The following is a 226,465-nucleotide window of genomic DNA, read 5'->3' on the forward strand; positions in this document are numbered from 1 at the left end:
ACCCTCGGCTGGAAAACCCCCGCCCAAGCCCTCCAAGGAATTCTGGAAGAATCAGCAGCATAAGGACGTGTTGCAACGACCACTTGAATCCGCCTCGGTAATCAGCACCAAAGGTGAGCGAGCGTTTCGGTAATCAGCACCAAAGGTGAGCGAGCGTTTCGGGAGACGGCACCAAAGGTGAGCGAGCGTTTCGGGAAACGGCGGACCGGGGTGCGGTATTCTCTTGACACCACGGCGGACTTTGGATTCACTATTACGTATGCTGAAATAACAGTTCCATGATGCGGAAGGTCTGGAACGCGGAGACGCGCACCAACGAAACAAGCCCATCCGGCAGGAATCGCCGGAGTTCCGCATAGCCAACACCATGGATGCCAGCACTCGCACGAGGAATGAACAAGCATGCAGCTTGAAGTATTCAACAGCGTGGACCGTGCGGACGCCATCGACGTCCTCCGTCCATGCCTCGACATCCAGCGCTGGGTGGAGCAAATCGCCGACGCGCGCCCCTTCAGCAGCCTGGACTCCCTGCTCGGCTTCGCCCGGGAAACCGCCAAGCCGTTCACGTCAGACGAAGTGGCCGCGGCGATGGCCCACCACCCGCGGATCGGCGAACGGCCCAAGGCCCAGACCACCGAAGCGGCGATGTCCCGCTCCGAGCAGGCCGGCGTCGACCCCAGCGACGACGGCGTCGTCACCGCTTTGGCCGAGGGCAACCGTGAGTATGAGGCCAAGTTCGGCCGCGTCTTCCTGATCCGCGCCGCGGGCCGGACAGCCGAGGAAATCCTGGCGTCCCTCCAGGAACGGCTCACCCACACCGCGGAAGAAGAGGACATCATTGTGGCTGGCCAGCTGCGCGAAATCGCGTTGCTGCGAATTGCCGGCGTGATCAGCGAAACCAGCGTTAGCGAAGGAGCGACCAACAAATGAGCGTTTCCCAGATAACCACCCACATCCTGGACACCGGTTCCGGACGCCCGGCGGCTGGCGTCGCCGTCGTTCTCTCAGTGCGCGACGGCGACAACTGGCGGCACGTTGCTAGCGGCACCACCGATGCGGATGGCCGGATCAAGGACCTGGGTCCTGAAAAAGTCGACGGCGGCAGCTACCGTTTGAACTTCGCCACAGGTCCGTATTACAAGGCGCAAGGCGTCGACACCTTTTTCCCCGAGGTGGACTTGAGTTTCACGGTGTCCGACGCCGGCGAGCACTACCACGTGCCGCTCCTGCTCAGCCCCTTCGCGTTCTCGACGTATCGAGGAAGCTAGTCCTTCCGTCGATTGCTCCCCACCGGCTCCCGGCCTTCGCAAGCTCAGGCGGGGGCCCTCGCCGGCGTGGGCCCACACCGGCCAGGAACCGGCGGGGCAATCGACGGAAATGAAGGGAAACTAGTCGATCGGGGTGACGTAGGCTCCGGAGATACCGCCGTCAACCATGAAGGTCGACGCGGTAATGAACGAGGCGTCGTCGCTCGCCAGGAAGGCGACCGCAGCGGCCAGCTCCTCAGGCTCCGCGAAACGGCCCAAGGGCACGTGGACCAAACGGCGCGCGGCCCGCTCCGGATCGGAGGCGAAGAGTTCCTTCAGCAACGGGGTGTTGACCGGGCCGGGGCACAGCGCGTTGATCCGCACACCCTTGCGCGCGAACTCAACACCCAGCTCACGGGTCATCGCCAGCACGCCGCCCTTGGAAGCGCTATATGAAATCTGTGACGTGGCCGCACCCATCACGGCCACAAATGACGCGGTGTTGATGATGGAGCCCTTGCCTTGCTCCAGCATGTACGGGAGCGCGTACTTGCAGCAGTAGTAGACGCTGGTCAGGTTGACCTCCTGGACCCGGCGCCAGGCGTCGATTCCGGTATCGAGGATGGATGCATCGTCCGGCGGCGAAATACCCGCGTTGTTGAACGCGATATCAACGCTGCCATAGTGGCTCTTGGCTGCGGCAAAGAGGTCGATGACTTCCTGCTCGTCCGTGACATTGACCTTCACGAAGATGCCATCGACGGCAGTTGCGGCTGCCTCTCCAGCTGCCGGATCGATATCGGCGATGACCACGTTGGCGCCTTCCGAGGCGAACCGCTTTGCGGTGGCCAAGCCGATCCCGCTGCCACCGCCGGTGATGACTGCTGTGCGGTCCTTGAGTCGGTTTGAAATGAATTCGGTCATGGTGATCTCTCCTTGAATGATGGGGCTTCCAAAGTTTGGTGGGTCAGTGCGCGATGAAAACGTTCTTGACTTCGCTGAAGGAATCGAGCGCGTCAGGTCCCAGCTCACGGCCTAGGCCCGATTGCTTAAAGCCGCCGAACGGCGTCGAATACCGCACCGACGAGTGGGAGTTGACCGAGAGGTTTCCGGCATCCACCCCGCGGGCCACGCGCAAGGCCCGGCCAATGTCTTGGGTCCAGATGGACCCGGAGAGGCCGTATTCGGTGTGGTTGGCAATCCGTACAGCGTCCGCCTCGTCGTCGAAGGGCACGACGACGACGACGGGTCCGAAGATCTCCTCACGCACCGCCGGATCGTCAAAGGAGTCGGGAGCCAGAACAGTGGGCGGGAACCAGAAACCGGGCCCTTCGGGCACCTCGCCCTGGAAGGCTATAGGGGCTCCCGAAGGCACGAAGCCTGCGACGGTGTCCCTTTGCCGGGCGGAAATCAACGGCCCCATGACGGTACTTTCATCAGCCGGGTCGCCAACTTTGACAGCCCGAACAGCAGGCTCCAAGAGTTCCAAGAAAGCATCGTAGGCCGATTTTTCCACCAAGATCCGGGATCTGGCACAGCAGTCCTGGCCGGCGTTGTCGAACGCGCCGCCGGGAGCTGCGGCGGCCGCGGCCTGAAGGTCGGCGTCGGCGAACACGATGTTCGCGCTCTTGCCACCCAATTCAAGCGTCACTCGCTTCACTTGCTCGGCACAGCCGGCCATGATCTGCTTGCCGACCCCGGTAGACCCGGTAAAGACAACCTTTCGCACGGCAGGGTGGCTGACGAAGCGCGCCCCCACCACGGAGCCCTTTCCCGGGATGATGGTCAGCACGCCGTCGGGCAGGCCGGCCTCGCGCGCCAGCTCACCCAGCCTGATCGCCGTTAGTGGCGTAAGTTCCGCGGGTTTGAGTACCACCGTGTTGCCTGCCGCGAGCGCCGGAGCGAAGCCCCACGCCGCGATCGGCATGGGAAAGTTCCAAGGCACAATAATGCCCACGACGCCCAGCGGTTCGTGGAACGTCACATCGAGGCCGCCGGCAACGGGGATCTGCCGCCCAAAATGCCGCTCGGGAGCCGCCGAGTAGTAGCTGATAACGTCGCGCGCATTGCCCGCTTCCCAGCGGGCGTTGCCGACAGTATGTCCCGCATTGCGGACTTCCAGTTGCGCGAGGTTCTCCAGATCGGCGTCGACGGCGGCCGCGAACCGGCGCAAGAGCAGTGCCCGGTCCGACGGCGACACTCTCCTCCACGACTCAAAGGCGGCCGCCGCGCGGGCAATCAGGGCGTCAGTCTCCGCAAGGGAAGCCAGTTCAACAGTTTGAAGGAATTCCTCGGTGGCCGGATTGATGATGTCAAAAGTTGTGGCACTCACGCCCAGCTCTTTTCTGTTGGGTTGAACTGCGTGGATGAGTCGAGGCGGCTAGTGAAGGGTTCGCCGTCCCGGTAGCTCTTGGCGGATTCGATGAATCCTTCGAAGAGGCGCAGATCGGAGGGGTTCTGTTCCGGGTGAAATTGAACTCCAAGCGCCCAGCTTCCCTGAACGGACTCAACAGCCTCAATCGTGCCGTCTGCTGCGTAGGCCGTGACGCAAAGCCCCTCAGCCACCCGGTCCAGGATTTGGTGGTGATAGACAGGCGCCGATGCCCGTTCGCCCAGTAGCTCCGCGATGATGCTCCCCGGCCGAGTACCGAAGTCAACTTCGCCATGGACCCCAGGTGCGGGTTGATAGTTCGCCTCGGGCAGCACATCCGGCACATGCTGGATGAGGTTTCCGCCCAAGGCTACGTTGAGGATTTGCGCACCGCGGCAGATCGCGAAAAGCGGAATTCCCTTCTCCAACGCGGCAAGCGTCAGGGCGATATCGTGCTCGTCCCGCTCTGGTTGGCTGCGAGTGCTTGGGTGGGGTTCGGCGTCGTAGTTTCCAGGATCGACGTCGGCCCCTCCCACCACAATGAGGCCATCCACCAGGTCAAGTACGGAAGTATCAGTGCCGATAGGCGGCAGGAGGAGGGGCGTTCCTCCGGCCGCCACGACGGCCTCCAAATATGTCGCCGGCAGCACCGCCGCTGACGCGTCCCAAACCCCCCATTTCGCACCTTGGAGGTAGGTGGTCAGGGCAATCCGAGGCCGCCGGACTGATTCCGGAGCCGGGGCGGGCGTCTGATTCTCAGTCATTGCTCCTAAAGCCTTTCAAAACCGCGGCGGAGCTCCCAGTCCGTGATGGCGGACTCAAAAGCTGCCAGCTCGACGTCGGCGTAGTTCACGTAGTGCCGCACCACTTCCTCGCCGAAGACCTCCTTGGCGATCACGGAGTTGGCGAACAAATCGCGGGCCTCCCGCATGGTAGTCGGCACAGTGGGAGCGCCCGAAGTGTAAGCGCTGCCAATTGTTGCCGGTTCGAGTTCGAGCTCATTTTCGATTCCGTAGAGACCGCCGGCAAGCATGGCGGACAGTGCCAAATACGGGTTGACGTCCCCGCCCGGCAGCCGGTTTTCCAACCGCGCGCTTTGGCCATGGCCCACCAGGCGCACCGAACAGGTGCGGTTATCGAGGCCCCAGGCCACCGCCGTCGGAGCGAACGAGCCTTTGACGAACCGCTTGTAGGAGTTGATGTTGGGAGCGTAGAAGAGCGTGAATTCCCGCATCGTGGCCAGCACGCCCGCAATGAAGTGATCGTAGGTCTTGGTCCGGGCGCCGGTGGCCTTGTCCCAGAAAACCAGCTCGTCGTCCAGCCCACGAAGGGACAAATGGATGTGGCAGGAATTGCCCTCGCGCTCGTTCGGCTTGGCCATGAACGTGATGGACTGGCCCATGTCATGGGCGATGTCCTTGGCCGCGGTCTTGTAGACCGAGTGGTTGTCCGCAGTGGTCACGACTTCGTCGTACTTGAACGCGATCTCGTGCTGGCCAAAGTTGCATTCGCCCTTGGCGGATTCCACGGTCATGCCAGCCGCGTACATCTCATTCCGGATCCGGCGAAGCAACGGCTCCACCCGGCCGGATCCCAAGAGCGAGTAGTCCACGTTGTATTGGTTCGCAGGAGTGAGGTGCTTGTAATCCAAGTCCCACGCCTGCTCGTAGGAGTCATTGTAGATAACAAACTCAAGCTCTGTACCGGCGAGCGCCTTCCAGCCGTGCCCGGCAGCCTTCCCGGCCTGGCGCTTGAGCATGGCGCGCGGCGAAACGGAGACCGGAGTGCCGTCGGTCATGGACAAATCGCACTGGATCAGCGCACTTCCCTCGCGATAGGGAAGGAGCCGGATGGTGTCCAAATCCATGTCGAAGACCATGTCGCCATAGCCTTTCTCCCACGAAGAAATGTCGTAGCCATCCACGGTGTTCATTTCGGTATCAACGGCGAGGAGGTAGTTGCAGCCTTCGGTTCCGTGGTCCAGGACGGAATCCAGGAAGAACTGCGCGTGAAGGAGCTTGCCCTGCAGCCTCCCTTGCATGTCGGTGAAGCCGAGAATCACGGTGTCTATGAGGCCTTCGGCAATCTGCGCTTTGAGTTGCTCAACGGTGAGCATACGGTCATTGCGGGGGTGAACTGTGTTCGAAATGTCGTTCATGGTGCTGCTCATTTCAGTAGTCCCTTGAGTAGTGCGGCAGTGGACTCGCAATGCAATTCCATGACGCTTCGGGCCGCTGCAGGCTCGCCGTCGAGGATGGCCTGCACGATCAATCGATGTTCTTGGTTTGAATGTTCGATGTTTCTTTGCAGAAAGGGGATTTCCGCCAGGAATTCGTGGATCTTTGTCTGGATGGTGGTGCTCGCCTTGTTGAGTTCGGACGATCCCGCAACGGCGGAAAAAGCCAGGTGAAGGCGGGCATCTGCTTGCCTGTATTCCACCGGTGAACCCGCATTTTCAACCTCGGCCAGCGAGTCCATGAGAAGCCGGCGCTGGTCCTCGCTCAGCCGCATCGAGGCCGCGCGCTGGCAGGCTCCCGGTTCGATCACCGAACGGAAGATGAGGATGTCACTGATCTCTTCCTGCCGGTCCTTGTTGTCAAGGCGCTCCGGCGGGCGAGCGTTGCCGACCGGTTCGACGATCGTGCCGCCGCCCCTTCCGCGAACGGTCGTGACGAAACCGGCTGCGCGCAATGCGCTGATCGCTTCCCGCAGCGTCGCTCGGGAGACCTGCATGCGCTCGGCCAAGTCGCGTTCCGGCGGTAGGCGCTCGCCGGTTTTGAAGATGCCCAACTGAATGGCGGACCCCAAGTGCTCCACACACGATTCGAAGGCCATGTGTCCGCGCGCGGGAAGCAAGACCGTCTCCAGGAGGGGGGACTCAATCGGTTCGGCGAACAACATGGTGGCCTTCCTTGTTGGGAGGGCCGCCGGCGGAGAAACGAGGGCGGCCCGCGGGTGTGCTAGTTGAGCAGCTTATCGGCGTCGATCGTCAGGTGTTCCTGCTCGGCGCTTGTCATGAACGTCCGGCGCCCCGTGGTGTACCAGAGCACGGTGGCAAGGAGGAAGACCACCGCAACGGCGATTGGTGCGTAATTGAAGGTGTCGATGGTGATATCTGCGACCGGCGGAAGAACGAAGAGGATCACGATGATGGCGACCCACACGATCGCTATCCAGTTGATGACGGGGCTCCACTTGCCCAGATGCCACGGGCCAGGGGTGAAACTCTTGTTGAGCCTTCGGAGCAACACCGGGGTGATGTACGCGATGTAGAGGCCAATGACGGCGACGCTCGTCACGGCAAAATAGGCGGTGGTGTTGAACAGGGCCGGCGAAGCCAGCACAATCGCACAGCCGACGCAAAGCCAAATCGAATTCGTGGGGGTGCCGCTCCGGGCGTTGACTCTGGCCCAGATGCGGGATCCCGGCAGCGCGTTGTCGCGGGAGAAGGCGTAGGTCATGCGCGAGTTGGCCGTCACTGATGCCATGCCGCAGAAGAACTGTGCGCCCACCACGATGGCGAGCAGGAACTTCGCTACGCCGGGGTTGCCCAGCGCATCGAGGAAAATCTGCGCCGGCGGCAAGCCTGTTGATGTCGCGGCAAGGGCGGTCAGGCCGTCCTCGGACCCGTCGGGGATTGCAGCGACGAGCGAGTAGAGCAGAATCCAACCGCCGATGATGGAGACCACGACGCTCATGACAATCCCCTTGGGGGCTGCGATGGCAGCGTTTTTAGTCTCCTCGGCAACGTGGGCCGAAGCATCGTAGCCCGTGTAGGTGTACTGCGACATGAGCAGGCCCATGAGGAAGACATACGGCCCGAAGGTGAAGCCGGTTTCGTTGTGCCACGCCGTCATTGTCCAGTCGAAGGATTGGTGGCTCGTGGGCATGATCCACAGCGCCGCCACAATAATTGCCACACCAACAATGTGCCACCAAGCAGAGACATTGGACAGGAAACTGACAATCTTGACGCCGAAGCTGTTGAGCAGGGCGTGGATGATCATGAGGACGACGAACAGGACGAATGTTCCGCCGGCGGTGGGCTCGACGCCGAATGTCAGTGCCGCGAAAGCCATCATTGTTGTGGCGCAACCGAAGTCGATTGCGGCCGTGACGGCCACCTCGCCGAGGAAGTTGAACCAGCCAACGTACCAGGCCCAGGCCCGCTTGTTCCGTTTGGCGAGCCTGCCGGCCCAGAAGTAAAGTCCACCGGCCGTGGGGTATCGCGAACAGACCTCGGCCATGGAAAGTGCCACGCAGAGGACCAGGACGCCAACCAGTGGCCAACCCAGGTTGATGGCGGCCGGGCCACCGGATTTGAGCGCGATGCTGAAGGAGGTGATGCAGCCAGCGAGAATCGAAATGATGGAAAACGAGACTGCGAAGTTGGAGAAGCCGGACATGCCGCGATGTAGCTCTTGCTTGTAGCCAAGCTCGGCGAGGGCCGCAGCATCTGCGTCTTGCACAGCCTGCACCTTCGCTGCCGTAGAACGATCACTCATGATTATTCTCTTTCTAAACGGAGGGGGAACGGGCCGACACCGCTCGCATCGATAGTGACCCACTTCACATCAATATGTCAATGGTCTGACTTCAGACCACAAGCCAAAGTCTGAGGACGGTAGGCTGGAAGGCATGATTTCTGAGGACTCGAACACTGCCAGCGGCACGCCAAAGAACGGCGCGGCGCAGAATGGCACCGCGCACGACGGCGGCCCTGAACGCCGCGGGATCACGGTCCGCCGAGCCCCCAAGTTCGTTCCGTTCCTGGCGCTTGGCGGGGTTGCTGGCATCATCGCCGCCGCTTTCGTGGCATACGGCCTCCCCGGCGATGCCAGCTTCGATCGCGGCGCAGTCTTCGGCTTCTTCCTGGTGGCCTTTGCCGCCGGCGGCGTACTTCTCGGCGCGGTCGCTGCGCTTGTCCTGGACAAGGTCAGCGTGCGGCGTGCCCAGCGCGCCGTCGTCGAGTCCGTGCCGGACTCAAACGAGGACGACGCCGAAGCATAGGATCCCGGTCACAAAGACGCGTGAGGGAAAATACCACGCCAACATCATGCGACAATTGACCAGTGGCACGTGGCGACGGAAAACTTTCTCATGATCTTCTCCCCGACGAAAAAGGACCTCAGGACGCTTGTGGCGTCTTCGGGGTCTGGGCGCCGGGCGAAGAAGTAGCAAAACTCACCTATTACGGGCTGTATGCGCTGCAGCACCGCGGACAAGAATCGGCTGGTATTGCTACCAGTGACGGCAAGCGCATCAATGTCTACAAGGACATGGGCCTCGTGTCCCAGGTCTTCGACGAGACAACGCTGAACACCCTCACCGGGCACCTCGCCGTCGGCCACTGCCGGTACTCCACCACCGGAGCGAGCCACTGGGCCAACGCACAGCCCACCCTCGGTGCGACTGCCACCGGAACCGTTGCCCTTGCGCACAACGGCAACCTGACGAACACCGCTGAACTCAGGGAAATGATCCTCGAGCTCAACGGCGGCCAGCTGACCGGCGAAATGAAGCAGGGCAACACCTCGGACACCGCCCTGGTCACCGCCCTCCTCGAAGGCGAAGAAGGCAAGACCCTCGAACAGACCGCCCTCGAGCTGCTGCCCAAGATCCGCGGCGGGTTCTGCTTCGTCTTCATGGACGAAGGCACCCTCTACGCAGCGCGAGACACCTACGGCATCCGCCCCCTGTGCCTTGGCCGCCTTGAGCGCGGCTGGGTTGTCGCCTCGGAGCAGTCCGCCCTGGCCACGGTCGGCGCGAGCTTCATCCGCGAGATCGAGCCCGGCGAGTTCATCGCCATTGACGAGAACGGCGTCCGTTCCCAGCGCTTCGCGGAGGCGACGCCGGCCGGCTGCGTTTTCGAGTACGTCTACCTCGCGCGCCCCGACGCTTCGATTGCCGGGCGCTCCGTGTACGAGTCCCGCGTGGAGATGGGCCGCCAGTTGGCCCGCGAAAACACCCAGGTAGCGGACATCGTCATCCCCGTCCCCGAGTCCGGCACCCCTGCCGCAGTCGGATACGCCGAGGAATCCGGCATCCCGTTCGCGCATGGCTTCGTCAAGAACTCCTACGTGGGCCGTACGTTCATCCAGCCCTCGCAGACCCTGCGCCAGCTCGGCATCCGGCTCAAGCTCAACGCCCTCGAATCCGTGATCCGCGGCAAGCGCGTGGTGGTTGTGGATGACTCGATCGTCCGCGGCAACACCCAGCGTGCCATCGTCCGGATGCTCCGCGAGGCTGGCGCCGCAGCCGTCCACATCAAGATTTCCTCCCCGCCCGTACAGTGGCCCTGCTTCTACGGCATCGACTTCGCCTCCCTCGCTGAACTGATCGCCAATGGTGCCACCATCGAGGAAATCTCCCACGCCATTGGCGCAGATTCGCTGGCGTACATTTCCGAAGACGGCATGATCGGCGCCACCCAGCAGCCCCGCGAACGCCTCTGTACTGCCTGCTTCACGGGCCGGTACCCCATCGAACTCCCGGGTTCGGACAAACTGGGCAAGAACCTCCTGGAGCGCACCGACCTCGGCGGGCTGCCGACGTCGGACGACCCCGCCAACAAGCCCGGTGCCACGGGCTGCGATCCCGGACCCGACGCCGAGTTTGAGAACCTGCTGACTGACGCCGATAAGAAAGAGTCTGTATGACCTCCGCATCCCCCGCCGCTGAGAACACAACCGGTATCACCTACGCGTCCGCGGGCGTCGACGTCGAAGCGGGCGACCGCGCCGTCGAACTCATGAAGGACGCTGTCAAGGCGACCCACAACAGCTCGGTGCTCGGCGGCGTCGGCGGTTTCGCCGGCCTGTACGACGTCTCCCGGCTGCTCACATACAAGAGGCCGCTGCTGGCCACGTCCACGGACGGCGTGGGCACTAAAGTTGCCATCGCCCAGGCCATGGACATCCACGACACCATCGGTTTCGACCTCGTCGGCATGGTAGTGGACGACATCGTGGTGGTCGGCGCAGAGCCGCTCTTCATGACCGACTACATCGCGTGCGGCAAGGTTGTCCCCGAGCGCATCGCGGACATCGTCCGCGGCATCGCGGCCGCTTGCTCCGTGGCAGGCACCGCCCTGGTGGGTGGCGAAACCGCTGAGCACCCGGGCCTGCTGGGTGAGCACGAGTACGACGTCGCCGGTGCAGCGACCGGTGTTGTCGAAGCCGACGCTTTGCTCGGCCCGGACCGCGTCCGCGCTGGCGACGTCGTGATCGGCATGGCGTCTTCCGGCCTGCACTCCAACGGCTACTCCTTGGTCCGCCGCGTCATCAACCACGCTGGCTGGGCCTTGGACCGCCAGGTTTCCGAACTCGGCCGCACCTTGGGCGAAGAGCTCCTGGAACCGACCCGGGTCTACGCCGCCGACTGCTTGGACCTCGCCCGCGCCTTCCCGGTTTCCGGCCTCGGCGCCGCAGCCGGCGCAGTGCACGGCTTCAGCCACGTCACCGGCGGCGGCTTGGCAGCCAACCTGGCCCGCGTCCTGCCGCAGGGCCTCGTGGCCACGGTTGACCGTGCCACCTGGGAACTGCCGGCCATCTTCAAGCTGGTATCTGAGCTCGGCAACGTGCCGCTGGCCGATCTCGAGCGCACGCTCAACTTGGGCGTCGGCATGGTGGCCATCGTGTCGCCGGAGATCGCAGACGCCGCCGTTGCCCGCCTCAACGAGCGCGGACTGCCGTCGTGGGTGATGGGTACTGTTGCCGCGGATTCCGCGTCCGTGGACAAGAGCGGCCCAGACTACGTCCAGGGTGCCAAGGGCGTCGACGGCGGCGCCGTACGCCTGGTCAACTCTTACGCCTAAGGGTTCTTAGCGCAAACGAGTGCCCACCCCACTGCCGATCCGGCAGTGGGGTGGGCACTCGTTGTTTATGGCCTAGTTGCTTTCGCTAGCCATCACACTGAAGGCTGCTCCAGCGGGATCGCCGAGAACTGCCATGCGCCCGACGCCGGGCACATCGAAGGCAGGCGCGAAGACCTGTGCTCCGAGTTCCACCGCCTTCGCCACGGATTCGTTGACGTCGGCCACATTGAAGTACGTCATCCAGAACGGCGGCATGCCCTCCATGGGCTGCTTCATGGCTCCGGCCACGGACTTCCCATCGACTACGAGTTGCGTGTACTCCTGCAGGTCGCCGGCCGCAGCCGTCTCGCTGGCGCATCCCGTCACTGCCTCATAGAACGCTACGGCCTTGGCGACGTCGTTCGTCTGCAGTTCGCTCCAGACCACCGTGCCCGGCTCGTTGACCAACCCGGCGCCGTGGTGGTTGCCCGCTTCCCAGAAGCCAACCTGTGCCCCGGTGGGATCGGCGGCGAAGAACATGCGGCCGCTCCCGTTGGGGACGCTGTCCGGCGGGAATAGGATGTTGCCGCCCGCCGCCGTCGCGCGCTCAGCGGCCTCGTCAACCGAATCGACAGCAAGGTAGTTGGCCCAGAAGGACGGCACACCGGCCGCAGCCATGTCCGGCATCTGCTGCATCATGCCCGCGACGTAGCGGTCCTGCAGCTTGGCCATGTAGTAGGTGCCGCCGTTGCCGGCATCCATTGCATCCAGTTCCCAGCCGAACAGATCAGTGTAAAAGGCCTTGGAAGCCTCAATGTCCGACGACGACAGGTCCACCCAACACGGAGTTCCCTGCTTGTAGCTATCAACCTGCGGCATTGCTATCCCTTCGTTGAGTAGCCGGCATACGCCGGCGGATACCACGTTCAAAGTAGTACGGGGGTCCGACACTGACAACAGTCGGCGAGCGCGGGCCCCTCGGAACCCGCTATGCGTGAACTGTGCGGCCAGTGAAAGCAACCAAGCGCTCCAGGCTGGATGCCGTCTCGGCGACTTCCTGGGCCGGGGCGAAGCTGCCGCTCGCACGGACCTGATCGCTGATGGTGTTCTGGGCGAGGACCTCCACGTAGTCGGTGAGCTCGTCCGCAACCGACAGCTCGCGGCCAAGGGCCTTGGAGAAGTCCCAAGCGTGGACCAGGAATTCAAGGTTGAGGATGGAGGCGACCATCGGGGCCGGCAGTTCAGCGAAGCCCATGTCGATGGTGCCTTCGAGGCCACGGCGGTAGAAAGCTTCCAGCGTGGGCTGGGCGAGGTCGGCGATGCGCACCTCAGGCGACTTTCCGGCGTCGTCCGCTACGTCGGCTCCCAGCGCCTTCGCGATGCCGGAAATCGAGCCGGCGAGGTGGTCAAGCAACTGGGACACGTTGAAGTCGGCGCACGGCGTGTGAGTCTGCGCGTCGGCGTCCGTGACGTTCGCCAGCACGCGCTGCACGATGGCAAGCGTGGCGTCCGCGGAGGTGAGTTCGTTGAGATCGGCGGGGGCAGCTGCCCATTCGTCGGCACCGGCGTCCCCCGTGGATGCCTCGGCGAGGAGACGGTCGAGGTAGTGGTTCCAGCCCTCGGCGTGCGCGGCGACCGCTTCCGGCGTCGGAAGGCCTTCGTGCACCAGGCGCACGGTGGTCCCGCCGTCGGCGGGCTCAAGGGTGATGGCCACGGTGGAGACGTTGTCCGCCGGGGCCTCAGGCTGCTCCCAGCCCCACGTGAAGACGACGCGCTTGCCCGGTTCGATTTCGGTGAACGTTCCGGCTGCGTGATGGCCCGGGGTGATGGTCCACCGGTACTCGCCGCCCACCTTCAGGTCGACGCGGGCGGCGACCGTCTGCCAGCGGCGGAGCCTTTCGGGCTGGGTGATGAGTTCGAACGCCTGGTCGACGTTGAGGGGAAGAAGAACGGTCTTGTCGTAAATCATGGTGATTCCTCGGTTGTGGGAAGGCGGTCGTTGGTGAAGTTTTGTGCGTCAGCAAGGAGCATGTCCAGCTCTGTGGTCCAGAACTGCTCAAAAAGCTTCCGGAGTTCCCTCATGCCAGCGTTGTCCAAGCGGTAGAAACGGTTGCGTCCCTCTTTGCGGGCCGCAACAAGTCCAACCTGCTCCAGCAACAGCAAGTGCTGCGAGACGGCGGATCTGCTCACCGTGAATTCGGCAGCCAGCTCCGTCACGGTGCACTCACCCGCCGCAAGCATGTGCAACAGACGCCGCCTATTCGGCTCCGCGGCAACTTCCAGTGGGTCGAGCATGATTAATACGTTAGCGTCCACTAACGCATTCTGTCAACAACTTCCGAGAGCGCACTATCACCGACTACAGCACGGCGGACACCGCTACGAAAAGAGAACGAAAAAAGCCCGTGGAGCACGCCAATCATGGCGCGCCCCACGGGCTCTGTGTTTTGCGTGGCATCCGGGGATGCCAAATGACCTCGTGTACGACGGCGGTACGCAACTCGATGCCGAAAGGCACCTGATTGTTGCGACAGCTATCCGATACGGCGGGTGTCTACCTCGTCGTCATCGTCTTCCAAGTCCTCTGCGTACTTGTCCTCGTAAGCCGAGTAGTCCGGCTCCGGCGGATCATCCGCGAATCGGCTCGTCGCACGACTTGATGGACCCGTTAGCTCGCGCTGAAGGGCCGAATAGTCAGTGTTCGGGGAGTAGTACTTAATGTCCCGAGCCTGCTTGGTAGCTTTTGCCTTTTGACGGCCGCGCCCCATGGCGTGACCCCCTTTTGTACTTGGACCGGAGGTGGTCACCTTGGCGATCGGTGAGGCCCCGGAATGTTTGGTCAATTTGTCGTATGTCTAGATTACATGCTTTCTGGAGCAACTGCTTGCCACCACCTTCGCGAAAGCAGCGTCACAGTCCCACCTGGCAGCATCAACATTCATTGGCATGAAAAACTTGGGTAGAGTCGCCCTAATATCGGGCCACACGCATGAGAGGCACACATTCAGACATGGGCCAGGACAACACCTTCCCGGGCAACAACGGTACAGGCGACGATGAGTCGCCGGTAGACCCCGGCGCAGGGAACGAGGATCCGGGGACTTCGGGCGTTGATCCGGAGAATGCGGAGCCTGGCGAAACCGAACCGGAGTCCACCGATACCAACGGAAAAGAGTCCCCGCTGCGGACCGCCCTTGACGCCATGACGCGGCAACGGATCATCATCGGCGGGATCGTGCTGGCTGTACTGATCCTCATCGGCATAGTGATCTGGGTCCTCGTTGGAGCCCTGGCCAACCGTCCGGTGGCCGACGCCAGCCCCGAACCTGCCACGTCCACCACCCGTGGGACCCTTCCGGCGGACGTGGCAGCCAAGGACTACCAGCTGGGCGATTGCTTCGCCGACTTCGACTCCAGCGCAAGCCATGCGCGGGTTGTGGAATGCAACACAGATCATTCCGCCCAGTTGGGCGCCATTTTCCGCTACAAGGCCGGGGACTCTTTTCCCGGCACCACCGCATTGCGGGACAAGGGCCGCGAAATCTGCCGCACGATGCTGCTCAACGAAGCATCCAGCAAGTATGTGCTGCTCCAACAAAACGTGTACCCGAGCTCCACCAGCTGGGATAAAGGCGACCGCCGAGTGGACTGCTTCATCGTGGTGGACTCGGGCAATACGCTCAAGGAATCCGTACTTCAGAAGTAGCCCGGCAGACCCGGTCCCAGCCCGGCCATCCGCTCCAGCTAGTCCTTCCGCCTCACCGTCAGGCCGCTGCCTGCCGGAGCTCCGCCGTCGGGACCCGACAAAGCTTCGAGCCCTTCGATGGTGAGTTCGTCGACGTCGGCCGCGGTGTCCACCAGGACAGTGTCGCCGTCCATGATCTGTCCGGCGAGGATCTCCTTTGCCAGGCGGTCGCCGATCTCGCGTTGAACCAACCTGCGCAACGGACGCGCGCCGTAGGCGGGATCGTAACCGGACATCGCGAGCCAGGCGCGGGCACCGTCAGTGACCTCGAGGGTGAGCCTGCGGTCGTGCAGCCTCTTGGTCAGCTCGTCCACGTGCAACTCGACGATCCTGGCGAGTTCGTCCACGCTGAGGGCGTCGAACAGGACAATCTCATCGAGGCGGTTGAGGAACTCCGGCTTGAAGGACGCGTTGACCACGGCCATGACCGCATTTCGCTTCGCCGCGGCGTCCAAGGTTGGATCCACGAGGAACTGGCTGCCGTGGTTTGAGGTCAGCACCAGGATGGTGTTCCGGAAGTCCACCGTACGGCCCTGGCCGTCGGTGAGGCGGCCGTCGTCGAGCACTTGCAGGAGGATGTCGAACACTTCCGGGTGGGCCTTCTCCACTTCGTCGAGCAGGATCACGGAGTACGGGCGGCGGCGGACCGCTTCCGTGAGCTGACCGCCTTCCTCGTAGCCCACGTATCCGGGAGGAGCACCGACCAGGCGGGCCACGGAGTGCTTCTCCCCGTACTCGGACATGTCGATCCGCACCATGGCGCGTTCGTCATCGAAGAGGAAGTCGGCCAGGGCCTTGGCCAGTTCGGTTTTCCCGACGCCCGTGGGGCCGAGGAACAAGAAGGAACCCGTCGGGCGGTTGGGGTCACTGATGCCCGCGCGGGCGCGCCGGACGGCATCGGAAACGGCGGCCACGGCCTTGGATTGGCCGATCAGCCGCTTGCCGATCTCCTCTTCCATGTGCAGCAGCTTCTGGGACTCGCCCTGCAGCATGCGGCCTGCCGGGATTCCGGTCCAGGCGGAAATGACTTCGGCAATATCGTCCGCCGTGACTTCGTCGGCAACCATCAACGCAGGTTTTGCCTCGCCCCGCGCCTCCCGGGCAGATTCCTCCTCGGCCGCGGCACTGAGCTCGCGCTCCAACGCGGGTAGCTCGCCGTACAGAATGCGCGAGGCGGCTTCAAGGTCGCCTTCGCGCTGGTATTTTTCGGCGGCCGAACGCAATTCATCGATTTTCGCTTTGAGGTCGCCAACCCGGTTGAGCCCGGCCTTTTCAGATTCCCAGCGGGCGTTCAATGCCGACAGGGTTTCTTTCTTGTCCGCCTTGTCCGCGCGGAGGGCTGCGAGGCGCTCCACCGAGGCGGCGTCAGTCTCCCGGGCGAGGGCCAGCTCCTCCATGGTGAGACGGTCCACGGCGCGGCGGAGCTGGTCGATTTCCTCGGGAGCGGAATCGATCTCCATGCGCAACCGTGACGCCGCCTCGTCCACGAGGTCAATTGCCTTGTCCGGCAACTGGCGGCCCGAGATGTAGCGGTTGGAGAGCGTTGCGGCCGCCACCAATGCGGAGTCCGCGATCGCTACTTTGTGGTGGGCCTCATAGCGTTCCTTGAGGCCACGGAGGATACCGATGGTGTCCTCCACACTCGGCTCACCCACGTAGACCTGCTGGAAGCGGCGTTCCAGTGCCGGATCTTTCTCGACGTTTTCGCGGTACTCGTCCAGGGTGGTGGCACCGATGAGCCGGAGCTCGCCGCGGGCCAGCATGGGCTTGAGCATATTGCCGGCGTCCATGGCACTTTCGCCCGTGGCACCAGCGCCCACCACGGTGTGGATTTCGTCGATAAACGTGACGATCTGACCGTTGGAGTTCTTGATCTCCTCCAGCACCGCTTTGAGGCGTTCCTCGAATTCGCCGCGGTATTTGGCCCCAGCCACCATTGAAGCGAGGTCCAGCGCAATCAGGGTCTTGCCCCGCAGGCTTTCCGGGACGTCCCCGGCCACCATGCGCTGGGCGAGCCCTTCGACGACGGCGGTCTTGCCGACGCCGGGTTCCCCGATGAGCACTGGATTGTTCTTGGTACGGCGACTCAGCACCTGGACGACCCGCCGGATTTCGCTGTCCCGTCCGATCACGGGATCCAGCTTGCCGGAGCGCGCCACGGCAGTCAGGTCGGTGCCGTATTTCTCCAGCGCTTGGAAAGTATTTTCCGGGTCTTGTGAGGTGACTTTACGGTCGCCGCGGACACCCGGCAGGGCGGCGAGGAGCGCCTCATGGGACGCGCCGGCGTCGCGCAGTAGCTTTCCTACGGCGTCGCTTCCGGCAGAAAGCCCCAAAAGGAGGTGTTCGGTAGACACAAAGGAATCGCCGAGCTTTTCCGCCTCGTTCTGGGCGGCCTGAATAGCCTGCATGGACGGACGGGAAAGCTGCGCTTGCTGCACGGAGCTGCCCGACGACGACGGCAGGGCCTTGATCGCCGAACTCGCCTGCACGCTCACCGCGTCCGGGTCCGCTCCGGTGGCGCGCAAAAGGGCGACGGCGACGCCCTCGCGCTGGTCCATGAGCGCCTTGAGCAGGTGGGCCGGCTCCAATTGGGGATTTCCCGCGGTGGAGGCGTTCATGGCCGCCGCGGAAAGAGCCTCCTGGCTCTTGGTGGTGAATTTGACGTCCATGGAAGAGCTCCTTTCGGGAAGATGGCTGTTTCTCAAAGTTGAGTCTACTATGCTCAACTTTGGCAAACCGTCCCTCCCGATCCATGTTTGCCGACGGCGAAACCAGTGTCCATAGTCCACCCCGCCTATGTGGAAAAGCCCCTCCCCCTTCGCAGCACACGGACCGGACCCACGATCTCGCCAAACAGCCGTACGATATGCACATGGCACCCTTTACAGTCACCCGCAATGCGCTGATCGCCGCGGATCCCGCGGACATCTTCCCCCTCGTCAACAACTTCCACGAATGGACCAAATGGTCTCCTTGGGAGGCGGTTGACCCCAAGCTGAGCCGCAGCTACTCGGGCAACGAATCCGGCGTCGGAGCAAAGTATGCCTGGAGTGGCAACAACAAGGCCGGCACCGGAACCATGGAAATCGTCGGCTCCGAGGAGCCCGGCAAGATCGATATCCGCCTGGAATTCACCAAGCCGATGAAGGCCGTCAACCCCACGGAGTTCACTTTCGTCCCCGAGGGCGAAGGCACCCGCGTCACCTGGACAATGACGGGTGAAAACAAGGGCCTCGGCAAAGTCTTCGCGCTGTTCATGAACATGGACAAGATGGTGGGCGGCGACTTCGAAAAGGGCCTGGCGTCCCTCAAAACGGCGGCCACCCAGAAGAACTAGTAGCCCGTCGGGCACAGGCCATGGCCGTCTACGTTGATCCGCCGCTGTGGCCCGCGCACGGGACGGTGTTTTCCCACCTCGTCTCGGACGCATCGCTCGAGGAACTGCATGCCTTTGCCGCGGCCGCAGGGATCCCCGAGCGTGCCTTCGACGGCGACCACTACGACGTCCCGGAGCGCCGCTACCAGGATCTCCTGTCCGCCGGAGCCATCCCCGTGGAGGCCCGCGTTCTGGTCCGCAAACTAATTGCGAGTGGTTTGCGGATCCCCGCCCGGGACCGGAGCAAAGCGCTCACTGTGCCCCTGCTGGAGCGCTGGAATTCAACGCTCCCGGGACATGAGGAGCTAGGTTTCGAGCTCCTGGAACGCTGGGGCGAAGAACACCGGAAGTATCACAGCCGCACGCATTTGTTGGCGGTCCTCGAAGCCCTGGACGTCCTCACTGACCCCGCGCTTCCCGCGCGCTCGGTAACCTTGGCCGCGTGGTTCCACGACGCTGTCTATGAGGGAATCGCCGGGCAGGATGAAGAGCAATCGGCCAAATTGGCCGAGGACCGGCTCGCCATTGCAGGCCTGCCTGAGCCGGTGATCGATGAGGTGGCCCGGCTCGTCAGGCTGACCTCGACGCACAGCCCCGCGCCGGACGATCATGCCGGCGCCCTCCTGTGCGACGCCGATCTCTCCATCCTCGGTGCGGAACCCGCGCCTTACGCCCGCTATTTGACGGCTGTCCGCGAGGATTACGCCCACGTCAGCGATGCCGACTTCGCCGCCGGCCGGTCCGCGGTGGTTCGCCAGTTGCTCGCCCTGGATCCGCTCTTCCACAGCGAACGTGCCAAGGGCCTATGGCTGGACGCCGCTCGACGCAACCTGGAGGCCGAACTGTCATGACCACGGCGGGGACGGTGCATCGGCAGCTTCCGTTCGCGGTGAGGTTTGAATGGGGGCTCGACGGCGCCCGCGCCATAGCGTCTGGAGCCGATCTTGCCGTTGTGGTTGACGTCCTCTCCTTCACCACGTGCGTGAGCGTCGCCGTCGACCGCGGCGCCATGGTCTTCCCCTACCCGTGGATGGACGCGGGAGCGGAGGAATTCGCCGCCCACCAAGGTGCGCAGCTGGCCGGTCCGCGAGGCGGGGGCGGACTGAACCTCTCGCCGTCGAGCCTCCGCCGCGCGCGGACCTTGAGCCGCGTGGTGCTGCCTTCGCCCAACGGTTCGGCCCTTGCCTACGAGCTCGCCCGGGATGTTCCGCTCATCGCGGCCGTGTCACTGCGCAATGCGGCCGCCACCGCGGATTGGGTGGCGGCCGAGCTGTCCCCTGACGCCGTCGTGGCGGTGATCGCAGCCGGTGAGCGATGGCCCGGCGGTTCGCTCCGGCCCGCTGTGGAGGATCAGATCGGGGCCGGCGCCTTCATTGCCGGGCTCGCGGCCGCGGGCCGGGGCGGCTTCACTCCGGAGGACGGCAGGGAAGGTTTTTCGCCGGAGGCCGAGGCCGCCATGGCAGTTTTCAACGCTGCCGAGCCCCGGCTCCGCGAAGCCCTGCAAGGCTGCTCTAGCGGCCGGGAGTTGATCGGCGCAGGTTACGCCGACGACGTCGAGATCGCCGCCGAACTCGACGCCGGGCTCGCTGTCGCCCTGTTGAGGGACGGTGCGTTTCGGCGACCCTGAGCGCTCATCACGGCCCGGAGGACCCCGTGACCCCTCGCGGCTAGCCCTTATCCTTAATCCAACCCAGGATCACGGCTTCGAGCGCCGGCTTCTTTGCTTCGAAATCGGCGTCGTCCACAAACCGCGCAACGCGGGAGACTTCGCCGTCGCCCTCCAGCAGGCCCAGCTCATCCGCGAGCGATGCACCCTGGTGGAACATCAGGGTGACATTTTTCTTTGATCGCGGGAAGAATGAGGCAATGTTTCCCTTGTAAATGAAGGTGGGCGCCTGCCATTTGATGGCTTCGGACAAGCGCGAGTCTACGCCGAGGATGAATTCCCTGATTTGGGCGAGCAATTGGCGGTGCGGGTTGTCGTACTGCTGAAGCCAGGTGTCCACTTCCGGATTTCGATTGCCCATGGCAGTAACCATAAGCCTCCTCGGCTGCGAGCGGCCCCGGGAGAGTAACTCGCGTCCGCTCAGAAAATCTGGCGGATGTTGGTTTTCGCGAGGTCGATGAGCTGGTCGCCACGGCCGGAGAGGACGGTACGGATCGCGTAGAGCGTGAATCCTTTGACCTGTTCGGCGCTGATGGCCGGCGGAATGGACAGTTCCTGCCGGGCTGTACGGACATCGATCAGCGCGGGACCGTCGTGGGCGAGGGCTTCAGCGAGTCCCTCTTTCAGCCCGGAGGAGTTGTCCACCCGGATGCCACGGATTTCCAGTGATTCAGCGAGCTTGGCGAAATCCGGGTTCTCCAAGTCCGTGCCGAAGTTGACGAAGCCCGCGGCCTTCATTTCGAGCTCCACGAAGTTCAGCGAGGAGTTGTTGAAGACCACCACTTTGACGGGGAGCTTGTTCTGCACCAAGGTGATCAGTTCGCCCAGCAGCATGGTCAGGCCGCCGTCGCCGGCCAGGGCCACTACCTGGCGCCCGGGGTACGCTGCGGCCGCGCCGATTCCATGCGATAGGGCATTGGCCATGGTTCCGTGGTTGAACGAGCCGAGCAGCCGGCGTCGGCCGTTCATGGTCAGATAGCGGGCGGCCCACACCGTGGGGGACCCGACGTCGCACGTGAAAACGGCGTCCGGGGCCGCCAATTCATCCACCAGCCTGCCCACGAACTGCGGATGAATGGGCTGGCCATCCTTGGCCGGAGTGGCCAGGTCATCGAGTTTGGCGCGCGACTTGGCGTAGTGCTTGAGCGAAGCACTCAGGTGTGTTCTCTTCGCCTTGCGCTCGATCAAAGGCAGCAGGGACGCCGCAGTGTCCTTGACCGTGCCCAGGAGTCCAAGGTCAATTCGGGCGCGCCTGCCGAGCTGCTCGCCCCTGATATCCACCTGGATGATCTTGGCGTTCTCCGGGTAGAACTGCTGGTACGGAAAATCGGTGCCCAGCATGAGCAAGGCCTCGCAGCTTTCCATCGCGCGGTAGCCGGAACTGAACCCCAAAAGGCCGGTCATGCCGACGTCGAAAGGGTTGTCGTATTCGATGTGTTCCTTGCCGCGCATCGCGTGGACGATGGGCGCCCCCAACGCGTCCGCCAACGCCATGACCTCCGCGTGCGCACCCGCTGTGCCGGCGCCGGCGAGGATAGTGACTTTGCCGGCCGCGTTGAGAATGTCCGCTGCCTCTGCGAGCTCCTGGCTGTTGGGCCGGATCTCGGGCCTGGCGGCCCGGATCACCGCGGTCCTGTTGCTCTGCGCCTCCGCGAGGGCAACGTCGCCCGGAATCACGACGACGGCGACACCCCGCTTCTCGACCGCAGTCCGCATGGCGATTTCCAAGACCCTGGGCATCTGGGAAGGATGGGCGACGTGCTCGACATAGACGCTGCATTCCCGGAACAGCTCCTGGGGATGCGTCTCCTGGAAGTACTGGCTGCCAATCTCTTCACTGGGAATGTGCGCGGCGATGGCCAACACGGGAACCCTGGACTTATTCGCATCGTAAAGCCCATTGATCAGGTGCAAGTTGCCAGGGCCGCAGGATCCGGCGCACACTGCCAGTTCATCGGTGAGCCCTGCCTCGGCCGCAGCCGCCAGCGCAGCGGCTTCCTCATGCCTGACGTGAACCCAGCGGATGCTGTCTTCTTCCCTGAGCGCGTCCGTGAATCCATTCAGCGAATCTCCGGGGATCCCGTAGACGCGCTGGACGTTGTTGGCTTTGAGGGTGGCGACGATATTCTTGGCAACAGTGTTCCTGGCGGCGGACATGGACTGTTCCTTTCGACGGGAGGCAGTGCAGACACGGCCTACGCTACTCCGGAACAGTCCATGGCGCCTGATGCCCGACGCGCCGGTAGGGCTAGCGGTAGGTGCTGACGAACGGGCGGTTGCTAGGCACGATCTGCTTGCCTAGCGGCATGAGCGATACCGGGATGAGCTTCAGGTTGGCGATGGCCAGCGGGATCCCGATGATGGTGATGGCCATGGCGAAGGCCGTCACCACGTGCCCGATCGCGATCCAGATGCCCGCGACCAGCAACCAGATGACGTTGCCTAGGAGGGGGAAGATGCCTCCCCCGCCGGGCTTTTCGATGATTGTGCGTCCGAACGGCCACAACGTGTACGAGGCAATCCGGAACGACGCGATGCCCCACGGGATGGTGACGATCAACAAGCAACAAACAATTCCGGCCATGAAATATCCCAAGGCCAGGACGAAGCCACCGCAGACGAGCCAGATGATGTTGAGCAGCGTTTTCATATCTTCCATTGTCCCTTGGAGGTCGCGTCCGGGGCCTAGGGGTTCGCCCTGAGATCCCCCTGATCTTCCGATCCCCGCTCACTTATGTGCCCCTTTTGCCGGGCGCTCACTCACTTATGTGGGCAAGCGGCGGCGCCCTCCTGCAGATGAAGATCTGAAGGAGGGCGCCTAATTTTCGGCCTAAAAGTGAGCGAGCGTTGCACCGCCGGGTTTCCCCGCAGCGCTCGCTCACTTATGTCGCCTTTTTTCGCGGGCGCTCACTCACTTATGTGAGCTCCAAAGCCCGGCCAGCGCCCGCGGGGGCTGCGGGCTACGGACTACTTGCAGTTAGCGCTCAGCCAAGCCGTAACGGGAGCCATCGCTTTTTCGAACTTGCCGCTTGAGTAGACCGTTTGGTCCTTCAAACCTGCAAACGCAGTGTCCTTCAAGTTGGTGAAATCGGCTTTGAGACCTTCCGGGACGCGCTCTGCCGTGGCGGTGAGTTCGGCCTTGTATTGCTCCAGCTCGGCGGTCTTTCCCTGCGCCGCAGACATTGGCAGCAACGAAGCTCCCGTAGCTTCTTTAGAGATGGTGGAGCACATTTCGGCTGCCGAAGCGAAGCCCCCAAAGGGCCCCGACGACGGAGTCGGGCTTGCGGATGCGGAATCGCCCACAGAAGAGGGCGACGGCGTGCCCGCCGAGGCGGTGCCTGCCTGCGATGAGCAGCCAGACAATGCCAAAGCGGCAAAAAAGGCGATTGTCAGGTATCGGATAGGGCCGTAAAGAGGTTGAGCAAGGATTTTCAAAGGTCGCATTCTGCTTGATCGTCTGCCTCCGGAACCGTTCCGTCCCCGGAGGCAATGGCATTCTGTCCCCGCCGTGGAGTGTAGCCCGAATGGCCCCCGACCTTCCAAGTTGACTTCGGGCGCCTCCAGCCAGCTTCCCTATGCCCGCACCAGCAAAGTGTCCAGCTTGGTGAACGACGTGCCCCACCCCTCACGGGTCATTTCCACCCATTCATCAGAGTCGAAGGGGCCCTGGGTGAGGTGAAGCCGCGTCCGACTGCCATCCAGTACCTCGAACTCGAGGCGCATTTCCAGCAAGAGCGTGATCCCGGCGTCGGGCTCTGCTTTCTGGGTGGCGACCAGCAGGGCGGGCGGATCATAGGCGGTGATAACGGCGTCGATGGGTGATTCCTTCGCAGTGCCGTCCTCATCCCAGGTCATGACGAGCTGCCATGCACCACCCACCCTGGGTTCGACGACAATCCGGTTGCGCGGCGAATCAACACCTACTGGCCCAAACCAGGCCGCGAGCTGATCGGGGTCCATGAAGGCCTCGAAGACGAGTTCGCGTGGGGCATCGAACTCGCGGGTCATGGTGAGAATGTGCTGTTCCGTGTTCATTGCTTGACTCCTGGATCCTTTGAATCGTGCTGAATCTTGCGTAAGTGGGCATCGAGGCGGATAAAGCTCGCATCCCAGAACCGCCTGTACTTGTCCATCCATTCAGTGGCTTCGCGCAGTGGTTCCACTTCCAATTTGGAAGACCTCCATTGTGCATTCCGGCTCCGGCTGATCAGCCCTGCGGCTTCCAGGACTTTGAGGTGCCGCGAGACCGCGGGAAGGCTGATGGCGAACGGTTCGGCAAGCTCCTTCACGGTGGCTTCGCCCTCCGACAGCCGAGCCAGGATGGCCCTTCGGGTCGGGTCGGCCAGTGCCGAGAAGATGAGACTGAGCCGATCTGTGGACATCGTTGGCGCCTTCGTATTTAACCATTCGGCTAATTAGCTGAAGTGTTAAATATGCGACGCCGGACGGCGGCTGTCAAGAGATTCTTGCGACGCCCGCTCACATCACTGCAGGAGGGTCACGCCAAAAAGGCGCCAAAGGTGCAGGAGCGTTTGTGGAAAAGGCGCCAAAGGTGAGCGAGCGATTGTGGAAAAGGCGCCAAAGGTGCAGGAGCGATTGTGGAAAAAGCGCCAAAGGTGAGCGAGCGATTGTGGAAAAGGCGCCAAAGGTGCAGGAGCGATTGTGGAAAAAGCGCCAAAGGTGAGCGAGCGATTGTGGGTGGGGCCGTTAGGCTTTGGCGGCCTTGACGAAGGCACGCACCAGGTCGAGGTCCTTCACGCCGCGGGACGACTCCACGCCGCTGGACACGTCGACGCCCCAGGCTTCGGCTTCACGCGCTGCGACTCCGACGTTGGACGGGGTCAACCCTCCGGCCAACAGCCATTTGCGCCCACCCAGGCCCAGTTTTCGGACCGAGGAATAGTCCCACGCCTCACCCGAACCCGGCACAGCGGCGTCGATCAGGAGCAGTTCCTCGCCCCATTCGTCGAACTCCTCCGGCGCGGCGCCCATGGTGACGGCCCTGATCAGCCGCATGCCGGCGTCGTGCACGGTCTTGACGTCTTCCGGCGAGCGGCTTCCGTGCAGCTGGACCCATTCAAGGCCGGCCTGACGGGCGGTTGCGACGGCGTCGACGGCGGCCTCGTGGCGGAAAACTCCGACGGCGGCGACACCTTCGGGCACATGGATCAGCAAGTCTCGGGCACGATCGGGCGATACCTCGCGCGGGCTCTTCGTCAGCACGAAACCCACGGCATCTGTGCCGGACTCGACGGCGGCTTGCACGGACTCAGGCGTGCTCAAGCCACACACTTTAACGAACATTCCGCGCCTCCAACCCTTTATCTCACTACGACGTTAGCAAGCGCCTCCGGGATTGTTGAACCGCGCCAAGGTTGCGCCGATGTTACGCGGGCGTTGCCCAGGCTAACGGCGGGCTCGGGCTAGGCTGAAGCATATGGAGATCATCCGTTTTGCCGAGCTCAGACCTGAACCGTGGCGCAACGGCGGCGGGGTGACCCGCGAACTGGCCAGCCATCCGAAAGCGGCATCCGCCCAGGACGGAGCGTGGGATTGGCGCGTGAGTATCGCCGACGTCGGATCGGCCGGCGATTTCTCGACGTTCCCGGGCATGGAGCGGGTGATCACGGTGATCGACGGCGAGTTGCTGCTGCTCACGGTGGACGGCGAAGAGCACCCGCTGGAAAAGTACCGGCCGTTCCGGTTCTCGGGCGAGGCGGACTCTTCCAGTGCACTTCCTACGGGCGACATCCGGGACCTCAACGTGATCGCCCGGGCCGGCGAATTCAAGGGCTACACGTCCATCATCGAGCTCTCCAAGAAGCGCGCACACCCGGTGTTCGACGGGCAGATGGCCGTTCTGTTGGAGGGCAAGGCTTCTGTCACGCCTGGTGCTTCGGTCGCACCCGGCGCGGAGCCTGCGGACACGGTTGTGCCTGCGGACAGCTCGGACGGTGAAGCCGCCGCGGTGCCGACCGTCGAGCCAGTCGAACTCAACCGCTACGACGCGGTAGTAGGTTCGGACACCCGCAGCCCGGAAATCCTGGGCCGTGGATTCCTGGCCGTCATCTCCATCGACCGCGTGGAGCATGCGCACTCCTAGGTCTGAGCACTGGACATAATGCCAACATGCGCATTCGCTGAGCCCACCACTGGACATGTCCCTCATGGTGTCCGCAATATGTCCACTCGCCGAGCCACACGTTGGACATGTCCCCTGATTGAGCCCATGACCGCGCATGTCCCTCGGGTGAGGCTCGCCTCGGGTGAGGCTCGCCACCAAAGCTGGCCACCCGACGTCGGGCTTGCTAGCCTCGAAGGAAGGCCCGCACAGGGACCTCCGGACGACGGTTCAGTACCCGGCACGCGACAAGACTGGCCAAAGGATCTGTCATGTCGTGGTTAATCCTCATCCTGTCGGGTGCGCTCGAGGCCGTCTGGGCCGCAGCACTCCACCGATCCAACGGCTTCCGCAAACCTCTGCCCTCCGCCGTCTTCGTCGTATCAGTGATTGCGAGCACCGCAGGCCTGGCCTTCGCGATGCAATCCATCCCGACCGGAACCGCGTATGCGGTGTGGGTGGGAGTCGGCGTCGTTCTCACAGCGGCTTACGCAATGATCACCAAAGTCGAACGCCCGACGGCGGCCCGGCTGCTGCTGCTCTCCGGGATCGGTGTGTGCGTGGTCGACTTGAAGGTAGTGGCGTAGCGATGGCCGCCAAGTTTGCATGGGCCATTTTGCTGGCTTCCGCCGTACTCGAAGCGGTGTGGGCGACGGCCCTCGGCCTGTCCGACGGATTCAGCCAAGCCGTCCCCACCGTGGTCTTCGCCGTGACGGCGACCCTCAGCATGATCGGCCTCGGCATCGCGGTGAAGCGCATTCCCCTCGGCACGGCCTACGCCGCCTGGGTGGGGATCGGGGCTGCGCTGACTGTCGGCTGGGCGATGGCAACCGGCGTCGAACCGGCCAGCCCGCTCAAGTTGCTGTTCATTGCCGGGATCGTGGGTTGCGCGGCCGGGCTGAAGGCCCTTCGCACTGAAGCGGTGGAAGTATCCGAGCCGGCCCGGCCATAAGCACGCGGCAAGCGGAATACTCCCCCGCCCCGCGGAGTTGCCAGCAATGAGACGAACACTCGGCGAAGGAGAACCACCATGACCCCGGAAACCATGAACGTGCAACTCGGCGATGGCCTGACCGTGAGCCCCCTCGGCTTCGGCGGGATGGCGCTGACTCCCGTGTATGGCGAGGTGGACCCCGCCGAATCCCTCAAGACGCTGCACCACGCCGTGGATGCCGGCATCAGCTTCGTTGACACCGCTGACATTTACGGCGCCGGCGACAACGAGGAACTGATCGCGAATCTCCTGAAGGACCGGCGCGACGAGATCCAGTTGGCCACTAAGTTCGGAATCGTGGGCAACCCGCGCGACGGCTATACCGATGTCCGCGGAGACGCCGCCTACGTGGCCGAAGCGGCGGAAGCGAGCCTCCGCCGCCTCGGCACCGACGTCATCGACCTCTACTACATGCACCGCCGTGACCTCCGCGTTCCGATTGTGGAAACCGTGGAGGCCATGGCGGAACTTGTCCGGGCAGGCAAGGTCCGGCACCTGGGCCTGTCAGAAGTGACAGCCGAGGAGCTGAGGGAAGCCAACGCCGTGCACCCGATCGCCGCCGTGCAGAGCGAGTGGTCCATCTGGAGCCGGGACGTTGAGCGCAACGTCGTCCCGACCGCGGCAGAGCTAGGTGTGGGCTTCGTACCGTATTCGCCGCTTGGCCGGGGGTTCCTGACCGGGACCGTTAGCGCCGAGCAACTCGGAGACAACGACTTCCGGCACCGCATCCCCCGATTTGCCGACGGAGCCCTCGACGCGAACCAAGCGGTTGTTGCCGCGGTTCGCTCCGTGGCCGCGGAGCTGTCCGAAAGCACCGGCCGGCATGCAACTCCCGCCCAGGTGGCTTTGGCCTGGCTTTTCGCCCAGGGCCGCCGCCTCCCGCTCAGCGTGGTCCCCATCCCCGGCACGCGCAAGGCGCACCGGATCGATGAAAACCTGGGCGCGTTGTCGCTTGAGTTGAGTGCCGCCCAACTGGACGCGCTCGACGGCGCCGCGGACGCCGTCGTCGGCTCACGGTCCGCGGATCCCACCTGGGTTTCGCAAGGCCGAGAGTAGTCGGTAAGCCGTAGGCGGCTTCCGTAGAGTGGACGAATGGACTCACTCATTCATTCACTGCGTGACATCACCATCCGGAGAATCTCGGTCAGCGAGATGGACAACAACGTGTACTTGCTCACTGCCAAGGCAAGCGGCGCGCAGCTCCTGATCGATGCCGCGGACGACCTTCCGGCCATCCAACAGATGATCGAAGACTCGGCCGCGGACACCAGCGCCACGCCGAAGCTGGCCCTGATCGCCACGACGCACCAGCACTGGGATCACGTCCGCGCGCTCCCCGGGTTGGTGGAAGCGACGGGCGCGAAGACTTCGGCCGGAGTGGACGACGCCGACGCGCTGCCCGTGCCCGTGGACGTGCAGCTGCGCCATGGAGATGTGGGAAACTTCGACGGTTTCGACATCACCGCGGTGCATTTGCGCGGCCACACTCCGGGTTCGATTGCCTACGTGTACCTGGACCCCGAAGGTCCCGCGCACATTTTCAGTGGCGACTCGTTGTTCCCCGGAGGCGTTGGTAACACCCAAGGCGATGCTTCGCGATTCACGTCGCTGTTGAACGACGTGACCGAACGGCTGTTCGAGGCTTACCCGGACGACACCGTGGTGCATCCCGGCCATGGAGATCCGACGACACTCGGTGCAGAACGGCCACACCTTGCAGAATGGCGCGAGCGCGGCTGGTAGACCCCATCTGGACATGCCCATTCTTTGAGCCCACGAGTGGACATATCAGGAATATGTCCACTCCTTGCTACCCACGCTGAGCATGTCCTGCTGGGTACCTCGCGAGCGGACAATGCGCATGCCCATTCTTTGAACCTAGGAATGGACATATCAGGAACACGTCCACTCCTTGCTGCCCACGCTGAGCATGTCCAGTCCTTGTCACCAAGGCTGGGCATGTCCCCCGGAGCGCCGGGAATGAAATTAGCGGCCGCGGCGCTCGTTCGACGCCGGAGCCGAGGCACGGCGCGGGCCGCTGCGCGCCGGACGGCCAGAACCCGAGTTGCCTGAACCGGAGCCGTACGAGCCACCGGAGTTGCCACCCGTGTTCGAGGACCAGACAGCCTTGTTGCCAGTGCTGCGCGTGGACGTGGCGGATTCCGTGCGCGGAGCCGACGCCGAGCGGTTACCTCCAGAGGCACGCTGACCGGTCGCCGGACGACCGCTGCGACTACTCTGCGCACCCTGACCACGTGCACCCGGAACGTCATTGCGGTGAGTGGAGGCGGCGTTGCCGCGACCACGCGAGCTGCGCGCGACGTCGTCGTTCGCAGCAGCGCGGCGCTCTGCACGGTTGATGTCGGTGCGCACCGGCTCGGCCGAAACCTTGCCACGCCCACCGCGACCACCACGGCCACCCGCGGTGGGTGCAGCCTGGGTGGTGCGGCGGTTGCGCTTGCGCTGGGCGTTGGCACCGGTGGAGGTACCGCCGCCCGGCTGCTGGGTCTTCGCCGCGAGCAATGCCGCACGGGTGCGCGGGTCAACCTTGTCGGCGACCTCGCCCACTAGCTCGGCAACCAACGGGGAGTTGGCCGTGACGCGCTCGAACGAGACGTCGACGCCGGCGGCCTTCATGAGCTTCTTGACGTCGGACTGCTGCTCGGGCAGCGTCAACGTGACCACGGTGCCGTCCGAACCTGCGCGGGCAGTACGGCCGGAGCGGTGCAGGTAAGCCTTGTGCTCTGTGGGCGGGTCCACGTGGATGACGAGTTCGACGTCGTCGACGTGCACGCCGCGAGCGGCGACGTCGGTGGCCACCAGGACCCGGACCTCGCCACTTGAGAACTCGGCGAGGTTGCGATCGCGGGCGTTCTGCGACAGGTTGCCGTGGAGATCGACGGCGGGGATGCCGCAATCGGTCAGCGTCTTGGCGAGCTTGCGGGCGTGGTGCTTGGTCCGCATGAAGAGGACACGACGGCCGGCGCCGGAGGCCAGCTCCACGATCAGTTGCTTCTTGACGGTCTGGTCGTTGACCACCAGGACGTGGTGCTCCATGGTGGTGACCGCGGCCTGGGGGTCGTCCACGGAGTGGGTCAGCGGGTTGGACAGGTAACGGTTGACCAGCTTGTCAACACCGTTGTCCAGCGTCGCGGAGAAGAGCAGGCGCTGTCCCTGGGTGGGGGTCATGTCCATGAGCTTCTTGACCACGGGGAGGAAGCCGAGATCGGCCATGTGGTCGGCCTCGTCCAGCACGGTGATCTCGACGGCTTCGAGCGTCAGGATGCGCTGGCGGATGAGGTCCTCAAGGCGGCCCGGGCAGGCGATGACAATGTCGACGCCGGCGCGCAGCGCCTTTTCCTGGCGGGCCTGGGAGATACCGCCGTAGATGACCGTAGTGTTCAGGCCCATGGCCTTGGCCAGCGGCTCGATGGTGGCGTTGATCTGGGTGGCCAGCTCGCGGGTCGGTGCGAGGACCAGGCCCATCGGGCGGCCGGGCTTGCGGAAGTGCTTGGCTTCGCGCTCGGCGAGACGTGCCACGAGCGGGATAGCGAAAGCGATGGTCTTACCGGAGCCGGTGCGGCCACGGCCCAGGACGTCGCGGCCTGCGAGCGTATCCGGAAGGGTCTTGACCTGAATGGGGAAAGCTTCTTCGATGCCATCTGCAGCGAGGGACTCGGCGATGGCCTTGGGCGTGCCAAGGGCAGCAAAAGTAGTCATGTGTTTCAGGGGTCTTTCTGGCGGTGTCCAACGGACATCGTCCCCCGACGCCGGTTGGGCCAAGGGTTCGCCGAGGAAAAAGTCAGTGATCGACCGGTAGGCAATAAGCCGTGGCCGGGACCAGAGAAAACGCGTTCATCGACGCAGGATGTGCCTCTCACATGAAAAAAGCCCACTAGCCAAATTTGGAACTAAGCGGGCATCACTGCACATCAAGTAAATCCATTCTAGCATCCGCGAACAGCCCGCCTTTCCACGGGGGCCTTTTTACCCAAGTAGCTCGCAGTAGGTGTCGTTTTGGGGGCTGAAAACGACAACAACTGCGAGTCAGTTGGGTGGGGACGGCCGTTGCCTCACAGGGGCACGTCAAGGCAGGCTTGAGCCATGACGCACCAGCACGACGGCGGAGCCCACCTTCACAACGAAACCCACCACGACGGCGACGCAGCGCAGTTTTGGGACGAGGTGTACCGGGAAAAGGCGAAGAGGTGGAGCGGAAATCCCAATCCGCAGCTCATCGCGGAAGCCACAGGTTTGGTGCCCGGCACCGCCCTCGACCTGGGCTGCGGGGAGGGCGCGGACGCTATCTGGCTCGCCCAGCATGGCTGGACGGTGACCGCCGTGGATGTCTCCGCCGTCGCGCTTGAACGGGCGGCAGCCCATGCCGCCGACGTCGGGATACAGGACGGGATCGCTTGGCTGCGACGGGACTTCGCCTCGTGGCACCCGGAAGAGGGCTTCGACCTGGTGTCCTCCCAGTTCCTTCATTCGCCGATTCTTCCGTGGCGCGATTCCCTCGCCTCGGCCGCAGCAGCCGTGGCCCCCGGCGGGGCTTTGCTGGTGGTGGGGCATCATCCGGATGGCCTGACTCCGTGGAGCGGGCACAAGGACATGAAGGACAAGTTCTTCACCCCTGAGGACCTGGTGGAGGCGCTCACGCGCGGCCCCGGCTCGTGGCGGATCAACGTCGCCGATTCCCGGGAACGCGTCGTGACCGGTCCGGAGGGCCAACAGGCCACCACCATCGACAGCGTGCTCCGGGCCACCCGAAGGTCTTAGGCCCGCACGTCGTCCGCTTCGTCGGCGCGGCGCGCCTCGGCGGCCCCTGCACTTTCAGCACCCAAAGGCCGCCCGCCGGCAACGCGCGGCGCAATGATGAGCCCGACGACGGCGATCCCCGCCGTCAGTGCGAAGACCCCGGCGAAAGTGGACGCCGTCGTCGTGAGCGCGCTGAAGACGAGTCCCGTCACGGCGAGCGAGAGGGCGCCTCCCAGGGAATCGGCGATGGACATCGCCGAACTGTTGAAGCCCTGGTCCTCTGGCTTGGAGAGAGCCAGGGTCATGACGCTCAGGCGCGGGTACATCAGGCCCATGCCGGCGCCCGCGAAGAGCCAACCGGCAATCGCCACGCCGGCGGGCCAGGCGAACACTGTAGTCACGAGGACAACGGCGATCGCACCGAGCACCAACACCGAACCGATCCGGACCGCCAGGGCATTGCCAAGCCGGGAACCCAGCCGCCCTTGGACGCCGGAGGCCCCCGCCCAGGCGAGCGCCGATCCGGTCAAGGCGAGCCCGGCGAACGCTGGCGTGAAGGAGTATCGATCCGTGAGAAGGTACGGCACGTAGACCTCGGCGCCGAAGAAGGCCGCGGAGGCGAATCCGCGCATCAGGATGACGCTCGGCAGTCCGCGGCCCGCTCGGAGCGTCCCGCGAGGGACCAACGGCCGCACCGACAGCATCGCGATGGCGAGGGCGACGACGGCGATCACCCAACCCACGGCAGGCACCTGTCCGGACAGGTTCAGGCCGAGGACCGCAAGGGCCGCGAGCGCAGCCCATCCCATGCGGCCGAACGACCAGGGAACGTCTTTGGCTTCGGACTTTGGAGTGTGTGTGGCGGCTCCGTCGGAGCCTTCCGCCGATCGCATGCCCCGCATGGCGGGCAGGATCATCGCCAACGCCGGAACCACCAGGCCCACGACGCCAAGGAAAACCCAGTGCCAGCTGCTCAACTGGGCAACGACGCCGGCGGCGAAAGGACCGATCATCGATGGAATGACCCAGGCCGCCGAGAACGCTGCAAAGACCTGGGCGTGCAGCCTGGCGGGGTAGACCCTGGCAATCACCACGTAGAGTGCGATTGTCATGGCCCCGCCGCCGAGGCCTTGGACGAGCCGGCCAGCCACGAGCATCGGCATGGAAACCGCGATACCAGCGATGAGCAGTCCTGCTGCGAACAGGGCCACGGAAGCGTACAACGGGGCAGCCGGACCGCGCCGGTCCGCCCAGTTCCCTGCTGCTACCATCCCGATCACGCCCGTGGCGAGAGGCCCGGCGAAGGCCAACGCGTAGAGCCCGGCGCCATTCAGTTCACGGCTTACCAGCGGCATGATGGTGGTCACCGCCATCGATTCGAAGGCGGCAAGGAACACCAGGGCGCATGAACCTACCGTGGCCAAAAGGTAGGGGCGTTGGAGTATGCCCGCTGATGCGTCGTCGCTTGTCATCATCCCAGCCTAGAAGCCCAAACGAGTTTGGGGCCACGAACCCAACGCACGACGCACCTGACTCACTGCCGGGCAGACCCACCAATGGTGAGTCACGCCGTCGTCGTCCATTCCATTGCGGGGAGCAACTCACCTGCGGCGGTGGGTACGACGGCGCCGGTCGCAGTCGAGTCTGGGTTCAGCATCCAGCCGACCCGCTTGGCCGTGCTCAGCATCACGACGCTTTCTACGAGTTCAATCCTGGGAATGCGCTGCTGGATGGCGAGTTCCATCTCCATGACCTCGGCCAGCGAACGCAGCCACATGATGATCACAAAGTTAGTGCTCCCCGTGGTGGAGGCCGTGAACCTGACGTTCCTGACGGCCCGTAGCTCCGCAGCCGCGGCCTCGTGCTGGCCTGCTGGAACGTTCGCGAACCACTGGCACGTGATGGGATACCCGGAGAATTGCTGGGCGATTTCGCAGCGGAAGGACAGCATCCGGCTCGCGAGCACACGGCCCAACTGCCGCTGGACCGTGGCGGGGTGACGCCCCAGGGCGCGTGCGATCTCCGCGGCGGATGCCCTTCCATCACGGGCGAGGAAGGGAAGGAGGGCCATGTGGCTCTCCGGCAGCGGGGTGACCATTGCGTACGGGTCAGACGGATTGGCGGCTTCCGGCCCGGCAAGGGCACGCAGCGCCTGCTGCTCCGCCCGGCTCAGCAGGTTGAGCCGCCACGCATAGCCACTCGTATGGATCCGCGTGCAGAGCGAGGTCCGGTACTTGGTGAGCCCCCGGATTTCCTTGAGCTGGGGCAAGAGGCGGGTGCTGAACGCGCCCAGGTCTTGGGTGATCACAGTCAGCATGAGGTCCCGGTTGCTGGCGGCTTCCTCAACCGTGATGACTTCCGGAATCGCCGCGAGCGCGGCTGTGACCTCGGGCCGGCGGTGCATCTCGCAGTCCACGTCGATCAGTGCCAAGCAAGCATTCTTCGGATCGCCCATGAGGTGCGCGGTGGTCCAGGCAGCTCCGGACTCGCGCAAGCGGTCCCATCTGGAGGCCAACGTGGTGGCATGGACGTCCAGGACGGCGGCGGCGTCGGACCAACTGATCCGCGGCGAGATCTGGAGGGCATTGATCAACCGGAGGTCCTCTTCGCTGAGCTCCATGAGCGATCGCCTCCTTAGCAGTGCATGAATCCTGTTAATTCTGGCATGCGCCTGAATTTTTTCAGGGGTTTTGAAGATTGTGAGGCCAATCACTCCACAATAGCTATAGCTACCTACCAAACGTTCAGGAAACAGGAGAACACATGTCGATCGCCGCAGACGCCAAAGAGATGCAGGGAGAAATCGCGCGGTTCCGCCACGAACTCCACCAGGAGCCGGAAATCGGCCTGGACCTCCCTCGCACTCAGGAAAAGGTGCTCAAGGCGCTCGACGGACTCCCGTACGAAATCACCCTTGGTGAGAGCACGACGTCGGTCACTGCTGTGTTGCGCGGCGGCGCCCCGCACGCTTCAGCGCAGAAGCCAACGGTGCTGCTCCGCGCCGATATGGACGGCCTTCCCGTCCAGGAGCGCACCGGCGTCGAGTTCTCGTCGAAGATCGATGGCGCCATGCACGCCTGCGGCCACGACCTCCACACCTCCATGCTCGCCGGAGCCGCCACCCTGCTGGCCGAACGGCGCCATCAGTTGGCCGGCGACGTCGTCCTGATGTTCCAGCCGGGCGAGGAAGGCTTCGACGGGGCCGGCCACATGATCCGCGAAGGCATCCTGGACGCTGCAGGCCGCCGCGTTGACGCCGCCTACGGCATGCACGTGTTCTCCTCCCTGGAACCGTACGGCCAGTTCTGCACCAAGCCGGGTGTGATGATGAGTGCCTCGGACGGGCTCTTCGTCACCGTGCTGGGTGCTGGCGGGCACGGTTCAGCGCCCCACGCGGCCAAGGACCCAGTCACGGCCGCTGCCGAAATGGTGACCGCGCTGCAGACCATGATCACGCGGCAATTTAACATGTTCGATCCGGTAGTCCTCACCGTTGGCGTGCTGCAGGCCGGTACCAAACGGAATGTCATTCCCGAATCCGCCCGCTTCGAAGCCACCATCCGCACCTTCTCGGAAGCCTCCCGCGACCGGATGATGACCGCGATTCCGCAACTCCTCAAGGGCATCGCCGCAGGCCATGGCTTGGAAGTGGATGTCGACTACCGCGGCGAATACCCCATGACTGTCACCGACGAGGACGAGACACACACTGCCGAGAACGTCATCTCGGGCATGTTCGGCGATTCCCGGCTCTCGCGCTGGGCCACGCCGATGAGCGGCTCGGAAGATTTTTCCCGGGTCCTGGCCGAAGTGCCTGGAACCTTCGTAGGCCTCAGCGCCGTGCCCCAGGGTGTAGACCACACCACCTCACCGTTCAACCACTCCCCCTACGCCACCTTCGACGACGGCGTCCTGTCCGACGGTGCGGCGCTCTACGCAGAGCTCGCGGTCTCCCGCATCGCCACCCTCGCCGCCAGCAACTAACAACCACCACCCCAGCCACTTGGAGCAAGACATGACCGCCACCGTAGGCGCTTCAGCCACAGTTCAGGTTCACAAGTCCCACCTGCGGACCCTCATCGGCACCGGCATCGGCAACGCCGTCGAATGGTACGACTGGGCAATCTACGCCACGTTCTCGCCCTTCATCGCCAGCGCCCTCTTCAGCAGTGCCGACCCCACGTCGGCGGTCCTCTCCACGCTGGCGATCTTCGCCGTCGGATTCGTGGCCCGCCCGTTCGGTGGCTTCGTCTTTGGTTGGATCGGCGACAGGATCGGCCGCAAGACGTCCATGACAATCGCGGTCGGCCTGGCCGCCTTCGGCAGCCTGCTGATCGGCATTGCTCCCACGTTCCAGGCTGTCGGGACGCTGGCCTCCGTCATGCTCCTGGTGGCCCGCCTCATCCAAGGCCTCGCCCACGGTGGCGAGCTGCCGTCGTCGCAAACATACCTGTCCGAAATGGCTCCCAAGGAAAAGCGCGGTTTCTGGTCCACGCTCATCTACACCTCCGGAACCGCCGGCATCCTTGCCGGAACCTTGCTGGGCGCCATCCTGACCGGGGTGCTGAGCAAGGCTGACATGAACTCCTGGGGCTGGCGCGTCCCGTTCCTGGTGGGCGGCGCCCTGGGCATCTACGCCTTGGTCATGCGGGCCAAGATGAAGGAGACCGAGGCGTTCGAAGCCGAAGCGCCGAAGGAAAAGCGCGAGCCGATGTGGCCGCAGATCGTCAAATACCGCAAGCAAGCCCTGCAGGTGATCGGGCTGACCGTCGGCCTTACCGTTGTCTACTACATCTGGGGCGTCGTGGCGCCGAGCTACGCGGCAACCACCCTCAAGATGGACCGCGGAGAAGCCCTGTGGGCCGGAGTCATCGGCAACGTCGCATTCATCGCCTCACTCCCGTTCTGGGGCAAGCTGTCCGACCGCATCGGCCGCAAGCCCGTGTTGATCGTGAGCTCTGCCGGTGCCGCCCTGCTGCACTTCCCCATGACGTGGCTCCTGAAGGACTCCCCTTGGCAGCTGGCCGTTTCGATGTCTGTGATGTTGTTCTTCATTGCCGGCAGCGCCTCGATTGTCCCGGCCGTGTACGCCGAGCTCTTCCCGACCAAGATCCGCACCGTGGGCGTCGGCGTCCCGTACTCCATCTGCGTTGCTGCATTTGGCGGGACGGCCCCGTACCTGCAGACCTGGCTCGGCAGCATCGGCCAAGCCAACCTGTTCAACGTGTACGCCGTGATCCTGCTGGCCATCGGAATCGCGTTCGCCTTCATGATCCCTGAAACCAAGGGCAAGGACCTGACCCACTAACTCCAACGTCCGGACCCAACTAACTCGCAGTTAACGTCGTTTACAGGCCTGAAAACGACAACAACTGCGAGTCAGTTGGGTTAAAGCTGCGCGGCGATCTGTCGGGAGGCGGCTTCCGCGAGGCGCTTCGCGAAACCCTCCCCCTCGCCCACTACCTCGTCCACGGCACCGTCTTCGAGGAGTGTGCGTGCTCCGATCCGTTGCCGTTCGCTCAACGCGGCCGCCCGGGACGTGTCCCCATGCACGATCATGCTGGCACCCTCCGGCGGCAGCGGCGCAAGCCAGGCGTGCTCGGCCGCCACCGTGCGGCGGGCAGCCGCGATGGCAAGCGCCCCGCCACCGGTCCCCTCACCGAGGAGCACGGCAACGCTTGGCACGGTGAGTTCAAGCATCCCCGCAATGCAATCCGCGATCCCACCCGCGATTGCTGATTCCTCTGCACGGACTGAAAGCTCGGCGCCCGGAGTATCCACCACCGTCACGAGCGGCAGCCCCAGCTCCTCGGCGAGGCGCATGCCCCGGCGAGCCTGGGCCAACCCGGCAGTATCGAGGACACTCCCCGCCCGCTGGGCGGCACGGTCCTGGCCAACGACGACGACGGGCCGGCCTTCCAGCTCAGCCAGCACGACGGCGGTGCTCGCGGAAGTTGCCCCGCGGCCCGTGCCGTGCAAACGCACGAGGCGGCCGAACCCGCCGTCGAGCAATTCGCTCAGGCCGGGACGCCCGGCGTCGCGAGTCCGCAAGACCGAATCCCAAGCGGAAGCGTCGCCGCTGGACGCGGCTTGACCCGGTAATCTCCCGGCGTCCTCCCACGATCCACGGGCGGCGAGAATCGCCAGCACCTCAGCGGCAATGTTCCTGAATCCCTGCACATCCACGACGGCGTCGACCGTTCCATGGGCGAGGAGGTGCTCACTCCGCTGGACCCCCTCGGGAAACTCCTGCCCGGTGAGTCCGGCGTAGACCTTGGGACCCAGGAAGCCAACCAGCCCACCCGGCTCCGCCACCGTGACATGCCCCAACGATCCCCAGGAGGCGAAGACGCCGCCCGTGGTCGGGTGCCGGAGGTAGGCCAAGTAAGGCAGTCCGAGCCTCTTGAAGGCCGTGAGCGCCTCCGTGATCCGCACCATCTGCAAGAAGGCGAGGGTGCCTTCTTGCATGCGGGTTCCCCCTGACGCGGGAGCGGCAACGAGGGGCAGCCGACGACGGCCGGCCTCGTCGATTGCCGCGATGATCCGCTCTGCGGCGGCCCGGCCGATCGAGCCGCCAAGGAAGGCGAACTCGCTGGCCAGGACCGCCACGGGCTGTCCATCCAGCGTTCCCTCGCCCGTAAGTACGGACTCGTCGGTACCGCTGCGCTCCCGGGCCCGGGCCAGGTCCGCGAGGTATGCGGCGTCTGCCCCCGGCGGAGCCGAGACCGGACGGTCCCAACTGCGGAAACTTCCGGCGTCGAGAAGCTGGTTGAGCAGCTCTGCCCCGCTAAGGCGGCGCTGCCGCGTTCCAATGGAGCCGGACTCCGAGGGACGGGCGGCCTCAGTCACCGCCGTCATGACGATCCCGAGCCGAGCAACGCGGCATCATCAAGCCATGCCCGCACGGCGTCGTCGTGCTCTCCGAGCCTCGGCGGGGCAGAGTGACGCAACCTGGTGGTCTCGGTGCCGTCCGGCTGGAAGAAACGCAGCGGCGATCCCGGGACCTCGATACGTCCAAGTGTGGGGTGCTGAAGTTCGAGCGCGAGGTGCTGGCTGCGGGTTTGTTCCCAGGCGAAGACTTCATCCAGGGAACGGACCCGGCCTCCCGGCACCCCGGCCGCTTCGAGCCGCGCGAGCAGCTCCTCGGCGTCGGACACTGAGAACGCGGCTTCGATCGTTTCGATCAGCTCGGCCTTGTGGGCCACCCGGGACTGGTTGTCCTGCCAGCGCCCGTCCTCGGTGCTGAGGCCGAACTCCGCCGCGAAACGGCGCCACAGGCCTTCGGATCCCACCGCAATCTGCACCGCGCCGCCGGCACAGCGGAACAGTCCGTATGGGGCGATCGAGGGATGGTGGTTGCCTTGGGCCTGCGGCACTTCGCCACCCACGGTCCAGCGTGTGCCCTGGAAAGCGAGCACGCTGACGATCGAGGACAGCAGGGACGTGCGCACCACTTGGCCGCGGCCCGTCCGCTCGCGTTCCAAGAGGGCGGCCAGCACACCGTAGGCGCCGTGGATTCCTGCCAGAACATCGCCGATCGGCACGCCGACCCGCTGCGGGTCTTCCGGTCCTGAGCCGGTCAGGGACATCAGCCCGGCTTCGCCCTGGGCAATCTGGTCGTATCCGGCACGGTGCCCCTCGGGTCCGTCGTGGCCGAATCCACTGATGGCGAGGACCACCAGTCTCGGATTCAACTCCTCGAGGCTCGCAGGATCAAAGCCGAGCCGGTCCAGCGTTCCCGGGCGGAAGTTCTCCACGAGCACATCGGCCCGGCGCAGCAGTTCCCGCAGGGCGGCTTTGCCTTCCGCTGCTTTGAGGTCCAGCCGAATGGACTCCTTGTTCCGGTTGCACGAAAGGAAGTACGTGGACTCCCGGCCCTCGGGAGTGTCGACGAAGGGCGGTCCCCAACCGCGGGTATCGTCCCCGCCGTCGGGATTCTCGACTTTGATGACGCGGGCGCCGAGGTCGCCGAGCATCATGCCGGCGTGGGGACCGGCAAGGGCACGGGAGAGGTCGACGACGAGCTTGCCGGCGAGCGGACCTTCGTGCTCCTGCTTGTGGTTGGGGAATGCCTGCTGCGTCATGCTTCGATACCCACGGCGGTGTGTACCGGCTGCTGCTCGGGCGAGGATTGCCCGACGCCGGCTGCTCCCCCGGCGACCGCCTGCGGATTGCGACGACGGCGGATAAGCTCCGCGACGGCCAGTACCGCAAGGTTTGGGGCGAGGGCGATGAGGCCCGAATCGATGCCGCCCGTGGGGATGTTGCCGAAGGTAATGACGGCTACCGTGAGCGTGCCGACAATAATCCCCAGATTGACCGGCACGGCACCGATGCGGACTTTGCGTCCGATCGCGATGGCGACGGCGGGAGCGAGCTGCGTGAGGCCGCCGTACGTGAGCAGCAGGAGCGCGCCGATGTCCGATTTCGCGAGACCGAAAGCCAGTGCCAGTCCGACGGCGATAGCGACCACCACGTGGTTGATCCGGAAGCGCAGCTTGGGGTTCTTTACGGACAGCAGGTTGTTCGAGACAAGCGAGGAGATGCCCATGGCAATTGCACCTGCCGGGACCATGGCGGCCGCGGCCCCACCGATCGCGATCACAGCGATCAGCGGCTCTGGCAGGGTGTGCTGGGCGATGCCCAAGAGGACAAAGTTTCCCTTGGTCTTGGGGTCGAGGACCAAAGTAGCCGCGATTCCGGCAGTGATCGGAATGAGCAGCAGGAACTGGTAGACGGCAAGCCATTTGACGTTGTCCCGAAGCACAGCGCCGCTCTTCGCAGCGAGGACCGGCGGCCACAAATGCGGGAAGGTGTTGAGGCCGGCGCCGATGCTGGTCACGATCACCGAGGTCACCCAGAAGGTGGCGTCGAAGCCCGGACGGCTGATGGTGAGGTAGCTCGGAGCGGTGTCCATGACCTTCGCGAAAATGTCCGGGATACCGCCGATGCCTGCCACCACACCTGCCAGTACGATCACTAGGGCGGCGAGCATGGCGAAGTCCTTGAAGACCGCCACCTTGGCGAGTCCGCGGATACCCGCCCAGATGACGAAGACGACCACCAGCACGCTCGCCACGGCCATGCTGTAGCCACGGGCCGATTCGCTGCCGGTCGCGAGCTGGACGATCAAGCCGAGTCCGGTGATCTGCAGTTGCAGGTACGGGATGAGGAAGACGGCGCCCACCACGGCCACGGTCTTGCCTAGGGCCTTGCTATTGAAACGGTCCTGGAAAAAATCCGCCATGGTCAGGTAACCCCTGTTCGCGCCGAGCTGGCGCTGGCGGGGAACAACGAAGTACTGGACGATGCAGTTGATGGTCAGATAGGCAACGGCGAAGAGCGCGGCAACGCCGCCACCGAAGGCGATTCCGGCGAGGCCCAGGAAGCTGAAGGTGGTGAGGGACTCCCCTGCTTGGAGGAACCAGCTGGTCCAGCGGGGCAAATCCCGCTTGCCGACTGTCCAGGTGGAGAGTTCGGTCTGGCGTCGGCGGCCCGCGACGCCGAGTGCGCCGATTCCGACAATTCCGATGATGATGGCGACTGTAAGCATCAGTGGGCCTCTGTCTCGTTCGTGGTGGTGGCTCCGCTAGTTGTCGCAGCGCATGCCAAGGCGCTTTGCTCGGCTTCAAGACGATCGAGTTCGGCACCGCCTTCGCGGAGGTAAGTGTGCTCGATAATCTGCAAGGCAACGATCGTGGCGACGATCATGAGCGCCATCCAGACGATCGCCGAGGGGAGGCCCAGCCATAGGGTGGGTGTGGAAACGAAGGGCAGGAATGGAGTGATGACCATGCCGACGATGGGGATGGAGGCAATGGTCAACCTCTTGGGGGATGCCAGGGTAGTGCTCATAGAACTGCAGCTCCTTGGGGGCGAACGGATGAGCAAGAGGAGATCTTCTCGAAGGCGGAGGCCAGGCGGAGGAGGCGGGCGTCGCTGCCGCGTGCCCCCACCATCTGGAGGCCTACGGGAAGTCCGGCTGGGGTGAATCCGGCCGGAACCGACAGGGCGGGAAGGCCAAGCGGGGTGAACAGGTACGGGGCACGCATCCAGTCGAGATAGGTCTGGAGCTGTTGCCCCTCGATCTCGGTGGGGTATTCGAGATCGACGTCGAACGGGACAACCTGGGACGCGGGGGCGATCACCAGGTCGTAACGCCCAAAGAACTCAGCCGCCTTGCGGATCAAGCGGGTCATGCCTTCCTCGGCGCGGACTACGTCGCGGCCACTCAGCAGGCTGCCTTCGCGGATGTTGCCAGCCAGGAAGTGGTTGAAGGCATCAGGTTCCGCGGCAAGCTGCTCGCCCCACATCGAGTCGAAAGCGGCGGCGCGCAGCACGCGGAACACTCGCTCGGAACCGTCGAGGTCCGGGCAATCCAGTTCGACGTGAGCACCGAGTGCTGCGAGGGCCGCGGCCTGTGGCTCAATGACGTCGAGAACCTCGCGGTCCACCGGGATCCGTCCGCCGAGGGTCGGTGCGAAGGCAATGCGAAGACCGGCGAAATCCGCTGGAGACGGCTCGGTGGCGGGGCTTCCCGCCTCAGGCAGGAACACGGAGTGGGGATCATCAGACGAAGCTCCGGTCATGGCCGAAAACAACAGCGCAGCGTCGGCGGCAGTACGGCCCATGGGTCCTGCCACGCCCAGCGGGAAGAAGACATTGTTGCCGTCCGTGTTGGGGACCATGCCGGGCGTTGGGCGAAGGCCGACCACATTGCAGAACGACGCCGGGTTGCGGAGGGAACCGCCCATGTCGCTGCCGTCGGCGATCGGCTGGAAACCTGCGGCGAGGGCGGCCGCCGCGCCACCGCTGCTACCGCCGGCGGATTTGCCCGGGTCATAGGGGTTGCGCGTTGCGCCGAACACGCGGTTGAAGGTGTGCGATCCCGCTGCGAACTCGGGGACGTTGGTCTTGCCCACACGGATGGCGCCAGCATCGAGGATGCGCTGGACGTGCAGATCGTTTTCCGCAGGAACGTAGTCCCGGAATTGAGGGTGGCCGAAGGTGGTGCGCATCCCCGCGGTATTCGCGGTGTCCTTGAAGCTGATGGGCAGGCCGTGGAGTGGCCCCACCGGCTCCCCGGCCACAATCTTTCGATCGGCTTCCGCTGCGGCCGCCCTGGCACCCTCCTCGTCGAGGGTCACTACGGCGTTGATCAACGGGTTGAGCTTGTCGATCTGTTCGAGGTGCGCCTCGAGGACCTCCGCGGCGGACACCTCCCGGGAGCGCAGGAGCCCGGCGAGCTCCACTGCTCCACGGTAAATCAAATCGTTTGTCATGATTCATCTAGCCTTCATCTAGTTTCCTTTTGAGTCACTTCTTTGTCACAAGTGGAATTAATGAACCACGATAGTGCGATGAATCACATTTGACTAGGGGCGTGCGCAAGATTTCTTCGCGCGGGCGGAACCCGGTTCAGGGCAGCAGGGAGCTCAGCCAGGTCGTGAGAAGCCCAGGGGAGGTTGGTGAAGCCTCAGTCGCGGGCAGTTGTGCGCACGCCACCGCGCTTGTAAGACCGCACCACGAGCGAGCTGCGGACAGCGTGGGCACGTGCGGCCCATGGTGATGAGGTGAGGAAATCTCGCAGTTCGTTCAAGCTCGCGAGGGTGACGTTGGCCATGAGCTGGAATTCGCCCATTGCCATGACCGCGTAGCGGACCCCGGGCGCTTCAGAGAGCAGACGGCCCACCTCGACGGCGTCGGACGGGGCGGTGCGCACCCAGACAACGGCTTCGACCGGAAGGCCGATGTCCACGGGCTCAACGATCGCCCGGACACTCAGCGTGCCCTCCTCGAGAAGGGCGTTGAGCCGCCGGCGCACGGCCGGGGCGGAAAGCCCCACGGCTTCGCCCAACTCGGCGACCGGAACACGGCCATCAGCCACGAGGATCCGCACGAGGTTCGAGTCGACGTCGTCGAGCATTCCGCTCGCGCTCGGACGGGACGGCGGAGGCGGCACCTCCTGGAGCGCGGCAGTTTCCTCTGCGGTGACCGGACCGGGATGCCATTCGGCCACGGTGCGGAAGTACTCCATGACGGGCGAGGCACTCACTTGCACCACGCCGTCGAGGGCTGGCAGCTCCTCCAGCACAAGGCTTGAGAGGCGTCCCGGGCGGGCCTGCACCTCAAACAGGAGACGGGTGGGGCCGGTCAGCGCATACACGAAAATGGCGTCCGGGTCGCGCGAAAGCTCCTCCGCGATGCCGGCCAGGCGCGCGGGCTCACAGTGGACTTCCACAAGGTGGGTGGGACCGAGGGTCACCAGGCCTGCCACGCGCACGATGCTCGAATCCAGCAGTGCGATGCCGCGGCGGGTCACGGTGCTGAATGGCTCGCCCAGGACTTCGGCGATGCGCCTCCAGGAGGCGCGGCCGTTGACCTGGAGGGCGCCGACAATCCGCCGATCGAGCCTGTCCAGCTCGCGCGAGGGTGCCAGCATGACCATGTACCCGATTATGCCGCCTCGCCGGGCGAATCCTGTCCCGCGCCGCGGCTTTCCCTAGTCAACGTAGCGGTTGCGTCCTGCACGGAAACCGAAGAAGGCAGCCAATGAACCCACCACGAGGAACAGGATGCCGGCCGTCGCGAAGCCACCGGTACTTTGGTGCAACTGGCCGACCATCAGCGTTCCAGTAGACCCCAGCCCGTAGCCGACGCCCTGCATCATGCCGGAGAGGTGCGCCGCGGTGTGGGAATCGCGGGTTCGCAGCATGATCATGGTCAACGCCACGGCCGTGAGGCTCCCTTGACCCAGGCCCAGCAGCCCGGTCCATACCCAGACCAGTTCCGTGGGGCCGAAGATGCTCAAGGCGAAGCCGCCGCCTGTCATGAGCGCCACCACGGTGTTGATGACGCGCTGATCCTTGAAACGCGCCGCTAGCCCCGGCGCAAGGAATGAGCCCAGCATCTGCAGCACGATCGACACGGACACGATCAAGCCGGCCGTCCCGCCGTCGATCCCGCGATCACGCAGAATCGGCGCCAGCCAGGCAAACACACTGAAGGACATCATCGCCTGCAACACCATGAAGATGGTGACCTGCCAGGCGACGGCGGAACGCCACACGTTCGCACCGCCGTCGGCGGCGTTGTGCCGGACGGGATGCTGACGAAGCGCCAGCGGCAAGAAAAGCAAAAGTACGACGGCGGCGGGCAGCGCCCAGAACCACAGCGCCGAAGTCCAGTGCCCGGCAGCCGTGAACACGGGGTACGTGAACCCGGCGCCCAGCGCGGCAGACGCGCAAATCGCCGTCGTGTACAGCCCGCCCATGAGCCCGAGCCGGTGCGGGAAATCGCGTTTGACCACCCCTGGCAGCAGCACGTTGCACAGCGCTATCGCCGCGCCACACGCAGCCGTTCCGGCAAGCAGGGCGGGCAGGTGCCCGGCACCGGCGAGGTCCACCGGACGCAACAGCAGGCCGGCGGTCAACACGGCCATCGCCCCGAGCAACACCCGTTCGGCACCAAAACGGCGCGCCAGAATCGGGGCGAGCGGCGCGAAAACACCCAGCAAGGTCACCGGCACAGTGGTGAGGACCACCACCGCCCAACCCGGCAGTCCCGCGTCGGCGATAACTTCCGGAAGGACAGCCGAAAAGCTCGAGAACACCGTCCGTAAGTTCAGGCCAATAAGCACCAGGCAGACCCCCAGGAAAGCGAGTCCCCGGCGAGTCTTCACCTGCGTGGGTTCGGCCGCAGGTACCTCGTCGATCTCGGCGTCGACGAGGATCTCGGGGACGCCGGAACGCGGCCTGGTGTTCTTGGGAGCGCTTGAAGCGGGGGTCACCAACCCATTCTGGCAGTTTGTCCACATACGCCGACCCTGCCTCGGGGCTTTGGCCCTACGACGGTATTCTGGAGGAGATGAGTGAAACCCCAGAATCCCCTGAAACACCGCAGTCCTCGCGCCCCGTGACCCCCGGCAGTCAAGCCTCCTTCGGCACCTATGGTGGACGGCCGGTCAGCTTTGTGCGCCGCGGAACACGCCTTCAGGGCCGACGCCAGGCAGCATGGGAAGAGCACTCCGACCGCTGGGCCATCCAGGTTCCGCGGCACGTCGCCAACACATCGGTACACCCGGATTACGTGTTCGACGCCGAAGCCGAGTTTGGGCGCAGGGCGCCGCTGATCGTTGAAATCGGTTCGGGCCTCGGCGACGCTGTGTGCCATGCGGCCGAGGAAAATCCGGACAAGGATTTCCTCGCCGTTGAGGTCTACACTCCTGGACTGGCCAATACCATGATCAAGATCAACAGCCGCGGGCTCAGCAACGTCCGCGTGGTGGAGGCCAACGCCCCCGAGGTCCTGGCCACCATGCTCCCCGAGGGCTCGGTCAGCGAGCTCTGGGTCTTTTTCCCGGACCCGTGGCACAAGTCCCGGCACCACAAGCGCCGCCTCATCCAGCCGGCGTTCGCCGAACTCGCAGCACGGTCCCTCAAGAAGGGCGGCCTATGGCGGATCGCCACCGACTGGTCCAACTACGCAATCCACGTCCGCGAGGTCCTCGCCGGCTCCACCGAGTTTGAAAACCTGCACGACGGCGAGCGGACCGGTGCGGATAGCCCCCTCACCCAGGTGTGGGAATCCGGCGTCGAGTCCATGGTGGGCGGGGCACCCGTCAAGGAAGGCCGGGCACCGGTCAGCACGGAGCACACCGGGCCCAATGAGGGAGTGGACCACGTGGGCGGATGGGCCCCGCGTTTCGATGGCCGGATCCGCACGAGTTTCGAAAACAAGGCCCACGAGGCCGGACGCATGATCTTCGACCTCAGCTATCGCAGGATCTAGCCACACGATTTGGGGGAATCATGAGCCAGCAGCCGTCAAACAGTCTGGGCGAATGAATGCCGGGCGCATCACAGGCATCATCGGTCTGTCGAGCATGGCCCTGAATATCGCCGGCACCGCGCAATCGCCTCCATACCGCGCACCTTTGACCGCAAGCACGGCGATGGTTAGCCGAGGCCGCCGCTGCCGGCCCGGTTCTGAACCTCTCAACCCAGCGCTCGCTCGCCGTCAACCCACTAGGCTGTGGCGCCCAACGGTTGCCACGCGCGACCGGCGCCGACAGTGTCCGCGCCGGCCTCAAAGAACAGGGCGATGGTGACCGCGCCGGGATCGAGCACCCCTCGCGCGAGTTCGCCCACGTAGGAGGCCCTGCCCCGGGCGGCGATGAGGTCGCCGGTGGACTCGGCACCGGCCCGGGCAGCCAGGGCTGCTTCCAGGAGGCCCTCGCCCAGAGTGCTGCCGCGTTCGGCGCCCGCGGTGAGGGCAACGGATGCTGGTTCCAGTGCGTCGATCATTGTGTTGTCACCGACCCGGGCGCCGCCGAGTTTCTGGATGCTCGACAGGCCCGCTGCGATGCCTTGGGCGATGTCAGTGACGGCTGCCGCCTCATTCTTGGTGCCTTTGGCGATGTCGCGGAACCACATCCCGAAGAGCGGTCCGCTGGTGCCACCGGTGGCCATGAACCCACGGCTTGCTGCTTCGAACACGGTGGTGCAGGTCGCCTCCATAGCGGGCGGCAAACGCTCTTGTGTGCGTTCCAGGGCGGAGGCGATGTTCACGCCGAAGTCGCCGTCACCGGCGAGGCGGTCCAGCTCTGTCAGGTAGGCCTGAGTCGAGGCAAATCGTTCGCTGAACGCGGTGAACCACGCCAGTGCAGTACCGCCGTCGATGAGGTTGGTCATTGTGTTTCCTTCGGTTTGTTGTGTTGTTACCAAGAGAGGGCCGGTGTGCGGACTGTGTCGTCCCACAGGCTGATCAGTTCGTCATCCGCGACGGTCAGGGTGACGGAGAGGCCGTGCATGTTCAGGGAAGACACGTACGTGCCGACCAAGGAACGCGCGATGCTGATGCCACGACCGTTCAGAAGGTTGTGTACGTTGCGGGCCGCGATGGATAGCTCGAGCGGGTAGGCTCCGCCGAGGCCGTTCACGATTGCAATCACCGCCTGGCCGCGCTTGACCTGCAGGCTGGAAACCAGCGGGGTCACGAGCTGTTCGACCAGGTCGTCGGCGGGTGCATAGGCGATGCGGCCGGTGCCGCGTTCGCCGTGGATGCCCACCCCGAATTCCACCTCGTGTGGTTCCAGCTCAAACGCTGCAGCGGGGTCCCCTGGGTGCGCACCCGCATCCAGGGCGATCGCCAAGCTGCGGGAACGCGCTACGACGTCGCGGCCGCGTGTGGCGATCGTGGAAACACCGGCGCCCCGCTCGGCAAGGGCGCCGCATACCTTTTCGACGGTGACCACTGCGGCGGTGCCGCGGCGTCCGGGGCCGTCGTTGCCGTTGTCGGAGGCGAGGTCGTCGTCAACCAGGACCTGCTCTACAGGGACGCCGTCGTCATCGGCCAAGGATGCGGCGATCTGGAAGTTGAGTACGTCACCGGTGTAGTTCTTGATGATCTGCACGACACCTGCGCCGGTGTTGGCGAGCTTGGTACCCGCATGCACCTGGTCTGCGGTGGGGCTGGCAAACACTGCGCCGCAGACAGCGACGTCGAGCATCCCCCTCCCGACGAATCCGGCGTGCAGTGGCTCGTGGCCGGAGCCTCCGCCTGAGACAAGTCCGGCTTTGCCGGGGATCAGGGTTTTGCGGGAGATCAGGTTGTGTTCGTTGTAGAACGTCACCAACTCCGGATAGGTCAGGGCGAAACCGTCCAGTGCTTCGTCGATGACGCGGTGGGGGTTGTTAATGATGTGTCGACGCACGGCTGTGGGCATGGAAGTACTCCGGTTCTGTAATTGGGACAGCGGAAAGAGAGAGACAAAAGCGTTGGGGAAGGAGGCTAGGAAAGCTCGCCGAACCCTTGGAGGACGAGCTGCTTTACGGCGTTCACGGCCCGACTGGCGTCGGGGCCGTTGGCATCAATGCGGAGCTGATCGTTCTTGCTCGCCGCGAGGGAAAGCAAACCGATCACACTGGATGCGCTGACCGGTCCTCGCCCGGCGGTGGTGTTTGTCAGTTCGATGTCGGCACTGAACTCCCCGGCCGTCTGCACGAGTAGTGCTGCCGGGCGGGTGTGCAGGCCCATCGGATTGATCAGACGTTCCTCTGCGCTGGCGGCGGGGTTCTCCGGATCGGTGTCTTCCACGACTGAAGCGCCCGATCCAGTGACGGTCTGCGCCTTCTTTGCGCTGAGGGCATTGCTCGCTTCAGCGGCAATGTCGGCCAGCGAACTGCCTGCCGCTGCGCCGACCACGGCCGCCGTAGTTGCTTCGACGAACGGGCCGTCGCTGATCAAGGCCTGGTAGGTGCTGCTGCGAATCTCCAAGGCCAGGGATGAGCTGAGGATCGCTGATCCCAAGTCCGTGATCACGAGCACGCCCTCAGTAGTGGCGAGGTCATCGATTGCGGACGCGATTGCTGTTGCGTCGGTGCCGAATCCTCCGGCCGCGCCCGCGGCGATCCGGAAAGGAGGTTGCGCGCCGTGAACCATTTGCAGGGCAAGTTCCATCGCGGCGTTTGCGAGGGCTTCACTGTGTGAAACGAGCACGATGCCGATCATGCGGTTCTTTCCCCGATGCTGGCGGCCAGCGCTGCAACCAGGATGGCCGCTGACGCGGCCCCTGGATCGATATGTCCGGCGCTGCGCTCACCGAGGTAGGACGCCCGGCCTTTGCGTGCGACGAGCGGTTTGGTGGAGTCCCGGCCGATCGTCGCCGCAGCGGCGGCGGCCGCAATTGAGCCCTGCAGTTGCCGGCCGTCAGCCAGGGACTGGGACAGTGCAGTGATGGCCGGTTCGAGGGCATCAATCATGGTCTTGTCGCCAACCGTTGCGTGTCCTCGCGCAATGACGCCGTTCACGCCGGCATGCAGTGCGTTCTCCAATTCAGATCCGTTCAATTGCACGTCTGAGGGGCTGTTTCGGGCCATTTCAAGGAAGAAGGTGCCGTACAAGGACCCGCTGGCTCCGCCGACGGTGGACACCAGGGTTATGCCGACGGCCTTGAGGAGTTCCTGCACGGTGCCTGTCGTCCCGCCATCGAGCTTGGCCACCACTGCGGCTGTGCCGCGGACCATGTTGGTCCCGTGGTCGGCATCTCCGATCGCCGAGTCCAGCTCGGTCAACCAGTCTGCCTGTGTCGTGATGTCGAACGCGAAGCGGTGCAGCCACTGCTGTAGCGCATCGATCGTGAGTGCTTCTGACATGTCAATCGTTCCAGCGGAGGGCGGGGGTGTTCACTGGAGCGTCCCAGAGGTCGAGAATTTCGTTGTCTGCACCGACAAGAGTCAGGGAGCAGCCCCGCATGTCGAGGCTGGTAACGTAATTGCCGACCAATGAACGGGCTATCGTGATGTTGCGCTCGTTGAGGCGGGCGGAGACCTCGGCGAACATTGCGTAGAGTTCGATCAGCGGGGTTCCTCCCAGACCGGTCAGCAGAGCGATGACCGGTTTGCCGCTGAAGTCATAGTCGGTGGTGATCGACTCGACCAACGCGTGGGACAGTTCAGCGGCCGACATCACCGGTACGCGCTTACGTCCTGGCTCGCCGTGGATACCGACGCCGAGTTCCATTTCGTCCTCGGGGAGATCGAAGCTGGGTTTACCTACGGCGGGAACGGTGCAGCTTGTAAGCGCCGCTCCCATGGAACGTCCCGCGTCGGCGATCCGTTTGGCGAGCACCTGCACCTTCTCAAGCGACCAGCCTCGGGCCGCCGCGGCGCCGGCAACCTTTTCCAGTATCAGCGTGGTGCCGACACCGCGTCGGCCCGCTGTCCAGGTGGAGTCCTCTACTGCGACGTCGTCGGCGACGACAACCGAGGCGACCTCGATTCCCTGCTCCCGGGCGAGTTCGGCCGCCATTTCAAAGTTGAGCAGGTCGCCGGTGTAGTTTTTCACTACGAACAGCACTCCTGCCCCGCTGTCGACTCCGGTTGCGGCAGCGAGAATCTGGTCAGGCGTCGGTGATGTAAAGATCTCGCCGGCGCACGCGGCATCCAGCATCCCGGCGCCGACGAACCCGCTGTGCAGCGGTTCATGGCCCGAGCCACCTCCGGAGACCAGCGCGACGCGTCCCTCCCGTGGCGCGGTGCTGAAAACGATGCGGTTCTCGAAATCGACTGACAGTTGGTCGTGCGCGGCCGCGACACCGCGCAGTGCGTCCGCCAGCAGGGTCTGCGGGGAGTTGATCAGCTTCTTCATGCCCGGGTTTCCTGTTCGGTCAGTGCCTCGGTGAGCGAGGTGCGGTCAGCTTGAGTGCGCGAGATGAGCCCGAACAATGCTCCCGCGGCGATGCCCGCGGCGAGTTCGGCGGCAACATAAACAGGCCACTGCTCCCAGTGAACGGTTCCGCCCATCAGGAACTGTACGAGCATCGGCCCTGTGGTCCTCGCCGGGTTGATCGATGCCCCCGTGGCGGGCGCAACGGGGATGATTGCGGCGAACACGATGAATCCGATGACAATCCCGGCAAAGCCCGGTGCTGCCTTGCGATGGATCACGCCGAACACCGTGAAGACCAGCAAAAAGTGCCGATGAATTCAGCGGTGAAGGCCTGCCAAACGGGGATGTCGCCATACGCGGCCACTCCGAGGCCCAGTTCGCTGGCGCGCTGGCCGAGTACTCCGATAATGGCGAATGAGCCTGCAACAGCGCCCAGCACCTGGGCTGCGAGGTATCCCGGCACATCGCGCCACGGGAACTTTCCTGTTGCGGCAAGCGCCACTGTCACAGCTGGGTTGATGTGATTTCCGGATATGTAACCGAAGACGTAGACGGTGCCAATGACAACTGCGCCAAACGACAGCGAGATGACGCCCAGCTCGGAGCCGGTGAACGGCGCATTGCCGCGGGCCATGGCGAGGGCGGGCACGGATCCTACGCCTACGAAGACGAGGAATGCGGTCCCGAGGAACTCGGCAGCAAGCCGCTGCCACATGCTGTTTTCGTCCATAACGAAGTTCTCCTTTGAACGGCTGGATGATATTAGACGACCTATTCATTCGACATTGTCGATTCAAGTTCGTTATTATCGAATAATGCCGTTTAGGGTTCCCGACTGTCAAGGGGCTAAATTAACTTGTTGGCCTGACAAGGCAACCGATGATGCGAGAGTGGTGGAGCTGTGATCCAGTCGATTGACCGAGCGGCCAAAATCCTCGGGCTCCTTCAAGGCGCAAGGCGCCTTGGAATCTCCGAACTGGCCGCCGCATTGGAGCTTCCGCCTTCCACAGTCCACGGACTCGTGAAATCGCTACAGGCACACGGGCTGGTCGCCCAGGAAAGCTCCGGAAACCGCTACATGCTCGGGCCCACGCTGCTGAAACTTTCGAGCGTCTACCTCGACACCCTTGACGTCCGGGCTCGCGCGATGCGGTGGATGCACGAGTTGTCTCGCCGGACCGGCTACGCGACGCGACTGGGCGTGAACCTTCTCGGCGAGGTTTTGATCATTCATCACGACCGCCGCCCCGACGGCACGGAGCAAATGCCGGAAACAGGACTCAACCTGCCCGCCCATGCCTCTGCTCTCGGAAAAGTACTACTCGCCTACAACGCCGAGCTCGAAAATGACGTGCTCAGCAAGCCGCTGGCCGAATTTACCGGCGAAACGATTACCGACCCCGCCGTCCTCCGATCCCAGCTTGAGGAAGTGCGCAAGAACGCGCTCGGGTTGGAATACGAGGAGGCGGTGATTGGCGAGGCTTCTATCGCGGCCCCCGTCTACGATGAAAGCGGGACCGTCATAGCCGTTTTGTCGGTAGTGCTCCCCGCGAGCGAGTGGCCGGCAAGCGAGGCCATCGTCCGCGAACTCCGCGACGCCGCGTGGACAATTTCACGGGAACTCGGAGCTTCCGTATGGTCCTCCCAAGGTGTCCGCTAAGCTGGGTTCGGGCAAGAGGGCCGTCGAGGAATCCACGACAGTTGCGACAGCCACTCTTTGCGTGCCGCACAGGCACCGGATACCATGTGAGACGTGTCACCGAAAGGCGGCACGTGCTTATGATCTGCGGCGGGAGAGTCCTGCCGGTACGTTTCAGCAGGCGCCGTAGGAGCAAATCCTCCCCAGGAATCTCTCAGGCCCACGTACCGCCGCGGCAAGGCAACTCTGGAAAGCAGTCCGGGAAACCGGGCTCACCGACGGTGCAAGCGTCCAGCCGCGAAGGCGGGTGGCGCGGAAACTCTCAGGTCCAATACAGAGCGGGGAGGAACCGAATCATCGTGGTGCGTCCGCGCCACCTGAATTATGGAGTTCCTCATGACCCTGGCACCTGAAGGCCGTAAGCTGCTGCGCGTTGAACAGCGCAACAAAGCCGTCCCGGTCGAACGCAAGCCCGAGTGGATCAAGGCCAAGGTCCAGATGGGCCCGGAATTCGTGGGCCTGAAGAACCTCGTGAAAAAGGAAGGCCTGCACACCGTCTGCGAGGAAGCCGGCTGCCCGAACATCTTCGAGTGCTGGGAAGACAAGGAAGCAGCCTTCCTGATCGGCGGCTCCGAATGCACCCGACGCTGCGACTTCTGCCAGATCGACACCGGCAAACCCTCCCCCGTGGACATGTTCGAACCCACCAAGGTCGCCCGCTCCGTCCAGTCCATGGCCCTGCGCTACGCCACCGTGACCGGCGTCGCCCGCGACGACCTGGCGGACGAAGGCGTCTGGCTCTACGCCGAAACCGTCCGCAAGATCCACGAACTGAACCCCGGCACCGGCGTGGAACTGCTCATCCCGGACTTCTCCGGCAAACCCGAACACATCACCGCGATCTGCGACTCCGCCCCGGAGGTGTTCGCGCACAACGTCGAGACCGTGCCCCGGATCTTCAAGCGCATCCGCCCGGCGTTCCGCTACGACCGCTCCCTGGACGTCATCACCCAGGGCCGGAACCTGGGCATGGTCACCAAATCCAACCTGATCCTGGGCATGGGCGAAACCCGCGAAGAAATCTCCGAAGCGCTCCGGGACTTGCACGCCGCCGGTTGCGACCTGATCACCATCACCCAGTACCTGCGCCCCTCCGAACGGCACCTGCCCGTGGACCGCTGGGTCAAACCCCAGGAATTCGTGGACCTCCAGCACGAGGCCGAGGACATCGGCTTCCTCGGCGTCATGTCCGGCCCCCTGGTCCGCTCCTCCTACCGCGCCGGACGCCTCTGGGCCACCGCGATGCGCAAGAAAGGCCGCGACATCCCCGCCCACCTGGCCCACATCGCCGAGGGCATCCAGGACTCCGGCACCACCCGCCAGGAAGCCAGCACCCTCCTCGCACACCACGCTACGGCCTGATCCGTAAGGACCCAGCATGTTCCCCACTCGGATTGAAATCATTCCCTCGGACGGAATCGTCGAGAAGGTCCAGGCCGCAGTGCCTGTATCCACAACACTCACCGTTACCTGTCTGCCCCATCACGGCATCACGCGAACCATGGAGGCTTCCATCAAGCTCAGCCTCCTCGGCTACAACGTGATTCCGCACCTCTCGGCACGCGGGCTGGAGGACCGGGCGCAGCTTTCCGGCAGCCTCCGTAGCTGCGTGGCTGCAGGGATCACCGAGGTCTTCGCTATCGGTGGAGACGGACCGCGGGGCGCCGGCCCCTACGAATCGTGCCTTCACCTTCTGGAGGACATCGCTGAGTACTCCGGTGGCAGGATCTCCGCGGGCATCGCCGGCTACCCGGAAGGCCATCCCTCCGTGAGCGGGCTGGACCTCCTAGATGCCCTGTTGGCCAAGCAGCCCCTGGCCACGCACGTTGTCACGCAAATGTGTTTCTCCGCCCCGAAGATCCTCGATTACGCAGCACTCCTGCGCCGCGAAGGGGTCGAGCTTCCGGTGTGGGCCGGTGTTGCCGGGGTCGTTCCGCGGACAAAACTGCTGGCGCTGGCGACCCAGATCGGGGTCGGGACATCCTTGAAGTTCCTCAGCAATAGAGGAACCCTTGCCCGCAAGCTTCTAGGCGTGGACAAGTACTCACCGGAAGGCCTGGTTTCCGAACTCAAGGCCCACCCGGACAGTGTCACGGGAATCCATCTGTACAGCTTCAACCGACTGGACATGCCCAGCTGGGAGCGAAGCAATCTGCCCGATCCTGAGGCCAGCGAAGCAGCATCCGCGTAGCCTCCTACGCTGACCGCCTAGGGTGTGTCTCCTTATTGGCGGAGCCAGATGACGACGGCGTAGAGGACGACCCCAGCACGGTAGGTCAGTGCGAGTTTGTCGTAGCGGGTAGCGATGGCGCGCCATTGTTTGAAGAGGCTGAAGGACCTTTCCACAGTGTTGCGGCCTTTGTAGGTCTCGGCGTCGAAGTTCACCGGGCGCCCGCCGCGCGAGCCGCGGCGTTTGCGGTGTCCGATCTGGTCAGAGGGTTCCGGGATCGGAGGCGTGCACTTGGTCCATTGGGATGACAGGTGTGCTGGAGCCCGAGAATTCCACGTCGCTCTCCGATCGGACGCTACACAGAGCGACGTGGAATTCGCCACCTTAGAAGACCGTGTATTCCGGGTCGACCCCGAAGCGGACCTTTGAGTACGCCGGGTAGACGAGATCCGGCTGGACGCCTATGTGGTGCGAGGCTGCCGTTGCGTCGCGGAAGGCCCGGTTGATCGGGTTCTTCCACTGGAGCGCCTGGCCACCGCTGGAGGCGAACAGCTTCTGGACCATTTCAGCGATGCGGACAGAGGCGAAGGTCTGGTCCCGGCGCCAGCGGACGCGGTCGTCGATGGTGATCTCGAGGTCGTTTTCCGCCTTTTCCTTGATCTCTTCCAGGTTCGACCAATGGAGCCGCTCCACAGTGGCGAGACTTGCCGAAGCATCGGCGAGATCGACCTGCAGGCCCGGGCGGGTGGCTCCGAACACGCCGGTCCATCCTCCGGGAACAACCAGGGCGCGTTCTTCGAAGATCTGCACTGCCTGGCGGCCGGCGCCGATTAGGCTGGCGATGATGCCGCCGGCGGCGAGGGAGAAGATGGGGACCCGGTAGAACGGATTCGTCTGGACTTGCAGGCCCGGGGCAGTACCGTCGCCCAGCGACTGGAGGTTCAGCACGAATTCGTCCGCGATGAACTGATCGTCGACGACGGTGTCGTGGCTGCCCGTGCCGCGGAGTCCGTGCGTTTCCCAGGTGTCGTCAATGGTGAATTGGGACTTGTTGACCAGGAAGAGCTTCGGTCCGACGTCGGAAATCGCGGCGACCATGGTCCAGTCGGCGTGCATGATGCCGCTCGAGAAGTCCCATCGACCGGTAAGCCGGTAACCCCCGGGCGCGCTTTGCGCTTTCGCCTGCGACATCTTTAGGCCGTTGCCGATGAAGGGCGTGACGCCTGTGTCGCCGAACACGAGCTCCTGGATGGCCAGTGGGAAATAGCCCAGCATGAAGGTGTGCAGCGCGCAGTTGGCAGCAACCCAGGCCGTAGCCGGGCAGCCTTCTGCGAGATCCGCGCTGGCGCGTCCGATCACGTCGAATCCCAGATCCCGGCCTCCGAAGCGGGCCGGCATTGCTGCTCCGACGTAGTTGACGGCCCGGAGTTCTTCAACCGTGGCATCCGGCAGCTTGCGTAGCAGTTCAGTCTCCTCAGCCCGGTCCTTCAGGCCGGGCACCAGTGACTGTGCGATGGCGATGAAGTTTTCGCCCGGGGTGGCAGACGTCTCGGGCCGTGAATCACTAGTAATTGTCATCAAATTTCTCCTTCTCGCATGGATATATCAGTGGGGGCGGTCCCGGGTCCGCGTCGGTGAGCAGTCCAGGACCACATGGCGCCTATGTGAGCTGGGGAAGCCCGTCGAAAAAGCCGTGGAGGATAGTCTCGAGTTCATCGGGGCGGTCGAGTTGTGGTGCGTGCAGGCAGTCAATCTCATCGATCCGGACGCCCGGGACTTCGGCCTGGATGTTCGCCGCCCAAGCGGGTTCAAGCAACTTGTCCTGGACGCAGCGGACCAGCAACACCGGAATCTTCGTGTCCGCTATCTGCAGCGGCCACGGATCTTCAACCGAGATCTTCAGCGGATCCGGAACGCTCACGGTCGGGGCCAGCACAGCCTTGTAGTGCCCCGGTGCCCGGGCCCACCGGAAGCGCTCGCTCAGCTGCTCCTCGTAGCCCGGATAGCCCTTATCCACGAGCAGGCGCAGGACGCGTTCGAGGTCATCCCGTGTCCCGTCCCAGGAGGACATCTCGGACATCGCGAGCTCGGTCCGCCATGGTCCGCCCGAGCCGGCGATGCTCACTACAGAGCGGTGGTTGAAGCTGCCTGGCTTCGCCAGGGAGCGCAGTGCCGTCGCCCCGCCGAAGGAGTCTCCGATGATGTGGACCGGTTTTGAGACGTTCATGACCTTGAGGAATTCAGTCACGTGATCGATCCGGAAATCGTGCGGCGACCTGTCGACGAAGACGGCCTTGTCGCTGCCGCCGTAGCCCAGGAAATCGGGTGCCAGGACGTAGTACTTTTGGGACAGCCGTGAGATGAAACTGCCCCAGGTGGTCGAGGAGCTGGCGCCCCAGGCGCCGTCGTGCAGCAGCAGGACCGGATCGTTGCCGGGGTCTCCGGCCACGAGGTAGCGGGTGAGGTAGCCGCCAGCTCGTACCCAGCGTTCCTCCCCGCCCTGGTTCACCGCGGCGGGATCATCGATGGTCAGTTGAGTGCTCATGATGGGTGGTCCTCTTCCTTAGAAGGTCAGTCGTTGAAGGCTCAGCGCCGGGGTCACTTGTAGTCGTAGTCGCCGGGGCGGGGGCCGCGGGTCCCCTCCCAGTACTCGAGGGTTGTCAGCGGCCAGTTCTGCGAAACCCGGCCAAACTTGTTCTTGTACCAGCTGTTGACGTTCGAGACACCCACGGCCAGGGTTTTGCTTGTATCGTCGATGTGCTTGTTGAATTCGTCGAAGGGCTCCTGGCGCACTTCCATGGTTTTGTGTCCGGATTCGAGGAGCGCCTGGATGCATTCGAGTGTGTATTCCACGGCTGCTTCCGAGAACATGACCACACTTCCGTTGACGTTCAGGTTAGTGTTGGGCCCGTAGAGGCAGAACAGATTGGGGAAATTCGGGATGGTGATCCCGTAGTATGCGCGGGCGTCCCCGCCCCACTGTTCGTCCAGGGTTTTGCCGTCCCTGCCCTGTAGCTTCAGTGTGGACAGGAATTCCGAGGCGCGGAAACCTGTTCCGTACACGATGACGTCTACCTCATGCAGGATCCCGTCATCGGTCACGACGCCGGTTTCCGTGATGCGGGTGATCCGGTCGGTGACCATGGTGACGTTCTCACGTTTGAGCGCCGATGACCAGGTGCCGTCGTCCCGCAGGGTCCGTTTGGCATACGGCGGGTACTGCGGTACGAGCTTGTCTGCCAGGTCCGGACGGTCCGCAAAGGATGTGCGCAGGAAGGTCTCGAGTGCGGCCCGCATCCCTTCGTTCTTCGCCGACACAGAAACCGGGTGCTTCCATTCAGGGTCGACGACGGCGAGGTACCGGATGCCATCCACGTTGACCCAGAATTGGTTGAAGCGGTAAAAGCGGTGATAGTGCTGGAGGTTCTCCAGCAGCCACCGCAGCCCGACGGGCAGGACCTTCGTGTAGCCCGGGGTGGGTATGACCCAGGCCGGCGTCCGTTGGAAGACGGTCAGCTGGCCGGCGATCTCAGCGATTTTCGGGATGACCTGGAAGGCGCTGGCTCCTGTGCCGATCACCGCGACCCGCTTGCCGCTGAGGTCGACGTCGTGGTTCCAGCGGGCCGTGTGCCAGCTGTCGCCGTTGAAGGTGCTTACGCCTTCGATGTCCGGGATGTTGGGTTCGTTGAGCTGGCCAACCGCGCTGATCACAGCTTCCGTGGTGATTTCCTCGGTACCGTCCGGACCGGTCACGGTGAGGGCCCACGTGCCGGCTTCGTCGTCGAAGATTGCGGAGGTGACTTTCGTGTGGAAGCGGATGTTCTCGCGGATCCCGAAATCGTCCGCGACGCCTTGGAGGTATCCGAGCACAGCGTCACGGGTCGAGTATTGATCTTCCCAGGTTCCGTGCTGGGAGAACGAGTAGCTGTAGGTGAAGTTGCTCGTGTCCAGGCGGGCACCAGGATAGTCGTTGTCGAGCCAGACGCCGCCGACGTCTATGCTGCGTTCGAAGACGACATATGGGATCCCGGCCTGCTGCAGGCGGTGCGCCGCCACCAGCCCGGACATGCCGGCCCCGATGATAGCGACACGGAAGGTGGTGTCGGGGGCGACGTCGTGCTTGTTCCACTTCGGCGCGCCCAGGTCAACGGGAATGCCGAGCTCGTGGATCATCAGCGGAATGTAGGCCTCGTCAACCGGTCCGGTGATGAACTGCATAAGCTCCTGGAGCTGGCTGTTGTTCAGCCTCACGGGTTCGAAGTTTCCTTCTTCGCGGTATCGGAGCAGCGCTTCCAACGCCTCCCGGCGCGCGCGCTCCTGGGCTTCCGGGGAGAGTCCGCCGGACGGGTCCATGCCGAGGGACACGGATACTGTGGCTGGTTTGAATTCCTCCTTCAGCAAGGTCAGGTCTCCGGTGAGGAAGGCCAGAGTGACCAGCAGGGAAGGAAGGTGAGCATGCTTGAGGATTTCGGTCAGCTCGTCGGCGCTGACATCCGCCAGCCTCACATCGTTGGGGACAACCGTTGTTAGTGCCATTTCAGGCCTTTCTGTGACTCTTCACTGAGCTGGATTTCTTTGGAGTAGTCGTGCACTCGCAACTGTCAGAAGGCACCCCGGACTTCTGCGAGGCTTAGTCTGGCGGCGGCACCGAGTAGACCGATGTCTGTGCCCACACCCAGGAAGTCCACCAGCCCGTCCGAGGCCATACGCCGGGCGTAGCCGGCGTCAGCGCAGAAGAGACCCATGAGCACACCATTGCTCCGCGCGATTTTTGCTACCCGTTTGATGGCCTCGTAAACGGGGCCGGAGTCGAAGTCCGCAGCGAACCCGTCGCCGTAGGAGCGGGACAGGTCGGTGGGGCCGATGTACACGGCGTCCAGTCCGGGTGTGCTGAGAATGTCCTCGGCGTTCTCGACACCGAGGGCCGTTTCAATCTGGACGATGGTGGTGACGGCGGCGTTTGCCTCGTCGCCGAAATCCGCCCCGGGATAGAGGCCGGGACGAAGGGGTCCGTAGCTGCGGGAACCTAACGGCGGGTACCGTGTGGCGGCGATGAAGTCAGCACAGTCGGCGGCCGTCTCCATCACGGGGCACATCACGCCCCGGCTGCCCGAGTCGAGGACTTTGGCGATGATGCCGTGATCGATCCCCGGCACCCGCACCATCGGGACCACTGCGGTGGTAGAGATGGCCTGGAGCATGCGGGTTGCCTCGCGGAGATCTATGTCCCCGTGTTGCAGGTCCACGATCAGGGCGTCATAGCCGGCGTGTGCCAGGTGTTCGGCCACGAGGCTGGACCCGATCGATACATGCGTCAGCACGGGCGTGCGCCCCTGCCCCGGGAGCGCCGTAAATGGGTTGTTGCTCATTAGTCCGCCAGTCCTTCTAGGCCAGCCGTGAGGCTAGTTCGAGTTCGCCGACAGAGAGTTCGCCGGCGGTACCGCTGAGGACTACCCGGCCGCCGTCGACGACCACGACGTCGTCCGCGACGCCCGACATCACGTTCGCGATGACCTGTTCGACGTAGATGATGGCGATGTCCTGGTCTTTCAGGCCCCGGACGATCTCCAGGACCTCTTCCACGACGATCGGGGCGAGGCCCGACGTCGGCTCGTCCAGCATGAGCAGCCGCGGCTGTGCCAGGAGTGCCTGGGCGATCGCCAGCATCTGCTGTTGGCCGCCGCTGAGGGCGCCGGCCTTGTCGTGCAGCCGGGGCCGGAGCCGGGGGAAGCGCTCCAGCATTTGTTTGACCGCCTGGTCCCCGCCTCTGGGAGACCGGCTGAAGGTTCCGAGGGCGAGGTTTTCGGCGACCGTCATATCACGGAACACACGCTTGCCCTCCTGGACGAGGCTCACGCCCAGGCTCACTCTTTTGTGGGCCGGGGCGGGGAGCAGGTCCTGGCCGGCGAGCCGGACCGTTCCGGACCGGAACGGAAGCAGCCCTGCGATCGCCGAGAGCAAGGTGCTCTTTCCCGCCCCGTTGCGGCCCATCAATGCGGTGGTTCTCCCCTTCTGGACAGTCATCGAGATATCCCAGATGGCGGTGAGGTCACCGTAGGCGATCTCCGCGTTCTTCACTTCCAGGATCGGTAGCGTGGTCATCGGAGCTCCTCCAGGTCTGCCTGTGCGGTGAGTGATTCGCCAAGGTAGCTGGCGATGACTGCCGGATCGTTTGCTATTTCCCCGGGGGTGCCGGAGGCGATTGTCCGGCCCAGTTCCATCACATGCACCTCGTCTGCCAGGTCCATCACGAAAGGGACGTTGTGTTCGACGATGATGACCGTGCCGCCAGCCTCCCGGATCCGCCGGACAAGCTGTGCCAGCTCCGCGAGGCCGACGTCGTCGAGCCCTGCTGCCGGTTCGTCCAGGAGCAGCAGGTTGGGCTCGCGGGCCACCGCACGGACGACTTCCAGCAGCCGCCGGGTGCCGAGTGGCAGGGACTCTGCGGACTCGAACATCAGGTGTTCGAGTCCGGCGAACCGGAGCGCTGCCAAGGCAACCGTCCGGTTCTCCCGTTGGGCCTCGCGGTAAGACGGCAGCCGCATGATGCTGGCCAGCAGCCCGGGTCCCTGGTGAAACCTGCCGGACTCCACAACGTCGAGCACGTTCATGCCGTGGGGTATCTGCGGGGTCTGGAAGGTCCGGCCGACGCCGCGTTGGCCTATCCGGTCAGGTGGCAGATCGACCAAACTCGTGTCCCCCACCGTGATCATTCCCGAATCGGGACTGACAAACCCAGAGATCGTGTTGAGCAGGGTGGTCTTGCCAGCACCGTTGGAGCCGAGGATTGCCGTGATCTTGCCGGGTTCCGCTGTGATGGCGGCGCCATCCAGGGCCTTCACTCCGCCGAACGCCTTGAATACTCCACGGGCGATCAACAGCTGCCCCGGGATGACGACCGTCGCGTCCTCCGGTTGTAAGTTCTTAAGGAGGCGTGCCTGCTGAAGAACGTGCAGCTTGCCGAGCGCCCCGCCGAATTTCCTGACAGCGTTCTTGGCGGGTCCGGCGACACCGGAAGCGAAAGAGAGGCCGGCTACGAGCAGGAAAATGCCGTAGGTCAGGATCGAGTACTGTTCAAAAGCCGAACTCTGGAGGGGACCGAGCACCAGGATGGCCGATCCCACGGCAGCGCCCCACACCGAGGAGGTCCCACCCACAACGGCGGCGGCAAGGACCGCGATTGCCAGGTTGAGGGTGAACGCCTCGGGCGAAATGAAACCCACGAGGTAGGCGTACAGCGTTCCCGCCGCCCCGGCCGGGAGACTGCCGATCAGGTAGGTGCGGATCCGCATCTTGTAGGGTGAGAGGCCAACCGACTGGGTGAGCTGCCGGCTCTCGCGCAGGACGAGCAGGGCACGGCCATAACGGGAATCCACGAAGTTGCGCATCCCGAGCAGCCACAGGAGGGTAATCGCACCGGCCAGCAGGTAAAACCCCGTGAATTTCAGTGGAAACCCGAAAATGGTCGGATTGAAGATGCCCGAGAGGCCCTGCCGCCCGCCGGTCAAGTCGGTGGCGAGCACCACGACCCGAGGGATGAGGAGGACGACAAACAGAGAGGTGATGGCCAGCGACCAGCTGCTCAGCCGAAGACCGGGAGCACCTGAGATCAGGCCCACAACTGCGGCCGCGGCTGCCGAGCAGACCAGGGCGACGAGGATGTCGTCGACGCCGTTGTTGGCCAGGATCGCCGTCACGTACGCCCCGGTGGCGAACATGGCCACATGGCCGAGGGCCAGATCACCGGAAAAACCGAAGGTTAGGTTGAGTCCGGAGACGATCAGGGTATAGACCATGATCATGACGACCTGGCGCTGCTGATACTGGCCGAAGAAGGCCAGCGGAACGAGGATCGCCAGGAGCGCTATAACTATCGGCAGCACGCTTGGTGCACGGCTGATCCATCCGGCTATCCGCTGGAACCTCATGCTTGTGGGAAATGGTGCGCTAGACACTTCGAATTCTCCTGTCGCCGAGGATCCCCGTGGGTTTGATGAGCAGCACAGCCAGCAGCACGCCGTACACAACCAGGAGTTGGTATTCGCCGCCGAGGAAGAAAGCCGTGCCCATCTGCAGGGCTCCCAGGAAGAGACCGCCAAGGATGGCGCCGAGGTAGCTGCCGAAGCCGCCGAGCGCGAAGGCCACGAAACCAATCAGCACGAGTTCCGTGCCCAGGTGGTAACTGGCCTGAAGCTTTACGCCGATGAAGATGCCGCAGACTGTCAGGAGCCCCCCGGAAAGGGCGAAGGCGGTAACCGAAACCCGTCCCGAGTTCACGCCGCGCAGCAACGCCGCTTCCTTGTCCGCGGTGACTGCCCTGCCGGACAGTCCCCAACGGGTGTACTTCGAGGCGAAGTGGAACCCCAGGGCCAACACGATCGCCAGGCTGATGAGGGTCACGTCCACTATCTGGATGCCTCCGCCGAGCCAGCTGAGGGTAGTAGATGCTCCTTCGAACGGAACGGGCAGGGCATCGCTGCCAAACAGGGCAAAGGCGACCCCTTCAATGACCACGGCCACGCCGATGGTGGTGACCAGGACGCCGTGCCTGTGCCCCCGTTTGAGCAGGGGACGGACCGCGAAGCGCTCCTCGAGGTAGCCGAGGACGGCCCCGCCGGTCCCCGCCCCGACGATCACGAGCGTCAACGTCAGCGCACTGGAATCTGCGGTGAAGACGGCGTAGCCCAGGAACGCGCCGATCATGATGAATTGGGGCGCAGCGAAGTTGAACAGGCCGTTGGAGGCCATCACGATGTTGAACCCCAGAGCCACGATGATGTAGACCGAGCCAAGTGCCAGGGCCGCCCAGACGAGAGTCACTTTGCCACGCTCCTTAGGCGGAGGGGCGCCGACGATGCACGGCGCCCCTGACGGATGTTGTTGACGGTACGCATTGGCTACTTGGCCGCTGCCTTGGTGAAGAGTCCTTCGGCGTTGCGGGCACCAGCGGGGAAGAAGACCATGTCATCGTCCGCGATCTGGATGGAGTGGTTCGCCGGGTTCAAGGCCAACTTCTCCGTCATAATCCACAACTCGGAATCCGTGGAGGAGATGCCTTCGAAGCTTTTGACGACGGCGTCCAGATCCTTGACCCCGCCGGTCTTGTCGATAGCGGCCTTGGCCAGGATGAGTGCGCTGTAGGGATAGACGTACACGTCCGGGCCCTGTTCATAGCTCGTTGTGACTCCGGTGAAGGCATCCCAGTACAGCTTGTAAGAGCCGGACTTCCTAGTCGCCTCGTCGGCCACGCCGTAGCGCATGGCGGCGAAGGTCACGTTCTGGAGTGCAGTCGGGGAGAGCCCGGCGTAGTTGTTGGTTGAGGCTGCGTCGTCCAGGTACCTGGGAACGTCCCAGCCGACCTTGTCGAAGGCACCCATGATGGCGGCACCGGACGGCCCGAGGGCCGCGGCCACCAGCAGGGCCTCAACGCCGCTCCCCTTCAGTCTGGACAGTTCGGCCGTCGGATCCACCGAAGCCGGATCGACAAATTCGCTCTTGATCTCGATGCCGGCCTTGGCCGTCAGCTCCTCGAGGGCCTTCAGCTTGTCCCGCCCCAGCACAGAGTCAGGGGCGATAACCCCGAGCTTCTTGACGCCGTGACCGGCGATCTTCTTGATCTGGGCCGACATGCTGTCCTTGGCCTGCACCGCGGTGTTGAATGCATAGGGGAACTTGGCACGATCGGTCGAAATCGTGCCGGCCGCTGTGCCCACGGAGAGGATCTTCTTCCGGGTCAGCAACGGCAGAAGCGCCACAGTTTCGGAGCTGACGACGCTCGGAACGACGAGGTCAGGCAAGGTGCCCTTACTCAGTTCAGACTGCAGCCGAGACACGGCCTCCGAGGGAGAGCTCGTGGTATCCACAAACGTTATTTCCACCTGCCGCCCGGCAATGCCCTTGTGGGCGTTGATGACTTCGACGGCCGCCTTGAGCGACGAAGTCACGCCGGCGCCTATCTTGGCCAACGGGCCGCTCGTAGGGACCATGGCGAGGATCGAGAACGGCTTACCGGAAGCATCATCAGTCTGACCTGCTGCATTGCCGCCGCAAGCGGTAGTTCCGAGTAGAAGGGCTGCGGCTACCGCGGTTGCCTTCACGAACTTGTTCTTGGGGTGCTTCATTGCGACTCCTGGAGTTATTCATCGTTGAATAGGGCCTGCGGCGCCTGGCTCGACGGGCCGATCGTGGACCTGCCTGTATTGCTGGAATGCTGGAATGCTAGACGTTTACTGAACGGTATCTGCTCGGCTGCGGAACTCAATAGCCGTAGCACTGTGATTATGGCGTGACGCGGCTCACTCTAGGGACTGCGTCGTCCGTCCCGGCTGGGCAGCGAGCCCGGGTGAGAAGAAGACACGCTGGATGCGCCGGCGGCGGATGAGCCAGCCCTCGTCTCCGAGCGAGTATTCGTCTTCGTACTCCCCCACCATCTGGGGGGAAGTGCCGCTGAGGTCCGCCGTGTCGCTCCGGAACATCATCACGCTCAGGGTTCCACGCAGCGTGTTGTGGTCCCAGGAAAGCCGAAGGTTGGATTCAACATGGCGCGCGGTGCGGTTCGTCATCGTGACCCTGTTTCGGCCCCACTCGGCGATGTGGTCCCGCCCGAGCAGGTCCTTCGGCGGTAGGCCGATGAGTTCGCCGTCCTGCGTGTAGAGGCCAGCCAGCTCGTCCGCGCGCCCGTGGTCAACAAGGTACGAATGTTCCGTCACGAGTTGCTGGATGGTGATCCAGATCGCCGCGTCCACGCCGCGCAATGAGCCGATTTTGAGTTCAGCGGATCCTTGGGTTCCCACTCAAGCCTCCGACACGGTGACAGTCACGTTGCCCAGGCCGGGAATGTCCGAGCTGAACGTCGAGCCCGCTGGGAGCGGCACCATCCGACCCAGCGACCCGGAGAGAATTACTTCGCCGGCCATCAGAGGCAGGTTCTGACGGAGTGCCGTTTCCGCCACCCACAGCAAGGCCGTCAGCGGATCCCCCATGCAGTCAGCCCCGGAGCCGGCGGTGACTTCGACCCCGTCGCGGCGGAGTATCATCGACGCTGCCGCAGGGGCGAAGTTCTCAAGGGGCAGGGCGCCGTTGCCCAGGACGTAGTACGCACTGGAGGCGTTGTCGGCGATGGTGTCGACGATGTTGATGTCCCAGTTACGGATGCGGCTGTCCACAATTTCCAGGCAGGGCGTGGCGTAGTCGACCGCGTCCCATACGGCTTCCGGCGTGGCTTCCCGGATGTCCTTCTTGAGGACGAACGCGATCTCGGCCTCAATCCTCGGATCGATCATCGTCCCGAAGGGCACAAGCCCGTGGTTGGCGATCTCCATGTCATCCATCAGGACCCCGTAGTCCGGTTCGTCGACCCCGAACTGTGTCTGCACGACGACGTTTGTCAGGCCGATCTTCCGGCCGACCCGCCGCGCCCCGGCGCGCTCCCGGGCTTTGATGTTGATTTCCTGGACGGCATACGCGGCCTCCACGTCGATGGCTGGAATCAATTCACGGACCGGCTCGACGGCGGTCAGCAGTTTCTGCGCTTCCGCCAGCAGCCCCGCCGCATGTTCGGTGGCGTTGGCAAGATTAGTTTCAGTCATTTCGTCAAGAACTCCAGAGCGCTCGTGTTGTACAGCTCGGGCTGTTCCCACTGCGGCCAGTGGGCGGCATTTGGGATCATGAGGAACTCACCCTTGGGGATCTTGGCCGCCATCCCCCGGCCGACGGCGTCCGGTCCTGACGGTTCTTCGGTGGTCCACACGACGAGGGCCTCGTTGGGGATGGCCGCGAACTCGGCGTCGGTAATCAGGTTGCGGCGCCGGATCTCCGGATCCTGCAGGCACAGGATGTGCCGCATCGATTCGGCGAATGCGGGCTGTGAGTAGATTGCCCTGCGGATGGCAACCAGCTCATCGGTCACGGAGGCTGGCGACGCCATCACAAGTTCCAGCCGCTCCCGGACGTTTTCTTCCGTCGGGTTGTCGACGGCGGCCTGGCTCAGCTGGCGGACCAGTGCCAGCCGAGCAGCGGGCAGCATGGTCCCCCCGGGTGCGTTCAGGATGACCTTCAGGACCCGGTCCGGGTGGGCGGCGGCGAATTTCGCGGCGATCCATCCGCCCAGAGACTCCCCGGCGATGTGGGCCTTGTCGATGCCGAAGGTATCGAGGAGCCCCAGCAGGTGCTCCGTGTAGTCGGCGATTTCCAAGTCCACCCCCGCGAGGCTTGTGTAGCCGTGTCCAGGGGAGTCGTAGGCGATCACCCGGAAATTCTTCGAGAGTGCCCTGAGGTTCCAGGCGTGGGCCTCAAGATGGCCGCTCGTTCCGGCGATGAGGACAACTGTTTCACTGCCCTGGCCTGCGGTAAGGACCCTCGTGGACCAGGGCCCGACCTGCACATACGAGATCTCATGTGGCAAGGCACCGAGTTCCTGCCAGACACTGCGTTGGGTGGTCATGGTCTTCTGAATCTCCTGAATTTGCATGGTGCGGCGCCTATTTCTTGCTCGCGGTGGTCAGGGAGAATCCTGTTCCCCACTCGACGATCGGCCAGTAGTGGGTGGAGGCAACGTCGTACCCGCCGGCGGCAGCCATCGCGCTGTACGCCGCCACCCAGGTCCGGATTTCGTGTGAGGAATGGCCTCCGGCCTCCTCGAACCATTCGTTGGTCCAGGCGTCTACCTTGGTCAGTTCACCGTCTGCGAAGGTGCGGAGCACGATCGCATCGAAGTCTGGATTGATGGCCTGGGCGGTCGTGGCGCCGTCGGCGTAGGCCCGGCCGAATTCGACGATCCTTGCTTCGCGGGCCGCCCGCAACTCCGGGGAGAGATTGCGTCCGTCGATCAGTCGCTCGACGACCTCCGGGGATGCTTCCTCCAGCCGGGGAACGGGCGGATCGTGGGAAAGACCGCCGGAGCCGATGATGAGGACGCGTTTGCCCAGACCGGCGACGTGCCGACCCACCGATTCGCCGAGTTCACGGATTCGGCTCATGGGCCCCAGCGGCAGCCCGACGCAATTGATGAAGATCGGGACGATCGGGTTCGTGTAGCCCTTCCCGAAGAGGAACTCCAGCGGCTGTGAAATCCCGTGGTCCACGTGGAGTTCTTCGGACTGGGCAATGTCGATCCCGTCAGCCAGGACTGACTTCAAGAGGGACCGGGCTTCGGCACGATCGACCGGCAAGGAGCCGGCGTCGGTGCCCCAGTCCCCCACCGACGTCGCCTTCGACCCGATGCAGAACGGCGGCATCATGTCGTAGAATACGCCGTTGTAGTGGTCGGGGCCGAAAACGATGGTCAGTTGGGGGTCGAAATCCCGGATGAACGCGCGCATGCCGTCGAAGGCGGCATGGATGTCCGCGGTGGTTCCTTCGTCAGGATCCGTGATTCCAAACAGTGGTGCGTGGGACAGGGTGCACAGGGCAACAGTCACGATCTTCTTCCTTTCAGAGTGCTCGGTGGCGGCCCGGCGACACTGCTGGGGCCGCCTGGCGCCGCTACCAGGGGGCAGAGCACAGCCATTCGTCGGGCAGGCTTGCCGGGCCGTCCGAGGGCTTGGCCTGAAGCATCTGGCCAAATTTCCCCTGCGCATAGAGCAGGGGATCACCGTCATGAACCTCGGCACCGGCCACGGCGCCTATGACGATCAGATGGTCTCCGCCGTCGGCAATCGAGGACAGGTCACACTCGACATGACAGATCACGCCGTCCAGACGGGGCATGCCGTGCAGCCCGGGCTGCCAGGAGACTTCGCTGAAACGGTTGGGTGCCCGGCCGGCGAAGTTGAGCGCCAGATCGGCCTGATGGGCAGCGAGGATGTTGACCACGTAGCCGTTGCCCTCCTGGAGCCACTTGGCCATGCTCCGGTCCTTGCCAATGCAGACCAGGACGAGGGGCGGATCCAGGGACAGCGAACTGAATGCGCTCATGGTGCAGCCGGTGGGGTTACCCTCACCGTCCAGGGTCGTGATGACGGTGACCCCTGAGGCGAACTGGCCCATGGCCTGTCGCATGATCGAGGGATCTACCGGGGCGTCTACCGTGCCCACAGCCGTGGCGGTCATGGCCGTCTCACACCCCGGCAGTCTCAAGCACGGTGCCGCGCTTGGCCGCAACGGCTTCAGCCGGAGTGCCGGAAAGCTCCAATGCGCGGTCTACGAGCCCGTAAGCGCGCGTCTTGTCGTACGCCATGTAGTTGGCGGCCAGTAAACGAACCGGGTCTCCGGCGTAGTAGCGCTCGTACTGCAGGGTGCGCTGGCCGAAGCCGTCTCCGCAGAGGTCCCACGCCAGCTTGTAGAGCCGGACGCGTTCCTCGGCCGGGAGCCCGCCTGCGCCCTGAAGGTACTTCTCGATGTCACCGGAGATCGGGCTCAGAAAGTCCTCGGCAGACGGCATCATGAGATAGCCGCCGGCACCCAGCGTCTGGAGGAGTTCGGCGATTTTCGGATATGACGCCGAGAGGTGCATGCGCAGGGTCTGCAATGCCCTAAGGTCCGGCCGAACCACACCGTTCTCATCGATTTCGGGATTGCTTTCCGATGCCAGCACCAGGGCACGGCAGATCTCCGTGGCAGCGATGGCCTCGCCCAGCTTCTGCTGCACGTGCTGGAACTGGTCGATCTTCACGGTCTCGCTGAGCTTCATCGCGATGCCGGTGATGAATTCCATCTTCGTCAGGCCGCGGACCCCGGTCTGGTGGCCAGTGTGCTGGCGCAGATTGGAGTCGATGTACAGGGCGTTGGAGAGTTCGACGTTGTTGTGGACGAAGACCCGGTCCCAGGGAACGAGCACGTCATCGAACACCAGGAGCGAATCGGCTTCTTCGAAGTTGGAGGACAACGGGTGGTCGAAGCTGTTCCGGGTGCCGTCGTCGAACGGTTCGCGGGTGATGAGACGCAGCCCGGGAGAATCAATCGGGATGGCGAAGACGGTGCAGTAGCGCTCATCGCCGGGCTTGAGGCCGGGCGCGTTGTAGACGAGCAGTTCATCGGCCACCGGGGCAAGCGTTGCCAGCATCCGTGCGCCCCGCATGATGAGACCTTCTTCGGTCTCGCGGACGACACCCATGTGCAGGAATTCCTCCTTCTGCTGGGAGCTCGGCCTGGTCCGGTCAGTTTGCGGAGCCAGCAGGGCGTGGGTAAGGAAGAGGTCGTTTTCGCGGATGTACTCGTAATAGCGCACGATGTTCTCGCCGTACTGCACGCCGCCGCGGGCAAAGACCTCCGGCGCCTGGGCCAGCGCCATAAGGGAGGTGTTCAGGAAGTCGGGTGAGCGGCCCATGAGGCCGAAGGTTGCGTCTGCAACGATCTGGAAGGCTTCGCGGCGGGCCTCCAGGTCGGCCTGTGAACGCGGTGGGATGAACGACACCGGGGTACGAACGCCCTCGTGGTCGCGAGTGAGAATGTCACGGGTAGCGGCCTCGTGCTGCATGTCGTAGATCTTCGCGATCTGGGCGATCGGCCCTTTCAACGCAGGGTGCTCGGTCACATCGTTAACGCGCACTCCCTTCAGCCAGACCTCGCGGGGCGTGTTCTTAAGATGTGCGATGTACTCTGCACCCGTCCGAATAGTCATGATTCTCCTCATTGAGTGGATAACTTACCTACTAGCATGCTAGTAGGTAAGTGGAGTCTAAAGAACTTCCTTCACGAGCACAAGAGTTTCTTCTGAGGAGTTACCGGAACTGCTACACGGACCGCGCCATGCCGCCGTCGATCCGCCAGTTCTGGCCCGTCACATACCCTGCCTCGTCAGAGAGGAGGTACAGGGCCAGCTTGCTGACGTCCTCTACGGTGCCTGCTCTGCGCAACGGAACTTGGGTTAGCTTCTCGGGAGCCACCGGGAACGTGTCGATGAAGCCGGGCAGGATGTTGTTGATCCGCACGCCCTGTGGCCCATACTCGTCGGCATACAGCTTCGTGAAGACTGCCAGGCTCGCCCGGAAAGCGGCCGAGGTGGGATAGCCCGGATTCGGCTCGAAAGGCGAGCTCGTCGAGATGTTGACCACCGCTCCGCCGCGCTCTGAGAAATGGGGAGTCACAAGCCTGCACATCCGGACCACGTTCAGGAAATAGGTTTCCAGGCCCGTGAGCCAATCGTCGTCGGACAACTCAAGGATGCTTCCCTTCGGGCCGTGGCCGGCACTGTTGACGAGGGCGTCGACCCGCCCATACCTATCGACCGTTTCCTCCACCAGGCGCTCGAGTTGGACGGGATCGCGGTTAGATCCGACGACTCCAAATCCACCTAGCTCCTCCGCAAGGGATTTCCCCTTTTCCGTCGAGGATAAAATCGCGACCCGGTACCCGTTGACTGCCAGTTCCCGCGCAATCCCAGCCCCGATACCGCTGCCTGCTGCCGTCAGGACTGCCACTTTGCCCTCAATAGCTTCCATTTTCCCTACTCCTCACAGATCCGGACCGGCCGCATTGGCAACGTCCATGCCCTGCACGCTACCCTGCTAGACGGTTAGACTGATAGGACTATTGCCCGAGGAAAATTCTCCCGTGGCCGTACTTGAATATTGGAGTTTCGTCATGTCGCCTTACTCTGCAAAGTCGCGACTGACCCCGCCCAGAAGCGGGGCACGTCTGGCTACCCACGTTTATGATCAGCTGAAGCTCCAACTCCTGGATGGCGTCTACGCCCCAGGTGAGAAGCTTGTTGTCGATTCCCTGCGCAATGACTTCAACGTCAGCAAACAGCCCGTGATGGATGCCTTAAGAAATCTCGCTGCCGATGGATTGGTGGAAATCATCCCTCAGGTCGGTTGTGCGGTGAGGTCATATCCACGTTCGGAGATTGAAGATTTCTATCTCTTCGTAGCCTCAGCCGAGGAGATCATCACTCAGTTCGCTGCCGTCCGGCGGACGCCGGAGCTTCTGCGCGAGCTGAGGATTTCCGCCACCCGGATGAGTCAACTACCGGCGGAATCCGCGCCGGGCGAGCTCGCAGCCAAGTACCGTCAGGCCAACCGGGAATTCCATGGAATCATTCACCAGATGGCCAACTCGGAAATAGTCACAGGATTGTCCAGGCGAGTTTGGGACCTCACAGACTTCTTTGTCCATGCGCTGGGAGCCGCCAATGCATTCGAAGACTCCTTCGAGGAAAGACACCACGACCACGAGGAGATTCTCATTGCCTTGGAAGAAGGCGACGCCGAGAAAGCCGGAAAGATCGCCCGGGAGCATATCCTCCACACCGGAAGACTCATCCTCGAATCTTCATGACCTAGGGCGTGTCTACTAAGAAAACGAAGGTGCCACAAGGCCGTTTTCTCCAGCCAACAACGCCGCGGAGCGGCTCCACAGCTCCTAAATCAGGGGCGTGCCGACTGGAATGCTTGAACGGTGTCGAGAACATCTGTCTTGAGTGACGATCAGTGGTCACGGATCGAGCCGCTCCTGCCGAGTTCGGACAGGCAGCGGGGCCGCCCATTCCGTGGCCACCGCCAGGTCGTTGAAGGGATTATTTACCGGTACCGCTGCGGCATTGCCTGGCGGGACCTGCCTGCTGAGTTCGGTCCGTGGCAGACGGTATGGAAGCGGCACCGCCGTTTCGCGTCCGACGGGACGTGGGATCGGATCCACGGAAAGCTGCTGGCAGAAGCAGATGCCGCCGGACAGATCGACTGGACAGTTTCGGTGGACTCGACCATCAACCGAGCCCACCAGCACGGGACGAACCTTCCCCGCACCACAGGGGGAACTCCCGAATTACAAGAAACTGTTTGCTGAGCCGCCCGACCACGCCATCGGCCGCTCCAGGGGCGGACTGGGCACCAAGATCCATCACGCCTGCGACGGTAAAGGCCGGCCACTGGCGATGATTCTTGGCCCCGGACAGGGCGGCGACTCGCCCATGTTCCCCGTCGTCATGGAGGCAGTGCGGGTGCCTCGTCTCGGCGGAGGCCGCGCCAGAACCCGGCCGGATGCCGTGATGGGCGATAAGGCGTACTCATCGCGGGCGAACCGGTCTCTGCTGCGCGGCCGGGGCATCAAAGCCGTCATCCCGGAACCCTCTGACCAGATCGGACACCGCAAACGCCGCGGCTCGCGCGGCGGGCGCCCGGTGAACTTCGACGCCGAGACCTACAAAGGCCGCAACACTGTGGAAAGGTCCTTCAGCCTCTTCAAACAATGGCGCGCCATCGCTACCCGCTACGACAAACTCGCACTGACCTACCGTGCTGGGGTCGTCCTCTACGCCGTCGTCATCTGGCTCCGCCAATAAGGAGACACGCCCTAGGTCCTGGGGACCCCTAGCTCCCCGGGACCGAAATCACCGCGACAGTCTTCTGGGCGTCATCGCGCAGTTCGACGCCCGAAATCCCGGCGAGCTGGACCGGCGTCGCGCCCGTGACCTTGATGTGGCCGCTGGACGTCGCCGTCCAACCGCAAGCCATTTCCTCCGTACCGTCGCGGCCCTTGACCCACAGGTACATCGTGCCTTGCGCCGGCATGCTGCGGCCTTCCAGTTGCAGCTCGGTCCCCCACGCCTTCCTGACGAGCCCCACAGTGAGCTGCATGCCGTTGTCCGTCTGCAGCGAGTAGCTGGCGTCAGGCTTGGGTGGCTGGTTCAACACCGGCCCCGCCAGTATGCCCAATCCAAGGCAAGCGGCGGCCACGGCACCCACCAGGGCCGCCCACCGGCGTCGGGAATTCCGCCGCCGTGCCGCCATCTTCAAGAGAATCGGCTGCGGTAGCGTTCCGGAAAAAGCCCCCAAAAGTGAGCGAGCGTCCGGCGGAACTGCGGCGGAGAGCTCGACGGCGGGCCGCCCGGCGGCGAGCGCGACGGCGTCGGGCACGGGGACTGCGTCGAGAAGGGCCGGGAGGCTTTCCAACTCGGCCAGCTCGCGCCGGCAATCAGCGCAGGTTTCCAAGTGCTCTTCAAAGGCCCGGGCCTCGGCAGGCTCCAGGCCGCCGAGCAGGTAGGCGCCCAGCAATTGGTGAAGTCCTGTTTCATTGTTCATCGCTGCACCCCCATTTCGTCCAGAATCGTGCGGAGCGCCCTGACGGCGTAGAAGGCCCGGGATTTCACGGTCCCCCTGGGGATGTTGAGCCTCAGTGCGGCCTCGTTCACCGTGAAACGTTCGTAGTGCAGGGCTATCAGGACCTCCCGGTGCTCGGTGCTGAGACGCAAGAGCGCCTCCTCCATGAGGACCCGGTTGAGAAGTTCGTCAACGCGCTCGGTGGCCTCCTCAGGGTCGGCCATGTCGCGTTCGGCGGCCTCGGCCGGCCGCCGCTGAGCTTTCCGGTAATTGTCGATGATGACGTTGCGGGCCGTTCGGAACAAATAGCTGCGCAGGCTCCCGGTGATCTGCGGGGCGTGCTGCCACACCCGGAGGATGGTTTCCTGCACCACGTCCTCGGCCAAGTGCGCGTCCGGCGTGCAGCTCAGCACGAAGCGGCGCAGGGCTGTGCCGTGGTCGCGGTAGATCGCGGCCACCACATCCTCGTCGAGCGGCATCGGCGCCTCCTTGGTGCTCGGCTTCCCCTTCTCCTGCGATACGACGTGCCCGCCACGAAAAAGGTTCACGCCCTGTGAACCATTCTTCACCCGGCGGCGTCGTACGGGTTAGGTTCCGGCACGTCCATGGCCGGTGCAAGCGAAGGAGCAAACCATGAAGAAGCAACTCGGCACCGGCCTGGGCGTCCTTGCACTGGCCATTGCCCTCACTGCCTGCGGAGGAACCCCCGGCACGTCCTCCACATCCTCGAGCGCCACCAGTCCCAGTTCCGCGGCGTCGGCAAGTTCAAGCGCTCCGGCGTCGAGTACTCCCGCTGGCGCGGCGGAACTGAAGACGGCGTCGTCGAGCGCCGGCGAGAGAGTGGTTGCGGCGAACGGCAAGAGCGTTTATGTCTTCACGAAGGACGTCAAGAATTCCGGCAAGAGCGCCTGCACCGGAGGATGTGCCGCTTCGTGGCCGGCCGTGACGACAACGTCGGCCACGCCGGCGGTTGACGGGGTGAGCGGAACGATCGGCACCATCCCCACAGCAGACGGCAAGATGCAGATCACTATCAACGGGATGCCCATCTACTTCTACTCCAAGGATGAAGACTCCAGTGACACCTACGGCCAAGGCGTGGGTGGCGTGTGGTTCCTGGTCAGCCCGTCCGGCTCCATGGTGACCCCGAGTAGCAGCACCCCGAGCGGGAGCAGCATGGGCTACTGAAACCCTCGCTCACCTTTGCAGCCCAAAACACAAACGCTCGCTCAGATCTCTCCGAGCCGGCCGGCAGATCTGAGCGAGCGTTTGTCCTGGAAGCCTCAAAGGTGAGCGAGCGTTCGCCTTGGAAGGCCTAAAGGTGAGCGAGCGTTTTAGGCGTCCTCGAACTCGACGGCCGCGATGATTTCCTTCGTCTCCGGGTGGATCATGAAGGCTTCATCGTCCTCTTCGATCATGACGTAGTTGCCGTGGTCCGTGGCGAAGTGCCAGGCAAGGATCGTCTCGCCGTCGTGCTCGTAGTTGGGATCGCCCATAGTGATCTTCTCCAGCTCGTAGCCAGCAACGTCGCACAGTTCACGGATGATGAGCTCGAATTCGGGGGCATTCTCGAGTTCTGCTTCGGCGGCCTCGGCCTGACGCTCTTCGAGATTCGGAATGAGGGCAACGCGCTCGGCGATGTGGGCCTTGAGCTGCTCCTCGTCCAGGTAGAGGACGCCTTCCTGGCTACGAAGCCAGGCCGCGTTGAGGGCGATGATGTCCTCGGTCTCCAGGAGGGATTCGAATTCGCCGTCGAGGGCTTCGAGCTCGGCCACGGCCTCCGGGGCCTCCTCCGACTCGTCAAGGTCGCCGTCCAGGTAGGCCTCGGCGTCGTCCTCTGAGAGTGAATCGAAGGCTGCGGCGGTGCGGTTGAACAGCTCAAGGTGGCCGGTGGCGCCCATGGCTTCGAGGCCTTCGCGGACAAACGTATCCACTTCTTCGCGCTCCGGGACCGTGAACACGTACTGGGCGAAACCGCCCGCGAGTGCCTGCGTCAGGTAGTAGTCCACAAAGTAGCTGCGCAGCGCGTTGGTAGCGATTTCCTCATGGTTGAGGAGCTCCTCGTACATCTCGTTGACCACGGTGACGTTCGCGTCCACAACGTCTGCGTTGGCGGCCTCGATGCTGTCCTTCGTCAGAATGACGGGGTTCTCATTGCTGGTCATGGGATTTCCTCACTGCTAGGAAGCTTGTGCTGCTCCGGACCCTTTCAACGTACGCGGGGGCAGCAGTCGGGCAGGCTAGGCCGAGGTGAACGTCCGGCAAAGTTTCAGGGCTGCTCGGTGGGCCCACGCCGCCCTGGTTCCCTGGCTGAGCGGAGCGAAGTCAGGGAGGAGGCTTGGGCCCACGCCGCCCGGGTTCCCTGGCTGAGCGGAGCGAAGTCAGGGAGGTGGCGGGGACTAGGATTCATAGATAGCCTCCAGCCGAAAGTAGCCCCAAAGAATGCCTTCCCGCTCAGACGACTCCTGGGAACTGGCGATTCAGACACCCGCCATTAACGACCGCTCCTTGGCGGCCGGTCTCGCCTATGCCATGGGGAGCAGGGTCAGCAGCATCACTTTCGACTCCGCCACGGGCTTGATGATGGGCAAGGTCCGGGGCAGTGGCCCATCACCGTATTCGACGTCGGCCAAACTGGTCCGCAAGCCCGGCGGCTGGAGCTGCACGGTGGGGGTGTGCAGCTGCCCGGTCCGCAAGGACTGCAAACACGTGGCAGCCCTCCTCTTCGCTGCCGAGGACCATCCTGCCGTGCGGGCACAGCTGCTCAGCGCCCCCGCTTTCGGCCAAACTGCCCAGACCGGGGGAACGGTGCAGCGGCCGGCCTGGGAGCAGGCCCTCAGCAAGCTCATCGCCACTCCGGGAACCGCCCCGCAAGGCCAAGGCCTCCCCTTGGCGCTGGCATTCGAAGTGGAAGAGCCTGCCCCCCACTTCTCCTACACAGGCCGCCGCGATCCCCTGCGAAGCGTGCGCCAGCTCAAGGCCCGCCCGGTGATGATGGGCGCCAAGGGCAAGTGGATCCGCGGCGATGTCTCCTGGACCAACTTGAACTACCTCGGTTACAAGCGCGAATTCAACGAAGCCCACATCGACTGGATGCAGGGCTTCCTGGCCGCGCATTCCACCTCGGACTACCGGCAGCTCACATCCAGCATGTGGATGTTGCTCAATGAATTCGCCGGGAAGAACCTGTGGAACCTGCTGGCCGAAGCGGCGAAAGTCGGGGTCGCACTCATCCACTCCGGCGGGACCGAGCCTGTCCGCATTGCGGCGGAACCCGCCGTCGTCGGGCTTGACCTCAGCCGTTGGGGCGGGGACCTCTCAAGCGACCGGCCCGACGACGGGCTGCAGCTGGCGCCATCGGTAACCTTGGGCGGGGATGCCCTTGATCCGGCGACCTTGGCCTTGATCGGCCGCCCGGCGCATGGCTTGTTCTTCACGGGCCCCGGCGAGGGGCATTTGCCTGGCGTATCGGCACCCGAGAACCTCATCACCCTGGCCCCACTGGAGGGAGGCGAGTCGCAGGAACTCCTGGACTTCGTCATGGGCGCGTCCCGGCTCCAGATTCCGGCCAAGGACGAGGAACGATTCCTCACGGCGTTCTATCCGAAACTCAAGCAATCCACCCGGGTCACGGCGGTGGACCATTCCGTGGAGCTTCCAGTTCTCGCCGTGCCCACGCTGTCGCTGCTGGCAAACTACGGCGCTGACCACCGGGTGCGGCTGCACTGGGAGTGGCACTACACGGCCGGCAAGCTCGTCACGGCCCAGCCCCTGTGGCGGCACCCGGACGATCACGGCTACCGCGACGACGCCGAGGAAGCCCGCATCCTGGAAACCTTGGGCCGGCCTTGGGATGTGGTTGGTGCGCTGGGCGAATCCTCGAGCGGCGGATGGGGAGCCCCGCGGCTGACGGCCTCGGTTGAGCTCGATGGCCTGGACACGCTGGCCTTCACCGAGGAAGTCCTCCCCCGGCTGCGCGAGCTGCCCGACGTGGTCGTGGACACCTCCGGCGAGATCGCCGACTACCGCGAAGCCACCGAGGCTCCCGTCGTCTCCATTTCGACCAAGGCCACCGACAGCCGCGACTGGTTCGATCTCGGCATCGTCATCACCCTCGAGGGCGAACCGGTGTCTTTTGCCGCGGTGTTTTCCGCCCTCGCGGCGGGCCAGAGCCGCATGTTGCTGCCCAGCGGCGCCTACTTCTCACTGGACCTGCCCGAGCTGCACCAACTCCGAGCGCTCATCGACGAAGCCCGGTCCTTGCAAGACAACCCGGACCGGCACGGCACCCTGCAGATCAGCCGCTTCCAGGCCGGGCTCTGGGATGAGCTCGCGCACTTGGGGATCGTGGACGAACAAGCGGCCGCGTGGCGCGAGGCTGTGGGCGGATTGCTCGACGACGGCGTGACCGGGCTGCCGCTGCCCGGCTCGCTTAATGCCGAACTCCGTCCGTACCAGCTGGAGGGCTTCAACTGGCTGAGCTTCCTGTACCGGCACAGCTTGGGCGGGGTCCTGGCCGACGACATGGGGCTTGGCAAGACCGTGCAGGCGATTGCCTTGATGTGCGCGGCGAAGGAGCAGGCGGTTTCCGCCCCGGGCGACGGCGGCGACGCTGATGACGGCGCCAGGAGCGGCGCCGCCCCCTTCTTAGTGGTGGCGCCCACCAGCGTCGTGGGCAACTGGGCCGCCGAGGTGCAACGCTTCGCTCCCGGGCTGGACGTGAAAACAATCGGGGAAACCTTCGCCAAGAACGGCGCGGATCCGCTCGAAGCCATGGCCGGAACCGACGTCGTCATCACTTCCTACGCGCTCTTCCGGATCGACTACGAGGCCTATGCCGCCAAGGCGTGGGCCGGGCTCATGCTGGACGAGGCCCAATTCGTGAAGAACCACCAATCCAAGGCCTACCAATGCGCCCGCAAACTCCCGGCATCGTTCAAGCTGGCCATCACAGGAACGCCGCTCGAAAACAACCTCATGGAATTCTGGGCGCTGACCTCCATCGTGGCACCAGGACTGTTCTCCAGCCCGCGCCGCTTCGCGGAGTACTACCAGAAGCCGGTCGAAAAGAACGGCGACAAAGCGCAGCTCGCCAAGCTCCGCCGTCGGGTCCGCCCCCTCATGATGCGCCGCACCAAAGAGCAGGTCATCAAGGACCTGCCGCCCAAGCAGGAACAGGTGCTGGAAGTAGTGCTGAACCCGCGGCACCAGAAGGTGTACCAGACACACTTGCAGCGTGAGCGGCAGAAGATCCTCGGGCTGATCGACGACGTCAACAAGAACCGCTTCACCATTTTCCAGTCGCTCACCCTGCTACGGCAGCTGAGCCTGGACGTCTCCCTCGTGGATGAGTCCCTGTCCGCAGTGCGCTCGTCCAAGCTCGATGTGCTTTTCGAGCAACTCGAGGACATTGTTGCCGAGGGGCACAGGGCACTGATCTTCAGCCAGTTCACGGGATTCCTGGGCAAGGTCCGCCAGCGTCTTGAGGAAGAGGGTACGGAGTTCTGCTACCTCGCCGGCAGCACCCGGAACCGGGCCGACGTCGTGAGCGAATTCAAGAACGGCGCAGCGCCCGTGTTCCTCATTTCCTTGAAAGCCGGGGGCTTCGGCCTGAACCTGACCGAGGCCGATTACGTGTTCCTGTTGGATCCATGGTGGAACCCGGCCTCTGAGGCACAAGCCGTGGACCGCACCCACAGGATCGGGCAGGCCAGGAACGTGATGGTCTACCGCCTGGTGGCAAAGGACACCATCGAGGAAAAGGTCATGGCGCTCAAGGCCAAGAAATCGCAGCTGTTCGCGGATGTGATGGAAGGCGATGCCTTGGCCGGCGGCGCTTTGACGGCGGAGGACCTGGCGGGCCTGTTCGCGGAGTGAGCCAGATTGGTCATATATTCAAATTCTGACGATCGTCATATCTCATCGATGTTAGGCCGTTGGGGCCACTCGGGGCAAAGACTTTTCCGAAGTTTACGAAGCGGCTCTCCCGACGTCGAAATTTCTTCTTGGTATGCCAAGTGGCGTGATTCCGCCGCTCAGGCCCCATTCACCCTTTCTGTCATGGCTGAATTTGAAGGAAATCCCCTCGGACCCATTGACGCCAATTTTCAACTTGGTATACCGTGAGCGCAATCGACGCCCCGCTTGACGGGGCGCCATGACGAGGAGGGAAGAGTCTCAATGGTTGAGCTGGAATCACCTGCCACTCCCGAGGGTTTGGGCTGCGGCACCTGCGGCCATGGTGGCGTAGTTATGGAAGACGCGTTCACGGAAGACTCGGCGCTCTTCGGCCGGAAAGGGGGCGTATCCAAGGGACAGACCATAGCCCTCGCCGAGCGGGTGCAGCGCGAGTCGGCCCGCGCGCACCAACGAGGCCTCGGCACAGACGGACAGCGCGATCAGAACCGTCCCGTGGTGCTAGCGCCAAGTTGGGTCCTGGCTCATCAGCAGGGCGAGATGGTCCTTCTGCGCGATCACGAAGTAGTGGTTCGCGGCGACCGAATCGAGGCCGTCCGTCCTTGGTCCGGTACCACGGACGAACGCATCGACCTACAGGGCCAGCTTCTGGTTCCGGGGTTGATTTCCATGCACAGCCACGTCGCTGGCGGCGCTGCCACACGCGGGTATGTAGAAGGCAACCTCACGCCGATGAGCAAATGCGCCACACTGCGCCAGGGCAGGCAATTCCTCAACGCAATGGTCCTGTTGGAGGATCTTCCCGACGAGGACCTCGATACCATGACTGCCCTGAACCTGGCAGAAATTCTCCGAGGTGGCTGCACCACGCAAGTTGAAATGTCCAAAGGCTTGAGATCCATGCAGTCCTACGTTCGCGTCGCGCGGCAATTCGGAATCCGCGGCTATCCTTCCGGGGCCGTGCCGGGGATGAGGCGGATCCTGCCGATCTGGAAACGCGGTGACGACGACAAGAAATTGTTCGATTCGGTGCCCGAGACACTGGCCGAAATCCAGGAAAACCTCGCCTACGCCCGGACCGTCGACGGCGTCGACGACGGCCGCATCCTGCCGATGATGGCGCCGGCAACAAACGCAGTGCACACCCCGGAAACTTTTGCCGCCATGAAAGCTGCCGCCCAAGAACTCCACGGACTCCACATCCACCTGCAGGCAGGTTACGGCCGGGCACCGCAACCTGACAAAGTGGCGATGAACCGGCTGTGGGGCCAGGACGAGATCCCCTGGCTGCACAGCCTTGGCCTCTTCGACGGCTCGGTAAGGGTCTTTGGAGCGCACCTCCTGGGAATCGACTTTGAGCGGGACCTTCCGCTGCTCGCCAACCCCAACTTCACCTTCGCCAACTGTCCCTCGGGCACTGGCGCAGGAGTCACACCCGCACAGTGGCCGTGGCCGGAAGTTCTCGGAGCAGGCGTGAACTCCGGCATCGGCCTGGATACGCACTCGAACGACTACATCGAAAACCTCAAAATGGCCGTCATTTATGGCCGGATCAGGGCAGACTTCCTCGGCGATTCGACTCCGGTGCCCATGGTCCGCCCGTCCATCTGGACCGCCGTGGAATCAGCGACCCTTGGAGGTGCCCGGGGTCTGGGCCGCGAGGACCTTGGCCGCATAGCCGTCGGTGCAAAAGCTGACCTGACGAGCATCGATGTCAGCGGTCTGCTGGTTGGTGTGGGAACGGTTCCCCGCGAGCCGCTCAATCACTTGATGTACGCCAACGGCCTCTCCGTCAAAAACGTCATGACGGATGGCCATTGGCAAGTCCGCAACGGCGCGCTCGTAGTGGTTGACGAAGCGAGGCTGGTCCGCGAGGCCGGCAAGGTGGTAGAGCGCATCTGGGACCAGATGGCCGCCGACGGCGTGTTCGTCGAGGAACCCCGCAGCGACCTGATCCCGGCAGCCATTTCCTAGCGTCACCGGCACCCCTAAACGCGTCACCGGCACCTCTAAACGCGTCCCGGCGCTGCCCGGACAGCCCGGTGCCCTCTGTCCGCTGTCCGCTGGCCGGACTGACCTTCCCGTTCATCTTTTTGCCCATGTTGTTCCCGTTCACCACAAGTAGGAGAAAAATCAATGAAGAACTTTGCTCCCCGGGTACCAAGTCTCTGGAGAAAAGTCGCGATCGCCGCGGTTCTTGGCTCGACCCTCGCCGGCACTGCCGCCTGCGGAGGACCAGGCCAGGCCGCATCGCCAACTACGGACAGTGCCAACGCGGCCCTTGCGGCCTTGGTGCCCGCGGACATCAAGGCGAAGGGCACCATCTCGGTCGGGACCCAGCCCGATTTCGAGCCGGCCAACTTCACACCAATCGGCGAAAACGGCGTCAAGGGGTTCAACATCGACCTCATGGATGCCATGGCCGCCAAACTCGGCCTGAAGATCAGCTACCAGAAGGTGCCATTCGACCAGTTGTTGGTTGGCGTCCAGACCGGCAAATTCGATGCGTCGATTGCCGGAATGACGGACCGCAAGGGCCGCCAAGCAAATGTGGATTTCGTGGACTACCAGGTTGCGGGCACAGTCTTTATGGTGGCCAAGGGCAACCCGAAGAAGATTACGGGCGAGCCCGACGGCGGCTGCGGAATCAAGATCGGCGGTGTCAAAGGCAACGACGACGAGCGCTTGGTCGGGATCATGGCCAAGGCCTGCACGGCTGCTGGAAAGCCGGCTCCAGAGCTGGTTACCTTCCCCACTGGCAGCGACAAAAACCTGGCGTTGACATCGGGTCGGGTGGACGCGATGTTCTGGCCGGACATGGCCGTATCCGTGATCAACCGGGAGACCCAGGGAAAGCTCGAATCAGTGCCGGTGAACTTCGAGCCCAAGGTCTTCCTCGGCATGATCTTCAGCAAGCAGAACCCCCAGTTGCGGGACGCCTTCCTGAAAGCAACGGAGGCCATGCATGCCGACGGCAGCTACGACGCGATTCTTAAGAAGTGGGATGTCACTGTCATTGATCTGCCGAAACCGGGCGTGAATCTCGCAACGTCCTAGTCATTGCCGGAGTGCGGTCTGCTACGACGGACCGCACTCCGGATTCCAGTTCCGCAAGAAGGACAGCCACATGTTTACGAAAACCGTATGCCCGCCCTCGGGTGATCTGTGCCATGACCATTGACAGCCACCGCCGGGCCTCGGCGCAGGACAAAGCCGGGGAGCCTCCCATGACAATTCTTGATCCAACACGCGCATCGCACGGGCACGCACCCGGAATTCAGGCCAAGCGCCGCAAACCGTATGGGCAGATGGCAACCGGGACGCTTATTGTGGCGATTGCAGCGCTGTTCGTTTGGTCCCAGGCGGCAAATGAGAATCTGGACTGGTCCAGCGTCGGCGAGTTCATGTTCCACCCGGTCATCTTCAAGGGCATCGCCGTCACGCTTGAACTCTCGGTCTTCAGCATGTTGATCTCGGTGGTCCTGGCTTTCGGCGTCGCCCTCATGTGCCAGAGCAAAAACAGGCTGGCTGCCGTCGTCGGCCGGCTCTATGTGTGGTTCTTCCGTGGTGTGCCGCTCCTGGTCCAGATCCTCATCTGGTTCAACCTGGCGGTGCTGTTCCCCAAGATCCTCGGAGCCGATACCAATCAGCTGATCTCGGGCTTCACAGCGGGTCTCTGTGCGCTGTCGCTGGCGGAGTCGGGCTACATGGCGGAAATTATTCGCGGCGGCATTCTGTCGGTCAGCAAGGGACAGACTGACGCCGGCCTCAGCATCGGCCTGACGCGCGGACAGGCTTTGCGGCGGATCGTGTTGCCGCAGACCATCAGGGTCATCATCCCACCGACGGGAAATCAGTTCATCGGCCTCCTCAAGGCCAGCTCCTTGGTCTCTGCGATCGGCGGAAGCGATCTGCTGACGCAGACCCAACTCATCTACGGCCAGAATTTCAAGATTGTGCCGCTGCTCATTGTGGCCACAGCCTGGTACCTCATCCTTGTCAGCGTTGCCAGCATCGGCCAGTACTTCCTGGAACAAAAGTTCAGCCCGGACGGCGCCGCGACCCGGCGGCCGTTCCGGGAACTCATCCGCCGGAACGTGCTGTTGCGGAACCACCCCGATCTTCCCCGAAAGGCAGTCCAGCCATGACCCTCGCTCCAACCCAGGGACAAGCTCGAACACAGGCGCCGCTGATGGTGATCGACGACGTCCACAAATGGCTCGGGAAGAACCACATCCTGCGTGGTGTGAACATGTCCGTGGCACCAGGAGAAATCGTTTGCGTCCTTGGCCCTTCCGGCTCCGGAAAGAGCACGCTGCTGCGCTGCATCAACGGTCTCGAGGCAGTTGAATCCGGGACCGTTGAAGTCGGCGGAGACCGTGTTGGCTACAAAATGCACAAAGGACAGTTGTTCGAACACACCGAACGGGAATCGGCCAGAATGCGGCGGCGGATCGGCATGGTCTTCCAGCATTTCAACCTTTTCACGCACATGACAGCACTGGAGAACGTCAGCTACGGCCCCCGGCGTGTGCTTGGGTTGTCCAAAGCCAAGGCCAAGGAGCAGGGACTGGACGCACTGGGCAAGGTGGGACTGAAAGACAAGGCCGGGTCATATCCTGCGCAGCTTTCCGGCGGCCAACAACAGCGCGTTGCCATCGCGCGGTCGCTGGCCATGAAACCCCAAGTGATGCTCTTTGACGAACCCACCAGCGCCCTCGACCCCGAACTGGTAGGCGACGTCCTTCAGGTCATGAAGCGCGTTGCCGAGGAAGGCATGACAATGGTTGTGGTCACCCACGAAATCGGGTTCGCCCGCGAAGTCGCTGACCGGGTGATATTCATGGATGAAGGCCGGGTCATCGAATCCGGACCGGCGGCCCAGGTCTTGGATAATCCGTCCCACGAACGCACTGCCAATTTCCTGCGGCACGTCAGATGAGCCGAACAGCTTCTGCATACGCCGAAATACGGGACCGGATCATCAGCGGCGAACTGACGCCGGGAACCTGGCTTCGGGAAAGGGATCTCTCGGCCGAATTGAATGTGTCACGGGTCCCTGTCCGGGAGGCGCTCCTGCAGCTTGAGGCAGATGGCTTCACGACGACGGGTCCGCGGCACGGAGCGGTCGTCCGGCAAATGACGATTCAAGATGTCGATGAGGTCTTCGATATCCGGCTCAGCATCGAGGTCTCGGCAGCGAGCATCGCTGCCCGCCAGGTTGCTGCCGGGGCCAGCCCCGAGCGCTTGCTTTCGGTCCTCGCCGACGCCGAAGCGCTCGTGGCTAGCGGCGACGAGGACCTCAAGGCCAGCACCAATGTGGCCATTCACGACGAGATTTTCAGCCTGACCGGCAACGAACTCTTGACCACAGTGATCCGCCCGGTCGCAAACCGCATGAGGTGGCTCTTTGGAAACGTTGTCCAGCAGGATGCCAGGCAACTCTGCCGGGAACACCGCGCCCTGTGCGATGCGATCTGCGCCGGCCAGGCTGAGCTCGCGTCCGCGCTGGCTGTTGCCCACATCGAACATAGCCGCGGACCCGCCATTTCGCAGTTGGAGGGGAAGCTTCCCCTCCGCCGCCCTTCAGCCGCCGTAGCCGGCCGGATACCGGACAGCCGCCGGGAACGCTGAGCCAACCCCCTTCGGCATATCGAGTTCCGAACGGCCGTCACTTGATGTATACAATTGAACGCGGCCTGAGCAGTACAACGTCGCCGAAGGGGGAACCGTGGAGGGCACCGAACCGCCGTCAGGGATGCAGGCAAGCATCGACAGAACCGTGGAATGGGTGGACACCGATGCGTCGGGCCATCAGCACAATTCGGCGATCATGCGCTGGGTGGAGGCCGCCGAGGCAGAGCTCTTCCGCAATCTGGTGCTTCCGGAGTACTTTCCGAGCGCTCCACGAGTGCAGCAAGTGGTCAATTACACGGCCAAGCTGTGGTTTGGCCAGCGGGTGACAGCAACCGTGCGGATCCAAAAAGTCGGCCGCACGTCCATGACCCTTGCCTTTGAGGTCTACGGCCACGCACATCCACACTCGCCGGGCGGCCTGGCTGCCCATGGGACGCTGACCACTGCCCACGTGCCCGCGGGCTCAGCCTCAGCCCAGCCGTGGCCGGAACGGATCCGGCAGGCGGCCGCCGTGACAGTCCCGAAGATCGCGGGCTCTGAACAATGATGGACATGCCCGCTCCCCCGGTGCGCCACCAGCAGCTGATCGTCACCATCTATGGGCTCTACGGCCGCAGTTCAGGCGACGCCCTCCCCGTCTCGGTGCTGATCTCCATGCTGGGCGACCTTGGCTATGACGCGCCGGGAGTCCGTTCCTCAGTCTCGCGGCTGAAGGCCAAGGGTGTCCTCAAAAGTGTCCGCCAGGATGGCGTCGCCAAATACGAACTGTCCGACACCGTTCTGGACGTTTTCCGGGAGGGCGACCGGAGAATCTTCGCCGCCGATCGCTCCGCCCACCTGGAATCCTGGGTACTCGCGGTATTCTCCGTCCCCGAATCAATGCGGAATCGCCGGCACCAACTGCGATCAGAACTGTCTGGGCTCGGTTTTGGGTCCGTGGCGTCGGGGGTATGGATTGCGCCGGCCCAGGTCCTCGAACAAGCCCGCGAGCGGCTTGCCTCCCGCGGGCTTATCCAGTTTGTGGACTTCTTCAGGGGCGACTACTTGTTTGAGGGCCCCCTGCGGCCAAAGGTGGCCGAATGGTGGGATTTGAAGGCCATTGACGAGCAATTCGCCGAATTCTTGGATCTCTATAAAGGAGCCGGAGATCTTTGGGCCGCACTGGTAGGAGATGATCCCGAGGCCGCCCTGGCCAACTCGACGGCCCAGCTGCGCCGGGATGCTTTCCGCTACTACATCCCCATGCTGACGCTGTGGCGCCGCTTCCCGTATCGGGACCCGAACCTGCCGTCGGAATACCTCCCGAAGGACTGGCGCGGTCCGGCGGTTCGCGAGACGTTCCAGGCGGTTCATCGTCTTGCCGCGCCCCTCGCGGCAGCACACGCACACGAACTCATCCACGGCAGCATCGACCTGGTAGCGCCCTAGTGCGATCCGGCGAGGCAACACGGACGTTGACATACCGCCGAGTCGACTGTTAAGTTCGCGCACAGGTCTCGCGGCCAACGCCACACGGGGTCGTCTCGTCCCGCCTCATCAGGGAAACAACCTTCAAATAGTCGAGGAATTGTGCACGAATCGATCGCTCCGGACGAGCTCGACCTCGCGTTGCTGGAGTCGTTACAGCGCGCTCCCCGCGCGCCGTGGGCTCTCATCTCCCAGGTGCTGGACGTCGCGCCAATCACTTTGGCTCGCCGGTGGGACCGCTTGCGCGACGCCGGCCTCGCTTGGGTTAGCGCTACGCCGGGTCCGGCTTTTCAGACTGTTGGCGTCACCGCGTTCGTCTTGATGTGGTGTCGTCCACGGCTCCGGGAAAATTTGGCTGTAAGGCTGCAGAACGACCCTTCGGTGGCGACCTTGGAAATTACGGGGGGCGCGCCCGATCTCGCCATAACGGTGTTCTCGCGCAGCCTCTACTCGCTTCACGAGAGTGTATTGAGCCGGTTGGGTAGGTACCCCGGAGTTGACCGTGTCGAAGTATCAATCGTGACCACGCTGTACGGAGAGGGTAGCCGCTGGCGCCTCCGCGCACTGGACACCAGTCAGGTCGGCAGGCTCGCATCGGTAACCTCACGGGATGCGCTCGACCGCCGGGAGATGCCGCAGCTGGATTCAGTGGATCGGGATCTTCTGGACGCGTTGGTGATTGACGGGCGAATGGCCTTCCAGGATTTGGGGGCACGGGCGGGAGTGACCCCCGCGACCGCCCGGCGTCGAGTGAGCCGGCTTGTTGACAGTGGGGTGGTGCGAGTCAGGTGCGATCTTGCCGCGCCAGTATTTGGCTGGCCCATCTCAGCAACAATCTGGGGCAAGGTTCCGGCGAACAGGCTTCAGGAGGTGTGTCGGAGCTTGGCGGGATCCCCTCAGGTTCGCGTCGCAGCGGCAACCACAGGATCCAACAACCTCATGGCGACCTGTTGGCTCCACTCGCTAGGAGAGATCGAGGCGGTAGAGGCAAACCTGCTTGAGCGGTTTCCCTTTGTGGTTGTGTCAAACCGGGTTATCGATCTGCGGTCCGTTAAGCGAATGGGCAGGATTCTGGGGGAAAATGGTCGAGCCGCGGACATCGTCCCGCTCCGCCCGTGGACCGACTGAGCCAAAATAACGGAACAGAGAATCGTTTTCCTACAACTTCCGCTGTGTTGTTGCCGAATTCAAACAAATTTCCGCCTCTTATGATCGTTGACCTCAGACTCTTCTTAAAGCGCGACAACGCGCAAGCACTGACTGAGATCCATTAGGAGTGACGAAATGGCGCGAACGCCTACCGGACAAGAACCTGCGGTCTTCACCGCGACGTCCCGCGGTGGCCCCGAGGTTACGGACGGACCATCCCGTCCCGCAAACACAGCTGACGGTCCTCTGGCCGAGCCGAAGTTGCGAGCTCACGATTGGATCGCTCTCATCGGTTCGCGCTTCGGGCTGATTATCACCTGGGCCTTGATGATCGTGGCCTTTAGCGTGCTGCTGCCCGGAGTTTTCCTCTCAGGCTCGAACTTGGGCTACCTCCTCAGTTCGCAGGCCACGGTCCTAATCGTGGCAATCGCCGTGACCATTCCGATGGCAGCCGGAGAGTTCGATCTGTCGTCAAGCGGTGTGGTTGTGATCACCGTAGTCACGATGGGTTATCTCAACGTCATCCAAAGGTGGCCGCTGATTCCGACAGTGCTCGTGGCGCTGGCAATTGGGTTGGTGGTCGGATGCGTCAACGCCTTTTTCATCGTCCGTATCGGGATCAGTTCACTCATTGTGACGCTCGCGATGACCTCCGTGCTCATCGGCTTCGCTCTGGGGCTGAATAACCTCACCGTCACCGGTATCTCCGTGGACCTGGTTGATGCCGCCCGAAGCACCGTGGGAGGGATCCAGCTCGTCTTCTTCTACGCGCTGGCTGTGGTTGTGGTCGCGTGGTACGTCTTCCAGCACACGCCCATCGGCCGCAGCCTGTACTTCACCGGTGCCGGGCGAGAGGTGGCTCGCCTGTCCGGCGTTCGTGTGGACGCAATCCGAGCCGGGTCCCTTATCGTGTCCAGCCTTCTAGGCGCGGTGGCCGCAATTCTGCTCACCGGAGTGCTGGGCTCAGCTGACCCAAACGTTGGTACCAGCTACGCGCTCGCACCGTTCGCGGCAGCGATGCTCGGATCCACCAGCTTCGCTCCCGGCCGGTTCAACATCATAGGAACGGCGGTTGCGACGTACTTTCTCGCGACCGGCATCACCGGACTCCAGCTCCTGGGACTCGCTGGCTGGGTGACCCAGGTGTTCTACGGCATGGCTCTGATCCTGGGAGTCGCCCTCTCGACGTACTCGGGCCGCCGCAACCGCCGAAAAATTCGCGCATAAGCATCCAAGAACAATGTCGTTCTCGACCCAACAAGAATAGGTAATTCAAGTGATGAGACAGAAACGCGCAGCCATCCTGCCCATCGTGATTTCCGTTGTGCTCCTGGGCATCACGGGCTGTCAGAGGGCAAGTGAGAGCACAAACGCCAGTGCAGGGACCTCGAACCCGGAAAGCGTAGCCGCCAAGGCACTAGCCCTCGACATCGCGCCCGTGACCGATAGCCCCAAGATCCCGTCCGTCAAGAACGGGACTGCGTTGCGGGGCAAGAATATCCGGTTCATCGCAAGCGGCCTCAGTTTCCCGTTCAGCCAGGACGTTCTCGCCGGCGTCAAGGAAGCCGCTGCGGCGGCGGGTGCCACCGTCACCATTTCGGATAGCGAAGGCGATCCTCCGAAGGCCGCCGCACTCGTGGATCAGGCAGTCGCCCAATCCGTCGACATCATCCTGCTCCAGGGCACGCCCCCGAAGAGCGTCGCGTCAAGCATCACCGGAGCCAAAAACCGCGGAATCCCAGTCATCAGTGTCGGCAGTGACGCGCCAGGCAAGGTGTCCAAGGAACTCGCCGACATCGGAGTCTTCGCCTACGCGTCGGCGACGAACGATGTGGGTACACGGCAGGCAAACTTCGTCGCGGCGGACTCGTCTTGCAACGCCGGTGTGCTCTATCTGGGCTCTTCGACCTTCGGAACCTCGAGTTCCGATGTGGTCGACCAATTCACGAAACAATTCGCCCAGCTGTGCCCTGATGCCAAGGTCGCCGTCCAGGACGCACCCCTGGAAGCCTGGTCATCTCTCCTTCAACCGCAGGTCAACGCGTTTCTGCAGCGCAACCTAGAGACCCGCTACGTCGTGAGCCTCGTGGACGATATGAACCTGGCGATTAAGCCGTCGATCACCAGCCTCGCCGGGCGAAACATCCGTTTGGTGGGCTCGAACGCCATCGTCGGGGCCCTGAACGGGCTTCAGGACAAGGCGGACCCGGAGGCTGCGACAGTAGGTACCAACCTCTACCAAATGGGGTGGGCGGCCGTTGACCAGGCGATGCGCGCGACCGCCGGCGAAGATGCGGTTGCGGATGAGCAGGTCCCGAACCGGACATTTACGCGGGCCAACATCGACACGATCGACCTCGCGAAGAAGTCCGGCGACTGGTACGGCTCATTCGACTTCCGGTCTTACTACACCCAGCTCTGGCACGGGTGATCAGTACCATGATCTCGACAAACCGGGAGCTCCTGCTCCGGGCCGAACATCTCACCAAATCCTACGGGGCACGCCCCGTCCTCAAGGATGCTTCCCTTGAGATCGTGTCCGGTGAGATCCATGCCCTTCTGGGCGAGAACGGCTCAGGCAAGTCCACACTGATCAAACTCCTCGCCGGACAGATCGCACCGGACGGGGGCTACACACCAGACAATGCGCCCCGCGTCACAGTGTCGGGCCAGTCGGAGAACCTCCCGATCGACCCTAAGACGGCAGAACGCCTGAAGCTTGGATTTGTGCACCAGGATCTCGGCCTCGTCCTTTCGTCCACCGTCATGGAGACGCTCGGGCTAGGCCGATACCGCACACGATGGGGAAGGATCAACTGGCGCGCCCAACGGTCCTATACCCAGGAGACCCTTCGACGTTACGGACTCGGGCTGTCTCCTGAGACGGTGGTCGGGTCCCTGTCCGCAGTAGAGCGGGCCATGCTGTCGATCATCAGGGGCATCGAGTCCATAAGCGGCGAAGAAAGGGGCGTACTCGTCCTCGACGAGCCCACCGCATATCTCCCCGGAGACGCGGTGCACCAAGTATTCGAGGTCCTCCGCCGGATCAAGGCCACCGGTAGCTCGGTCGTGTTCGTGACGCACCGACTCGACGAGGTGAAGGATATTTGCGATCGGGCGACGATCCTGAGGTCAGGAGAAGTCGTGGCAACTATGGACGTCGCGTCAGCGACAACCGATGACCTCATAACGGCCATCCTTGGCACGGAACTCACGAACCTCTATCCGTCCGAACATACGGCCGTGGCTGAGCCCGTCCTGCGGGTGACAAACCTCGGTGGAACAGACACCCGGGACGTCTCATTCGTGGCGTCCCGGGGAGAGATCCTCGGGCTGACCGGTCTCGTGGGCGATGGTTTCGAGGAAATCATCGCCCTGTGCTTCGGCGCCAGCCGAGGAGAAGGGAAGGTCGAAGTCAAGGGCAAGGAAGTCGACCAGAACTGGCTTCGACCGCGCCGTGCCATGGGCATGGGGATGGCTTATATCCCCGCAGATCGAGCGACCTCCAGCGGACTCATGGCCGCTTCGGCTGCCGAGAACCTCACGATGGCCACCATGAGGCGTTATTGGCGTTCGGGCCGCATGGCCTACTCAGAGGAGCGCAAGGACGCGATCGAGGCGATGCGCCGTGTTGGGTTGCGGCCGCCGTCTCCCAATCTGCCTCTCGGGTCGTTCAGCGGCGGCAACCAGCAAAAGTTGATCCTTGCCAAATGGCTACTCACCCATCCCCATGTGCTCTTCCTCCACGAACCGACCAACGGCGTGGACGTCGGGGCCAAGAAGACTCTTTTTGATCTGATCAACCGCGCCGCCCAGGACGGCTGCTCCGTCGTGATCGCGAGCAGTGAATATGAGGATCTCGCCCATCTCTGTCATCGAGTCATCATTGTCAAGAACGGCGCCGTCTCCGGAGAGTTGACCGGAGATCAATTAACCACCGAAGCCATCACCCACCGCTGCCTCGCTTCCACCGCGGCGCCGGCCGCATCGTGAACCCAACACTAAGGAGACCGTCAATGAGCGTATTCGAGGTCGGACCCTTCCGGATACCCGCCGGAGAGCTGCGACACGATCGCCTGACCGCAACCATGTCCGCTTCCGGGCAGATAGTCGGTGTGCCGGTGAGCATTATGCACGGCGCAGAACCGGGTCCTGTCCTTCTTGTCACTGGGGCCACCCACGGCACTGAAATCACGGGAACACGGACGCTACTCAAACTTATTGAGCGCATTGACCCGGCGAGGCTGCGCGGAACCTTGATCTCGGTCCCGGTGACGAATCCCCTTGCTTTCGACCGGGCGACGTATGCTTCCCCCGAGGATGGCATTCACATGGGCATGCCGTGCTACTGGCCCAGCGACCCGGCAGGATCGCCAACACTGAGGATCGGGGCGCAGATCCGCAAGCTCTTCGATGTCGCAACCCATTACATCGACCTGCACAACAACGCCGAGCCGGCGGTGCCCATGTCGATGGAGTTCGCTGACGAGTGCTCCTCACCCGAGGTCCGCGAGGTCCAGCGCGCGATGGCGGAAGCTTTCGGCGTTACCCCCGTTCTGATGACCGATCCAAAGGACGGCACGGCGGAGCGCGTGGGGTCGGTCGAAGGCCAGCCCGCCGCCGCAGCCTCAGCGCACGGCATTCCGGGGCTCATGGTCGAGTTGCTCGACGAGCATGGACACCAAGGATATGAGGCAGGCGTCCGCGGTGTCCTCAATGTTATGTCCAAACTGGGAATGTTGGCTGACCCTGTCGTGCCTCAGTTGATCGAAAGGCTTCATGGGAGTTTCACGTACCATGGGGTACTCACCTCTCTCGAGTCGGGGGTTCTGTTCCCGGTTTGCGAGCCGGGAACAGTTGTGGAGCAAGGCAGCGTCGTAGCACACATCGTGGGCATGGATGGGTCTGTCGTGGAAGAGGTCAAGATGCCCGTCACGGGATTCGTGTGGGCTTTCCTGACGACGGCGCCCGGGGGCGGGTCCTTTGCAGTGCCCGAGGGACATGCCATCGGATTCGTCGCGGCGGCCGGCGCATGAGTGCCAACGCGGCCATCCCTGGAACCGTAAGGGAAGCAGCGGCCGGGGATCCCGAACTCCGAAAAACTATTAAGTCTGAGGTCCAGGCCGCGATAGAGGCGTTCCGAGACCAGGCGGTCGGCCTCAGCCATCGCATCCACGGCACACCGGAGCTCGGCTTCGAGGAGTTCTACTCGAGCCGGGAAGTCGCGAACGAGCTCCGCGCAGCCGGATTCACGGTGACTGAACGGGCTTTCGGGCTTGACACTGCGATCTCCGCAGTTGCGGGTGAGGGCTCCTTCAAGGCGGTCGTGGTAGCAGAATATGACGCATTGCCTGAGCTCGGCCACGCCTGCGGTCACAACGTGATAGCGGCATGCGCGGTCGCCGCGGCGGTGGGACTGAAGCACGTCGCTGGGCAACTCGATCTCACGGTGGAACTGTTGGGCACTCCGGCAGAGGAGACCGGCGGCGGCAAGATCCTCATGCTCGAACAGGGTGCATTCATCGGATCCGACATGGCCATGATGATCCATCCTGCCCCATTCGAAGACGCCTCACCGAGCTTCCTCGCCAGCACCGGATTCTCCTTCACGTTCTCAGGTAGGAGCTCCCACGCTGCCGCCTCGCCATGGGAGGCAGCGAACGCCGCAGACGCATCGACCATCGCGCAGGTCGCTATCGGCCTGCTACGCCAGCAGCTCCCCAACGACACCCGAGTCCATGGTGTGGTCACGAATGCCGGTGCAGCCGCCAACGTGATCCCAGGAAAGTCCGGCGGTTTGTACGGGATCAGAGCCCAGACCCTGGCGGACCTCGAGGCCCTGATCCCACGTGTCGAGGCGTGCTTCACGGGAGCAGCCCTCGCGGCCGGCTGCACAGTGGAGCTGGACTGGGAACAGACGTACCCGAATGTTGTGCAGTCGCCGCGGCTTGCGTCGTTGTATCAGCGCAATGCGGAGACGCTGGGCCGAAGCTTTCCGCAGGATGCCGAGGCCCGCGCATTCAGGGCCTCAACCGACTTCGGCGCCGTTTCCCAAGTCGTCCCCAGCCTTCACCCTCACATCAAGATCTGTGACTCACCCGTGTCCAACCATCAGTACGCCTTCACCGAAGCTGCATCCTCGGATCGGGCCGATCATGCACTCATAGAAGGCGCAATCGCCATGGCCTGGACGGTTGTGGACGCGGCCCTGACACGAATTCGCCCGTGACTCACTGGAGCTCTGCGGCAACACAGTTCTGAGGGGCAAGTCCAGGGAGCACGCCGGTGGGCCGGCCGCAATGCGGCCGGCCCACACCACACGCTAGGAGTGCGCGCCCGTAGCCTAGGAGTGCGCCGCCCCCTCCAGGTTCCGGTCGACGTCGGACTCTGCAGTTCCCGGAGCGGAGCCTCGGCGGCCCTTCTTCAGGACGAAGTAGAGGACGACGATACCGATGGCGAACGGGACCCCGAAGATCAGTGTCATCCGGAAGGCATCAACGAAGAGCGTGGTGACCATGATGGCAACCATGAGGATGGCTCCGGCCCAGGAGGCCACCGGGTAGAACCGCAGCTTGTACGACAGAGCCGTCCCGTCGCGCTTCGCTGCGCGTCGGAACGCCAGATGGGTCACGAAGATCATGAGCCACGTGGCCATGGCCCCGAACATGGACAACGCCATCATGAAGGTGAAGCCTGACTCCGGATTCAGGGCGTACACGCAGGCCGCCACCGCGATTCCACCTGTGCAGAGGATCAGTGCATTGACCGGGGAACCGTTCTTGTGAAGCCGCCCGAACACAGCGGGCGCCTGCCCGGCGCGGGACAAGCTAAACATCATGCGCGTGGAGATGTAGAGCTGCGAGTTCATGGCTGAAAGCGCAGCCACAATCACCACAACGTTGATGACGGAATCAGCGAACGGAATGCCAATGACCTGCATGACGGTGACGAAGGGGCTGTTTCCGGCAAGAATCTGGCTGACAGGTGCAATGGCCAGGATCAGCGCCAGGGTCAGGATGTAGAAGAGGAAGAGACGGAATACCGTGACCTTGAACGCCTTCTTAACCGCCGTTCCTGGATCCTTCGCTTCACCGGCCGCAATGGCGATCATCTCCACCGAGAGGTAGCTGAAGATCGCCACAATCACGGCCACCCACATGCCGGACACGCCGTTGGGGAAGAACCCGCCCTCAGCAGTGTAGTTGTGGATTCCGTAGCCGGCCTCTCGCTTTCCAAAGACCAGGATGGCGGCGAGCAGGATGAATCCGAGGATGGCGAACACCTTGATGCTGGAGAACCAGTATTCCAGGGTGCCGAAGGCCTTGACGTTGAACATGTTGACCGCGATGAGAACACCGGCAAACAACAGGATCCAGACCAGCGGGGGAACTCCCGGGAACCACAGCTTCATGTAGTCCCCGATCGCAAGCACTTCGGTGCCCACGGCCAGCACAACGCAGGACCAGTACAGGTACTTCACAAGGAATCCGGCGAGGGGAGAAATGTAGTGCTCGGCGAAAGCCCCGAAGGACCCGGTGGTTGAATGGGCCACGGTCATCTCAGCCAGCGCGCCCATCAGCATCACGGCGATCAGGCCACCGATCGCATAGCTCAGCAGGACGCTGGGTCCGGCGAAAGATATTGCGAACTTGCTTCCGAGGAAAAGCCCAGTGCCGATCGCGCCGCCCAGCGCGATCATGGTCAACTGTGGGCTGGTGAGTTCGCGCTTGAGTCCGCTCTCGCGGTTTTTAATCAGGTCGAAGCTGTGTGACATCGTTGTCTCCTTGCTCGGAACTTCTTGGGGGGGTTAGTGCCTCAGGGGCTAGCGCTCGGGAATGACCGCGATGCCTTGGATCTCAATGAGGGCTTCCTTCTGCCACAGCCGGGTGACACCGATTCCGGCCATCGAGGGATACTCGGAACCGGCCATTTCGCGCCAGATCCGTCCAATTTCGCGGCCGTTGGCCATGTAGTCGTCCACGTCGGTGAGGTAGATGGTCACGCTGACCAGGTCCTCGGGTAGTCCGCCGGCTTCGCGCAGGGTGGTCAGCACATTGGAAAACGCCTGCGTGAACTGTTCCACGATCCCGCCGGGAACGATGTTCATGTCCTTGTCCAGGGCGGTCTGGCCACCCAGGAACAGAGTGTTTCCGGCGAGCATTCCGTGCGCAAAGCCTGACGGCTTCGGGAGCGACCCGGGATTGACGGTCTTGTGGCTCATAGTGTTCCTCCTCTTGATGGCGGCTGCGACATGTTCGAAAAAACCACTGTGCAGATCATTCCCCGCCGTGCTACGTTGAGCATATGTGACGATCGTAAAAAAGTCGACACATCAGAATGAATGTAGGAATCGGCAGGACACGAAGGGACAACACGCATGAAGCTGGCCACCTTACGGACAGCCGACGGGGGCACGACGGCGGTACTCGCGACCGGCGGGAACAGTTACGTTCCGCTGCCGGCCAACGACGTCGGGGCTCTTCTCGCCGTCCCGGACTGGCGCGCGATCGTGGCAGCCGCCTTCGCTGCAGCCTCCGGATCAGGTACGGTTTCCGCACCTGCCAGCGAGCTGGCGCCTCTGCTGCCGCGGGCCGGGAAGGTCATCTGCTGCGGGCTGAACTACGGCGACCACATCCAGGAGATGGGGCGCAAGTTGCCCGAATACCCCACGCTTTTCGCGAAGTACGCGGACACCCTCACCGGCCCGGCCGACACCATTCATGTCCACGGCAGCGCGAAGGTCGACTGGGAAGCCGAACTGGCCGTCGTCGTCGGCTCCGAGCTGTTCCGCGCGGGCGAAGACGAAGCCCGGCAGGCAATCGCGGGGTACACGGTGGCCAACGACATTTCCATGCGCGATTGGCAGAGCCGGACCCTGCAGTGGTTCCAGGGCAAGGCATTCGACAGAACCACCCCCGTGGGACCGCTCATGGTGACTGCGGACGAGGTCGACGGCGACTTCGAGGTCCGCGGTTATGTCAACGGCGAGCTGGTGCAGTCGGGGAACACGGGCACCTTGGTGTTCGGCCCGGCGAAGCTCCTTTCCTACATTTCCCAGTTCACCATCCTGCGTCCAGGGGACCTGGTTCTCACCGGCACCCCCGGCGGAGTCGGCATGGGCATGACTCCCCCACGCTTCCTGAACGACGGCGATGTCCTCACCACCGAAATCGACGGAATCGGAAGGCTGGAAAACCATGTCCGAATCCACGCACCCGTCTCCGCGAACGCCTAGACCAATACCAACCACTTCAAAGGAGTGAGCATCATGAGCGAAACCGCCACCGAATACCGAACCGAAGGCGACAACTCCATCTACGCCCAGCCCGACGGCAAAGTGATTCCGGTCGTCACGCGCGCCGGCGAAGAGGATACCAACACGGCCCAGTCCGGCGATTGCGTTCGCGTCTCGGGCGTCAGCATCCAGCACACGCCGGCCACCAAGATCTGGTTCGGGCAGGTCTCCAACGTTCCCGGCTATCGTTCCTTGCCGCACCACCATGGCGAAGCGGAAACCGGCGGCTACGTGCTCCGCGGCCACGGACGCATCTATTTCGGCGAGAACTACTCCGAATTCCTGGACATGAAGACCGGCGACTGGGTATTCGTCCCGCCGTTCATGCCACACGTCGAGGCCAACATGTCCGTCACCGAAGAACTCGTGTGGCTGACCGCGCGCACCCCGGAGAACCTCGTGGTCAACCTCGAAGACGTTGCCGACGAGACCCTCGCAGACTTCCGCAGGGCCTGATGGACATGTCCACTGGAATCCTGACCTCGGAGACGTTCCTCAAGGCCATCGAACTGACGGCCGTCCCCGCCCAGATCCACGACGAAGCCTACGAAGCCACGTCGCAGTACGTTCCGTGGCCCAAGGCTTACGGCGGAGACATGGTGGCCCAGGCCGCCGCAGCGATGATGCGCTCGGTGGACGCCGACCGCTCGCTGCATTCCATGCACAGCTACTTCATGCGCCCAGTGGAGATCGGGGCAACGGTCCGCTACGAGGTTGAACGCCTCCGCGACGGCCGCGGATACTCGACCCGAAGCGTGCGGGGCCACCAGAACGGCAAGACCGTGTACGCCGCGATGGGCTCCTTCCAAGTGCCCGAAGACGGCCCGGACTTCCAGCCGGAGGCGCCATCCGCCGTCGAACCCGAATCCCTTCGCAGCGCCGCCGAGGTGCTGCAGGGCGTCGAGGGGCCCGCTGCCGATTACTGGTCCAGCGGGCGCAGCTTCGACATGCGACACATTCCCGGGCCGGTATATCTGCAGGTCGAAAGCGAATCCGTACCGCACCAGGCCATCTGGGTGAAAGCCTTCGAGCAACTGCCGGACGCCGGCGACGAACATGCCACCGCCGATCTGCACCGAGCCGCGCTGGCATACGTCTGCGACTACACCATCCTCGAGCCCCTGCTTCGGGTGAACGGACTCCACTGGTCCAGCCCCGGACTCGCCACGGCCAGCCTGGACCACTCCATGTGGTTCCACCGGGACGGCCGCGCGGATGACTGGGTCCTGTACGCCCAGGAGGCCGTGTCCGGGCAAAGCAACAGGGGGCTGGCCACGGGCCGCTTCTTTGACAGGCAAGGACGCCTGCTGGCAACGGTTGCCCAAGAAGGCATGATCCGCGCCGGTTCCTGAACACTTCGACTTATCCGCCGTATTACTGAAAGGAGTGGCCATGACAATGTTGAGATCAGCCCACGTGGACACCTTCACCCGCGACCATTTGCCACCGGCCGGCACGTGGCCGACCCTCGAATTCACCCTGCCGGAACTCCAGTACCCGGCGACGCTCAACGCAGCAGCAGCGCTCATTGACGACGCCGTCGCAAACCATGGTGACGGACGCCCCGCTCTGCTTACCCCGGACGGCACGGTCTGGACGTACGGTGAACTGCAACAGCGCGCCAACCAAGTCGCCCAGGTCCTCACCGAGGACCTCGGCGTGGTGCCCGGCAACCGCGTCATGCTGCGAGGGCCGAATAATCCGTGGATTGTCGCGGCCTGGCTGGGCGTGCTCAAGGCCGGGGCCGTCGTTGTCACCACCATGCCGATGCTGCGTTCCAGCGAAGTCGGCACGCTCATCAGCCTCACGCGTCCGGCCGTAGCCATCTCCGACCACCGGTTCATGGACGAACTGCTCGCGGCGGCAGGAGCGGACACCGTTGTCCTCTCCTACGGATCCGACGACGCCGGCGACCTCGCGTCCCGCTGTGCCGCCAAGAGCGGCGAGTTTACTGCCGTGCCGACCTCCGCCGACGACGTCGCACTGCTCGGCCCGACGTCGGGCACCACGGGCACGCCCAAGATCACCATGCATTTCCACCGGGACATCCTCGCGAACGCCGACACTTTTGCCCGCCATATTCTGCAGCCAACCGCCGACGACGTATTTGCCGGTTCACCACCCCTCGCCTTCACGTTCGGCCTCGGTGGGCTGGTGGTCTTCCCCCTGCGCTTCGGCGCATCCTCGCTGCTGACAGAACGGGCCACCCCCGTGGAACTAGCCGAGAGTGCCGCCGCTGCCGGGGCCACCATCCTGTTCACCGCACCCACTGCGTACCGGGCCATCCTCAAGGAAGGCCGCGGATCATTGCTCCGCGAGCTCCGGGTAGCGGTCTCGGCGGGCGAACATTTGCCCAAGGAAACGTGGGAGGCAGTTCAAGCAGCCACGGGGCTCCGGCTCGTCAACGGCATCGGAGCCACCGAACTGTTGCACGTGTTCATTTCCGCGTCCGGGGACGACATCCGGCCCGGCACCACCGGACGGGCCGTGCCCGGGTACAGGGCAGCCATCCTCGACGACGAGGGCCTGGAACTAGGACCCGGGCAGCTTGGCCGGCTCGCCGTCATCGGCCCCACCGGATGCCGCTACCTGGACGACCCACGGCAAACAAACTATGTGGTCAACGGCTGGAACGTCACCGGCGATACGTTCACGAAAGACGAGGACGGGTACTTCACGTATCAGGCCCGGTCGGACAACATGATCGTTTCGTCCGGCTACAACATCGGTGCCCCCGAGGTGGAAACCGCCATCGACCTGCACCCGGACGTGGTGGAGAACGCCGTCATCGGCCGGCCCGACGAGGCACGCGGGAGCGTTGTCTGCGCGTTCATCGTCCTACGCGAAGGCGTCAGGGGCGATGACGCGAAGCGCAAGGAAATCCAGGACTTCGTCAAACGGACGATCGCCCCCTACAAGTACCCGCGGGACATCCGGTTCGTCGATGAACTTCCCCGCAATCCCAGCGGCAAGCTGCAGCATTTCAAGCTGCGCGACCGCGTCAACAACGACCCCGAACAGCTTGCCGGCGCAGGCCTGGGCCAGGCCTGAGAAGGAGCAAAAGCATGAAAATCGCAATCGTAGGAGGCGGCCCCGGCGGCCTGTACTTCGCGGCACTGATGAAGCAACTCGACCCGTCGCACAAGATCACTCTCTGGGAACGCAACGCCGCCAGCGACACTTTCGGTTTCGGCGTCGTATTCTCCGATGAGACGCTCGGCGGCATTGGCAACGCCGACGCGGTGGTGGCCGAGTACATGAGCCGGCGCTTCGCCCGCTGGTCCGACATCGACATCCATTTCGGCGGGGAAACGGTGACGGTGGGCGGCCAGGGCTTTGCGGCCATGAGTCGCAAGGAACTGCTGGAACTGCTTCAGCGCCGGTGCGCCGAGCTCGGCGTCGACCTGCGTTTCCAGACCCTTGCGCCGCCGGTTGAGGAGCTTGAGGCCAACTATGACCTGGTCCTGGCAGCAGACGGCATCAACTCCCAGATCCGTGCCAAATACGCGGACTCCTTCACTCCAAGCCTGGACCTGCGGCCCAACAAGTTCATGTGGCTGGGCACGGACCAGGTGTTCGAGGCGTTCAAGTTCTTCGTCAAGGAAACCGAATGGGGGGTCATGCAGATCCATGGCTACCCGTACTCCGATGAAGGCTCCACGTTCATTGTCGAAATGCACGAGGACGTGTGGCGGGCTGCCGGCTTCGACGAGACCGCTTCCGACGTGTTCCCTCCCGGGGTCTCGGATGAAAAGGCGATCGCCAAGATCCGCACGATCTTTGAGGAGGAACTCGACGGCTACGAAGTCCTGTCCAACAACTCCAAATGGATCAACTTCACCACTGTGCGTAACGAGAGCTGGCGCCACGGCAATGTCGTGCTGCTCGGCGATGCCGCTCACACCGCACACTTCTCCATCGGTTCCGGAACCAAACTGGCCATGGAAGACTCCCTGGCACTCGCCGCGTGCCTGCACGCGCACGCGGATGTGGAATCGGCGTTGTCTGCCTACGAAACGGAGCGGCGTCCGGTTGTCGCCTCCACCCAGCGCGCCGCCCAGGCTTCGCTTGAATGGTTCGAGCGGATCGCCCAATACAAGGAGCAGGATCCGACGCAGTTCGCCTTCAACCTCCTCACGCGGAGCCGCCGCATCACACAGGAAAACCTGCGCCTGCGCGACCCCGAGTTCGCCGACGCCGTGGACCGCAACTTCGCCGAGTCCCAAGGACTGACGGAGACTGCCCCGGCCATGTTCCAACCATTCCGGATCGGCGGACTGGAGCTCAAAAACCGCATTGTGGTCTCCCCCATGGACATGTACTCCGCGGTGGATGGCGTCCCGGGCGACTTCCACAAAGTGCACCTCGGTTCCAAGGCACTCGGCGGCGCCGGATTGGTCATGACCGAAATGGTGTGTGTTTCCGAGAGCGGGCGGATCACGCCCGGTTGCACCGGCCTGTACACGGAGGCACAGCGAGACAGCTGGAAGGAAATCGTGGACTTCGTCCATGCTCGTTCGATGGCCAAGATCGGTGCGCAGCTGGGTCATTCCGGCCGCAAGGGCTCCACCAAGCTCATGTGGGAAGGCATCGACGAGCCTCTCGCGTCCGGCAACTGGCAGGCCGTTGGACCATCAGCCCTGCCTTACGGCCCTGGCAACCAGACGCCTGTTGAACTCGACCGTGCAGGCATGGAAGCCATCAAGGCTGAGTTCGTGGCCGCGACCCTCCGTGCCGAAGAGTCAGGCTTCGACCTCCTTGAGGTCCATGCCGCCCACGGCTACTTGCTTTCCTCTTTCCTCTCGCCCGTTTCGAACCGCCGGACGGACGAGTTTGGTGGCAGCTTGGAGAACCGCCTGCGGTTCCCCTTGGAAGTGTTCGACGCCGTCCGTGCGGCGTGGCCTGCCAGCAAGCCCGTGACGGTACGCATCTCCGCGACAGACTGGATCGACGGCGGCAACACCTCAGACGACTCGCTCAACATCGCGCGGGCATTCGTGGCCCACGGCGCCGCGGGCATCGACGTCTCCACCGGCCAGGTCGCCAAGGAAGAACAACCGGCTTTCGGCCGCAGCTACCAGACGCCGTTCGCCGACCGCATCCGCCAGGAGGTTGCCGCACCCGCGGGAGCAGCGGTCATCGCCGTCGGCGCCATCTCCAGCTATGACGACGTGAACTCCATCCTCCTCGCAGGACGGGCGGACCTCGTGGCGCTTGGCCGGACGCACCTGTTCGACCCCCAGTGGACGCTCCATGCCGCAGCCGAGCAGGAATACCAGGGCCCCGGGGCGCAATGGGTGCCACAGTTCCGCGCGGGCCGACGCAAACCGCCGAGCTCCCGCACGGATGCCGTAAGGCCCCGGCTGTCCCTCTTGAAAGAGCCCGAGTCCGACGCCGACAACACCCACTTGCGCTGGACCCCCAGAGCAGTCTCCGCGCCCGCGCTGGCCAACTAGGCTGGACGGCATGGCTATCATCCATCGAGCAACCCTGAGTCCCAGCAAACTTGAGCTCATTGAAAAGTACCTGCCCGCCCAGACATGGTTCATCAAAGATGGCTCCGCGCCGCCCGAGCTGCTCGGCGCGTACCGCTTCGATGATCCGGACGGCGAAGTGGGCCTCGAGACCCATCTGGTCTCCCACGGCGGCAAGGTCTATCAAGTTCCGTTGAGCTACCGGGGATCGGAATTGTCCGGCGCTGAGGGCTCACTGCTCGGCACCATGGAACATTCCGTGTTGGGCAAGCGGTGGGTGTACGACGCCTGCGCCGATCCCGTCTACGTCGCTGCCCTGGCCACCGCCATCCTCACGGGACAGCGGGAAGCCGAACAGTTCGTGGACGGGGACGGCGCGTTGCAGCCACGCGCCAGCTCCGTCAAAGTCAAAGGCAGTGGAGCCCCCGGTAGCGAAGTCCCTTCGGTGACCCCGGCGGCCGCGGTCACCGAAGACAGCATCACCCGCATCGACGCGGGTAAGCTCACGCTGCTGGTAAAGCGTGTCCTGGACCTGGGGACGCCGGGTCCGGAGGATTCGGATGCCCTGCGGGGTACGTGGGCCGGTCAGGAAGCGCCAGTGCTGCTGGCGTCCCTGTTGCGACCCTAGAGAATTACTCCCCCGGACGCGGCCGCCACACCACAACTGCCTGGGACCGCGCCCGGGGGCGCTGCCCGCGGGCCAGGCTGACGACGTCGCCCGCTGCTCCTGCCGCAAAAACGCGGGCCTCCACCGGGCCCCGCCGGCGTTGCAGTTCCTCGCTCAGCTCGGCCACGCGGTACTGCAGTGCGGCCACTTGGTTTTCGAGATCAAGGATCCGTTTGATGCCCTCAAGGGACACGCCTTCGTGGGAGAGCCGCTGGACTTCACGCAAGCGGTCGATATCCCGCTGGGAGTAGCGTCGGGACTTACCCGGCGCTCGGCTCGGCGACACGATGCCGAGGCGATCGTACTGGCGCAGGGTCTGCGGGTGCATGTCAGCCAGTTCGGCCGCGACGGAGATGACGAAGATCGGCTGGTTGATGTCGATGCCCATGACGACGTCCCTCCTGTGTGTTGCTGCCGCTACAAGCGGGCCTTGGCGGCCAGGTCGTGGCGGGGATCGGCGTCGGAAGTAGCCGCGGCGAATGCCTTGACGGCCTCCTCGGCCTCTTTGTTAAGGTTCTGCGGGACGGCGACGTCGATTGTCACCAGCAGATCGCCGGTGCCCTTCGTCGTCTTGACGCCACGGCCCTTGACCCGGAGGGTGCGCCCGGAAGGCGTGCCGGCCGGGACGCGGACGGTGACAGAGTCGCCGTCGAGCGTTGGCACGTGGATGTTGGCACCCAACGCGGCTTCAGCGAAAGTCACCGGCACGTGGATGCGGATGTTGTCGCCGTCGCGGTTAAAGAAATCGTGTGGCTTGACGTTCACCGTGATGATGAGGTCCCCGTTGCCGGCTGCTCCGGGATTGCCTTTGCCGCGCTGACGGACCTTCTGGCCGTCCCTGATGCCCGCGGGAATCTTGACGTCGATGACGTTGCCGTTGCTTTCGCGCAGGCTCACCGTGGTGCCGTGGATGGATCCGGCGAAGGAAATGGAGGTAGACGCCGTGCGGTCGCTGCCCTTTTGCGGGGCGCGCTGGAAGCCGGTCTGTCCACCGCCGAAGCCGCCGCCGAACAGGTCGGCGAACTCGGGAGGGATACCGCCGGCACCGGCAGGCTGACGTGCTCCGCCGCCGAAAAGTCCGCCGAACAGGTCCTCGAAGCCACCATTGGCCGGCCCGCCGCGTCCTGCTGCCCCCGGAGCGAATCGTGCCCCGCCCATGGCACGGATGGCATCGTACTGCTGACGCTCCTCGGCATCCGAAAGCACTGAATAGGCCTCCGAGATGTCCTTGAACTTCTTCTCGGCAGCAGCACCCCCGGAATTGGTATCCGGATGATACTTCCGCGCAAGCTTGCGGTACGCCTTCTTAATGTCAGCGTCAGAGGCGTCCTTGGCGACACCAAGGATGGCGTAAAAATCCTTCTCAACCCAGTCCTGGCTGGCCACTCGGCTTCCTTCTCTCGTTTCTGGTCAAGTTTGCGCTCCGCTGGATAGGGGGCCGTGCCCGCTTCGCGATGCCCGCCACGCCGCGGCCCCCTATCCAGCTGCGCTGCGCTCATCTCACCTTAGGCGAGTCAAGCCTTAGGCGAGAGGACCGCTTGAGCCGTAGCGGGTGAGGGGGCCCGGGAGTGGCATCTAAGGATCTGGCCGAGGGCCCCGACACGAGCTTGCGAGTGTTGGGAAGGCCAATATCCGCTGCCGAAGCCGGGTGGCCAAGGATCGCAGATCCTAGGCCACCCGGCGAAGGGGCGGGGCCCCCTCATCCGCGAAGGCGCGGTGAGTGGATCCCTAAGCAGGCACTGCCACAATCACCTGTGCCGCACGCAGCACGCGGTCGCCGGAGCGGTAGCCGGAGCGCAGCACTTGGCTGACGGTGTCCACTTCGATGTCCTCGCCCGGCTGCTGGATGAGGGCTTCGTGGATCGTGGGGTCGAATTCGACGCCAGTCTCCGCGATGCGCTCCAGGCCGTACGTCTTCAGCGCAGTCTCCAGCTTGGCGGCGATCGCGGCGAACGGGCCGTCCACGAGGTCGCCGTGCTGGCGGGCGGCGTCGACGTCGTCGAGCACCGGCAGGAGGGAGTTCAGGACGCCGATGACGGCCATTTCCCCTGCGACGGCGCGGTCACGTTCGACGCGCTTGCGGTAGTTGACGTACTCAGCTTGCAGGCGCAGGAGGTCGTTGCGGAGTTCCGCGGCCTCTGCTTGTGCTGCGGCACCAGGGGCTACCGACTCTTCAGCCGGAACCTCGACGCCGTTGAGGATTTCCTCAGCCTGGCACAGGGCGTCGCCCTCGGTGGCAGAGGCGTTGGAGTCAGCTGCCGATCCTTGGGTGTGGCGGGCGGCCCCGGTCTCCGGGTCGACCTTGCGGTTGTCGCGAATAATTGGCTTCTGCTGACCGGCTCCTTCACGCTCGTCGTGCTTGCCCTCGTTGCTCGAACGTGAGTGCTCTGCGTCGTTGCCGTGGTGAGGCATGCTTACTTCTTCTCGTCTTCGTCGATGATCTCGGCGTCGACGATGTCCTCATCGGCAGCCTTGGCATCGGCGTGGGCGCCCTCAGCACCGGCAGCGCTGCTTGCACCATCCGGGGAACCAGCCTGCGAGTAGATCGCTTCGCCGAGCTTCGACTGCGAGTGCTGCAGCTTCTCGAAAGCGGTCTTCACTGCTGCGTCGTCGGTGCCTTCGAGGGCCTTCTTGAGGGCGTCGACGTCGGCCTTGACCTCGGTCTTGACCTCTTCAGGCAGCTTGTCGTCGTTTTCGGCGATGAGCTTGTCCACGGAGTAGGCGAGCTGCTCGGCGGTGTTGCGGGTGTCGGTAGCCTCGCGACGGGCCTTGTCCTCGGCTGCGTGCTCCTCGGCTTCACGGACCATGCGGTCGATGTCTTCCTTGGACAGCGCGGTGCCGCCGGTGATGGTCATCGACTGCTCCTTGCCGGTGCCCTTGTCCTTCGCGGAGACGTGGACAATGCCGTTGGCGTCGATGTCGAAGGTGACCTCGACCTGCGGGACGCCGCGCGGTGCGGGGGCGATGCCGGTCAGTTCGAACGTGCCCAGCGGCTTGTTGTCGCGGGTGAATTCACGCTCGCCCTGGAAGACCTGGATGGCCACGGACGGCTGGTTGTCGTCAGCGGTGGTGAAGGTCTCGGAACGCTTGGTGGGGATAGCCGTGTTGCGCTCGATCAGGTGCGTCATGACGCCACCCTTGGTTTCGATGCCGAGGGACAGCGGGGTGACGTCGATCAGGAGAACGTCCTTGCGCTCGCCCTTCAGGACACCGGCCTGCAGTGCTGCGCCAACGGCAACAACTTCGTCCGGGTTGACGCCCTTGTTGGGCTCCTTGCCGCCGGCAAGCTCCTTGACGAGGTCGTAGACGGCGGGCATACGGGTGGAGCCACCCACCAGTACGATGTGGTCGATGTCGGAGAGCTTGATGCCGGTTTCGGCAATGACGTCGTGGAACGGCTTCTTGGTGCGCTCCAGCAGGTCCTTGGTGAGGTCCTGGAACTTGGCGCGGGTCAGCTGTTCGTCCAGGTGGACCGGGCCGTCCGGGGTGACGGAGAGGTACTGGAGGGAAACGTTGGTGCTGGTGGAGGAGGACAGTTCCTTCTTGGCCTGCTCGGCGGCTTCGCGCAGTCGCTGCAGCGCGATCTTGTCCTTGGAGAGGTCGATGCCCTTGACCTTGAGCTGGTTCAGCAGGTAGTCAACAACGCGCTGGTCCCAGTCGTCGCCGCCGAGGCGGTTGTCGCCGGCAGTGGCGCGCACCTGGATGGTGGAGAAGCCGTCTTCGTCCTTGCCGACTTCCAGCAGGGAGACGTCGAACGTTCCGCCGCCGAGGTCGAAGACCAGGATGAGCTCGTCTTCCTTGCCCTTGTCCAGGCCGTAGGCGAGTGCAGCCGCGGTGGGCTCGTTGACGATGCGCAGGACGTTGAGGCCAGCGATTTCGCCGGCTTCCTTGGTGGCCTGGCGCTCGGCGTCGTTGAAGTAGGCCGGGACGGTGATGACAGCGTCGGTGACCTTTTCGCCGAGGTAGGACTCGGCGTCGTTCTTCAACTTCATGAGGATGCGCGCGGAGATTTCCTGCGGCGTGTACTTCTTGTCATCAATGGCGACGCTCCAGTCGGTGCCCATGTGGCGCTTGACGGAGGCGATGGTCCGGTCGATGTTGTTGACAGCCTGGCGCTTGGCGATTTCGCCAACCAGGACTTCACCGGACTTGGAGAATGCAACGACCGACGGCGTGGTGCGGCCACCCTCGGCATTGGCAATGACGGTGGGCTCGCCACCTTCGAGAACAGAGACGACGGAGTTGGTGGTTCCGAGGTCGATACCTACAGCGCGTGACATATGTTGCTTCCTTTCAATGGCCGACGATCGAGATTTCACCCGCTACCTCAACCCATCGAGGGTCCGGAGCCGGGGAGCACTCAACATTCGGCTAGTTGAGCGTTCTCCACTCAACTGTACTCAGGCCTCGCTCAAAGTCAATCCAAAGTTGAGTCGAGTAGGCTCAACCTGAGGGCCGACGTCGAACTCGCGGGAACAGTGCCGGTTCGCGTGAGCGCTCCGGCGACTCCGCAGCGTTCCGGCGATGTCGACGGCGGGTGTTCCGTCAGGCGGAGGCTGGCGGTACCGGCTTGTAGACCCATGCCACCAGCACCACGGAGATGATCATCAGGAGGAACCACGAGACAAGTTTGTCGGCGGACACCAAATGCCAGCCATCCAACTGGCTCGGATACAGCCACGCGTGCGACCATGTGGCGATGTTCTCGGCTATCCAAATAAAGAGCGCCACCAGCAGGAATGCCAGGATCAGCGGCATCCGGAACCGGCGCCGAAACACCCGGAAGTACATGACGCACCGGCCATAGATCACCACGACGCCGGCCAACAGGATCCAGCGGGCATCGACGATGTAGTGGTGCGAAAAGAAGTTCACGTAGACGGCGGCGGCCAGGATCGCGGTGATCCAGCGCCGCGGATATCTGGAGAAGCGCAGGTCGAAAACCCGGTAGACGCGCACCATGTACGAACCGACCGCGGCATACATGAAGCCGCTGAAGAGGGGAACGGCGCCCACCCGAAGGACGCCCTCCGCCTCATATGACCATGAGCCAACGTCGGTCTTGAACAACTCCATGACCGTCCCCACAAGGTGGAAGAGCACGATCACCCTGAGCTCGCGCAAAGTTTCCAGCCTCGTGGCGACCATCAGGACCTGGATCACGACGGCGGCAATCGTCAGGAAATCGTTCCGGGCCAGTCCGGCCCCGGCTGGATACCAAAGGTGCGCACCGAAAATGACGGCGAGGAGCGAAGCACCGAAGATGCACGCCCATGCTTGCTTGAGGCCGAATACCGTGAATTCAGTGAGCTTGGTTCGGAGGCCCCGGGCAGGAGCATGGTCCAGGAATCGGCTTGCACTCCCATCGATAAGTTCCTCTACGGCGGTGAGTTCACGCATCGGTGCGGTGATGGCCGAGCTGGCCAAGATAGTAGTTCTTCGGCCAATGCCTGACCTTCTCCGGCAACCTCGGATAAGCAAGGGCCAAGAGGCGCATGGTGCCATCAAAACCGCGCCGATGCCGTGCATCCCATGGCAGCCCGAAACCCTCGCGAAGCTGTTCCGTCAGCAGGCCTGCCGTGAGCAGGCGGGCCAACGGCATGGTCAGGCGCAATATGAGCGGCCCGTTTGTCGGGTAAAGCAGGTCCCGGGCAACCCTCAGGGCGGCCGCATCCGGTTCCAGGTTCGCCAACGATTCGTTCCAATAGCGCGCGAAGGCCGAGCGGTCGGCGGGCCAGAGCTCGGCGGGAAGCTGCAGGGCTGTGCCGATCCGCGCATACTCACGATAGATGCGATCGGCAGTGTCGTCGTCGAGCGCTCCATGGACTTTTTCGTAGACGGTGACAGCGGTGTCATAGAGGGTCGCCACCACCCACATTTGGGATTGCGCGTCAAAGGCGTCGTACCCCTTCGACGCGCCATCGGCAGCCCGGCGAACAGGGGCGTGAGCGCGGTTCACGGCCCGGCGCACAGCGGCCAGCTGCTCTTCGGAACCGTAGATCACCGCATAGACGTACGTCATGGTGGCGCGCAGCCGGTCCAATGGCCGTTCGGCGAAATTGCTGTGCTCGGCGACGCCATGACCGACCGCCGGATTGGCGATCTGCATCAGGATGGCGCGGCCGGCTCCGGCGAGCAAAACGCCCTCCGCGCCGATGTCAGCCAGTCCTCGAGCCATCTAGATACTCTACCTTCGGCGCCTGCAACCCCACGATCCCCAGCAGGACCTCGAGGTGGTGCTCAAACAACTCGTCCCGTGCGGCGAAGGTATCAGCCCCGTATTGGCCGAACACCTCGAAGCTGATTGCGCCGAAAACCGAGGTCCACACCAGCACGCCCCGCGCCAACGCAGGCTCCGGCACCGCCAGGCCCAGTTCCGCGCGGATGGACGCCAGGTCTATGGCAAGGGCAGGAGGAACGACGACGGCGGGCGCCACTTTCGCGGACAGGGCACCTGCGCGATGGGCGGCGTCGAAGATCCCCACCATCCGGTAGATCACTCGCGTTCCGGGTTCCGTGGTGCGCTCGGCTGGCGCTTGGTAGCCGGGGACCGGGCTGCCGAACAGGAGGGCATAGCTGGCGGGCTCGCGCAGGGCCCACTGCCGGACGGCCCGTCCGAGCGCCAGGAACCTGCCGCGGTAATCGCCCTCGGGCAGGGCGTCGACGGCGGCAGCCACTTCGTCGCCCAGCTCGCCGTAAGCGTCAATCAACAAGAGGGTCAGCAGTTCATCGCGACTCTCCACATAGCGGTAAACGGCGGAGGACACCACGCCAAGATCCCGAGCGACAGCCCGGAGGGACAAGCCCGCGGCACCATGCAGCGCAAGGTGCCGGCGGCCCAGCCGGATGATGTCCGCAACGGTCTGGGCCCGGGCTCGTTCGCGCGGAGTCGATTGTTTGGCCGCTGCGGCGGGAGGGAGGTCCATGTATCCAGCATGCCACAAATGAGAGCAGTGACAACAAATGTGAGCAGTGCTCTTGACATGCGCCTCGAGAGGGCTCATCCTGAATTCAGAGAGCAGTGCTCTCGGTTACAAATTTCCCATCCAGAAAGTGAGAATCACCATGTACGTCGTCACAGGAGCGGGCCCCGTCGGCTGGACCATTGCCGAGCAACTCGCGGAGCGCGGAGAACAGGTGCGCGTCCTGACGCGCTCAGCCAGCGGCCCCGACCACCCGCTGGTCGAGAAGCTGCGCGTGGACGTCTCGGACCCAGCCAAGTTGGCGCAAGCTTTCGCCGGCGCCACGGCCGTCTTCCACTGCATCCACGGCTCCGCCTACCGGGCCAAAGCATGGGCGGCCGAGCTTCCTGGAGCAGAGCAAGTGGTGATGGACGCCGCTGCGGCGGCAGGCGCCGTCGTCGTCTTCCCGGAAAGTCTTTACTCCTACAGCGAACCGGACAAGACCATCACTGAAAGCAGCCCGCGCGAAGCGGCTGGCGGCAAGCGCGGGATCCGTTCCGCCCTGCTGAAGGCGCGGGAAGCTCACCCGGCGAATACCGTCAGCGTCGTGTCTGGGGACTTCTTCGGGCCACGGGTTCGTTTGGCGCACGCCGGCGAGCGCATGGTCCCGCTGGTCCTCAAGGGGAAAACAGTTCAGGTCCTCGGAAGCGCCGATCAGCCCCATGCCTTCACCTACGTCCCGGATCTTGCCGCAGCCATGATCGCTGCCGCGGAGAAGCCCGAACTCTGGAACTCGGCGCTGCACGCTCCCACGGGCCCGGCCTTGACCATGCGGGAAATCGCGGGAAACTTCGCACGCTCGGCCGGCGTTCCGGAACCGAAGCTGAGCGTGATTCCCGGTTGGTTACTCCGGACCCTCGGCCTGTTTTCGACGGACATGCGGGAGCTGGCCGAAATGCTGTACCAGTTCGAGCGGCCGTTCGTCATGGATTCCACGGCAAGCCAGGCCAAGCTCGGGCTGGCACCGACGCCGCTTCCGGAAGCGATGGCGGCAACCGTTGCCTGGTGGCGGGAGCAGGAAGCCGTGACTGCGGGAACCCGCTAGGTCCAGCCGGGCGGCACTCCGAACATAGGATGATTCTCGGAGTAGGCGCACAAGCGACATACCGACTAAGCAGGGGGCCGTGATTGGACAAGCTTGTGGAGATGGCCTTGTCGGACTGGTTTTCCTTCATACCTGGGATCATTGCGATCTGGGCCTTCGTTGTGGCATTGCGGGCCAGACCGGTCCCTTTGATGAAACGCAGCCGGATCAGCGCTATGAGGGATCTCGGAATCGTCCCGCAAGAAAGCAAACGCAGGGTTCAGAGCATTGCGGAAAACGGCCCGGCGACCGCTGCAGACGAGCTGAATTGGCTGGCCACTGTCTACCGCGGCCTGGCACCTTCGGGAAACCAGGTCTGTGGAAAAGGCAATCCGATGCCCTTGACCTTCGCCACCTCCAGCGCCGCCTTGCTCGGGCTTTCCCAGGCTTACGCCAGGTACGCGGCAAAACTGCGAAGCGGCTCCTTCTTGGGCACGGCCACGGCACCCCTCATCGTCCATGAAGCGCAGACAGCATTGGAGACGTCGACCGTTCTCGCCTCGGCAGCCTCTGGTGGCGGGGCGGAAACTCCATGCAGGTGCATGAACGTTCACTTGAAACTCCCGGGCAACCGGACTTTCGACCTGTGGCAGCTCCCTGACGTCGAAGCAGGCACCCTTGCCTACGATCTCTTCGTCAGCTATCGCCGGCACAGAATTGCCCCGATCTTCCACGAGGCCGGGCCGGGAAACAGCCCCGTGGCCATCGAAGCGGACGGATTGGAAACTGAATGCCTTCCCGCGACGCCGGCGGAAGCGGAAATCCTTCGAAAGAAATTTCGCGACCCACGCGTCTTTGACAGCGTTCTGCCAAGTCTCGTTGACTGGCGGACTGAAAGAGACAACGGAAACGGGCGGCTGAGATTGCATCTCGCCATGGCCGAAACCACGTACTCCGCGGTTCTGACTGATAACTATCCGGAGACATTCAAGGATCTGAGGCCGAGTCCTGGCGTCTTGCCCAGAAGCGCGGATGGGAAGAATTCGAAGTTGTTGACCTTGTCCACTGTTCTGGTCACAGCAGACAGGAAGTTGCTCTTCGCAGGACGATCGAAAAACGCGGGGTCACACGCGGGACTCTTCGGGCCAGCGGTAAACGGCAACCTTGAACTTCGCCCCCGTGATGGCATCCTCTCCGATGCAGACATGCGAGGGATACCCGATCCGAGGCGCGCCCTTGCGCGTGAAGCGCAGGAGGAACTCGGGATAAACCTGGATCCCCAACAGATTCGGATTCTTGGCCTCGCCAAGTTCACCGTGGAAACCGAGCGCGGAACCCACCTGCTGATGTCATCCAGCCATTTGGCGCAAACAGCAGCCGAAGTGGCCGATTGCGTTCGCCTTGCCGATCCGTTGGAAGGGCGTTGGGAACTCGGTGGCGAAATTCTGGCGGTTCCACTTCCGACCGAAGCCTGCGAAGTTGACCCGCTGCTGTCTTGGCTACTCCATAACCCGCGCCTTACCCCGCATGCTGCACTAACTGGCATCGCGACCGTCGCAAGTCAGCTCAGGGTCAAGCCGGATCAGCTACTTCGGCTTGCCTCCGGGGATGGCGATGGGACTGTCCCTTTCGAGACCATCCCTTTGAAGTGGTAATTGGCCACCTCGTGCCAAGCCGAGAACCATCGAATGGAGTTACTACTGATGTCCCGATGACTCGCAGGCCAGTGCGGGAGTAACGTAGAGCACATCGGCTGTGCTGGACCACTTAGTGGACTGGGGTGTCACCGTGGGTGTTGTGCGATCATCGTTGACCGAGCTCCTCGGGATACTTTCCGACGCCGTTTCGCCCGAGCGTGTCCGCTTCGATGACGGCTCTGAACCACTCACCGGTCAATCCTCGGCTGCACCTGTCACCGTCCACGCCGTCGCCATGAACAGGGTGGGCCGCTCGAGGCGGGAAGGCCCTTTGTTGGACCTTGAGCTGAAGGTAGCCGTGGAATGCCACGGTCCCAGGCAACTGGACAACATGGAGAAGCTGCTGCTGGCCGTCGAGCATCACAACCAGTACTCCGTTGTCTCTAGTGGCGAGTTCCAGCCGGACGAATACGATGCCGGGATCCGCCAGGGCCTCGGCTTCCTCGTCCGCATTCCTGTGGGCATCCGCTTCGACGAGCTTTCCGGCCCTCCGGTCACTGAACCGCTCGTCGCTACTACCACGGTGGCCCGCCGGATCCACGGCCGGCTGGTCGATGTTCACAACAAGGGCATCCCAGATGCCTACATCCGCCCGCATTCGTCCGCCACCGCCGTCGTGAGCGATCCCACCGGCCATTTCGAGGTACTTGCCTCGGCGGACGAGCTCCAGCACTTTGTCGTGGCAGTCCGCGGCACTGAACGTGAAGTCTCAGCCAATACGAGCAGCCTGCCGGTCATCATCCAGTGGGAGTGAAAGGGAGCACCATTCGGTGCCCTGCATGGATGCGAAACCCTGACACACACGTCATCACGGGCGGTCAAGCGCCGGACATGCAATGATCAACCATGCGTCCGATGCAGCACTCCAGCAAACTCCAGAACGTCCGCTATGAACTCCGTGGGCCCATCCTCCAAGCGGCCAAGACCATGGAGGCCGAAGGGCACCGCATCCTCAAGATGAATCTCGGGGATACGGCGCCATTTGGCCTGGAAGCGCCGGAGTCCGTTGTGGTGGACATGATCCACCACCTCCGCGGCGCCCAGGGGTATAGCGATTCGAAAGGTATCTTTACGGCGCGGACCGCGATTTCGCAGTACTACCAGACCAAGAACCTGATGAACATCGGCGTGGAGGATATCTTCATCGGTAACGGCGTCAGCGAACTGATCTCCATGACGCTGCAGGCTTTCCTGGAGAACGGCGACGAGGTCCTCATCCCCGCGCCGGACTATCCGCTGTGGACGGCCACAGTGACCCTCACGGGCGGCAAGCCGGTGCATTATCTCTGCGATGAGGGCCAGAATTGGTGGCCGGACATGTCCGACGTCGAAGCCAAGATCACCAAGCGCACCAAGGCAATCGTCATCATCAACCCGAACAACCCCACGGGTGCGGTATACCCCCGCCACATCCTGGAGCAGTTCGCGGCACTGGCACGCAAGCACGATCTTGTCCTGTTCTCGGACGAGATCTACGAGAAGATCCGCTACGAAGACGCCCAGCACATCCACACCGCGTCCATCGCAGACGATATCTGCATCCTGACATTCAGCGGCCTCTCCAAGGCCTACCGGATGCCGGGCTACCGCGCAGGATGGGTCGCAGTGACCGGTCCGCACGCTGCCACCGCTGAATACCGTGAAGCATTGGAGCTCCTGGCGTCACTCCGGTTGTGTTCCAACGTGCCTGCGCAGCACGCCATCCAGACCTGCTTGGGCGGCTACCAAAGCATCGAGGAACTCATCAAACCCGGCGGCCGGCTCCGGGAGCAACGGGACCTGGCCTTGAAGCTCCTCACTGCGATCCCCGGAGTGAGCTGCGTTCCAGCGGCCGGGGCCATGTACCTGTTCCCCCGCCTGGATCCTGAGATCTACCCGATAGAGAGCGACGAGAAATTCGTCTTGGACCTCCTGCAGGACCAGAAGATCCTGGTCTCCCACGGCTCGGCCTTCAACTGGCCCACCCCGGACCACTTCCGCTTTGTCATCCTGCCCTCCGTTCGGGAGATCGAGGAGGCCGTGCGCAGGATCGCGACATTCCTTGCCGCCTACCGGAACCGGCCTGAGGAATAGGGTCCTTCCCCGAGGACCCTACGCCGGCGCGCTCCCCCACAACGCTCGCTCACTTATCGCCCGGTTTCCGACAACGCTCGCTCACTAGATGTGAGCGAACGTCGGGATGATGGTCCGTCACCGCAGTCGTGTTGCGGGCCTGTAGCGACAACAATTGCGAGCCAGTGGTGGAATTCCGCTCGCTTTCGACTCCACCGGGGTAGCGTTTCCCTATGAACGAGCAGAAGCCTGAAGACGTTTACACACACGGCCACCACGAGTCCGTCGTACGCGCCCATGCCTCCCGCACAGCCGAGAACTCTGCCGCGTTTGTCATCCCGCATCTCACCGCCGGGACGTCAGTGCTCGACGTCGGATGCGGACCTGGGAGCATCACCTGCGACTTCGCGGAGCTGGTGGCTCCCGCGAAAGTAGTCGGACTGGACCGTTCCGCCGAGATCGTGGCCCAGGCCGCCGCGCTCGCGTCCGAGCGCGGCGTGGAAAACGTGGAATTCGTGACCGGCAACATCTACGATCTGGACTTCGAGGACGAAACTTTCGACCTCGTCCACGCGCACCAAGTCCTGCAGCACCTGACCGATCCCGTGGCCGCATTGCGGGAAATGCGGCGGGTCGCCAAGCCCGGTGCCATCGTGGCGGTGCGCGACGCCGATTTCCACGGCATGAGCTGGTACCCGGAAGTCCGCGAGCTCGACGATTGGATGGAGCTCTACCAGAAGATCGCCCGCCGGAACGGAGCAGAGCCCGATGCCGGGCGTCGGCTCGTGTCCTGGGCGCAACAGGCGGGCTTCACCGACGTCGCGCCCTCCAGCAGCAACTGGCTGTACGCTACCGCGCAGCAGCGCCGCTGGCAGTCCCGGGTGTGGAGCGAGCGCGTCCTGCACTCCGCTTTTGCCGAACAAGCGCTGGAATACGGCCTGGCCAACGAGGCAGACCTGGCCCGGATCGCCGCCGGTTGGCACCGCTGGGGCTCCACGGATGACGGCTTCTTCTTGATCCCGAACGGCGAAGTCATCGCACGGGCGTAGGGGCCCGCCAAGAGTTTTTGGGAAATTCCATCGACCCATGTCGAAAACCAACCTGCAGTTCCGACCCATGAATGAAAGCGCCCCAAACGGAGCGCCCCTCACAAGGAGTTCGAGATGAAATACATGATCATGATGTTTGGTTCTGCCGAGGGCATGATGGAAACCGCCGATCCCGAATGGATCAAGGAAATGATCGGGTTCATGATCCAGATCGACAAGGACCTCACGGATTCCGGCGAGATGGTTTTCAACGCCGGATTGGCCGATGCCAGCACCGCCAAACTGGTCAAGCAAACGGACAACGGGGTCATCACCACCGACGGGCCTTTCGCCGAAGCCAAGGAATCCCTGATCGGCTACTGGGTGGTGGACGTGGCCAGCGAGGAACGGGCCGTGGAGATCTGCTCCAGCATCGTGAAGTACGCGCCCGTCGTGGAGCTTCGCCGTGTCCAGGACGAGCCGCCGGAGGTGTAGCGTTTGGCCGAGCCTTCCGGAGGATCCACGTTCGAGGACCTGCTGCGCACGCTCGCGCCGCAGGTCCTTGGCGTGCTCGTGCGCAGGCATGGCCAATTCGCCGAGTGCGAGGACGCTGTCCAGGAAGCACTGCTGGAGGCGTCATTGCAATGGCCCACGTCCGGCGTCCCGGACAGTCCCAGGGCGTGGCTGGTCACGGTAGCCGCCCGTCGCTTGGTGGACCACTGGCGCAGCGAGAGTTCCCGGCAGGCTCGCGAGGAACGTGCCGCGGCCCTGGAACCGCCGCCCAGCGAGGACGCCTCCCAAGGCAGTGACATGGACGGGTTTGCAGAAGATACCCTCACCCTCCTTTTCCTCTGTTGCCACCCCGCTCTCTCAGCACCCTCGCAGCTGGCACTGACATTGAGGGCAGTTGGGGGGCTCACGACGGCGGAAATCGCCAGCGCGTTCCTCGTCCCGGAAGCCACTATGGGGCAGCGGATCAGCAGGGCGAAGCAGAGCATCAAGAAGGCGGGGGCCCATTTCGAGCTCCCTGTAGCCGCGGAGCGCAAGGCGCGGCTCGGCGTCGTACTCCATGTCCTGTACATGATCTTCAACGAAGGCTACGCGGCGAGTTCCGGGCCATCCATGCAGCGCGAAGAACTCACCGCGGAGGCCATCCGCCTTGGGCGGCTTCTGTGGGGGCTGCTCCCGAACGAGCTCGAGGTGGCCGGACTGCTGGCCCTCATGCTCCTCACCGATGCACGACGCCGGGCGAGGTCGCTGCCGGACGGGATGCTCGTACCTCTCGCCGAGCAGGACCGCGGGTTGTGGGACGCGACGCAGATCGCCGAGGGCCTTGAACTCTTGTCATCGGTTCTGGGAGTTGGGCGTCCGGAGCCTTACCAATTGCAGGCCGCCATCGCTGCGGTCCATGCAGAGGCGGCTTCAGCGGACCAGACCGATTGGCCGCAAATCCTGGCTCTATACACGGTTCTCGATGCCATGTCCCCAAGCCCCGTCGTGACGCTCAACCGGGCGGTTGCGGTGGCAATGGTGGAAGGGCCACGGACGGCCCTTGGGGTACTGGATGGGCTTGAGGAGGGGCTGAAAGACTGGCACAGGCTCGACGCCGTCCGCGGGCACTTGCTCGAAATGTCCGGGGATCTTGTGGGGGCGCGGGAGCACTTTCTTGCCGCAGCGAAGAAGACGGGGAGCCTGCCGGAGCGGCAGTACCTCCTCGTGAAGGCGGCCAAACTGGGGCAGTTGTCCACATAGGCATAGTGACCCCTGTCCCAGTTTCACGGCCGCGAATAGCCTCGAAACATGATTATTCAAGCAGGCTTTGACCTCGAGCTCCTCGCCCGTCCGCTCATTGTTCAAGAAGGAAAACTGTTCCCAAGGCTCGTGGTGATCGGCCTTGACGCCGAGCTTCAGCTGGAGAGCATCAGAGTCGTCACGGAGTCCTTCAGCGGTAGCCTGGGGACGTTCCAGGAAGCCATCTTGGAACACCTGGATCTAGAGGGCACCAAGTACTTCGCCATTGCCCACGCCGGAATCTGGGCAGAGGACGACTACTTCGATGAACAGCCAATCCTCGCGGAAGCGAAGGTTCTGTCAGAGGCAGCCGCAAGGCGGGGACTTCTCATGATCGGCCATTTTGGGATCGACGAAACCGGGTACATGTCCGCGGGCCCCCACTCCTACTTTGACCAATATGCATCGGGAGACGATCTCCCGGACACGATGACTCACTGGGTACATTCGAAGTTTGGCCATTGTGAGTAGGCGTCGGAGCGAAACAGCCAGAAGCGTCCACCGCTTTCTGGGTCAGATCGATCTTCCTGACAACTTGTTCAACCCTCTGACGGAGCAAGAACTGGCGGAGTGGGAATGACCGCGTTTCTCTTGGATTCCAAGGCGTTGGTGCTCGCCATGACCAGGCCAGACCAATTGTCCGGAACAGCCCGGTCGATCATCGAGGATCTCGAAAATCGAACTTTCGCCTCAGCCGCCTCCGCCTATGAACTGGCTTACAAGTACTCACGCGGCCGCCTCGCCGCGTTGGATCCGATCATGACGGGTTACCGTCGGCACGTGAAGCGTGTGGTCACCGAGGAACTGAGCCTGACCGCAGAGCATGCCCTCGCTGCGGCGTCGTTTGATTGGCAGCACAGGGACCCTTTCGACCGGATGATTGCTGCGCAGGCCGCCGTCGAAGGCTTGACGCTAGTGACGTCCGATCGAGCGCTCCAGGAATTCAAGCTCGTAACCACAATCTGGTAGCCGCGCCTCAGGATCACGCCTCGTCGATTTGGTCGCGCAATAGGGCCGCTCCTCCTCGATTTGGCCGCCCGTCCGGACACCGTATCCTGCGGGCATAAGCTGGATCGGTGCAGATTTCGCTTTGGCTGGCCCTAGTAGGCGCTGGCACCCTGATAAGTTTCACTCCCGGCGCGGGCGCCATCTCCACCATGAGCAATTCGCTCAACTCCGGATTCCGCCGCTCCATCTGGGGAGTACTAGGCCAACAGGCGGCGCTGATCATCCACATCCTGATCGTCGCGCTCGGGGTAGGTGTTCTGGTCTCCAGCTCGCCGGTGGTCTTCAACGTCATCCGCTACACGGGGGCTGCCTACCTGGTGTACATGGGCATTCGGCAGTTCCTGCACCGGCCGGACCTGGACAAGGAAAAGGTGGAGGCCCGGCGGAACGAGCCGGCCTGGTCCATGTTTCAGCGGGGCGTCTGGGTCAACCTGCTCAACCCCAAGGCGATCGTCTTCTTCCTCGCCTTCATGCCGCAGTTCATCCGCCCCGAACAGCCACTGATTCCGCAGTATCTGATCCTCAGCACCACGATCGTCTTCATCGACATCTGCGTCATGTGGTTCTTCTTCGCTTTGGCAGCCCGTTCATTCCAACGGTTCACCCACAACGAGCATGGGCAGAAGGTCCTCAACCGCACTTTCGGCGTGCTGTTCATGTCGGTGGGCGTGCTGCTGGCCGTCATCCACTAACGCCACCACTGCCGAAAAACCACCTGGCCTACGCGGTAGAACCCCGCACCACCAACGAACTCTCCAGCGTTAGCTGCGGCTGTTCCAGCTCACGGCCTTCCATCAGTCCCCGGAGCTGTTCGCCGGCCTTGAGTCCCAGGGGCGTGGCTGGCAAATGCACACTGGTCAGGCTCGGGTTGCTTGTCGCCGAATACGGCAAATCGTCGAAGCCGGCAACCGCAAGTTCCTCCGGAATCCGGACACCAGCCACGCGGGCTTCCTGCAGCACACCGTAGGCATGCGTGTCCGTTCCGCAGACGACGGCGGTGACCCCGGCGCGCTGCCAGTCCGGCCATGCAGCAGCAAAGGCAGCCGCGGCAGCGCCGACGTCGATAGTGGTACTGATGATGTGCGCGTCCGCAACGGAAATACCGCAGGAATTTGCCTCATCCAAGAACGCGGCCCGGCGCACTTCGAACGTTGCCGTTCCAGTCACGCTGTCCACGTAGGCCACGCGTTTATGTCCGGAGGCAGCCAGGTGTGCGGCCAATTCACGGGCGCCATGGGCAACATCGAGGTTCACGGACGGAGCGTAGGTCTCAAGGCCCGGGGCATCGAGAAGGACCAGCGGCCCGGCAACGGACAGCTCCTCCAGGAAGGCCGCGTTGGGCGCATCTACCAGGAGGCCCGCCGGGCGAAGGGCAAGGAGCTTCCGGACGTCGTCCGCGCGGGGAAACTCACCAGCGTCGGTCACGGAGAGCAGAAGCTGGTATTCGGAGCCGAGCGATTCCCGCACCCCTGCGATGACCTTGGCGAAAAAGGGGTTGGAAATATCTGGCGCCACAAGGATCACAATCGAGCTGACGCCCTTGGCCAAGGAACTGCCGATGCCATCCACCACGTAGCCAAGTTCGGCGATGGCCTGGCGGACGCGCGAAATGTTGTCCTCGGACACCCTGCCCTGGGTTTTTCCGTTGGCAACCAGGGACACCGTCGCGGTGGAAACCCCGGCCAGCGAGGCCACCATCGCCGCGGTCACGCGCTGCGTACGGCCTGGTGCTTGTTGCACTCGTTCCGGCGATTCCATACATCGATCGTAGCCGGGAACCGGTCAATTCCCACGCCGCAAGGCATCAAGCGCTTGACCTGATCGGCGTTAAGCGCTTGACGCGACCCGCGGGCCAGTGCCAGAATTCCCCTGAATGCTTTAGCGTCCTGCCTCGGCAGGCCCCAATGACGTGGAGATGAACATGGACCCCAACACCATGACCCGTGAACGCAAGAAGATCATCCTGGACTGCGACCCCGGGCATGACGACGCCGTGGCCCTGCTCCTGGCCCACGGCAACCCGGACATCGAACTGCTCGCCGTCACCACAGTGGTCGGCAACCAGACCCTCGAAAAAGTCACCCGCAATGCCCTGTCCGTGGGCACCATCGCAGGCATCACAGGCGTTCCCTTTGCCGCCGGCTGCGACCGCCCACTCGTCCGCTCCATCGAAACCGCGCCGGACATCCACGGCGAAACCGGCATGGACGGCCCCGAACAGCCCCAGTCCACCATCGAGCTGGACCCCCGCCACGCCGTCGACCTCATCATTGAAACCATCATGGCGCACGAGCCGGGCACCGTGACCCTGGTCCCCACTGCGGGACTCACCAACATCGCCATGGCCGCCCGCAAGGAGCCGCGCATCGTTGAACGAGTCAAGGAAGTTGTCCTCATGGGCGGCGGCTACCACATAGGTAACTGGAGCGCCGTGGCCGAATTCAACATCATTATCGACCCCGAGGCCGCACACATCGTCTTCAACGAAAAGTGGCCCGTAGTGATGGTCGGTTTGGACCTCACGCACCAGGCCTTGGCCACTCCGGAGGTTGTCGAGAAGATCGCGGCCGTCGGCACCAAGCCGGCGAAGTTCGTCATGGAACTGATGGAGTTCTTCACCAAGACCTACAAAGACGCCCAGGGCTTTGACTATCCTCCGGTGCACGATCCCTGCGCCGTGGCCTACGTCATCGACCCCACCGTGATGACTACCCGCAAGGTCCCCGTCGACATTGAACTGCAGGGCAAGCTCACCCTCGGCATGACCGTGGCCGATTTCCGTGCCCCCGCACCCGCTGACTGCAACACCTCCGTCGCCGTCGACCTCGATCACGAGAAGTTCTGGAATCTCGTCACCGACGCGATCGTCCGCATCGGAGAGCCCGACGCCGCCCAGCCCACCGCCGTCGTCGAACCCACCGCCGTCGAACCCACCGTCGCCGCTGCCGGCAGCATCGTAGGAGAGGCCAAGTAGATGACCACCCTGATCAACGAAACCAAGACCACCCGCGGCAACGTCACAGCCCTCATGGTCGCCCTGCTGGCTGCCTGCGTGGCCTTCCAGCTCAACGCGTCAATGCTCAGCCCGGCCCTGGTCACCATGGGCAATGAGCTCCACACGGACCAGGCGGTCATCGGCCTCTCCCAGACCTGGTTCTTCACGGCCGCAGCCCTGTTCTCGCTCTTCCTGCCGCGCCTGAGCGACATCGTCGGCCGCAAGAAGATCCTCCTCGGCATGATGCTTCTGATGGCCGTCGGCTCGGTCATCGCGGCGATGGCCCCGGACGTCACGTGGCTCTTCGTGGGCCGCATCATCCAGGGCGTCAGCGGCCCCACCGTGCCGTTGTGCCTCATCATGCTGCGCTCCGCGGTCAACAACCCACGCAAGTACGGAGCCCTCATGGGCCTCATCACGGCAGTCAACGGCGGCGTTGCCGGCGTCGACTCCTTCGTGGGCGGCTACTTCGCCGAGCACTTCGGATTCCGCAGCATCTTCTGGCTCATGGTCGGCCTCGCAATCGTGGCCACGGCCCTGATCGCCCTCCTGGCTGGCGAGAGCAAGCCTGCCGCTGGCACCATCATGGACTGGCTCGGGGTATTCTTCATCGTGATCGCCGTGGGCGCACTCCTGACGGCTCTCAACGAGGGTTCCAAGCTGGTCGGCGCCTTCTCCTCCGGCACGCTGATGCTGGCCATCGGGCTGATTGTCATCGCGGCAGCCGCGTTCGCCGCCTTCTGGACAGTGGAGAAACGCTCGAAGGCGCCGATGGTCGAAACCATCCACCTTCGCCAGCGCTCAACCTGGGCACCGCTGCTGACCACCACCCTCGCCATGACCGGCATCTTCGCAGTCATCAACGGCATCGTCCCCGCTTACGTCCAGGCCGCAGCACCGGGATTCGGCGTTGGCCCCACCGAGATGTCGCTCGTGATCCTCACTCCGTACGCCCTTCTCGGCTGGGTATTCGGACCCATCAGCGGCCGGCTCGCGCCGGTGCTCGGCTACACCAAAGTCCTGCGCATCGGAATGCTGGGCAGCATCGCGGCTCTGGCCATCATCGCGTTCTTCGGACTCAGCAGCCTGCCCCTCATGATCGTGGGAACGGCCTTGCTCGGCATCATGTACGCCGGTACCGTCAACATCATGCTCAACGGACTCGGAGTTGTCCTCTCCCCCGCCGGAAACCCCGGCTTCCTGCCCGGCATGAACGCCGGCGCGTTCAACCTCGGCGCCGGCCTGAGCTTCCTGGTCCTGCCGGCGGTGCTCGTGGCAACGTCAGCCCTCGGTGGCGCCAAGGCCTCGTACTTGACGGTCGTCGTCGTCGGCCTGGCCATCACGGTTGCCGCTTTCGCGGCGTCGCTGCTGATTCCCAAGCCCCTCGAAGCCGAGGTGGAAAAGTGACCAGCAGGATCGTCGTCGTCGGGTCCTTGAACGCTGACCTGACCATCTATTGCGAGCGGCTCCCGCTCCCGGGCGAAACCGTGCACGGCAACGGTTTCGCGGTCAATCCCGGCGGCAAGAGCGCCAACCAGGCCGTCGCGGCGAGCAAGCTGGGCGGCACGGTGAGCCTGATCGGCGCGGTCGGAAACGACTCCAACGGTGACATGCTCCTCGCCTCCACGGAAGGGGCCGGGGTGGACGTGTCGCGCGTCCGCCGTTCCGCGGATGCTGCCACCGGGGTCGCGGTCATCGCGGTGGACGCGAAGGGCGAGAACAACATCATCATTTCGACCGGTGCCAACGGTACGCTCGCCCCGGCGGACGTGTCGGCGGACGCCTTCGACGACGCCGCGGTGCTCTGTCTCTGCCTGGAGGTCAGCCTCGAGACTGTCGAGGCTGCCGCCAAAACAGCGCACGACGCCGGAGCAACCGTTCTGCTGAACCTCTCGCCCTACGCCGAGATTCCGCAAAGCCTTGCCGCCTTGAGCGATGTGCTGTTGGTCAACGCCCACGAAGCCTCCATGTTCCTGGGCGACGCCGAGATGCCCCATCCGGGCGCGCACGCAAGCGCCTGGGAGCCTGTCCGAAGCCAGTTCGCCGAGCGGGGATTGCAACGGGTATTGGTTACGCTCGGCTCCCATGGCTCGGTGGTGTTGGATTCGCTCGCCGCATCCGGGGAACAGATCTCCCGGATCGCGCCTACCAAGGTCAATGCCGTGGACACCACCGGCGCAGGAGACGCCTTCACCGGCGCCGTGGCTGCCCGCCTCGCCGCGGGTGAAACCCTGGCGGAAGCCGCGGCGTTCGCATCGGTCGCCGCGGCGCTCGCCACCACGAAGAAGGGCACCCAAGCCGCCTACCCGGCCGCCGAGGAGGTCCTGGAGCACTTGCGGATTTCCTGACCCGCAAGACGCCCGCAGGCGCCCGAGAGATCCCGGCAGGGAGCCCTCAGGCAGGTGCAGCAGACCACTTCCGTTGCACCTGTCCGCGCTGTCATCGCGGGAGTAAGCTCACTCCATGACCGCCGCCGTCAGCATTTCGGGGCTCGTGAAATCGTTCGGGCGGTTCAGGGCCCTGGACGGACTGGATCTCGAGGTCCGCGAAGGCGAGGTCCATGGCTTTCTAGGGCCGAACGGCGCAGGCAAGTCGACAACGCTTCGTATTCTCCTCGGACTCCTCAGGGCCGACTCAGGCGCCGTAGAGGTTCTTGGCGCGGACCCGTGGCGGGACGTCGTCGCACTGCATCGGCGCATTGCCTATGTGCCCGGGGACGTCAGCATCTGGCCCACCCTCACGGGCGGCGAAGCCATCGATCTTCTCGGCAGGCTGCGCGGCGGTTTGGATGAAAAGCGCCGCAAGGATCTCCTGGAAGCCCTCGATCTGGATCCTTCCAAACGCGGGCACACCTATTCGAAGGGCAACCGGCAAAAAGTGGCCATCGTGGCGGCCTTGTCGTCCAACGCCGAGCTTTTGATCCTTGATGAACCCACTGCCGGCTTGGATCCCCTGATGGAGGCTACTTTCCGGGAGGAAATCCACCGGGAACGCACCTTGGGACGTACAGTGCTTCTCTCCAGCCATATCCTCGCCGAGGTGGAGGCCCTGGCCGACCGTATCAGCATCATCCGCAAAGGCAAGGTCGTAGAGACGAACAGCCTTGAGGAGATGCGCCGCCTGACCCGTACCAACGTCTCGGCGACGCTCAGCGACGGCGCCGGCGTGCTAACTGCGCTGCCCGGAGTGACGGACCTCAGGGTCGAGGGAAACCGCGTGCATTTCAGCGTGGACGCAGAAACCCTTGGCGACGCCATGAGTGTGCTTGTCCGCCACGGAATGTCCGCACTGGCGGTCACACCTCCGAGCCTGGAGGACCTGTTCCTTCAGCACTACGGCGATCAACATGACCCCGTGGCCGATGACGCGGACCGGCTGAACACATCGTTCTTCGGCAGGGGCGGCCGCAGGCGCGCGCAATGAACAGCGCATTCACGGGGACGTTACCCCTCCTGCGACACGCGATCCGTTTGGACCATTGGAAGCTGTTGCCTTGGTTTCTGGTCTTCGGGATCCTTCCGGTGCTTGTCTATTCGTTGTACGGCTCCCTTTTCCCTTCACCAATCGACGCCTTGGCGCTCCAGTCGAGCCTTTCCACCAACCCGGCTTTCTCCTTGCTCTTGGGTCCCGCAACGGATCTCAGCACCGCGATCGGCTTCACCACATGGCGGCTCCAGATGTTCGGCATGTTCTTCGCGGCCCTGATGGCGGTTCTCACCGTGACGCGGCATACCCGGGCAGCCGAAGACTCAGGGCAGGCCGAACTGCTGGACTCCGGCGTCGTAGGCAGGCACGCAAGGCTGGCATCCGCAGTCCTTCTCGCCTGGCTTGCCTCTGCTGCAGTGGGCCTGCTGGTGGGTGCGACGCTGACGCTGGCTGGCGCGCCGTCGGCGTCGGCCTATTCCCTCGGGGGAGTGCTGGGTAGTACTGGAGTGGCCTTCGCCGGAGTCTCGGCAGTCACCGCGCAGCTAGGGTCGGCGGCCCGCGTCGCCAATACCCTCGCGGACACCGTGCTTGGCATCAGCTATCTTGTGCGCGGGTTGGGTGACACGCTCAATGACGCCAACTGGCTGCTTTGGGCCAGCCCAATGGGCTGGGCGGAGCACGTCCGTCCGGCGACCGACAACGACCCCAGGCCGATGATGCTTCTGGTTGGCGTCGGCGTGCTGCTGGTTGGCTTGGCCGCATGGCTGTCATCGCGGCGGGACTTTGGACTTGGCCTGATTCCGACCATGCCGGGTCCCGCACGGGGACGGGCGGGGATCTGGGGTCTGACCTCGCGACTGAACCGCCTGCCCTTCTGGAGCTGGGGGGTGAACCTGTTGGTACTTGGAACGGTGTTCGGCTTGGTCTCGGGAACCTTGAGCAGCGCTTTTGCCGGCAACCCGTTCGTCAGGCAGCTGATCGCGTTCCGAGTCACCACGGAGGAGCAACTGGTCTACGGGTTCGTTGAAGTCCTGGTGCTGATACTGGGAATCATCGGCGCGGTTTTGGGCATCCAGCTCGCCCTCCGTTTCTACGTGGAAGAAGAGGAGCGCAGGTCAGAGTGGGTATTGTCGGCCCCGCTGTCACGCCTGCGCCATGTCATACCGACGGCGGTCTTGTCCATCGTTGCTCCAGGGGTGGGAATGGTGGTTTGTTCCCTTGCCTTGGCCATCGCATCCAACGCTTCCGGCTCTCCGCTCGAGGTGGGCAAGGTGGTCCTGCAGGGCGCTGCGGAACTTCCGGCCATCTGGCTCGCCGTGGCAGTGGCCCTCGCCCTCATCGGACTCGCCCCCGGACTTCGGTCCTTGGCCTGGCTGCTCCTGGTTTACTGGCTGCCCCTGACGTTCTTCGGGCCCATACTGAAGGCCCCCGAATGGCTGATGAATACGAGCCCTTTCCATGTGGTGCCCCACGTTTTCTCCGCCGGAACGGACTGGTTGCCGGCGTGGTGGACCTTGGCGATCGCCGCCGTTCTGGTGGTTGCCGGGCTGGCGGGCTACCGCCGTCGTGATCTGGTGTGCACCTAAGTCAGCCCCGGCGAGCACGTGCTTTTACCCCTCAACCAGCGACTTTACAAATTCCGCAAACTGCCGCCCCTTGTGACTAGCCAAGACGGGGTGGCATCCCCCATGCTTGCTCCATGTACTCAGCGTCGAGCCCATACCGCATCATCACCGTCTGCACGGGGAACATCTGCCGCTCGCCCATGGCTGAGCTGATGTTGACCGAAGCGTTCGACGCCGGAGGGTTGGGTGGGGCGGTTGTGGTGGACTCCGCGGGAACTACTTCATACGAGGCCGGCCACCCCATCGATCCACGCGCCGCCCGGGTCCTTTCAGCCCACCGCATCCGCTCTGAGACGCACATTGCCAGGAGCTGGCGGCAGGAATGGTTCCAGGAGCGGGACCTGATCCTGGCGCTCGACGTGGACCACTACGGCTGGCTACACGAGGCCGCCCCGGACTCACAAACCCTCGCCAAAATCCGGATGCTGCGCAGTTTCGACCCCTCGGTTGCGGGCCGGAGCACCCTGGATCTGGGCATCGAGGACCCCTGGTACGGCGGCCACCACGATTTCGACGTCACCTGGAACCTCATCAGGGCGGCCGTCCCGGGGATCGTCGCGCACACGCGGGCAGCCCTCGCCGCTGGCCATCAGGGCGCTGGGCAGCCGGGACGGGACTACGACCCACAGCAGGTACGCTCTATTTCATGACCCCAGCACCCGTGATCATCGCCGTCGATGGCCGCTCCGGCGCCGGAAAGACCACGCTCGCCGTCGAACTTGCCGCTCGTCTCCGCGTGCATCACAAGGTATCGCTGTTCCATCTTGAGGACATTTATCCGGGCTGGAACGGCCTCGCCGCGGGCATCGAGCGGTACGTCACCACCGTCCTGGCTCCGCTGCGCAACGGCGACGCGGCCGAGTGGGTCAGCTGGGATTGGCAGAACCACTATGACGGCCGCAGCCACGTCACCCTGCCCGCCGAAATCGTCATTGTGGAGGGCGTCGGGGCCGCGGCCAGCGCCGCCCGTCCCATGCTGGATGCCGTGGTTTGGGTAGACGCTCCCGACGACGAACGCAAGCACCGCGCATTGGCCAGGGACGGCAGCACTTACGAGCAATTCTGGGACAGCTGGGCATCCCAGGAAGACGAGTGGCTGGAGACCGATGACGTCCTCGAACACCTGGACATCAGGGTCCGGAACCGCGCGGACGGCAATGCGTCGGAAGACGTCCTCCAGGCGCTGAACTACCTCCCCTCGCTCTCCCCCGTGCTGGCCCCCGAACTCTCGGCACGCCGCGGTTTGAGTTTGAACTACGAGCGCCATGAGGGCGTGCTCGCGGATCCTGCCGCATTGTTTTCCGAGCTGTACGGCGGTTCGCCGCGGGCAGTGTGGCTGGATTCCTCCAATGCTTCGGGCGACAGCACGGCTCCGGGCGCAGATCGCCGCCGTTTTAGCATCATGGCCGACGATTCAGGGGCCTTCGGACAATGGGCAAGGCACTCCGATGGGGTAACCACTATCACGGCTGGCCAGGCATCCGTGGCTGCCGAAGGGCTGTTCTTCCGGTGGCTCAACTCGGTGTGGGGCCGTCGAACGCTCAAAGGCCCCGATGGCTACGAATGCGGCTTCACCCTCGGCTGGCTCGGCTACCTCGGGTACGAACTTAAGCGCGAGACCGGCGGGTCGAACGTACGCGCGCACACCCCCGACGCCCAATTGATCTTCGCCGGCCGCGCGGTGGTCCTCGACCACCAGAGTGGCGATGTCTGGGCCCTCACCCTTGATCCCGACGACGCCGAGTGGCTCGCCCGGGTGCGTCACGCCGTCGTGCGCTCTCCGCGAAAGGACGTACGCGCACCGGGAACGCCGCCGGTTCCGAGCTTTTCCAGCCGGGACACCGAGGACGAATACAAGCGCAAGATCACTGGCGCCCAAAACGAGATCGCCGAGGGCAACACGTACGAGGTCTGCCTGACCACCACCGTGAGCGCCAAGGATCCAGGACTGGACCCATGGGAGAGCTACCTTGCGCTTCGTCATCGCAACCCGGCGCCGTTCGCGAGCTACTTGCGGTTCGGCGAGCTGACGGTGGCCAGCACCTCGCCCGAGCGTTTCCTTCGGATCACCTCCGATGGCGGTATGCGGGCCGAGCCGATCAAGGGCACCAGGGCCCGGGCCAACGATCCCGTCATTGACGAAGCGCTGCGGCGAGGCCTTGAATCATCGCTCAAGGACCGTGCCGAGAACATCATGATCGTGGACCTGCTCCGCAACGATTTGAGCCATTTCGCCGTGCCAGGATCCGTGACCGTCAGCCGGCTGTGCGCGGTGGAAAGCTACGCCACGGTGCACCAGATGGTGAGCACCATCGACGCCCAGCTGCGGCCGGGAGCCCCCCGCGCCGAGGCCGTGGCAGCTGCGTTCCCCGCCGGCTCCATGACGGGCGCCCCGAAGATCAGCACCATGGACATCCTGGACGAACTGGAGTCAGGCCCGCGCGGGGTCTACTCCGGCGCCATCGGCTACTTCTCGCTCAACGCGGCAACGGACCTCGCCGTCGTGATCCGGACTTTGGTGATGGGTCCCGACGGCGACGGCGGACGCACGCTGAGTCTCGGCGTCGGAGGCGCCATCACGGCGGATTCCACGCCCCTGGAGGAGTACGAGGAAGTCCGGACCAAGGCATTCGGCGTGCTCTCGGCACTGGGCGCGGAGTTCCCCGAGGGCTGAGTTTAGTCGTGCTCCTCCGTGCGGGCGCGGAGCGTCCGCGGGTCGTTGCGGGTGATTGTGTAGTAGATGACGCTGGCCAGGATGGCCCCCACGAACCATGAATACGGGCCCAGGCCCGAGCCGCCCGGGAGGAAGGTCTGCAGTGCAGGAACCAGCGCCATGAACCCGGCGACGACGGCGGCCGGAACCAGTGCGGCGATCGCTTTGAGGTTCCAGCCCTTTGTGTAGAAGTAGAGGCCTTTCTCATCCTCGTGGTACAGGTCCGAGACCTTGCAGCGCTGGTGCCGGATGCGGAAGAAGTCCGTGAAGATGACCCCGAACAGGGGACCGAGGAGCGCGCCGAGGCCACCCAGGAAGTACACGATGACCACGGGGCTGCTGAAGAGGTTCCACGGCAGGATCACGATCGCCAAGACGGCACTGATCAGCCCACCGCGGCGGAAGTCGATCCGGTGCGGGGCCACGTTGGCGAGGTCGTAGGAAGCCGAGACAAAGTTTGCCACCACGTTGATGCCGATCGTGGCCACCACAAACGTGACGGCGGCGATGATGGTGATCCACGGATTCTTGATGGCTTGCACGATCGCGACGGGATCGGTGATGACCTTGAACATGTCCTGGCCCTGGTACTGGTCTGCAGTGAAGTAGGACGCCGCGCCGGCAGTGACCACCACCGTGACCAGAGCGAACGCGATGAAGTTCACGGGCAGTCCCCAGAAGTTTCCGCGCAAGATGGTTTTGCGATCCGGGGAGAACCGGGAGAAGTCGCAGAAGTTCAGGAGCAGCGCAGCAAAGTAGGTGACCGTCAGGGCAATGGCCGAGAAGAACTGGCTCAAGGCTGCCGCGCCATCCAGGGGTGCGACGCCTGGAATCGACAGGCTGAACTTGTCGCCCGCCTGCGTCAGGATGTAGACCGCCAGCGCGAACATGGCCACCCAAATGGCAGGACCCGCCCAGTCCTGGAACCTCCGGACCGTCTCCATGCCCCTGCGGATGACCAACAACTGGACCGCCCACAGGACCAGGAAGGCCGCCCAACCGAGCGGGGTCAGGCCAAGGATGCGTGGCACGTCCGGGCCGTCCAGGGAGGTCAGTTGCGGCCACACCGAGAACAGCAGCACCAGCACGGCTTCCGAGGCGAGCCACGTCTGGATGCCGTACCAGGCAATGGCGATGAGTGCCCTGATCAGGGCGGCGAGGTTGGCGCCGAAGAGGCCGAAGGACATCCGCGCCAGGACGGGATACGGGACGCCTGTCTTCTGCCCCGCTGTCCCGGCGAAGTTCATGAGGAAGTAGACCAGGGTGATGCCAAGGACGAGTGCCAGGAACACTTGCCAGCCCACCAAACCCGTGATGAAGAGTCCGGCGGCGAAGGTGTAGCCGGCGATGCTGTGGACGTCGCACATCCAGAGGGCGAAGAGGCTGCGAACCCTCCAGTTCCGCTGCCGGGCCGGGGCGAGGTCTTCGTTCCACAGCCGGTCGCTGACTACGCGGCCCTCGGCCAGGATCCGGACTTTCTCCGGGTGTTCAACACTTGGTTCGGGCGGTGCCTGCGGGACCGGGATTTCGTTTTTCCGCGCCATGATTCCTCCTAACACCGCTTCCAAACATGCTTGGAATTACAGAATCGCCCCATCGCGGCAGGAAGGAAAGACCCGACGGCGGTCGGGTGGCCGCTGAACTCGGCTAGTGCTGGCACGTCGTCGCGTTAGCATTGGTCCCACTACGTCTTACCAGGAGGTTGCATGCCGTACACCGTTGACTTCGGGAACGTCTCTACAGTCGGATTGGAGTCCTCTCCGGTCGCCGAGGCCCTCGCCGGGTTGCGCGCCAACGAGGCCCGCTATTACCGGAACAAGTACGACCACGTCTTCACGGTGAGCCCCGCGAGCGAGGTTCCGGAGGTGGTCGAGCGGGTGAGCCGGATACTCCGGGAGGAGCGTGACATCGTCATCGGGTCCCGGCCGCTAGAAGCGACCGCCTTCGAGGTTGACGGTTTGCGGATGGCCTACGTTTTCTACGAGTCGGGACTGTCGATCAATGTCATGTACAGCGTCGACGACGGCGGGAAGCGGGCGGTCGGATTCAAACTCGCCGACGGCATGGAGATTCCGGAAGAACTGGCGCCGCGCTTCAAGTTCGCCCGCCAGAAGTCGAAGCTGGCGGGCGTTATCCGCGGCTCCTACTTCGTGATCAAAGGCGAGTACTGACCGCGCTCACCGCATCTGAGCAGTGCCTTGCTGGTAAAGACCGGTGCCGTGCTGGCAAAGACCGACGCCGCGCTGGTAGAGGAAGGGCAGCGACGGCGTCACCAACCGCCACGCGTCGGCGTGTGTCCCTTCCGGGCATCGTCGGGCATTGCCATTTCGGCCCGCAGGCCTAGGAGTCGGATCGGACGGCCCTCTTCGATTCCGGCTGCGAGGTCCAAGGCCCGCGCGAGGATTTCGTTCCGGTCGAATGTCTCTGGAATCTTCCTCGCGTGGGTCGTGGTGAAGAACGGTGCGTACCGAACCTTGAGGGTCAGCCCAACCACGGGCCGTCCTTCGGCCACGACATCCTCCAGGACACGCGCTGTCAGCTCCTTCACGGCGTCGTCAATTTGGGCCGGCTCGGTCAGGTCCTGCTGGAAGGTGGTCTCCCGGCTATGCCCGCGGGCAACCCACGGGGTGTCGTCCACAACGCTGGCTCCGTCCCCGCGTCCGAGCTGCGCGTACCAAGGACCCATCCTCGGGCCGAACTCCGGGACGAGGTCTTGGGGATCGGACGCGGCGAGCTCGGCGACTGTGTTGATCCCGAGTCTGGCCAGCCGGCCCGACACTCTAGCTCCGACGCCCCACAGGTCCTTGGTGGGCCGGCTGCCCATGACGTCGAGCCAGTTCCCGGCAGTGAGACGGAAGACCCCGGCTGGCTTGCCGAAACCGGTAGCGACCTTGGCCCGGACCATGGTGTCGCCGATGCCCACGCTGCAATGCAGCTGTGTCCGCTCCAGGACGGCGTCCTGCACCTCCCGGGCGTAGGCTTCCGGGTTCTCTGTCTCGATGCCTACAAACGCTTCATCCCAACCCAGCACCTGCACGGTTGCGCCGGGCTGCGCGCGCAGGGTGGCCATCACTGTTTCAGACGCCGCGAGGTAGGCCTCCTGATCGACGGGCAGGATCACGGCGTCGGGCACTTTCCGGGCCGCAACGCGTAGAGGCATTCCGGAACCCACACCGAACGCCCTGGCTTCGTAGGATGCGGTGGACACCACGGCCCGTTCCGTCGGGTCTCCCCGACCGCCGACAATGATCGGCTTGCCCGCAAGCTCCGGCCGCCGCAGCACCTCGACCGCCGCGATGAACTGGTCGAGATCAACGTGCAGCACCCACGGGATTCCGCTCACGCCACCAGTCTGCCTTAAACATCCCCAGCTAGCAGCGGTTCTCCACCGAACTTTGCCGCTGAGCCTCCAGCCTCCCGACGGCGGTCCTTACCTCACGGGGTCAGGTTCAGCATCTCGACGTAGCGGTCGATCATCATGTGTTGGCCTTTGATCTTGGAGATCACCTCCGGGCTGGCGATCTCGCCGTCGGGCAGTTGTCCCGAACCGCCCGTAGGCCCCAAAGGAAGAATGATCACCGGGCGCGACGGCGACCACGCCGTCAGTTCTTCGGAATCGCTGATCTGGGCTTGGATGTTCTTGGCAACCACCGCGGCCTCGCGTCCCGCGACCCCGGCCTTGTTCACGTCGATCGCCGAGATGTCACCCAGGGCATAGACGTTCTCGAAGCCCACCACGCGGAGTTCCGGTGTGACTTCCAGGTAGCCCTCTGCCGTGCGCGCGGCAAGAAGGTCCCCTGCTACGTAGTCCGTCTGCGGAGCGATCCCATAGCAGCGGAACCAGATGTCCGCTTCGATGGAAGTGCCGTCCGTGGTGTTGACCGTGAAAGTACCGAGCTCGCCGGCGGGAACCGGGGGCAGCTGGACCAACCCGCTGCCCATAATTCGCCGCACGCCGAGATCATCCAGCTGCCGGTTGACCTCCACCCGCAGCCGTGGATCGTACTGTCCGGGAAGGATGTCCGGCGCCAAATCCACCAGCACAATGTCTTTGTCCGGCCATGCCGCGGCGATCTCGCCGGCAAATTCGAGGCCCACGGCCCCGGCGCCGAGGAGCATCACCCTGCTGGCCCGTTTGAGGTCATCGTGTGCTGCTTGGTAGCGGGCGATGGCCTCAGTGGTGACCATCCGATCACTCTTGGCCGGGAAGGGGTAGCTGGAACCGCTGGCGAGGACGATGTAGTCCGGCGTCAGTCGGGTCCCAGAGGCCAACTCGACGGTGTGCCCGTCTACCCTGACAGCTCGATCACGCAACACCTCGCCGCGCACCAGCAAGCGGTCATACGGAAGGAACATCCGCGGCAAGAAGTCCGGCTGGACCACGGATCGTAGCGCCGCGATGTTGTGGACAAAGGCGTCCTTGGGCTCCACCAAGGTAACCGTCGCATGTTCGTCGAGTGCTTTGGCTACGGCGATTCCACCGTATCCTCCGCCGATAACCGCCACCGTGGGGTGCGGAGCCTGGTCATTCATGGCAACTCCTTAGTAAGAGGCTCACGCTGCTCGGCTTGTGCCGCCCAGATCGTTTATGAAAGACAACGATTTCACATGGGCAATAATTTCCCCGATGATAAGATTTTCTCGATGAGTCCTTCAGCAGCAGACAAACAACTGGGGTTTCTCTTGGCGCGCCATGGGCGCATCATGAACACACGCCTCCGCCAAGCGCTGGACTCCTCCGGACTCAGCCCGAGGCACGCGGTCCTCCTGTGTCGGCTTGACGATTCCGGGCCCATCAGTCAGCAAGGCCTCATCGAAATTCTTTCTATCGATGCCAGCGCTCTCGTGGCGGTCCTGAACGATCTCGAAAGCGGAGGGCTGGCGGAACGGCACCGCGATCCCGCGGACCGCCGTCGTCATATCGTTGAAATCACCGCGGAAGGCAAGCGCGCTGTCGCGTCAATCGAAGTTGCCGTGGGCGACGTCGAACGCGAGGCCTTTGCCGGGTTCTCCGCGGATGAGCTCCAGCAACTCCATGGGCTGCTGTCGCGGATTCACGCCGAACCCTCAGACGAAGCCTGCGCTGAGGATTGAGCTCCTCCGGACCCGCATGACTCGCCACTAAATCAAGGTCGCGAAGAGTGCAGCGTGCAGGGTGTCCAACGCACAGAATGAACCAGGAAACTTCCCTGAGAGATCAGAGCTAGAGGGCGGCACGCGCCTCGTCCGTGTTCAAAAGCCTTCCGCCCAGCCCGCCATTCTGGTGAAGGTCCCCTCGCATCAGCTCTAGCCTGCCGGCTGCCTCGAGTCCTCCGGCTTTGACCGGATCAAAGCCGGAGGCGCCGATGAGCCGCTCCACCGTTTCGGCCGCCGTGTCATCGTCGGTTGCGTAAAACAGGACGGCCCGCCCGGACGGCCGGCGGGCTGCCGAACCTAGTGCGTCGGCCCCCAACGTGCCGAAAGCCTTCACGAAGTGCGCCCCGGGAGGGAGCAGGTTTGCCAGGATCGACGCTGCTGATTCGCCCTCCGGCAGGGTATTGGTAAAGCCGCCGTGGCCATCGGGCCCGATCGGGTTGGACGGATCGATGACCACCTTGCCGACCAGCCCCTGTGCCAATTGGGAAATGAGTTCCGTACCAGTGTCCAGCCACACGGCCAACAGGACGGCGTCAGCCTGTGACACGGCATCAAAAACGCTTGCCGAACTCGCCAGGGCACCTAGCTCAGCGGCCAACGCGTCAGCGCCCGACTGATTGCGGGCGGCCAAGACGACCGGTTCGCCGCCCTGAACAAGATTGCGGGCGACCCGCGAGCCGACGTTACCGATCCCAATAATTGCAGTTGTCACGTCAACCTCCAGATGATGGTGACAAAAAGCCTATGACCGGAGGGACGGCATGTAAACGGGTGCAGGATTACGGGAGTACATGACCGCCAGCCAGCGGAGTGAAGGCTGGAGCCTGCGCTGAGGATTGAGCGAAACGCGGCGACGCCACCCCAATTACTGCAGCGTAGCCGTCAATCGCGCCACGTTGTCCACGTACTTGGCAAGCATCGGCCGGTCCAGCCAATTGTCCAGGGTCAGCTCGCGGCACATTTCGCGATAGGAAGACTCCACCGAGCGCATCCTGTCCACGGCCTCGGCACCGAGGAGCATGACGGAGACCTCCATGTTGAGCGAGAACGAGCGCATGTCCATATTGCTCGAACCGAGGACCGCCACTTCATCGTCGATCGTGAAGTGCTTGGCGTGCAGCACGTACGGCGCACGGTACAGGTAGATCCGCACTCCCGCTTCCAGAAGCGCCTCGTAGTAGGACCGCTGCGCGTGGTGAACCAGGAACTGGTCGCCCTTCTCGGAGACGAAAAGTTCCACGTCCACGCCACGCTGGGCCGCCGTCGTAATGGCATAGAGAAGCGAATCGTCCGGCACGAAGTATGGGCTGCAGATTGAGATGCGGTGCTGGGCCGAGTAGATGAGGGTGTTGAAGAGGCGCAGGTTGTTTTCCGTCACGAATCCCGGCCCGCTCGGAACCACTTGGGCGGTCATCCTGCCAGGCGTCGCTTGGACCGGGACCTGCAACTGGTATTCGAGGGATTCGTCGGTTTCACTGAGCCAGTCTGTGGCGAAGACGACGTTGAGGGTGGCTACGATCGGCCCCTCCATGCGCGCCATGAGCTCCACCCATTTGCGGCCGGCGCGCCGGTGCTTGGGGTTGTTATAGGAGGGCTCGATCAGGTTCTGGGAGCCGGTGAAGGCGATTTCGCCGTCGATCACGAGGATTTTCCGGTGGTTCCGCAAATCCGGACGGCGCCACTGACCGTGGATGGGCAACAACGGCAGCATGCGGCGCCACTGGATCTGGCTGCGTTTGAGCCTGCGGACCAGCCTCCGGTAGCCGGGAATCCGCAGCGTGCCGATGTGGTCGAAGAGGAGCCGAACGCTGACACCGCGCACAGCTGCGTTTTCCAATTCGGTGAGGAGCTCGTCCGTAACGGAGTCGCTGCTCATGATGTAGAACTCCGCATTGACGAACTTTTTGGCCCCGCGAACCGCTTCTGCCATGGCCTTGAGTGATTCCTCGTAGCCCGGGATCAGCTCCACGGAGTTGCCGTCCACCATGGGGAGCGAGCCGAGGCGCCGGTTCAGTTCACCCGCCGACGTCACCCATTCGGGTCCGGAGTATGTGCTGACGACGTCGACAATTGCCGAAGTGCCGGCACGCACCCTTTCGTTGACCTCCTCTTGCTGCTCACGGCGACGGCGGGACAGCCGGAAATTGCCGAACAACAGGAACAGGACGAAACCGATGGAAGGTACGAGGAAAACGGCCAGGAGCCAAGCCATGGCCGTCGTGGGACGACGGTTTCCCGGGATGACGCCCAGCAGCACGATGCGCAGGATGATTTCAGCGATCGCCCAGGCACTAAGGAGCCAAGTCCACTCCATCCCGAACTGAAAAGGAAACAGCACTCGACAACCCCCACGGTCAATGAACTAGCAGTCACCACAGCCTATCTGGCACCCCGCTCCCGACCGCTCGTCCTGTGCGGCCGCACTAAGCTGGAAGCATGACTTTTCCTGCCTCGACGGTCCTCGTTTTCCTGGATCCCGCGTTCGAAAACGGCCGTATCGCCGATTCCAGCCAGCCACAGCTCATGGCCACGGACCTGGGTGCCACTCGAGGCGACGGCGTCTTCGAGTCGCTGCTCGCCGTCGAGGGCCGGGCACGGAAGGTTCAAGCCCACCTGAACAGGCTTGAAAGCTCAGCCCGCGCACTGGACCTCAACATTCCCGAGCCGGAAGTCTGGCGCAGGGCAATCGACACGGCGATCACCGAGTTCCGCGACGCCTTCCCCGCGCCGAGCCCGGCCGAGGACGAGGTAGTCATCAAGCTTCTGGTGACACGCGGCGTAGAAGGCGCGTCGACTCCCACATGCTGGATCCAGGCTTCACCGTCCCCCGCGGGCAGTCGCCGGCAGCGCGAGACGGGCATCGACGTCGTACTTCTTGACCGCGGCTTCGACACCGAGGCGGGCGACCGCGCCCCCTGGCTGCTGCTTGGCGCGAAGACGCTCTCCTACGCCGTGAACATGGCTGCGCTGCGCTACGCGCACAAGCAAGGCGCGGACGACGCCATCTTCACCTCAACCGACGGCCGCGTTCTGGAGGGCCCGACGTCCACCGTTTTGCTGGCGCATGTTGAAACGGTCGACGACGGCGCCGGCTCCGTGCGCACCGTCAAGCGCCTCATCACGCCGCAACTGGACAGCGGCATCCTCCCGGGCACCTCCCAGGACGCGCTTTTCACCAAGGCAAAGGCAGCGGGCTGGGAGCTCGGCTACGGCCCGCTGGTCCCGGACGATCTGTTCGACGCCGACGCCTTGTGGCTGATCTCAAGTATCCGGCTTATCGCGCCCGTCAATCACGTGGACGGCAAGGAGATCGGTACGCCCGCAATGCGGAAGCAGCTCACCGCCGAGCTCAACGAGCTTTTCGCAGGGATTGAGTAGGGGTTCCCTGCCCAACTGACTCGCATTAGATGTCGTTCTGGGGCGTTTTAACGACATCTAATGCGAGTCAGTTGGGAGAGGACGACGGCGGTCAAGCGGTTTTGCGCGGACCGGCCGGTAACGCTCTAGGCGCTGAGGATCTGCTCTCGCAGGATGTCTGCATGCCCGCAGTGTTGGGCAAGCTCGCGCAGCAGGTGAAGGTACACCCAGCGCAGCGGGAGCGGGCCGCGTCGGTTGCCGTTGAGCAGGTCGTCGAGTCCCAAGGACGAGGTTGCAAGGCGCGATGCCTCGCATGCCTCTAGGTGTGCTTGCTGGACGGAGGCAACGGTGTCGTCATCATCGAGGATAAACGACTCGTCCGGCGTCGCGGGGATTCCGATCTCGGCGCGTGGACGGCAAGTGATGGCTTCGTCGAACCAGACCTTCTCAACGAAGGTCGCGTGCTTCACGAGGCCGAGCAGAGTGGTCCGGGACGGCACCAATGACCTGCGGGCTTGTTCCTCAGTCATCCCGTTCAAGCAGGCATTGAGCGCACGGCGGTGCTCGTCAATGAATGCCTCGAATTGGGTCCTGATTGGCTGGTTAATGACGTCCTCGGCAAACGTCAAGGGAAGAGAAGGCATGCGTGGAGTATCCCAAGAGCGTCACTCTGGCGCAATGAAGGGCAGCCGGGGCAATGAGGCCCCGGTCAGGCCTTTGCTAGGGCAAGACGTTGCTCGGCCTGATCGGTGATGGCCGCAGCTGCAATCAACGGCGAGCGAAAGAGGTGCTCTCCGCGGGCGTTGTGCAGGGCCGGCCACAGACTGGCGGCCCAAGAGACCTCACGCTCGTCTTTGGTCAACGGACGGCCGCGAGCCCATTCGTATGAGTCGATGAACTCACCTGAACTCTCAATCGGGGCAAGCGTTGGCGTCTCCGCACTCGCGAAGGCCCCTGACGCTGCTCCTACGATGGCGGCCTCGGGAAGAGAGACGAGGCTGTCCCAGTCAAAAACAGCCCAGGGCTTGCTGTCCTTCCACCTGATATTCTGAGCCTCCAAGTCACCATGTCCGATAACGCGGGGAAGCGGTGACTGTCGAAGGCGAGCTGACACACGCCGAGCATGATCTCGAATTGATTCGGGAACAAGGCGCTGGTCCATCTGGTCGAGGGGACCATTCCGAGCCCACACTCCGCCCCCGGGCGGATTCCAATGGACCCACGGAGGCGGAGGGCCTATCTCGTCACTAGCCTCCCCGGCGAGGATTTCCATCAGCTGGGCGAGGAGGACGGCAGAGAGGTGGGCTGCACCGCCGTCGTCGTCGCGAAGCATTTCTCCGCCAGGGCGCCATTCCTCGGCAGAAACAACAAGGCCGTCATCGAGCATCCCGGCAACCGTCAATGGCTTCGCGCAAGCAAAGCCCTCCTTGGCAGCTTTCCGCTGCGCGTCGAGGCAACGATTGACTCGCTCCAAGGAGTCGGCGCGGACCTTGATCGCCGCTGAAGTCCCGTCCGCGTCGTACTGGTAGAGGTCCGACATCTGTCCGCCAGCGGACGAAGTCAGCCGTTTCAACTCTCCCGGACCGAGCCGACTGGCACACCAGTCAACAAGCGATTGTCCGGCTCTCGGTTTGCTCATCGGTTCATTGCTCGTCTCGCTTCTTCTCAGCCGTTGGCCGCGATCCTCACCGCGGCGACTTCTCCCGCTCCGGCGGAGGTGGAGTTGCCCGAATTGGCCCGCACCACTTGGACCTGGACGGTAACCGGCCCCGGCTGTAACTGAACAACGCGCGCGTAGGGTGCGGAGCAATCGAATGTCTCGTCCTGCGGTGCGAGCCCGGTGAGTGGATCTTGGGCGATGACCAGATGGACCTCCGGAGCACCAATGCAGGCTGCCGTCACGGTGTAGGGGCCCGCGTCCTCCACTCTGGCGCTCTTGTTGACGCCGCTGACCGCGCCACCCACGGTGCCGGAGTCCTCCAAGATCACCGCCCCGGATCCTTGCCCAAGCAGCTCTTTGGCCGCAACGAGGTTGTTGGCCTCAAGCGTCAACGTTGCCGGATCCTTGGTGGGCAGCGGTGCCCGAGGCTGGGAACTCCGAGTGGGCGCGGCGGCCCGCTGTGGATCACCGGCGTCGGTGTATTCACAACCGAACATGCCGAGGGCCAAGAGCAGCCCGGACAGTAATACAGCAACAATTCTGGTTCCCCCATGACCCGCCATGAATCCGAGTGTAGCGAGCCAGATGGAAATTGTTTGTCGTTGAATGCGTCCTCGGACTAGGCGATCAAGGCATGGAAATCAACGCCGAAGAGGGCCACTAGCGGCCAGAGAACAATCGCCACCAGGCCCTTCAGAAAGTTGGCTGGGACGTTCCATGCCACGAGATAGCCGTGGGTGCTGGCGACCAGTACACCGACGGCCAGATATATGATCCCGAACAGACCAATTCGACGCCTGCCCATTTTACGCCTGCCAATTCCGCGTATCATCGCTCATCTCCCGCTGCGGGGTGTGAACAAAATTATAGTCGCGCCGAGGCATATTCGAATGGGCACAGGCCCCTCGCGGTCTAACCACGCGGACGGTAGTTAAGTCACACCAACCCCTGAAAAACCGGCCGGGAAATTTAGCGTGCCAAAGTCTATTGTGCCGCCGTGGCCGCGGTAGTTAACTAGTCCTCGTGAACCCTGCTGGGGAAGGGTGATCTACCTCTAGGGCCCAGCGGGCACCTGGTTTCACGGTGCCGTGGGACCAGCAAGCTGATGGAGGGCATCATTGTGAGTGCAGTTTCTTCGTCCCAGAATTTCAATCATGGTTTTCCCACACCCGGACCCCAGGATCCCTCGCCCCAGAAGGTCATGGATCATGTTTTCTTCCTCTCCGAAGGGGAATGGAAAAAAGTCCGCGAAGAAGAACAATTCGACCACATTGTCATCGGCACCGGGTTCTGCGCCTACGCCTTTGCTGAGCGGACCCTAACGGTCAACCCGCATGCGCGGATCCTGATCATTGAACGGGGTCCGTTTTTCTTGCCGCAGCATTTCCAGAACCTGCCACTGCCCTACAAGGAGACATTGGGAGGCCTCTCGGAGACCTTCCCTTGGACCTTGGCGGCCGCCACGGCCACCCAGCCGCCCGGCAAGATTTCCTGGCAGCACGGCATGGTCCCCTTCTACGGCGGACGCAGCATCATGTGGAGCGCCTGGTGTCCCCGCCCCGAGGAAGATGAAATGCGGGGCTGGCCACGGGCGGTGATGGACGCCGCCAAGTCACACTTCACGTCGGCGGAAGACCTGCTCAACGTGGTTTCAGCGGACCAGATCGACGCCGGGCGGTCAGCCGACGTCGTAAATCTCATCAACGATACCCGGCCCGTCTACGGAATCATGCAGAAAGCCCTCCAGGAACAGCTCGAGTCGGGCCTGCACAAGATCGATTCCGCCACCCGCAGCATGCCGGCCCCACTCGCCGCGGCAACCGGCGCAAGCTCAGGTGTGGACTTCGCGAAGTTCTCCACACCGGCGGTCCTGCTTGAACTGTCGGACAAGCAGGCGGCACTTGAGGCCCGAGGCAAGGGCGCTGCTCTTCGCATGGTCACGGACTGCACGGTGTTGAGTGTGCTCCAACAGGACGGACGGGCCACGGCATTGAACACCAATCGCGGCGTGGTGAATGTCGGCAATGCCAACCTGGTCCTGGCCATGGGCACTCTTCCTCCGGCGACCCTCGTCCTCAATTCCTTCCCGCAAGTGCAAGGGGCAGGTGGGCACTTCAGCGCCCACTTCATCACCTCCGTGGTGGCCCGGGTACCTCGCAAGGATTTTGACTTCAGCGAACAACTCGGCGAGCTGGAGTTGGCGGCCATCTATCTGGCGGGCAAGAGCCCGGCCGGCATGCAGTACCACGTACAGCTTTCAGTCCTCTCAGACCGTTTCCCTGACAAGAACGCCCAGAAGTCCGAACGCTACGCCCCCGACGTCGTCGCCACGGCTTCGCTGGCACAGCTGCGGTCCTCGGAGGACTACCTGGTGTTCGTCTGTGCCGTCCTCGGCGAGCTGGACGAAAGCAACCCGGAGAACCATTTGCGCCTGTCCGGCGGGGCCGACCCCACCTGCAACGTCACCTTGCAGGTGCTGGCCAACGCCACCGACGACGAAACGTGGGACACCATGGACGAGGGAACCTTTCAGATGCTGGAGCGGGTCCTGTCTCCCGCAGGCGCGGAGCGCGTCGAATACTGGCACGGGGATCCCGACGCTGGGAACTGGGGCGCCGAGCGTCCCGCCATCCCGGAACGCCGCGTACCGGGCTTGGTCCACGAAAGCTCGAGCCTGCCAATCGGCGAAGAGGAGGACGCCGTCGTCGGGACCGACTACCGCCTCAACGGCGTGCAGAACGTCTTCGTCACCGGCGGCAGCCTCTGGCCCACCGGCGGTTCCTGGAATCCGACCATGACCATGGTGGCCCTGGCCCAGGACCTCGCCGAAAGACTGGAGGCCGACGGCGGAGCGGCGGCAGCGCCGTGACCGTCGCCCCAGCGCTGGACCCGGCACTCCTTCCCACGGTTCCGCCGATGAGCGTCGCCGACGTGCTGGATCGGCAGGACGGCGTGTATTGGGTGGCGAAGGACGCGAATTCGGTCTTTCTGTGGGTCAACCAGAACTTCGCGGATTTGGTGGGCATGAGCAAGTCGGAACTGATCGGACACCAGGACTCGCGCGCGGAACACGTTGCCCACGACAAGGAGGTGATGGCGAGCGGAAAGCCGCTGCTCAACTTCCACGAAACCATCGCCGTCCCCAGCAAGGAGGGCGGCATGGTGAATGTGGACATCGTGACCCAAAAAGGGTTGTTGCGCGCCCTGGGCAGCAAGGAGATCATCGGGATCACGGTCTGCTTCTCACTGAAGGATCCGGTCACATGACGGCCGCCGCAGAGGACTGGATCAAGCGGCTGGACATGTCCCCCGCTATCGTGGGCGGCTGGTTCGCGCCCGCTCTGGTGAGCAACGAGGACATAGCCGGTTCGGCGCTGCCTCCGCGCTTCGGCGTCGACCATCCGCTCTACAGCTCCAACTGGTACCTGCTTCAGTCGGGGGAGGTCCTCCAGTTGCATGCCCTCAAGCAGGATGAACTGTGGTTCTTCCACCTGGGCACGCCAATCAGGCTGCATGTCTTCTCCCGGGAGCTTGGACATGAGGACTTTGGTTATTCCGAGGCTTTGTTGGGGCCGGATCCGCAAGCAGGCGAGACGTTGCAAGGAGTTGCGCCGAACTCCACGTGGTTCGGCGCCGAGTTGGCCGGTCCGGGGTTCGCCTTGGTCAGCTGCAGCCTCACCCCGGGATACGAGAGATCGGACTCCGTGAAACCAACGGCACGGGACATCGAGTCGCTCGTTTTGAGGTTTCCTGGGCATGCTGGGCTGATCCTGCGCCTCGCGGCGGAATAGCCGGGGTTGGCGGGATGGCCATATAGGCCGGGATAAAAACGTCTGATGCGCCGGTTCTGGGGCCGGCGCATCAGGCTTCTTTCCCAACTGACTCGCAGTAGCTGCCGTTACGAGGCCTGAAAACGACCACAAATGCGAGTCAGTTGGGGCTCCTCAGGATCCGATCGGAGAAAGCGCCCGCACCAGACCGAAGAGGTCCTTGGGGTCATCGGGGTTAGCGACGAGGTCGATCTCCTCGAAGAACTCCGAGCCGTCAACGGCATTGCGGAGATACCGCAAGGCGGAAAAGTCCTCGATCGCAAAGCCCACGGAATCGAATATCGTGATCTGGTCGCTGGAGGTCCGGCCCGGCGCGTGCCCGCCCAGGACTTGCCAGAATTCCGTGACGGGAAAATCGGCGGACATTTGCTGGATCTCGCCTTCAATCCGTGTCTGGGGATCGTATTCCACAAACACGTCGCCGAGGTACAGGATGGCAGCGTCGAGCTCGGTCTTCCCTGGGCAGTCGCCACCGATCGCGTTGATGTGAACACCGGTCGAAACCTGGTCTGCCGTCAGGATCGTGGCGTTGGCCTTGTCCGCCGTGCACGTGGTGATGACGTCGGCGCCCTCCACTGCATGGGCCGCCGAGTCTGCAATGGTGACGTCGAAGCCGAGCGGAGCCATGTTCCGGACGAACTTCTCCATCGCAGCAGGATCCGTGTCCCAGATCCTGACGGTGTTAATACCCAGGGCCGCCCGAAAGGCCAGGGCCTGAAACTCCGATTGGGTTCCGGTTCCGATCATCCCCATGATCCGGGCATCGGGGCGCGCGAGTTTCTTCGCGACCATCCCGGACGTAGCCGCCGTTCGAAGCGCTGTCAGCACCGTCATCTCCGCAAGGAACGTCGGATAGCCGTTATGGACGTCGGACAAGACACCGAAAGCTGTCACGGTCTGGAAGCCGCGCGCGGGATTCGAAGGGTGTCCATTTACATACTTGAAGCCGTATGTTTCGTGGTCGCTGGTGGGCATCAGCTCGATGACACCAAATGGCGTGTGACTTGCCACCCGGGGAGTCTTGTCAAAAGATTCCCACCGCCGGAAGTCGTCTTCCAAATACTGAATCATCTCCGAGATGATGGCCTCCGGGCCCCGCACGGCCGTCCAGCGAACCATATTGCGGACATCGACAAAGCGCGTCATGTGCGCTCCTTTCCCTCATAAGCACTGTTGCTACGAGGCTACGGAGCGGCGATATGCATGCACAATTGTCAAAGTACGTACTTTTTATTGAGAATCTGTACAAACTGATGACACTATTTTTACATAATGCCCTAAGGCAAGCCACCGTAATGCGGGCGACTACCGGAGGACGGAACTAAGCAACAGGCTTGTCTCGCTATTGACGATCCCCTCGATGCCGCGGATCCTGCCCAACACCTGGTCAAAGTCGCTGAGGCTCTCCGTGCGTAGCTCAGCCACGAGGTCCCAACCGCCGTTCGTGGTGTGCAGCGCCCAAATCTCGGGAAGTCCCCGGAGCTGGCGAATAACCTTGTCCGCCGACCTGCCCTCCACCGCTATGAGCGCAATAGCCCGAATGGCAAGTGGATCAACCTCGTCGCGGACCCTCGCGGTGAAGCCAACGATGGTTCCGGAGGTGACAAGACGCTCAAGCCGGCTGTTCACGGTGGCCCTAGCGACGCCCAGCTTCCGTGCAAGGCTGGCCACGGACGCCCTGCCGTCCTCCCTCAGGGCAGAGAGGAGCTGGCGGTCAAGGTCGGTGAGTGCTGCCATAAAGATAAACGTATCGCCCATTCCACAAGAGGGGCCGAGTCCGTAGGGTATCGACATGAGCATTTACATCAGCCCCGACTCTGCCGCATGGTCGCTGACCGCCATGGCGACCGCCGCGTCCGCGGGATCAATCGATGATGCGAATGGTATGTCCAACTTGGTCAAGGAAATTTACGAGACGGAGGGTTTCGAAGCCCTGTCAGGTGTGGTCTTTGCCTTGGCTCATCACAACAGCCTCTCACTGCATGCACTCGCCACGGCCACTGGGATATCCGTACACGAGCTGCTGGAAATCCGGAAACACCAAGGTTCCACTTTTCATCACTCCCCCTCAGGAGTAGCGTCACGGCTTGATGCCCTTCCGCCCCGTATCCAGGCAAGCCTGGAACCGCTGCCGAATGAAACCGAGGCCTAGGCCCTCGGCTGCTGTCCGGTTACGGAACATGACGACGGCCGGTGATGCAGGCCGCCGTCGTGGATGTTATTTTCTTCTTGAGTAATGAGCACCAGCGCGAAGCCCTGACTTGCTGGTCGGCAACCCTCTCTCCGGCGGGGTGCCTCAGGTGACTACTCGGCGTATCGACACTTTCGAACTGCAAGCGTGACTGAGGAGCACCAATGCCTGAACCCACCGAAGAAAAACTCTCCTACCGTCTCGTCACGGGTCCTGACACGCGGGAATTCTGCGAGAGGATCTCCACTGCCCTCGCCGAGGGATACGTGCTGCACGGCAGCCCGGCCGCGACCTTCAACGGCACGGACGTGATTGTGGCGCAGGCCATCGTCCTGCCCGCGGCGATCGCGAGCGCGGATGCTGCAGTTGCGACCGCAGTCGATGCACTAGACGGCCAGCTCGATGAAGAGTTCGACGGCGAGGGCCACGCATGAGCTACGCAGGCGACCTGAGCCCGCATGACGCCTGGGCGAAGCTGGAGCAAGGCGCCATTCTGGTGGACGTCCGCACCGAAGGCGAGTGGGCACACATCGGCATCCCGGACACCAAAGCCACCGAGAATGATCCCTTGTTCATCCAGTGGAACTTCGCCGGCGGCATCCCCAACTCGAGATTCATCGACGAGCTGAAGCAGCAGGCCCCAGAGGAAAATGGCACCGAGTTGGTTTTTCTCTGCCGCTCCGGCCAGCGTTCCATCGCCGCCGCCATCGCCGCAACGCAGGCTGGCTACACCTCCTACAACGTCCTGGAGGGCTTTGAAGGCGAGCCTGACCGCTACGGCGAGCGAACCGTGAACGGCTGGAAAAACCGTGGACTTCCGACGAACCTGGGGAACATCTAAGTGACTTTCAATCCTGACGCCGCCGGCTGGAGCCCTGACACCCAGGCAGTCCGCGGCGGCCTTGACCGCACCAATTTCCAAGAGACTTCAGAAGCCGTCTTCCTCAACTCCGGCTTCGTCTACGAATCCGCGGAAGCCGCCGAGCGCGCGTTCACCGGCGAAGACGAGCGCTTCGTCTACTCCCGTTACGGCAACCCCTCCGTGGCAACCTTCCAGGAGCGTCTCCGCCTGCTTGAAGGCACCGAAGCGTGCTTCGCGACGGCGTCGGGCATGTCCGCTGTCTTCACCGCCCTCGGTGCGTTGCTGGCAGCGGGCGACCGGGTGGTTGCCGCCCGTTCGCTGTTCGGTTCCTGCTTCGTGATCCTCAACGAGATCCTGCCGCGCTGGGGCGTCGAGACCGTCTTCGTTGACGGACCAGACCTGGACCAGTGGCGCGCAGCCTTGTCCGAGCCGACAACAGCGGTGTTCTTCGAGTCGCCGTCGAACCCTATGCAGGAAATCGTCGACATCGCCGCGGTGAGCGAGCTCGCCCACGCGGCGGGTGCCACAGTCGTCGTCGACAACGTCTTTGCCACTCCCCTGCTGCAGCGCTGCGGCGATCTCGGCGCAGACGTGATTGTCTACTCGGGTACTAAGCACATCGACGGCCAGGGACGGGTCCTGGGCGGTGCCATTCTGGGCACCAAGGAGTTTGTCGACGGTCCCGTCAAGCAGCTCATGCGGCACACCGGGCCGTCCCTCTCCGCGTTCAACGCCTGGGTCTTGACCAAGGGCCTGGAAACGATGGCGCTCCGCGTGAACCATTCCTCAGCATCGGCGCTGCGGATCGCCGAATGGCTTGAGGAGCAGCCAGCCATCAGCTGGGTCAAGTACCCGCTCTTGAAATCGCACCCGCAGTACGAGCTCGCCGCCAAACAAATGAAGGCCGGCGGAACGGTACTGACCTTCGAGCTGCTCCCTTCTGCGGGACGCTCGGCGAAGGAGGCCGCTTTCGCTCTGCTGGACGGGCTCTCTGTCATCGACATCTCGAACAACCTTGGCGACTCCAAGTCCCTCATCACCCACCCGGCCACCACCACGCACCGCGCCATGGGTCCGGAAGGCCGGGCGGCCATCGGGCTGGCTGACGGCGTCGTACGGCTTTCGGTCGGTCTGGAGGACGTGGGCGATCTCATCCGTGACTTGGAGCAGGCACTCAAGCAGGTCTAGCCGGGCGTTGTCAGCCCGGCGGCTCGCGCCAGTCCTGGCGCACCCAGGTGAGCACGGGCTGCGGTTTGGTGTCGCTCTCGTCCCTCTCTGAGCGCATCGTGATCTGGACGGCGTGCTGGACAACGGCGGCCAGCCCGGCGGCGTCGGGCGTGCCCCCGTTGTTCTCGCTCCAGCGCTCGGCAACTCCGCGCTGCTCGATCGCGCCATTGCCACGGCTCAGGATGGCTGCCACACCGGCCTGGGCCAATTCGAGTTCACCCTGTTCGGCCAGGATGGGTTCGAGATACTCCACCAACGACCAGACGACCTCGGCGGCGGGCTCCGGCCGAAAGGTTCCAAAGTCCAAGAGTTCGCCGCGCAGTCCGAAGTTGCTTGCCTGCCAGGACGCCATCCGCAAGAGCGCCGTGGGCACGGACGCAGGCTCCACGCCGGCATGGTATTCACGCATGGAGGTCTCCACCAAGGCCCTGACCAGCACTGCGATCAGCGCAGCATCCTCGGCCCGCAGGCAGACATCGGCCACCCGGACCTCCACCGTGGGGACGTGCCGGGACAACCGGGCGTCGAAGTAAACCATGCCCTCGTCCAGCAGGACACCCGTTTCGATGAGCCTCTGGACCACCCGCCGGTAGGAGGCCAAGGATCCGAAGAGGGCCGACGGTCCCGATGACGGCCAACGGTTCCACGCCTGCGTCCGGTAGCTCTCAAAACCCGTCGCCAGCCCCCGCCAGTAGGGCGAATTGGCGCTGATGGCGGTGAGGACTGCAAGCTTGTCCCGGATGTGGTCCAGGACCACCACGCCTTCCTCCGGGGACTCGATCGAGGTGTGTACGTGGAATCCGCAGGTCAGCTGTTCGTGTGCCGTGATGCCGAAGCGTTCGAGCATGACGGCATACCTGGGATCCGGAGTGGTGTGCAACGCGGCGTCCACGGGTGACGTGGCCAACGCCGCGATCCTTGCCCCGTGGCGCCGGGCCGCGTGACTCGCGAGGCCCCGCGCTTTGCGGATCTGGTGCAGCAGTTCGGCGTAGCTGCGGCATGGCCGGGTCTGGGTTTCGATCTGCTCAAGCTTGAGCTCGTGGCTAAGGGCGGTATCGGAGCCGTCCATGTCCTCATGATCCACGCTGGTTTCTTGGGTGTCCGGGGTGACGCCGTTCTGGGCCACGCCCGAAAGTAGCGCGTCGGCAAGGGCAAGCGGCTCGCCGGTCACGGGATCGACGATCAACAACTCCTCTTCCACACCAAAAGTGCGCACGGATCAATTGTGCGCCATTGCAGCCTTTGGGAAACAGGGGCGAGGTTTGGCGAGGCGGGCTCCCGACCGATTCTGCTCGATCATTCCTGCCGGGCGGATGGCGTGCCCCCATTTTCCGGGCATGGGCGAAAGCCAACCCGGGGATGATCCAGCAAAATGTCGGCCAACTCATCCACATACGCCACATTCCTTGGCGCATCAGCCCCAACATCGTGACTAGCTGGATCCATGGATGCTTTGGAATACCTGGTCTCAGTGGGCGGTGTCGCTCGGGTAGGTCTGCTGCGCGCCAACGGCTATACGCCCTTAGCCATCCGCAAGCTGGCCGCCGCCGGGGCGCACCAACCACGGAAAGGGATATGGGCCCTCCCGTCAGCGGATATGGAATACCTCACGGCCATTCTCAATAACGGGCAGCTTACCTGCGCCAGTGCCGCACTACGCTACGGCCTGTGGATCAAAGACAAGCCCGAACGTGTGCATCTGTCCACGCGGCACTGCCGGGGCAGGGGCTTCGTCCGGCATGGCGGTCTTCGCCTGTCTCCGGAGAACGCCGTTCCTGTGGCCTCCGTGGAAGACACCGTCATTCACGCGTTGACCTGCTTGCGGGACGTGGACGCCATTTCGATTGCGCAATCGGCCATCCAAGAGTTCGGTATCCCGCGGGAAATACTCGAAAGCGAGATCTCTGCCAACTGCTACGGAGACGCGAGAAGGCTTCTGATTCGCAACGCGCGGAGTCGAGTCCGGCCCAGAAATCCGACGCCGTCAGTCCTGGAAGTACTCGATCTTGGCGCCGATGGTGTTGAGTCGCTCGGCCAGGTCCTCATAGCCGCGTTCAATCACGTAGATGTTGCGCAACTCGGACGTGCCACGGGCCGCGAGCATGGCCAGCAGCAGGCACGCGGCGGGACGGAGGGCCGGTGGGCAACCGACTTCCGCACCACGCCATTTGGTGGGGCCATTGACGTAGATGCGGTGCGGATCGAGGAGCTGTACCTGGGCTCCGAGTTTGTTGAGCTCGGTCAGGTAGATGGCCCGGTTCTCGTAGACCCAGTCGTGGATCATGGTCTGGCCCTCGGCATTGCCCGCGATCACCGCGAAGAATGGCAGGTTGTCGATGTTCAGACCGGGGAATGGCATCGGATGGATCTTGTCCTCGGGGGCGCGCAGCCGGGATGGCTTGGTGGTGACATCCACCAAGCGCGTCCGTCCGTTGCGGGCAAAGTACTCGCCGGAGATGTCTAATTGCTGACCCATCTGCTCAAGCGTGGCCAGTTCGATCTCCATGAACTCGATGGGGACTCGGCAAATGGTGACCTCCGAGTTGGTCACGATTCCCGCGGTGATCAGGCTCATGGCCTCGATCGGGTCTTCGGACGGGAAGTACTCAATGTCGACGTCGATCGCCGGGCTGCCAGTGATCTTCAGGGTGGTTGTCCCGATGCCGTCGATCACCACGCCGAGTCCCTGCAGGTAGAAGCAGAGGTCCTGCACCATGTAGTTGGGGCTGGCGTTGCGGATCACCGTGGTCCCGCTGCGGTGGGCGGCCGCCATGATGGCGTTCTCCGTCACCGTGTCACCGCGCTCCGTGAGCACGAACGTGCGATCGTCGCCATCGGCCGGAGGGGCCTGCACGGAATAGAAACCGGACTTGGCCTCCACAGAGAGCCCGAACTGGCGCAACGCTTGCATGTGCGGTTCCACGGTACGGGTCCCCAGATCGCAACCACCGGCGTACGGCAGTTGGTAGGTGGCCGCTTCATCAAGGAGCGGGCCAAGCAGCATGATGACGCTGCGGGTCCGGCGGGCTGCCTCCACATCCATCGAGGCGAGGTCCAGGGTCTCCGGGCGGCGAATGCGGAGATCGTTGCCGTTGAGCCAAGTGCACTCGACGCCGATGGACGTCAGAACCTCGACGATCCGGTTGACTTCTTCTATCCGGGCAAGCCGACGCAGGGTGGTGGTGCCTCGGTTGATGAGGCTCGCACAAAGCAGCGCGACGCCAGCATTCTTGCTACTGTTGACGTCCACTGAGCCGGAGAGCGTGCGTCCGCCCTCAACGCGCAGGTGTGTCATCTGCCGTTTGCCGACTTTGACGATGGTGCGCCCGAAGATGGACTCAAGGCGTTCGATCATTCGGAGGCTGAGGTTCTGCTTGCCCTGTTCCATGCGGGCAATGGCGCTTTGGCTGGTGCCCAGTTCCGAAGCGAGCTGTCCCTGTGTCCAGCCCTTTTCGCCTCGGGCATCGCGAAGAAGGAGACCTACATGTTCGGCAGTCGGTTGCGTCATGAGCAAAAAATATCATAGATGGTCTATTGAGGCATATTTCATGATTCAACACGCCGGATTCACTGCTTGCTAGTCGTTTCGTGCGATACGCGTTGACACCATCGCGACCACGAGGCAGGCTCAGTCGGATGAGGTCCAGCGAATCGTCGAGCTACTCGCCCTCTACGCTGCGTGCGGAGGTCCGCCCGGCCAAAGACAGCGACCTCGCCCACATTCTCGAGGTCGAAGCCCAAGCCGGGCGTCCCTTTCTTGACGCTGCAATGCTGGCGGAAGCGATCGACGACGACGCGCGCCTTGTGGTGGTCGCTTTCGTGCGCGGAGCGTCCGACGTCGGGGAGCTTGTCGGCTGGGGCAAGACCCATTCCTGGGACTATGCCGACGGCGCCGCGCCCAAGGGCCACTACCTGGGCGGCGTCACCGTGCGGCCGGATCGCCGGCGCAAGGGAATCGGCACAGCCTTGACCCAAGCCCGGCTGGATTGGATATGGCGCCGGGCATCGGAAGCCTGGTACGTCGTGAACGCGTCCAACCTCGCGTCAATCGGACTGCATCGCCGCTGGGGGTTCGCGGAAGTCGCCAGGGCGCCGGGCTTTCACACGACAACGTTCGACGGCGGTGCGGGCATACTCATGCGGACGGACCGCCCTGGCGCGCCCGCATAAAGGGGGCCGCCGGCTAGCCCTGCTTCAGCCAGACGAAGTGCCAAGTTCCTGCCGACTGGGCAGCGAGCACGGCCGCGGCGGCAATGACCAACCCGCCCACCAAAACCCAGGCGTCCAAGCGACTGTAGGTGGATTCGCGGGCCCAGGTCCGCGGTCCACCGCCGAAGCCTCGTGCCTCCATGGTCACGGCCAAGCGCGACGCCCGGCGTATCGCCTGGACCAGCAAGCCGAAGCTTTGGCCTAGCATTGCCCGGAACCGTTGCATCGGACTCCCGTGCGAGCCGACGCCACGCGCGCGCCGTGCCATGCCAATGGTCTGCCACTCCTCCGCCATGAGCCCTACGAGCCGCAGCGCGGCCAAGGTGCCCAAGACAAAACGGTGCGGCAGTTTCGCCTTCTGCGCCAAGGCATCGGCAAGGTCAGTCGGATCGGTGCAACTCATCAGGAGAATGGCCGGCAATGCGATCGCCAAGCCGCGCAGCATGAACCCGAGTCCCAGCTGAAGCGAGCCTTCGCTGATGGACCAGATCCCGACGTCGAGCAGTATCCTGCCGCTGTCAGCCGACAGGATCGCGGTACTCCAGCCGCCGAGCGCTGCCGCGATGATCAGAGGCCAGCCACGCTGCCACAGCAAGCGCAGCGTGAGGCCCGCGAGGGGGAACAACGCCAGCTCTCCGAGGAGAGCGGTCGAGGCAGACACCAAATCGATAGACAACGCCAACACCAACGTGATCAGGAAGACCGACACGAACTTGGCCAGCGGATTCGCGCGCGTCAGGAGCGCATTGTTGCTGCGCAGGCTCAGGGCTTCCCTCATGCCGCACCTGCCTCTTGCCGGGATGCGCCTTGCAACGCAGGCTCGAGCCGCATCTCGGTGCCGCCCAGGACGGAGCTGAATTCCTGGTCGTGGGTCACGGAAACCACGGAGGTGCCGGCATCGAGCAGTTCGGACAGGAACGACGCCAGCTCGGCCCACGTGTTGGCATCCTGGCCAAAGGTCGGTTCGTCCAGCACCAGGACACGCGGGTGCGCGGCAAGCACGGTGGCCACCGACAGCCGCCTCTTCTCGCCGCCGGAGAGCGTGTACGGATTGGCGTCCACCAAATGCCCCAGCCGCAGCCGCTCCAGCAATTCGTCGACGCGGTCCTCGCCGTGGCCAAGGTGTTTGGGGCCGAACATGAGCTCGTCAAGCACCCGGCCCGTAACGAACTGGTGCTCAGGCTCTTGGAACACGGTCCCGATGCGGGAGATCAACTGCTGGGCCTTCCACTTGAAAGGATCGGTGCCGGCACCGTCGCTGAGCCCGACGGCGGCAGTCACCGTACCGGAAACGGGCGCCAACAGGCCGGCCAGGGTCAAAGCGAACGTGGACTTTCCGGCGCCGTTGGGCCCTGTGACGGTCAGCGCCTGCCCGGCGAGCACTTCGGCGTCGAGTCCGGCCTGCACAGGTACGGGCGGGATGGTTGTGAACCCGCGGCGGCGCGCCCGCTTACGCGACACAGCAAGCTCCTGGGTGGCGAGCAGCAGCTCTCCCCCGCCCGTCGCCCCAGAACGGGGCCGGGTGGCCGGCACGTACCCGGGCACCCAGACGCCCGCAGCAGTGAGCATGTCCCTTGCTTGCGCCAGCACTGTGTCCGGATCGCCATCCAAGAGCACAGCGGGCGTGGACCCTCCCTCAGAGGAGCTCCCCGGCTGGAGCACCACGATCCGGTCCACGAGGTCCTTCCACACGGAGACTCGATGCTCCACCACCACCAGGGTGGCCCCGGTCTTGTCCAGGCAGCGGCCCACGGCATCGCGGACCTCCAGCACGCCCGCGGGGTCCAGGTTGGCGGTCGGCTCGTCCAAGAGAATCAGGCCAGGCCTCATCGCCAGGATGCCAGCCAGCGCAAGGCGCTGTTTCTGCCCGCCCGAGAGCGCCGACGTCGGGTGGTCCAGCGCAAAGCCGCCTGCGGCACTATTCCGCAGCCCGACGTCGTCGAGCGCTTCATCAACGCGCTTCCAGATCTCTTCCCGCGGCACGCAAAGATTCTCGGCGCCGAACGCGACGTCGTCACCCAGTCGCGAAAGCACCACCTGGGTCTCGGGGTCTTGCTGCATGAGTCCGGCACGGCCCCGCTGGGCCCTCGGCGAAACGCCGTCCACCAGCAACGAGCCTGTCTCGTCGGCGTCGTCGCCTTCCTCGCCCAGCACGCCCGCCAGGGCATGCAGGAACGTCGACTTGCCTGCGCCCGACGGGCCAAGCAGCAGCACACGCTCTCCCGGACGAATGTCCAGGTCCAGGGCGTGGATGGCCTGCGTGGCGCGGCCCGCGTGCCGCCAGCCCCAGCCTTGCGCGGAAATTGCGGCGGGTCGCACCACAGCGGAGGTGCCGGAATCAGGACTGGGCATCAGGAAAAGACGGGCTCCGAAGCGGCCTTGCGGGACGCGAACGCGCTCAGGACGCCAGTTTTGGCCAGGCCGCGGGTGGCGATCCAGGCCAGAGCGCCGGCAATGACGGCACCGGAAACCGTGCAGAACGCGATGTAAGCGAGCTTGTCGACGGCTTCGTAGGCGATGTTCCAGCCCCACGGCAGGAAGGAATCGTTCAAACCGCAGAACAGGCCCGCACCGGCACCGGCCAGCAGGGACGCGGGCAGGTTGAACTTCTTGTACATGAATGCCAAGAAGATGAGCTCTGCACCGAGTCCCTGGAGGAGTCCGGACATCAACACGGTGGTGCCGTACTGGGAACCCATGATGAGTTCGCTGGTGGCAGCGACGGTCTCACAGAAAATTGCCGCACCGGGCTTGCGGATAATGAGCATGCCCAGCACAGCCGGAATCATCCAGCCGCCAGCAATGATGCCGGTCACCGGCGGGTATGCGGCGGTCATCGGCGTCGAGACGAGGGCAGCCATCTGGTCCCATGCCCAGAAGATCACGCCGCCGGCGATGGAGATCAAAGCCGCCACCACGATGTCCACGACACGCCAGTTGTAACCGGGCTTGGTGATGCCCGGCTTTGCAGAAATACCAGTCATTTTGTCCTCCTGAGGAACAGGAGGGGAAAGTGTTTCGGCTTGCCTCCGAGCGGCCTCCGCCGCACCGGTTCCGGACACTATGAGAACTCGACTCCCTTGCGCCGGTACTAGCCGGATCAGGTTCGAGGGTCTGCGGTTGTCCGCACTCTCAGCGCCCGTCCTCCGTGCCGCATTGCTGCGAGCCCGACGGCGGCGCTCCCCTGTCGTTATCAATCCACCCTTTTGGGCGTGGTTCAGTTTACACCTTGGCAGGGTTGTCAGGACGGTCACAAAAGTCGGAAAACGAAGGATTCTGCTGGATCATTCGTGGTCTCAGGGCACGCAGGCCTGCGGTGGCGCGGACGGGCGCCGGAACTGGGAGAATGATCCAGCAGAATCCATCGCAGCAAGCTGGCAAAGGAGCGGTCTTGGCAGGCATAGGCGAAGCGAACAGCACCACGGTGTCCGAACCAAGGCTCGCCGCGAGCGTGATCCTGGTCCGCGACGCTCCCCTTCCCGGGAGCACTGACGGTCCGGCCCGCCCTGACGCTTCGGCCGGCCCTGACGCTTCCGCCGGTCCTGACGGCCGGGTGGCTTCCGAAGGTGCCCCAAGCGGCCTGGAAGTGTTCGTCCAGCACCGGGTGTCCACGATGGATTTCGCCGCGGGCATGGTCGTTTTCCCCGGGGGCCGGGTGGACAACGTGGACAGCACCGGCTGGGACTTCGCGGACGACGTCGTCGAGCGGCACGCGGCCGCATGGCACCGGAGCAGCATCGCCGTCGAGCCCGCATCGGCCCGGCATAACGCCGGCCGGGTGCTGGCGGCGGCGCAACGTGAGGTGTCCGAAGAGGCCGGGCTAAAGCTCGACGCCGGAACCCTTCGCCCGTGGGCCAACTGGGTCACTCCGGAGGACCAGCCCAAGCGCTTCGACACGTACTTCTACGTTGCCTGCCCTTCAGCGGGGGCCGAGCCACAGCACCAGACTACGGAGGCATCGTCATCACTGTGGATGCCGGTCCGCGGAATTCTTGATGCCGAGGCCGCGGGGACCCTCAAGCTGATGCCGCCCACCTTGGTCCTGCTGGATGAGCTGCTCGCTCTCGGCACGGTGGAGGCTGTGTTGGCTGAAGAGCGTGACATCTTTCCCGTGCGGCCGGAGCCCGGGGCCTTGAAGGAGTTCTTCCGGCTCAGGCGCCAACCCCCGTCCGTTGCTCCGTAACTGTCCTGAAGTGGGGTTAGGCTGGGGATGGTCCTGTTTCCTCCCGCAAGGAGTCCCGGAATGAACCTGCTCTTCAAACTGCTCGGTACCGGTGTGAGCATCGGCGCAGGAATCGTCGGCAGCAAGCTCGTCAACGCGCTGTGGGAAAAGTCCACCGGCAACAAGCCTCCGAAGGGCCACGACGACATGGAAGCGAGCCTGCGCTCAGCCCTGACCTTCGCTCTGATTTCGGCCACCGTCAGCACCGTCATCCAGGTTCTCGCCAGCCGCAGCACTCAGCGCGCCATCTCGCGCTTCTCGAAGACGCAGGACATCGTCTAGGCCGACGGGCCGCCATTCCCTGTGGTGCCACCCGTGTGCCCGCCGTTTCGGCTGTGCGGCACGTCCGAGCCTGCTTCTTCAGCTTTCTCGGCTGCCCGCTCACCAGCCGCACGTAGCACCACGGCCTCGAGTTCGTCTGTGCTGAGCAACTCGGGGTGGAGGTGCTTCGTCCTGTAGCCTGCGCGGCCCACCATGTGTGCGGACACGGGCACCGTCAGCAGTTGGAAAATCCAGGCGACCGCCAGGATCGGCCAAACCCACCATTCGCGCATCTGCAGCCCGATCGCTGCCAAGACAAGGAACAGTCCCAACACTTGCGGCTTGGTAGCTGCGTGCATGCGGCTCATGAGGTCCGGGAAGCGCAACAGTCCGATTGCCGCGCCCAACGACATCAGCGCACCCGCTATCAGCAGCACTGCGGTGACGGCGTCGATCACGGCATCCACTCCGGTGGCGTTAGGAGTCATTGACCTGTCCCCTCCGGTCGGCCACGAAGCGGGCCACCGTCACCGATCCGACAAACCCGATCAACGTCAGCGCCACGAGCAGCACGAGGTTGTTGAGGTGCCTGTTGACGGCCATGTCGATGGACAGCGCCGCGCCCAGAATGGCCAGGAGCACGTCGGAGGCGAGCACGCGGTCCAACAGTGACGGCCCGACGGCGATCCTGTAGATCGCGCCAGCCGCCGCGAGGCTCAGAATCACCGCCGCAACGATCAGCACGATGTCTTTCATGAGCTGGCTCCCCTCGTTGCAGACAAGCCTTCGGCCTGGAGCGCGTCCACTTCCGCTCGTGTGCCCATGATCCGTATCAGCGAGGCCTCGGTGTCCTGGACTTCCCGGCGGAGCTTGGCGGTGTCTGAATCGTTGCGGACATTGAGCCCGTGGATGTAAAGGGTAGACGTCGAGCGGTCCACCTCAACCACCAGCGAACCCGGGATCAGCGAAATCACGTGGCCCGTGGCTGTGACCATGAGGTCGGAATGGCTACGTAGTGGGACAGCGACGACTGCGTTGGTCACCGAAGGCCCGCGGAAGATCGCTAGGTACATGACCTGGAAGCTCGCGGCCACCACTTTGCCGAGGAACACCACGGCGAAAGGAATAGCACGCAGCAGGTTGAACCGTCCGCTGAGTTCCACGGGAGGCAAGTAGAAGATCCTGGCCACCACCACCGCGATCAGGGCACCGAATACGAGGTTGCCCGGGCTGAAGTCCCGCCAGAGGGCACCCCAGACGACCACTAGCCAGACCAGCAGCGGCAGCTCGGTGCGGAACGAAATCCGCTTGCGACTCACTTTCCACCTCCTTGCGCTGGCGCGGCCGGCAAAGCCTTGCCTGCTGGCGAGGCCGGCAGAGCCCCGCCTGCCGGAACGCCCGCTGGCGCGTCACCGTGCGGCGCGGCGATTCCCGGCATCGGAGCATTCTCGCCAAGCACCGAGCGGATATATGCCGTGCGGTCCAGCATCTGTTCCGCGGAGTTGCCTGCCAATTGGAACAGCGGACCCGCAAAGACGGTCAGCGCCACACCAAAAACCACAAGCGCGGCGGTTGGCCCCACCATGGTCCGTGGGAGCAGACCGATGCCTGCCGTGTTCTTCAGGACGGGGTCCGGGTACTCGGCATCCTCGGGTTTCCGCCAGAATGCGCGGTTCCAAACACGGGCGACCGCCAACAGGGTCAGGAGGCTGGTGACCACTGCTCCCACCACCAAGGTAAGGGCCAAAGGCGTACCCAGGGCAATGCCGGCCTGCAAGAGCCCGAGCTTTCCCAGGAACCCCGAGAACGGCGGAATTCCGGCGAGGTTCACGGCCGGAATGAAGAACAAGAGCGCAAGGAGCGGGGACAATTTGGCGAGCCCACCCAGCCGGTCCATCGAAGAGCTCCCACCGCGGCGCTCGATCAAGCCCGTCACAAGGAACAGGCTCGTTTGGACGGTGATGTGGTGGGCCACGTAGAACACGGCGGCCGCGAGCCCCGCGATGGAGGACATGGCCAGGCCGAACACCATGTACCCGATGTGGCTGACCAAGGTGAAGGAAAGCAGACGTTTAATGTCGCTCTGGGCTATGGCGCCGAGGATACCCACCAGCATGGTCAGCAGCGCCACCACCATCAACGGGGTGTTCAAGGAGTCCCCTGGAAACAGAAGCGTCTCAGTGCGGACCATGGCGTAAACACCCACTTTGGTGAGTAAGCCGGCGAACACGGCCGTGACCGGTGCGGGGGCTGTCGGATACGAGTCAGGCAGCCAGAAGGACAGCGGGAACACGGCGGCCTTGATACCGAACGCCACCAGCAGCATGACGTGGAGCAAGTTCTTGGTGCCCGGATCCAATTCGGCGAGCTTGATGGCGAGGTCCGCCATGGTGATGGTTCCGGTAGCCCCGTAAATCATCGCAATGGCGATGAGGAACAACACCGAGGACACCACTGACACCACCACGTAGGTGACCCCGGCGCGGATGCGCGGACCGGTCCCACCCAGTGTCATGAGCACGTAGCTCGCCGTCAGCAGGATCTCGAAGCCCACGTACAAGTTGAAGAGGTCACCTGTGAGGAAGGCGTTGGAGACACCGGCCACCAAGATCAAGTAGGTCGGGTGGAAGATCGACACCGGTGCCTCGCGGTCGCCGTCGGCCATGCCTTGGCCGGTGGCGTAGATCAGCACGGCGAGGCTGATGACGGAGGAAACCACCAACATGAGCGAGGAAAACTGGTCCACCACCATCACCACGCCCCACGGCGGTTGCCAGCCACCCAGGGTGACCGACGCCGTGCCGGTGGTCCAGACCGAGGCAAGGAGCCAGCATTCCAGGAGCAGGGTCAGGGACAACAGGCCGATGCTGACGACGCGCTGCGCCAGCGGGTTCCTGTTCAGCGCGAATGTCAGCGCGGCACCGAGGATGGGAAGTACGACGGCGAGCGGCGCCAGGCTGGCGATGTTCACTCGGGGCCTCCTTCCTTGGCTGCTTCGGTGACTGCGGTGACCGGGAATTCGGATGTTTCTTCAGGAACCACGGAATCGTCCTCGGCGTCGAAGCTGGGAGTCTTGGCCACACGGCGGTCTTCGGCGTCATCCTGGATATCGTCTTGGCGTGCCAACGCCCAGGTCCGGTAGATGATGCCGAGCATGAATGCAGTCACCGCGAAGGAAATCACGATCGACGTCAGGATCAAGGCTTGTGGCAAGGGATCGTTGTAGTCGCGCGGATCCGTCGATTTGTTGAAGAGTGGAGCAAGTCCGGCATATCCGCCCGTGGACAGGATCAGCAGGTTGGTAGCGTTGGCCAGGAGCATGAGTCCCAGCAGCACTCGGGTCAGGCTGCGTTCCAGGATCAAATAGATTCCGCAGGCAAACAGCACGCCCATGACGATCAACAGGGTCAGGTTGACGCTCATGGTGTCCCCTTCGCTAGCGGACTCGCAGTCGCCGTCGCCGTAGCAGTCCGGGCGGCCGTGGTAGCGGAGGCTTCGGGCCGGGTTGCCCCGTGACCCCTTGTCTCTCCGCTGGCGGTCTCCTCGAAGTGTTCGTCGATCTCGGCCCCCAAACTTCGCAACACGTCCAATGCCAGTCCCACCACCACGAGATACACGCCAATGTCGAAGATCGTGGACGTGACGAATTTGATGTCACCGAACAGCGGCAGCCAGAACCCGATGATGGCGGTTTGGAACACCTGGCCGCCCAGAAGCAACGGCACGAAGCCCGCCGCGGCCGCCGTCGCCAGACCGGTTCCCAGCAGCATGCCGGCGCTGATCGGCGCGGCTTCGCGCAACTCGAAGCGTCCTCCGGCCAGGTAACGGATGGTCAGGGCGAGCCCAGCCGTGAGTCCACCGGCGAAGCCGCCGCCCGGAAGGTTGTGTCCTGCGAGAAGCAGGTAAACCGAGAAGACGATCATCGAGTGGAAAATCAGCCGAGTGACCACCTCGAAGATGATGGACCGGCGTTCGGGTGCCAAGGTGCGGCCAGCCACTAGCCAAGGGTCCGTCAGCGAGCCGGCGAACTTGCGCACGAGTGCCAGCGAGGCGTCCTCGCGCGAATTGCCCCCGACGGCGGTGCGTCTTCCCACCGTGCCTTCGGGCACCGTGGCCGCCTTGTTGATGCGCTCACCGCGGCTGCGGACAAAGATCAGGCTGGCGACGCCAGTGGCGGCAACGGCGAGCACCGAGATCTCGCCGAAGGTATCCCACGCCCGGATGTCCACGAGCGTCACGTTGACGACGTTGAGGCCGCCGCCACCTTCATAGGCGAGCCGAGGGAATGAGAGGGACACAGGCTCCGCGATCCGGGCTCCCATGGCGTAGATCGCCACGAAGATCATGGTGACGCCGAACGCCACACCGATAATGACGCGCACTACCCGGTATTTGCCGCCGGTACGGTCCCGGAGCTCCGGAGGGAGGCTGCGCATCGCCAGGACAAAGGCCACCAGGATGATGGTCTCTACGAGCATTTGGGTCAGGGCGAGGTCCGGGGCTCCCTGCAGGGCGAACATCAAGGCGATGCCATAGCCGGTGACGGACACCATCAGCACGGCGAGGAAGCGCTTATTGGCACGAACGGCGGCGAGGGCGCCAACAACGATCCCGGCCGCGGCGATGAGCTGGAGCGGCGAGTTCGGATCCACGAGGTAGAGGCCGCCCGGAAGCGGCTTGTTGGCCACAATCAGCGCAGTCAAGGGCACGGCGAAAGCCACTGTGAGGATGACTGCAAGGTAAAAGTACAGGGAGCCGCGCTGCGTGCGCCCCGTGACCCACACGGCGACGTCGTCCAGGGCGCCGATGGTGCGCTGGTAAGCGCGATCGCCGTCCACCCAGTCCGGGATACGGCCCTGCGCCCGCGACACAAAGTTTCGGCCGTAGAACATCACCACGCCGGCCGCGAACGTCACGGCGGTCAGGCCCAACGCGGGCGTCAACCCGTGCCACAGCGCGAGGTGGCTTGCAGCGGCAAGGCTGGCACCGGCGTCGTGATCGGCGGCACTATTAAAAGCGGCCGCATACGGCTGGATCCACGAGTCAACGGGATCCGGCCACAGGCCGTACACGATGGTGAGGACGCTCAAGATGGCCGGCGCCGCCAAGAATGATGGCTGGATGGCCTTGAACGGCGTCCGTTGGACGCCCGGCTTCGTGGCGAACGCACCCCACATGAAGCGGGCGCTGTAAGCGAACGTGAGGATGGACCCCAGGACCAAGCCGACGAGGAGAACGAGCCCCCACGGTTGCGACGCAGAACCCGTGCCGTAGTGGACGAACGCTTCGAACACCGATTCCTTGGCCACGAAGCCTGCCAGCGGCGGTATTCCGGCCATGGATGCAGCGGCGATGCCTGCCACGATGGCAAGTGCCCGCGAGGACTGGTACACCCCGGAGAGTTTGCGGATATCGCGCGTGCCGGATTGATGGTCGATGATTCCCACCACCAGGAACAACGCGGCTTTGAAGAGGCCGTGAGCCAGCAGGAGCGCGAGTCCGGCCAGTGCGGCGTCGGGCCGACCGAGGCCCACCACCATGGTGAGGAATCCGAGCTGGCTGACTGTGCCATAGGCGAGGATGAGCTTGATGTCGGTCTGCCGGAGTGCCCTGTAGCCGCCCACCAGCATGGTGGCCACGCCCAGTCCGAGCACCAGAGGCAGCCAGTAGGGGTTTTCACTGAACCCCGGCGCCATGCGGGCGACGATGTAGATCCCGGCCTTCACCATGGCTGCTGCGTGCAGGTAGGCGCTCACCGGAGTGGGGGCCGCCATGGCGCCCGGGAGCCAGAAGTGGAAAGGGACCAGCGCCGATTTGGTAATCGCCCCTACCAGGATGAGTACGACGGCGGCAGAAACCGCGCCCTGCCCGGGTCCCGTGACGAAAGTGGCTGCTTGGGCCATGATCGCCGAAATCCGGTATGTTCCGGCTGTCTGGCCCAGAATGATGAGGCCAACGAGCATGGCCAAGCCACCAGCGGTGGTGACCATGAGGGCCTGCAAAGCCGAGCGCCGGGCGGAAAGGCGAGTGCGCGCGTAGCCGATCAGCAGATAGGACAGGACGGTGGTGAGCTCCCAGAAGATGAACATCATCAGAAGATCGTCCGCGGTCACCAAGCCGAACATTGCGCCGGCGAAGGCAAGCAGTTGGGCCCCGAACCCGCCCAGATCGGCATCCTTGTTCTTGAAGTATCGGGCGCAATAGACCAAGACCAGCGCGCCAACGCCAAGAACCAGCAAGGACATCACCCAGGCCAGGACGTCCATGCGAAAGGCGAACTCAAGCTTGAGGTTTGGAATCCATGGGAGGGTTTCTTCGATGAAGCCGCCGGTGGGGTCCCCGCCGGAGCCCGAAAGGTTCCGGCCGGGATAGATCCGGTCATACTGCAAAAGCAGCCAGACAAAGGCACCCGCTGGAACCGCCGCGAGGACGTAGAAGGCATTCCGCTGGAGTTTCCGGAAGATCCAGGGCGCTACAGTTGCCGCTGCAAAGGTCACGGCAAGAACTGTGATCACTGGAATCTCCGCAAAGTCAGGAATGAATTGTCAAAAGTTGGAGCAGGCGGTCAAACGTTGGGTTCGGTGCAGGTAGTTTATCAACCGCATGTGACAAACAATGTCGGCATCAAAGGTGTATAGGCGTGCGGTTCGATGCGGGCCGGCTCCACGTCCCAAAACTGTCACTTCTGGCGGTTACCATTCAGACCATGAACATGGCAACAGCGCCTGAGGCCCCGCACCCGGCATCAGAGCTTGCTTCCGGGCCCGCCGCGTCGAACAAGGGACAGATTCTTGCCTGGGCCTCATGGGATTGGGGTTCCGCGGCCTTTAACGCCGTCATGACCACCTTCGTGTTCACCGTCTACCTGACGTCCAAAGCCTTCGGCGGTGAAGACTCTGCATCGGCGGCGTTGGGGGCCGCCTTGGCGATTGCCGGCGTCGCGATTGCGGTCCTGGCACCCGTCACCGGCCAGCGATCCGACTCCGGTGGCAGCCGCAAACTGTGGCTGGGGGTCAACACTGCCCTTGTCGCAGTCCTCACCGGCTTGTGCTTCTTCGTCTTCCCGAAGCCCGAGTTCCTTCTTCTGGGTGTCTCGTTGATCGCGCTCGGCAATGTGTATTTCGAGTTCGCGGGCGTCAATTACAACGCCATGCTGGCCCAGATCTCCACCCCCGCCAATATCGGAAAAGTGAGTGGCTTCGGCTGGGGAATGGGGTATTTGGGCGGAATCGTGGCGCTGCTCGCGGTGCTGCAGCTTTTCGTCCAACCGTCTTTTGAGTGGTTCGGAGCTTCCACGCAGGACAGCCTGAACATCAGGCTGGTGGCTGTCTTCTCCGCGCTCTGGTTCTTCATCTTCGCGTTACCGGTCCTCTTCGCGGTGCCAGAGCTTTCCGTCAAGAAACCGGAGTCCCGGCTCGGGTTCCTCGCTTCGTACGGTTTGTTGGCCCGCCGGATCACGGCCATCTATCGAACCAGTCCGCACACTATCTATTTCCTGCTCGCGAGCGCCATCTTTCGCGACGGCCTCGCGGCGGTCTTCACCTTTGGCGGAGTCATTGCTGCAGGGACCTTTGGATTCGAACTCAAGCAAGTCATCTTCTTCGCGATTTTCGGAAATGTGGTGGCCGCAGTCGGCGCCATGATCGGCGGATTCCTGGACGACAGGATCGGCCCCAAGGCTGTCATCGTCATTTCCCTGCTGGGACTCCTGGTAGCCGGCACGGCCATCCTGGTGCTTGGAAATGGCGACTACGTGTTCTTCGGAACCCACTGGGCAGGCAGCACCACTTTCTGGGTGTTCGGCTTGTTCCTCTGCCTGTTCGTCGGACCAGCCCAGGCTTCCTCCCGCGCGTACCTCGCGAGGCTGGCGCCGAATGGCGAATCCGGCGAATTGTTCGGACTCTACGCTACGACCGGCAGGGCAGTGAGCTTCCTGGCACCGGCGCTCTTTACGCTGTGCATCACCCTGGCGACGCCCCTGGTGGCCCCCGGCGGAGCCCAACGCTGGGGCATTCTTGGCATCATGGTGGTGCTCCTGGCCGGCCTGTTGGTGATCCTGCCCGTCAAATCACCCAGCAAGACGGAAATCGCCGTGGTTCCCGTTCGCTGAGCGGTGCCGGCTGGGTGAAGCACGGCCGTGCCGGCGGGTTAGGCAAGGTGGGGGCCGACGGGGTGCAGAGCCGCCGGGCCGGCACCAGCGCCTGTGCTTCGCACCCGAAAAGGACTGGCGCACCCGGTCTTCCGGGGGCGTGGGTCCTTAGCGGGTGCCTACGTCATCAATGGGTGCCTTGAATCCACGCAATCTGCCGAAACCCTTGATCTTTGATTGTTAGTAGAGTTTACTAACTCACATGGAAGCCCTTCGTGACCGCCCTGGCACCGATCGCCCTGGCACCGATCGCCACCGCAGTGATCGAACAGGCGCAGCGACCCTGCCGTCCGATGGACGTGCCCACAACCTCTCCTTGGTACGGCAAACGCTGCACTCGGCAGGTGCGATGAGCCGCGCGGACCTGTCCAGAACCCTGGGTCTGACCCGCGTCACGGTATCGGACCTCGTATCCGACCTCTTAGAGCGCGGCCACGTGGTGGAACTGGGCCAGTCGGATGAAGTCCGCCCCGGCAAACCGGCCATCCTGGTGGACATCAACCGCCAAGGCCTCCAAGTGATCGGCATGGATCTGGCCGAAAATTCCGTGCTGCGTGCCGCCGTCCTGGACCTTGACGGCAACATCCTCGAACGGGTGGAACGCAACATCGCTTCGGAAACCGGGCAGGACGTCGTCAGCCAGGTCCTCGAACTCGCTTCTGAAGCAGCAGGACGCGCAACCGCCACGCTACTCGGCATCGGCGTCGGAACTCCCGGCATCGTCAACGCGGACGGCGTGGTCACCACGGCACCCAACTTCGAATGGAAGGACGTCCCGCTACGCGATCTCCTCCAGGAGCAGACTGGCCTGCCGACCCTCGTCTCCAACGACGCCGATGCCGCGGTCCACGCGGATTACACCTTCGGCGGCGGCAGTGACCACATGGTCCTCGTGAAAATCGGCCGCGGCGTCGGATCGGGTCTCATCGTGGGCGGCCGGCGTACCAGAGGCGCCCACTCCGCGGCAGGCGAAATCGGCCACGTCACGGTCGGCACCGACGGCGGGACCATGTGCAAGTGCGGGAAGACCGGCTGCCTCGAAACGTGGATGTCCGTCCCCAACCTCGAACGCGCACTGGCCGAGGCATCGGCGAGCGCCGAACCGGAGGCCGCGGCCGGTGTCGTACTCCGGGAAGCAGGCGAGCGGCTCGCCATCGCCCTCGCGCCCGTGGTCGGCGCCCTCGACTTGGCTGAAGTGGTCCTCAGTGGACCCAGGGAGCTCTTGGAGGGCCCCCTTCTCGACGCCGTCCGGCAGACCCTGCTTGAGCGGCTACTGCATCAGGACCCCTCACCGGTGTCCGTCCGTCTCGCGGCAGACGCACAGGACATTGTCCTGCGCGGAGCCGCCGTGATGGTCCTGTGGAACCAGCTGGGTGTGGCCTGAGCGCCGCACATAGCCGTTTCCAGCCCTGACTACCTAATAAGCATCCCTGAAGAAGGAGCCGGACATGGACACGATTCAGTCCCCCGCTACTCAGTCCTTTGCCACCGCGCCCGCCCGCGAACACCTCCGCCGATTGGCGGCAGGTACCCTCATGCCCGGATTTACGGGCATCGCCGTCCCCGTCTGGATCCTGGACGCGTACGACGCCGGGCTGGCGGCTGTGTGCCTCTACGGCACCAACGTGGCATCCCGTGTGCAGCTGCGCGAACTCTGCGCCGGACTCCGCGCGCATTCCCCGAACACCCTCATCGCCGTCGATGAAGAGGGAGGCGACGTCACGCGTCTTCACTACCTCACGGGCTCACCGCAGCCCGGCAACGCAGTGCTCGGGCGGTTGGACGACGTCGAACTGACCGCCGCCAGCGCGAGCGCCATCGGCCACGAACTCGCGGGCCTGGGCATCAACCTCAACCTGGCTCCGGATGCCGACGTCAATTCCGCTCCGGACAATCCCGTCATCGGTGTGCGCAGCTTCGGTGCCGAACCGGATTTGGTAGCCCGGCATACTGCCGCTTGGATCCGTGGACTTGAAGATGCCGGTGTGGCCTCCTGTGCCAAGCACTTCCCGGGCCACGGCGACACCACCACTGATTCACACCTGGCCCTCCCTCGGGTAACGGCCAATGCCGCCACACTGGATGCCCGCGAACTGGTCCCGTTCCGCGCGCTCGTTGCTGCCGGCGGTGCCACCGTCATGACCAGCCACATCCTGGTTGAGGCCTTGGACCCGGACCACCCTGCAACCTTCTCCTCGCGCATCCTCCAGGACTTGCTCCGCCGGGACATGGGCTTCAACGGCGTCATCATCACGGATGCCTTGGACATGGCCGGGGCATCCGCCCAGACAGGCGTTCCGGAAGCGGCGGTCCGTGCTCTCATGGCCGGAGCAGACCTGCTGTGCCTGGGCTCGGAAACAGGCCCGGCCCTCTTCGAACAGACGCTCAACGCGATCGCCGATGCCGTTGACGAGGGACGCCTGCCCTTGGAGCGGCTGGCCGATGCTGCTGCCCGCACGTCGGCGCTGTCCTCGCGTTTCCCCGCCGCGGGTGCCGCGGAGATCCAAGAAGCCGCCATCAGAGGCCAACTGGGACTGCAGGGCGAGCCGCAGCTATCCGGCATGCTCGCTGACCAGCAGGCGCTTGACGGCGTGCGCATCGCCGAGGCCTTCGAGGTATCCGAGGCAGCCGAAAAATGGCTTGCGCGGAAGGAGCCCGTGGCCATCGTGCAGGTTGAGACCGGGGCGAATTTCGCCGTCGGCCGCGTGCCATGGGGTCCCGCTTCCGCGACTGAGGCAGTGGTCAGCGAAGGCGAGGTGCCCGACGGCGCCCGGGTCGCCGTCGTCGGGCGCGGGCTGGATGCCGAGCACCCGCTCTGGACCGTTTTTGCCCGTTTGAGGGCGGAAGGGCACGCGGTGATCGCCGTCGAGTGCGGCTGGCCGCGCGGCGGTGCGGACATCGTCACCTATGGTGCGTCCCTCACGGTCTCCCAGGCCCTGACGTCCCTGCTGCTGAACGGCAATACCAAGGCCTCCTAAACCGGCCCCTAGCACTGAAGCACTATCCCATCCACAGGAAGCAGCCATGGAAGTCATTGTCACGCCCACCCAGGAATCTGCCGCTTCGGCTGCTGCCCACGCCGTCCTCTCGGGGCTTCCCGCGGGCAAGCGGCCAGTGCTGGGCCTGGCCACTGGTTCGTCCCCGCTGGGCCTATACGCGGAGCTCGCAGCCGCCGCGGCCGCTGGGCGCGTGGATTTTTCGGCCGCCACGGGTTTCGCCTTGGATGAATACGTCGGACTCCCGGCGGGGCATCCCCAGTCCTACCGCCAGGTGTTGATCCGTGAGGTCTGCGAGGTCATCGGGCTTCCCTTGGCGGGGCTGAACGTTCCGGACGGCACCGGTGCCACGCAAGCGGCGCTTGAGGCTGGCGCGGCCGCATATGATGCCGCGATCCGTGCCGCCGGCGGCGTCGACGTGCAAATCCTGGGCATCGGCGCCAACGGCCATGTGGGATTCAACGAGCCTGGATCCTCGTTGTCGTCGCGGACCCGGCTGAAGAGACTGACGGCCCGCACTCGGCGGGACAACGCCAGGTTCTTCGACCACGACGGCGACGTCCCCACTCACTGCATCACCCAGGGATTGGGGACCGTGCTGGATGCGCGCCAACTGGTGCTCATCGCCACGGGTGCCGCGAAGGCCGCCGCGATCGCTGCCGCCGTCGAGGGCCCCCTGACGGCTTCGTGCCCCGGATCTATCCTGCAGTGGCACGCCGACGCCGTGGTGGTGCTCGATGAGGCTGCCGCCGCCGGACTCGCCAACCGGGAATACTACGACGACGCCGCGCGCGGACTCGCTTTGACCCCCTGGTAAGGGGCGGATCGCTTCGTTCGGCGGCTGTGAGTGGCGTCATTCCACCGCCCGCTCAAGAGGGCTAGGGTGGACTTATGAACGTGGATGAGACAGAACTTCCAGGCCTTGGGGTCCGCAAGGATTTCATCACGGCCTCGGGACGCCGGATCGGTGTTGTCGAGATGCGGGAGGGTGAGACCGAGCTTTTCGTCTCTACCTGGGACGATCCCGATACCTGCCAGGCGTCCATCCCGTTGACCGCCGACGAAGCAGCCGCCCTGGGCAACCTCTTGGGTGGGCAGCACATCGCCATGCGCCTCGCCGAAGCCCACAAGGAAATCCCCGGCATTGTCACGCGGCAATTCTCCATCACCGCTGACTCCCCTTTTAACAACCAGCCCATGGGCAAAGCCCAGATCCGCACCCGCAGTGGCGTCTCGATCGTGGCGATCATGCGCGAAGGCGAAGTGGTACCCTCACCGGCACCCGACGTCGTCCTTCACACGGGTGATCTGCTGGTGGCTGTCGGTACGCAGGAAGGTCTTGACTCTGCGGCTGCCATTCTGCGCAACGGCTGACGTTCATGGACCCCCTGGCCCTGACCCTTATTGAGCTGGGCGCCGTCGTGTTCTGTCTCGGCCTCTTGGCTCGATTGGCCGGCAGGATCGGCATGTCCCCCATTCCGCTCTATCTGGTGGGGGGCCTGGCCTTCGGGGCAGGTGGACTGGTCAAACTCGATGGCATGCACGAGTTCGCGCATCTTTCCGGCGAAATTGGTGTCATCCTGCTCCTGTTGATGCTCGGATTGGAATACACGGCCGCTGAGCTCGTCACCGGTCTGCGGCGGTCTTGGCAAGCGGGTGTGCTGGACCTGATACTGAACTTCCTTCCCGGCGCGGGTATCGCAGTGTTGCTCGGTTGGGGGCTTGTAAGCGCGATCGTCATGGGCGGTGTCACCTATATTTCGTCCTCGGGCATCGCCGCGAAAGTGATCACGGATCTCGGCCGGATCGGTAACCGCGAAACTCCGGTGGTACTGGCCATCTTGGTGTTCGAAGACCTCACCATGGCCATCTATCTTCCTATCCTTACGGCAATCCTCGCGGGCGTGGGCTTCCTGGGCGGACTCCAGACCGTGGGTATTGCATTGGCCGTGGTCACTCTGGTGCTGGTGGTGGCCCTCAAACACGGCCACCGGGTATCCCAGGCCGTGCACAGCGAAAACTCTGAAGTCTTCCTGCTCAATCTCCTCGGGGCCGCCCTTTTGGTGGCAGGTATCGCGTCCGCCCTCCAAGTCTCTGCGGCAGTGGGCGCGTTCATGCTGGGCATCGCCATTTCGGGGGCAACGGCCCACAACGCGACGCGGATACTCGAACCGCTGCGGGATCTCTTTGCTGCCATCTTCTTCGTGGCGTTCGGCCTCAACACGGATCCGTCCAGCATCCCGCCGGTGCTCGGCTGGGCGCTGCTTCTGGCTTTCGCGACCGCCGTGACCAAGGTGCTGACCGGATTCTGGGCCGCCAAGCGGTCAGGCATCGCCGTACCCGGACGGTTCCGCGCGGGAGCAGCGCTGATAGCCCGCGGAGAGTTCTCCATTGTCATCGCCGGGCTGGCCGTAACCTCGGGAGCAGTCCCGCGCGATCTCGCAGCCCTTGCCACGGCGTATGTGCTGCTCATGGCCATCGTCGGACCGCTCGCAGCCCGGTTCGTGGAGCCTACGGTCAAGGCTTTCCGCCGGTCTCCGCGCAAGCCGAAGGCATCCGAGCCTGTTGCTTCCTTCGAGACGTGAGATCTCGGGCCTTTGACGAGTCCAAAGGCCCGAGATCTCACGCCTCGGCACGCCATCCCGCCCGGATCAGTGCATGCCGCACGCGATGTACGACGCCGTCGAACCCTCGCGCCCTCACGTGCCGCGCCGTGATGGTCACCGAAGTCCAGCCGATGGCGGTGATCGATTCGTCACGGCGGATGTCGGAGTCCTTTTGTTCAGCGGTCAGGTGATGGCCGCCGTCATAGTTGACCGCAACTTCGTAGCGGGGAAACGCCAAGTCCGGCCACGCAAGCTCCCTGCCGGCCGCATCGCACACAACAAATCGCAACCGAGGTTCCGGCAATCCCTGCCTTCCGATCGCCAGGCGCAGCTTGGTTTCCGGCACGGAGTCGACACCAACCCGGGCAAGGCCAAGTGCCAACCGAGCATTCCTGATTCCGCGAATTCGGGCGTTCGATTCCACTTGCCTACCTAAATCCCCAAGCGAACACAGCGCCGTGCGGTTGTGGCCAAAACTGCGCGACTGGCTGCAGATGAAATAGTCGGCCGCAGCCACGAGATCATCTAGCGGAAGCAGCGAAGCCAAGTCCAGCCAGGTCCGGGCGGGACTTGTCAGCGGGACCCCCGCGACAACACATCGGTCCGCAGGATCCAACGCCGCCCGGTGCCCCGAAACCCCCTTGCGAACTGGCCGGTTACCGCCATCCCACCGCAGCAAATGCACTAACGGCTGGCGCTCGAGATCAAACGGAAGGGGACAGCGCCACAGGACCGCCGCCGTCGGGCCGCAACACACGGTCCCGGGCGAAATCCCGGTCAGCAATCGCGCAGTGTGTGCGAGCTGCTGGGTTGCTCCCCACGGAACGCGGACTCCACGGCTCGCCACGCGAAGATCCTTGTTCCACGCCCGGCCATCCCGAAGTCCCGCCGCACGTTGCTCGGAAAGGGTGAACGAGCGGCCCCTGAGGGCGTCGGGAAGCGGGTTGGAATTGCGCACCACCCATTTTTGGCACAGCGACGCCCCGCCCATTGAGTTATCCACAGTGGGGAGGGACAGTGACGCCTCTCGCATGCAACGAGGCGTGAGATCTCGCCCGTTTCGCGCGCTCAAAGGGTCGAGATCTCACCTCTCGAGGCAAGCAAACAAAAAGCTAGATCGACGTCCTGTGGAAGTTCAGGTGGCTGCGGCTCGCCGTGGGGCCGCGCTGGCCTTGGTAGCGGTTGCCGTATCCGCCGGAGCCATAGGGGTGCTCGGCGGCCGAAGAGAGACGGAAGAAGCACAGCTGGCCGATTTTCATGCCCGGCCACAGCTTGATGGGCAGCGTGGCGACGTTGGACAACTCCAACGTCACGTGGCCGGAGAACCCAGGGTCGATGAAGCCGGCCGTGGAGTGGGTCAGCAAACCGAGGCGTCCCAGGGAAGACTTGCCCTCCAGCCGCGCGGCGACGTCGTCCGGCAGGCTCACGGTCTCATACGTCGAACCGAGCACGAACTCGCCCGGGTGCAGAATGAAAGGCTCGTCGCCGTCGACCTCAACCAGGCGGGTTAGCTCAGGTTGCTCCTCGGAGGGGTCGATGTGCGCATATTTGTGGTTGTCGAACAGCCTGAAGAAGCGGTCAATCCTCACATCCACGGAGGATGGCTGAACCATCGCGGGGTCGTAGGGCTCCAGGACAATACGTCGGGAGTCGATTTCGGCACGTATGTCGCGGTCAGAGATCAGCACACGATCAAAAATACCGCATGCGCCAAAGACCGTGGTGCGGGAGTGGCGGATGGGACTATAGTGCACCACATAGACTACCGTTACCGCTGTTGTGTTTGGGAACGGTGGCACGACGCGAATCTGGGGAAACATTGAGACGAATTGCGGTGCCCGTTGCCGTGTTGGCGGCCTGCCTTCTCGCGCTGATGGCCCCTGCCTCCGGCCCGCTGGCCGTTCCGCTTCCGCTCGCGGGAACGGCGCCTTCGGCTGCGCCTTTGAGCTCAAGCTCCACCCTGCGCACTGAAACTACGACGACGGCGTCCGCTCCGCCGTCGGGATCCAGCCTTCCGCAGGCCAAACCTGCGCCGGAGTCACCGGTGGCAACCCCAGCCGCTCCAGCTGCTCGCAACGAAGCCAGCACCGCCTCCCCCCAAGACGTGGCGACCTCGCCCGCTAACCCCAGCACCGCCGTCGGGCCCGGTGATCGCACATCGCCCCAAGCAGTGGACGGACCGCCCCCGGTGCCCACCATCCCGCCGGCATCCGGCCCCGATCCGCTCCCCGGCGGCTCGGCGGATGCCCCGCCGCCGGTGGCCGCTCCGATACCGAAGAAGAATTCCCCGGCAGCCGTCCCGATGGTTTCAGCCCAGGCACTGGTCAATGATGACAACTCCGCCCAAGTGCTGGCCGTCTTCAACGCCATCAACAGCTACCGGACCTCGCTCGGCTTGAATCCGGTAAAGTACAACCCCACGGTGGCGTCACTCTCGCAGGATTGGTCGAACAACATCGCCAGCCGCCAAGTGATCGAACACCGCAGCAACTTCTGGACCGATCCCAGGGCCCTGAATCCCAACAACGGCGCAGGCGAGGTCATCGCGGTCCGCTGGGATCGGAACGCCGCGCAACTCGTCGAATGGTGGAAAAGCTCGCCCGCCCACGATGCTTTGTTGCGTGATCCCAGATTCAACGTGATTGGCGTCGGAATTACCTTCACGGATGGCAACTGGCTGACCACTCCCACTAGCTACACGATGTGGGGTGTGGTCAATCTCTTCGGCTATACGACTCTCCCGGCCGGCACCGTCAACAGCCCTGGCGCGGGCACGGCCATGCCCCAGCCACCGGCCCCGAGCGTCTGCGACCCCATCGCCAAGCACCAGCCGCCCACGCTGGACCTGAGCGCGGCGGCCATCCGCAGCACCGGTGACCTGGTCGCCGTCGACCCCTCCGGAGTGCTCAAGGACTATCCGGCACTTGGCAACGGCACGTTCGGTCCGGCGCGAACCGTCGGGTCCGGCTTCTCGGGGTCGAAAGAAGTCATGACGACGGATTGGGACCGCGATGGCGTGATCGATGTCCTGGTCCAAATGCTGGACGGCAGGCTCGTGATCTACCCCGGCGTGGCGAGCGGTGGATTCAAGGCGCCGGTGTTGCTGGGCTCATCGGGTTGGCAGGCTGTGACCATGACGGTGGGGACGTGGTGTGGCAACAACCGGCTTCCGCAGATCCTCGCCACTGATTCCAGCGGTGCGCTTTACCTGTACCGGAACCTGGGGCTCACTGCATTGCTCGGACGAACCCAGATAGGCTCGGGAGTCTCCGCAGTCCGCCTCAGCATGGTGGACTACGACGCCGACGGCTTCCAGGACTTGCTGGCTGTGGAAGCAAACGGGGACCTGCGGCTCTACCGTGGCTCCGGGCTCACGACGCCGAAGTCTGAGGCCCGGCTGGTAGTGGGTACCGGCTGGACGGACTACTCCGGATTGCGTTCACTCCGGGGCGTCACGGGCCTCAACTCCACCGGCGTCGCAGGCCTGCTGGGCAACGGAACGGTTGAATACTGGGACCTGACTGGCGGACGCCTCACGACGCCGGGCACTCCGGTCACTGGTTTGGGCGGCCTCAAGCTGGCGCAGTAGTTCATTACGCCTTTGGCGTCCGCTCCTCGATGACCGCCTTGAGCTGCTCCAACTGGACCACTTCGTCCTCCATGGTCTTCTGGATCATGCTGTTCATGAGTTTCTGCAAACCCTTGGGATGCAACTCCAGAGCAAACCGCAGGCGGGTGTTGGGGCCCTCGGTGCTGAGATAGTAGCCACCGGTGGGGCGTGCAGGACCGGCGACGACGGCGAAACGCACTTCAGCGCCGGGCCGGGCCTCGGTGATCTGAAAGTCAGCCGCAACCGGCCGCCCGCCAGGGCCTGTCAAGGTCTGCTGGTAGACGGCGCCCTTTTCGCCGGCGTGTCCGGAACGGAGGGAAATGCTGCGGATTCCGTTGCGCCACAGGGGATTGTTCAAGCCGTCCACGAGGAATTGGTAAACCGTCATGGCGTCGCGGCCAATGAGTACTTCATGCTCTGCAAATGCCACGGAATCCTCTTTCGGCGTATGGCTCATAGGCATAGCCGGGTTCCCCATGACACAGCAGCTAACTGCTACAGAATAGTCAGGCGTGGCTCAGGGCAACACACCCGCGTCGCGCCTTAACCGAATCTTTACGAGCGCCGCACCAAACTTGATGCGACCGTGATACCTGGGAAGCGAACGGCACCACCCGCCGGTGAGTCTGTGTCCGGATCACCGCGGCATTTACGCTAAGCTGGGATCTGCTCCGGCTGCATTGCCGGGCATTGCGGGCGTAGCTCAATGGTAGAGCGCTAGCTTCCCAAGCTCGATACGCGGGTTCGATTCCCGTCGCCCGCTCCATTTTCCTCTTCCAGGCCGTCCTTGTCCGGGCACCTCGGTTGCCCCTCGGATATACGGGCCCCAACCCTGAAGGGTGTATCGTCGGGAGCTAGGAGCCATTTCGGCTCTGCTCTAGGGAGCGATCATGGCCGACAAATCACCGCGCCAAGCTGCATCGAAAAAGTCCGGCAAATCCATCAAAGAAAAGCGCGCGGACAAACGGGCTGCAGAGTCCTCCGCAACCGCCGCAATAAAGCCGGCAACCGGCAACAAAAAATGAGCGGCCATATAGGCGCCATGACCCTCGGCATCCTGTCGTCCTCGCGGAAGCCGGACGAGCGCCGGCTGCCTGTCCATCCCCTGCACCTGGAGCGCATTGCTCCGGAACTCCGGCAACACATCCGGCTGGAGCGCGGCTACGGCGAGCGCTTCGGCTTTTCGGACAGCCAACTGGAGCCGCTGGTCGGCGGCATGGCAAGCCATGAAGGACTGATCTCGAATTCGGATGTCATTCTCCTGCCAAAACCCCAGCCGGAAGACCTGGCCGACCTCCGCGACGGGCAGGTCCTCTGGGGCTGGCCGCATTGCGTCCAGGACAGGGCCATCACCCAGCTCGCCATCGACAAGAAGCTGACCTTAATCGCCTTCGAGGCGATGAATCACTGGGCGAGCGACGGCGGCTTCGGGCTTCACGTCTTCCATAAGAACAACGAACTTGCAGGCTACTGTTCCGTCCTCCACGCTCTTGCCCTGACGGGCTCGACGGGTGACTACGGGAGGCGGCTGAGCGCCGTCGTGATTGGCTTCGGAGCCACAGCGCGTGGCGCGGTCACCGCCCTGAACGCCCACGGCATTCATGATGTCCAGGTGCTGACCAACCGCGGTGTAGCGGCGGTCGGCTCCCCCATCCACTCGGTGCGGATAGTGCAGTTCGACCACGATCAGAACGCCCCGTTCCTGAGCGAGGTCATTACCGATCGTGGCCGCCTGCCGTTGGCGCCGTTCCTCGCCGCGAGCGACATCGTGGTCAACTGCACGCTACAGGACCCGAACTCGCCGCTGACATACCTGCGGACCGAGGACCTTGACGCGTTCCAGCCGGGAAGCTTGATTGTGGACGTCTCTTGCGACGAAGGCATGGGCTTCAGTTGGGCGCGCACCACCACGTTCGCCGAGCCCATGTTCACCGTGGGCGACCACATCAACTACTACGCTGTGGACCACAGCCCGTCCTACCTGTGGAACTCGTCCAGCTGGGAGATCAGCGAAGCACTCCTGCCGTTCCTCGAGACCGTCATTTCGGGCCCCGAGGCCTGGGCCGCCAACGAAACGATCTCCCGAGCCATCGAAATCCGGGACGGTGTCATCCGCAACCCGGACGTGCTCCAGTTCCAAGGGCGCGCGGCGGACTATCCGCATCTTGCGGCGTAGACCGACCGTGCGGTGAGACGCGGGCTGGGCCGGGCGCCTAGGCAGGCGCCCGGCTCAGCCAACAGGCGCTAGGCCGACTGTGCGACGATCCGCACCATCCGGCGTCGGTCCCGGACGTCCACTTTGAGCCGCAGGGCGGACTTCCGGGCGAGCACGACGGCGACCGTCGCCGCCGCGAGCGCAGGCACCCCTCCGGACACCAGGACCGCTATGTGCGGATTGAGGTGCTCGGCGAGCCAGCCCATCATGGGTCCACCGATGGCTTGGCCCCCGATGAGCACCATGATGTAGAGGCTCATGACCCGGCCGCGGATGCTCATGTTCGCACTGACTTGGACCAATTGGTTGGCGGCGGTCAGGAACATGAGGCACCAGAACCCGGACAGGACCATGGCGGCGGCGAACCAGACCATGGACGGCGCCATCGCAGCCAGGCACAGCATGAGGCCGTACATCCCTGCGCACAGCACCACTGAGCGCAGCCGCAATTGGCGGCGGCGGGCCGAAGTGATTGCTCCCGCCAGCGCACCAAGGGCAACCATGGCGTTGAGCAAGCCGTAGCCGCCGGCGCCGGCGTGGTAGATGTGGTCTGCGAACGCGGCGAGGAGCACGGGCAAGCTCATCGCGAAGACCGCTACGAAGCCCGCCATAAGCCACGGCCAGTAGATGGTGGGCTTGCTGAGGGCGTAGCGCAGGCCCTCTTGCAGCATTCCCTTGCGTTTTGGCACGGGCGTGCTGACATGAAGTTCATTCTTGCGGAGCATCAAAAGCATGGTGACCGTGGAACAGCATGCGACCGCATTCGCCGCGAAGGCCCAGCCTGCGCCGACCGCTGTCAGCAGCACGCCGGCCAGGGCGGGACCAATCAGGCCTCCCAGTTGGAACGTGGTGGAGTTGACGCTAATAGCGTTGCGCAGGTATTTCGGTCCCACGAGTTCGTTGACGAAGACCTGCCGGGCGGGCTGGTCGAGGACAGTCACAAGGCCCAGGACAAACGCGATCACGTAGACGTGCCACACCTCAATGCGGTGGCTCAGCGCCAAGACGGCAAGGATGGCCGCGAGGCCGGCCGCCACGCTTTGACACAGGATCAAGATGCGCCGTTTGGGGAAGCGGTCTGCCATCATGCCGCCCCACGGGCCTAGGAACAGCGACGGCATGAACTGCAGGGCAACGGTTATTCCGACGGCGGTCACGGAGCCGGAGAGCTGGAGCACCAACCAGTCCTGCGCGATGCGCTGCATCCAGAGTGCGATCACGGCCACGAAATGACCAATGGCGAAGATCCTGAAGTTGGGTACTTTGAGGGAAATGAAAGTGTGCCGCCAAGGCAGGCGTTCGCTCACGACGGCGATTGGCTGGGTGACTGTGTCCGAATAGTCAGCGGCGCCTGAATTTCGGCCGCTTGCGACGAGTGAATCGATGGAGGGTTGGCTGACGTGTGCCGCTGAGGGCGGTGGGGGTGCCAAAGGGAGTCCTTGGATAGACGTTTCGCTGGGATGCACTTAACGCTAGGGTGGGCAGCTGCAATTATGGAAGCGAATTGGCTGTATAACTAGCATTGCGAAATGCAATAGACTGCCATGAGCGACGATAAACGTACCAATTCAAGGAGCCCCGTGTTCGAACCCGTGCAGCTGCGGTCCTTCTTGGCCGTCGCCGAGACCCTGAGTTTCACCAAGGCCGCCGAGCGCCTCGGCCTGGCCCAGCCCACGGTGAGCCAGCACGTGAGAAAGCTGGAAACGGCGGCAAAGCGGGCGCTCGTGGCGCGTGACACCAGGGATGTGAGACTCACGGACAATGGCGACGCCATGGCGGGTTTTGCCCGGAACATCCTGGCCGCCCACGATTCCGCAGCGAGATATTTCTCCGGTTCCGCCATGCGCGGCCGCCTGCGGTTCGGAACCGCAGACGATCTTGCCATTACGGGCCTTCCGCGAATCCTTCGCGAATTCCGGCAACTGTATCCCCAGATCAACCTCGAACTCACGGTCAGCCAGAGCGACCAGCTTTACAAACGCCTCAACGCCGGCCAACTGGACCTGGTGTTCGTGAAGTGGGTGGGCGAGGCCAAGGACGGCACCGTGGTCCGGCATGACAACTTTGCCTGGGTTGGCGTCGAACAGACCGTGTTGGACCCTTCAAGCCCCGTACCGCTGATCTGCTACCCAGCACCGAGCGTCAGCCGCAAACTGGCCATCGATGCCCTCGAGGCCATGGGCAGGACATGGCGGGTCACCTGCTCCACGAAGCAGATCGCGGGCGTCCTCGCAGCGGTACGCGCCGGCATCGGCGTCGCGGTCATGCCGTCGTCGCTGGTTCCCGAGGACCTCACGGTGATCACCCGGCGCTTCGGCCTCCCGCCCGTGGGCGACGTCGACTTCACCCTCATCCGCAACCCGCTCGCGAACGCAGAGGTAGTGGATGCGCTCACCCAGGCGATTATCGGCAGGACACTCAACAAGCAGACGTAGCTAGCGCCCGCGCGGACAAGAGGGCAGTCTGGACTATCGCCTTCCGACGGCGCTCCACCCTGCTTGCCCCCTTGCCGGCCATGAGGCCGTCCAGCTCGGGCAATACCGGCCACGCGTCGCAGAGCGCAATGATGGTGAGCATCAGATCCGCAGCGTCTTCCCTGGACGTGCCCGGCATGGCTCGGATGACGGCATCAACCTTATTCCTGCAGTTCGCGGCCCGGTCCGGCCGGTTCACCACGTAGTCGCCCCGCTCCAACCCCTCCCAAAACAGCAGCCTCGGCAAGGTGGCATCTTGATGATGGTGGTCGAACAGGCGTCCGGCATAGTCGGCCAAGGCCTCGGGACCACTGCCCTCGACGCGGACTTCGTCCACCACCTTGCTGAGCTGGGACGCGATCACGGTATCGAAGAGAAGGTCCTTCTTGCCGAAGTACTGATAGATGCGCTCTTTGTTGACTCCGGCCGCGGCGGCGATGCGGTCCACCCTGGCGCCGGCGAGTCCGAACTGACAGAACTCGGCAGTGGCCGCCTCAAGGAGGAGTCGCTTGGTCCGCTCGATATCCCATGCCATATGCCCATCTTAACAGATTCCAACCAAGTAGTTGCAGTTTTCGTAAGTGGCGTCTAGTCTGAACTCACCCGAAAGCAACTAATTAGTTGGAGAACTTCATGAGCACCCAGACACCACTTACTGCACCCGCGGACAGCGCCGCGCCAGCGCCGGTTTCCGCGCCTGTTTCCACGGCGCCAGCACCGTCCGTGCACCCGCCGTCCGTGCATATGCCCTCCATACACACCCGCGCAGTGATCACTTGGCTGGCTATCTTCCCGCTCGTCGCGATCGGCATGACGATTCTCGCTCCGCTCACGGAGTCATGGCACCCCGCGCTGCGCGCCCTCGTCCTGACGCTCGCCGTGGTTCCTACCGCCGTGTACTTGGTTGTTCCCAAACTGCTCGCTGGCTACGGTTCCCTGAAGAGGCGGCAGGCAACGAAGGCCGCTGCCAGGGCCTAGCCTGTGTCAGGCATCACCCGGCGATCAAGCGGCCACGCGCTAAACTTGTCACGTTATGAACCGCACAATGTTTAAGTCCAAGATTCACCGCGCCACGGTGACCCATGCCGACCTGCACTATGTCGGTTCAGTGACGGTCGACCTGGACCTGCTGGATGCTGCGGACATTCTGCCCGGCGAGCTCGTCTCCATTGTTGACGTGACCAATGGTGCACGCCTGGAGACGTACACCATCGCCGGCGAGCGCGGCTCCGGCGTCATCGGCATCAACGGCGCCGCAGCGCACTTGGTGCACGTGGGCGACGTCGTCATCCTCATCACCTATGCGGAGATGACCACCGAAGAGGCCAAGGCCTATCAGCCCAAGGTGGTCCACGTGGACAGGTCCAACAAGATCGTCCAGCTCGGCAGCGATCCCGCTGAGGGCCTCACTCCCGGGCTTATGCGCCCGCCTCACGCCCTCAACAACGCCGACCTGAACTAGTCTCCTCTTCCCCAGCGGTGCGCCCCTTGACGCTGTCCACATGGCGGAACATCCCGCCGTCGGGCCTTACAGCCGAATAAAGCTGATTTAGGCTGGGACTGTGAACCCACGCCGTCCCGTGCCCTTCCCCTCCCGGATGCCATAGTGCTGGGCGTCCTTTCCGGGTTCTTCGTGGTGTGGGCCATCATCCTGGTGGGCATGTTCGTCGGCAAGCGTGGGATCCTGGGCGACAATGCGCGTCCAGTTCTCAGCGGACTGACTTTCTTCGTCGCAAGCCCTGCGCTGCTCTTTGAAACCTTGGGCAAGGCCCATCTTCACGACATCTTCGCTGCGCCACTCCTGGTCACGGCCGTGGGCGCGATAGCTACAGGCACCCTGTTCTTCGTCATCGTAAAGTTCTGGCTCAAACGTTCCTTGCCCGAATCCCTCATGTCCTCCATGAGCGCCTCACTGGCCAACTCCGCGAACCTCGGCATCCCCATCGCAGTATTCGTCCTGGGCGACGCCAGCTACGTGGCACCCCTGCTGATCTTCCAGCTCGCGTTCTTCACGCCCATGTACCTGATGGCACTCGATGCCAGCACCAGCAGCCACCGCACCACTCCCCTGCGGTTCGTCTTGATGATCGTGCGGAACCCGATGATCGTGGGATCGGCCTTCGGCCTGGTGGTGGCTGGCACGGGCTGGCAAGTGCCCTCGCTCATCATGGAGCCGATCCATCTGATCGGCGGCGCCGCCATTCCCGCGATGCTGATGGCGTTCGGCATGAGCTTGAACGGCTCGCGCCCCCTGCAAAAGGACATGGGCCGCCGCCTGGACACCGTGCTGGCCAGCGGCTTCAAGCTATTCGTCCACCCCACGATGGCGTACCTGTTCGCCCGCTTCGCGCTGGGCCTGGACGGTCACGCGCTGTTCGCCGTGGTGGTAACTTCGGCGCTGCCCACGGCACAGAACGTGTTCGTGGCTGCGAGCCGCTACAACACGGGAATCACCGTCGCCAAAGACACCGTCCTGGTCACCACGGTGGTGGCCGTCCCCGCGATGATCGCAGTGGCCCTCCTGCTCACCTAAGGCCTACTCTTCATCCACCGAGTCAAGGTACCTGTCCAGCAGCTGTGCGCAGCGGATGAAGCCCAAGTGCGAATAGGCCTGGGGGTGGTTGCCCAGGTGGGTCTCCGTGCCGGGGTCGAACTCCTCGGGAAGCAGCCCGGTCGGACCGAAGAGCGCCACGAGTTGGTTGAACAATTCCAGTGCATCGTCCAGCCGGCCCACGGCAAGGTAGGCCTCGATGAGCCAGGTGGTGCAGATGTGGAACCCGCCCTCCAAACCCGGCAGGCCGTCGTCGTACCTGTACCGAAACACGGTGGGACCCACCCGCAGTTCCCGTTCGACGGCGGTGACGGTGTCCAGGAAGCGCTGGTCGCGGACATCCAGCAGGCCCGAGAGTCCGATGTGCAGCACCGCGGCGTCGAGGTCCGGGCTGTCGTAGGCCACGGTGTAGGAAGTCGCGGAATCATCCCAGCCCTCGCGGAGGACTTCCGCGCGGATGATGTTGGCCGTTTCCTCCCACTCGGCGCCAATAGGGCGCCGGAACCGGACCGCCGTGTGCATTGCCCGGTCCAGGGTCACCCAGCACATCACCTTGGTGTAGATGTGATGCCGCGGCGCCCGCCGCGCTTCCCAGATGCCGTGGTCAGGTTCGTGCCACCGGGCCAAGACGGCAGAGGCCATCTGCTCCATGAGCTTCCAGTGTTCGTCCGGCAGGGTGCCGCGCCGCTTGCTGAGGGTCTGGATGAGCTCAGCGATCGGCCCGAAGACGTCCAGTTGCACTTGGTGGTCCGCGGCGTTTCCGATCCGCACCGGCCGCGAACCAGCGTAACCGGGCAGGCTTTCGATGATGGCTTCCGTGGACAGCGGGGCACCAGTCACGGAGTACAGGGGGTGCAGCCATTCCGGCCCGGGCGCGTTCTCGAGGATGCGGCCCAGCCAGCTCAGGAAACCGTCCGCCTCCTCGGTGGAGCCGAGGTCTACCAGGGCGTTGACGGTCATAGACCCGTCGCGGAGCCAGCAGTAGCGGTAGTCCCAGTTGCGGGTGCCGCCGATCCCTTCGGGCAGCGAGGTGGTCGGCGCCGCGAGGACGGCCCCGGTTGGCTCATGAACCAGCGCCTTCAGGACCAGGGCCGAGCGCCGCACCAGCGACGGTTTCATGTCGGGCAGTTCCAGCCCCCGGACCCACTGCCGGGATTGCTGCGCGACGGCGGCCCGCCGGGCGAGCTCTCCGGCGGGGTCCGGCGTCGTCGGCTCAGTGTCCCCGCACCTCAGGTTCATGACCACGGGACCGTACGCGAGGCTGACTTCCGCGGTTGCGGTGCCATGCTTGCCGTCGCTCGTGACTGTGAAGGACACTCCGGGCGCGAAGAGAATGATGGGGTCCGAGGTGCCCACGACGTGCAGTTCCTCGCCCCGGATTTCCATGTTGAACGGGGCGTTGGCGTAGTCCGGCCGCGGTGCGAAAACAATCCGCGCAATGCCTGTTCCGGACAGGACGCGGACCAGGCTGGTGATACCGTCCGGTGCAGGCTCGAGGTAGTCGGTGACTGTGACGTCCGCCCAGCGGGTCTCGACGATCATGGTGTTGTCCACGTAGCGCTGGCCTAGGACCTTCGAGGTCTTGACGGGTTCCACGCTGAAGTGGCCGGCCGGGTCGCCACCGAGGATGTGGGCAAACAAGGAGCCGGAATCCGGGAGGGGATGGCTCATCCAGCAAATCTTGGCTTCGGGGGTGAGCAGCGCAGTCGAGGTCCCGTTACCGATCATCGAATGCCGCTCCAGCCCCACTGCGTCCTCGCCGAACAGCCACGCCCGCCGCAGCTCGAACAGGATGGCAAGCACCTTGGCGAAGGATTCCGGGTCCGGCAGACGGTGGCGCGCTGACGTTTCTCCGTCTCCGACGTGCAGGCCAAGATCCGGGCCACGCAAGGTGGCAATGGCGAGTTCGTCACTGTCGGCGTCGCCGGCGAACAAGGCTGCGCTGGCACCCAGTTGGGTGCGCAGATGCTCAAGCGCGGCGTCCTTGGACGGTTCCACGATGGATAAGTCCAACACGGATCCGTCCACGATGAAGAACAGGCCCAGCTCGCGGGCTATCTGGTGCGCCTCGCGGGTTACCCGCGCGACCACGGCGGGGGTGGCCGGCCTTGTATGGATCCCGACAGCGACGGGCTTGCGCTCGATGCTGATGCCCTTTTCGAAGCCGACGGACTCGTTGAGGGCGGTGGCTGCCTGCTGAAGGACAGCCTCCGTGGCCATGGAGATGCTGTACGCGTAGGTCATGTCGAACTCGGCGCCGTGCGAACCCACCAGATGGACCTCCGCCGGGAGCCTCGACACTGCGGCCAAGTCTCGCAGCGACCGCCCGGAGATAACCGCCGTGTGCGTGTTCGGCAAAGCGGCCAAGGCCCGGAGCGCGACGGCGGCACTCCCCAACGGAAGCGTCTCCGTGGACACGCCTTCAGCGGCGCAGAGGGTTCCACCGTAGTTGCAGGCCACCAGGAGCCCCGGCGTGCGGGCCAGCATCCTCAGCTCGGCCAACAGGTCCGGGGTGATGCCGTCGTGGGCGGCCTCGGATTGGACGAAGGTCCGCAGGAGGCCGAGCGGAAGCGACTTTGTCAGCAGCGCCGAATCGGCCACGGACTGGTTGAGCGGAGTAGCCATGGAGACGATCCTTCCGGGGTGGATTCGTCCAGTTTCCGCCCCGGGAGTTTCGCCCCCATGACCCGCGCATTGCCGGGGTGTAACGAGTTTGCTTTGGTTGGCGAGGCACACCCCGGCCCCGCGTCACGCCACGCAGGTTTTCGCTCGTCAGCCGAGGTGCGCTCCGCGCTATTCCGCGGCAGGCCGGCGTCGGGCGCTTCAAAAGTTTGCTCGGCGTGACGCGAGCCGGGCGTCCGCTTCGCCCGGGTCAGGCCCCGCGCTCTAGGCGTCCAGGACCAGCTTGGGGCACTTGGAGCGGCTGACGCAGATGAACATGGTGTCGTTCCTTGCGCGTTCCTTTTGCGACAGGATGGTGTCCCGGTGTTCGACTTCACCCTGCAGGACCTTGGTTTCGCAGGTACCGCAGAACCCTTCCTCGCAGGAGGACATGAAGGAAGGGTTCACCTCGAGCACCACGTCAAGGATGGACTTTTCTGGTGGAACGGTCAGCGTGCAGCCGGACTGCCGCAGCTCGATTTCAAATGGTGCGTCCAGTGCTGTTTCCGCTGCGTCCTCGGTGCGGGCCGATGATGTGGCGGCGGCAAACAGTTCCGCATGGAAGGCGTCTGCACCGAGTGTGTCTGCGGTGATGCCCTGAAGGTCGGCGAGGAGTCGTTCCGGTCCGCACGCGTATACAGCCGTTCCGGCGGGAGCGTTCTGAATTTCAGCGAGCAGATTGGCACGGCCGCTCTCGTCCCGGGGGTACAGCGCGAGGGAATCTCCCATGATCTCCTGGAGTTCGTCGATGAACGCCATGGTTTGCCGACTGGATCCGCAGTAGACGAGGCGGGTGCTTTTACCGGCGGCCATAAGTTCCCGTGCCATGGCCATGATGGGTGTGATGCCGATGCCTCCGGCGACCAGAAGGTAGTGTTTTGCGCCGTCCTCCATTTTGAAATGGTTTCGCGGTCCGCGCGCAGTCAGTTTTGTACCGAGCCGGGCCTCGGAGTGGAGTTCCTCTGACCCGCCGCGCCCGCCGGTCTCGCGAAGGATGGCGAGACGGTACTTGAGCAGCTTGCGGGGGTCGGAGCACAGACTGTAGTGCCGCACCATGCCCGACGGGAGAATGATCTCCAGGTGGGCACCGGGCTGCCATTCGGGGAGTGCGCTGCCGTCGGGAAGCGCGAGTTCGAGGGACATAACGTTACTGGATTCCTGGCGCAGGCCACGCACAACCAGGTCGAGGGTGTCGTGGGACATGGTCAGGCTCCGGTGGTGGGGTGTTGGAAGAGTTTGCCGGGAATGGCTTCCCTGGTTCCGCCTTTGAGGACCTCGGTGAAGTCGCGTGCGAGGTCGGCCTTCCTGACAGTGACGAGCATGTCGAGTTCACGGCGAAGCACTCTCATGGAGGTCGACCCGGGTTCGGAGTCCCATCCACCGAGGCCGACCAGGACGCCCGCGAGAAGTGTCCCCTGGTTCCGTCCTGCAGTGGCCATGGCCTCGACGAAGTCATCAGGAATCTCCTCGAGGCGCGATCCGAGGAACACCATCATGTCGGTGCTGGCTGCGAGGTCGCTGACGGTTTCGGTGCTGGGTTGGGTGTCCGGTTCGTCGATCCCGTGCAGGAGTACCCCGTCAGGGTGGCTTGCAGGAGCTGCAACCAGGACTTCCCGCAGGCCCGCGTCAGACATCGACGAGACGAGCGCAGCGCCCGAGGGCCCGAGGGGGACAAGAAGGATGCGGGCCTTGTAGTAGGCGCGCGACGTTAAATGTGTCATGGGCTTTCCTTAGCTTGGGTTGTCGGTGTTCAGAGCGAAGGTCGAACGACGACGTGCGGACTGCTGGGCCCTGTCCGGTCCAGGAGGGTGTGGAAGAGTTCGTCGACGCCGTCGAGCCCGACGTCGATGCTCGGCACGTGTTGCAAGCCTGTGTCTTCGGCGGCCAGAAGTTCGATGCTCCTTGTGAGTGCCTGCGGTGAACGGCCGCGTACGCCGACGACACCGGACGCGCCACGCACCAGGGTCTTCAGGTTCACTTCCGCGACGGGAGTATCGCCGAGTCCGGCAAGGACCAGACGTCCCAGCTTCCGGAGGTGTTCTGTGGTTTGGAGTGCTGGTCCACCAAGACCGACGGTATCGACGATGACGTCGAAGCCGCTGGTCTTGCCGTGCCTGCCCAAAGCCGCGGAAGTTGATGAGGCGTCGTCGTTGACGACGATGGAGGCGCCCATCGCCTCGGCAATCTCCAGACGATCGCGGCTGGTGCGCGAGTTGCGTCCGAGCACGACGATCTCCTGGGCGCCTCCTGCCCTGGCGGCCGCCACGGCGGCGATGCCGTGGTAGCCCGGTCCAATGATGGCCACGCGCGAGCCACTCGTGGCGCCACCGATGTTGATGACCCAGTCGACCGCGTTGGCGAAGGGTTGGGTCCAGGCGGCGAGATTCGAATCCAGGTCCCGGGGTAGCTTGTGCAGCACTGTCTGGGTCGACAGCTCCATGTATTCCGCGTTGCCGCCGTGAAGACCCGAACCTTCATGGAGTCCCAGCATTCCTACGCGGCGCTGTCCGCCCCACAGATCCGCGTCCGGGCAGAAACGGTAGACGTCCGGCTGCAGGCACGCAGCGCAGGTCGGTCGCCCGCAGGGCAGGTACTCCTCCAGCGCAACCCTGTCGCCGACTTCGACGTCCCACGACCACTGCATGACAGGGGTGAGAGAGACGATTTCGCCAACGACGTGGTGGCCCATCACCGTGGGATGGCGGAGGCCCTGTTGGTACAGGTCCAGATCGGTCCCGCACAGCGCAGAGGATTCTACCTTTAGCCAGCCTGCGGCGCTTGTCGCCAGTCTCGGGTTAATCGCTTGGACCGTGGTGGTTGAATCGGGCGACGAGACAGCGGCCCTGACGGCATAGGGGAGGGCCGTTGCCAGCGTCGCGGCCGTATGGGGAGAGGCGACCATGGAACCGTGGTCTTTCATGCGGGACTCCTAGCGGGTTCGTGTCTAGATGGAAACGAAGTCGGTTCCGGGGACCACCTGGATGGCCTGGTGGGCACCCTCGTGGAACGGGACGTCTTTGGGGAGAAGTATTGACGTCGAGCGCACGCGCTGGTCCGCGGTGTCGATGCCCGGGAGGGTCTCGTCCTCCATGGAGTCCAGTGCTGCGAGCAGGCGGCGCCGCGCCAGGATGATGGCGGCGTCGGAAGTGCCCAGCCGCTCCTTGGTGCGGTCCGCGATGTCGCCCATGCTTTCCTGCAGGGAGAAATCCTGCGCGGCGATGCCCTCGATGCCGGAGAAGGTCTTGTTCTGCTTCTGGGCCTCGCGGTCCATGAGGTAGTCGTTGCCCTTGTTGGCGAGGGTCCGATAGGTTCCCGGAATGTATTTGGCGTGGATGCCGTCGCCGTTGCGCATCTGCTCCAGTTCGTCTTCCCGCAGGTCGCGCGTCGGGTGGTAGTTCCAGGACCAGGCCCAGCATGTGGTGTCGTCGATCGGGACCCAGGCGTGGCCACCCATGGGATTGTGGGTGCCGAAGGGGGGAATGATCGTGTAGAAGGGCATGATCCACTGGGTGATGCGCCAGTAGAACTCTTCCTCGTTCGCGTTGCGCCGGGCTCCGATCAACAAACCGCCGTCGCTTTCGGCGACCTCGAATTTCGGGCGAGTGTCAGCCTTGATGTACTCATTGCCAGCCGTTCCGGAGTGCATGGGGTCATCGTCCAGGTTGAAGCGGTGGGCGAAGGAAACGTGGCTGGAGTCGATGCCGCCCTCCATGGCCTGGAGGTAGTTGGTTTCCTGAAGACGCTTGGAAATGAAACGCTGGCCGTCGCCGAGCTGCGCCCATTCGAGTTCCGGAAGGTCCGGCATTAGCTCCCCGGGACCCATGTACGCCCAGAGCACGCCTCCCCGTTCTACCAGGGGATATGACTTCTGCTTGATCCGGCATTTGAACTTGGAGTCTTCTGGCTCGGACGGCATGTCCGTCAGGTTGCCCTCCACGTCGTACTTCCACCCGTGGTAGGCACACCGTAGGCCGTTTTCCTCGTTGCGGCCGAAGTACAGGGAAGCAGTCCGGTGTGCGCAGAACTCGTCCAACAGGCCCAGCCGGCCGGAAGTGTCGCGGAAAGCTATGAGCTTCTCGCCCAGGAGCTGGACGCACACCGGCGGGCAGTCCGCCTCGGGGAGTTCATTGGCAAGGAGCGCAGGGAACCAATACCGCCGGAACAGGCGCCCCATGGGCGTTTCCGGGCCGGTCTGGGTCAGCAAGACATTTTGTTCTGAAGTGAGCACTGTAGGCCTTCCAATGTAAGCCGAAAATTATCAGTCTGTCCGAATGGCGCGCATCTGCGCGTTATTCGGTCAATGCAGTGTTGCATGGGTCTCATTGATACGTCAAGCAATAGGCCTGGGCGGCACTACGAACGACCACAGGGATGATGGTCTAGATTCGAGAGTGTGAACGCATCAATGCCGGTCGCCGCAGAGCTCGCGGCCACAGACCCCGACTATGTGGACTCCCTGGAACGGGGCCTGTCGGTCCTCAGGGCGTTAAGTGCGCGGGAAGAGGCGCTCTCCGTCGCGGACGTGGCGACGCTTGTGGGTATTACGCGCACCGCGGCGCGCAGGTTCGCCCTGACGTTGGAGTACCTGGGTTACGCAAGCCAGTCGGCGGAGGGGTACAGACTGACCCCCGGGGTGCTTGAAATCGGCGACGCATACCTTCGCAGCAATCCTTTGCCGGACGCCGCGCATCCCCATCTGGAAGAACTCGTCCGGGAGGTCGGGGAAACGGCATCCCTGACCGTCCTGCACAAGCAGCGTGTCTATTACGCCGCCCGTGTGGCCGCCGACAGGATAGTCACCGCAAACATCACCGTCGGCACCAGCGTCGCCGCACACAGCACGGCCACCGGCCGTGTTCTGCTGGGCGACCTCACTCCGGACGAACTCGAGGACTACCTTTCGTCCGTTGAACCCGGCCCCGGTTTCGATCCGGACTACGTGCGGAAACGGATCGAGGAAGCCCGCGGGCGTGGGTGGACGATGGCCGATCAGGAACTGACGCCGGGAATCAGGTCCGTGGCCGTTCCCCTGCGGGACCCGGAGGGCCGGATCGTCGCCGCCCTGAACATTGCCGCCCACGCCACACGCGTGGACGCCGAGGTACTCGAAAACGACTTCGTTCCGCTGCTCCAGTCCGCCTCGCGACGGACCGCGGCTGCCCTCTGGCCGACTTCGGGAGCAGCTCCCGCCAGGTCCGTGATGGCGCCTGCCACCGCCGCTCGCCCCAAGGCGCGCCCATCGGATGTCATCCAATCGGTAGAACGGGGGTTGAGCATCCTCACCGCCTTCGATGAGGGCCACCCAGCCATGAACCTGGCGCAGATATCCGCGCAGTGTCGGCTCCCGCGCTCGGCGGCGCGTCGCTTCGTCCTGACCCTGGCATCCCTTGGCTACCTTGAACAGCAGGGGCGCAGCTACGCCCCAACCCCCCTTGTCCTGGAATTAGGGTACTCCCTAGTGTCCCGGCTTTCGCTCGCAGATGTGGCCAAACCCCGCCTCGAAGGATTGGCGCGGAAACTCGGGGCGTCGGTTTCGATTGGCGTTCTGGACGGCATGAACCTGCGCTACGTAGCCAGAGCCAGTGCACCGAGCCCCTTGATCGTGAACATTCGCCCGGGCACCCGGGTTCCAGCAGAGCGCACGGCCATGGGTCAGGTCCTCCTGTCCCTTCTACCCTCCGCCGCCCTTGAAGATGCCAAGCGTTCCGCGGGCAGAGACAGGGCAGCCGACGGCCTGGCAGACCTCGAGGTCACACTGGCGGCCGTTCGAGAGCAAGGCTGGAGCTACGTTGACCAATTGCTCGAGGCCGGAATACGCGCCGTTGCGGTCCCTCTTCGGAACCGCCGAGGTGAGGTTGTAGCGGCCATGAGCGCCTCAGTACACGAGGCCACCACCCCCGACCGGGACATGACCGAGAATTTCCTGCCGGCCTTACGCGACGCCGCCACGGAGTTCACCATGGATTTAAGGGATGGCCTAAACGCCTAAAATCGTCCGTTTTACGCGCAGAGCGGCACGATGCGGATAAAAAGGATTGCTATCCGCGCCGGAGGGTGGTTATATTCATCACACGCAAATTCTTGTTTTCGCGATGTCCCGCGGCAACGATGCCCCTCCAGAATGGGATACAGATGATTACCCTTGACCCCGCCCAAGTCTCCACCAATGTTGATCTATCCAAGCGCCCTTATCGCTGGCTAGTCCTCGTGCTTTGCTGGCTGGCCTTCACAGTCACCTCCGTTGACCGTTCCACGTGGGGTCCGGCGTCGATCTCTATTGGTGACGACCTCGGCGTGCCCCTGGCAAGCCTGGGGCTCTTCGCTACCTTCTACTACATCGGCTACGTCGCCTCGAACGCCGGCAGTGGATTCCTCACCGATAAGGTTGGTGGCCGCATCCTCATTTCGGTTTCCCTCGTGGGTGCCGGAGGGTCCATGATGCTCTTCGGATCCACGACGTCCGCCTGGATCGGAATGGCCGTCCAGGCAGTCATTGGCCTCTTCGCCGGCGCTGAATATGCCGCCGGAATCAAGTTGATCTCCAGCTGGTTCCGTCCCGAGGAGCTCGGCAAGGCAATGGGGATCTACACCTCGGCTACTTCGCTGGGCGTCGTTGTGGCGAATACCGCGGTCCCCTACCTCATCGAGCACTACTCCTGGCATGCCTCGTATTTGCTTTTCGGAGCAGTTTCCATCGCGGCCGGCGTCGCCTGCTACATCATGCTCCGGCCCGGTCCGGTAGTGTCAAAAAAGGCCAACCTCACAGAGGGCCGCTCCGTCCTTATTGAACTGGGGCGCAACAAGAACCTTCTTCTCTTGGCGCTGGCAGGATTCGGCGGTTTCTGGGGGACCTATGGATTCATCACCTGGTCCAACGCCCTCATGATCAAGGGACACGGCATCGACCCGACTGTCGCCGGCGGCATCGTGGCCATCTATGCAGCTCTCGGCGTGCTTGGCAAGCCTCTCATCGGGTGGATCGCCGACAAGTTCAACGGCGCCCGCAGGGTTCCCTCGATGGTTGTCCTCGGCTGCTTCGCCGTCATGCTCGTCGTCTTCGGCTTGTTGGATAACGCCGTCGCCTTCTTCGTCGCCGCCCCGCTGCTCGGACTCGGGGCATACTGCTACCTCCCCCTCATGGTGGCCCTCGTGCCCCGCCTCGTGAGCAGCCGCGTTCTCGGCGGTGCTGCCGGAATAACAAACGCCATGTGGCAAATCGGAAGCGTCCTGGTCCCGTTGGCAGTGGGCGCCGCCTTCACCGCAACCAACAATTCCTTCATGGCCGCTCTGATCACGCTCGCCGCCGGCCCCTTCCTCGGCATGATCATCATGTACTTCGTGAACGAGCGCCCCGACGACGTCGAAATCGCACTGGCCGACCGGGGAAAGGCCTAGCTGCCGCAGATCCCCTCGGCCCAACGACGGCCCCTGTCCCGAAGGGATGGGGGCCGTCGTGCATGGAGACACATACCGGGATGAAGGGACTAACCATTGCACCTTTAGTCGTTTCGAGGCATACTCAAAGAACCATTGGTCCGATAAAAAGGAGTGCCTGTGTCGACGAAAACCACCACCAAGACCAGCCATTACCACGTGCAAAAAGCGCGACGCGAGAAGTACATCGAGGATTGGCGGGCCAACCACCGCGCCGTCATCCGCGTCGAAGACGTTGAAGCCCGCCTCAAACTGACCCAGCGTGGCTCCAAGATCGGTGTCTACATGGGCGAGGACGGCGACAACCCGACCCGCACCATCGACGCCCTACTGCACGAGATCGACCCCGGCGTCATCACAACGATTCACCGTCACTCTTGGGACGCCATGATCTGGGGCGTTGGCGGTGAAGGCTGGATAGAGATCGACGGCGAACGCGTCAAGATCACGCCCGGCGACTCTGTGCACATCCCCGCGTGGGCGTGGCACCGTTCGGGCAACGACGGCGCCGAAGCAGTCCGCTACGTGACCTTCAGCTCGGAGCCGCTCATGGCCACCATGGGTTTCTCCATCCTTGAGGACCGCGGCCACGAAGAGTTCTCCACCTTGCCCGGCCGTCCGGCCTACACCTCGGCTCAGGGCATCGAGGGTGAAGACGCTTACGCGCGTCGCCTGCGCCGTCTCGGCAACGAGCAGGCCAAGCGCCGCAGCGGTCGCCTGCGCACCGACTGGGAAGAGCTGGAAATGCTCAACACCCCCCGCGGCTCCCGCACAACCTTCCTGCTCGACCGTGCCATCGGTTACGAGGCCTCTGGCATCACCATGGCCATGTTCGAACTCGGCCAGGGCCGCCAGCAGTCCATGCACCGCCACCCGGGCGAGGCTTGGCTGTACGTCGTCGACGGCTACGGCCACTCCTACCTCGGTTCCGAAACCGAAGGCGGCGAGAACCACCCGTGGAAGAAGGGCGACCTCGTCTCGGTTGACCACTTCCTGTGGCACCAGCACTTCAACGACTCCAAGGACAACACCGCCCGGATGGTTCGTGTCCACATGTTCGACTCCTTCCTGGACACCATGAAGGCCATGATGGACCCCATGGTGCTCTTCGAAGAGCCGCCCGCAGAGATTCGTGACAAACAGGCTGGCGACGTGAACACCATCGTCTGGCCTCCGATGATCCGTCCGAGCTGGCCATAAGACCCGATGAGCGTAGATCACCAGCACACCGAGGGAAACTCCCACCATCACCATCACGGGAGCACCCCTCATCGCACCCTTCCGCCGGGAGTAACAGGCCTGCATACGCTGCCTGCCGACCACCACGATGGGCCGTGGGACTCCATGATCGTGCCTCCGGGCACCAAAGAGCGCCTGCTCAGCACCGCGGTGTTGGTCCTGCGCCAAGGGCGGCTCCTGACTAACCTGTCAGGAGCCCCCCACGGGCTCATCGTTCTTGCCGGTCCTCCCGGGACCGGCAAGACCACGCTCGCGCAGGGCCTCGCTCAAGCGGCGGCCCTCGCGGTTTCCAAGCGAGGTGCGACGACGCTCGTCGAAGTCGACCCGCACGCTTTCCCAAGCGATATGCTCGGCGAAAGCCAGCGCGCCGTCTCGAAGCTGTTCCACGACACCTTGCCGGAAATAGCGGCTCGGCGCCCACACACTGTGGTTCTCATAGACGAAGTTGAAGCTCTGGCAGTTCGCCGCAGCTCGGCGTCGTTCGAGACAAACCCGGTGGACGTGCACCGCGCCACGGACGCAGTCCTCGCCGGACTGGACGCGCTCCGCGCGAAATGCCCGCACGTTGTTCTCATCGTCACCACGAACTTCCTGCAGGCCGTGGACGAAGCTGTCCTGTCGCGTGCCGACCTCGTGCTCACCACGGAGTTGCCGAACGCGGAGACGATCGAAGGCATCGTGCGCGGCTCGCTCGAAGAGCTTGCCGGCCAGTGGCAGGAAGTCCGCCCGCTGGCCAAGGACAAGGCGCTGCATGCGGAGATGGCTTCCCTCTTGGTTGGCCTCGACGGACGCCGCGTCCGTAAGACCATGTTGTCGGCACTGGCCAGCCGGACCGAGGTGGCCATGGAACCTGGATTGGTCACGGCAGATGATCTGCGCCGTGCTGCCCAGTTTGCCAGCGACACCGGGGCGCTTTTCTAAGCACCCTTTCGAAGGCCCATCAGCAACGGTGCCCCGGCAGGAAATTCCTGCCGGGGCACCGTTGTTCGTACTGGGTCCTGCTTGTCCCCCAGACCTCCACGAAGGAGGTGCCCGGTTAACGGCCGAAGCGGGAGGCAGGGATAGCCCTGCCTCCCGCCGGCCGTTCAGGCCTTGGGACTACTTGCCCCAGACCTTGTTGACGAAGGACGTGTCAATCACCTTGGAGAGGTCCACATTCTTGATGTCGGGGTTCTTCTTGGACAGCTCGTCCTGGGCAGACTTGAGCTGCTCGACGGTCGGTGCCGGGTTCTGAGGCAGCACGTCCTTGGCGTAGAAGTCGTAGGTCTCCTTCAGTGCCTCGGGATTGTCCTCCTTGAGGTGGGCCTTCAACAGCTGGGTGGAGTACACCTCGTCCGAACGCTCACGTTCGAAGGCCTTCTTAAGCGCCGTCAGGAACTTCGTAACGGTGTCGGCATGATCCTTCGCGAACGCGTCGGTGGTGGCAATGCCGACGTTGATGTTCGGAACTTTGCGCTCAGCAAGGTTCAGGATGCTGTTGAAACCGGCCGCCTTGAAAGCGGCGGATGCCGGCGGGTGGGACACAGCGGCGTCAATGGTTCCCGCCAACAGAGCGTTGTTGACGTTGGTCACGGAGCCAAGCGGGATCAGGTTGACGTCATGCGCCGACATGCCGGCTTCCTTGAGCGCAGCAAGCGTAGCGATGTAGACCGAACCGCTGGAGGAAGTGACGCCGATCTTCTTGCCCTTGAGCGCCTTCATGTCCTTTTCCTTGGACCACAGCTCGTAAGGGAACACCGGAGTCAGGGTGGCGATGGACTTGACCTCCGCGCCCTGGGCAACGCCGGAGACGATCTGGGAGCCTCCGATGGAAGCTAGCTGAGTCTGTCCGGAGACGAGGGCTGGGAAACCTTGGTCGCTGGCGAGGCTGGCGAGCTTGACGTTCAGGCCCTGCTCCTTGAAATAGCCAGCCTCATCCGCGATCCACAGGGGCAGTTCGTCGGCTACTTCTTCGCTATAGCTCACAGTGATGGTGCCGCCGGCGTCGGTAGCACTGCTACCGCCACAGGCGGTAGCAGAAAAGGTCAAAGCCGCGACGGCGACGGCGCCGGGAACCTTGGAGTTGAACCATGACTTCATTGTCGGTGCTTTCTTTTCGGGGAGGGAGGAAGGACACATCCGCGCCAGGAGGGCCCAGCCGGAGATAAGACTCAGTGCGACTGCGGGCGCCATGCCGCGAAGTGCTGCTCAACGCGACGGAGGAGAACCGTCACTGCGACACCGGCAAAGGCGAACAGGAACAGACCCGCGAAGACCTTTGGGGTCTGGAACTGCTGCCCGGCGGTGCTCATCATCATGCCGACACCGTGCTCGGCACCGGCCAGCTCGGCCACGAACACACCGATGAGGGCTTGGCCAACGGCCAGGCGCATGCCACTGGCGATGAATGGAACAGTGCCCGGCAATGCCACAGTGCGGAAGAGCTGGAAATCATTCGCGCCGAAACACTTGGCAACCCGAACCGCGCCTTGGTCCAGTGCGTGAACGCCCTGGGCGGTGTTGATGAGGATCGGGAACACCGCCATCAAGAAGACAATGGCGAACTTGGAGGTGGAACCGATGCCGAGCCAAATGATGAGGAGTGGCGTCAGGGCAATACGGGGCGTGGCATACAGGAAGTTAATGAAGGGATCCAGAGCCCAACCAACGCGCCGGTACCAGCCGATCAACAGGCCAAGCGGCAGGCCAATCAGAACTGCGAGCGCAAGGCCAACAAGAAGCTCTTGGGTGCTCGTCCACAGGTCAATCCAAATATCGCCGCTACTGAAGAGGTCGGCGAATGCTTGGATGACGTCCGCCGGACCTGGCAGCAGCAATTTCTTGTGCTGAATACCTGCCGCGACAGCCCACAGAATGATGGCGACGACGACGGCGCCGATGCCCCAGAGTTTCTGTTCATTCAACCAACTGGGTAGAGCTCGCTCGGGCGTGCCCTTGCGGTCAGCCTTCGATTCAACAGTCGATCCCGAAGTGGTGGTGGTAGACATCAGTGTTCCTCCTGCGCGGATGATCCGGCGGCAGACTTTGAGCTATACAGGACGTCGGCGATCTCATCGCACTTCTCGAGGAATTCCCGCGAGCGGCGCAGGTCCTGGGTGCGCGGGCGCTCCCATGGAACCTCTATCTCCTTGACGATCTTGCCGGGGCGGGGACCGAAAACGCAGACTCGGTCGGCTAGGAAGGCGGCCTCGGCGATGTCGTGCGTAACAAACAGTGCAGTGACATCGCGAGCGGCGCACACCCGGAGCAGTTCAACCTGCAAGACCTCGCGAGTCTGAGCGTCGATGGCGGCAAAAGGCTCGTCCAGGAGCAGTAGCTCCGGCTCGACGGCGAGCGCCCGAGCCAGGTTGACACGCGACTGCATGCCACCGGAAAGGTTCACGGGATACTGGTGCGCGACGTCGCCGAGCCCGACAAGGTCGAGGAGTTCGTGGGCGCGATCGCGCTGTTCGCTTTTCGGCATGTTGGTGGACAGTTCCAGACCATAGGTCACGTTGGCCAGAACCGTGCGCCACGGCAGAAGGTTCGGCTGCTGGAAGACCATCGCACGGTCCGGGCCGGGCCCGGGAATGTTCCGGCCGTCAAGCTGAAGCGTGCCGTCGCTGATGGGAACGAATCCCGCCACGGCGTTCAGGAAGGTGGTCTTGCCACAACCCGATGGTCCCACGAGAGAAATGAATTCGCCGCGTTTCAGCTCCATGCTGCAGTCCTCGACCGCAGTTACGGTACGTCGGGAGCGGCCCTTGGAAGAGTATTGGATGAGGACATCGCTCGCTGTGAGGTGTCCAGATTCTTTTTCGGTCCGACTATCCAGCCCTGCGGGGTCCGAAGCCCCGGACAGCGTCGTCCGACTAGGTGTAGCAGTCATGGATTCACAATAGGTTCAATTGTTAGTCCAAAGCAAGGTTTTTCGTGAATTCGAACACATGAAACGTCCGCGATCCCGACGTCGCCAGGCAAACGCCTCGCTCCAGCCGCGACTCCAACCCATGGGCACGGCCCGCCAAAGTCCCCGAAATTCGCGAGATTTTTGCACACAACCCTCGCCAAGCGGCGTCTTGCACGCTAAGGTTTAATGGACTAACCAATGGAGGATCACATGACCATCTCCGCTCCCGGAACCCTCATCATCGGCGCCAGCCAGGCCGGCCTGCAGATTGCAACATCGCTGCGCGAATTCGGCGACACCGAACCCATCATCTTGGTCGGCAACGAAGACGTCGCCCCTTACCAGCGCCCGCCACTATCCAAGGCCTACCTCGCTGGCAAGGCATCAGTTCAGTCTCTCGGCTTCCGTTCACTGGACTGGTACGCCGAGAAGCAGATCGACCTACGCCTCTCCACCCACATCGAAAACCTCGAGCTTGACGCTCCAGGCTCAGGCAGCGGCGTCGCCGTCACCAGAACGGGAGAAAAGCTCCGCTTCGCACGCCTCGCACTCACCGTGGGCGGCACGCCGCGCCGGCTCCCGATTCCGGGCGCCGATCTCGACGGTGTCTGCGTGCTGCGGGACATCGCGCACGCTGACGATCTGCGCACCCGCCTGCAGGCGGCGACGAACGTCGTCGTCATTGGCGGTGGCTTCATTGGCCTGGAAGCAGCCGCGGCGGCGACCGCGGCTGGCAAAGACGTGACCGTGGTCGACGTCGCTGATCGCCTTCTCGGACGTGCCGTGGCTCCCGAAGTCTCCGCGTTCTACCTAGCGGCGCACCAGCGCCGCGGCACCAAAGTGCTCCTCTCCACGGGCATCGAGTCCATTGAGGGCACCGAACAAAACTCCGTGACCGGCATCCGCCTCGACGACGGCACGGTGCTGCCCGCCGACGTCGTGCTGGTGGGAATAGGGCTCGTGGCACACACCGATCTCGCTGCAAAGCTCGGTCTCGAGATCGATCGCGGAATCGTCGTGGATACGCTCGCACGCACGAGCAACCCGAACATCGTGGCTGCTGGCGACTGCACCACCCTCCCACACCCGCTCACCGGCGAAGGCCGCCATCGCATCGAATCCGTCCAGAACGCGATTGCACAGGCGCAGATTGCCGCAGCAACGCTCGTGGGACGCCCGCAAAGCCCGGCCGCCGTGCCGTGGTTCTGGTCAGACCAGGCGGACCTCAAACTCCAGATTGCCGGCCTCTCCACCGGATACGACGAGGTGGTGGTTCGTGGCGAACCGGACACGGAGCAGTTCTCGGTGCTCTACTACGCTGCCGGAAGCCTGATCGCTATCGACTCCATCAATGCCCCGCGTGACTACATGGCCGTCCGCAAGCTCCTCGGGGCCGGCGGCACCATTCCCGCTGAGCTTGCCGAAGACACGAACGTGTCGCTCAAGGACCTCGTGGCGGCCCCGGCCGTCTGAGCGGCATTCAGCAAACGAGGTCGCCCCTCACCTCCGCGGAGGTGAGGGGCGACCTCGTTTGACCCGGATGCTCGGCTCAGGAAGCCGCGGGAACGCGCTCGGCCAGTCCCGGATAGACCTCAAGGGCGTTCTCCAGGAGGATCCGGCGTTCATTCTCCCCAGACAGACCGGCACGTCTAACGTAGACCAGGGTGTTGTCCCACTCCACACCGGTCTCCGGGTCCGCGCCGCGCACGGCACCGAGCATCTCGGAAGCGAAGAGGATGTTGCGGGACGGGACAACGCGGGTCAGCAGGTCAATGCCCGGCTGGTGGTACACCGCCGTGTCAAAGAAGACGTTCTTCAGCAGCTCGGAGGGGTCCTGCCAACCGTTACGCATGGACAGGCCACGGTAGCGGCCCCAGTGGTACGGGATCGCGCCGCCGCCGTGCGGGATCACGAATCGCAGCCCCGGGAAGCGCTGGAAGAGGTCCGACTGCAGCAGCTGCATGAACACGCTGGTGTCCGCGTTCAAATAGTGCGCACCCAGGGTATGGAAGTTCGGATTGCACGCCGTGGACACGTGGACCATGACGGGGATGTCGAGTTCCTGGATGACCTCGTAGAGGTCAAACCAGGACTCGTCCGTCAGTGGCTTTCCCGCCCAGGAACCTGAGGGATCCGGGTTGAGGTTCGCGCCCACGAACCCAAGCTCGGTGACCGTGCGCCTCAGCTCGGCAATGACGCCAGCGTGGTTGCCCTCCGGTGTCTGTGGCAGCTGGGCCACCGGCGCGAAGTGCTCCGGGTACAGCTGGCTCACACGATGCACCAGGTCATTCGAGGCCCGAGCCCAAGCATCCGCGATGCTGGCGTCCGGAACGTGATGCTCCATGCCCGAAGCCCGGGGGGAGAAGACCATGAGGTCCCCGCCACGCTCCCTCAGCACGCGCAGCTGGTTTGGCTCCACGCTTTCGCGAAGCTCGGCGTCGCTGATCGCCGCGAGCGTGGCGTTCTCGCCGGCGAGCTGGGCCTTACGGAAGGCGAACAGCTGCGCAGGCTCCGTGGTGTAGTGGCCGTGGATGTCGATGATCATTTCTGGGCCTCCTGAATCCAGTCCTCGTAAGGGACGTAACGGATGCCGGCCTTTTCAATCAGCGCACGCATGTTGTTGACGTCCAGGGCAATCTCGCCGGCCTGGTACCGCACACGCGCCTTCGCTTCCTTCTCCTCGCGCGCCTTCGAGGCGGCGAGCACCTCGGCTGCTTTAAGGCGGGGCACGACGACGACGCCGTCGTCGTCGGCGATCACCACGTCACCAGGATTAACGATCCTGCCGGCGATCGAGATAGGGACGTTGACGTCGCCAAGGGTTCCCTTGCCGGTGCCCTCGGCCGAAACGGCCTTGGACCATACCGGGAAGCCCATCCCCTGAAGATCGGCCACATCCCGCACCCCCGCTTCGATGACGAGTCCGCGCACGCCGCGTGCTTTGAGCGAGGTGGCAAGGAGGTCGCCGAAGTAGCCCATATCGCATGGCGCGGTTGGCGCAACAACCAGCACATCACCATTGGCGCACTGCTCCACCGCAACGCCGATGGTGGTGTTGTCGCCCGGGGCGACCGTGACGGTGACAGCGTTGCCGGCGATCCGGGCTCCCATCTGCACCGGGTTGATGTGCGAGCCGAGCAGGCCCTCGCGGCCTTGGGCCTCATGAACGGTGGCGACGCCGTAGCGAGCGAAGGCGTCCACAATGTCCCGTTCGGCGCGCGGCGGGTTAGTCACGACGAGGCCGGCCATCAGCGCACCGCTCCGCCGGACTGACCGATCATTGCGGGCATCATCGAGACGTGGATGGCATCCTCGTCGGTTTCGCCGGCGAGCACGCGGATAGCGTGGTCCACCTGGTCGATGCCGTAGCGGTGGGTGGCAAGCTTCTCCAACGGGTAGCGGCGCGAGGCAAGCTGAGCCACCGCAAGTTCGCAAGCGTTGAAGGAGTGGCCGCGGGCCGATTTGATGGTGATGGCCTTCTCGGTAACCTGCTTGACCGGGAAATCCGGGAACGCCGCCAGCTCGCCCTGGATGAGCAGGGTGCCCTCTCGGCGCTTGAGGACGTCGACGCCGAGCAGCACCGGAGCGGTACCGGCACGGGAGGTGCAGTCGAGCACGAAGTCCAGGCCCCTGCCGTTGGTCAGATCCATGATCTTCTCGCGCGGGTCCTCGGTGAGAACGTCGATCACCTCGTCGGCGCCTAGTTCCTTAGCCAGCTCGAAACGGGCTTTGTCACGCGTAGTGCCTGAGACGATCACCTGGGAAGCGCCGGCGGTCTTGGCGGCAACAAGCTGTGCAAGGCCCTGCTGGCCAGGGCCCTGGATCAGAACAGTGTCGTTGTAGCCGACGCCGGCGGTCAGGAGCGCCCATTCGATGCCGTTGGATAGCGGCATGACCAGGCCGGCCTCTTCCGCGGTGATGGTGTCCGGGATCTTGTGGAGCACGGCGTTCCACGGCAGATACATGTATTCCGAGAATCCGCCCCAGAGAGTTCCAGGGAAGTCAGCGGAGGTGTATCCGAAACGGCGCGCGTCCGGGTTGGTGCGCCAGTCGGTGGCCTGACAGTGGCGGTATTCGCCAATGCGGCACCACTCGCAGCTGAAGCAGGCAACATAATGCTCCACGAAGACGCGGTCACCTTCTTTGAGTCCTTGGCGCTTCTTGAACTTTTCGCCGGCCTCCACGATGACGCCAACGTTTTCATGGCCCATGATCACCGGGCCCCGCGTGGCCAGGGTGGTGGGCGGTTTGGAATAAAGCTTCACATCCGTGCCGCAGATTCCTGCGACCTCGATCTTCAACAGGGCCGACTCATCGTCGATATTCGGCCGGTCAAATTCGCGCATTTCGGTGGTTCCCGGAGCAACCCGGACCGCCGCAAGCACCTTCTCAGACATTTACTGGCTCCCTCGAGCACGGCCTAAAGGCCTTGGCAAAATGGTTAGTCCAATCTACCATGGAAGTGTCGACCATCACTAGACCTCACCGGAGGCAACATGCCCGTCCAGCTTTCCGCTCTTAGCCGATCCCAAGGGAATAACAGCCGTGTCAAAGACGGTACCGTTGCCCCTGCCGGCTATTCGCTCGACTTCGAGGAGGTGCCCGTCCTCGTCAAGGGATTCCGTCGCATGGTCCGCGAGCTCGCCTTCGACGTCAGCGAAATGGCGCTCACCACCTACCTCACCGCCAGGGAACACGGCGTAAAATTCACCGCCCTGCCGATCTTCCTGGTCCGCGGTTTCCACCACAACGCGATCGTGGTCCGCCGCGATTCCGGCATCACCGATCCCGGGCAGCTCGTGGGCAAGCGCATCGGCGTGAACCGAGGCTACACCGTGACCACCGGTGTCTGGGCCCGCTCAATAATGGCAAATCAGTACGGCCTTGACCTCGACTCCGTCACTTGGGTCCTCTCCGGCGACGAGCACGTCGAAGCGTATGCGCCGCCGTCGAACATCATTTCCGCCCGGTCTGGCAAAACCCTCGAACAGATGGTGCTTGAGGGCGAGCTCGAGGCCGCGATCGGGGTCAAGAGCGACTCCCCCGCCCTTGTCCCGCTCATCCCCAACGCGAACGACGTCGCCCTCACCGCCTTGCGTGAAACGGGCCTGTACCCGATCAACCACCTCGTGGTCATCAAAGACGAGGTCCTTGAGGCCCACCCCGACTCAGCGGTGGCTGTCTTCGAGGCCTTCGCCGAGTCCAAGCGCCGGTACGTGGCCGACCTCAAGGCTGGCGCGATCGCCGAGCCCGACTCAGCGGACCGCCTGCACCTGAAGGTGCTCGAGGCCACGGGCTGGGACGATCCGCTCCCCTACGGCATCGAACCGAACCGTGCCGTGCTCGAGGACCTCATCGAACAGACAAGCAAGCAGCACATCTTGGCCAAGACCGTGAAGCTGGACGAGCTCTTCGCGGAGTCCGTTCGCGGGCTCGTCGGATAGAGACGCGTATCGCCGTCAGGGAACAGGAATCTGCGTCTGAAGGGCAGCGGCCTGAATAATCAGAGGGATGGCGGTTCCGAGCTCGCTGGGAGCGGTCTCCCCTAGAGGCTTACCCGTACACAGGTGCATCAGTGCCCGCAGGGCGTTGCCATGCGAAACCACCACCATGCTTCGGCCCGCAGCAAGCTCCGGAGCCAGGACATCGAGCCAGTACGGCGTCATACGTTCTGCCACGTCTGCGAGGCTCTCCGCGGCAATGCCCGCCGCTTCGGGAATCCCCAGGTACCGCGGATCGGCGCGTTGGGCGGCTAGTACGGCGTCACCTGCCCATGGCGGACGGCCGTCGACGCCGCGGCGCCACCACTGGACGTTCTCTGCACCAAAGCGCGCCCTTGCTTGGTTCTTGACCAGGCCTTGAAGCGCACCATAGTGCCGCTCGTTCAGCCGCCAGTGCGCCCTCGGGGACAGTTCCCAGCCGGCTTCCTCGATCAGCAGGCGGGCCGTTTCCACGGCCCGCCCTAGGACTGAGGTGTGCACTGCGTCGGGACACAGCGCCGCAAGGCTCTGCGCGGCGTCGCGCGCCTCGGTGCGGCCCCGCTCAGTAAGGGGGACGTCGAGCCAACCCGCGAACATATCGCAGGCATTCGCGACGCTTTCACCGTGGCGCAGCAGCACCAGTGGACCCACTAGTGCTGCTCGAGGAACGCCCGAATCCGGGCAGGTGACGTTTCCGGAGTCTGTTCGACGACGGGAACATCCCAGAATTCATGAACCGGGAGGCATTCTTCGAGGTAGCGCGCGGCAGACGGCGCATGGGAGCTGTCCTGGCCCGGCACGATCAGCCCGGGCACCTGGAGGGTCATGAGATCCTCGACCTCGACACCCGGCACTGTGTCCCGGTCGAAGAGACCGCGCACGGTTCCGTCCACGATGAGCTCGTACTTCTTCGCGTCCATGGCTGCGTAAGCCGCGGCGAACCCCGCGTTGCTGCGCAGCGGTGCCGCCCACGGCCCGACGCGCGGATCCTTACTGAATCCGGCGGTGCTAGAACGGGCGAGCTCGACGACGGCCTGCATCCCGTGCTCCATCGCGAAGGCGAGGTGCTGGGTGAAGCGGCGGTGCTGTCCCATCCGGTACTGCGGCCCTCCGGCGGGCGAGAACAGCACCATGCTGCGCACGCGTTCCGGATGCTGGACGGCGAGCGCTGCCGCCGTCGAGCATCCAACGCAGCCGCCCATGGTGTGGACGGCATCGTAGCCGAGGTGATCGATGAGCCCCAACGCCTGGGTCACATATCGGTCCCAGGTGAGGCGCTCCACCCGGCCACCAGACTGTCCGGACTCACGACGGTCAAAGACCACGCAGGTGTAGCTGTCCTTGAGCGCGTCGACGAAGCCGAGGTTGCGGTAGCGGCCGAAAGTGGTCCAATTCTCCAGGGTGGAGTCGAATCCGCCCGGGCTGAACATCAGCAGCGGCGGGCCGTCACCCACCGTTTCGTAGCGGGTGGGGATTCCATCAATTTCGACGATCGGCATGACTAACTCCTGTTATCCCTGGCCGCGGAGGTGCTGCGCCCCGCGGATATCGGCGATGCACTCGGTGAGGGCGTCATAGGCGACGCGCCCCACATTGGCGTAGGTGGTGGGTTCCTGGTCTATCCACTTGGCGTTGTAGCCGATGGCGGCGGTGGACATCCGGATCCGGCCGTCAAGCCATGGACCGCCGCCGAATCCGCCGAGCACCGGGATGGACACTGCGGCTACCACGGCCGGCCCCACCACGGGACCCGAGTTCGTGAAGTTGAGCGCGACGGCGCCAGCGGACTCGAGCCGCTTGGCCTCGGCAATGAACTGCCCCACCATCTCGTCCGGGACCAGGACACCTTCGGCCTGTGAATATGCGACGCCGTATTTGAGCGCCGTTTGCGGTGTGACACCGAACTGCGCAAAGACGGGCACGCCTGCACGGGTGACGGCCTCGACCGCCTCGGGGAAGCCGGCGGCGCCGTCGAGCTTGACGAGGTCGACGCCGGCCTCTTTCGCGAGGCGGATAGCTGCTCTGACAGCCTCTTTGGCACCCTCCTGAAGTGGGCCGAAGGGGAAGTCGCAGCTCAGGAGCGCGTTGTCGACGCCACGGCGCACAGCCTTGGCGGCCACGAGGATCTCCTCCATGGTGATCTCCAGCGGATGAGACTGGCCCCACAGGTTGACGCCCACGGAGTCTCCCACGGAGATGATGTCCGCGCCAGCGCGGTCTGCAATGCGTGCCATCTGATAGTCCCATGCGACGATGCAGGCACTCTTCTGGCCAGCCGCCTTCATGGCTTGGAGTTGGGGAATGGTCATGGTGTTCATGCGCGGGTGGCCCTCAACAGTTCAATCAGATCGTCCTCTTCCGCCGGGACCAGCAATATCCGGGCGTGGGGACGGAGGTGGAAGAGGGCGTCACTGGTGAGCGCACCCGGGGCGACGACCAGTCCTGCCGTCATGATCCCTCGTTCACGGGCGAGGTCACCGATGGCGGCGACCGCCGTCGCGTTCTCGCCGGAAGTGGCCACCATGACCACCGTGTTGGTGTCGGTCATGACCTTATCGAGGGGCACGTCCGAGGCGCCTACCTCAGCCAGCACCTCGCCAGGGTCAGTTATGGAGAAGAAACGAGCCTGACCCCAGTCAAGCAACGCCGCGGAGCGGACGATCCGCTCCGCTTCGTCGTCGAGGGCGACGACGCGGGTGTTCCGCGCGGCCGACAAAGGGTAGTCGATCCGGTAGGCCGCTTCCTTGGCGGTCGCAGCCTCAGCGCAGGAGCTCAGGCCAGCCGGCACCGAGCGCGGACCACTCGCGTGGTCGTGATCGTGATCGTGGTGAGACATGGCTCAGACCGAGGTGTGCGGCTTGGCGGGTTCGGCGACCATGGCTTCGCCGATGCCCTCGACGAAAGACTGATCGGCCGGGAGCACGATCGCGACCGAGCGAACCTTCTGGTCCTTGGCCCGGTTGCCGGTAGGCTCGACGCCGTCCTGCAGCGCCTTGACGGCCTTGTAGAGCTTCTGGCGGGCCTTGATGATGCCCGCGTCGGTGGCGACGAGGCGTTCCTTGGTCCGGTCGACGAGCGGGCCCATCGACTCTTGCAGCGAAGAATCCTGAAGCGCAATGCCCTCGATGCCCGAGTAGTTTTCGCCGTGCTTCTGGGACTCACGGTCCATTAGATAGTCGTTGTCCTTGTTCGCCAGCGGACGGTACGACGCGTCGTTCGCGCTGTGGACACCCTTGCCGGCCCGCATCGCAGCGACCTCGGCTTCGGTGAGCTGGCGGGTGGGGTGGTAGTCGAAGCTGTATGCCCAGCAGTTCTCGTCGTCGATCGGCACCCAGAAGTGACCGTGGACGGGGTGGTCACCACGCGGCGGAACCATGGTGAAGTTCGGCAGCACCCACGGCGTCACGCGCCAGTAGTACATACCTTCTTCAGCATTGCGGCGGGCGCCGATCAGCAAACCGCCTTCGTAGTCGACCACCTCGAAGAAGGGCTTGAGGTCGCCCTTGTTGTACTCGTTGCCCTTGGAGCCCTTGAAGAGCGGGTCGCTCTCCAGGTTGCCGCCGTGCAGGAAGGTGACGTGGCTCGAGTCGATGCCGCCCTCGAGAGCCTGGAGCCAGTTGCACTCCTGCAGGCGCTTGGAGGTGAAGACCTGGCCGTCCGGGACGGTGTAGGCCTCCCACTCGGGCAGCGGCGGCTGAGCGGCAGGGTCACCAAGATAAGCGAAGAGCACGTCGCCGCGCTTGGCCATCGGGTAGCCCTTCAGTTTGACGTTGGCGCAGAAGTTGCTCGACGCCAGCTCGCTCGGGACCTCGACGGCCTGGCCGGTGACGTCGTACTTCCAGCCGTGGTAGGGGCAGCGCAAGCCGCCTTCTTCGTTCCGACCGAACCACAGTGAAACACCGCGGTGCGCACAGAACTCGTCCATCAAGCCGTAGCGGCCTTCGGAGTCGCGGAAAGCGATGAGACGCTCGGAGAGCACCTTCACGCGTACCGGCGGGCAGTCATTCTCGGGGAGCTCCTCGGCGAGCAGCACCGGCTGCCAGTATCGGCGGAAAAGGTCACCCATGGGAGTACCCGGACCCGCCTGGGCCAACAATTCATTGATGTCCGTACGCAACATTGCGAAGGATCCTTTCGTCCTGACTGGAGTTGAGGTACTTACTGTTCTCCGGGCTCTAGATGGCGCGCCCGGATAGGGAGCCTTAGGGCTGAGTGGGCGGCAGGTCGACAACCAGACCGTTGAGCTCGTCTTCGAGCACAATTTGGCATCCGAGGCGGCTGCAGTCGCGCGGCTCAGAGACGCCCATGTCGATCAGGTCCGCTTCGATGTCTCCCGGGGTGCCGACGGCTTCCCGGAATTCTTCGCGTACCCATACATGGCAAGTGGCGCAGGAGTTGTTCCCTCCGCACTCGCCGATGATGCCGGACACTCCATTGCGGAGAGCAGCGGACATGACCGAATCGCCGGCCTCGGCGTCAACGACAGTGGTTTCGCCGACGGCACTGACATACGAAATCTGAACCATTTGAACCTCCCTGTAATGGTCTAACCATTATGCCCTTTAAGAAATCGAGGTGTCAACGGTTAGGGGGGAGCTGAGTTGCCGAGGCGTCACTCTTGGGCGAAGAGGAGGTTTGAATGGTGGACCATCGCCGTTCAATCCCGGCGAATTTCCACACGGCAAGGGCCGTGAGCCAGACCGCCAAGAAGAGCCCGACAATCGCAAAGCCTGCGTAGTCCAGGTTGATGCTCGCGATGACCGCAATGGGGCCGCTTTCGATCCTCAGCTGTTCCGCGATAACGCCGAGCAGCTCAATCCCGCCTATCACCACGGCGACGAGGACGGAGATCAACGTCACCGTGAGGTTGTAGTAGACCTTGCGCACCGGCTTGGCGAAGGCCCAGCCATAGGCCGTATTCATAAATATGCCGTCCACCGTGTCCGCCAGGCACATGCCGGCCGCGAAAAGCACAGGGAGCACCATGATGGCGTACCACGGAATGTGCACCGCAGCCGCTCCGCCAGCGAGAACCAGCAGCCCCACTTCGGTGGCGGTGTCGAAGCCAAGCCCAAACAGCACTCCAACAGGGTAGATATGCCACGGCTTGAGGACCCCGCGGGTGAGGCGTCCCAGGAAGCGATTAAAGAAGCCGCGCGAATCAAGGTGCCTCTCTAGTTCGGCTTCGTCGAAGGTGCCCCGCCGCATATCGCGGAATACCCTGCCAATCCCCGCAAGAGAAGTCATATTGAGGAAGCCAAGCGTCAGAAGGAATATCGCCGAAACGAGCGGGCCGATGACGCCGGTCCACTGACGGAACGCCGAAGAATCGTCGCCCACCTGGACAATCAAAGCCTGGACCCCGAGCGAAATGAGAATGGAAAGCGCAAAGACGATCGTCGAGTGGCCCAGCGAGAACCAGAATCCGAGCGAGAGGGGCTGCGGCGACAGAACGCCGCCCACAGTCTCGGCCCGAGCGCGGTCGTCAATGAGCTTTCGGGTGGCATTGTCGACGGCGGCGATATGATCGGCATCGAAGGCATGACGCAGGCCAAAGGTGTAGGCCAGCGATCCTACGCCTACCGTAAAGATCGGATAGTCACCAGCGAGGTTAAATCGTTCCGGCGCAACAAACCCGAAGAGCACGCCAAATCCCACCACATGAAGCAAGGCAATGAAGAAACCCATGCCCTTCAGGCTTCGCCAATCCCGCACGCTGAGGCTGTCCGCGAACTCTGTGAGCCGCTCTCGAACAGTTAGCTGAAAACTCACGGCATCCTCCGTTTCAGGCAATGGTCGGAATCCCCTAGGTCGATAGCACATGGGGGCCTCATAACTGGGTACGCGTCGGCCCGAAGGTCTTATGGTATAACAATTAGCAGACTTAGGCGTTGCCGTCATTTTCTTATCTGCTGAAACAGTCGGGAGCGACCCGTGGTTGGCAAGAGTTCTTACACACCTGAAGCGGACATGTTTGGGCCCGTCAGTGTCTCCCGAATCTCGGAGGTGATTGTTGATCAGCTGAAGCTCCTCATTCGCAGTGGTCAATTGTCTGTAGGCGACCGGCTGCCCAGCGAGCGGGACTTGTGTCAGCGGTACGGTGTGAGCCGGGTGACGGTGCGCGAAGCGCTGCGAGTTCTTGAAGCCAACGGGCTTGTGGTGATCAAAGTTGGGGTGTACGGCGGAACTTTTGTAACTTCTCCGTCCACGGAGAGGCTGGGAGAGCGGCTCGCCGATCTTCTCTATCTCGCGACGGCTACTGCCGGTGATGTCACTGAAGCCCGCAAGATCATTGAGCTAGGAATTCTCCACTTGGCGGTGCAACGTGCCACCGACGAAGACATCGCAGAATTGCAGGTGATGCTTGACCACGCAGAGAAGGCTTTGGTGGATGGGACGTATTCCATGGAGTTGTCCTCGGCGTTCCATGTTCGAATCGCGGGGTGCACCCATAACCCGTCGATTGAGATGCTCGTGCATAGTTTTCAGGGCCCCATGTTGATGTCACTGGTTCAGGCTCGTCATGTTGCCCCCTATATGGGGCCTCGAGGAGTAAAAGAGCACCGGGCCCTGGTGGATGCGATTGCGGCACGCTATGTTGATGCTGCTGAGGCCGTGATGAGTAAGCATCTGGGTCGAACTGCTGAGCGTACGTCGGCCCTGCCGAGCGGAGAAACAGTAGAAGAAGCACAGCTGGAGCTACCGCAGTGACGTAGGCCGAACATCGCTTCTGGAGCAGCCTTGTTCCGCTGGGTCTCTAAGGTACAGCTCCGCGGACGCGCCAGCTTCTGGAAATCGGTTTAACTTCTAACGCGTTGCTGTCGAAGCGATCCACGGATCTTCGGTTCCCTGCGCAGGGGAGGGGAAGAGTAGTCCTATGGCTGTTTCGAGTTGGGTGATTTGTGTCGATCCGCTGCTGTGTACGCCCCTTTTGCACCTATGGTGTGTTTGCCGCGGCAAGAGTCTGTTTGTTATTCCATTGCGGTATCATGCCATTAGGCTTCTTTGCCTCGCAATTAGGCGGGGAGGCTGACACCTTAGTTCCGATCGCATCGCCACGCCGTCTGATTGACGGCCGACCAGGGGGCACAATGGCCACCAACACCCCGGAAATGTTCCTTCCCGTCAACGTTGATCGGGCTTCCCAGGTCATCGTCGACCAGATCAAATCGCTCATTCGCGAGGGTAAGTTGAAGCCGGGCGATCGGCTGCCAAGCGAACGCGAGTTGTGCCAACGGTTCAACGTCAGCCGAGTGACTGTCCGCGAGGCGTTCCGGGTGCTCGAGACCAACGGACTGCTCACCATCCGCGTCGGCTCCCGCGGTGGCGCCTTCCTCACCAGCCCTTCGGCCGAGCGACTCGGCGAGGGTCTGGCCGACCTCATTTCACTCGCGCCTCTCACGGCACACAACGTTACCGAAGCGCGCATCATCATCGAGCTTGGCACCCTGCCCCTGGCCGTCGAACGGGCCACGGAGGAGGACATCGCCGCGCTTTTCGCGATGGTCGAGGAGGCCGAGCAGGCTGTTGAGGCGGGTAAGTACAACGTGGAACTCTCCGCCAGGTTCCACACACGGATCGCGCAGTGCACGCACAACCCCGCAATTGAAATGCTGATGCAGAGTTTCAACGGTCCCCTGCGGATGTCGCTCGAGGAGTCGCACATTTCCGCGCCTATGGGCCAGCAGGGTGTCACAGAGCACCGCAAGCTTGCCGAGGCCATCGAAGCCCGCAACGTTGAAGCCGCACGAACAGTCATGACTGAGCACCTCGGCCGGACTGCCGAGCGCGTTCGCACTCAGACCTCCTAGGGCGGGATCGGGCCGGGCCGGATAGTTCCGGCCCGACCCGACTGCTCAACTCCGGCGTTACTGCGTCCCGGCGTGTGCCGCGGTGTGTTCGTCGTACTCGTGGGCGTTCGCTGTTGCCCTGCTGGGTCAGCTCCACGAACATCCAGATGCTCTTGGCCTTCATGACGAGCACCACCGCGTGCTCGTCATACGGGTTGTAGTGGCGGTGGACCGAGTCGGTGTGCATGAACGCCAGATCGCCCTTCTTAGTCGTAGCGCTTATCGTCGTGGATCTCGCGCATGTCGCCGACAGCCACGTTCGGCGTGCGGCTGTTGACCGCAATGATCCGCTCGGGTCTCAGCTCTTCAACAGGGATTCCGAGGCATCCACGGCCTCCGCCACAAGCTCGACGGACCGCAGCCGCTGCTCCGTGCCGGTGCTTTGGTGGGCGACAATCAGTTCGTCGGCATCAGCGTGGCGGGCGAACTCATCGAGATAATCGCGCACCATCTCCGGCGTGCCCACCGCCGAGTACTTCACCATTTGCGCGATGTGCTGGCCCTGCGGCGAGTCGAGGATGAGGTCCGCTTCGGCGTCGGTGAATTCGCGTCCGCCGCCCAGGAAGCGGGAGACGCGGTCCCGCTTGACCTCAAGGAAGAGCCGTTGGGCTTCGGCCGCCGAATCTGCGGCCACGACGTTCACTCCGGCGATCACGTACGGCTCCTGCAGTTGCTCGGACGGCTTGAACTCGCGGCGGTAGACGGCGACGGCGTCCTGCAGCGCGTTGGGCGCGAAGTGCGAGGCGAAGGCGTAGGGCAGGCCGAGCTGCGCCGCCAGATGCGCCCCGAACAGGGAGGAACCGAGGATGTACAAGGGTACGTTGGTGCCCTTGCCGGGCGTCGCTTCGACGCCCTGGATCCGCGTGGGTCCGGTGAGGTAGCCCTGCAGCTCCAATACGTCCTGCGGGAAGGTGTCCGCCGCCATCGGATCGCGACGGAGCGCACGCATGGTGTTCTGGTCGCTCCCGGGCGCCCGTCCAAGGCCGAGGTCGATGCGGCCCGGGTGCAGCGTCTCGAGGGTGCCGAACTGCTCCGCGATGGTGAGCGGCGAGTGGTTGGGCAGCATGACGCCGCCGGCACCGAGCCGGATGGTGCTCGTGTTGGCGGCGATGTGGGCGATCAGCACGCTCGTGGCCGAGGACGCGATCGAGCCCATGTTGTGGTGCTCGGCGTACCAAATCCGGCGGTAGCCAAGCCGCTCGGCCAGTTGCGCCATGGCGACGCTCCCGGCGAAACTCTCCGCCGCCGTCTGGCCTTTGCCAATAATTGCCAGGTCGAGGATGGAGAGGGGAACAGTCACGTTGGTGCCGGCCTTTCGAAGGTGGTTTCGTTCAAGGGGCCGGTTTCCCGGCCACTCTTTCGACAACGACGGCGGCGGCCGGGTTATTTCTCTTGCTTGCGTGGGTTCCGTCTCAGCTCGAGAAGATTCCTTTACCGGTCTCCATATCGATGGGCAGGGAAGAGTGCTCGTGGGAGATCTTCCAGGTGTCGTCCTTCTTCTCAAGGCAAATGGTGAAGCGGTTGGTCATCGCCCGCAGCCGTTCGCCTTCCGCCGAGATTCCGGCGAAGGTCACGGCTGCATGCCCGAAAGCCACGTCCTCCCCCGCGACGGACTGGACATCATTGAATTCGACCTTAACGCGCTCCTCGCCAAGGGAGGAGAACCATTCGCCTGCCATCGACCGCCAAGCCTCGATTCCGGTGTATTGCCATTGTCCCCAGGAATCGTAGATGTGGACGTTGTCGTCGTAGAGCGCCGTGAACGCGTCGACGTCCTTCGCGTGGACCGCGGCGGCGTAGGAGTCCAGTGCCTGTGTAACCGGGGTTTGCTCGTTGCTCACGAAAAATCTCCTCTGGTATGGGCGTTGTGTGGGAAGCCTACACCGAGCTCGAGTGTGACTTCTCGGGACCTCGAATGAAGCCGGATTAACCCCTGTATCCCAGCGTTTCAAATCGTTTTGACCGGTACTGGGCCCTGCCGGATAGTTGCTGCAACGCACACCATCCATCACTTTCGAAAGGGATTCCATGGCTATTTCACGCCTCAAAACAGGCACCGCGTTGGCACTCGCCGTCACCACGACTCTCGGCCTCGCCGCGTGCTCAGACCCGGGCGCCTCGGCCGCGTCAGCGCCGTCGTCGTCCGCTGGCTCTTCCGCTTCTAAGACCTTCAACTTGTCCCCGGAGCAGAACCGTTTCCCGGCGAAGGTTTCGCCCGGAGCTGCCGCGCTGGTGCCTGAATCCGTCAAGGCGGACGGCAAGCTGACCGTCGCAGTGAGCCCCTTCGCGGCGCCGCTGGCTGTCTACGCCACGGACAACAAGACGCCGGTGGGCAACGAGGTGGACATCGCCGTCGCGCTGGCCGAATCGCTGGGACTCAAGCCGGACATTGTTCCGACGGCGTGGTCCGACTGGCCGTTGGGCGTGGAATCGGGCAAGTACGAGGCCGTCATCTCGAACGTGACCGTGACGGAAGAGCGCAAGCTCAAGTTCGATTTCGCCAGCTACCGCGAGGACAAACTGGGCTTCTACGCCAAGAGCGGCAGTTCCATCACGAAGGTGGACTCGGCGCCGGATGTGGCGGGCAAGCGGATCATTGTGGGCTCGGGCACCAACCAGGAAGCCATCCTGTTGCGCTGGGACGCCGAGAACAAGAAGAACGGCTTGAAGCCGGTCGAGCTCCAGTATTACGACGACGACTCTGCGTCCACACTCGCGCTGCAGTCGGGCCGTGCGGACCTGACGTTCGGTCCGAACGCGACCGCGTCCTACAAGTCGCAGACCGATGGCAAGACAAAGAACGTGGGCCTGGTGGACGGCGGGTGGCCGCTCAAAGCGAGCATCGCGGTGACCACCAAGAAGGGCAACGGCTTCGCGGCGGCAGCCCAGGCAGGCCTGAACTCGCTCATCAAGGACGGCACCTACGGCAAGATCCTGGACCGCTGGGGACTCTCGGCGGAAGCCATTCAGAAGTCGGAACTGAACCCGCCGGGCCTTCCGAAGAGTTAGGGTTCGCTTCGGGGGTAGCTTACGAATAGCCGCGACCCCTCACAGCGAAAGGGAATTCCATGGTCCAGCGCCTTGCCATCCTTGATGACTACCAAGCGGTCGCCTACGACTATGCGCCGTGGGCCGAGCTCGCCGACGACGGCGTCGAGGTCTCCGTTTTCACGGAGCCTTTGGCTGACCCGGTGGCCGCCCTCCGCGACTTCGACATCGTCATGGCCATGCGGGAACGGACCGCTTTCGACGCCGAGCTCGTCCGGCAACTGCCGAAGCTGAAGCTCCTGGTCACCACCGGGATGGCCAACGCAGCCATCGACCTGCGCGCGGCCGAGGAGCAGGGCATCACCGTCTGCGGGACGGGCGGCTCACCCGCCGCGGCGCCCGAGCTGACGTGGGCCTTGCTCCTGGCTTTCGCACGCAAGGTGCCGTTCGAGGACCGTCGGCTGCGCGCCGGAAATTGGCAGAGCACGGTGGGTTTCGAGCTGTCCGGAAAGACCCTCGGGGTGCTGGGTCTGGGAAAGATCGGGAGCAAGATCGCCGGCTACGCCAAGGCCTTCGGCATGGAGGTGATTGCTTGGAGTCCGAACCTCACGGATGCTACTGCCGCCGCCGTAGGCGCCCGGAAAGTGAGCAAGGACGCGCTCTTCCGGGAGGCCGACGTCGTCAGCGTCCACGTGCGGTTATCGGAACGGTCCCGGGGACTCGTCGGGGAGGACGAATTGCGGCTCCTCGGCCCTGAAGGCGTCCTGGTGAACACAGCACGTGGGCCAATCGTGGACGAAGTGGCGCTCCTCCGCGGTCTCAACGAGGGGTGGCTCGGCGGCGCGGCCCTGGACGTGTACGACGTCGAGCCCCTCCCGACGGACCACCCCCTGCTCACGGCGCCGCGAACCGTGCTGACCCCGCACTTGGGTTACGTCACGTCGCAAAGCTACGACCGCTTCTACGGCGAGGCGTTCGAGGACATCCGCGGGTGGGTGCGGGGGGCTCCGTTGCGGGTGCTCAGTTCTTGACGCATGGGGTTGAATGGTCCAGTGCCTGCCGAATTCTCGCTCCGTCCTGCCCTGCCCACCGATGCCGGCTGGATCGCGGAACTGCGCGCCGTCGTCATGGGACCCGACTTGGAACGGCTTGGACGTTGGGATCCAATCCGGGTCCGGGAGCGTTTCTTGAGTGCGTTCCAGCCGGATCACGCCTTCGTCATTGCCGTTGAGGGGCAAGCTGTCGGTGTCATCGCTGTCCGCCCGGAACCCGATGCGCTGTGGATCGAGCACTTTTACATCGCTCCTGGATTCCAGGGGCTCGGACTTGGGAGCGGCGCGCTTCAGCGGGTCATGGGCGAGTCCAAGGACCACCGACCGTTCCGGCTCAACGTGCTCCAAGGCAGCCCGGCCCGACGCCTCTACGAACGCCACGGCTTCGTCCTGGAGACGGAGGATCCGGTGGACGTGTTCATGGTCGCAGGGTGATCTGTAGCGAATTCGGTCGTTACTGAAACGATCGCTGCGCAATGGACACATCATGGATGGCCGCCTCAACGCCGAGCCTGTCGTGCACTGTTAACCGACCCGTACCCCACTCAGTGACATCGCGGCGCTCCGGACGCGATCCAAGCGGGCGCTGAAGCCTGTTGGCACCTGATCGGGCAATTCGTCCATTGGGAACCATCGGACGTCATCGCTTTCGTCACTCACGGCGATCTCGACACTGGGGTCGACGGTTGCTGCGAACCCCACATCCCAATGGGCCGAACATGAGAATCCTGCATGCAGATCGTGCCGGTCAAGATCCACGATCGCGGGAGAAAGCAGAACAAGGTTGCCAATTCCGGACTCCTCGCTCGCCTCCCTCTGTGCGGCTTCCGCCACCGATGCGTCCTTCGACTCGACGTGACCGCCGAACTGCACCCAGAACTGCCCCTTGCGATGGAAACACAGGAGAACATGATCGAATGCAGGCGAAAACACGAAGCAGGACCCGGTGACATGTTCCAGACCGCCATCTCGACGCAACGCGGCGTCCCCCGCCAAGTTCAGGAACTGCAGATACGCGTCTCGCGAACCGGATTCGGGAAGTTCTCTGAGGCTGGTGAGCAGATTGGCAAGAGGCATCCTGCCATCTTGCCGCACAGGGCAACGAACAATTCAATGCCACGACGAAGGGGGTGAATCGCAGCGATAATTGTCGCCCTTGGTGCCCGTTAGCCGATCCTTCACCGGGCAGCTCAGTTGGAACGCGGACCGAAGGCTATGGCATCCAGATCATGGGCAATTACGGTGGCTCCATGAGGGACAGGATGCTGCCGATCATATGCGGGACGACAGAGTTCAACGACGCCCTCGACCACTACGAGACGGAAGGCTGGCGCCGTGCGGAAACTAATCTACGGCATGAATCTGACCCTGGACGGCTACATCGCCGCGGCTGGCGACGACATCGGCTGGAGCGGGCCGAGCGACGACCAGCAGCCCAAAGCCACCCGGGGGGATCGAGTTCGCGCGGAACTGGCGGGACACGCCGAAGGCGGTGTTCTCCTCGACGATCGACAAGGTCGACTGGAACACCCGCCTGGCCACCGGCGACGCGATCGCCGAGATCACCCGGCTCAAGGCCGAGGACGCGGCGGCCCGTTGAGCGTCGGCGGCGCAACGCTCGCCGGGGCTGCCATGCGGGCCGGGCTGATCGACGAATACGCGCTAGCCACCTATCCGGTCCTGGTGGGCGGCGGCACTCCGTTCATCACCTCGCTGGACAGCTGGGTGAACCTTCCTCCGCGGGGTCGGGGAAGTACTCCCCCACCAACGGCCCCACGTCGCCCACCGACACATCGAACTCCGCGAACAGCAAACGCGCCAACTCCAATTCGGACTCCCAGATGACCAGATCCCGCTCCGAAGTGTGGCGCCGATGATGGTCCCTTGAACGACACCGAATTGTGCGACCCACGAGAGAAAACCGGCCTATCCGCACACTAGCTCCGCCTCCGCGAGCAGCCCCACAAAGTGATCCATTTCAATGACGTGGTGCACGCTGAAGCACCAGCAGGCAGCTCTGCCCGCAAGCCGAACCCTTATCGAACGTCCAACTGAACTCCGAGTGCTGTCCGGGTCGCGACGATATCGCCATGATCGTCTCACTGAATGTGTCTCGTCAAAATCGTTGATCCATGCTCTGATGAATAGCAAGGAGTACTGGGATTTCGCACAAGGGAGCGGCCGTGAGCAGCAATCTCGAACCGTTGACACCACCTCGTGGAGCTACGCGTACGACACTGATCATTCTCTGTGGCGTTACCGCGGCGCTGTGCTGGTGGATCGGGATGGTTGGAGTGGCGAGCACTGGAGGCGGCGCTCAAGTCTTCCTGGCCATCCCCGTCCTTGCAACCATCGGAGCGGTCTTGGTTGCTCTTCGACGGGGGCATCAGAAGGCCAACCATGTTAACCAGCCGCACAGCCAAAAGGCTCGCGGCGCTCTGACTGCGGAACGCAGATCCTTGGTTGTTCTTTGCGGATTTACTGTCGCACTGTTCTGGTGGATCGGGATAGTCGGAGTGGTGACTACCGGAGGCGGCGCTCAGGGCTTCCTGGCCATCCCCGTCTTTGCAACATTCGGAACGGTCCTAGCCGCCCGAGCTAAAGCCCGAGCTCCAGGTAAGACCGCCTCATAGAGCGCGTCGACCAACCTTCGTCAGTTGGAACGCCCTGCAAGCCCAATTGAGGAACGTTTAACGCGCCACCGTGGGGGTCGCATCAACCTGGAGGCTTGTGTCTAGGCGAACGAGCAGGGCGTGCTGCCACGTCCGCATGAGCGCAATGCCCGGACCAAAGGGAAACCCGGATCTGCACAGTACGTGCGCTCCCCGCTGTGCTCGCGACCGGGCGGGACTTGCTTCTCTTCTCCATTCGCCGCTATGACAAGCAGTTCTTGGATGAGGAGAAACCGGCAGGGCCGAGTGGGACTGCCGGGGGTGGCAGCTGTAGAGGACGTCTCGATGCTGTGTCTCGGTGTCCGTCCTATGCAACCTCAGTAGGGTAGGCATCCGCGGCCTTCCGGCCAATGATCGAACCACTTACTTCAATGACACCTCTGTCAGTCTTCAAGAAGACGACAGTTTGGCCGCGGCCGAGAGGGCCTAGAACCCAGGGCGCTGCAACTGGAGTCCTCAGACCTCCTGTCAGCGGCGTGACGTTATGGAAGGTCAAAGGGCTCCGCACGACAGAACCTGTGAAGGCAGTTCTGGGCTGAAAGACCAGAGATCCGTTCTCTTTCTTGGCATATTTCCCGCCATCCATACGGCGTCGGGGGTTGCTTCCCGTGGCCACAGCGACCCTCCTAACCTTCGCCGTCGGGGTCCATCTGACCGTAGTGTCCCAGATACAAGCATTTCCGCATACCCCAGGGAGACGCCCGGAACCTTCAAGTTGTCTTCAGGAACATCTCCGCCGCCCGCCGACAACCCTGCGCGGACGAACCACCTCAGGCTTGGGACCAGTCGCCACACCCGCGCGCCTGGCATCCTGTTCCGTAGGCCGCCCGTTCAAACCGTCCCGTTAGACGTCCCCCAGCGGCCAGCCCGACACATTATGCCCTCCTGTGACTGTTAACTTGATTTGGCGGTTAGATCACAGCTAAAAATGGCGGTTCTAGGCTTCCGTTTGCGGAACCTCCGCCGGACAGGCCCCCGACCCGGGCGGATGGCGCCGTCCTGCACCTCTGAGTGGGGCCGAAGGAGGCCTACCTCTCGTACCAGCCCTCGAGAAAGGCGCGTCCAAGGGTGCCGTTGAACAGGTTGAACATCAGCAGCGCGGGCGTTGCCTCTGGGTCAATCTCGACCTTCTCGGCGGCGAGGGCGAGGACCGCAAAGATGTAGCGGTGTTTCCCGGTGCCCTCCGGCGGCCCGGCGCCGACGTAGCGCTTCATCCTGGCGTCGTTCGGGAGCTGAAAGGCGCCCGGCGGGAGCCCAGAGCCCGACTCGTCGCCTGCGCCTGCGGGCAGCTCGGTGACGTTGGCGGGAATGTTCACCACGGCCCAGTGCCAGAAACCGGTGACCGTGGGCGCTTCGGGGTCGCACATGGTGACCACGAAGCTCTGCGTCCCTGGGGGGAACCCGCTCCAGGAGAGCTGCGGGGAAACGTCCTCGCCGCCAGCGCCGAAGACACCGCTGACCTGCGGTATCGCCAGCTTCTCACCCTCCCGCAGGTCGCTGCTGGTCAGGGAGAACGAGGCCGCTGCGGGAAGGTTCTCGTAGGGGTTCCAAGTCATCTGAATTCTCCTGTTCCCGAGATAATTGAGTTGATCAGCAGCCTCACATTTCTTCAGCTTGATGCGGCCGAACCCGGATTGCGACCTCCCCCGGGCGCTGACCTACAGGTCTTCTTCGCGGAGCACGTCGAGGTTGCGGAACGCGAGGTGGCCGTCGCAGATCCCGGCCAGGAATGCTGCGAAGTCTCCTATCTCGGGGCGGTTCGAGTTTTCCATGCCCTCATCGTAGGTGGAGAACTCGACCATGGGTAGGTACGTGTCTTCGGCATCCCGGTCCCTTCTGAGCCCACTCCCGGATTCAGCCCAAAGCAGCTTCGCCTCAAATCAGCGAAGACCAGACTGCAGCAGAACACCGGGGGCTGAAATCGACCGTTTTCGCTACAATCCCGCCGCTCCTCCTAATTGTCATTTTCCGAAGACGAGTGCACGGAATGTCCGAAGTCCTCTGCACAAGTCTCGGTGGCGCCGTGCGATGCGGGGCTCCGAGGAGGATCGATACGGAATTTCACGCCAAGGGGCTATGCGGCGTCGCCTGCGCGCTACCGTGCCAGGTAGACGGTCGAGCGCGCTACCGCGAAGAGTTCGACAAGTTCCACCGTCGTGTGCGTCCCTGCCCTGTGGACGGAGACTAGGTGTGGGTTAGCGCCGGGTTAGCTCGTGAGGCATCTTCCAGGCAAGGCCTGCGGGTGACATCAGTCCCACTTCAGCCACCATTGGCCAAATGTGGTCGCAGGGTCGAAGATGATCTAAGCGAAGGGAGCGGGCTCATGATCTTCGGTAGCCATGTGGTCGTGTACAGCGAGGACGCCACGGCCGACAGGGCTTTCTTCCACGAGATCCTCGGATTTTCATCGGTGGACGCGGGCCAGGGATGGCTGATCTTCGAACTACCTCCGGCGGAAGCCGCCGTGCACCCCGCCGACGGCGACGTGGGCCACGAACTCTTCCTCATGTGTGACGACCTTCAGGCCGAAATACGAGAACTCGGAGCGAAGGGCGTCCAATGCTCGACGGTGCAAGAAGCGCGGTGGGGTTCGGTGACGAAGATTCGGCTCCCGGGCGGAGGCGAAGTCGGTCTCTACCAACCGAAACATCCGACGGCCCTGAATCTCACGTCACCATCACCCACTTCAAGCCGCTAAGGCCCACCTCACGTTGTCGGACAGGCGGCGCAGCTGATCGCGTCAACTGCGGACGTTGTATCGTGCGCCGGCATCATCCAGGGCTCCTGATCGCGTGATGAGGACTACGCGAACGCCCTTGGCGCATACGCCGTACCTCGTGCGATTCGCCGTCGTCGGCGCAGCATGCGCGGGAGTCCCCGGAGCCATCGCCGGTCTGATTCTGACTTGCTCACCTGGCTTTGCGGCCTTCGAATGGCGATAGCGAGCGATCCGATTGCAAGACCTACGAGGGCCCCGGCGAGCATGGCAGGAAGCGCTAGCTCGACGACCGCGACCGGGGCCGTGAGCGCATACCCTTCTAGCTCGGCCGAAAAGGGGAAGGCTGCAATGTCTACTCTAAATCTCTACCTTCTCGATAACGAAGGATTTCGAGAATGACTCGAAACGAGAATCCCACGGCTCTGTCGCTTGTGAATCACAGCGATAAGTGGCGGCATTTTCGCAACGCTAAATGTCACCCTTGGTGCCCGTTAGCCGAACGTCGGCCGGCCAACGATCACGGGACACAGACGCTGCTCCGTGGTTCGCCACACCAATTGACGCTACCGCTAGGCTCAGTGCATGGCCACCAGGGATTGGAAGCAGCCGACCAAAGTGCAAGCCGTGTTTATGGGCCTTTTCGCTGTGTTACTGTTCGCCAGCAACCTGTACGCCGTGCTTGCAGAGGGTGCCAAAGCGACAGTCTGGTACTGGGTCGTGCAGGCTTTGGACCTAGCTCTGTTGGCCTTCAGTTTCTGGTGGTACCACCGAGCCGCGAAGAATCCACCAGCGCAAAGCTAGGGCTTCACGGCAAAGCTGTATGGTGGTACCCCTCTCATCCCGACGACCCGGACTACCGCCCGGCTGGCGGTGGTGCCGCTGGCAGCTTGCGATCCCCAGTCCACGACAACGCGCTGCCTGACTTCAACAGTCATTCCCTTATGCCGCTCAACCGTCCCGTCACCCGCTGCGCGGGCTGACGGTTTGAGACCCTTTCCCTCACGAATCAGAGCAAGAAACCGTGCGCCCTCAGGCGAATCCAAACGTCGATACATAACCACAGCCCCTAATACAGGCGTTGCTTCGACCGACAGAATCCGGGGTGCCCTAAACGCTACACGCCAACCCCAGAGATACGAGCCCGGCCCGCCGCCTCTGCCAAGGCCACGGCTTTGTCTTGGAAACCCCGGATCAGGTGTTCCGGTTCTTGATGCATCCGTTCTAGAGCCACTGTTCCCATACCGTTAATTTGAGCCGCACTAGTCCGTCATGGTTGTACCCGTTGCTACCCACCGGCCCCCTCGCCTCACAAGTTCGGCCAGGGAACCCTGCCTGCGTGGGCCCAGAGTGCCGTTTTGGACGCTCAAAACGGCGTTTACGAAGCAAACGATGAAGGTTCAAAGCTGCACCGGCTCCAGCGACTCTGAGCGCACCGGCGTCGCGAGACCCAGGTTCTCGCGGAGGGTCGAGCCGGCGTACTCCGTCGGGTACACGCCGCGTTCCTGCAGCTCGGGCACCAGATGGTTCACGATGTCATCCAGGCCCGTGGGAATGAGCCATGGCGAGATGTTGAAGCCGTCCACGGCACCCACCCGTGCGTATTCGGCGAGGGTGTCGGCCACGGCTGTGTAGGATCCCGTGAAGGTCGCGTCCACCCTGGAGGTCCGCGAGCTCACGAACTGCCGGATGGACAGCCCTTTCTCCTTGGCCTCGGCGCGCCACTGCTCGGCGAGTTGCCGGGCCTTGGCACCGTGGAAGCCGCTACCACGCGTCTCCGAGGTCTCCTCCACCACCGGATCGATCTCCGGAAGCGGACCATCGGGATCGTAGGCAGACAGCTCCCGGCCCCAGAACTGTTCGAGATACGCAACCGCCTGCTGCGGCCCGATCTGCAGGCTGCGAACCCACTCCTTCTTCTCGCGTGCTTCCTCCTCGGTCGCCGCGAGGATGAACTCGCTGGCAGGCATGATCTGGACGTCGTTGGCGCCCCGTCCGGCAGCCAGGGTGCGCGAGACGATATCGAAGCGGAACTCCACGGCGTCGTCGAACTTCGGGTGTGCCGAGAAGATGACATCCGCTTGCCGGGCGGCGAAGTCGCGGCCTTCCGGGGAGTCGCCGGCTTGGAACAACACAGGCCGGTACTGGGCGCTGCGCGGCAGCCGGGGCGTGACGTCCACGGAATAGTGCCGCCCCGAGTGGTGCACGCTCCGCGCATGGCCGGGAACCGCCCACGAATCCGCGGAAACGGACGAGGAAACCGCCCCCTCCTCCCACGAATCCCAGATCCTCTTGGCCGTCTCCACGAAGGCTTCGGCATGGACATAGCGATCGGCATGGTCCAGATAGCCGCCCCGACGGAAGTTGGCCCCGGTCCAGGCATTGTCCGTGGTCACGACGTTCCAGGCCGCGCGGCCGCCGGAGAGCAAGTCGAGCGAGGCGAGCCTGTGCGCGAGGTCGGCGGGATCGTTGTACGTGGTGTTCTGCGTGGCCACGAGCCCGATGTTGGACGTCACCGACGCGAGCGCCGCGAGCATCGTCTGCGCGTCCGGCCTACCGGCCACATCCAAGGCGTGGGGACGGCCGAGGTGCTCACGCAAGCGCAGGCCCTCGCCCAGGAAGAAGGCCGCGAACAGCCCGCGCTCGGCGGTCTGGGCGATCCTCCGGAACGACTCAAAATCGGTCTGCGAACCGGATTCGGGCGCCTTCCAGATGGTGCCGGAATTGACGCCTTGGAAGAAGATTCCGAACTGGATCTTCCCGCTCGGCTGGAATTTAGCACGGTTGTGCTGTGTCATGTTCTCTCCTCAGTTTTCCGAGCCAACGACGGCGGCGCCCGCCGCCGCGCCCAAGCCCGCCGACGCGCCCACTTGCCCGTAACGGCTCACAGGACGATCCAAGCCCAGCAATTCCCGGAACGTGCCCTGGGCAACGGGCTTCAGTACCCCGCGACGCCGTAGCTCGGGCAGCACCAACTGCGCCAGCTCCTCGAGCTCTACGTCCAGCACCGCCGGATGCAGCCGAACGCCGTCGGCCACCGCAAGCAGCTCGGCAAGGAAGTCCACCAGTTCCGCGGCCGTGCCGACAAAACGCGCACGCGAACTGGACCACGGAGTGAACGCGTCCAGTTCGGCGAGCCGCGCTGACGCGCTCTGCCCGCGCGAGTCAAGGACGACGTCGAGCTCTGCCACTACCGCCGCGCCTCCCGCAAGAGTCGGACCGCCCCCAACAACGGCGCCGCCCCCAGCAATAGCCCGACGTACCTCCGCCAGCTCCGCGGCGAGCAGCGAAGGCGTCGGAGCGGACACCAGCACCACATCGGCGTCCGAAGGAAGCAAGCCAGCCTGCGCAACTACTGGCAACTGCCCCTGCGGGGGTCGCGGAATGATCGAGGGTCCCTTTACGGAATATCCGGGCCCTGCGAAATCCGATGGTGTCTCGAAGTCGACGTAATGGAGTTTGTCGACGTCAAGGTACCGCCCGGTGGCCACGTCGCGGATCACGGCGTCGTCCTCCCAGGAATCCCAAAGCCGCCTGCTCACCTCCACCGACGCCGCAGCCTCATGCACCAGCGCGGCACCGTCCACAAAAGAGCGCCCGACGGCGGCAGCCTCCTCCGCGGACCCGCTCGCCGCGACGAGCCAACCGGCCCGTCCGCCCGAGACGTAATCCAAACTCGCCAGCTGCGTGGCGACGTGGAAGGGCTCGGTGTAGACCGTGTCCACTTCAGGGACCAGCACGATGGAACTCGTCACCGGCCCGGCGAAGGCGGCCCGCTGCAAGGCGTTCAGACGGCCGGCAACGTCACGTCCAGAACTCACGGGCCCATCGGCGAACGTCGCCACATGAAACCCGGCCGACTCCGCGGCCAACGCCGTGCTCCGGATTCGCGCACCGTTCAGCAGCTCATCCGGGGCATGCCGGGCATGGCGCCAGGCGGCTGGGTGGGCCCCGTCGCCGTCGAGCTCCAGGGCCAAGAATCCGGGGCGGCCTGGACGAGGGATGCCGCTCATTGTTGTTCCTGCCTTTCGTAAGGGATCTGTTCGCCGGCTTCAATGGCCAAGGCCAGCCGGTTTTCTGCAGGCGGCAGCGGGCAAGTGGCGAGGTCCGTGTAGGCGCACGGCAGGTTGACCGCACGGTTGAAGTCGAGCACCACGGATCCGTCGGCATTCGGGACGACGGTGAGCGAGCGATTCGCCGTGTAGGTGGTCTTGCCCGAGGTCGCATCCGTGAACAACACCGAGAGCGTGCCCGGGGCATGTCCATTGAAGGCCGTGAGGAGCAAATCCTGGCCCGCGAGCGTGAAATGGAGCTCGCCGGGCGCCTCGTAGACGTGCTGGATGCCCTCGACGGCGGCACCAACCGTAGTGGGACGGGGCACCTCGAACGGCACGAACGTACCGCTCACGGCGAACGAAGCATCCGGCGCGTATGCCGGTGTGCCGCGGTACTCATTGAGCAGCGGGTTCCCGGGATGCCGAGGGCGGACGATGTACTCGCCGCCGCGCTTGGCCAGCTCGACGACGGCGTCCCCCACCTTGAGGTTGAGGCCGTCCCGTTCCGCGATCGGGCCGAAAGTGACGGTGGTCCCGACGCCGTCGGGGTTGAGTTCGTGGCCGTCCCGAAGCAGGCTTTCGCCTGCCCCCAAAACCACGGTGACGACGTCGTTCTCCACACTCCACGTGCCGGGCACCCCGTCCAGTGAAGCGGCTGCTGAGCCAAGCCAATGCAGGTGGGTGACGGCGAGGAATCCGTGCGGATCGGCGCGGAGGCGCTCGTGCGCGGCGTGCCACTCCCGCCACTCGGCGGCGAAGGCCGCCGGCGTCGAGGCCTGCAGCGTTTCAGTGGGCGTAGGCATTGTTTCTCCTGTGATTGATGTGGTCTGCGGTGACGGCTCCGGCCGCGTCAGGCGAGGTGGCTCCAGCGAATTCCGGGCGGCCTCCGTAAGGATCCGCAGGCTCCCACAGGGTGGTGGGCGCGGCAGCGCGGACAGCCGGGATGACCTCGAGCGCGAACCGCTCCAGGATCTCCAGTTGCTGCTCGAAAGGCAGCGTGGTGGGCAAGGAAATGGATTGCAGATCGTGCCCATACAGCGCGTGATAGCTCAGGAGTTTGTCGATGACCTGTTCCGGGCTGCCCACCAGCGCAGGCCCTTCAGCCACGGCGTGGTCGATGTCCCGGAACGGCGAATTGTTGCCCGGCACATTGCGTCGAATCGTCAGGGCCTCGTAGACCGGCCCGAACTGGCGCTTGGCTTCCTGGGTGGTGTCGGCAATGAACACTCCGCCGGCGCCGGAACCCGAACCGAGGTACTGGTGCCGCGGATCATGCCCGTGGCGTTCGTATTCCTCGCGGTAGTGGTCGATCAGGATCTTGTAGTTCTCGCGAGGCTGGATGGCATTGGCGGTGAACAGCGGGTCTCCCCACTGGCCGGCGAGCGCGGCCGAAGTCAAGGTTGTAGCCGAGCCGTGCCAAATCCGCGGCGAACCGGCAAACGGTCGCGGCGTCGTCGTGGTCGCTTCGGTCAATGCGGGCCGGAAGCGGCCGGACCAAGTGACGCCTTCCTCCCGCCACAGCCGCCGCAACAAGCCATACTTTTCGGCGAGCAGCTCCCACTGATCATCGAGGGAAAGCCCAAACAAGGGGTACTGCAGCACTTCGTTGCCCTTGCCGATCACGAGTTCCAGGCGGCCCCGGCTCAACTGGTCGATGGTGGCGTAGTCTTCGGCAACCCGCACTGGATCGAGCACCGACAAAACGGTGACGCCGGTCTGCAGCCGAATGCGGGTGGTGACGGCCGCGATCGCGGCGAGGACCGTCGTCGGGGACGAAGAGATGAATTCTCCGGCGTGCCGCTCCCCCACCGCGAAACTGTCAAAACCCAGCTCCTCGGCCCGGCGGGCAGTGTGTACCACCTGGTTGAGCCGCTCCGCCGTCGAGACAATTTCCCCGGTTACCGGGTTCTTCAGGTGCGGAATGATATCGAGGACCTGGAACTTCACTTCGCACCAGCCCGAAACGTTGCCTCAGTAACGGTCTTGGATTCCGGCAGGGCTTCTTCCGAAAGGCCCCAGCGATCCAAGACCTTGCCGTAGGAGCCGTCTTTGATAGCCGAATTCAGGGCGTCCGTAATAGCGGGAGCCAGGCCGTTGCCCTTGAGGGTGGTGGCCGCGACGAGGGTCTCGGAGGGCCAGCCCGCGTTCACCTTCCCCACCACTTTCAAGTCGTTCCGGGTGTTCTCCCGATAGGACACCGACGGGTAAGGCGCGATATTCAAGTCCGTCCGGCCGGAGGAGAGCGCGAGGATGGTGTCTGCGTCGGAGGAGTAGTACTGCAGGGTCGCCGGAGCCTTGCCGCGGGACTCGAGGTCCTTGTTCCAGGCCAGGAGGATCTTCTCCTGGTTGGTTCCCGAGCCCACCGAGACCTTCAGCCCCGAGATGTCGTCCGCGCCCTTGATGTTGTAGGTGGACGACTTCTTGGCTTCAAAGCCCATGTACGCGGCACGGTAGCTGGAGAAGTCGAACAGTTTCACCCGGTCCTTGTTGATGCCCACGTTCGAGAACACGGCTTCGAAGTCCCCGGACTGTGTCTTGAGCGGCCAGTTCTCCCACGAAGTGACCTGTACGTCCAGCGCGAGGCCCAGCTTGTCCGCCACCAACTGCGCGATGTCCACTTCGACGCCGATCGGTGTCTTGTCATCTGTGGCATGGAAGGACAGCGGAATGGATCCGGCCGTGGTGGCAACGGTCAGTTTGCCGTCTTTGCCGATCGCAGTGGGAACCGCGGCTGCCGCGGCTGGATCCTTTTGCGCCCGGATACGATTCTGCTCCGGTGAGGTGTTGTAGACGACGCCGTTGCGGGCGGCGCTTGCGGACGGGCTGGACCCTGCCGCCGAGGCGCCCGGGTCGGAGCA

At 63.7% G+C, this 226,465-nt stretch carries 217 protein-coding genes, 1 tRNA gene, 2 pseudogenes and 4 riboswitches (1 of these 224 cut by a window edge); of the genes and pseudogenes, 103 read left to right on the plus strand and 117 right to left on the minus strand.

What is annotated here, in order from left to right; translation table 11 throughout:
• Positions 1-402 precede the first annotated feature (402 nt).
• Positions 403-930 carry a 2-oxo-4-hydroxy-4-carboxy-5-ureidoimidazoline decarboxylase gene (uraD, locus tag HNP00_RS12255; protein ID WP_184739440.1) on the plus strand — a complete coding sequence of 176 codons (528 nt, stop codon included), beginning with the start codon at positions 403-405 and terminating at the stop codon, positions 928-930.
• Complete coding sequence (gene uraH, locus HNP00_RS12260; RefSeq protein WP_184739442.1) at positions 927-1,268, plus strand: hydroxyisourate hydrolase; 342 nt, start codon at positions 927-929, stop codon at positions 1,266-1,268. Before uraD ends, uraH begins: the two co-directional genes overlap by 4 nt.
• 120 nt (positions 1,269-1,388) lie before the next feature.
• Here uraH and HNP00_RS12265 read toward each other — a convergent pair whose 3' ends face one another.
• The 6 genes from HNP00_RS12265 to HNP00_RS12290 are packed head-to-tail and all read right to left on the minus strand — an operon-like array spanning position 1,389 to position 8,123.
• Positions 1,389-2,171 carry a 3-oxoacyl-ACP reductase gene (locus HNP00_RS12265; RefSeq protein ID WP_184739444.1) on the minus strand — a complete coding sequence of 261 codons (783 nt, stop codon included), beginning with the start codon at positions 2,169-2,171 and terminating at the stop codon, positions 1,389-1,391.
• 43 nt (positions 2,172-2,214) lie between these two features.
• The gene (locus HNP00_RS12270; protein ID WP_184739446.1) at positions 2,215-3,579 is read right to left on the minus strand and encodes an aldehyde dehydrogenase; all 1,365 of its coding nucleotides are present in this window, start codon (positions 3,577-3,579) and stop codon (positions 2,215-2,217) included.
• Positions 3,576-4,382: a gamma-glutamyl-gamma-aminobutyrate hydrolase family protein gene (locus HNP00_RS12275; protein ID WP_184739448.1), complete on the minus strand. Its 807-nt coding sequence runs from the start codon at positions 4,380-4,382 to the stop codon at positions 3,576-3,578. Before HNP00_RS12275 ends, HNP00_RS12270 begins: the two co-directional genes overlap by 4 nt.
• Before the next feature lie 5 nt (positions 4,383-4,387).
• On the minus strand, positions 4,388-5,788 hold the full coding sequence (locus tag HNP00_RS12280; protein ID WP_311770572.1) for a glutamine synthetase family protein: 1,401 nt from the start codon (positions 5,786-5,788) through the stop codon (positions 4,388-4,390).
• Complete coding sequence (locus HNP00_RS12285) at positions 5,785-6,519, minus strand: FadR/GntR family transcriptional regulator (RefSeq protein ID WP_184739450.1); 735 nt, start codon at positions 6,517-6,519, stop codon at positions 5,785-5,787. The genes HNP00_RS12280 and HNP00_RS12285 overlap by 4 nt, the downstream gene beginning before the upstream one ends.
• Positions 6,520-6,578: 59 nt before the next feature.
• Complete coding sequence (locus tag HNP00_RS12290; protein WP_184739452.1) at positions 6,579-8,123, minus strand: amino acid permease; 1,545 nt, start codon at positions 8,121-8,123, stop codon at positions 6,579-6,581.
• A 133-nt stretch (positions 8,124-8,256) separates the two neighbouring features.
• On the opposite strand from HNP00_RS12290, the gene HNP00_RS12295 reads away from it, so the two are divergent.
• From HNP00_RS12295 to purM, 3 genes are all read left to right on the plus strand, one after another.
• On the plus strand, positions 8,257-8,628 hold the full coding sequence (locus HNP00_RS12295) for a hypothetical protein (protein WP_184739455.1): 372 nt from the start codon (positions 8,257-8,259) through the stop codon (positions 8,626-8,628).
• A gap of 62 nt (positions 8,629-8,690) precedes the next feature.
• Entirely contained in the window at positions 8,691-10,277 is a 1,587-nt protein-coding gene (purF, locus tag HNP00_RS12300; RefSeq protein WP_184739457.1) for an amidophosphoribosyltransferase, read from the plus strand.
• Positions 10,274-11,434 (plus strand): phosphoribosylformylglycinamidine cyclo-ligase, encoded by a 1,161-nt coding sequence (purM, locus tag HNP00_RS12305; RefSeq protein ID WP_184739459.1) that lies wholly within the window; start codon positions 10,274-10,276, stop codon positions 11,432-11,434. The genes purF and purM overlap by 4 nt, the downstream gene beginning before the upstream one ends.
• Before the next feature lie 72 nt (positions 11,435-11,506).
• Here the strand turns inward: purM and HNP00_RS12310 are convergent, their stop codons facing one another.
• The 4 genes from HNP00_RS12310 to HNP00_RS12325 all read right to left on the minus strand — a co-directional run bounded on the left by HNP00_RS12310 (position 11,507) and on the right by HNP00_RS12325 (position 14,181).
• On the minus strand, positions 11,507-12,292 hold the full coding sequence (locus HNP00_RS12310) for a VOC family protein (protein ID WP_184739461.1): 786 nt from the start codon (positions 12,290-12,292) through the stop codon (positions 11,507-11,509).
• 109 nt (positions 12,293-12,401) lie between these two features.
• Positions 12,402-13,382: a TIGR03086 family metal-binding protein gene (locus HNP00_RS12315; RefSeq protein WP_184739463.1), complete on the minus strand. Its 981-nt coding sequence runs from the start codon at positions 13,380-13,382 to the stop codon at positions 12,402-12,404.
• Complete coding sequence (locus HNP00_RS12320; protein ID WP_184739465.1) at positions 13,379-13,708, minus strand: helix-turn-helix transcriptional regulator; 330 nt, start codon at positions 13,706-13,708, stop codon at positions 13,379-13,381. The genes HNP00_RS12315 and HNP00_RS12320 overlap by 4 nt, the downstream gene beginning before the upstream one ends.
• Before the next feature lie 239 nt (positions 13,709-13,947).
• Complete coding sequence (locus HNP00_RS12325; RefSeq protein WP_184739467.1) at positions 13,948-14,181, minus strand: DUF3073 domain-containing protein; 234 nt, start codon at positions 14,179-14,181, stop codon at positions 13,948-13,950.
• A 221-nt stretch (positions 14,182-14,402) separates the two neighbouring features.
• Between HNP00_RS12325 and HNP00_RS12330 the strand changes: the two genes are divergently transcribed.
• Complete coding sequence (locus HNP00_RS12330) at positions 14,403-15,119, plus strand: septum formation family protein (RefSeq protein WP_260404945.1); 717 nt, start codon at positions 14,403-14,405, stop codon at positions 15,117-15,119.
• 38 nt (positions 15,120-15,157) lie between these two features.
• Here HNP00_RS12330 and clpB read toward each other — a convergent pair whose 3' ends face one another.
• Positions 15,158-17,827 (minus strand): ATP-dependent chaperone ClpB, encoded by a 2,670-nt coding sequence (gene clpB / locus HNP00_RS12335; protein WP_184739469.1) that lies wholly within the window; start codon positions 17,825-17,827, stop codon positions 15,158-15,160.
• A gap of 203 nt (positions 17,828-18,030) precedes the next feature.
• Between clpB and HNP00_RS12340 the strand changes: the two genes are divergently transcribed.
• The 3 genes from HNP00_RS12340 to HNP00_RS12350 are packed head-to-tail and all read left to right on the plus strand — an operon-like array spanning position 18,031 to position 20,161.
• The gene (locus tag HNP00_RS12340; RefSeq protein ID WP_184739471.1) at positions 18,031-18,495 is read left to right on the plus strand and encodes an SRPBCC family protein; all 465 of its coding nucleotides are present in this window, start codon (positions 18,031-18,033) and stop codon (positions 18,493-18,495) included.
• A gap of 20 nt (positions 18,496-18,515) precedes the next feature.
• Positions 18,516-19,385, plus strand: coding sequence for a DUF4031 domain-containing protein (locus tag HNP00_RS12345; RefSeq protein ID WP_184739473.1), 870 nt, complete (start codon positions 18,516-18,518; stop codon positions 19,383-19,385).
• Positions 19,382-20,161, plus strand: a complete 780-nt coding sequence (locus HNP00_RS12350; RefSeq protein ID WP_184739475.1) for a 2-phosphosulfolactate phosphatase — start codon at positions 19,382-19,384, stop codon at positions 20,159-20,161. The genes HNP00_RS12345 and HNP00_RS12350 overlap by 4 nt, the downstream gene beginning before the upstream one ends.
• 40 nt (positions 20,162-20,201) lie before the next feature.
• Here the strand turns inward: HNP00_RS12350 and HNP00_RS12355 are convergent, their stop codons facing one another.
• From HNP00_RS12355 to HNP00_RS23325, 4 genes are all read right to left on the minus strand, one after another.
• On the minus strand, positions 20,202-20,561 hold the full coding sequence (locus HNP00_RS12355; protein ID WP_184739477.1) for a DUF1801 domain-containing protein: 360 nt from the start codon (positions 20,559-20,561) through the stop codon (positions 20,202-20,204).
• A gap of 59 nt (positions 20,562-20,620) precedes the next feature.
• Positions 20,621-22,357, minus strand: a complete 1,737-nt coding sequence (gene poxB, locus HNP00_RS12360; protein ID WP_184739479.1) for a ubiquinone-dependent pyruvate dehydrogenase — start codon at positions 22,355-22,357, stop codon at positions 20,621-20,623.
• Between the two features lie 91 nt (positions 22,358-22,448).
• On the minus strand, positions 22,449-22,850 hold the full coding sequence (locus HNP00_RS12365) for a YccF domain-containing protein (protein WP_184739481.1): 402 nt from the start codon (positions 22,848-22,850) through the stop codon (positions 22,449-22,451).
• A 317-nt stretch (positions 22,851-23,167) separates the two neighbouring features.
• Positions 23,168-23,383, minus strand: coding sequence for a hypothetical protein (locus HNP00_RS23325; RefSeq protein ID WP_260404946.1), 216 nt, complete (start codon positions 23,381-23,383; stop codon positions 23,168-23,170).
• 34 nt (positions 23,384-23,417) lie between these two features.
• Here HNP00_RS23325 and HNP00_RS23330 point away from each other — a divergent pair, with 34 nt between their 5' ends.
• On the plus strand, positions 23,418-23,612 hold the full coding sequence (locus tag HNP00_RS23330; protein ID WP_260404947.1) for a hypothetical protein: 195 nt from the start codon (positions 23,418-23,420) through the stop codon (positions 23,610-23,612).
• 161 nt (positions 23,613-23,773) lie between these two features.
• Here the strand turns inward: HNP00_RS23330 and HNP00_RS12375 are convergent, their stop codons facing one another.
• The 3 genes from HNP00_RS12375 to HNP00_RS12385 form a co-directional block, all read right to left on the minus strand.
• Positions 23,774-24,235: an SRPBCC domain-containing protein gene (locus HNP00_RS12375; RefSeq protein ID WP_184739485.1), complete on the minus strand. Its 462-nt coding sequence runs from the start codon at positions 24,233-24,235 to the stop codon at positions 23,774-23,776.
• The gene (locus HNP00_RS12380; RefSeq protein ID WP_184739487.1) at positions 24,232-24,582 is read right to left on the minus strand and encodes a helix-turn-helix transcriptional regulator; all 351 of its coding nucleotides are present in this window, start codon (positions 24,580-24,582) and stop codon (positions 24,232-24,234) included. The genes HNP00_RS12375 and HNP00_RS12380 overlap by 4 nt, the downstream gene beginning before the upstream one ends.
• A 325-nt stretch (positions 24,583-24,907) precedes the next feature.
• Positions 24,908-25,504, minus strand: coding sequence for a phosphoribosylanthranilate isomerase (locus tag HNP00_RS12385; RefSeq protein ID WP_184739489.1), 597 nt, complete (start codon positions 25,502-25,504; stop codon positions 24,908-24,910).
• 133 nt (positions 25,505-25,637) lie between these two features.
• Between HNP00_RS12385 and HNP00_RS12390 the strand changes: the two genes are divergently transcribed.
• From HNP00_RS12390 to HNP00_RS12410, 5 genes are all read left to right on the plus strand, one after another.
• The gene (locus HNP00_RS12390; RefSeq protein ID WP_184739490.1) at positions 25,638-26,303 is read left to right on the plus strand and encodes a HutD family protein; all 666 of its coding nucleotides are present in this window, start codon (positions 25,638-25,640) and stop codon (positions 26,301-26,303) included.
• 215 nt (positions 26,304-26,518) lie between these two features.
• A riboswitch (guanidine-III (ykkC-III) riboswitch) is annotated at positions 26,519-26,584 on the plus strand.
• Between the two features lie 9 nt (positions 26,585-26,593).
• The gene (locus HNP00_RS12395; RefSeq protein ID WP_184739492.1) at positions 26,594-26,908 is read left to right on the plus strand and encodes a multidrug efflux SMR transporter; all 315 of its coding nucleotides are present in this window, start codon (positions 26,594-26,596) and stop codon (positions 26,906-26,908) included.
• A gap of 2 nt (positions 26,909-26,910) precedes the next feature.
• The gene (locus HNP00_RS12400) at positions 26,911-27,273 is read left to right on the plus strand and encodes a multidrug efflux SMR transporter (RefSeq protein ID WP_184739494.1); all 363 of its coding nucleotides are present in this window, start codon (positions 26,911-26,913) and stop codon (positions 27,271-27,273) included.
• 78 nt (positions 27,274-27,351) lie between these two features.
• Complete coding sequence (locus tag HNP00_RS12405) at positions 27,352-28,371, plus strand: aldo/keto reductase (RefSeq protein ID WP_184739496.1); 1,020 nt, start codon at positions 27,352-27,354, stop codon at positions 28,369-28,371.
• A 36-nt stretch (positions 28,372-28,407) separates the two neighbouring features.
• Entirely contained in the window at positions 28,408-29,058 is a 651-nt protein-coding gene (locus HNP00_RS12410; RefSeq protein ID WP_184739498.1) for an MBL fold metallo-hydrolase, read from the plus strand.
• Between the two features lie 243 nt (positions 29,059-29,301).
• On the opposite strand, the gene HNP00_RS12415 is transcribed toward HNP00_RS12410, so the two are convergent.
• Positions 29,302-31,035 carry a DEAD/DEAH box helicase gene (locus HNP00_RS12415; protein WP_184739501.1) on the minus strand — a complete coding sequence of 578 codons (1,734 nt, stop codon included), beginning with the start codon at positions 31,033-31,035 and terminating at the stop codon, positions 29,302-29,304.
• A gap of 384 nt (positions 31,036-31,419) precedes the next feature.
• Between HNP00_RS12415 and HNP00_RS12420 the strand changes: the two genes are divergently transcribed.
• The gene (locus HNP00_RS12420) at positions 31,420-32,094 is read left to right on the plus strand and encodes a cyclopropane-fatty-acyl-phospholipid synthase family protein (protein ID WP_184739502.1); all 675 of its coding nucleotides are present in this window, start codon (positions 31,420-31,422) and stop codon (positions 32,092-32,094) included.
• On the opposite strand, the gene HNP00_RS12425 is transcribed toward HNP00_RS12420, so the two are convergent.
• Both HNP00_RS12425 and HNP00_RS12430 read right to left on the minus strand, forming a co-directional pair.
• Positions 32,091-33,545 carry an MFS transporter gene (locus tag HNP00_RS12425; RefSeq protein ID WP_184739504.1) on the minus strand — a complete coding sequence of 485 codons (1,455 nt, stop codon included), beginning with the start codon at positions 33,543-33,545 and terminating at the stop codon, positions 32,091-32,093. The two genes, HNP00_RS12420 and HNP00_RS12425, sit on opposite strands and share 4 nt — an antisense overlap.
• Before the next feature lie 92 nt (positions 33,546-33,637).
• Positions 33,638-34,693, minus strand: a complete 1,056-nt coding sequence (locus HNP00_RS12430) for an Lrp/AsnC family transcriptional regulator (protein ID WP_184739506.1) — start codon at positions 34,691-34,693, stop codon at positions 33,638-33,640.
• Between the two features lie 143 nt (positions 34,694-34,836).
• Between HNP00_RS12430 and HNP00_RS12435 the strand changes: the two genes are divergently transcribed.
• Positions 34,837-36,057 (plus strand): M20 family metallopeptidase, encoded by a 1,221-nt coding sequence (locus HNP00_RS12435; protein WP_184739508.1) that lies wholly within the window; start codon positions 34,837-34,839, stop codon positions 36,055-36,057.
• Positions 36,058-36,088: 31 nt separating this feature from the next.
• A complete protein-coding gene (locus tag HNP00_RS12440; protein ID WP_184739510.1) occupies positions 36,089-37,381 on the plus strand; it encodes an MFS transporter in 1,293 nt (430 codons plus the stop codon).
• An 80-nt stretch (positions 37,382-37,461) separates the two neighbouring features.
• On the opposite strand, the gene HNP00_RS12445 is transcribed toward HNP00_RS12440, so the two are convergent.
• The 7 genes from HNP00_RS12445 to HNP00_RS12475 form a co-directional block, all read right to left on the minus strand.
• Complete coding sequence (locus HNP00_RS12445) at positions 37,462-38,931, minus strand: carboxyl transferase domain-containing protein (RefSeq protein WP_184739512.1); 1,470 nt, start codon at positions 38,929-38,931, stop codon at positions 37,462-37,464.
• Positions 38,928-40,157: a CaiB/BaiF CoA-transferase family protein gene (locus tag HNP00_RS12450; protein ID WP_184739514.1), complete on the minus strand. Its 1,230-nt coding sequence runs from the start codon at positions 40,155-40,157 to the stop codon at positions 38,928-38,930. The genes HNP00_RS12445 and HNP00_RS12450 overlap by 4 nt, the downstream gene beginning before the upstream one ends.
• The gene (locus tag HNP00_RS12455) at positions 40,154-41,626 is read right to left on the minus strand and encodes a sodium:solute symporter (protein WP_260404948.1); all 1,473 of its coding nucleotides are present in this window, start codon (positions 41,624-41,626) and stop codon (positions 40,154-40,156) included. Before HNP00_RS12455 ends, HNP00_RS12450 begins: the two co-directional genes overlap by 4 nt.
• The gene (locus tag HNP00_RS12460) at positions 41,626-41,928 is read right to left on the minus strand and encodes a hypothetical protein (protein ID WP_184739515.1); all 303 of its coding nucleotides are present in this window, start codon (positions 41,926-41,928) and stop codon (positions 41,626-41,628) included. Before HNP00_RS12460 ends, HNP00_RS12455 begins: the two co-directional genes overlap by 1 nt.
• Positions 41,925-43,355 carry an amidase family protein gene (locus tag HNP00_RS12465; RefSeq protein WP_184739517.1) on the minus strand — a complete coding sequence of 477 codons (1,431 nt, stop codon included), beginning with the start codon at positions 43,353-43,355 and terminating at the stop codon, positions 41,925-41,927. The genes HNP00_RS12460 and HNP00_RS12465 overlap by 4 nt, the downstream gene beginning before the upstream one ends.
• Positions 43,356-43,549: 194 nt before the next feature.
• Positions 43,550-44,521, minus strand: a complete 972-nt coding sequence (locus HNP00_RS12470) for an Lrp/AsnC family transcriptional regulator (protein WP_184739519.1) — start codon at positions 44,519-44,521, stop codon at positions 43,550-43,552.
• A gap of 54 nt (positions 44,522-44,575) precedes the next feature.
• A complete protein-coding gene (locus HNP00_RS12475) occupies positions 44,576-45,862 on the minus strand; it encodes an MFS transporter (protein WP_311770573.1) in 1,287 nt (428 codons plus the stop codon).
• Between the two features lie 77 nt (positions 45,863-45,939).
• Here HNP00_RS12475 and trmB point away from each other — a divergent pair, with 77 nt between their 5' ends.
• Complete coding sequence (gene trmB, locus HNP00_RS12480) at positions 45,940-46,863, plus strand: tRNA (guanosine(46)-N7)-methyltransferase TrmB (protein WP_184739523.1); 924 nt, start codon at positions 45,940-45,942, stop codon at positions 46,861-46,863.
• Positions 46,864-47,099: 236 nt separating this feature from the next.
• Here trmB and dhaL (HNP00_RS12485) read toward each other — a convergent pair whose 3' ends face one another.
• From dhaL (HNP00_RS12485) to HNP00_RS23805, 6 genes and pseudogenes are all read right to left on the minus strand, one after another.
• Complete coding sequence (dhaL, locus tag HNP00_RS12485) at positions 47,100-47,765, minus strand: dihydroxyacetone kinase subunit DhaL (protein ID WP_184739525.1); 666 nt, start codon at positions 47,763-47,765, stop codon at positions 47,100-47,102.
• Positions 47,766-47,791: 26 nt separating this feature from the next.
• A complete protein-coding gene (locus HNP00_RS12490; protein ID WP_221451467.1) occupies positions 47,792-48,799 on the minus strand; it encodes a dihydroxyacetone kinase subunit DhaK in 1,008 nt (335 codons plus the stop codon).
• 65 nt (positions 48,800-48,864) lie between these two features.
• Positions 48,865-49,584 carry an HPr family phosphocarrier protein gene (locus HNP00_RS12495; RefSeq protein ID WP_184739527.1) on the minus strand — a complete coding sequence of 240 codons (720 nt, stop codon included), beginning with the start codon at positions 49,582-49,584 and terminating at the stop codon, positions 48,865-48,867.
• Positions 49,581-50,228 carry a dihydroxyacetone kinase subunit DhaL gene (dhaL, locus tag HNP00_RS12500; protein WP_184739528.1) on the minus strand — a complete coding sequence of 216 codons (648 nt, stop codon included), beginning with the start codon at positions 50,226-50,228 and terminating at the stop codon, positions 49,581-49,583. Before dhaL (HNP00_RS12500) ends, HNP00_RS12495 begins: the two co-directional genes overlap by 4 nt.
• Before the next feature lies 1 nt (position 50,229).
• Positions 50,230-51,222 (minus strand): dihydroxyacetone kinase subunit DhaK, encoded by a 993-nt coding sequence (gene dhaK / locus HNP00_RS12505; RefSeq protein ID WP_184739530.1) that lies wholly within the window; start codon positions 51,220-51,222, stop codon positions 50,230-50,232.
• Positions 51,219-51,973: pseudogene (locus tag HNP00_RS23805) on the minus strand (MIP/aquaporin family protein). The gene dhaK and the pseudogene HNP00_RS23805 overlap by 4 nt, the downstream one beginning before the upstream one ends.
• 171 nt (positions 51,974-52,144) lie before the next feature.
• Between HNP00_RS23805 and HNP00_RS23645 the strand changes: the two are divergent.
• From HNP00_RS23645 to HNP00_RS12525, 3 genes are all read left to right on the plus strand, one after another.
• Complete coding sequence (locus HNP00_RS23645) at positions 52,145-52,903, plus strand: IclR family transcriptional regulator (RefSeq protein WP_184739532.1); 759 nt, start codon at positions 52,145-52,147, stop codon at positions 52,901-52,903.
• A gap of 120 nt (positions 52,904-53,023) precedes the next feature.
• Positions 53,024-53,122, plus strand: a riboswitch (glycine riboswitch).
• 156 nt (positions 53,123-53,278) lie between these two features.
• Positions 53,279-54,304, plus strand: coding sequence for a lipoyl synthase (gene lipA, locus HNP00_RS12520; RefSeq protein ID WP_184739534.1), 1,026 nt, complete (start codon positions 53,279-53,281; stop codon positions 54,302-54,304).
• Between the two features lie 16 nt (positions 54,305-54,320).
• Complete coding sequence (locus HNP00_RS12525) at positions 54,321-55,133, plus strand: methylenetetrahydrofolate reductase (protein ID WP_184739536.1); 813 nt, start codon at positions 54,321-54,323, stop codon at positions 55,131-55,133.
• A 32-nt stretch (positions 55,134-55,165) separates the two neighbouring features.
• On the opposite strand, the gene HNP00_RS12530 is transcribed toward HNP00_RS12525, so the two are convergent.
• The 16 genes from HNP00_RS12530 to HNP00_RS12605 form a co-directional block, all read right to left on the minus strand.
• Positions 55,166-55,327: a transposase gene (locus HNP00_RS12530; RefSeq protein ID WP_184739538.1), complete on the minus strand. Its 162-nt coding sequence runs from the start codon at positions 55,325-55,327 to the stop codon at positions 55,166-55,168.
• Positions 55,328-55,496: 169 nt separating this feature from the next.
• Positions 55,497-56,690 carry a hypothetical protein gene (locus tag HNP00_RS12535; protein ID WP_184739539.1) on the minus strand — a complete coding sequence of 398 codons (1,194 nt, stop codon included), beginning with the start codon at positions 56,688-56,690 and terminating at the stop codon, positions 55,497-55,499.
• Positions 56,691-56,772: 82 nt separating this feature from the next.
• Positions 56,773-57,657 (minus strand): alpha/beta fold hydrolase, encoded by an 885-nt coding sequence (locus tag HNP00_RS12540; protein ID WP_184739541.1) that lies wholly within the window; start codon positions 57,655-57,657, stop codon positions 56,773-56,775.
• A gap of 53 nt (positions 57,658-57,710) precedes the next feature.
• A complete protein-coding gene (locus tag HNP00_RS12545) occupies positions 57,711-59,648 on the minus strand; it encodes an NAD(P)/FAD-dependent oxidoreductase (RefSeq protein WP_184739543.1) in 1,938 nt (645 codons plus the stop codon).
• A 65-nt stretch (positions 59,649-59,713) separates the two neighbouring features.
• Positions 59,714-60,481 carry an HpcH/HpaI aldolase/citrate lyase family protein gene (locus tag HNP00_RS12550; RefSeq protein WP_184739545.1) on the minus strand — a complete coding sequence of 256 codons (768 nt, stop codon included), beginning with the start codon at positions 60,479-60,481 and terminating at the stop codon, positions 59,714-59,716.
• Positions 60,482-60,497: 16 nt separating this feature from the next.
• Complete coding sequence (locus tag HNP00_RS12555; RefSeq protein ID WP_184739547.1) at positions 60,498-61,214, minus strand: ABC transporter ATP-binding protein; 717 nt, start codon at positions 61,212-61,214, stop codon at positions 60,498-60,500.
• Positions 61,211-63,067, minus strand: a complete 1,857-nt coding sequence (locus tag HNP00_RS12560) for an ABC transporter permease subunit (RefSeq protein ID WP_184739549.1) — start codon at positions 63,065-63,067, stop codon at positions 61,211-61,213. Before HNP00_RS12560 ends, HNP00_RS12555 begins: the two co-directional genes overlap by 4 nt.
• On the minus strand, positions 63,060-63,932 hold the full coding sequence (locus HNP00_RS12565) for a branched-chain amino acid ABC transporter permease (RefSeq protein ID WP_184739551.1): 873 nt from the start codon (positions 63,930-63,932) through the stop codon (positions 63,060-63,062). The genes HNP00_RS12560 and HNP00_RS12565 overlap by 8 nt, the downstream gene beginning before the upstream one ends.
• A 77-nt stretch (positions 63,933-64,009) precedes the next feature.
• A complete protein-coding gene (locus HNP00_RS12570) occupies positions 64,010-65,233 on the minus strand; it encodes an ABC transporter substrate-binding protein (RefSeq protein ID WP_184739553.1) in 1,224 nt (407 codons plus the stop codon).
• 174 nt (positions 65,234-65,407) lie between these two features.
• A complete protein-coding gene (locus HNP00_RS12575; RefSeq protein WP_184739555.1) occupies positions 65,408-65,905 on the minus strand; it encodes a nuclear transport factor 2 family protein in 498 nt (165 codons plus the stop codon).
• Entirely contained in the window at positions 65,906-66,700 is a 795-nt protein-coding gene (locus HNP00_RS12580; RefSeq protein ID WP_184739557.1) for a 2-keto-4-pentenoate hydratase, read from the minus strand.
• Complete coding sequence (locus HNP00_RS12585) at positions 66,697-67,554, minus strand: alpha/beta fold hydrolase (RefSeq protein ID WP_184739559.1); 858 nt, start codon at positions 67,552-67,554, stop codon at positions 66,697-66,699. Before HNP00_RS12585 ends, HNP00_RS12580 begins: the two co-directional genes overlap by 4 nt.
• 37 nt (positions 67,555-67,591) lie before the next feature.
• Complete coding sequence (locus HNP00_RS12590) at positions 67,592-68,530, minus strand: 3-carboxyethylcatechol 2,3-dioxygenase (RefSeq protein WP_184739561.1); 939 nt, start codon at positions 68,528-68,530, stop codon at positions 67,592-67,594.
• A gap of 64 nt (positions 68,531-68,594) precedes the next feature.
• Positions 68,595-69,161, minus strand: coding sequence for a flavin reductase family protein (locus HNP00_RS12595; RefSeq protein WP_184739563.1), 567 nt, complete (start codon positions 69,159-69,161; stop codon positions 68,595-68,597).
• A gap of 7 nt (positions 69,162-69,168) precedes the next feature.
• Positions 69,169-70,671 (minus strand): 4-hydroxyphenylacetate 3-monooxygenase, oxygenase component, encoded by a 1,503-nt coding sequence (gene hpaB / locus HNP00_RS12600; protein WP_184739565.1) that lies wholly within the window; start codon positions 70,669-70,671, stop codon positions 69,169-69,171.
• A 112-nt stretch (positions 70,672-70,783) separates the two neighbouring features.
• On the minus strand, positions 70,784-71,491 hold the full coding sequence (locus HNP00_RS12605; RefSeq protein WP_184739568.1) for an SDR family oxidoreductase: 708 nt from the start codon (positions 71,489-71,491) through the stop codon (positions 70,784-70,786).
• Positions 71,492-71,603: 112 nt separating this feature from the next.
• On the opposite strand from HNP00_RS12605, the gene HNP00_RS12610 reads away from it, so the two are divergent.
• Both HNP00_RS12610 and HNP00_RS12615 read left to right on the plus strand, forming a co-directional pair.
• The gene (locus tag HNP00_RS12610) at positions 71,604-72,329 is read left to right on the plus strand and encodes a GntR family transcriptional regulator (protein ID WP_184739569.1); all 726 of its coding nucleotides are present in this window, start codon (positions 71,604-71,606) and stop codon (positions 72,327-72,329) included.
• 120 nt (positions 72,330-72,449) lie between these two features.
• Positions 72,450-73,332 (plus strand): IS5 family transposase gene (locus HNP00_RS12615; RefSeq protein ID WP_395893818.1). Its coding sequence is split into 2 segments (ribosomal slippage): positions 72,450-72,809 and positions 72,811-73,332, totalling 882 coding nucleotides; the frame shifts between segments, so codons are not numbered across the junction.
• Positions 73,333-73,360: 28 nt separating this feature from the next.
• Here HNP00_RS12615 and HNP00_RS12620 read toward each other — a convergent pair.
• Complete coding sequence (locus HNP00_RS12620) at positions 73,361-74,071, minus strand: anti-sigma factor (protein ID WP_184739571.1); 711 nt, start codon at positions 74,069-74,071, stop codon at positions 73,361-73,363.
• Positions 74,068-74,568 (minus strand): sigma-70 family RNA polymerase sigma factor, encoded by a 501-nt coding sequence (locus tag HNP00_RS12625; RefSeq protein WP_184739854.1) that lies wholly within the window; start codon positions 74,566-74,568, stop codon positions 74,068-74,070. Before HNP00_RS12625 ends, HNP00_RS12620 begins: the two co-directional genes overlap by 4 nt.
• 154 nt (positions 74,569-74,722) lie before the next feature.
• Here HNP00_RS12625 and HNP00_RS12630 point away from each other — a divergent pair, with 154 nt between their 5' ends.
• Entirely contained in the window at positions 74,723-75,277 is a 555-nt protein-coding gene (locus HNP00_RS12630; RefSeq protein WP_184739573.1) for a hypothetical protein, read from the plus strand.
• Between the two features lie 146 nt (positions 75,278-75,423).
• Here HNP00_RS12630 and HNP00_RS12635 read toward each other — a convergent pair whose 3' ends face one another.
• Positions 75,424-76,254, minus strand: coding sequence for a hypothetical protein (locus HNP00_RS12635; RefSeq protein WP_184739575.1), 831 nt, complete (start codon positions 76,252-76,254; stop codon positions 75,424-75,426).
• 277 nt (positions 76,255-76,531) lie between these two features.
• Between HNP00_RS12635 and HNP00_RS12640 the strand changes: the two genes are divergently transcribed.
• The 14 genes from HNP00_RS12640 (at position 76,532) to HNP00_RS12705 (ending at position 94,487) form a co-directional block, all read left to right on the plus strand.
• On the plus strand, positions 76,532-79,966 hold the full coding sequence (locus HNP00_RS12640) for a DEAD/DEAH box helicase (RefSeq protein WP_184739577.1): 3,435 nt from the start codon (positions 76,532-76,534) through the stop codon (positions 79,964-79,966).
• Positions 79,967-80,269: 303 nt separating this feature from the next.
• Entirely contained in the window at positions 80,270-81,979 is a 1,710-nt protein-coding gene (locus HNP00_RS12645; protein ID WP_184739579.1) for an amidohydrolase family protein, read from the plus strand.
• Between the two features lie 162 nt (positions 81,980-82,141).
• The gene (locus tag HNP00_RS12650; RefSeq protein ID WP_184739581.1) at positions 82,142-83,062 is read left to right on the plus strand and encodes an ABC transporter substrate-binding protein; all 921 of its coding nucleotides are present in this window, start codon (positions 82,142-82,144) and stop codon (positions 83,060-83,062) included.
• Positions 83,063-83,232: 170 nt separating this feature from the next.
• A complete protein-coding gene (locus HNP00_RS12655; protein ID WP_184739583.1) occupies positions 83,233-84,153 on the plus strand; it encodes an amino acid ABC transporter permease in 921 nt (306 codons plus the stop codon).
• Positions 84,150-84,947, plus strand: coding sequence for an amino acid ABC transporter ATP-binding protein (locus HNP00_RS12660; RefSeq protein ID WP_184739585.1), 798 nt, complete (start codon positions 84,150-84,152; stop codon positions 84,945-84,947). The genes HNP00_RS12655 and HNP00_RS12660 overlap by 4 nt, the downstream gene beginning before the upstream one ends.
• Positions 84,944-85,639, plus strand: a complete 696-nt coding sequence (locus HNP00_RS12665; protein ID WP_184739588.1) for a GntR family transcriptional regulator — start codon at positions 84,944-84,946, stop codon at positions 85,637-85,639. Before HNP00_RS12660 ends, HNP00_RS12665 begins: the two co-directional genes overlap by 4 nt.
• Before the next feature lie 97 nt (positions 85,640-85,736).
• Positions 85,737-86,189 (plus strand): thioesterase family protein, encoded by a 453-nt coding sequence (locus HNP00_RS12670; RefSeq protein WP_311770574.1) that lies wholly within the window; start codon positions 85,737-85,739, stop codon positions 86,187-86,189.
• 5 nt (positions 86,190-86,194) lie between these two features.
• The gene (locus tag HNP00_RS12675; RefSeq protein ID WP_260404951.1) at positions 86,195-87,070 is read left to right on the plus strand and encodes a PaaX family transcriptional regulator C-terminal domain-containing protein; all 876 of its coding nucleotides are present in this window, start codon (positions 86,195-86,197) and stop codon (positions 87,068-87,070) included.
• Positions 87,071-87,211: 141 nt separating this feature from the next.
• Positions 87,212-88,237, plus strand: a complete 1,026-nt coding sequence (locus HNP00_RS23810) for an Lrp/AsnC family transcriptional regulator (RefSeq protein WP_184739592.1) — start codon at positions 87,212-87,214, stop codon at positions 88,235-88,237.
• 156 nt (positions 88,238-88,393) lie between these two features.
• Positions 88,394-89,485, plus strand: coding sequence for an ABC transporter permease (locus HNP00_RS12685; RefSeq protein WP_184739594.1), 1,092 nt, complete (start codon positions 88,394-88,396; stop codon positions 89,483-89,485).
• 52 nt (positions 89,486-89,537) lie between these two features.
• Positions 89,538-90,689 (plus strand): substrate-binding domain-containing protein, encoded by a 1,152-nt coding sequence (locus HNP00_RS12690; RefSeq protein WP_184739596.1) that lies wholly within the window; start codon positions 89,538-89,540, stop codon positions 90,687-90,689.
• 8 nt (positions 90,690-90,697) lie between these two features.
• Positions 90,698-92,251: a sugar ABC transporter ATP-binding protein gene (locus HNP00_RS12695; protein WP_184739598.1), complete on the plus strand. Its 1,554-nt coding sequence runs from the start codon at positions 90,698-90,700 to the stop codon at positions 92,249-92,251.
• Between the two features lie 23 nt (positions 92,252-92,274).
• On the plus strand, positions 92,275-93,294 hold the full coding sequence (locus HNP00_RS12700) for a succinylglutamate desuccinylase/aspartoacylase family protein (protein ID WP_184739600.1): 1,020 nt from the start codon (positions 92,275-92,277) through the stop codon (positions 93,292-93,294).
• A complete protein-coding gene (locus tag HNP00_RS12705) occupies positions 93,291-94,487 on the plus strand; it encodes an amidohydrolase (protein WP_184739602.1) in 1,197 nt (398 codons plus the stop codon). Before HNP00_RS12700 ends, HNP00_RS12705 begins: the two co-directional genes overlap by 4 nt.
• Positions 94,488-94,601: 114 nt before the next feature.
• Here HNP00_RS12705 and HNP00_RS12710 read toward each other — a convergent pair whose 3' ends face one another.
• The gene (locus HNP00_RS12710) at positions 94,602-96,032 is read right to left on the minus strand and encodes an amino acid permease (protein ID WP_184739604.1); all 1,431 of its coding nucleotides are present in this window, start codon (positions 96,030-96,032) and stop codon (positions 94,602-94,604) included.
• Positions 96,033-96,080: 48 nt separating this feature from the next.
• Positions 96,081-96,479 (minus strand): RidA family protein, encoded by a 399-nt coding sequence (locus tag HNP00_RS12715; protein WP_184739606.1) that lies wholly within the window; start codon positions 96,477-96,479, stop codon positions 96,081-96,083.
• A gap of 156 nt (positions 96,480-96,635) precedes the next feature.
• Here HNP00_RS12715 and HNP00_RS12720 point away from each other — a divergent pair, with 156 nt between their 5' ends.
• From HNP00_RS12720 to HNP00_RS12745, 6 genes are read left to right on the plus strand one after another with little or no spacing between them, the layout of a single operon-like run.
• A complete protein-coding gene (locus tag HNP00_RS12720; RefSeq protein ID WP_184739608.1) occupies positions 96,636-97,493 on the plus strand; it encodes a fumarylacetoacetate hydrolase family protein in 858 nt (285 codons plus the stop codon).
• 33 nt (positions 97,494-97,526) lie between these two features.
• Positions 97,527-98,009, plus strand: a complete 483-nt coding sequence (locus HNP00_RS12725) for a cupin domain-containing protein (protein WP_184739611.1) — start codon at positions 97,527-97,529, stop codon at positions 98,007-98,009.
• A 5-nt stretch (positions 98,010-98,014) separates the two neighbouring features.
• A complete protein-coding gene (locus tag HNP00_RS12730; protein ID WP_184739858.1) occupies positions 98,015-98,905 on the plus strand; it encodes an acyl-CoA thioesterase II in 891 nt (296 codons plus the stop codon).
• Positions 98,906-98,945: 40 nt separating this feature from the next.
• The gene (locus tag HNP00_RS12735) at positions 98,946-100,604 is read left to right on the plus strand and encodes an AMP-binding protein (protein ID WP_184739613.1); all 1,659 of its coding nucleotides are present in this window, start codon (positions 98,946-98,948) and stop codon (positions 100,602-100,604) included.
• A gap of 14 nt (positions 100,605-100,618) precedes the next feature.
• The gene (locus HNP00_RS12740; RefSeq protein WP_184739615.1) at positions 100,619-103,009 is read left to right on the plus strand and encodes a bifunctional salicylyl-CoA 5-hydroxylase/oxidoreductase; all 2,391 of its coding nucleotides are present in this window, start codon (positions 100,619-100,621) and stop codon (positions 103,007-103,009) included.
• A 10-nt stretch (positions 103,010-103,019) separates the two neighbouring features.
• Positions 103,020-103,655, plus strand: coding sequence for a CG0192-related protein (locus HNP00_RS12745; protein WP_184739617.1), 636 nt, complete (start codon positions 103,020-103,022; stop codon positions 103,653-103,655).
• Between the two features lie 4 nt (positions 103,656-103,659).
• Here HNP00_RS12745 and HNP00_RS12750 read toward each other — a convergent pair whose 3' ends face one another.
• The 7 genes from HNP00_RS12750 to HNP00_RS12780 form a co-directional block, all read right to left on the minus strand.
• Entirely contained in the window at positions 103,660-104,082 is a 423-nt protein-coding gene (locus HNP00_RS12750; RefSeq protein ID WP_184739619.1) for a heat shock protein transcriptional repressor HspR, read from the minus strand.
• Positions 104,083-104,111: 29 nt separating this feature from the next.
• Entirely contained in the window at positions 104,112-105,080 is a 969-nt protein-coding gene (locus HNP00_RS12755) for a DnaJ C-terminal domain-containing protein (protein WP_184739621.1), read from the minus strand.
• A gap of 342 nt (positions 105,081-105,422) precedes the next feature.
• Positions 105,423-106,106: a nucleotide exchange factor GrpE gene (locus tag HNP00_RS12760; RefSeq protein ID WP_184739623.1), complete on the minus strand. Its 684-nt coding sequence runs from the start codon at positions 106,104-106,106 to the stop codon at positions 105,423-105,425.
• 2 nt (positions 106,107-106,108) lie between these two features.
• Positions 106,109-107,974, minus strand: a complete 1,866-nt coding sequence (dnaK, locus tag HNP00_RS12765; protein WP_184739625.1) for a molecular chaperone DnaK — start codon at positions 107,972-107,974, stop codon at positions 106,109-106,111.
• 265 nt (positions 107,975-108,239) lie between these two features.
• Positions 108,240-109,094: a DUF817 domain-containing protein gene (locus tag HNP00_RS12770; RefSeq protein ID WP_184739860.1), complete on the minus strand. Its 855-nt coding sequence runs from the start codon at positions 109,092-109,094 to the stop codon at positions 108,240-108,242.
• A complete protein-coding gene (locus HNP00_RS12775) occupies positions 109,087-109,872 on the minus strand; it encodes an oxygenase MpaB family protein (RefSeq protein WP_184739627.1) in 786 nt (261 codons plus the stop codon). Before HNP00_RS12775 ends, HNP00_RS12770 begins: the two co-directional genes overlap by 8 nt.
• Positions 109,853-110,620, minus strand: coding sequence for a TetR/AcrR family transcriptional regulator (locus HNP00_RS12780; RefSeq protein ID WP_184739629.1), 768 nt, complete (start codon positions 110,618-110,620; stop codon positions 109,853-109,855). The genes HNP00_RS12775 and HNP00_RS12780 overlap by 20 nt, the downstream gene beginning before the upstream one ends.
• A 139-nt stretch (positions 110,621-110,759) precedes the next feature.
• Here HNP00_RS12780 and HNP00_RS12785 point away from each other — a divergent pair, with 139 nt between their 5' ends.
• The 10 genes from HNP00_RS12785 to HNP00_RS12830 all read left to right on the plus strand — a co-directional run bounded on the left by HNP00_RS12785 (position 110,760) and on the right by HNP00_RS12830 (position 119,948).
• Positions 110,760-111,701 carry an NAD-dependent epimerase/dehydratase family protein gene (locus tag HNP00_RS12785; protein ID WP_184739862.1) on the plus strand — a complete coding sequence of 314 codons (942 nt, stop codon included), beginning with the start codon at positions 110,760-110,762 and terminating at the stop codon, positions 111,699-111,701.
• 215 nt (positions 111,702-111,916) lie between these two features.
• Complete coding sequence (locus HNP00_RS12790) at positions 111,917-113,335, plus strand: hypothetical protein (protein ID WP_184739631.1); 1,419 nt, start codon at positions 111,917-111,919, stop codon at positions 113,333-113,335.
• A 100-nt stretch (positions 113,336-113,435) separates the two neighbouring features.
• On the plus strand, positions 113,436-114,131 hold the full coding sequence (locus HNP00_RS12795; RefSeq protein ID WP_311770575.1) for a hypothetical protein: 696 nt from the start codon (positions 113,436-113,438) through the stop codon (positions 114,129-114,131).
• Between the two features lie 92 nt (positions 114,132-114,223).
• Complete coding sequence (locus HNP00_RS12800) at positions 114,224-115,450, plus strand: pyridoxal phosphate-dependent aminotransferase (protein ID WP_184739633.1); 1,227 nt, start codon at positions 114,224-114,226, stop codon at positions 115,448-115,450.
• Positions 115,451-115,662: 212 nt separating this feature from the next.
• Positions 115,663-116,478 carry a methyltransferase domain-containing protein gene (locus HNP00_RS12805; protein ID WP_184739635.1) on the plus strand — a complete coding sequence of 272 codons (816 nt, stop codon included), beginning with the start codon at positions 115,663-115,665 and terminating at the stop codon, positions 116,476-116,478.
• A gap of 114 nt (positions 116,479-116,592) precedes the next feature.
• Complete coding sequence (locus HNP00_RS12810) at positions 116,593-116,952, plus strand: YciI family protein (RefSeq protein ID WP_184739637.1); 360 nt, start codon at positions 116,593-116,595, stop codon at positions 116,950-116,952.
• 3 nt (positions 116,953-116,955) lie between these two features.
• The gene (locus HNP00_RS12815) at positions 116,956-118,209 is read left to right on the plus strand and encodes an RNA polymerase sigma factor (RefSeq protein ID WP_184739639.1); all 1,254 of its coding nucleotides are present in this window, start codon (positions 116,956-116,958) and stop codon (positions 118,207-118,209) included.
• 48 nt (positions 118,210-118,257) lie between these two features.
• Positions 118,258-118,719, plus strand: coding sequence for a hypothetical protein (locus tag HNP00_RS12820; protein WP_184739641.1), 462 nt, complete (start codon positions 118,258-118,260; stop codon positions 118,717-118,719).
• Positions 118,720-118,824: 105 nt separating this feature from the next.
• Entirely contained in the window at positions 118,825-119,217 is a 393-nt protein-coding gene (locus HNP00_RS12825) for a type II toxin-antitoxin system VapC family toxin (RefSeq protein WP_221451470.1), read from the plus strand.
• A gap of 107 nt (positions 119,218-119,324) precedes the next feature.
• Positions 119,325-119,948: a LysE family transporter gene (locus HNP00_RS12830; protein ID WP_184739645.1), complete on the plus strand. Its 624-nt coding sequence runs from the start codon at positions 119,325-119,327 to the stop codon at positions 119,946-119,948.
• Positions 119,949-119,976: 28 nt separating this feature from the next.
• Here the strand turns inward: HNP00_RS12830 and HNP00_RS12835 are convergent, their stop codons facing one another.
• A complete protein-coding gene (locus HNP00_RS12835; protein ID WP_395893819.1) occupies positions 119,977-121,014 on the minus strand; it encodes a LacI family DNA-binding transcriptional regulator in 1,038 nt (345 codons plus the stop codon).
• A 163-nt stretch (positions 121,015-121,177) separates the two neighbouring features.
• Between HNP00_RS12835 and HNP00_RS12840 the strand changes: the two genes are divergently transcribed.
• From HNP00_RS12840 to pabB, 7 genes are all read left to right on the plus strand, one after another.
• Positions 121,178-122,230 (plus strand): nucleoside hydrolase, encoded by a 1,053-nt coding sequence (locus HNP00_RS12840; RefSeq protein ID WP_260404952.1) that lies wholly within the window; start codon positions 121,178-121,180, stop codon positions 122,228-122,230.
• A complete protein-coding gene (locus HNP00_RS12845) occupies positions 122,231-123,658 on the plus strand; it encodes an MFS transporter (RefSeq protein ID WP_184739647.1) in 1,428 nt (475 codons plus the stop codon). It abuts the gene before it with no gap.
• On the plus strand, positions 123,655-124,599 hold the full coding sequence (locus HNP00_RS12850; protein WP_184739649.1) for a ribokinase: 945 nt from the start codon (positions 123,655-123,657) through the stop codon (positions 124,597-124,599). Before HNP00_RS12845 ends, HNP00_RS12850 begins: the two co-directional genes overlap by 4 nt.
• A gap of 115 nt (positions 124,600-124,714) precedes the next feature.
• Entirely contained in the window at positions 124,715-125,674 is a 960-nt protein-coding gene (locus tag HNP00_RS12855) for an ABC transporter ATP-binding protein (RefSeq protein WP_184739651.1), read from the plus strand.
• Positions 125,671-127,263: an ABC transporter permease gene (locus HNP00_RS12860; RefSeq protein WP_184739653.1), complete on the plus strand. Its 1,593-nt coding sequence runs from the start codon at positions 125,671-125,673 to the stop codon at positions 127,261-127,263. Before HNP00_RS12855 ends, HNP00_RS12860 begins: the two co-directional genes overlap by 4 nt.
• A gap of 113 nt (positions 127,264-127,376) precedes the next feature.
• On the plus strand, positions 127,377-127,952 hold the full coding sequence (locus HNP00_RS12865; RefSeq protein ID WP_184739655.1) for a low molecular weight protein-tyrosine-phosphatase: 576 nt from the start codon (positions 127,377-127,379) through the stop codon (positions 127,950-127,952).
• On the plus strand, positions 127,949-129,976 hold the full coding sequence (pabB, locus tag HNP00_RS12870) for an aminodeoxychorismate synthase component I (RefSeq protein ID WP_184739657.1): 2,028 nt from the start codon (positions 127,949-127,951) through the stop codon (positions 129,974-129,976). The genes HNP00_RS12865 and pabB overlap by 4 nt, the downstream gene beginning before the upstream one ends.
• A gap of 2 nt (positions 129,977-129,978) precedes the next feature.
• Here the strand turns inward: pabB and HNP00_RS12875 are convergent, their stop codons facing one another.
• Positions 129,979-131,559, minus strand: coding sequence for an NCS1 family nucleobase:cation symporter-1 (locus HNP00_RS12875; protein WP_184739659.1), 1,581 nt, complete (start codon positions 131,557-131,559; stop codon positions 129,979-129,981).
• Positions 131,560-131,721: 162 nt separating this feature from the next.
• On the opposite strand from HNP00_RS12875, the gene HNP00_RS12880 reads away from it, so the two are divergent.
• Positions 131,722-132,186, plus strand: coding sequence for a phage tail protein (locus tag HNP00_RS12880; RefSeq protein ID WP_184739661.1), 465 nt, complete (start codon positions 131,722-131,724; stop codon positions 132,184-132,186).
• A gap of 98 nt (positions 132,187-132,284) precedes the next feature.
• Here HNP00_RS12880 and HNP00_RS12885 read toward each other — a convergent pair whose 3' ends face one another.
• Both HNP00_RS12885 and HNP00_RS12890 read right to left on the minus strand, forming a co-directional pair.
• The gene (locus HNP00_RS12885; protein ID WP_184739868.1) at positions 132,285-133,340 is read right to left on the minus strand and encodes a DNA polymerase IV; all 1,056 of its coding nucleotides are present in this window, start codon (positions 133,338-133,340) and stop codon (positions 132,285-132,287) included.
• Positions 133,341-133,450: 110 nt separating this feature from the next.
• Positions 133,451-134,548, minus strand: a complete 1,098-nt coding sequence (locus tag HNP00_RS12890) for an NAD(P)/FAD-dependent oxidoreductase (protein WP_184739663.1) — start codon at positions 134,546-134,548, stop codon at positions 133,451-133,453.
• A gap of 111 nt (positions 134,549-134,659) precedes the next feature.
• On the opposite strand from HNP00_RS12890, the gene HNP00_RS12895 reads away from it, so the two are divergent.
• Entirely contained in the window at positions 134,660-135,109 is a 450-nt protein-coding gene (locus HNP00_RS12895; protein ID WP_184739665.1) for a MarR family winged helix-turn-helix transcriptional regulator, read from the plus strand.
• A gap of 109 nt (positions 135,110-135,218) precedes the next feature.
• Here HNP00_RS12895 and HNP00_RS12900 read toward each other — a convergent pair whose 3' ends face one another.
• Together HNP00_RS12900 and cls are read right to left on the minus strand one after the other, a co-directional pair.
• Positions 135,219-135,863, minus strand: coding sequence for an NAD(P)-binding domain-containing protein (locus HNP00_RS12900; protein ID WP_184739667.1), 645 nt, complete (start codon positions 135,861-135,863; stop codon positions 135,219-135,221).
• Positions 135,864-136,016: 153 nt separating this feature from the next.
• Positions 136,017-137,465, minus strand: a complete 1,449-nt coding sequence (cls, locus tag HNP00_RS12905; RefSeq protein WP_184739669.1) for a cardiolipin synthase — start codon at positions 137,463-137,465, stop codon at positions 136,017-136,019.
• Between the two features lie 122 nt (positions 137,466-137,587).
• On the opposite strand from cls, the gene HNP00_RS12910 reads away from it, so the two are divergent.
• Complete coding sequence (locus HNP00_RS12910; protein ID WP_184739672.1) at positions 137,588-138,529, plus strand: aminodeoxychorismate lyase; 942 nt, start codon at positions 137,588-137,590, stop codon at positions 138,527-138,529.
• Positions 138,530-138,654: 125 nt separating this feature from the next.
• On the opposite strand, the gene HNP00_RS12915 is transcribed toward HNP00_RS12910, so the two are convergent.
• From HNP00_RS12915 to HNP00_RS12930, 4 genes are all read right to left on the minus strand, one after another.
• Positions 138,655-139,152 carry a DinB family protein gene (locus HNP00_RS12915; RefSeq protein WP_184739674.1) on the minus strand — a complete coding sequence of 166 codons (498 nt, stop codon included), beginning with the start codon at positions 139,150-139,152 and terminating at the stop codon, positions 138,655-138,657.
• A 65-nt stretch (positions 139,153-139,217) separates the two neighbouring features.
• Complete coding sequence (locus HNP00_RS12920) at positions 139,218-140,048, minus strand: phosphotransferase (RefSeq protein WP_221451471.1); 831 nt, start codon at positions 140,046-140,048, stop codon at positions 139,218-139,220.
• A gap of 125 nt (positions 140,049-140,173) precedes the next feature.
• Positions 140,174-140,731, minus strand: coding sequence for a hypothetical protein (locus HNP00_RS12925; RefSeq protein ID WP_184739678.1), 558 nt, complete (start codon positions 140,729-140,731; stop codon positions 140,174-140,176).
• A 56-nt stretch (positions 140,732-140,787) separates the two neighbouring features.
• Complete coding sequence (locus tag HNP00_RS12930) at positions 140,788-140,973, minus strand: hypothetical protein (protein WP_184739680.1); 186 nt, start codon at positions 140,971-140,973, stop codon at positions 140,788-140,790.
• A gap of 315 nt (positions 140,974-141,288) precedes the next feature.
• Here HNP00_RS12930 and HNP00_RS23650 point away from each other — a divergent pair, with 315 nt between their 5' ends.
• Genes HNP00_RS23650 through HNP00_RS12945 form a run of 3 tightly spaced genes read left to right on the plus strand, consistent with a single transcriptional unit; the run spans position 141,289 to position 143,959 of the window.
• Positions 141,289-143,037 carry a GMC oxidoreductase gene (locus HNP00_RS23650; protein WP_184739682.1) on the plus strand — a complete coding sequence of 583 codons (1,749 nt, stop codon included), beginning with the start codon at positions 141,289-141,291 and terminating at the stop codon, positions 143,035-143,037.
• A complete protein-coding gene (locus HNP00_RS12940; RefSeq protein ID WP_184739684.1) occupies positions 143,034-143,435 on the plus strand; it encodes a PAS domain-containing protein in 402 nt (133 codons plus the stop codon). The genes HNP00_RS23650 and HNP00_RS12940 overlap by 4 nt, the downstream gene beginning before the upstream one ends.
• Complete coding sequence (locus HNP00_RS12945) at positions 143,432-143,959, plus strand: cupin domain-containing protein (RefSeq protein ID WP_184739686.1); 528 nt, start codon at positions 143,432-143,434, stop codon at positions 143,957-143,959. Before HNP00_RS12940 ends, HNP00_RS12945 begins: the two co-directional genes overlap by 4 nt.
• A 153-nt stretch (positions 143,960-144,112) precedes the next feature.
• Here HNP00_RS12945 and HNP00_RS12950 read toward each other — a convergent pair whose 3' ends face one another.
• On the minus strand, positions 144,113-145,144 hold the full coding sequence (locus HNP00_RS12950; RefSeq protein WP_184739688.1) for an ornithine cyclodeaminase: 1,032 nt from the start codon (positions 145,142-145,144) through the stop codon (positions 144,113-144,115).
• Between the two features lie 159 nt (positions 145,145-145,303).
• Entirely contained in the window at positions 145,304-145,735 is a 432-nt protein-coding gene (locus HNP00_RS12955) for an Lrp/AsnC family transcriptional regulator (RefSeq protein WP_184739690.1), read from the minus strand.
• A gap of 55 nt (positions 145,736-145,790) precedes the next feature.
• Between HNP00_RS12955 and HNP00_RS12960 the strand changes: the two genes are divergently transcribed.
• From HNP00_RS12960 to HNP00_RS12975, 4 genes are all read left to right on the plus strand, one after another.
• Positions 145,791-146,150 (plus strand): hypothetical protein, encoded by a 360-nt coding sequence (locus tag HNP00_RS12960; protein ID WP_184739692.1) that lies wholly within the window; start codon positions 145,791-145,793, stop codon positions 146,148-146,150.
• 80 nt (positions 146,151-146,230) lie between these two features.
• Positions 146,231-146,343, plus strand: a riboswitch (SAM riboswitch).
• A gap of 10 nt (positions 146,344-146,353) precedes the next feature.
• Positions 146,354-146,623, plus strand: a complete 270-nt coding sequence (locus HNP00_RS12965) for a DUF1737 domain-containing protein (protein WP_184739694.1) — start codon at positions 146,354-146,356, stop codon at positions 146,621-146,623.
• Positions 146,620-147,030, plus strand: a complete 411-nt coding sequence (locus HNP00_RS12970) for a rhodanese-like domain-containing protein (protein ID WP_184739697.1) — start codon at positions 146,620-146,622, stop codon at positions 147,028-147,030. The genes HNP00_RS12965 and HNP00_RS12970 overlap by 4 nt, the downstream gene beginning before the upstream one ends.
• Positions 147,031-148,239: an O-succinylhomoserine sulfhydrylase gene (locus tag HNP00_RS12975; protein WP_184739699.1), complete on the plus strand. Its 1,209-nt coding sequence runs from the start codon at positions 147,031-147,033 to the stop codon at positions 148,237-148,239.
• 10 nt (positions 148,240-148,249) lie between these two features.
• Here HNP00_RS12975 and HNP00_RS12980 read toward each other — a convergent pair whose 3' ends face one another.
• Positions 148,250-149,494 (minus strand): glutamate--cysteine ligase, encoded by a 1,245-nt coding sequence (locus HNP00_RS12980; RefSeq protein ID WP_184739701.1) that lies wholly within the window; start codon positions 149,492-149,494, stop codon positions 148,250-148,252.
• 768 nt (positions 149,495-150,262) lie between these two features.
• The gene (locus HNP00_RS12985; protein WP_184739703.1) at positions 150,263-151,786 is read right to left on the minus strand and encodes a UDP-N-acetylglucosamine 1-carboxyvinyltransferase; all 1,524 of its coding nucleotides are present in this window, start codon (positions 151,784-151,786) and stop codon (positions 150,263-150,265) included.
• A 128-nt stretch (positions 151,787-151,914) separates the two neighbouring features.
• Here HNP00_RS12985 and HNP00_RS12990 point away from each other — a divergent pair, with 128 nt between their 5' ends.
• The gene (locus HNP00_RS12990) at positions 151,915-152,448 is read left to right on the plus strand and encodes a GNAT family N-acetyltransferase (RefSeq protein ID WP_260404953.1); all 534 of its coding nucleotides are present in this window, start codon (positions 151,915-151,917) and stop codon (positions 152,446-152,448) included.
• 13 nt (positions 152,449-152,461) lie between these two features.
• Here the strand turns inward: HNP00_RS12990 and HNP00_RS12995 are convergent, their stop codons facing one another.
• From HNP00_RS12995 to HNP00_RS13005, 3 genes are read right to left on the minus strand one after another with little or no spacing between them, the layout of a single operon-like run.
• Positions 152,462-153,265 (minus strand): energy-coupling factor transporter transmembrane protein EcfT, encoded by an 804-nt coding sequence (locus tag HNP00_RS12995; RefSeq protein ID WP_184739705.1) that lies wholly within the window; start codon positions 153,263-153,265, stop codon positions 152,462-152,464.
• Entirely contained in the window at positions 153,262-154,839 is a 1,578-nt protein-coding gene (locus HNP00_RS13000; protein WP_184739707.1) for an ABC transporter ATP-binding protein, read from the minus strand. The genes HNP00_RS12995 and HNP00_RS13000 overlap by 4 nt, the downstream gene beginning before the upstream one ends.
• Positions 154,839-155,471: an ECF transporter S component gene (locus HNP00_RS13005; RefSeq protein WP_184739709.1), complete on the minus strand. Its 633-nt coding sequence runs from the start codon at positions 155,469-155,471 to the stop codon at positions 154,839-154,841. Before HNP00_RS13005 ends, HNP00_RS13000 begins: the two co-directional genes overlap by 1 nt.
• A 75-nt stretch (positions 155,472-155,546) precedes the next feature.
• A riboswitch (TPP riboswitch) is annotated at positions 155,547-155,683 on the minus strand.
• A gap of 195 nt (positions 155,684-155,878) precedes the next feature.
• On the opposite strand from HNP00_RS13005, the gene HNP00_RS13010 reads away from it, so the two are divergent.
• Both HNP00_RS13010 and HNP00_RS13015 read left to right on the plus strand, forming a co-directional pair.
• Positions 155,879-156,670 carry an NUDIX domain-containing protein gene (locus HNP00_RS13010; protein WP_260404954.1) on the plus strand — a complete coding sequence of 264 codons (792 nt, stop codon included), beginning with the start codon at positions 155,879-155,881 and terminating at the stop codon, positions 156,668-156,670.
• 60 nt (positions 156,671-156,730) lie between these two features.
• A complete protein-coding gene (locus tag HNP00_RS13015; protein WP_184739711.1) occupies positions 156,731-156,991 on the plus strand; it encodes a DUF4235 domain-containing protein in 261 nt (86 codons plus the stop codon).
• On the opposite strand, the gene mnhG is transcribed toward HNP00_RS13015, so the two are convergent.
• Genes mnhG through HNP00_RS13045 form a run of 6 tightly spaced genes read right to left on the minus strand, consistent with a single transcriptional unit; the run spans position 156,988 to position 163,485 of the window.
• The gene (mnhG, locus tag HNP00_RS13020) at positions 156,988-157,458 is read right to left on the minus strand and encodes a monovalent cation/H(+) antiporter subunit G (RefSeq protein ID WP_184739713.1); all 471 of its coding nucleotides are present in this window, start codon (positions 157,456-157,458) and stop codon (positions 156,988-156,990) included. The two genes, HNP00_RS13015 and mnhG, sit on opposite strands and share 4 nt — an antisense overlap.
• The gene (locus HNP00_RS13025) at positions 157,448-157,726 is read right to left on the minus strand and encodes a monovalent cation/H+ antiporter complex subunit F (protein WP_184739716.1); all 279 of its coding nucleotides are present in this window, start codon (positions 157,724-157,726) and stop codon (positions 157,448-157,450) included. The genes mnhG and HNP00_RS13025 overlap by 11 nt, the downstream gene beginning before the upstream one ends.
• Positions 157,723-158,289 carry a Na+/H+ antiporter subunit E gene (locus tag HNP00_RS13030; protein ID WP_184739718.1) on the minus strand — a complete coding sequence of 189 codons (567 nt, stop codon included), beginning with the start codon at positions 158,287-158,289 and terminating at the stop codon, positions 157,723-157,725. The genes HNP00_RS13025 and HNP00_RS13030 overlap by 4 nt, the downstream gene beginning before the upstream one ends.
• The gene (locus HNP00_RS13035; RefSeq protein WP_184739720.1) at positions 158,286-159,941 is read right to left on the minus strand and encodes a Na+/H+ antiporter subunit D; all 1,656 of its coding nucleotides are present in this window, start codon (positions 159,939-159,941) and stop codon (positions 158,286-158,288) included. Before HNP00_RS13035 ends, HNP00_RS13030 begins: the two co-directional genes overlap by 4 nt.
• Entirely contained in the window at positions 159,938-160,393 is a 456-nt protein-coding gene (locus HNP00_RS13040; protein ID WP_184739722.1) for a Na(+)/H(+) antiporter subunit C, read from the minus strand. The genes HNP00_RS13035 and HNP00_RS13040 overlap by 4 nt, the downstream gene beginning before the upstream one ends.
• Entirely contained in the window at positions 160,390-163,485 is a 3,096-nt protein-coding gene (locus HNP00_RS13045) for a Na+/H+ antiporter subunit A (protein ID WP_184739724.1), read from the minus strand. The genes HNP00_RS13040 and HNP00_RS13045 overlap by 4 nt, the downstream gene beginning before the upstream one ends.
• 191 nt (positions 163,486-163,676) lie before the next feature.
• On the opposite strand from HNP00_RS13045, the gene HNP00_RS13050 reads away from it, so the two are divergent.
• From HNP00_RS13050 to HNP00_RS13075, 6 genes are all read left to right on the plus strand, one after another.
• Positions 163,677-165,080, plus strand: a complete 1,404-nt coding sequence (locus HNP00_RS13050) for an MFS transporter (RefSeq protein WP_184739726.1) — start codon at positions 163,677-163,679, stop codon at positions 165,078-165,080.
• A 241-nt stretch (positions 165,081-165,321) separates the two neighbouring features.
• On the plus strand, positions 165,322-166,503 hold the full coding sequence (locus tag HNP00_RS13055; protein ID WP_184739728.1) for an ROK family transcriptional regulator: 1,182 nt from the start codon (positions 165,322-165,324) through the stop codon (positions 166,501-166,503).
• Positions 166,504-166,567: 64 nt separating this feature from the next.
• The gene (locus HNP00_RS13060; protein WP_184739730.1) at positions 166,568-168,097 is read left to right on the plus strand and encodes a glycoside hydrolase family 3 protein; all 1,530 of its coding nucleotides are present in this window, start codon (positions 166,568-166,570) and stop codon (positions 168,095-168,097) included.
• A gap of 46 nt (positions 168,098-168,143) precedes the next feature.
• Positions 168,144-168,932: a glucosamine-6-phosphate deaminase gene (locus HNP00_RS13065; RefSeq protein ID WP_184739732.1), complete on the plus strand. Its 789-nt coding sequence runs from the start codon at positions 168,144-168,146 to the stop codon at positions 168,930-168,932.
• A 74-nt stretch (positions 168,933-169,006) separates the two neighbouring features.
• Complete coding sequence (locus HNP00_RS13070) at positions 169,007-169,489, plus strand: cation:proton antiporter regulatory subunit (RefSeq protein WP_059389838.1); 483 nt, start codon at positions 169,007-169,009, stop codon at positions 169,487-169,489.
• A 5-nt stretch (positions 169,490-169,494) separates the two neighbouring features.
• On the plus strand, positions 169,495-170,700 hold the full coding sequence (locus tag HNP00_RS13075) for a cation:proton antiporter (RefSeq protein WP_184739734.1): 1,206 nt from the start codon (positions 169,495-169,497) through the stop codon (positions 170,698-170,700).
• 37 nt (positions 170,701-170,737) lie between these two features.
• Here HNP00_RS13075 and HNP00_RS13080 read toward each other — a convergent pair whose 3' ends face one another.
• The gene (locus tag HNP00_RS13080) at positions 170,738-171,754 is read right to left on the minus strand and encodes an endonuclease domain-containing protein (RefSeq protein ID WP_260404955.1); all 1,017 of its coding nucleotides are present in this window, start codon (positions 171,752-171,754) and stop codon (positions 170,738-170,740) included.
• 79 nt (positions 171,755-171,833) lie between these two features.
• Positions 171,834-172,409: a dCTP deaminase gene (gene dcd, locus HNP00_RS13085; protein ID WP_184739874.1), complete on the minus strand. Its 576-nt coding sequence runs from the start codon at positions 172,407-172,409 to the stop codon at positions 171,834-171,836.
• A gap of 131 nt (positions 172,410-172,540) precedes the next feature.
• On the opposite strand from dcd, the gene HNP00_RS13090 reads away from it, so the two are divergent.
• Complete coding sequence (locus HNP00_RS13090) at positions 172,541-174,310, plus strand: CAP domain-containing protein (protein ID WP_260404956.1); 1,770 nt, start codon at positions 172,541-172,543, stop codon at positions 174,308-174,310.
• A 4-nt stretch (positions 174,311-174,314) separates the two neighbouring features.
• Here the strand turns inward: HNP00_RS13090 and HNP00_RS13095 are convergent, their stop codons facing one another.
• On the minus strand, positions 174,315-174,761 hold the full coding sequence (locus tag HNP00_RS13095) for an SRPBCC family protein (protein ID WP_184739738.1): 447 nt from the start codon (positions 174,759-174,761) through the stop codon (positions 174,315-174,317).
• A 262-nt stretch (positions 174,762-175,023) separates the two neighbouring features.
• On the opposite strand from HNP00_RS13095, the gene HNP00_RS13100 reads away from it, so the two are divergent.
• The 3 genes from HNP00_RS13100 (at position 175,024) to HNP00_RS13105 (ending at position 176,507) form a co-directional block, all read left to right on the plus strand.
• Positions 175,024-175,097, plus strand: a tRNA-Gly gene (locus tag HNP00_RS13100).
• Positions 175,098-175,221: 124 nt separating this feature from the next.
• Entirely contained in the window at positions 175,222-175,356 is a 135-nt protein-coding gene (locus HNP00_RS23350; protein WP_260404957.1) for a hypothetical protein, read from the plus strand.
• On the plus strand, positions 175,353-176,507 hold the full coding sequence (locus tag HNP00_RS13105; protein ID WP_184739739.1) for a N(5)-(carboxyethyl)ornithine synthase: 1,155 nt from the start codon (positions 175,353-175,355) through the stop codon (positions 176,505-176,507). The genes HNP00_RS23350 and HNP00_RS13105 overlap by 4 nt, the downstream gene beginning before the upstream one ends.
• A 68-nt stretch (positions 176,508-176,575) precedes the next feature.
• Here the strand turns inward: HNP00_RS13105 and HNP00_RS13110 are convergent, their stop codons facing one another.
• A complete protein-coding gene (locus tag HNP00_RS13110) occupies positions 176,576-177,976 on the minus strand; it encodes an MFS transporter (RefSeq protein WP_184739741.1) in 1,401 nt (466 codons plus the stop codon).
• Positions 177,977-178,126: 150 nt separating this feature from the next.
• Between HNP00_RS13110 and HNP00_RS13115 the strand changes: the two genes are divergently transcribed.
• Positions 178,127-178,981 (plus strand): LysR substrate-binding domain-containing protein, encoded by an 855-nt coding sequence (locus tag HNP00_RS13115; RefSeq protein WP_184739743.1) that lies wholly within the window; start codon positions 178,127-178,129, stop codon positions 178,979-178,981.
• On the opposite strand, the gene HNP00_RS13120 is transcribed toward HNP00_RS13115, so the two are convergent.
• Positions 178,965-179,555 carry a TetR/AcrR family transcriptional regulator gene (locus HNP00_RS13120; protein ID WP_184739745.1) on the minus strand — a complete coding sequence of 197 codons (591 nt, stop codon included), beginning with the start codon at positions 179,553-179,555 and terminating at the stop codon, positions 178,965-178,967. The genes HNP00_RS13115 and HNP00_RS13120 overlap by 17 nt on opposite strands.
• A gap of 98 nt (positions 179,556-179,653) precedes the next feature.
• On the opposite strand from HNP00_RS13120, the gene HNP00_RS13125 reads away from it, so the two are divergent.
• The 3 genes from HNP00_RS13125 (at position 179,654) to HNP00_RS13135 (ending at position 181,553) form a co-directional block, all read left to right on the plus strand.
• On the plus strand, positions 179,654-179,998 hold the full coding sequence (locus HNP00_RS13125; RefSeq protein WP_184739747.1) for a hypothetical protein: 345 nt from the start codon (positions 179,654-179,656) through the stop codon (positions 179,996-179,998).
• A gap of 55 nt (positions 179,999-180,053) precedes the next feature.
• Positions 180,054-180,482 (plus strand): aspartate 1-decarboxylase, encoded by a 429-nt coding sequence (panD, locus tag HNP00_RS13130; protein WP_184739749.1) that lies wholly within the window; start codon positions 180,054-180,056, stop codon positions 180,480-180,482.
• 144 nt (positions 180,483-180,626) lie between these two features.
• Entirely contained in the window at positions 180,627-181,553 is a 927-nt protein-coding gene (locus tag HNP00_RS13135; protein WP_184739751.1) for an AEC family transporter, read from the plus strand.
• 3 nt (positions 181,554-181,556) lie between these two features.
• Here HNP00_RS13135 and HNP00_RS13140 read toward each other — a convergent pair whose 3' ends face one another.
• From HNP00_RS13140 to HNP00_RS13160, 5 genes are all read right to left on the minus strand, one after another.
• Complete coding sequence (locus HNP00_RS13140) at positions 181,557-184,196, minus strand: trehalase-like domain-containing protein (RefSeq protein WP_184739753.1); 2,640 nt, start codon at positions 184,194-184,196, stop codon at positions 181,557-181,559.
• Between the two features lie 261 nt (positions 184,197-184,457).
• Positions 184,458-185,435, minus strand: coding sequence for a PDR/VanB family oxidoreductase (locus HNP00_RS13145; RefSeq protein WP_184739755.1), 978 nt, complete (start codon positions 185,433-185,435; stop codon positions 184,458-184,460).
• 2 nt (positions 185,436-185,437) lie between these two features.
• Positions 185,438-185,953, minus strand: a complete 516-nt coding sequence (locus HNP00_RS13150; RefSeq protein ID WP_184739757.1) for a hypothetical protein — start codon at positions 185,951-185,953, stop codon at positions 185,438-185,440.
• A 29-nt stretch (positions 185,954-185,982) separates the two neighbouring features.
• Positions 185,983-187,152: a medium chain dehydrogenase/reductase family protein gene (locus tag HNP00_RS13155; RefSeq protein ID WP_221451474.1), complete on the minus strand. Its 1,170-nt coding sequence runs from the start codon at positions 187,150-187,152 to the stop codon at positions 185,983-185,985.
• 24 nt (positions 187,153-187,176) lie between these two features.
• On the minus strand, positions 187,177-188,460 hold the full coding sequence (locus tag HNP00_RS13160) for a Rieske 2Fe-2S domain-containing protein (RefSeq protein WP_184739760.1): 1,284 nt from the start codon (positions 188,458-188,460) through the stop codon (positions 187,177-187,179).
• A gap of 165 nt (positions 188,461-188,625) precedes the next feature.
• On the opposite strand from HNP00_RS13160, the gene HNP00_RS13165 reads away from it, so the two are divergent.
• The 4 genes from HNP00_RS13165 (at position 188,626) to HNP00_RS13180 (ending at position 193,826) form a co-directional block, all read left to right on the plus strand.
• On the plus strand, positions 188,626-190,221 hold the full coding sequence (locus tag HNP00_RS13165; protein ID WP_184739761.1) for an IclR family transcriptional regulator C-terminal domain-containing protein: 1,596 nt from the start codon (positions 188,626-188,628) through the stop codon (positions 190,219-190,221).
• A gap of 143 nt (positions 190,222-190,364) precedes the next feature.
• The gene (locus HNP00_RS13170) at positions 190,365-191,627 is read left to right on the plus strand and encodes an MFS transporter (RefSeq protein ID WP_184739763.1); all 1,263 of its coding nucleotides are present in this window, start codon (positions 190,365-190,367) and stop codon (positions 191,625-191,627) included.
• Between the two features lie 159 nt (positions 191,628-191,786).
• Positions 191,787-192,866 (plus strand): cupin domain-containing protein, encoded by a 1,080-nt coding sequence (locus HNP00_RS13175; RefSeq protein ID WP_184739765.1) that lies wholly within the window; start codon positions 191,787-191,789, stop codon positions 192,864-192,866.
• 6 nt (positions 192,867-192,872) lie between these two features.
• The gene (locus HNP00_RS13180) at positions 192,873-193,826 is read left to right on the plus strand and encodes an AAA family ATPase (RefSeq protein WP_184739768.1); all 954 of its coding nucleotides are present in this window, start codon (positions 192,873-192,875) and stop codon (positions 193,824-193,826) included.
• A gap of 177 nt (positions 193,827-194,003) precedes the next feature.
• On the opposite strand, the gene HNP00_RS13185 is transcribed toward HNP00_RS13180, so the two are convergent.
• The 3 genes from HNP00_RS13185 to HNP00_RS13195 form a co-directional block, all read right to left on the minus strand.
• Positions 194,004-194,984, minus strand: a complete 981-nt coding sequence (locus HNP00_RS13185; RefSeq protein WP_184739770.1) for an ABC transporter substrate-binding protein — start codon at positions 194,982-194,984, stop codon at positions 194,004-194,006.
• A 71-nt stretch (positions 194,985-195,055) separates the two neighbouring features.
• Positions 195,056-195,892 carry an ABC transporter permease gene (locus HNP00_RS13190; RefSeq protein WP_184739772.1) on the minus strand — a complete coding sequence of 279 codons (837 nt, stop codon included), beginning with the start codon at positions 195,890-195,892 and terminating at the stop codon, positions 195,056-195,058.
• Positions 195,892-196,605: an ABC transporter ATP-binding protein gene (locus tag HNP00_RS13195; protein WP_184739774.1), complete on the minus strand. Its 714-nt coding sequence runs from the start codon at positions 196,603-196,605 to the stop codon at positions 195,892-195,894. The genes HNP00_RS13190 and HNP00_RS13195 overlap by 1 nt, the downstream gene beginning before the upstream one ends.
• A gap of 399 nt (positions 196,606-197,004) precedes the next feature.
• Between HNP00_RS13195 and HNP00_RS13200 the strand changes: the two genes are divergently transcribed.
• Positions 197,005-198,267 carry an NAD(P)/FAD-dependent oxidoreductase gene (locus HNP00_RS13200; protein WP_184739777.1) on the plus strand — a complete coding sequence of 421 codons (1,263 nt, stop codon included), beginning with the start codon at positions 197,005-197,007 and terminating at the stop codon, positions 198,265-198,267.
• A 76-nt stretch (positions 198,268-198,343) separates the two neighbouring features.
• Here the strand turns inward: HNP00_RS13200 and HNP00_RS13205 are convergent, their stop codons facing one another.
• The 3 genes from HNP00_RS13205 to HNP00_RS13215 are packed head-to-tail and all read right to left on the minus strand — an operon-like array spanning position 198,344 to position 201,191.
• Positions 198,344-199,339 (minus strand): amidohydrolase family protein, encoded by a 996-nt coding sequence (locus tag HNP00_RS13205; protein ID WP_184739779.1) that lies wholly within the window; start codon positions 199,337-199,339, stop codon positions 198,344-198,346.
• Positions 199,336-200,043: a 4-carboxy-4-hydroxy-2-oxoadipate aldolase/oxaloacetate decarboxylase gene (locus HNP00_RS13210; RefSeq protein WP_184739781.1), complete on the minus strand. Its 708-nt coding sequence runs from the start codon at positions 200,041-200,043 to the stop codon at positions 199,336-199,338. The genes HNP00_RS13205 and HNP00_RS13210 overlap by 4 nt, the downstream gene beginning before the upstream one ends.
• Positions 200,043-201,191: a zinc-binding dehydrogenase gene (locus HNP00_RS13215; protein WP_184739783.1), complete on the minus strand. Its 1,149-nt coding sequence runs from the start codon at positions 201,189-201,191 to the stop codon at positions 200,043-200,045. The genes HNP00_RS13210 and HNP00_RS13215 overlap by 1 nt, the downstream gene beginning before the upstream one ends.
• A gap of 99 nt (positions 201,192-201,290) precedes the next feature.
• On the opposite strand from HNP00_RS13215, the gene HNP00_RS13220 reads away from it, so the two are divergent.
• Positions 201,291-202,238 carry an ABC transporter substrate-binding protein gene (locus HNP00_RS13220; RefSeq protein ID WP_184739785.1) on the plus strand — a complete coding sequence of 316 codons (948 nt, stop codon included), beginning with the start codon at positions 201,291-201,293 and terminating at the stop codon, positions 202,236-202,238.
• A gap of 15 nt (positions 202,239-202,253) precedes the next feature.
• Here the strand turns inward: HNP00_RS13220 and HNP00_RS13225 are convergent, their stop codons facing one another.
• The 7 genes from HNP00_RS13225 to HNP00_RS13255 form a co-directional block, all read right to left on the minus strand.
• Positions 202,254-202,925, minus strand: coding sequence for a 2,3-diphosphoglycerate-dependent phosphoglycerate mutase (locus tag HNP00_RS13225; RefSeq protein WP_184739787.1), 672 nt, complete (start codon positions 202,923-202,925; stop codon positions 202,254-202,256).
• Positions 202,925-203,773, minus strand: coding sequence for an alpha/beta fold hydrolase (locus HNP00_RS13230; protein WP_184739789.1), 849 nt, complete (start codon positions 203,771-203,773; stop codon positions 202,925-202,927). Before HNP00_RS13230 ends, HNP00_RS13225 begins: the two co-directional genes overlap by 1 nt.
• Positions 203,774-203,785: 12 nt before the next feature.
• Complete coding sequence (locus HNP00_RS13235) at positions 203,786-204,592, minus strand: 3-methyl-2-oxobutanoate hydroxymethyltransferase (protein WP_221451475.1); 807 nt, start codon at positions 204,590-204,592, stop codon at positions 203,786-203,788.
• Positions 204,589-205,110, minus strand: a complete 522-nt coding sequence (locus HNP00_RS13240; RefSeq protein WP_184739791.1) for a 3-methyl-2-oxobutanoate hydroxymethyltransferase — start codon at positions 205,108-205,110, stop codon at positions 204,589-204,591. Before HNP00_RS13240 ends, HNP00_RS13235 begins: the two co-directional genes overlap by 4 nt.
• 3 nt (positions 205,111-205,113) lie before the next feature.
• Positions 205,114-206,394: a Rieske 2Fe-2S domain-containing protein gene (locus HNP00_RS13245; RefSeq protein ID WP_184739793.1), complete on the minus strand. Its 1,281-nt coding sequence runs from the start codon at positions 206,392-206,394 to the stop codon at positions 205,114-205,116.
• An 82-nt stretch (positions 206,395-206,476) separates the two neighbouring features.
• The gene (locus tag HNP00_RS13250; protein WP_184739795.1) at positions 206,477-206,800 is read right to left on the minus strand and encodes a 2Fe-2S iron-sulfur cluster-binding protein; all 324 of its coding nucleotides are present in this window, start codon (positions 206,798-206,800) and stop codon (positions 206,477-206,479) included.
• A 52-nt stretch (positions 206,801-206,852) separates the two neighbouring features.
• Positions 206,853-208,046 (minus strand): HoxN/HupN/NixA family nickel/cobalt transporter, encoded by a 1,194-nt coding sequence (locus tag HNP00_RS13255; protein ID WP_311770576.1) that lies wholly within the window; start codon positions 208,044-208,046, stop codon positions 206,853-206,855.
• Between the two features lie 234 nt (positions 208,047-208,280).
• On the opposite strand from HNP00_RS13255, the gene HNP00_RS13260 reads away from it, so the two are divergent.
• Both HNP00_RS13260 and HNP00_RS13265 read left to right on the plus strand, forming a co-directional pair.
• Complete coding sequence (locus HNP00_RS13260; protein WP_311770577.1) at positions 208,281-208,985, plus strand: FadR/GntR family transcriptional regulator; 705 nt, start codon at positions 208,281-208,283, stop codon at positions 208,983-208,985.
• Between the two features lie 380 nt (positions 208,986-209,365).
• Positions 209,366-210,085: a FadR/GntR family transcriptional regulator gene (locus tag HNP00_RS13265; protein WP_221451476.1), complete on the plus strand. Its 720-nt coding sequence runs from the start codon at positions 209,366-209,368 to the stop codon at positions 210,083-210,085.
• 337 nt (positions 210,086-210,422) lie between these two features.
• On the opposite strand, the gene HNP00_RS13270 is transcribed toward HNP00_RS13265, so the two are convergent.
• Positions 210,423-211,424: an LLM class flavin-dependent oxidoreductase gene (locus HNP00_RS13270; protein ID WP_184739799.1), complete on the minus strand. Its 1,002-nt coding sequence runs from the start codon at positions 211,422-211,424 to the stop codon at positions 210,423-210,425.
• 112 nt (positions 211,425-211,536) lie between these two features.
• Positions 211,537-211,965 carry a nuclear transport factor 2 family protein gene (locus tag HNP00_RS13275; RefSeq protein WP_221451478.1) on the minus strand — a complete coding sequence of 143 codons (429 nt, stop codon included), beginning with the start codon at positions 211,963-211,965 and terminating at the stop codon, positions 211,537-211,539.
• A 187-nt stretch (positions 211,966-212,152) separates the two neighbouring features.
• Here HNP00_RS13275 and HNP00_RS13280 point away from each other — a divergent pair, with 187 nt between their 5' ends.
• The 3 genes from HNP00_RS13280 to HNP00_RS13290 are packed head-to-tail and all read left to right on the plus strand — an operon-like array spanning position 212,153 to position 214,599.
• On the plus strand, positions 212,153-213,133 hold the full coding sequence (locus HNP00_RS13280; RefSeq protein WP_184739801.1) for an ABC transporter substrate-binding protein: 981 nt from the start codon (positions 212,153-212,155) through the stop codon (positions 213,131-213,133).
• A gap of 59 nt (positions 213,134-213,192) precedes the next feature.
• A complete protein-coding gene (locus tag HNP00_RS13285; RefSeq protein ID WP_184739803.1) occupies positions 213,193-214,143 on the plus strand; it encodes a D-2-hydroxyacid dehydrogenase family protein in 951 nt (316 codons plus the stop codon).
• 3 nt (positions 214,144-214,146) lie between these two features.
• Positions 214,147-214,599 (plus strand): GNAT family N-acetyltransferase, encoded by a 453-nt coding sequence (locus HNP00_RS13290; RefSeq protein WP_184739805.1) that lies wholly within the window; start codon positions 214,147-214,149, stop codon positions 214,597-214,599.
• Between the two features lie 90 nt (positions 214,600-214,689).
• Here HNP00_RS13290 and HNP00_RS13295 read toward each other — a convergent pair whose 3' ends face one another.
• On the minus strand, positions 214,690-215,241 hold the full coding sequence (locus HNP00_RS13295) for an NUDIX hydrolase (RefSeq protein WP_184739807.1): 552 nt from the start codon (positions 215,239-215,241) through the stop codon (positions 214,690-214,692).
• A 258-nt stretch (positions 215,242-215,499) separates the two neighbouring features.
• Here HNP00_RS13295 and HNP00_RS13300 point away from each other — a divergent pair.
• Positions 215,500-215,898: pseudogene (locus tag HNP00_RS13300) on the plus strand (dihydrofolate reductase family protein); the annotation flags it as partial.
• Between the two features lie 1,966 nt (positions 215,899-217,864).
• Here the strand turns inward: HNP00_RS13300 and HNP00_RS13305 are convergent.
• A complete protein-coding gene (locus HNP00_RS13305; protein WP_184739809.1) occupies positions 217,865-218,392 on the minus strand; it encodes a YbhB/YbcL family Raf kinase inhibitor-like protein in 528 nt (175 codons plus the stop codon).
• 767 nt (positions 218,393-219,159) lie between these two features.
• On the opposite strand from HNP00_RS13305, the gene HNP00_RS13310 reads away from it, so the two are divergent.
• On the plus strand, positions 219,160-219,534 hold the full coding sequence (locus tag HNP00_RS13310) for a VOC family protein (protein ID WP_184739811.1): 375 nt from the start codon (positions 219,160-219,162) through the stop codon (positions 219,532-219,534).
• A gap of 603 nt (positions 219,535-220,137) precedes the next feature.
• Positions 220,138-220,356, plus strand: a complete 219-nt coding sequence (locus HNP00_RS13315; RefSeq protein WP_184739813.1) for a hypothetical protein — start codon at positions 220,138-220,140, stop codon at positions 220,354-220,356.
• Between the two features lie 596 nt (positions 220,357-220,952).
• Here the strand turns inward: HNP00_RS13315 and HNP00_RS13320 are convergent.
• The 5 genes in view from HNP00_RS13320 to HNP00_RS13340 are tightly spaced (at most 9 nt apart) and all read right to left on the minus strand, a layout consistent with a single transcriptional unit that may run on beyond the window.
• Positions 220,953-222,350 (minus strand): NtaA/DmoA family FMN-dependent monooxygenase, encoded by a 1,398-nt coding sequence (locus tag HNP00_RS13320; RefSeq protein ID WP_184739815.1) that lies wholly within the window; start codon positions 222,348-222,350, stop codon positions 220,953-220,955.
• Positions 222,351-222,359: 9 nt separating this feature from the next.
• Positions 222,360-223,565 (minus strand): LLM class flavin-dependent oxidoreductase, encoded by a 1,206-nt coding sequence (locus HNP00_RS13325; protein ID WP_184739817.1) that lies wholly within the window; start codon positions 223,563-223,565, stop codon positions 222,360-222,362.
• Complete coding sequence (locus HNP00_RS13330; protein ID WP_184739819.1) at positions 223,562-224,410, minus strand: DUF1684 domain-containing protein; 849 nt, start codon at positions 224,408-224,410, stop codon at positions 223,562-223,564. The genes HNP00_RS13325 and HNP00_RS13330 overlap by 4 nt, the downstream gene beginning before the upstream one ends.
• Positions 224,394-225,554 carry an LLM class flavin-dependent oxidoreductase gene (locus HNP00_RS13335; RefSeq protein ID WP_184739821.1) on the minus strand — a complete coding sequence of 387 codons (1,161 nt, stop codon included), beginning with the start codon at positions 225,552-225,554 and terminating at the stop codon, positions 224,394-224,396. The genes HNP00_RS13330 and HNP00_RS13335 overlap by 17 nt, the downstream gene beginning before the upstream one ends.
• Positions 225,551-226,465 carry the 3' portion of an ABC transporter substrate-binding protein gene (locus HNP00_RS13340; RefSeq protein WP_184739823.1) on the minus strand. It continues 72 nt past the right edge of the window, so the window shows 915 of its 987 coding nt (coding positions 73-987); its start codon lies beyond the right edge, outside the window; its stop codon occupies positions 225,551-225,553. Before HNP00_RS13340 ends, HNP00_RS13335 begins: the two co-directional genes overlap by 4 nt.

It is taken from the genome of Arthrobacter sp. AZCC_0090 (assembly GCF_014207375.1).
In the GTDB taxonomy this organism is placed as follows: Bacteria; Actinomycetota; Actinomycetes; order Actinomycetales; family Micrococcaceae; genus Arthrobacter.

Excerpts from the sequence above, each read along its gene's own strand:
- uraD (WP_184739440.1), top strand. The coding sequence starts at position 403 with ATGCAGCTTGAAGTATTCAACAGCGTGGACCGTGCGGACGCCATCGAC.
- uraH (WP_184739442.1), top strand. The coding sequence starts at position 927 with ATGAGCGTTTCCCAGATAACCACCCACATCCTGGACACCGGTTCCGGA.
- HNP00_RS12265 (WP_184739444.1), bottom strand. The coding sequence starts at position 2,171 with ATGACCGAATTCATTTCAAACCGACTCAAGGACCGCACAGCAGTCATC.
- HNP00_RS12275 (WP_184739448.1), bottom strand. The coding sequence starts at position 4,382 with ATGACTGAGAATCAGACGCCCGCCCCGGCTCCGGAATCAGTCCGGCGG.
- HNP00_RS12280 (WP_311770572.1), bottom strand. The coding sequence starts at position 5,788 with ATGAGCAGCACCATGAACGACATTTCGAACACAGTTCACCCCCGCAAT.
- HNP00_RS12285 (WP_184739450.1), bottom strand. The coding sequence starts at position 6,519 with ATGTTGTTCGCCGAACCGATTGAGTCCCCCCTCCTGGAGACGGTCTTG.
- HNP00_RS12290 (WP_184739452.1), bottom strand. The coding sequence starts at position 8,123 with ATGAGTGATCGTTCTACGGCAGCGAAGGTGCAGGCTGTGCAAGACGCA.
- HNP00_RS12295 (WP_184739455.1), top strand. The coding sequence starts at position 8,257 with ATGATTTCTGAGGACTCGAACACTGCCAGCGGCACGCCAAAGAACGGC.
- purM (WP_184739459.1), top strand. The coding sequence starts at position 10,274 with ATGACCTCCGCATCCCCCGCCGCTGAGAACACAACCGGTATCACCTAC.
- HNP00_RS12310 (WP_184739461.1), bottom strand. The coding sequence starts at position 12,292 with ATGCCGCAGGTTGATAGCTACAAGCAGGGAACTCCGTGTTGGGTGGAC.
- HNP00_RS12315 (WP_184739463.1), bottom strand. The coding sequence starts at position 13,382 with ATGATTTACGACAAGACCGTTCTTCTTCCCCTCAACGTCGACCAGGCG.
- HNP00_RS12320 (WP_184739465.1), bottom strand. The coding sequence starts at position 13,708 with ATGCTCGACCCACTGGAAGTTGCCGCGGAGCCGAATAGGCGGCGTCTG.
- HNP00_RS12325 (WP_184739467.1), bottom strand. The coding sequence starts at position 14,181 with ATGGGGCGCGGCCGTCAAAAGGCAAAAGCTACCAAGCAGGCTCGGGAC.
- HNP00_RS12330 (WP_260404945.1), top strand. The coding sequence starts at position 14,403 with ATGAGAGGCACACATTCAGACATGGGCCAGGACAACACCTTCCCGGGC.
- clpB (WP_184739469.1), bottom strand. The coding sequence starts at position 17,827 with ATGGACGTCAAATTCACCACCAAGAGCCAGGAGGCTCTTTCCGCGGCG.
- HNP00_RS12340 (WP_184739471.1), top strand. The coding sequence starts at position 18,031 with ATGGCACCCTTTACAGTCACCCGCAATGCGCTGATCGCCGCGGATCCC.
- HNP00_RS12345 (WP_184739473.1), top strand. The coding sequence starts at position 18,516 with ATGGCCGTCTACGTTGATCCGCCGCTGTGGCCCGCGCACGGGACGGTG.
- HNP00_RS12350 (WP_184739475.1), top strand. The coding sequence starts at position 19,382 with ATGACCACGGCGGGGACGGTGCATCGGCAGCTTCCGTTCGCGGTGAGG.
- HNP00_RS12355 (WP_184739477.1), bottom strand. The coding sequence starts at position 20,561 with ATGGGCAATCGAAATCCGGAAGTGGACACCTGGCTTCAGCAGTACGAC.
- poxB (WP_184739479.1), bottom strand. The coding sequence starts at position 22,357 with ATGTCCGCCGCCAGGAACACTGTTGCCAAGAATATCGTCGCCACCCTC.
- HNP00_RS12365 (WP_184739481.1), bottom strand. The coding sequence starts at position 22,850 with ATGAAAACGCTGCTCAACATCATCTGGCTCGTCTGCGGTGGCTTCGTC.
- HNP00_RS23325 (WP_260404946.1), bottom strand. The coding sequence starts at position 23,383 with ATGTCTGCGGCGCAGGGAAAGACCGCCGAGCTGGAGCAATACAAGGCC.
- HNP00_RS23330 (WP_260404947.1), top strand. The coding sequence starts at position 23,418 with ATGGTGGAGCACATTTCGGCTGCCGAAGCGAAGCCCCCAAAGGGCCCC.
- HNP00_RS12375 (WP_184739485.1), bottom strand. The coding sequence starts at position 24,235 with ATGAACACGGAACAGCACATTCTCACCATGACCCGCGAGTTCGATGCC.
- HNP00_RS12380 (WP_184739487.1), bottom strand. The coding sequence starts at position 24,582 with ATGTCCACAGATCGGCTCAGTCTCATCTTCTCGGCACTGGCCGACCCG.
- HNP00_RS12385 (WP_184739489.1), bottom strand. The coding sequence starts at position 25,504 with ATGTTCGTTAAAGTGTGTGGCTTGAGCACGCCTGAGTCCGTGCAAGCC.
- HNP00_RS12390 (WP_184739490.1), top strand. The coding sequence starts at position 25,638 with ATGGAGATCATCCGTTTTGCCGAGCTCAGACCTGAACCGTGGCGCAAC.
- HNP00_RS12395 (WP_184739492.1), top strand. The coding sequence starts at position 26,594 with ATGTCGTGGTTAATCCTCATCCTGTCGGGTGCGCTCGAGGCCGTCTGG.
- HNP00_RS12400 (WP_184739494.1), top strand. The coding sequence starts at position 26,911 with ATGGCCGCCAAGTTTGCATGGGCCATTTTGCTGGCTTCCGCCGTACTC.
- HNP00_RS12405 (WP_184739496.1), top strand. The coding sequence starts at position 27,352 with ATGACCCCGGAAACCATGAACGTGCAACTCGGCGATGGCCTGACCGTG.
- HNP00_RS12410 (WP_184739498.1), top strand. The coding sequence starts at position 28,408 with ATGGACTCACTCATTCATTCACTGCGTGACATCACCATCCGGAGAATC.
- HNP00_RS12415 (WP_184739501.1), bottom strand. The coding sequence starts at position 31,035 with ATGACTACTTTTGCTGCCCTTGGCACGCCCAAGGCCATCGCCGAGTCC.
- HNP00_RS12420 (WP_184739502.1), top strand. The coding sequence starts at position 31,420 with ATGACGCACCAGCACGACGGCGGAGCCCACCTTCACAACGAAACCCAC.
- HNP00_RS12425 (WP_184739504.1), bottom strand. The coding sequence starts at position 33,545 with ATGACAAGCGACGACGCATCAGCGGGCATACTCCAACGCCCCTACCTT.
- HNP00_RS12430 (WP_184739506.1), bottom strand. The coding sequence starts at position 34,693 with ATGGAGCTCAGCGAAGAGGACCTCCGGTTGATCAATGCCCTCCAGATC.
- HNP00_RS12435 (WP_184739508.1), top strand. The coding sequence starts at position 34,837 with ATGTCGATCGCCGCAGACGCCAAAGAGATGCAGGGAGAAATCGCGCGG.
- HNP00_RS12440 (WP_184739510.1), top strand. The coding sequence starts at position 36,089 with ATGACCGCCACCGTAGGCGCTTCAGCCACAGTTCAGGTTCACAAGTCC.
- HNP00_RS12445 (WP_184739512.1), bottom strand. The coding sequence starts at position 38,931 with ATGACGGCGGTGACTGAGGCCGCCCGTCCCTCGGAGTCCGGCTCCATT.
- HNP00_RS12450 (WP_184739514.1), bottom strand. The coding sequence starts at position 40,157 with ATGACGCAGCAGGCATTCCCCAACCACAAGCAGGAGCACGAAGGTCCG.
- HNP00_RS12455 (WP_260404948.1), bottom strand. The coding sequence starts at position 41,626 with ATGCTTACAGTCGCCATCATCATCGGAATTGTCGGAATCGGCGCACTC.
- HNP00_RS12460 (WP_184739515.1), bottom strand. The coding sequence starts at position 41,928 with ATGAGCACTACCCTGGCATCCCCCAAGAGGTTGACCATTGCCTCCATC.
- HNP00_RS12465 (WP_184739517.1), bottom strand. The coding sequence starts at position 43,355 with ATGACAAACGATTTGATTTACCGTGGAGCAGTGGAGCTCGCCGGGCTC.
- HNP00_RS12470 (WP_184739519.1), bottom strand. The coding sequence starts at position 44,521 with ATGGTCATGCTGGCACCCTCGCGCGAGCTGGACAGGCTCGATCGGCGG.
- trmB (WP_184739523.1), top strand. The coding sequence starts at position 45,940 with ATGAGTGAAACCCCAGAATCCCCTGAAACACCGCAGTCCTCGCGCCCC.
- dhaL (WP_184739525.1), bottom strand. The coding sequence starts at position 47,765 with ATGACCAACCTCATCGACGGCGGTACTGCACTGGCGTGGTTCACCGCG.
- HNP00_RS12490 (WP_221451467.1), bottom strand. The coding sequence starts at position 48,799 with ATGCCCACAGCCGTGCGTCGACACATCATTAACAACCCCCACCGCGTC.
- HNP00_RS12495 (WP_184739527.1), bottom strand. The coding sequence starts at position 49,584 with ATGATCGGCATCGTGCTCGTTTCACACAGTGAAGCCCTCGCAAACGCC.
- dhaL (WP_184739528.1), bottom strand. The coding sequence starts at position 50,228 with ATGTCAGAAGCACTCACGATCGATGCGCTACAGCAGTGGCTGCACCGC.
- dhaK (WP_184739530.1), bottom strand. The coding sequence starts at position 51,222 with ATGAAGAAGCTGATCAACTCCCCGCAGACCCTGCTGGCGGACGCACTG.
- lipA (WP_184739534.1), top strand. The coding sequence starts at position 53,279 with ATGACCCTGGCACCTGAAGGCCGTAAGCTGCTGCGCGTTGAACAGCGC.
- HNP00_RS12525 (WP_184739536.1), top strand. The coding sequence starts at position 54,321 with ATGTTCCCCACTCGGATTGAAATCATTCCCTCGGACGGAATCGTCGAG.
- HNP00_RS12535 (WP_184739539.1), bottom strand. The coding sequence starts at position 56,690 with ATGACAATTACTAGTGATTCACGGCCCGAGACGTCTGCCACCCCGGGC.
- HNP00_RS12540 (WP_184739541.1), bottom strand. The coding sequence starts at position 57,657 with ATGAGCACTCAACTGACCATCGATGATCCCGCCGCGGTGAACCAGGGC.
- HNP00_RS12545 (WP_184739543.1), bottom strand. The coding sequence starts at position 59,648 with ATGGCACTAACAACGGTTGTCCCCAACGATGTGAGGCTGGCGGATGTC.
- HNP00_RS12550 (WP_184739545.1), bottom strand. The coding sequence starts at position 60,481 with ATGAGCAACAACCCATTTACGGCGCTCCCGGGGCAGGGGCGCACGCCC.
- HNP00_RS12555 (WP_184739547.1), bottom strand. The coding sequence starts at position 61,214 with ATGACCACGCTACCGATCCTGGAAGTGAAGAACGCGGAGATCGCCTAC.
- HNP00_RS12570 (WP_184739553.1), bottom strand. The coding sequence starts at position 65,233 with ATGAAGCACCCCAAGAACAAGTTCGTGAAGGCAACCGCGGTAGCCGCA.
- HNP00_RS12580 (WP_184739557.1), bottom strand. The coding sequence starts at position 66,700 with ATGACTGAAACTAATCTTGCCAACGCCACCGAACATGCGGCGGGGCTG.
- HNP00_RS12585 (WP_184739559.1), bottom strand. The coding sequence starts at position 67,554 with ATGACCACCCAACGCAGTGTCTGGCAGGAACTCGGTGCCTTGCCACAT.
- HNP00_RS12595 (WP_184739563.1), bottom strand. The coding sequence starts at position 69,161 with ATGACCGCCACGGCTGTGGGCACGGTAGACGCCCCGGTAGATCCCTCG.
- hpaB (WP_184739565.1), bottom strand. The coding sequence starts at position 70,671 with ATGACTATTCGGACGGGTGCAGAGTACATCGCACATCTTAAGAACACG.
- HNP00_RS12605 (WP_184739568.1), bottom strand. The coding sequence starts at position 71,491 with ATGGAAGCTATTGAGGGCAAAGTGGCAGTCCTGACGGCAGCAGGCAGC.
- HNP00_RS12620 (WP_184739571.1), bottom strand. The coding sequence starts at position 74,071 with ATGAACAATGAAACAGGACTTCACCAATTGCTGGGCGCCTACCTGCTC.
- HNP00_RS12625 (WP_184739854.1), bottom strand. The coding sequence starts at position 74,568 with ATGCCGCTCGACGAGGATGTGGTGGCCGCGATCTACCGCGACCACGGC.
- HNP00_RS12630 (WP_184739573.1), top strand. The coding sequence starts at position 74,723 with ATGAAGAAGCAACTCGGCACCGGCCTGGGCGTCCTTGCACTGGCCATT.
- HNP00_RS12635 (WP_184739575.1), bottom strand. The coding sequence starts at position 76,254 with ATGACCAGCAATGAGAACCCCGTCATTCTGACGAAGGACAGCATCGAG.
- HNP00_RS12640 (WP_184739577.1), top strand. The coding sequence starts at position 76,532 with ATGCCTTCCCGCTCAGACGACTCCTGGGAACTGGCGATTCAGACACCC.
- HNP00_RS12645 (WP_184739579.1), top strand. The coding sequence starts at position 80,270 with ATGGTTGAGCTGGAATCACCTGCCACTCCCGAGGGTTTGGGCTGCGGC.
- HNP00_RS12650 (WP_184739581.1), top strand. The coding sequence starts at position 82,142 with ATGAAGAACTTTGCTCCCCGGGTACCAAGTCTCTGGAGAAAAGTCGCG.
- HNP00_RS12655 (WP_184739583.1), top strand. The coding sequence starts at position 83,233 with ATGACAATTCTTGATCCAACACGCGCATCGCACGGGCACGCACCCGGA.
- HNP00_RS12660 (WP_184739585.1), top strand. The coding sequence starts at position 84,150 with ATGACCCTCGCTCCAACCCAGGGACAAGCTCGAACACAGGCGCCGCTG.
- HNP00_RS12665 (WP_184739588.1), top strand. The coding sequence starts at position 84,944 with ATGAGCCGAACAGCTTCTGCATACGCCGAAATACGGGACCGGATCATC.
- HNP00_RS12675 (WP_260404951.1), top strand. The coding sequence starts at position 86,195 with ATGCCCGCTCCCCCGGTGCGCCACCAGCAGCTGATCGTCACCATCTAT.
- HNP00_RS12685 (WP_184739594.1), top strand. The coding sequence starts at position 88,394 with ATGGCGCGAACGCCTACCGGACAAGAACCTGCGGTCTTCACCGCGACG.
- HNP00_RS12690 (WP_184739596.1), top strand. The coding sequence starts at position 89,538 with ATGAGACAGAAACGCGCAGCCATCCTGCCCATCGTGATTTCCGTTGTG.
- HNP00_RS12695 (WP_184739598.1), top strand. The coding sequence starts at position 90,698 with ATGATCTCGACAAACCGGGAGCTCCTGCTCCGGGCCGAACATCTCACC.
- HNP00_RS12700 (WP_184739600.1), top strand. The coding sequence starts at position 92,275 with ATGAGCGTATTCGAGGTCGGACCCTTCCGGATACCCGCCGGAGAGCTG.
- HNP00_RS12705 (WP_184739602.1), top strand. The coding sequence starts at position 93,291 with ATGAGTGCCAACGCGGCCATCCCTGGAACCGTAAGGGAAGCAGCGGCC.
- HNP00_RS12710 (WP_184739604.1), bottom strand. The coding sequence starts at position 96,032 with ATGTCACACAGCTTCGACCTGATTAAAAACCGCGAGAGCGGACTCAAG.
- HNP00_RS12715 (WP_184739606.1), bottom strand. The coding sequence starts at position 96,479 with ATGAGCCACAAGACCGTCAATCCCGGGTCGCTCCCGAAGCCGTCAGGC.
- HNP00_RS12720 (WP_184739608.1), top strand. The coding sequence starts at position 96,636 with ATGAAGCTGGCCACCTTACGGACAGCCGACGGGGGCACGACGGCGGTA.
- HNP00_RS12725 (WP_184739611.1), top strand. The coding sequence starts at position 97,527 with ATGAGCGAAACCGCCACCGAATACCGAACCGAAGGCGACAACTCCATC.
- HNP00_RS12730 (WP_184739858.1), top strand. The coding sequence starts at position 98,015 with ATGTCCACTGGAATCCTGACCTCGGAGACGTTCCTCAAGGCCATCGAA.
- HNP00_RS12735 (WP_184739613.1), top strand. The coding sequence starts at position 98,946 with ATGACAATGTTGAGATCAGCCCACGTGGACACCTTCACCCGCGACCAT.
- HNP00_RS12740 (WP_184739615.1), top strand. The coding sequence starts at position 100,619 with ATGAAAATCGCAATCGTAGGAGGCGGCCCCGGCGGCCTGTACTTCGCG.
- HNP00_RS12745 (WP_184739617.1), top strand. The coding sequence starts at position 103,020 with ATGGCTATCATCCATCGAGCAACCCTGAGTCCCAGCAAACTTGAGCTC.
- HNP00_RS12750 (WP_184739619.1), bottom strand. The coding sequence starts at position 104,082 with ATGGGCATCGACATCAACCAGCCGATCTTCGTCATCTCCGTCGCGGCC.
- HNP00_RS12760 (WP_184739623.1), bottom strand. The coding sequence starts at position 106,106 with ATGCCTCACCACGGCAACGACGCAGAGCACTCACGTTCGAGCAACGAG.
- dnaK (WP_184739625.1), bottom strand. The coding sequence starts at position 107,974 with ATGTCACGCGCTGTAGGTATCGACCTCGGAACCACCAACTCCGTCGTC.
- HNP00_RS12770 (WP_184739860.1), bottom strand. The coding sequence starts at position 109,094 with ATGCGTGAACTCACCGCCGTAGAGGAACTTATCGATGGGAGTGCAAGC.
- HNP00_RS12775 (WP_184739627.1), bottom strand. The coding sequence starts at position 109,872 with ATGGCTCGAGGACTGGCTGACATCGGCGCGGAGGGCGTTTTGCTCGCC.
- HNP00_RS12780 (WP_184739629.1), bottom strand. The coding sequence starts at position 110,620 with ATGGACCTCCCTCCCGCCGCAGCGGCCAAACAATCGACTCCGCGCGAA.
- HNP00_RS12785 (WP_184739862.1), top strand. The coding sequence starts at position 110,760 with ATGTACGTCGTCACAGGAGCGGGCCCCGTCGGCTGGACCATTGCCGAG.
- HNP00_RS12790 (WP_184739631.1), top strand. The coding sequence starts at position 111,917 with ATGAGGGATCTCGGAATCGTCCCGCAAGAAAGCAAACGCAGGGTTCAG.
- HNP00_RS12800 (WP_184739633.1), top strand. The coding sequence starts at position 114,224 with ATGCGTCCGATGCAGCACTCCAGCAAACTCCAGAACGTCCGCTATGAA.
- HNP00_RS12805 (WP_184739635.1), top strand. The coding sequence starts at position 115,663 with ATGAACGAGCAGAAGCCTGAAGACGTTTACACACACGGCCACCACGAG.
- HNP00_RS12810 (WP_184739637.1), top strand. The coding sequence starts at position 116,593 with ATGAAATACATGATCATGATGTTTGGTTCTGCCGAGGGCATGATGGAA.
- HNP00_RS12820 (WP_184739641.1), top strand. The coding sequence starts at position 118,258 with ATGATTATTCAAGCAGGCTTTGACCTCGAGCTCCTCGCCCGTCCGCTC.
- HNP00_RS12825 (WP_221451470.1), top strand. The coding sequence starts at position 118,825 with ATGACCGCGTTTCTCTTGGATTCCAAGGCGTTGGTGCTCGCCATGACC.
- HNP00_RS12835 (WP_395893819.1), bottom strand. The coding sequence starts at position 121,014 with ATGGAATCGCCGGAACGAGTGCAACAAGCACCAGGCCGTACGCAGCGC.
- HNP00_RS12840 (WP_260404952.1), top strand. The coding sequence starts at position 121,178 with ATGGACCCCAACACCATGACCCGTGAACGCAAGAAGATCATCCTGGAC.
- HNP00_RS12845 (WP_184739647.1), top strand. The coding sequence starts at position 122,231 with ATGACCACCCTGATCAACGAAACCAAGACCACCCGCGGCAACGTCACA.
- HNP00_RS12855 (WP_184739651.1), top strand. The coding sequence starts at position 124,715 with ATGACCGCCGCCGTCAGCATTTCGGGGCTCGTGAAATCGTTCGGGCGG.
- HNP00_RS12860 (WP_184739653.1), top strand. The coding sequence starts at position 125,671 with ATGAACAGCGCATTCACGGGGACGTTACCCCTCCTGCGACACGCGATC.
- HNP00_RS12865 (WP_184739655.1), top strand. The coding sequence starts at position 127,377 with ATGTACTCAGCGTCGAGCCCATACCGCATCATCACCGTCTGCACGGGG.
- pabB (WP_184739657.1), top strand. The coding sequence starts at position 127,949 with ATGACCCCAGCACCCGTGATCATCGCCGTCGATGGCCGCTCCGGCGCC.
- HNP00_RS12875 (WP_184739659.1), bottom strand. The coding sequence starts at position 131,559 with ATGGCGCGGAAAAACGAAATCCCGGTCCCGCAGGCACCGCCCGAACCA.
- HNP00_RS12880 (WP_184739661.1), top strand. The coding sequence starts at position 131,722 with ATGCCGTACACCGTTGACTTCGGGAACGTCTCTACAGTCGGATTGGAG.
- HNP00_RS12890 (WP_184739663.1), bottom strand. The coding sequence starts at position 134,548 with ATGAATGACCAGGCTCCGCACCCCACGGTGGCGGTTATCGGCGGAGGA.
- HNP00_RS12895 (WP_184739665.1), top strand. The coding sequence starts at position 134,660 with ATGAGTCCTTCAGCAGCAGACAAACAACTGGGGTTTCTCTTGGCGCGC.
- cls (WP_184739669.1), bottom strand. The coding sequence starts at position 137,465 with ATGGAGTGGACTTGGCTCCTTAGTGCCTGGGCGATCGCTGAAATCATC.
- HNP00_RS12910 (WP_184739672.1), top strand. The coding sequence starts at position 137,588 with ATGACTTTTCCTGCCTCGACGGTCCTCGTTTTCCTGGATCCCGCGTTC.
- HNP00_RS12915 (WP_184739674.1), bottom strand. The coding sequence starts at position 139,152 with ATGCCTTCTCTTCCCTTGACGTTTGCCGAGGACGTCATTAACCAGCCA.
- HNP00_RS12920 (WP_221451471.1), bottom strand. The coding sequence starts at position 140,048 with ATGTCGGACCTCTACCAGTACGACGCGGACGGGACTTCAGCGGCGATC.
- HNP00_RS12925 (WP_184739678.1), bottom strand. The coding sequence starts at position 140,731 with ATGGCGGGTCATGGGGGAACCAGAATTGTTGCTGTATTACTGTCCGGG.
- HNP00_RS12930 (WP_184739680.1), bottom strand. The coding sequence starts at position 140,973 with ATGGGCAGGCGTCGAATTGGTCTGTTCGGGATCATATATCTGGCCGTC.
- HNP00_RS12945 (WP_184739686.1), top strand. The coding sequence starts at position 143,432 with ATGACGGCCGCCGCAGAGGACTGGATCAAGCGGCTGGACATGTCCCCC.
- HNP00_RS12950 (WP_184739688.1), bottom strand. The coding sequence starts at position 145,144 with ATGACGCGCTTTGTCGATGTCCGCAATATGGTTCGCTGGACGGCCGTG.
- HNP00_RS12955 (WP_184739690.1), bottom strand. The coding sequence starts at position 145,735 with ATGGCAGCACTCACCGACCTTGACCGCCAGCTCCTCTCTGCCCTGAGG.
- HNP00_RS12960 (WP_184739692.1), top strand. The coding sequence starts at position 145,791 with ATGAGCATTTACATCAGCCCCGACTCTGCCGCATGGTCGCTGACCGCC.
- HNP00_RS12965 (WP_184739694.1), top strand. The coding sequence starts at position 146,354 with ATGCCTGAACCCACCGAAGAAAAACTCTCCTACCGTCTCGTCACGGGT.
- HNP00_RS12970 (WP_184739697.1), top strand. The coding sequence starts at position 146,620 with ATGAGCTACGCAGGCGACCTGAGCCCGCATGACGCCTGGGCGAAGCTG.
- HNP00_RS12985 (WP_184739703.1), bottom strand. The coding sequence starts at position 151,786 with ATGACGCAACCGACTGCCGAACATGTAGGTCTCCTTCTTCGCGATGCC.
- HNP00_RS12990 (WP_260404953.1), top strand. The coding sequence starts at position 151,915 with ATGAGGTCCAGCGAATCGTCGAGCTACTCGCCCTCTACGCTGCGTGCG.
- HNP00_RS12995 (WP_184739705.1), bottom strand. The coding sequence starts at position 153,265 with ATGAGGGAAGCCCTGAGCCTGCGCAGCAACAATGCGCTCCTGACGCGC.
- HNP00_RS13000 (WP_184739707.1), bottom strand. The coding sequence starts at position 154,839 with ATGCCCAGTCCTGATTCCGGCACCTCCGCTGTGGTGCGACCCGCCGCA.
- HNP00_RS13005 (WP_184739709.1), bottom strand. The coding sequence starts at position 155,471 with ATGACTGGTATTTCTGCAAAGCCGGGCATCACCAAGCCCGGTTACAAC.
- HNP00_RS13015 (WP_184739711.1), top strand. The coding sequence starts at position 156,731 with ATGAACCTGCTCTTCAAACTGCTCGGTACCGGTGTGAGCATCGGCGCA.
- mnhG (WP_184739713.1), bottom strand. The coding sequence starts at position 157,458 with ATGACTCCTAACGCCACCGGAGTGGATGCCGTGATCGACGCCGTCACC.
- HNP00_RS13025 (WP_184739716.1), bottom strand. The coding sequence starts at position 157,726 with ATGAAAGACATCGTGCTGATCGTTGCGGCGGTGATTCTGAGCCTCGCG.
- HNP00_RS13040 (WP_184739722.1), bottom strand. The coding sequence starts at position 160,393 with ATGAGCGTCAACCTGACCCTGTTGATCGTCATGGGCGTGCTGTTTGCC.
- HNP00_RS13050 (WP_184739726.1), top strand. The coding sequence starts at position 163,677 with ATGAACATGGCAACAGCGCCTGAGGCCCCGCACCCGGCATCAGAGCTT.
- HNP00_RS13055 (WP_184739728.1), top strand. The coding sequence starts at position 165,322 with ATGGAAGCCCTTCGTGACCGCCCTGGCACCGATCGCCCTGGCACCGAT.
- HNP00_RS13060 (WP_184739730.1), top strand. The coding sequence starts at position 166,568 with ATGGACACGATTCAGTCCCCCGCTACTCAGTCCTTTGCCACCGCGCCC.
- HNP00_RS13065 (WP_184739732.1), top strand. The coding sequence starts at position 168,144 with ATGGAAGTCATTGTCACGCCCACCCAGGAATCTGCCGCTTCGGCTGCT.
- HNP00_RS13070 (WP_059389838.1), top strand. The coding sequence starts at position 169,007 with ATGAACGTGGATGAGACAGAACTTCCAGGCCTTGGGGTCCGCAAGGAT.
- HNP00_RS13075 (WP_184739734.1), top strand. The coding sequence starts at position 169,495 with ATGGACCCCCTGGCCCTGACCCTTATTGAGCTGGGCGCCGTCGTGTTC.
- HNP00_RS13080 (WP_260404955.1), bottom strand. The coding sequence starts at position 171,754 with ATGCGAGAGGCGTCACTGTCCCTCCCCACTGTGGATAACTCAATGGGC.
- HNP00_RS23350 (WP_260404957.1), top strand. The coding sequence starts at position 175,222 with ATGGCCGACAAATCACCGCGCCAAGCTGCATCGAAAAAGTCCGGCAAA.
- HNP00_RS13105 (WP_184739739.1), top strand. The coding sequence starts at position 175,353 with ATGAGCGGCCATATAGGCGCCATGACCCTCGGCATCCTGTCGTCCTCG.
- HNP00_RS13120 (WP_184739745.1), bottom strand. The coding sequence starts at position 179,555 with ATGGCATGGGATATCGAGCGGACCAAGCGACTCCTCCTTGAGGCGGCC.
- HNP00_RS13125 (WP_184739747.1), top strand. The coding sequence starts at position 179,654 with ATGAGCACCCAGACACCACTTACTGCACCCGCGGACAGCGCCGCGCCA.
- panD (WP_184739749.1), top strand. The coding sequence starts at position 180,054 with ATGAACCGCACAATGTTTAAGTCCAAGATTCACCGCGCCACGGTGACC.
- HNP00_RS13140 (WP_184739753.1), bottom strand. The coding sequence starts at position 184,196 with ATGGCTACTCCGCTCAACCAGTCCGTGGCCGATTCGGCGCTGCTGACA.
- HNP00_RS13145 (WP_184739755.1), bottom strand. The coding sequence starts at position 185,435 with ATGTCCCACGACACCCTCGACCTGGTTGTGCGTGGCCTGCGCCAGGAA.
- HNP00_RS13150 (WP_184739757.1), bottom strand. The coding sequence starts at position 185,953 with ATGACACATTTAACGTCGCGCGCCTACTACAAGGCCCGCATCCTTCTT.
- HNP00_RS13155 (WP_221451474.1), bottom strand. The coding sequence starts at position 187,152 with ATGAAAGACCACGGTTCCATGGTCGCCTCTCCCCATACGGCCGCGACG.
- HNP00_RS13170 (WP_184739763.1), top strand. The coding sequence starts at position 190,365 with ATGATTACCCTTGACCCCGCCCAAGTCTCCACCAATGTTGATCTATCC.
- HNP00_RS13180 (WP_184739768.1), top strand. The coding sequence starts at position 192,873 with ATGAGCGTAGATCACCAGCACACCGAGGGAAACTCCCACCATCACCAT.
- HNP00_RS13185 (WP_184739770.1), bottom strand. The coding sequence starts at position 194,984 with ATGAAGTCATGGTTCAACTCCAAGGTTCCCGGCGCCGTCGCCGTCGCG.
- HNP00_RS13190 (WP_184739772.1), bottom strand. The coding sequence starts at position 195,892 with ATGTCTACCACCACCACTTCGGGATCGACTGTTGAATCGAAGGCTGAC.
- HNP00_RS13195 (WP_184739774.1), bottom strand. The coding sequence starts at position 196,605 with ATGGAGCTGAAACGCGGCGAATTCATTTCTCTCGTGGGACCATCGGGT.
- HNP00_RS13200 (WP_184739777.1), top strand. The coding sequence starts at position 197,005 with ATGACCATCTCCGCTCCCGGAACCCTCATCATCGGCGCCAGCCAGGCC.
- HNP00_RS13205 (WP_184739779.1), bottom strand. The coding sequence starts at position 199,339 with ATGATCATCGACATCCACGGCCACTACACCACGGAGCCTGCGCAGCTG.
- HNP00_RS13210 (WP_184739781.1), bottom strand. The coding sequence starts at position 200,043 with ATGGCCGGCCTCGTCGTGACTAACCCGCCGCGCGCCGAACGGGACATT.
- HNP00_RS13215 (WP_184739783.1), bottom strand. The coding sequence starts at position 201,191 with ATGTCTGAGAAGGTGCTTGCGGCGGTCCGGGTTGCTCCGGGAACCACC.
- HNP00_RS13220 (WP_184739785.1), top strand. The coding sequence starts at position 201,291 with ATGCCCGTCCAGCTTTCCGCTCTTAGCCGATCCCAAGGGAATAACAGC.
- HNP00_RS13230 (WP_184739789.1), bottom strand. The coding sequence starts at position 203,773 with ATGCCGATCGTCGAAATTGATGGAATCCCCACCCGCTACGAAACGGTG.
- HNP00_RS13235 (WP_221451475.1), bottom strand. The coding sequence starts at position 204,592 with ATGAACACCATGACCATTCCCCAACTCCAAGCCATGAAGGCGGCTGGC.
- HNP00_RS13240 (WP_184739791.1), bottom strand. The coding sequence starts at position 205,110 with ATGTCTCACCACGATCACGATCACGACCACGCGAGTGGTCCGCGCTCG.
- HNP00_RS13245 (WP_184739793.1), bottom strand. The coding sequence starts at position 206,394 with ATGTTGCGTACGGACATCAATGAATTGTTGGCCCAGGCGGGTCCGGGT.
- HNP00_RS13250 (WP_184739795.1), bottom strand. The coding sequence starts at position 206,800 with ATGGTTCAGATTTCGTATGTCAGTGCCGTCGGCGAAACCACTGTCGTT.
- HNP00_RS13265 (WP_221451476.1), top strand. The coding sequence starts at position 209,366 with ATGGCCACCAACACCCCGGAAATGTTCCTTCCCGTCAACGTTGATCGG.
- HNP00_RS13280 (WP_184739801.1), top strand. The coding sequence starts at position 212,153 with ATGGCTATTTCACGCCTCAAAACAGGCACCGCGTTGGCACTCGCCGTC.
- HNP00_RS13285 (WP_184739803.1), top strand. The coding sequence starts at position 213,193 with ATGGTCCAGCGCCTTGCCATCCTTGATGACTACCAAGCGGTCGCCTAC.
- HNP00_RS13290 (WP_184739805.1), top strand. The coding sequence starts at position 214,147 with ATGGGGTTGAATGGTCCAGTGCCTGCCGAATTCTCGCTCCGTCCTGCC.
- HNP00_RS13295 (WP_184739807.1), bottom strand. The coding sequence starts at position 215,241 with ATGCCTCTTGCCAATCTGCTCACCAGCCTCAGAGAACTTCCCGAATCC.
- HNP00_RS13305 (WP_184739809.1), bottom strand. The coding sequence starts at position 218,392 with ATGACTTGGAACCCCTACGAGAACCTTCCCGCAGCGGCCTCGTTCTCC.
- HNP00_RS13310 (WP_184739811.1), top strand. The coding sequence starts at position 219,160 with ATGATCTTCGGTAGCCATGTGGTCGTGTACAGCGAGGACGCCACGGCC.
- HNP00_RS13315 (WP_184739813.1), top strand. The coding sequence starts at position 220,138 with ATGGCCACCAGGGATTGGAAGCAGCCGACCAAAGTGCAAGCCGTGTTT.
- HNP00_RS13320 (WP_184739815.1), bottom strand. The coding sequence starts at position 222,350 with ATGACACAGCACAACCGTGCTAAATTCCAGCCGAGCGGGAAGATCCAG.
- HNP00_RS13325 (WP_184739817.1), bottom strand. The coding sequence starts at position 223,565 with ATGAGCGGCATCCCTCGTCCAGGCCGCCCCGGATTCTTGGCCCTGGAG.
- HNP00_RS13330 (WP_184739819.1), bottom strand. The coding sequence starts at position 224,410 with ATGCCTACGCCCACTGAAACGCTGCAGGCCTCGACGCCGGCGGCCTTC.